Source organism: Janthinobacterium sp. SUN128, assembly GCF_030587275.1.
Lineage (GTDB): Bacteria > Pseudomonadota > Gammaproteobacteria > Burkholderiales > Burkholderiaceae_D > Janthinobacterium > Janthinobacterium lividum.
Map to the genome: position 1 here is coordinate 338,144 of NZ_JAPWHY010000002.1, position 230,686 is coordinate 568,829.

A 230,686-nucleotide genomic window follows, 5' to 3' on the forward strand; every position below is an offset into this window, starting at 1 on the left:
CGCCAAGCAAAAGGCGGCGCTGGAAGGCGTGCTGGCCGATTACGAAGCCAAGACGGGCAGCCAGATCGCCGTGCTGCTGGTCAAGAGCACGGAGCCGGAAGCGATCGAGCAATACAGCATCCGCGTGACGGATGCCTGGAAGCTGGGCCGCAAGGGCGTCGACGATGGCGTGCTGCTGATGGTGGCAAAGGACAACCCATCGTCGCTGCGCCGCCTGCGCATCGAGGCGGGCCGCGGCGTGCAGGGCGTGCTGACGGATGCGCAATCGAAACGCATCCTGCAAGACGTGATCGCGCCGCATTTCAAGCAGAATGATTATTACGGCGGCTTGGTGGCCGGCGTGGGGTCGATTGCCACCCTGCTGAACCAGGAGCAATTCCCCGCCCCTGCACAGCAGAAAGCGCCGGCGACCGTGGAAGCGGGCGGCATGACCTTCTGGCTGCCGCTGCTGTTCTTCGGCTTTCTTGTCGTGCTGACCCTGTTCCGCTCGCGCGGCGGGCCGACGCGGCTGCAGCGCGGCAGCAACTGGTCCAGCGGCGCCACCGGCGTCGTGCTGGGCAGCATTTTGAGCCAGGCCCTGAACAACCGCGGTGGCGGCGGAGGCTTCGGCGGCGGTGGTGGTTTTGGCGGTGGCGGTGGCGGTGGTGGTTTCGGTGGTGGCGGCGGCGGTTTTGACGGCGGCGGCGCCTCGGGAGATTGGTAATGACGAAACAACTGACATTCGGACAGCGCTGCGGACGGGCCTTGAAACATTTGCGGGGCACGCCGGCGACGGCACGCCAGGCCTTTCCGGAACGCACCCTGAAAGCCATCGAGACAGCGATTGCCGACGGTGAAGCGATGCACCAGGCAGAAGTGCGCCTGATCGTCGAAGCCGCCTTGACGCCGGGCATGGCGTACCAGGGCGTAAGCAACCGCGAGCGGGCGCGCGAACTGTTTGCCCAGTATGGCGTGTGGGATACGGAAGACAACGTCGGCGTACTGATCTATATCAACCTGGCCGAGCACCAGGTCGATATCGTCGCCGACCGCAACGTGGGCCGGCGCGTCACGCCGGAACAATGGCAAGCCGTGTGCCGCACCATGACCAAAGGCTTCAAGGACGGCAATTACCACGACAGCACGCTGGATGCCTTGCAGCAGTTGAATACCTTGTTGCAAAGCCACTTCCCTGCCGATGGCACGCGCGGCAACCAGTTGCCGAACAAACCCATCCTCCTCTGATTCCTGCCCAGGGATTAAAATCTGCCCATTGCCGCGCGGGCCGGTGGCCCGGGCAGCGGCCCCTATTACCGCCGAGGAGCATACATGAGACTGATCAATAAAACCGCCATCGTCACGGGCGCCACGCAAGGCATCGGCCTGGCTTGCGCCACCCGCCTGATCGCCGAAGGGGCGCAAGTGATGCTGGTCGACATCAAGGAAGAAGGCGCGCAGGCGGCGAGCGCCCTCGGCCCGCAGGCGCGCTTCTTTTGCGCCGACGTCAGCCAGAAGGCGGACGTCGATGCCATGCTGAAGGAAACCCTGGCCCAGTTCGGCCACATCGATATCCTCGTCAACAATGCGGGCGTCACGCACGCGGCCGATTTCCTCGATGTGTGCGAAGACGATTTCGACCGGGTCATGCGCATCAACCTGAAATCGATGTTCCTGTGCGGCCAGGCCGTGGCGCGCGAAATGGTCAAGCGCAACACTGGCTGCATCATCAACATGTCCAGCGTGAATGCGGAACTGGCGATCCCGAACCAGGTACCGTATGTGGTGTCGAAGGGCGCCATCAACCAGTTGACCAAGGTCATGGCCTTGAACCTGGCCTCGCATGGCGTGCGCGTGAACGGCATCGGGCCGGGCACCATCCTGACGGAACTGGCCAAGCAGGCAGTGCTGTCGAGCCCGGAGGCGCGCCACACGATCCTGTCGCGCACGCCGCTGGGCCGCTGCGGCGAACCGGAAGAAGTGGCTGGCATCGCCGCCTTCCTGGCCAGCGACGACGCCACCTACATGACGGGCCAGACCATCTATGTCGATGGCGGGCGCATGGCGCTCAACTACACCGTGGCCGTGAAGGAATGAAGGCAGCGACAGGCAGAACTACAGGCAGTTATATCAAAAAACGATAATGGTTATCTGAAAAGACCATTAGACACATATCGTGCGACGCAGCATAATGCACCTGTCTCCACTATTCTCCTCCAAGAAAATAGTTTTAAGCCCGCTTTCACCAGCGGGCTTTTTTTTTGCTATCACTGCTGAAACATGGCCATTCTTGCCATGACAGACGTTCTTCACTGTCCTTCTGCTCGCCGCAAAAAAATGTTGCGGCGTGTCATCAGCCCGTCATCTTCGCCCCCTATACTTGCTTCATCTGCTGTACAGGCAACCGATATGCCTGACTACAGACAGGTGTGCCGCGATGGCACACCACTCCCCTTTCATGACCGTGGCGGGCGCCGGCAAGGCGCGCGACATGGTGAGTACCGAGCAACTCTCAACTCTTGACCCATTTCATTTGGGTTTTTGGCCCGCCTCCCCGCGGGCCTTTTTTTGCCTGCACGACAAGCTCTTGCGCAAAAACACGGCGGCCCGCCTTGCCCATGATATTGTGACGACCTTTCCACCTGTCCTGACGCATCATGCCTGCACCACTGCTCGAACTCTGTTTTGCCGACCGCTACGAACGCCTGCGCTACCGCACTGCGCTGCTGCTGTATGTCCTGGTGATCCTGATCGGCGACATTCCTGGCGTGCGCGCAGATGTGGGCCAGTATGCGTCAGGCGGCGTGCTGCATTCCGTCGGCTATGGCGTGCTGGCCCTGATCCTGTTCAGCGGCACGGGCGGCGGCATGGCGCGCCGGGCGCTGCTGTCGGTGCTGATGGTGGCGGCCATGGGTGCGCTGGACGAATTCATCCAGAGTTTCCTGCCCTACCGCCGTGGCGCCGTCAGCGACTGGGTGGTCGATATCACGGCCGCCGTGGCGGTCTGCCTGCCGCTGTATTTCCTCTGGCCGAAAATGGTCGCCGCTGCCCTTGGCAAGGGCGTGCCGCGGCCCGAAGCCTGAACGGGGGGGACTCGCGCCCGTCAGGCGCGGTCCGCTTCGCTATCTTGCAATTCCAGCCGCAACTGTCCCTGGCTGCGCGTGCCCAGGCGGCGCATCAGGGAGCGCGCCTCGCGCCGGCTGCTGGCCCCCATGGCGCGTGCCGCATCGCGCTGCATGTCCAGCAACTGTTCCGAGCGCGCCAGCCGCACCAGGCCATGCAAGGCCTGGGCCAGGACATGGCGCGCGCGGGCATCGCGCGCGGTGCCGCCGACGGCCAGCACCAACTCATCGATCAGTTTTGCGGTAGGGCCAGATGACATTTTTTCTCCCGATTCAACAGTGAGGAAGCGTGCAGCCGCACGAAGTGGTAATTGCCAGCATCTTTTATACCAAGCACGGCGATTGGACTCTTGATCTAGCTCAATCGACAATGACGGGCGCCGAACATCCCTGCTCCGCCATGCTCTTACATGCAGCAATCGCTGCTATCCGCAATCACCGCGGGTGCCGATCCTGAGTGTGCGACCATGAGGAGACCAAGATGAGATCGAAAACAACCCTGCTGCTGACCGGCCTGACATGCGCCTTGCTGGCGGCCTGCCAGTCCACGGATAAAACCAGCCTGGCACGCGGCAATAGCGGCGAAACCTATGCCGCACCGGCCGGCACGGCACCGCCAAGCAGTACGGCCAGCGCCACCAGCAGCACGGCCACCGATACCGGCAACGCCATGAGCAGCGACATGCGCAATGACGCGAACCAGTCCACCCTGAACATCAGCTCGGCCACGGTGCAGTCGATAGAAACCGTGCCGCGCAGCATGGACCAAGGCAGTGCCGACATGCAGGCGGGCACGTCGGGCACGGCCGGCAGCACCTCGGGGGCGGCGGGCAATATGCTGTATCGCATCACCTTGCGCCTGGACGACGGCACGACGCGCACCTTTGTGCAAAATACCCAGCCCGCCTTCCAGATCGGCGAGCGGGTCAGCGTGCAAAAAGGCGTGATGCAGCGCTATTGATATGTACCGGCACTGGCCGATGCTGGTCGCAACTGACCGCATCAAGCCAGCGCCAGGGTCAACGGCCGGCTGCGCCCCTGCACCACGGCCGAAGGCCAGGCCGGGTCGTGCGTCAGATTGTGCAAATGGCTGCCGTCGAGCAAAAACGTGTCTTCCACCGTGCTGCCGGGCAGGCTGGGGTGAAAGGCCAGCGCCATGCCCCGCTTGAGGATGATTTCCGTGTGCGCGCCGGCCGCCACTTCGGGCGCCAGGTAGCCATGGATACCGCCCTGCCGGCTGGTGCGCACCGTGTCGGGCTGGCCGGCATAGGCGTAGGCGCTGTCGAGCGCGTGATACACCATGCTCAGCGCATGGCCCGTTTCGCAAGCGTCGAGCGCCACCGCTTCCAGCGCCAGCATGGCCGCATCGGCATCGTCCATGACCACCGCCGCGCCGTCGGCCCGATGCTGCGCCGGGCCGAAACGCCGTTGACGGCTGAGACTGGCGCACAGGCCAAAACGCCGCGCGCACAAGGCCAGCACGGCTTGCTTGCCCAGCACCGCCTGGGCTGGCGGCGCGCGCCGATAACGGTGTTGGCGCTCTCCACCGCTGGCCAGCACGTACACGGCTTGCAAGCCGCGCAGCCACAGCGCGCGCGCACACGCGGCAGCCAGTTCCAGCTCGCTCCAGTCGGGGCGGGCCTGGCGCAGCGCATCCGCGGCCGCGCCGGCCGCCAGCAGCCCCACCTGCCGGTAGCGTAACTGCTCCGATTCCAGCAGTACCAGCCGCTCTTCGCGCAGGGCCACAGGCAGGCTGCGTTCGTGCAAGCCGGGCCGGTCGGACAGGACAGGCGCGCCGCCGGCCGCATGCTGCACGAAATGCTCGCGCAATTCATACAGCTGCGGCTGCATCCAGGGCGACACCTGCCATGTCCATGGCCCGCGCACTTCTTCCTCGCGCATGCGCATGGCTTCGGCTTCGTCCGTCAGGATGTAGGCGGCATCGCGCGTCACCAGCACTTCCGCGCAGCCGCACTCGGTCGTATGACAATGGCTGTTCGATGCGCCCGCCGTGGCCCACGCAAACCAGTCCACGCCGCGCAGGCGCACGGCACCGGCACGCTGGTCTTCCAGCCAGCCCCGCATCTGCGCCAGCTTGTGCGCCACTTCCAGCTCCAGCGGCCAGTTCATGACCACCCCTCGTGCGGGATGCGGCGCGGCGCCACCCCGCCTGCCCTGCCTGGCACCAGCCGGGAATCCTGTTGTGCATGCATAGCTGCTCCCTTCCTACATGGAAACTTAAGACCGGCGCGCGCATAAAAAGTTCAGTGCCTGGCCTCGTCTCAGGCTTGCAGTCTATGACTTCCCGCTATTTTTGCAAGCGGCTATTTCGCCAGTTCAATCAACACGGCCGTGTACATCTGCAAGTTCAACAGCAACTGCTTTTCCGTGATGAACTCATGTTCGGAATGCCCCGTGTAGACCGTGTGCGGCATGGCCGGGCCAAAGCTCACGGCATTCGGGAACAGGCGCGAATTGGTGCCGCCGCCGATGGCCACCGGTTGCGGATTGGCGATGCCCGTGTAGTGTTCGAAGACGGACAACAAGGTGGGAATCTGCGGCGCCGCCGTCTGCAGCCACGGTTCACCGATCTGCACCTGCAGGGTAGCCGGCACGTGGCGCCGCGCCTTCCAGCCGTCGAACGCGGCCGTCACCTGCTGTTGCAGCACGGCCGCCGTCTTGCCTTGCGGACGGCGCAAATTGATAGTCAGTTCCAGCGCGCCACCGTTCTGCTTGAGCACGGTCGGCGCTACCGTCATCGGCCCCATGAAGCCGTCGCGGTAAGCGATCTGCCCAAAGCGTTCGCCGTAGATGCCAGTGCCCACCAGTTCATTCAGGAACGACAGCATGTCGGCCGCCTGCGTGCCCTGCCACGGCTGCACGGCCAGCGCGTCGGCCAGCATGCTGATGGCGTTGACGCCATCTTCCGGTTTCGACGAGTGGGCCGACACGCCCAGCGCCGTCACCGTCAAGGTGCCGCCATCGCGTGCATAGCTGTAGCGCACGCCCTGTTGCTGCTGCGCGCGGGCGCGGATGGCCGCTTCCAGCGCGGCTGGCGCGTGGTCGATCACGGCTTGTGCATCTTCCGGGATCTGACTGCCGAAAAAGCCGCCTGTCAGCTGCGTCAGCACAGGGACCTTCCCCGCCGGCATGGCCGTGCGCGGCGGCAAGGTCAGCTTGATGGAACCGTAGCCCTTCTCGGCCGTCACCACCGGGTATTCCGCATCGATGGTGATGTTCACTTGCGGCGGCGTGTGGGTTTTCAGGAACTGTTTCAACGGTTCCCAGTCCGATTCCTCGGCCATGTAGACGTACAGCTCGATGCGCTTGCTCAGCGGCACCTGCTGGTCCTGGATAGCCTTCATCGCGTACAGGGCCGTGGCGATCGGCCCCTTGTCGTCTTCCGTGCCCCGTCCCAGCAGCTTGCCAGGTTCGCTGGTACGGTCCAGCTCGAACGGCGAACGGGCCCATTTGGCGGGATTCACGGGCTGCACGTCGCCGTGCGTGATCACGCCCACGCGCTCGCTGCCACTGCCCATGCCGATGATCACCACATGGCCATGCTCCTGGAAGTCGAATCCCAGGCGCTGCGCCTCGGCCGCCAGGTAGCGCTTGAAACCCGTGTGCTGGGGATTCGCGGCAAACGGCACGGCCGGGTCTGCCACCGTGTTGAAACTGACCATCTTCGCCAGGCTGGCGATCAGCGGTTCGGGATAGGTGGCCAGCGCGTAGCGCGCCGTTTCCTGCGCCTGCAGGCTGATGGGCGCGGCGTGAACGGAGGGCTGCAGCAGCAGGCCAATCAGGGTCAGCAGGATGGGTTTCTTGAACATGGCGGGGCGCATAAAGTGGGGAGGCCCACTCTAGCATTGCCCGCACCGATTTCCAATCGATACGAGTTTTTTACCGATCAGTACGCAAATTCCCGATTCGCATTATCATGTGCACAGCCTGTCATCCCTGCCGCTTCCAAGGCCGACCCTATTGTCGTCAGGGGATAGACAAATCGTCCATTGTGATTTTCCACCACGTCCCGATATCGCTACCATGATTCCATTTTCCATACTCGACCTGGCCCCCATCGCCGAAGGCAGCGACGCCAGCCAGTCGTTCAAGAACACGCTCGACCTGGCGCAGCACGGCGAACGCTGGGGCTACAACCGCTACTGGCTGGCCGAACATCACGGCATGCCCGGCATCGCCAGCGCCGCCACGGCCGTCGTCATCGCCCATGTGGCGGCTGGCACGACAACCATCCGCGTGGGCGCCGGCGGCGTGATGCTGCCGAACCACTCGCCGCTGGTCATCGCGGAACAGTTCGGCACCCTGGAAGCGCTGCATCCGGGCCGCATCGACCTGGGCCTGGGCCGCGCGCCCGGCTCCGACCAGACGACGGCGCGCGCCCTGCGTCGCGACCTGCAATCCGACGCGGAACAGTTTCCGCAAGACGTGCTGGAATTGATCGACTATATGTCCGACGAGCCGCGCCAGCGCGTGCTGGCCGTGCCCGGCAAGGGCGCGAAAGTGCCCGTGTGGATACTCGGGTCCAGCCTGTTCGGCGCCCAGCTGGCCGCCCACCTGGGCTTACCGTATGCATTCGCCTCGCACTTCGCGCCGCAGATGATGATGCAAGCCGTGGCGTATTACCGCGAACACTTCAAGCCTTCAAAACAATTGGCGAAACCGTACGTGATGCTGGGCTTTAACGTGTTTGCCGCCGACACGGATGCCGAGGCGCACTTGCGCGCCACGTCGATGCAGCAAGCCTTCGTCAACCTGCGCACGGGCCGCCCGTCGCGCCTGCAGCCGCCCATGCCCGGTTACCTGGAGCAATTGGGTCCGCAGGAACGCGCCATGCTCGATTCCGTGCTGTCCTGCACGGCCATCGGCGCGCCGGACACCGTCAAGGCGAAGATGGCCGCCTTCATCGCCGAAACGGGCGCCGACGAACTGATGATCACCTCGCAGATCTTCGAGCACCAACACCGGCTGCGGTCGTATGAAATCACGGCGCAGGTGCATGCGGAGCTGGCGCGCGCACAGTAAGCTTTAACTCTCCCCTGGTATATCCCCCTATACCCTTTTCCCGGCCGTCGGCAATGATCGCCGGGATTTTTTTGCCTGCTGCGTTGTCTGCCGCCCCACCGCAAAATCGGCCGCGCCCGGCAAGAAATGCGCAGCCCCGCTATCATGCTCATCCAAAAGCATCACTCCAAGAAAGTTGTCTCGCATGAAATCTGCACCATCCACCGTCGATGCCAGCGCCCTGCTGACGTCGACCCGCATCCTGTTGTTCGCCCTGTCCGCCGGCGTGCTCGTCGCCAGCCTCTACTATGTGCAGCCGCTCACTTCCATGCTGGCCGCCTCGTTTGGCGTCAGCGTGCCGCAGGCGGGCTACCTGGTCACGGCCACGCAAATCGGCTATGTGCTGGGTATCGTGTTCCTGGTCCCCCTCAGCGACGTGCTGAACCGCCGCCAGTTGCTGACGTGGATGCTGATCGCCAAGATCGGCGCCCTGCTGCTGGCCGCCACCAGCCAGAACATTATTATCTTTGCCATCGCCAGCGTCTTGATGGGGATCACGTCCAGCGCCTTGATGGTGGTCACGGCCATGGTGGCGTCGTATGCGCCCGACCACAGCCGGGGCCGCATGGTGGGCACCGTCATGACGGGCTTGTTGCTGGGGATTCTGCTGGCGCGTACCGTGTCCGGCACCGTGTCGCAGATCAGCGGCGGCTGGCGCACCGTGTACGTGCTGGCCGCCATCGTCGTGGCCGCCCTGCTCGTCATGCTGCGCCGCATCCTGCCGAACGAGGCGCCACGCGGCAAGCTGCAATACGGAAAATTGATGGCCTCGCTGGCCGACATCATCCGCCAGGAACCGTTGCTGCGCCAGCGCGCCCTGTTCTCGGGCCTGGGCCTGGGCACCTTCAGCGTGTTCTGGACGGGCCTGACCTTTTTGCTCAGCGGCGCGCCGTACCACTACTCGGAAATGCAGATCGGCCTGTTCGGCCTGGCCGGTGCCACGGGCGCCTTTGCCGCCAACACGGCGGGCCGCATGGCCGACCGCGGCTATGCGCGCCAGGCCACCTGGCTGCTGGCCGTGGCTTCCATTGCGGGCTGGGCATTGATCGGCTTTGGCGCCCATTCGCTGGTGCTGCTGCTGATCGGTATCGTCCTGCTGGACATGGGCGTGATGGGCTTGCAAGTTACGCACCAGTCCATCATCTATAAACTGGCGCCGCATGCGCGGGCGCGGGTCACCACCGTGTTCATCGCGGGCGGCTTCATCGGCGCGTCGGCAGGCTCGGCCCTGGCCAGCGCCAGCTTTGCGGCCGGCGGCTGGCCCGCCCTGTGCATGGTGGGCGGCGCCATGCCGCTGCTGATGCTGATTGTGTGGAGCAAGTACCGCCACACGCAGCGCCGGCTGGAACGGGCCGCCCAGGCATCTATCACGTAGGTCGAATTAACGGCGGCACGCCGCGTAATCCGACACTGATGCGCCAACTGTCGGATGACGCTCTTCGAGCTAATCCGACCTACGATCCTGAAAAAAACCGCTCGGCCGAGCGGTTTTTTTACGTTCTTACTTCGCTGGCTCACGCGCCTTGCCAAACGCATCGCCCGCCTTCCACGCCGGCATCCTGGCCGCATTCGCCACGGCTTGCCCCAGGTTCAGGGTAAATTGCGCCTGCTGCGTCATGCCGGACAAATCCCAGCTGGCATCGTACTCATCGGTGACCTGATGGTAGCGGGGGCCATACGCTGCCGCCTTGGCTTTCGACGCTGCCACGTCCTTGATGTACTCGCGTCCGCCATTGATGGAAAACGCGGGCACGCCCGCCTTGGCAAAGCTGAAATGGTCGCTGCGGAAATAGCCGCCGGCCAGGTCGGGACGGGCTGGCGCGATATGCATGCCCATGGCTTTGGCCACCGTGGCCGCCATGGCGCCCAGCTCCGTGCGCTCGCTGCCCTGCGCGCCGATGTCATGCGTGGCACCGACAAAGTTCAGGCTGTCCAAGTTCAGCGCGGCGGCCGTCTTGTTCAAGGGCCACAACGGGTCGGCCGCGTAGGCAGCACTGCCCAGCAAGCCCTGCTCTTCGGCCGCCACCCACAGGAAGATCTGCGTGCGCTTCGCAGGCTTTTTCACGGCTTCCTGCGCCATGGCCAGCAAGCCGGCCGTGCCGGAAGCGTTGTCGACGGCGCCGTTGTAGATGGTGTCGCCACTGTCACCCTGCTTGCCCAGGTGGTCCCAGTGGCCGCTGTAGATGACGGCTTCATCCTTCAATGCCGGGTCGGTACCCGGCACCATGCCGGCGATATTGAATTGTTCCACCTTGCGCACGGCGGACTTCATTTCGCCGCTCAGCTTGGCATTCAAGGCGACGGCCTTGAAATCCTTGCTTTCCGCTTGCGCGCGCAAGGCGTCCAGATCCTGTCCGCCAGCCGCGAACAGGCGGCGCGCCGCGTCTTCCGCGATCCAGCCCTGCAGCGGCGTGCCGGCCGTGCGGTCGGCCAACTGGAAACGCTCGCTGCCGCTCCAGCTGTTCTGCACCACGCTCCAGTCGTACGATGCGGACGGTTTTGTGTGGATCAGCAATACGCCAGCCGCACCCTGGCGCTTGGCTTCCTCGAATTTGTAGGTCCAGCGGCCGTAATAGGTCAGCGCCTTGCCGGCAAAGCGGTTCGGCTCGGCACTAGTCGGTTGCGGGTCATTGACCATCATGACGACGATCTTGCCTTTGACATCGGCGCCCTTGAAATCGTTCCAGCCTTCTTCCGGCGCCGTGATGCCATAGCCGACGAAGACGAGCGGCGCATCGAAGGTGTGGGCGGCAACGGAGTCCCCCGTGGCCCACACCCAGTCCGGGCCGAAAGCCAGCGGCACGGGCTTGCCGCCCGCCACGGCTTGCAGGCTGCTTTCCTGTGGCAAGGATTTCACGCCGGCGATCTGCACGCTTTGGCGGTAGCTGTTGCCGCGCACGGGTTGCAGTCCGGCCATCTGCGCCTGGGTTTCCAGGTAGGCCACCGTCAGGTCGGCGCCGCGCTGGCCCGTGCCCCGGCCTTCCAGCAAATCGTTGGACAGGAAGGCCAGGTGGGCGCGCAGCGGGGCTTCCTGCACCACGGGCAAGCCGGTCGCGGCGTGCGCGGAAAACGCCAGCGCCAGGCTGGAAGCGAGCGCCGTAACGGCCAGGGAAGAAAACAGCTTCTGCATAAGATCCTTTGGGTAAGAGGAGACATTCAGTCCGGCGGATGGCCGAGCCGGCGATTGTATGCCATAGGGAAAGATGCATCAAAATGCGGACGAAAAAAATCCCCGCGGCAAGGGCGGGGATTTTGCAGGAGAAACGCTCAGACCAGCAAAGCGGCCGCCAGGGATTCGATCTCTTCCGCCGATTCCTCGAGGATGGTGTGCAAGGTGCTGCCGCCGATGCCGAAGTCGATCTTCGCTGCAGCCTGGCGCCGCGCGGCGCTTTCCGGCGGGTGCAGGGGCGAACCGACGGGCGACAGATCGTTGGCCAGTACCAGGGTCGCGCCCAGGGTGCGGGGCGGGAACGTGCTGCCGCCGTGCCACATGCCTTCCACGGCCTGCAAGACCATGTCCGGCACTTGCAACTGGCGCAGCACGCCGCGGCCGATCAGTTTTTCGCCGTATTCGATCCAATCTTCCGTATTGTCGTCCAGCAAACCTGGATATTCCTCGGCGCGCGACAGCAGATAAAAGCCGCCCACTTCGTGCACGATGGCCGCGAACATGGCCGTTTCCACGTCCACATGCGTGACTTTCTTGGCGATTACCTGGCTCAGCGCGGCCACGTGGGCCGTGTGTTCCCACAGCTTGGCCGCCTTGGCACGCAATTGCGGGTCGGTAATCTGGCTGCCCAGCTGGCGCACGATGACGGATGCCACCATCGATTTCAGGGTGGCAAAGCCCAGGCGCGAGACGGCTGCGCGCACATTGGCGATTTCATTGCCGGAACGGTTGTAGGCAGCCGAGTTGGCCAATGCCACGACCCGCGCCGACAGCAGCGGCTCGGCCATGACCATGCGGGCGGCCGCTTCGATATGGCAATCGGGGTCGTCCAGCGCTTCCTGCAGCTTCAAGGTGGCCTTGACGTTGGCGGGGAACGTCAGCTCGCCCTTGCTCGCTTGCAGCGCGATAATCTTGAATACTTCCAGTCTGTCCATGGGTCAATCTCCGGTACGGGCCTGTTCAGGCTCTGCTGTGTGGGTGGGCCGGGAATGCGCTCCCGGCCCGGCTCCCGTTTCCGGCAATATTACAGCAAGTTCAAACTCAAACCTATTACTTTCCGGAAACTTTTCCTGCCACGCCTTCGACAAAATAATCCATCTTCGTCAGCGCCGCATCGTCCAGCACGCCTTTGTCCAGGCGCACCTTGCCATCGTTATCCTTGATCGGCGCGCTGAAAGGATTGAGCTTGCCAGCTACCAAGTCTTTCTCGCGTGCCAATACAAACTGTTTCACGTCGGCCGGCACTGTGGCGTTGATGCCTTCCAGTTTGACCATGCCATCCTTGATGCCGCCCCAGGTGCTGCTGGACTTCCACGTGCCGTCCAGCACGGCTTGCGCCTGCTTCGTATAGTAGTCGCCCCAATGGTGGGTGACGGCAGCCAGCTGCGCCTTCGGCCCGTACTTTTTCATGTCCGAATGGTAGGCGATCGCGTACTTGCCCTTCTCTTCCGCCGCCTGCACCACGGCGGTCGAATCCGTGTGGTGGGTAACCACGTCGGCGCCCTGGCCGATCAGGGTGATGGCGGCGTCGCGTTCCTTGCCCGGATCGAACCAGCTATTCACCCACACCACTTTCACTTCCGCCTTCGGGTCGACGCTGCGCATGCCGCGCGTAAAAGCGTTAACGCCCTGCAACACCTCCGGGATCGGGAATGCCGCCACGTAGCCGGCCACATGGGTCTTGCTCATCTTGCCTGCCAACACGCCGGCCAGGTAGCGGCCCTCGTAGAAACGGGCGTTGGTATTGGCCACGTTGACGGCCGTCTTGTAGCCCGTCAAATGAATGAACTTCACATTAGGAAATTGCTTCGCCACTTTCAAGGTGGGATTCATGTAGCCGAACGAGGTTGTGATGACGAGCTTGCTGCCCGTTTGCGCCAGGTCGCGGATCACCCGTTCCGCATCGGCGCTTTCCGGCACGTTTTCCACGTACTTGGTGGTGATCTTGCCGCCCAGCGCCTTTTCCATTTCCTTGCGGGCCAGATCATGCTGGGTGGTCCAGCCCGCGTCGCCGATGGGGCTGATATATACGAAGCCGACGTTCAATGGGGTAGCAGCAGGCGCGGCGGCCATGACGGGCATCAAAACGGCACTGCAAACGGCGGCGCACAATAGTTTCTTGGACATGGTTTTCCTTGTGGTGAGTGATTATTGTGGTGAGTGATTAATTTCCCGGATTGAAATTCTTGCCCAGCGAAGCGGGCATATTGAGCTTGATGTAATTGGCGTTGCTGGAGATCAAAACCAGCACGACGATGGCTGCCACATACGGCAGCATCGACAGCAGTTGCGACGCGATGGGCACGCCCAGCGCCTGCGCGTGAAAGGTCAGAATCGTGATGCCGCCGAACAGGTAGGCGCCGCCCACCACGCGTGCGGGACGCCAGGTGGCAAAGGTGGTCAGCGCCAGCGCGATCCAGCCCCGTCCCGCCACCATGCCCTCGACCCACAGCGGCGTGTAGACGAGCGACAAAAAGGCGCCGGCCAGGCCGCAGCAGGCGCCGCCGAACAGCACGGCTGCCAGGCGGATGCGGCGCACGGGGTAGCCGAGCGCATGCGCGGACGCGGGCGACTCGCCCACGGCGCGCAGCACGAGGCCCGCCCGCGTGCGGTACAAAAACCAGGCGATGGCCAGGCACAGCAGCAACGACAGATACACCATCGGATGCTGGCGGAACAGGGCCGGCCCCAGTACGGGAATGTCTTCCAGGAAGGGGATGCCAAAGCGGCCATTCTGCAAGCTGTTGCCCACGTACTTCAAGCCGATGTACGTGGACGCGCCCGCGCCGAACAGCGACAAGGCCAGGCCCGTCGCGTACTGGTTCGTGCCCAGCCACACGGTCAGCCAGGCAAAGAAGCCGGACAGCAGCATGCTGGCGCCCGCGCCCGCCAGAAAGCCCAGGGTGGGGCTACCCGTGTTGACAGCCACGGCGAAACCCGTGATGGCCGAGACCAGCATCATGCCTTCCGCCCCCAGGTTGACCACGCCCGCCTTTTCATTGACGAGCAGCCCCAGCGCAGCCAGCATCAGCGGCGTGCCCGCATTGATGCTGGCCGCGACCAGGGGCGCGATGGTCAGCAGCAAGTTATCCATGTTTCCTCCAACGCAATTTGTATTGGATCAGCACATCGCAAGCGAGCAAGGCGAACAGCAAGATGCCCTGGAACACACCCGTGATCGCACTGGGCAAGCCCAGGCGCGACTGCGCCAGTTCGCCGCCGATATAGAACAGGGCCATGACGAAGCTGGAGAAAATCACGCCTACCGGATGCAGGCGCCCGACGAAGGCGACGATGATGGCGGCAAAGCCGTAGCCGGGCGAGACCGTGGGCGTCAACTGCCCCATCGGCCCCAGCACTTCGCACGCACCCGCCAGGCCCGACAGGGCGCCGCAGATCAGCAGGGACGACCACAAGGTCTTGCGCGAGGAAAAGCCCGCATAGCGGGCGGCGGCAGGCGCCATGCCGCCCACGCGCAAACGGAAGCCGGCAATGCTTCTGGATAAGTACAGCCAGCCGCCCAGCGAGGCCAGCAAGGCAAACACGATGCCCACGTGCAAGCGCGTGTCGCTGATCACCATCGGCAACAGCAAGCCGTCCGATAGCAGTTTCGACTGGGGAAAATTGAATCCTTCCGGGTCGCGCAGCACGCCATACACGAGATAGCTGAGCAGCAATTGGGCGATATAGACCAGCATCAGCGAGACGAGGATTTCGCTGGCGTTGTAGCGGTCGCGCAGCCAGGCCACCAGCCCCGCCCACGCCATGCCGCCCGCCATGCCGGCCAGCAAGGACACGCCGATGATGGCGGTACTCCCCACGCCATCGTCCAGGTACAGGGCCGCCGCGCCGCCGCAGATGGCGCCCAGGGTCAGCTGCCCTTCCGCGCCGATGTTATAGATGTTGGCGCGAAAGCAGATGGCCAGGCCCACGGCGATCAGGAGCAAAGGCGCCACCTTGATGCCCAGCTCGGACCAGCCGTGCGCGTCGCGCAGGGGTTCGACAAAGAAGACGGCCAGTCCCGCCAGCGGATCGTGTCCCAGCGCAAGAAACAGCAGCGCGCCGCACAGCACGGTAAGCAGCACGGCCAGCACGGGCGACAGCCACGACATCAGCCGCGACGGAGAAGGACGGGCTTCCAGGCGCAAGGCAAACTTAGCCATGGATTGCCTCCTGCGGCCACAGCCCGCTCATCCATTGCCCCACCAGCGCCACGCTGGCCTCGCCCACGGCCAGGGACGGCGAAATCTTTCCTTTCGCCATCACCAGCAAGCGGTCGCTGATGTCGAACAATTCATCGAGCTCCTCCGACACGACCAGCAGCGCGCAGCCCGCGTCGCGCAAGGCCAGCAATTCGGCGCGGATTTGCGCGGCCGCGCCCACGTCCACGCCCCAGGTCGGCTGCGCCACCACCAGCACGCTGGGTTCGCGCATGACTTCGCGTCCGACTATGTATTTCTGCAAGTTGCCGCCCGACAGGCTGCGCGCCAGCGCCTGCGGCCCGCCCGCCTTCACCTGAAAGCGCGCGATGATGGCGGCCGCCCGCTGCGCAATGACCTTGTGGCGCACGAAGCCGTGGCGGATGGTGGCCGGTGTCTGCAAACTCAGCAGCACGTTGTCGGCCAGCCCCATGTCGGGCACGGCGCCCCGCCCCAGCCTTTCCTCCGGCACGAAGCCGAAGCCCAGGGCGCGCCGGCGTCCCGGCGGCAAGCGTCCCGCCGGCGTGCCGTTCAGGACGATGCTGCTGGCGGCTGCGCGCATGTCCTCGCCCGACAGGGCGGCGAGCAATTCCTGCTGGCCATTGCCGGACACGCCCGCGATGCCGACGATCTCTCCCGCGCGCACGTCGAAATTGATATCGATCAATTGCGTGGCGAACGGATGGCTCTTCGGCAACTGCAAATTCTTGACGCTCAGCATGACGGTACCGGGCGTGCGCGCCACGCGGGTGACGGCGGGCGGCTCGGCACCGATCATCATGCGCGACAGGCTGGCCGCCGACTCTTGCGAGGGGTCGCACACGCCCGCGTTCTTGCCGGCGCGCACCACCGTGCACGTGTGGCACAGGGCGCGGATCTCGTCGAGCTTGTGGCTGATGTACAGGATGCTGCAACCTTCGGCGGCCAACTGGCGCAAGGTGGTAAACAGCTTTTCCACGGCGCCCGGCGTCAGCACGGAAGTCGGTTCGTCGAGGATCAGCAGTTGCGGCTTGGCCAGCAGTGCGCGCACGATTTCCACGCGCTGGCATTCGCCAACGGAAAGCGTGTGCACGTGGCGCTGCGGCTCCAGATCCAGGCCGTACTGGCGCGCCGTCGCTTTGATGCGCTGCGCCAGCTCCGCCATGTTGGTACCCGCGGGCAAGCCGAGGGCGATGTTTTCCGTCACGGTCAAGGTGTCGAACAGGGAAAAGTGCTGGAACACCATGGCGATGCCCAGCGCCCGCGCGGCCGACGGGTTGTCGATGTCCACTTCGCGGCCATTCCACAGGATGCGGCCGCCGTCGGGCTGCACGGCGCCATAGATGATTTTCATCAAGGTCGATTTGCCGGCCCCGTTTTCGCCAAGCACGGCATGGATCTGTCCGGGCGCGACGGTGAGACAGATGCCGTCATTGGCCACCACGGCCGGATAGCGCTTGCTGATATCGAGGAGTTCCAGGCGTGCCGTCATTGTTTTTTTCGTGCCTCGCTGCGTGGTATGCGGGATGCCGATCGGTGGAAAAAATCAACACTCAGTCTCTATCGTATCGGCATCCGCGGCGCTTGGGGGGCGGGCGCGGCGGCGTGCATTTCTATTTCCACAAAAAAACAACACCTGTATACAATTTTGAAAAAAATTATCAGCTTTGCAGCGTCCGCCTTGCCCCGCAAGGACGAGAAGGTGCGATGATTATATGCAGGAACTGATAGTAAGTATGCGCACAAGACATATCGCCCGGCGCGGCGATGCTCGCATCATGGATTGAACGGCGCGCGTTATCCCATTGCAGCGCTACATGCAGACTACGCGTCCAGCCATCCCCAGTTCCCGTTTTCCCACACCGCCATCAGGAGCCGAAAGTGCCAAAAACCATACCGTGTCTGTTGCTCTGCCTCACTACCACCCTCGGCGTGGGCGCGACCGCCCAGGCTGCCGAATGGAGCGATACCGCGCTGAGCTGGCGCGCCGGCAATGATTACCGCGAGCCGTTCAATCCGGACGACATCAAGAAAAACATCTTTGCCATCACGCACGCCAGCGGCTACAAATACGGCAGCAATTTCGTCAACCTCGATTTCCTCATGTCCGACAGCAAGGACCCTGGCGCACTCGGCAAAACGTCCGGCGCACAGGAGGCGTATCTGGTCTACCGCAACACCATCGACATCGGCAAGGTGCGCGGCAGCGACATCAAATTCGGCCCCGTGCGCGGCGTCGGCGTCACCCTGGGCTTCGACGTCAACACGAAAAATGACGTCGGCTACAACTCGCGCAAGCGCATGCTGGTGGCCGGCCCCACCCTGATGTGGGACGTGCCCGGCTTCTTCAATACCAGCCTGCTGTTGCTGCGCGAAAGCAACGCCCCCAGCGGCGCCTTCCCGCCCATCTCGCAGGTGACGGGCCGCTACACGTATAAAACGCACGCCATGCTGACGGGCGCCTGGGCCATCCCCCTGTCGCCGCTGTTCTCGTTCGAAGGTTTCTTCAACCTCATCGACTCGAAAGGCAAGGATGAAGTGGGGCGCGACACGGCGGTGGAAACGAATATCGACATGCAAGTAATGTACGACGTGGGCGCGGCCTTGGGCAGCGCCCAGAACACCTTCCGCGTGGGCCTCGAATACCAGTACTGGAAGAACAAGTTTGGCAATTCGCCCGCCACCACGGGCAATGTGGGCCAGACGGCAAAGACGCCGATGATACGCGCGGAGTACCATTTCTAAAATTCATTGTTACGCATCAACACCCACGATCGCGCCTGATGCCAGCATGAAGCTTTCCCACTGGCGGAGAGCGCGACCGTGGAACAACTACTGCCATATTACGAGCGCGAGCTGGGCCTGTTCCGCCAGTACACGCGCGAGTTTTCCAGCCGCTACCCGAAGGCGGCCGGGCGCCTGCTGATCGCCGGAGAAACCTGCGAAGACCCGCATGTCGAACGCCTGATCCAGTCCGTCGCCCTGCTCACGGCCAGGGTTGCCAAGCGCCTCGACGACGCCTATCCGCAATTTACCCACTCCCTGCTCGACACCTTGTACCCGCACTACCTGCGGCCGTTTCCCTCGTGCTCCATCGTGCGCATCGCCGCCGACGAAGCACCAGGCGGCGGCCAGCTGGACCAGGTGACGCATGTGGCGCGCGGCACGGTGCTGCGCACGCAGCCGGTGCAGGGCGTGGCTTGCAAATTTACGAGCACCTATGACGTGACCCTGGCGCCGCTGGCCATTTCTCGCCTGCATTTCTCACCTGTCATCGACGCGCCGCCCGGCCTGCGCCTGCCCGCCGGCGCCAGCGCCTTGCTCAGCATTCAGTTCACCAGCAGCAGCGACAACTATCATCTGGATCAGCCGGATTTTGCCAGGCTGCGCCTGTTTGCCGATGGCGAACCATCCGTGCGCGCGGCCTTGCTCGACGCCCTGTTCCTGCGCGGCGCGGGCGCGTACGTGGCGCTGGACGAACACTGCCCGTGGCAAGCCGTCGATGGCACGCCGCTAGCGCCAGCCGGCTATGCGGAAGACGATGCGCTGATCCCCATTTCCGCCCGTTCCCACCCGGCCCTGCGCCTGTTGACCGAGTACTTTGCGTTTCCGGAAAAATTTCACTTCATCGATATCGGATGGTCCCTGCTGGCTGCCCTGCTGCCGAAACAGTGCCGCCAGTTCACCTTGCACCTGCCGCTCAAGGGTGTGCGCAGCGACAGCCACGAAGCGCGGCTCTTGTCCGGCGTCAGCCGCGACAACCTCTTGCTGGGCTGCACGCCCGTCGTCAACCTGTTTGCCAAATCCGGCGTGCCGATCCGCCTCACGCATACCGAGCCCGACTATGCGCTGGCGGCCGATGCCACGCATGCGTTTGCCTATGACATCCACAGCATCGAGGCCGTCACCGTAGTGCGCAAGGACGAGACCGGCGAGCGCCTGAGCAGCTTCTTGCCGTTGTATGCCTCGCTGCAAGGCGCCCAGGCCGACTATGGCCAGGAGCGTGGTCAGGAGCATGGACAGTACTGGCTGGCGCGCCGCGACGAAACCGTGGCCGCCATCAGTCCCGGTCACGAAATGCGCCTGAGCCTGATCGACCCGCAGTTTTCACCAAGCAGCGCGGCCTGCGCCACCGTCTCGACGCAACTGCTGTGCAGCAACCGCGACTTGCCCGTGCAGTTGCACTACGGTTTGCCCGGCGGCGACCTGCTGGCCGAAGACGTGCCCGACGGCATCCCCGCGCGCTTCCTGCGCAAACCGTCACCCAGCATGCGTTTCCTGGCGGACACGCACTGGCGCCTGATCGCGCACCTGTCGCTCAATTACTCGAGCCTGACGCAGGCGGGCCTGGGCGAATTCCAGAAAATGCTGAGCCTGTACGACCTGCCCCGCTCGCCCGCCACACAACGCCTGATCCAGGGCATCGTCACGCTCGAGCACTGCAGCACGCGCGCGTGGATGCCAACGGTCCCGTTTCCCACCCTGATGCCCGGCATCGCCATCCGCCTGGGCATCGACGAGCAAGCCTTCGTCGGCAGCAGCATCTATATTTTTGCCCAGGTGCTGCAACGCTATTTCGCCCTGAACAGCCAGCTCAACTGCTTTAGCCAACTGACGCTGCTGTCTCATCGCAGCGGCGAGGAACTCCTACGATGCCCAGAACGCAGCGCCGACGCCACGCCAGCGTGATCCAGCAATTGCTCGATGCGCCGCAGCGCTTCGAGTGCTTCCAGGCGCTGCGCCTGCTGCTGGCGTGGCTGGCCGAGCACGGCATCGATGAGCACACGGCGCTGGCAAAGCACATACGCTTCGACAACAGCGTCTCGCTGCGCTTTCCCGCCAGCCAGATCGAAACGCTCACGGCAAACAGCATCGGCGATGCGGATGCCCTGCTGCAAGCGCTGCTGTCCGGTCACGGCCAGCACATCCACCTCACGCCCACATTCATGGGCCTCCTGGGCTGCCAAGGCAGCTTGCCCAGCCACTATTCGGAGCGCATTGCCGCGCACCAGCATAGCGAACGCGAGAATAGCCCGCGCGCTTTCCTCGACCTGTTTTCCAGCCGCACCGTCGCCCTGTTTTACCAGGCCTGGCAAAAATACCGCATCGAGCAGGCCGGCCACAGCGGGGACTTCCTGTCGCGCCTGCTGGCCCTGGCCGCATGCCAACCGGGCCAGGATGAGGCAGCGGCCGGCTTGTACAGCGGCTTGCTACAGCAGCGCAACATCTCGTCCATCATCATGGCGCGCATCCTCGGCGACCACTTCGGCGTGCCTTGCCATATCGACGAAGCGACGGGCGCCATGGACGTGCTGGCGCCGCGCGAACAAACGGCGCTGGGCATGGAAAATGCCATGCTGGGCCAGCGCGCCCTCGTCGGCGAACGCTGCCGCCGTCCCGACCTGGTCGTACGCCTGCGCCTCGGTCCGCTCACGGCGCAGCAGCACGCCAGCTTCCTGCCGCGCGCCCCTGGTAGCCACGCATTGCGCCACATGCTGATGCTGTTCGGCCAGCCGCTCGTGCGCTACGACATCGTGCTGGTGCTGCGCGCCAGCGATGTGCGGGGGACGGCATTGACAACCGCGCCACAAGGCGGCCTGGGCTGCAACAGTTTCCTTGGCAGTGCGGCAACGCCGCGCCACCGCGATGACAAACATTACGAGATGCAATTGATGCCCTCATTCAACGATTGATCCTTGCGGCCGCACAAAACGCTTGTGTTTGCTATTGCTACAGTCGGCCAACGATCCCTAACGTGAAGCGATGCGCGATGAGCCTGTTCCCCGATACGACGGCGGCATGGACGGCATTAACGGGCGACATGCAGGGCCAGCGCCTGCTGCGCCTGCAGTTTCCGCATGGCGACGGGCCTGCCGGCATCCAGTTACTTGCCAACAGCCTCGACGCGAGCGAAAGCCTGTCGCGCGACTTTTCCTATGTGGTGGAAGTACTCTCCGACGACGCCCTCATCGCCCTCGACAAGGTGATGGGCAAGATGGTGAGCATCGAACTGGTGCGCGAAGACGGCACCTTGCGCTACTTCAATGGCTATGTGTTCGAATTCCGCTTCCTGCGCACGGACGGCGGCTTCGCCTTTTATGAAATGGTGCTGGAGCCGTGGCTGTCGCACCTGCACTTGCGGCAAAACAATGTCGCCTTCCACGGCTTGACGGTGGCGGCGCTGACGGACAAGGTCTTCGATGACTACCTGATGCGCGACTACAAGCTGGCCGCCAGCGGCCTCGACCCTGCCATCACTTACACGTGCCAGCACAACGAGAGCGACCACAACCTCCTGCACCGCCATTGGGAGCAACTGGGCTGGCACTACCGCTACGAACACCGCCTTGACGGTCACACCTTGTGGCTGTCCGACGACAGCACCACAGGCAAGCCCATCGATGGCGATCTGAGCGAAATCCCCTTCCAGCACCAGGCCGGATCCCTGGAAGACGATGGAGTACATCAATGGAGCACGGTGCGGCGCATGGCGCCAAGCCAGATGACGGTAGCCAGCTTCAATTTCAAGAACCCGCGCAGCGCCCGCGCCAGCCGCGACTCGCTGAACAGGCAGGGTGCCGTGCCATCGCTGGAAGTGTATGAAAACACGGGCAGCTACGGTTTTAAAAACATCGACGATGGCGAGGCGCTGGCGCGGCGCCGCATGGAAGAGGTTGACGCGCAGGGACAGCTGTTCGAAGCGCAAGGCAATGACCGCACGGCGCAACCGGGACGCTGGTTCACGCTGGGCGGGCATTTCGACAGTGCAGCCAGCGAATATCTGATCCTCTCCGTGCACCACCATGCCAGCAACAACTACCAGCAAGGGCACGGCGCCACCTCGCAATACAGCAACACATTTACCTGCATCCCCCGCGCCATCCCCTGGCGCCCGGGACGCAACTTCCACAGCCGCGAACCGAAGATCTATGGCGTGCAGACGGCCACCGTCGTCGGGCCGCCCGGCGAGGAAATCCATACGGATGGTTACGGACGGGTGAAGCTGCAATTTCACTGGGACCGCCTGGGCACCTTCGATGACAAAAGTTCGCCGTGGATACGGGTGATATCGAACTGGGCCGGCCCGAATTTTGGCCACATCAGCCTGCCCCGGGTCGGCATGGAAGTAGCCGTGCAATTTCTTGACGGTAATGTCGCCATGCCCCTCATCATCGGCTGCGTCTACAACGCGCGCAACATGCCGCCGTGGGATTTGCCAGCGAACAAGACGCAAAGCGGCATGCTGAGCCGTTCCTCAAAAAAGGGTTCCGCCGCGCACGCCAACGTCCTGCGTTTCGAAGACCGCAAGGATGCGGAAGAACTGTGGCTGCATGCGGAAAAAGACCAGCGCATCGAGGTCGAACATGACGAATCGCACTGGGTGGGAAATGACCGCAGGAAAACCGTGGATCGCGATGAAACCGTGCACGTCAAGCGCGACCGCACGGAAACCGTGGACCACGATGAAGACATCACCGTGCATAACAACCGCAGGGAGCGCGTCGACCATGACGAACACATCGACATCGGCGACAACTGCCGCGAACACGTGGGCGGCAACGAGCAGGTGCAGATCGACGGCCACCGTTCGGAACGGGTGACCCTGGCCAAGGAAGAGAGCATCGGCCTGGCCAAGGTGCTGACCATCGGCGCCGCTTACCAGACCACCGTCATCGGCGCCATGAACACCACCGTGGTGCTGGCGCAGGCGGAGCAGATCGGCCTGGCGAAAAGCGTCAGCGTCGGCGCCGACAGTACGCTCACGGCCACCGATTCGCACACGATGACGGTGGGCACATCCAGCATCACCATGATGCCCGGCCGCATCGAACTCGTTGCCGATGAAATCATCATCCGCGGCAGATCGAAGGTGCAGATCCATGGCGACGACATCGACAACAATCCGGGCTGACGATGAACGACGCCGGCACAGCCCATTTCAACATTCCCAACCTGCTTTTCGACAACCGCACGCCGCATGCGGCCAGCCAGTTCGACATGGTCGACCAGTTTGGCGCAGCCTTCCACGTGGTGGTGGCGCGCATGGGCTACACGCTTGGTCCCTGCGGCGCGGACGGCCTGGCCAGCCTGCTGCCCATGGCACAGCCATCGCCGCTGGCCACGGAAGACCTGCACCTGGATGGCGACACGCAGGCGGGCACCGTGCAGGAGAGCGACTTCGCGCCGTACAAGCCGCGCTGCGACGTGATCGTCAATGGCGTGGCGCACGCACCGCGCGGGCAAGCGATGCCGCAATTTCTCGTCAACCTGAAAGTGCAGTCGGAAAAGAAAACCCTGATCGACAAGACTCTGCAAGTGAGTGGCGAACGCGCTTTCCGCAAGAAAGCCGTCCTCACGCGCCTGGCGCAGGGCTGCATCCGCATCGGCGCCCTGGGCTGGCTGCGGCCCAACCCCTGGCACCTGTCGACGCCAAAACCATTCCAGCAATTGCCGCTGCACTATGCCTACGCATATGGCGGTCAATGCCGCATCGAGGCCGATGACTGCAACGCGGCGGCGCATGACTCTTGCCAGGCCAATCCCCTGGGACGCGGTTTCACGCGGCACTGGTACCTGGATGGGAAACATATCGATGAGCTGCCCGCCCCCCGTATCACGCAGCCGTCGCTGCCGTGCACGGCAGCCCAGTTCTGGCAAGGCGCGGGTGGCAAGGAGCTGCCGCCACCGGCGGGGCTGGCAGTTATCGGCCGTGGCTGGCTGCCGCGCCGCGCGCTGGCGGGTCACATCGCAATCAAGGACAAATGGGATGCCGATGAAGTCCCCACGTTGCCGGAAGACTTCGATTTTGCCTACTGGAACAGCACGCCGCCCGACCAGCAGTGCTCGCATCTGGCGGGACTGGAACAATTCACCTTGACCAATCTGTGCCGTCATGACCATCGCTCGGCCCGCATCGACCCGCGCGGCAACACCGTGCTGCGCTTCGCCCTGCCGAGACAAGTGCTGTACCTGCTGCTGGCGGACAGGAACGACCAGTTGCTCGTCTGGCGCCTGGCCATCGATACGGTGCTGGTCGACCCTGAGGCGGCCAGCGTGGAGCTGGTCTGGCGCGCCATCGTGCCGGCCGACGCGGGCCAGGTCGCGTCGCGCCTGCTGCACGTGATGGAGCCGGCGCAGATCGCCCGCATCGAACTGCTGGAGCAGGCGCAGGAAGCGCTAAGCGAAGCCGCCGGGCAAGGCAAGAAGCCATGACGAATGAAACCGTCACCAAGTCGGCGCGTTTCTATTGCGTCAGCCTCAGCCCCGACATTTGCAAGACGCCCGTGGGCTCCAGCACGCCCCCCATTCCCTACAGCATCACCGGCGAGTTTGCGGATACGCAGAACGCCTCGCCCAACGTCAAGTCGTACAGCGAGCCCGTCATCCTGCACCAGCGCAGCATCATTCCCACCGTCAAGGGCGATGCGGCCGGCAAGGCGGGCGGCGTCAAGAGCGGCACCGTCGGCAAGCAGGTCGACACCAAGGTCGCCAGCAGCATCCACCGCGCCAACGGCGCCTACCTGGTGCAGATGGGGCGCGAAGTATGGATGAATTCGCGCAATACCGTGGGCAAGATTTATGAGCGGGGTGGGGAAGCGGCCAAACCCGTGCTCCAGGAACTGAAGGCGGCGATACGGGAAGCGGCACAGGATTACAAGGATCACGGCTCCAGGAAAATGCATGGCGCCGCGGAAGATCTGGTGGACGTGGGCGGCACCGTCCTGACAGGCAGCGCCGTGCTGGGCGTTGCCGGAGTGGGCGTGGCGGCAACGGGAGTCGGCGCCCCCGCTGCCGCCGCGATGGAAGCGGGCGCGGCAGCGGGCGCTGTGGCCGGCACGGCGACCGTTGCGACAGGCACGGCCATGGACGCATCGGCCACGGTGCTCGACCAGGCAGCCGACTACATATTGACAGGCAAGACCCCTGATTTACTCAATACGGCCTCGGACATCGTCACGAATGCGGCAGGCACAGTATTGCAAACGGCGGTGTTCAGCAAGGTTCCGGGCGGGAAAATACTGAGCAAGTTCCTCGGCAAAAAGGCGGCGCCGACCATCGACAAGGTCAAGGAAAAGCTGGTCGGGAAAAAGCCGGACAAGCCACCGCCAAAACTCGACAAACCACCCCCGAAAAACGGCGGCGACGACGGCAAGAGCCGTGGCAGGAAGGAACCGAAATCGGAGCCGCCGTCCGACTGCTGCCCCAAGGATAGCGGCCCCGCGAAAAAACCCGTCAAGGGCCGCAAGCCCGTGCATTTCGGCACCGGCCAGGAAATCCTGTACCAGACGGATTTCGCGCTCGAACGCAGCATCCCCATCGCCTGGACGCGCTGTTACCGCTCCGGTGCCGAATGCGAAGACGGGGGCTTGCTGGGCGCGCGCTGGTCCACGCCCTACACCACCAGCCTGTCGCTATGCGATGCCGGCATCGTCTACCACGACGACAGCGGCCGCGCCCTGCGCCTGCCTGGCCTGGAACCGGGTCGGCAACACGACAGCCGCAAGGAAGGTTTTACGCTCACGCGCGACAGTGCCGACAGCTTCAGCCTGCTGTGGCGCGATGGCAGCGTCGACCGCTTTGCGCGCGCGGAAGGCGGCTGGCTGCCGCACGGCTACGACGGCGTCAACGCCATGCTGGTCCCGTCCGCTCCCGTCGCCACGCAACGCTTTGCACTCGTGCGTAGCGAAGGACGCGATGGGCGCGGCATCAGCATCGACCGCTTGATCGATGCCAAGCCGGGCGACGTGCTGCTGCGCCTGCGCAGCGACGATGGCGGCGTGCTCGAAGCCATGCGCGGGGAAGCGGAGCAGGCCATCCACATCGGCAGCATCGACGAGATATTGCCCGACGGCAGCCGCCTCTGCCACGTACGCTACGAATACGCAGCAGAAACAAACGAGACGCAGCCGCCATTCGCGCCCCGCCACAACCTGGTCAGCCAGTCGAATGCGCTGGGCGACACGCGCAGCTATGCCTACCGTCACCATTTGCTCACGTCGTGCAGCAGCTACACGGGTTTTATGTACGAGCTGGAATGGATCAGCCTGGACGCGCTGCGCGCCCGCTGGAGCGGATCGCCGCTGAGCGAGCAGGAGCTGGCGCAGCACCATCCCGTGACCCTGGCCAACAGCTACCAGGCGCGCGCCATCGCCACGCGGGCGTGCGATGGCAGCGAGCACACGCGCATCGACTACGTGGACAACGACACCAGCCGCGTCACGGAAAACGGCGGTGTCCTCGAGTACACCTTCGACGCTAACTGGCTGGTCACCGAAGTGCGCCGCGTGCTCGACGGCAAGGCTGCTTCGCTGGGCCGGCGTGAGTGGGATCGCGATGGCATGCTGCTGGCCGATATCGACGCCAACGGCGCCGCCACGCGCTACGCCTACGATGCGGCCGGCAACCTGACCCGCAGCACCGATGCCAAAGGACACAGCAGCAGCATCGACTACGACAGCCAGAACCAGCCCGTCGCCTTCACGGATCCGCTGGGCAACACCACACGCCGCGACTACGATGATGCAGGCCGCCCCGTCAGCATCACGGACGCCTTGGGCCACGTCACGCGCTACCGCTACGACCCGCGCGGCCAGCTGGTGGAACTGATCGACGCCAGGGGCGGCAGCAAACATTTCCAGTACAACCGTCAGGGCTGGCTCACCAGCTACACGGATTGCTCCGGCCACACCAGCGAATTCGCCTACGATGCGCTGGGGCGGCTGGAAGCGGCCCGCGATGCGCTCGGCCATGCCACCCGCTACGAATATGATGCGCTGGGCCGCCTGATCCGCCTCACGGCGCCCGATCAGACCCGGGAGCAATATGCCTACGATGGGGACGGCAATCTGGTCTTGCACGTGGATGCGGCCGGTCAGCAGACGCGCTACCGCTACAACGGCCAGGGCTTGCCCGTGGGGCGCACGGACGCCATCGGCCAGACCTTGCAGTATCGCTACGACGCTGCGCTGCAACTGACAGAATTGATCAACGCCAAGGGCGAAAGCTACCAACTCGCATATCATGCGGAAGGCTGGCTGTCGTCGGAAACGGGCTTCGACGGCAAGCGCACGCACTACAGCTATGACCCGGCCGGCAACCTCACTGTCACCGAGTGCGGCAGCCAGCGCACGCAGTTGCTGCGCGACGCGCTCGGTTTGTTGCAAGTCAAGACCACGGCGGACGGTGCGGTGCGCTACGCCTACGATGCGCTGGGCCGCCTGACGGCCGTCTCCGCGCCACAAGCCGAACAGCGTTTCTTCCATGATGCGCTGGGCCAACTGATCGAAGAACGCAGCGCCTGCTTTTTGCAAACGCTGCCTGAAGCGGCCAGGCTGCCGAACACCCCGCGCGCGCCGGACGCCAGCTTTGTCATGACGCATTCTTATGACGAACTGGGCAACCGTATCCAAACCGTCCTGCCGAATGGACGCCGCGTCGACACCTTGCGCTACGGCTCCGGTCACTGGCATGGCGTGCTGTGGCATGGCAAGACCGTGGTCGATGTCGAACGCGACCAACTGCACCGCGAAAAGCAGCGACAGCTGGGCACCAGCGGCTTGCTGGCCACGCGCCAGTACGACCCGCAATCGCGCCTCACCCGGCTGACCCTGGCACGCGGCGCCGACGCGCCCGTCCCCGTGCGCGAGCGATGCTTCGACTACGATGCGCAGGGCAACTTGCGCACCATCTCGCAGACAGGCACTACGGCCGCCGGCCCGCTCGGCAAACTGCGCTACGCCTATGACCCCATCGGCCAATTGCTGTCCGCCGTGCAAGCGGGCCTGGCCGAACACTTCGCCTTCGACCCGGCAGGCAATCTGGTCGACACGGCTCCCGCCTCCGGCAACGTACTGAAACGCTACGGCAATACCGAATACGACTACGACGAACAAGGCAATGCCACCGCCAAGCGCTTCCATCCGCCGGGCAGGGAGTCGAGCTGGAGCGACCTGGAGCTTGAATACGACGCCGAAAACCGCCTCAGCCACGCCACCCGAACGGAACGCCAGTCACGCCACAGCGCCCACTACTTTTATGACGCCTTCAGCCGCCGCATCGCCAAACGCGTCGAGGAGGCCCGCTGGAGCAAGCAGCAAGACATCACCAAAGACCAGCCCACCTGCAAGAGCGCCACCACCACCTTCTTCGTCTGGGATGGCGACACGCTGGCGCAGGAACTTGGGCGCGACGAGACGGTCACATACCTGTACGAGCCGGACAGCTTCGTGCCGCTGGCCAGGATCGGTTCGCCAGCCTGTCGCCAGGCAAGCTCAGTCCACCTGCCACGCGTCGCGCAATGGGATTTACCTGCCACCCGACACGACACCGAACTCCAGGCAGCCATTACGCAAGAGCAGGCGGACACCGAAGCGCAGCATGTATCGGCATGGCAGCGTACCCAGGCGGCAGCCGACGGCGCGGCAGCACACGACCGCATCACCCACTACCACTGCGACCACCTGGGTACGCCGCGCGAGTTGACGGATGCGCAGGGGAGCGTGGTCTGGAGCGGGGGCTACAAGGCCTGGGGGCGTTTGCTGCACGTCGAGGGAGAAATCGAACAGCCGCTGCGGTTTCAGGGGCAGTATGAGGATCAAGAGACTGGACTGTTTTACAACCGGTATCGCTACTATGATCCGGATGTGGCTAGGTATGTGACGCAAGATCCGATAGGACTATTAGGTGGACTTAATAGTTACCAATATGCACCAAACCCTATACTCTGGATTGATCCACAAGGATTAAGTAAAAAATGTCAAAAAAATTCCTCATGCGATCCTTGCGCAGGAAAAAATCCATCAGCCACAGCGAGGAAGTGGCAAGGCACCCATCCATACATAGGTGTTGATAGCTATAAAAATATGGCCATACAGAAAGGAACAACAATATATGCGCTTTACCATCCGGCACAAGGAAATAATATCCCCAGCTACTTCGTTGACGGAAAAACACTGGCTGCCGCAGGATGGAACCATAAAAAGCTTCATGATTTAGTTCAAGTTCAGAGTACACTGACTGATCCGAATGGACGCCCACCCAGAACATTAGTTCGACAATACACTGTTATTAATACTATCTGCGTGGCAAGTGGAAGAGCTCTTCGGAATGGACAATTCGGATCTGGCGGTGGTCGCCAAATGTTTATAGCTGAGATAGACAAAATAAATCTCATGCAAGGTTCAAATATTGGGCTCAAATAATGATAAATATCAGGACAAACTTTCTCAATGGATCCATAACAATAGAAGGGCGCCCCATCCCAAATAGAGAATCATTGTTTTTAAAAATAGAAGGAGAAAAATTTCTTAAATCATCGAGGAACGAAATAAAAAAAAGCACAATATACAGAATTGAAACAATGGAACACTACAGAAAATGCTTCATTGAATCCATTTCAATCAACTACAACTGCAGCAAGATCAAAAAAATAACTATAAATTTCATAGAGAAAAACAAAAAACAACCATGCTCCGCAAAATCGACAAAGACCGCAATAACTCTAGAGAAAATAACAAAAATAAAACCACTAGAACTAGGAATATCAGAAATTAAATTCACATTTCAATGGGGAACCATTAATTTATCATATGATATAAAGACATCTTCTTCAACGGCAGTCGTCAACTATAAGAACCCATGATTTTTTGAAAAATCAAAAACTGATTTGACTTGAATATCACACTGAACCATACTTAACGTCTCAACGTAGTGCCAGCACATACATCTCGGTAAAAATATTCATCTGCATGTCCTCTCCTATCGCCCCCTACATCGGCCGCTTCGCCCCCTCCCCCTCGGGCCCCTTGCACATGGGCTCGCTCGTTGCCGCCATGGCCAGCTATCTCGATGCGAAAGTGCATCGCGGCACGTGGCTGCTGCGCATCGAGGACCTGGACTACGACCGCAATGTCGAGGGTGCCGATCTCGGCATCCTGGCCAGCCTGCAGCGCTGCGGCATGTACTGGGATGGCGAGGCGACGTGGCAGAGCAAGCGCTTGCCGCTGTACGAGGCGGCGCTGAAGCAGTTGCAGGATGATGGCCTCGTGTATGCGTGCGGCTGTTCGCGCAAGGAGATCCAGGATTCGGTGCTGCAGGCGGGCGGACCCAAGGGTGGGGCCGCCGTGTATCCGGGCACCTGCCGGCACGGCTTGGCGCCGGGCAAGGCGGCGCGGGCCTTGCGGCTGCGGGTACCGCAGGGGACCGATGCGGTGTACGCGTTTGCCGACCGCTGGGCGGGTCCGCAGCGGCAGGATCTGGCCAGTGAAGTGGGCGACTTCATCGTGCTGCGCGGCGATGGCTACTGGGCGTACCAGCTGGCCGTGGTGGTCGACGATGGCGCGCAGGGCATCACGCAGGTGGTGCGCGGCGCGGACTTGCTCGATTCCACGCCGCGCCAACTGTATCTGCAGGACGTGCTGGGCTTGCCGCATCCCGGCTTCCTGCACGTGCCCGTCGTCACGAACGACAGCGGCGAAAAACTGTCCAAGCAGACGGGCGCCCTCGCCTTCGATACGGCAAGCAATGCTGCTGACCTTCTGGCGTCGGCGCTGCAGCCGGCCGCCCGCTTCCTGGGACTCGACGTGCGCGCCGACAAGGTGGAAGATTTCTGGCAGCAAGCCATTCCCGCCTGGGCACAGCGGCTGGCACAACTTCCCGAGCGGGCATAAAAAAACCCGCCGCGGCGAACCGGGCGGGTAGCAATGCAGGCGCCAGCACATGGCCGGCGCCTGAAGTCTGGCAATTAGAAGTTGCCTTTAAATTGCACCCCAAACTGACGTGGCTCATTGATGAAGCCCGTGCGGTTGTTGAAGTCGATGGCGCCCGTGATACGCTGGGTGTCGGTGATGTTGCGGCCAAAAGCGGCCACTTCATACTTGCCGGCATCCCAAGTGTAGCCTACGCGCAAGCCGCCTTCGACCATCGGCTTGCCGGTGAACTCGGTTGCTTCATACAGGAAGAAGTTGATCTTGCTGCGGTATGCCCAGTCCGTGAAGACAAAGAATTCGCCGTTTTCCATCGGGATCGAATAACGGCCCGTGGCGGTGATCGTCCACTTCGGCGCTTGCGGCAATGGATTGCCATCGATGATGGCACGGTTGCCGGTGGTCAGCGGATCGGTCACGGTGCAACGCGTTTGGGCGCAGGTGGCGATCGACAGGCTCGGGTCCTTGATTTCCGTGAAGTTGTAGCTGCCGCCCAGGGACATCTTCAGGCTAGGCGTGACAAAACCTTCCAGTTCCAGTTCCGCGCCACGGCCATTCGTCTTGGCTGCGTTGATCAGGCGCGTCACGTTCGAGGTGCCGCCAACGACCGTCAATTGCTGGTTCTTCACCTGGTAGTTGTACAGGCTGAAGGCGACGCGGGCGCGGCGCTCGAACAGGTCAGCCTTGATGCCCGCTTCGAACGAGGTGATGGTTTCGGCATCGGCCACGGTGACGGGCACGCTGGTGCTGGCCGGGGCGATGCTCGGCGCGCGGAAACCGGTGGCGACACGGCCGTAGAAGTTCACGTCCTTGTTGTATTTATAGGTACCGCTCAAGTCCCAGTTGACCTTGGCCTTGCTGACATCGGCGCTGGTCGGGTTGACCTGCACGATGTTGGTCGCTTCCACCGTGTTGAAATCCTTCTTGTCCTTGGTATAGCGCAAACCGGCGCGCAGCATGAAGTCATCGCTGACGGCGTAGTTGACGGAACCAAACGTTGCCCAGGCCGAGTTCTTCTGGCGGCTGGCCAGGTGCGTGGTCAGCACATGCGTGTCGGTATTGAAGTTGTCGGTGAAACCGTTGGCATCTTCATTGAAGTAGTACACGCCGGCCTGCCAGTTGAGGGGACCGGCATTCTTCGATTCGGCGCGGAATTCTTGCGAGTATTGTTTCACGCTGGTGATGCCGCCAGCCGTTTCAACCTGGAAAGGAATGACGCCGGGGCCCGTCGGCGTGCCGCCGTCGATGTCGCCATGCGACACGTAATTGCCGACCTGTTCAAAGCCCGTGATCGAGTACAGTTTAATGCCGTCCAGATCCCAGCTCAGGCGGGCGCTGGCGCCGTTGGTGCGCAGGCGCTGGAAGTTCGGTGCATTCGTGAACGACTTGTTCGGGTCGAAACCGTCGACGATATCGTTCGTGCCCTGCTTGATCATGTTGGCGTAGAAGACGCGCGCGCTGCCCGTGGTGTTGCGCTGGTGCACATTGAACAGGGCATTGAAGGTGGTGTTCGGTGCGTACAGCAGTTGCACGCGCTCGGCGTGTTCGTTGTAGCCGTCCAGCGCGTTTTTCTGGCCCGTAAAGGTGTTGTCGACGTAATCGTCGCGGTGCTGGCGCAGGGTCGAGAAGCGCAGCGCCCATTCTTTGCTCAGCGGCACGTTGACGGCGCCGTCAAAGTTGGTCGTGTTGTGCGTGGCGGCGGAAACGTTGTAATAGCCTTCAACCTTGTCCAGGTTCGGCTTGACGGATTCGAACTTGACCACGCCGGCAGGCGTATTGCGGCCGAACAAGGTGCCTTGCGGGCCGCGCAACACTTCCACGCCAGCCACGTCGAAAATCGGATAGCCCTTGAGGATCGGATTTTCTTGCACGACATCGTCGTAAATCAGGGAAACAGGTTGCGATGCAAAAATGTTGAAGTCGGTATTGCCGTAGCCACGGATGTAGAAGCGGGGGAAGGTGCGGCCATTCGACGATTCCACGTTCAGGCTCGGCACTTTGCCGGCCAGCACGCGAATGTCTTGTCCGCTGGACACCAGCACGTCGAGCTTCTCGTCGCGCAGCAGCGACACGGAGACTGGCACGTCGCGGATATTTTCCTTGCGGCGCTGCGCCGTCACGGTCACGGTTTCCAGCTGGCTGGCGGCAGGGGTCGTATCAGCAGCGACTTCATCAGCATAAGCCGAGCCGATAGGCAAGGCAGCGGACAGTGCCAGCATAGCAGCGCTTTTGGCGCACAAACGCTTGTGCATCTTGGACATCTTGATCATGTTGTTTCCCAGAAGTTTAAAAAAGAATTGCGAAACCTGTCTCCGGGTTATGTACGGCGCTGGATGATCGTCTGCACCATCACGGTGCAGCAGCGCGAGCGGATGTTTCTCCGCCCATGGCGTCACTGGCTCTGCCCTGGCTGTCGTCCACGCCGACAGCGGTCTGGCCGCATCTCTGGGATGTCTGATGAACACCAACTTTTGAGTAAGGCGCCAATTTAATTCAAGCGCCTTATACGCTGCAAGAATATTGTTATGTAAAATATTCATTCATCAACATAATGCGCTGACTAGTGGTTATTCAGCCACAATAGCGCCCTTGTCTCGCTATTTCCTTGCTATTTCCCCCGATCACTTGCCGCCTGGCGCGATTTTTTCACCAACCCTGAGAAAGTGGAAACGGCGTCCTGCAAGACAGCCCAGAGCGTATAAATAGTTGTAATATCGCCAGAATTGAGTTGCCAGGCCGCCCCATTCCGGTGCGGCGGGGCCCCCTGCACCATCGTCCATAACCTCCATGCCAGAACCCAGCCAGCCCAGCAACGCCGTCCCGTCCTCCACCGTCGCCGCCCAAGCGGCGCATTTACTGCTGAGCGCCCATTGCGACATCGTCTGGAGCACGAAAACCTTCGGCCAGTTCGATGCCGACCAGCCATCCTGGCGCGCCTTCACGGGCCAGACCGAGGCTGAACTGCTGGGCCGCGGCTGGGTCAATGCCCTGCATCCGGACGACCGCAACTTGCCTTACGTCATGCCATCGCACCTGACCAGCGTGTTCGAAGCGGAATACCGGCTGCGCCACGTCAGCGGCACTTACCGCAACATGCTCGTGCGCATGCTGCCTGTGCTGGCGCCTGACGGCAGCATCGTTGAATGGCTGGGCTCGCATTGCGACGTGACGCAGCAACGGCAGACGGAACAGCGGCTGCGCCTGGCCATGCAGGGCGGCCGCATGGGCACGTGGGAGATCGACCTGGGCAGCGGCAGCATGACCGGCTCCGATGCCTTCAAGGCCAATCTGGGCTTGCCGCCGGACAGCCACATCGATTACGCGCAACTGACGGGCGCCATGCTCGACGGCGACCTGCAGCACTGGCAGACGGTGGTGCACGCCGCCATCGCCAGCGCCAGTGATTTCGAAATCGACATCCGCGTGCGCTGGCCCGATGGCGCGCTGCACTGGGCGCACATGCGCGGCACCTGCGCCAGCGATGGCGCCGGCAACGTGATCGCCCTGTCCGGCATCTCGCTCGACCTGACGACCAGCAAGCAAAACGAGGAAACCCTGCGCCTGACCCTGGCGGCCGGCGAAGTGGCCACCTGGAACTGGGATATCGTTGCCGACCGGGTCACGGCCGACAGCAATATGGCGCGCTTGTTCCCCGTCAATGCCGATGCTGCCACGGCGGCGCCGCTGGCGCGCTACCTGGACCTCATCCATCCCGATGACCGCGAGCAAGTCAGCGCGCAGATTACCCAGGCATTGCACGCACACACGCCGTTCGAGGCCAGTTACCGCGTCGGCGACGGCGACGGCCAATACCGCTCGGTCATCGCGCGGGGCCGTGCCGAATACGCGCCCGATGGCACACCCCTGCAATTGCCAGGCGTCCTGCTCGACATCACGCGCCAGAAACAGGTGGAAGATGCGCTGCGCCGCAGCGAGGAACGCTACCGCACCTTGATTGAGCTGATGGACCAGGCCTTTTGCGTCATCGAAATGCTGTACGACGAGCAAGGCCGCCCCATCGATTTCCGCTACCTGGAGGGCAACGCCGCCTTCGTCAAGCAGTCGGGGCTGGTCAATGCCATCGGCAAGACCATCCGCAGCTTCGTGCCCGACCACGACCAGCACTGGTTCGACCTGTACGACCAGGTCGTCAAGACTGGCGAACCCGTGCGCTACGAAAACGAAGCCGTGGCCATGGAGCGCTGGTTCGAGGTCTTCGCCGCGCGCCTGGGCGGCCCCGGCAGCCGCCTGCTGACGGTATTGTTCAGCGACATCAGCGAGCGCAAGCGTTCTGAGCAGCAATTGCGCCAGCTGGCCGACAACCTGTCCGAAATGGACCGTCGCAAGACGGAATTCCTCGCCACCCTGGCGCACGAACTGCGCAACCCGCTGGCGCCCATCCGCAACGGCTTGCAAATCATGCGCCTGGCCGCCGACAAGCCCGCCACCGTGGCGCGCGTGCGCGACGTGATGGAGCGACAAGTCAATCAGATGGTGCATCTGGTCAATGATTTGCTGGATGTGGCACGCATCACGCGGGGCCAGATCGAACTCAAGCTGGAACGCGCGGACTTGAAAAGCATCATCGCGGGCGCCGTGGAAACGAGCATGCCGCTGATCGAAGCGGGCCGCCACCAGTTGCAGGTGCAACTTGCTGAAGAGGCGCTGCCGCTTGAGGCCGACCCCACGCGCCTGGCGCAAGTGCTGGGCAACCTGCTCAACAATGCCGCCAAGTACACGCCTGCCGGCGGCCACATCGCCTTGCGCGCGCGGCGCGATGGCAACGAGGCGCTGATCGAGGTGCAGGACAGCGGCGTGGGCATTCCCGCCGAATCGCTGGCTACCGTCTTCGACATGTTCACCCAGGTGGGACAGAACATGGGGCGCGCGCAGGGCGGGCTGGGCATCGGCCTGTCGCTGGTGCGGCGCCTGGCCGAGTTGCATGGCGGCAGCGCCACGGCGGCCAGTCCAGGCGCCGGCCTGGGCAGCACCTTCAGCGTGCGCCTGCCACTGCTGGAGGAGGAAGCGAAGGCGCCTGCCGTACTGGCTGCGCCTGCCAACACCACCAGCGGCCCGCACTTCCGCGTGCTGGTGGTCGACGACAATGTCGATGCGGCCGATACCCTCGCCGCCGTGCTCGACATGATGGGCCATGCCGCGCAAGTGGCCCACGATGGCGCGCAAGCCCTGGCCTTGGTGCCGCAATTCTTGCCAGACGTTATATTCCTCGATATCGGCCTGCCCGGCATGAGCGGCTATGAAGTGGCGCGCGCGCTGCGCCGGATACCGGCCGGCGCCAACGTCGTGCTCGTGGCATTGACGGGCTGGGGCGCCGAAAATGACCGCAGTCAATCGAGCGCGGCCGGCTTCGACTACCATTTGACCAAACCGGCCAACCTGCTCGCCATCGGCGAACTGCTGGCCGCCCTTCCCACTCCCAACACTCCTACAAACCATGACTGAATCCCTGAACCACGTCCGCCGCAACCTCCTGCTGGCCGGCGGCGCCGCCCTGCTGTGCCCGGCACCGCTGCTGTTTGCCGCGCCCGCCACCAGCATCGCCGAAGCACAGACACAACTGGCCGCGCTGGAAAAAGCCGCAGGCGGACGCCTCGGCGTTGCCGCCTGGCGCCAGGGCAGCGACCTGCGCGTTGCCTATCGCGCCGACGAACGCTTTCCCCTGGCCAGCACCTTCAAGGCGATGCTGGCGGCCGCCGTGCTGGCCCGCAGCGTCAGCCAGCCGGGCTTGCTGGACCAGCACGTGCGTTACGAGAAAAAAGACCTGGTCACCTATTCGCCCATCACGGAGAAGCATCTGGCCGACGGCATGACCGTGGCCGATCTGTGCGCCGCCACCTTGCAGTACAGCGACAATAGCGCGGCCAATTTCTTGATGACCTTATTAGGCGGGCCGCAAGCCGTGACGGCCTATGCGCGCAGCATCGGCAATACGGTGTTCCAACTGGAACGCTGGGAAACGGAATTGAATAGCGCCATCCCCGGCGAAGTGCGCGACACGGCCAGCCCCGCGTCGATGGCGCACAGCTTGCAGCAATTGTTATTGGGAAATAGCTTGCCAGCGCCGCAGCGCCAGCAACTGGACGCCTGGATGCGCGGCAACACGACGGGCGACAAACGCATCCGCGCCGGCGTACCGGCCGGCTGGCAGGTGGCCGACAAGACAGGCTCGGGCGCGTATGGCAGCGTCAACGATATCGGCGTGGCCTACCCGACCAGCGGCGCGCCGCTGGTGATCGCCGTGTACTACACGCGCGAACAGAAAAAAGCGGACACAAATCAGGACATCATCACGGCCGCCACGCGCATCGTGACGGCCGCGCTGGTCTGATTATTTCGGCAGTGCGGCCATGAAACCCGCGTAAGTCGACCAGGCGGGGTCGGCCGCGCTGCGGATTTCAATCGGGAACTTTGGACGCGGCGCCAGCGCCGTGTTCAGGCGATTGAAGAATTCTTCGCCCGACTGCGTGTAGTAAATCCATTCGCGCAGGTTTTCACCCGTCGATACGAGGGCCAGGGTGGCGAAGCCGCCCTCTTCCACCACGGGTGCCAGCGCCGCTTCCAGCTCTTCCATGTGCTCGCGCTCGTTCGGTGCGGGCATGCCCGTCTCGTCCTCGTAGCGCCAGGCGATGATGATGCGGTCCGGCTGCGACGACAGGTCCCAGTCGTCATGGAAGGCGTCGACATAGCGGTAGATGATGGCCATCTCGTCGCTATGCGTGACGATGGTGCCCCAACTGCGGGCGGAAGTGGAGTTTTCGTTCATGGTTGCAACAGTCAAAAAGTGAAATCGGGCAAAGGGCGAGCAGTCTACAGCACTGGCGGGCAAGTCACATTCCACGCGTCATACTGGGCACCGCTCTTGCGCAGCCAGACGTGGGCGTAGCTGTCGCGGTCGCTCTTGAATACCAGCGCATAACGCTCTTCGGCCCGCGGTGCGGCGGCGCCCACGTCGACGCCCGCCAGCGCAAACTTCAGCGCCCGCAACGGGGCACAGGCCGTGTTACCCGCCATCAATAATCGCGCCCGCTCCAGCAGCGGCTTCTGATACAGCAACACGCCTTCCAGCTCCACATCGGGAACGCGTTGCAGCATGCGCACGGGTTCGGCCACCGCGCGGCAGGTGCCACGGTCGAGCCAGGCGTAATACTCCATGCCCGCCTCTTGCCAGCGCGCCTGCTTGCCCTCGCCGTGCAGCACGAACTTGGTGCGCTGCGTACGGCACAGCGCGCCATGTCCACGATACGGCGACGTTTCCACGCTGCCCACCACTTCGCTGCCACGGCCACCGACCACGGGCACGCTCTCGAACACGGTGCGCGCAGCCGGCTCGCCCGGATATTGCTGCGCATAAAATTCCAGCAAGGAAGCGCGCTGCTGCGCATCCACCGCCACCGCCTCGGCGGCACTGGCAGGGAGGCACATGGCCGACACTACACACAGCGCCAAGGGGCGCACGAAATAACCTGGCATGGCATTCCTTCAATCTGAGTCTAGGGCGGGTATCGCCCAAGCGCAGATTATATAGTTACCGGGAAATGGCAGGCGGACGCGGCGTCAGGAGGTGCGCAAGGCGGCGCCGCCAGCGAGCAACTTGGCGCCACAGGTGGTGGTATCGCCTTCGAAGGCGATGGCAATGCCGTTGATGCTGTGCCGGGACGAGCCGCCGGCAATCTTGCAGCCCTGATGTCCCTTGATGGGGCAGCTGCACAAATCCCCGACGCAGGCGACAGGAATCCCGTTGACCGTAAAATGCGTGGCGGCACAACTGAGCACCTTGCCGCCATGCGACGTGGCGTCGCCCAAACGGATGACTTTGCGCATACAGCCTCCCGAATTATTGTCCCGCCTGGCTTTCCAGGATGGCTTCCACCGATGGCGCCGCGTAATTGGCCGGATCGACGGCAGCTGTGACGCGGCTGCGGAAGATATCGCCATTGGCATCCTGCTGCCGGCGTTTGGCGTCCGATGGCGGCGTGATGAAGATGATGCTCGCTTCATTATTGTCGCGCAGATTGATCGCCGCACTGGCGCCGCCATCGCGATAGCTGCCCATCACGCCAATGGCCATCTGCATGAACCAGGTCGCCGCACCGGTATTGCCCAGACGATGGTCGGTATTGATGAACTGCGCGCTCTTGCTGCTGTCGATTTCCGGTCCACCCTGTGACGCGTAGTCGTGCAACATGCTTTCCAACATCAGCAACTGCTCGGGCTGGTTTCCAGTCCCTGCCACGATGCGCGCCGCCCCCTTGCCGCGCTCCGCTTCCGGCAAGGTCTGCAGCGCCTGCTGCCAGCCTGCATTGAATATCTTCTGGCGCTGGTCACGCCGCGTGACGGGCTTGCCCTCTTCATCCGCAAATTTGACAAACACGGGCCGATGCACGAAACCGAACGAGGGCAAACGGTCAAAGGTTTCCATCTGTTCCCGGTTCCACGGAATAGGAAACCACGGCGTCGGTTTCCAGTCACGCGGGGGACGATTTTCCCAGGGGTTGAGTTTGTCGAAAGTATGCAAGCCCACGCCGCGGATATCGGGCCGCTGGGCGAAGGCGGCGGCAGCGGCGAGCCATTCGGCGACGGTGGGTTGACGTTCGCTAAAGGCTTCGGGTCGCTGCTGTTTCGCGCGTGAAGGCAGCGACTGCATGACGTCGTAATACATGCCACGCAGTTTATCCTGGACGAACTTATTCTCCGGGTCATCCCATACAAATGGGCGCAACGGTTCTATTCGTTCGCGGCGTGCCAGGATGAATACCGCCGTGGCATCAGGCATATCTGGGATGAAATATCCATTTACCAATTTCCTTGCAGTGCCTGGCTTACGATTACCATCCCGCGTGCCAACGCTGTCCTCGGAGTGTAAGGCGACGTAGGGTACGTCAGGATGCTTGTCGAAAAAATCAAATACGTCAATAAGCAATTGGTCAGGATGTTCATCCAGCTTCCATGAAGCCAAGGAAAATAGGTGCAAGGGCATTCCCCCCGTGGCAGCGCCAGCCACGAGTCCCGCCATCGGCTCAATCAAACTCGGTTGTGCATTCGGGTCAAGAATGGGGGTTCCTGCATAAAACGAAGGCAGGTTCCAATACATCGGAGTGAAATTGATGCCATTTTCCAGCGCATCGTAGGCTCTGCTACCACTGTCGCCATCCTTGTCATCAGCCGTCCAGGGATATTTCTTGGGATCTTGTTCGCGTATGCTCGTGTAAGGACTTCCTTTTTGCAAGGCTCCCCACAATTTACCCTGCCGGTATTTGTCCAGCGTCACACCCAATCCGATCACTTCCAGCACGTACTCCTGCCGTGGCTCCACCGGTTTCTTTGGCTGTTTTTCCTGAACCTGTAATGCAATTTCACGCGCCTGACTTTTCGATAAAGCACCTAACCATAACAAGCAAAAAAATAAAATTACAACAACTATTGATATTCCAAACCAACGAAGCGTCATCATGGTTATCACCTTTTTGCCTGCAGTTTCGGAAAAATAATCGGTCCAAGCGAGTTGCTACCGACGAGACTTCGACACTTCATTTATTTTGCTTTTTTCGCTCACTATTTTTATATTTTTTGTTTGTGACGCTACAATTTTCCACAATGGTCCTGATAGCAAGGGCAGTCCTGCCGGCAAAATCCCAGTGTTGTAATAGTCAATGCTGCCATTGATCACGGCACTTCTCCAGGCCGGTTCTACGGATAAATATGGGGCGAACTCCAATACGAATTTTTCTTTTATCCGTATTCCTTTACGCCCTTTATCGTGGCTCTTCAGGTCCTTCACTCGCCAATCCGCCACCGCACACAGATATGCATAAAACTGCGGATCTGACGACGCCTTGCCACTGCCTATGGCCACGTCATACGCCGTCACCTGGCTGTGATTCTTCGCGCTGCCGATGATGGAACTATGGAAAGATCTTGGACTCACTTCACGTTGCCAGCGCAAGCGTGACTCATTCGGGCTTTCCTGAATCTGTGCCACGACCTTGCTGTCTGGGTAGCGTTTCGCGGAAACAACTTCGCGTTGATCCTGCTTGTCTTTCACGTGCAGTCCTTTTTCCTTGTTGTAGCTTGCCGTCATCAATGCCAACTCTCGTTGACTGAGATATTCTTCCCTTTCGGGAAACTTTTGATAGCCTCCCGGGTCAGGACGATATTCGCTGCGTATCTGCATACCGCTTCCGCTGGTCGGTGCTACCGACGCATCGCAGGGATCGACTTCTTCCACAGGTCCCTGATCTTCAGGTTTACGGTTTCGCATCATGGACGTTGTGGGAATATTGGCGGGATCAATTTGCGAGGTGCCACGCAAGTCGGCCGGTACCGGTTGTTTCAACGCTTCGCCAGTGATGGTGCGTACGCCATTGCGCTGTTCCACCTTGCTCAATCTGGTATTGACAGGCCACGCCACCGCCTTGTGTAGCGCACGATGACTACGCAAGGAAACCTCCACATGGGACTGTTCGCTTTCTGTCGCGAGCCTTAGCGGAAAATCAAAAGGCGGCGGCTTGCCTACCAACGACACCGTGGTCTTTCCCGTAGCCGGATCCAGTCTGGTCTTGTTGCTGAATACCCGCTGATAAAACCTGCCGCCCAGTTCCGCCAGCGCGCCGCGTACCTGCTTGTGCTCCACCATCTTGGTATGTCCGGAAGAGATACTGTACCCATCAAGACTGGATGTCTCCTCTTCTTCTATGAGTTCACTTCCCGAGGCATAATCGGGCACGCCATCCCATCCTATGCCCTGGATATTATCCAGCGCCACCGTCATATCTTCAGGGCAAAAATACAGATAGACCTTGCGGCGATTGTCGCGGTCATCAGCGCCCTGCCAGCGGCCGCCGACCATGCCGCGATGTTCGTCCTTCTTCAGGTCGGCAAACGGCGGCATGCAAGGCTGACCGTTACCCTTCGCCACCCCGGCAACTATATTCACCAAGGTCTTCAGACGCGCACCCAGCGTCTGCGCACCACTGAGCAAATGGTAATAGGGCTTCATCGCCGCATCCTCACCGCCATCGAACCAGGCAGCGCCTCGCATCAACAGCGGCAGGCTGTCCACCAGGCTGTACGGCGGATGCGTGAGTATCAAATTATCGGCTGGCGCCAGCCCCTTCTCCATCAACATGGCTTGCGCCAGCAGCGACAGCAGGCAACCCTGGCTATGCGCAACGATGCTGACGGTATCATCCGCATCGTAATCGCGGATCATGGAAATGAGCGCGGCCAGCCGCTGGGCCGCCAGCACCATATACATGCGTCCGGGCGCCGTCCTCAGTGGCCGCAAGGCATCCCCCATGGGATCGGCTGGCGCATAGATTCCCGGACGCCACATATCGGGCAAATTACTGGTGGCATTGCCGAACGGCCCGCCTTCCTTGGACAGGTCCTTGTCGAGGCGGTTACCGTAACGGTCGACAAACTGGCCGTTGACGGAACTCGTCTTACCTTCAACTTCACGGTAGCCCCAGTAAAACGAAATCACTGGGCTATCGGTGTCCTTGTCTATCGTGCGCTTGAAGAATACGGCGTCAGGATCGTCTTCCAGCCTGTCCTTGTCCGCCGCCACGGGCATGCGGTAAGAAGCTGGCGTAAAGCCGCGCCCCAGCCTTTGCGTCAAGCCTTCGCACAAGCCATGTTCCACCGCCTTGTAGCTGACGCCCACATCGTTGACGCCATGGATGACGATGATATTGCCCGGCAGGTTGCGGCGTATCTTGACCTTTTTGCACACGCTGCGTTCGCAATGCAGGATCGCCACGTCCTCACCCACGACGTACGGTACTTTCGGATAGCTGCCCATCGCACTCTCCTGGCCTCATCAATCCTTGTTGTTGAATACTTCGATGGCGGCCAGGTGCATTGCCGCGCGCTCCAGCACGTCCGTCTTGCCGCTCCCATCGCTGCGCCCATCGGCCGCCGAACCATCGCCCAGCTTCACGGCAAAGTGCGCCTGCGGCGCCAGCTGCGGTGCTGGCGGTACGCCATCGACGGCACTGTCGTCGCCCGCGTACTGAAAAATGAATTGCTGATCGGCCTTGCCTTCGGCAAAGCTTGGCAATTGCACTGCCATGCTTTGCGGGTCGTTGAAGACAAAGTTGGGCGCATTGAACTGCAGCGGCGACTTGCTGCCAAAGCTGATGCCGTCGGCGATGCGGATGAAAGCGCCGTGCTTGGAAATCAAAACGATTTCATCGGCCATGCCAATCACCTTGCCTTCGCTGGCCGTCAGCTTCAGGTTTTTCGCCGCATTGATTTCCATGTCGTCATGCTGGCTTTGCAGCAGGAACTTGCCATGGTGGGCGATGGCGCGGATGCCGTCCGCGTGGGAAAACAGCGAGATACCCTTGCCCGCATTCACACTGTAGCGCTGGCCAGCCACCGCCTGCAGGTGCTGCTGCGCCACGGTATCGATGCTGCCGGCGGCGTAGCTGACGATAGCCGTCGAACTGGCAAAGCTGATGCCGGCGGGCGCCGTGACGGCTATCGCCGCCGCCCCACCCAGCTCGGCACGGGGCGCCGTATTGCTGCCGCCTTCCCAGCCTTTCAAGCTGTGCTGCAGCTCCTGCTGCGCGTGGTCTTCCTGTTCCAGTGCCTGATGCGTCGCCGCATAGCTGCCAAGCGAGCGAAACAATTCCAGGCAGTTTTCCATCAAGCCCAGATATTCGCTGCGCGCCATGTGGCCGCCATCGCCGTTCAGGCGCTTCCAGGCGGAAATCAGCATGCCCTTGCCCGCCCGCATCGCCAACTGCTCGTCGGTACGCAATTCAGCGCCCTCGCCCCGCGCATCGCCCTGGCCATTGCGCCGGTCCTGCGTCAGCCAGCCCAGGTTGAGCTGGGTGGAACCATGATCGCTGGCAAGCTGGGTATTGATTTGTCCGTGGACATCATCAAAGCGCAGCTGGTTGCCACGCGTGCCCTTGATTTCGCGGCTCTTCATGCCGGACAAATAACGGTTGCCGGGCAAGTCGCCTGCCTTGCTCAAGGCAGCCGGCTGCGCGTTGTGGTTGTACAACTGGCCCACGATAATGGGCCGGTCCGGATCGCCACCGAGAAAGGCCAGCAAGACTTCGCTGCCCACGCGGGGCAAGCCCAGATAGCCGCATTGCAGCATGCTGCCGGGTCCGCTTCCCGCCCAGCTCGACGCGACGCGCACCCAGGCCGAATCGGCATCCGTGTCGGAGGCGCCCGTGCCGCCTGCATGCTCGTGATCCAGCGCGCGCGTGGCGGGAAAGCGCACCTTGACCCGGCCCATCGCGTCGCAATGGACTTCCTCATTCGCAGGCCCCACCACCACGGCGCTTTGCATGGGAACTAGCGGCAGGTCGATGCGCGCATCGTAGGCTGGAACAATGGGCACGCCGCGCCGCACGGCAGCCAGTTCAATATGCATGCGCAAGGGGCCATCGTCCACCGCCGCCGCCAGTTCGCGCTGCGGCAGCGATCCGTCATCGGCCAGCCAACGGTTGCGCGCAAACAAACGTGCCACCCTGGCGGCAAGCTCCCTGGGTAAATTATTTTGCGCCGCCACCTGCAGCGACGTGACGACAAAATCACGCTCGGCCGCTGGCAAGGCGTCGATATCGGGATGCTCGGCCAGGCTGAAGTACTCGCCTGGGCACAGGTCGCGCACGCTGCCTTCGGCGTGAAAGCAGTGGCTCTCGTAATCGTGCTGCTGCATGGCCAGCATGCCCAGCTGGCACAAAGCCTCATGATCCGCGCCCGCGCGCGGCGGCAGCACGCGGTAATCATCGAGGGTGGCCGCAATGGCATTGCCATGCATGCCTTGCTGCCCCAAGGCATCGGCAGTCATGAACGGCCGCGCACGCGGGTGTTCCTCATTCCAGCTATGGCGCGTCACCTTGCCCGCCTGCAGCTTGCGCACTTCGCTCCACGACGTCAGGGTATCGCGCTGCTCCGTCGCGCGGTCCGCGTGATAGCGCACGGTGTCCGCCATGTTTTTCCGCAAGCCGTCGGCATGGTTGAACAGCACCAGGGTATGCGCCGGCTCGGCATGTGCATCCGTATTGTCCGCGGCACGAAAAAACCAGGCGACCCCACTGCGCTTGAGCAGGCGCCGCACAAAGGCCGCATCGGACTCATTGTGCTGCATGACAAATTCGCGCTGCGGGTATGCCTGCGCTTCGAAGAAATCGGCAAACGCATACTGGAAGGCGTGCGCCAGCACGGTATTGCTGCGTATCCATTCGTCGAGCAGGGTCTTGACGATCTCGATATCCGTCAGGCGCCGGAATACGCGCGTATTGCAGCGCTTTTCCATGATGGCGAAGGCGTCCGTCAGCACCAGCTGGTAGCTGGCCAGCGCGCCATCGCTGTCACCGGCGCTCGCTTGCGCGACGATGCCGCAAATACTGCGCAGCTGCCCCTGGTCGGTGACGATGTCGAGTGCGGCGGGCAAGGCAATCAAACTACTCAGCGGCAAGTCCGCATGCGTCGAGACACACAGCACGCGGTACTCGATGCCGCCACAGATGGCTTCCCTGCCGGCGATACGCTGCGGTATGAGCACATCGGCGGGCACCTTGGGCGATACCCCCAGGCGCAGGCGCAAGGGACGCTGGGCACCCGATATCGACTCGTCACCGTCCATGGCGTTCTCCTCATTCGCACTTGCATTTAGAGCCTATCCCAGTAGATGAATACATCTCCCTACTGGGATAGGCTCTTAATCAAGCTGGAGAACCGACAATGCCATGGGATGGCAAGGAAATACTTGATATTTAGTAAGAACCCGACAAGGTTTGCAATACTTCCCTCAAACTTTGCCGCTTGGCCAGCAAAGCGGGATCAAACGCCGTCCATTGCTGCAGGCGCATGGCATACGCCGGCGTCATCATCCAGCCGAACACTTCCGCCTTGTCTTCCTCGGGGCCGTAGGCCGCGTACAGGCTGACGAGGCCTGGCTGCGGGTGGCCCAAGTTCTGGAAGCCCTTGCCGTAGGCCGTGGCGCCGCCCTGGCCATAAGCCGTGCCGGGCGGGTTCAAGGCCAGCCAGGCGGGGTCACGGTAATAGAAATCGTTGAACAGGCGGTATTCGATGAAGTGGTAATACTCGTGGTGCACGCGCAGCTCCATGCCGGATGGACACAGGGCGGCCAGCAGGTTGTCGGCATAGACGACGCTGTCGATTTCCGGCGCCGGCATGGCCAGGCGGCGCTGGCCATCCACGCTCAAATCCTTGACCAGCACGACGTGGCGCAAGCCCGTGCGCGCGTAGACGCCGGCCGGGTAGCGTTCCATGGCCGGCAAGACGATACTGAGCAACAATTGCAGCCCGGCGCGGTCTTCTTCCGACGCCGTAAAGGCATGCGCCTCGCTGCCGGGCATCGACAAGGTCCAGGCGGGTGCCAGCTGCAGGGCCGCCAGGCGCGCCGTGGCGATGGCCTGCAATTGCGCCACGCTGGCGTCCTTTGCCGCGACGGGCGCATAGCGCACGTTCCAGTCGCATTCGCTGCGCATGCTGTCTTGCTGGGCGGCACGCTCGAACGCTTGCGCATAGGCGGCCGATGGCGCGGGCGGGCCGACGCTGGCGCAAGCGGACAGCAACGCAAGGGCAAGACAGGACAGCAGGCGGCAAGCAGGCATGGGATCTTTCACAGGCATAAAAAATGGGGCGCAATCGCTGCGCCCCATTGTACAAGCTGCAAGTTTCTCAACCCATCACCGCTGGTAATTCTTGAAGAAATTCCAGCTGATCACGGTGGCGTCCGGACCCAGCTCATCGCTGAACGGCCAGCCGGGAGGACCGCCGCTCCATGCGTGGTTCATGCCTTCCACCGTATACTTTTGCGCGATGACGGCGCCGTTGTGCAGATACGTGTCGATGGAATAGCTGCGGCCGTACGGCACCGTCTGGCGCACGATGCTGTCGGCACGGTAGCGCACGCTGTCATTGTCGAGGCCATCGTCGCCATAATCGCTGGTCTGCAGGAATTGCTCGATGGTTTGCTCGCCGTTGACGGGATTGACGACGATGTCCGAGGTGCCATGGAACACCATTGTCGGCATCAGGCGGCGCGGCGAACCGGAGCAGCGCCAGGCATCCTTGCCCCGTACTTTAGGGTCGAACGAACTGCCGTTGAACAGCGAATCGGCGGCCGTGAGCATGCCGATGGCGCCCTTGTACATGCCGCCCGAATGCACCATCACGGCGGCGAACACGTCGGAATAGCAGGCGGCCATGATGGAGGCCATGGCGCCACCGGCCGAGATACCTGTCACATACACGCGGCTATCCTGCACCGCATACTTGTTCTTGACCTTGTTCAAGATGCCCATCAGCACGGCCGGTTCACCCGTACCCCGCTCCTGGTTCAGCGGCAACATGAAATTCCAGCAGCGCATGGGGTTGGCCGTGGCGTTCTGGCGCGGATAGACAACGATGAAGTTCTCGCTGTCGGCCAGCTGGTTGTAGCGGCTGACGGCGGCCATGCTGTTGGGCTCGGAACCGCAACCGTGCAGCATCAGCACGACGGGCAGCGGCGTGTTCGGATTGTAATTGCTCGGTAGCCAGACCTGGTATTCACGTGTACCCCACAGGCTCGCGTACAGGCCGAAATCCCACTGCCCGGCGGCAGCCGGCAGCGCGGCCAGCAAGCCGCAGGCGGCGATCAGTGCAGATAATAAATGACGCAGTTGTTGATTCAGATGTGCCATGCCAGTCTCCTGATTATTATTCACGACGAAAACAGCGACAACCAACCGGCTTGACGCCCGTCAAGCCGGCACTTCTACAACTTCTTAAAATTTGTAGCCAGCCTTGGCGATGATCTGGCGTGGCGGACCATAGAAACCGTCGAGGATGAACACGGCGGGAATGTTGTAGCCATCCGTGCGGTAGCGTTTATTGCCCAGGTTGCTGCCATGCAAGCTGAAGGTCCAGTTCTTCGGCGCTTCCCACACGACGCCAGCCGTCCAGATGCTGTAGCCGCCCTGCGCCAGGGTTTCGCTCAAGTCCGTGGTCGGGTAGACCTTGCTGCGGTAGCCGTAGCCGACCATGCTGCGCAGCGCGCCGCCGAACACGTCGCGGTCCGTGCGCGTCAGGTTCAAGCCCACTTGCCGGGCTGGCGTATTGCTGAACTTTTGCGTATCCGCGATGTTCTTGCCGCCGCTCATGAACTCGTCATAGCCGGCGCTCAGCAAGGCGAGGAAGCCGTTGACTTCCCACTGGCGGTTGGGACGCCACGAGAATTCGAACTCGGCGCCTTTGACGGTGGCCTTGCCCGCATTCGTGAAGTCGCCATAGAAGCCCGGCACGCCGCCCGGCTGCACATAGCTGGTGAACACGGACAACTGGATATCCTTGTAGCGGTTGTAGAACAGGGCCACGTTGGCGTCAAACGTGTCGTCCGGCGCCGCGTACTTCATGCCCACTTCCAGCGCATCGAGTTTTTCATCCTTGTACGGCCGCGCCGAGTCTGGCACCACCAGGTTGTTGGCGCGCACGTTGTAGCCGCCCGACTTGAAACCGCGCGACAGGTTGCTGTAGAAATTCGTCGTCTTTGACGCTTCGTAGCGCACGGACAGTTTCGGCGAGGTATTACTGACCGATAAGGACTTGTCGAAGTCGGCCGCCGTCTGGATAGGCCGCGTAAAGCCCACGTCGGCGAAAGCACGGTTGAGCACGATGGCGCGCTTTTCCTCGCGCGTGTGGCGCAAGCCCGCATTGATGCTCCACACCTTGCCCAGCGGCCAGGTCCAGTCCGTGTACAACGCCGTGCTGTCCGTCTCCACCGTGCTGACGGCGGCCGTGAACTGGCGCCCCAGGAAATTGTTGTAGATGCCGCCGCCGGCCGTGCCTTCGAAGCGGTACAGGCCGATCACGCCGGCTCCGTAATCGCCGCTGTACGAGGCCTGCAATTCCAGGCTCTTCTGTTCGTCACGCGAGTCGCCGAACACGTCGGCGATGGGCAGCGGCAAGCCGTCGAAGTCGATGGTTTGCTCGGACGTGCTGCGCCGCTTGGCGCCGATCACTTTGACGGACCAGTCATTCGACAAGGTGTAGTTGGCCACCAGCGAGCCGCCCCGGTTGTGCGTGAAGTTGTTGCCCGGCATGCCGCTCTGGATGTCATAGGCATCCGTGCTGGCGGGCCGCTTGAGCGGATCGAAGGCGCTCACGCCCATGCGCTGGAAACCGCGCACGCCCGACTTGTCGTCCGTGGCGTCCAGGCTCAGCACGACGGTGAGCGGGATGTCCTGTGGAAAATAGCCGACGGACAGGCGCGCGGCCGTGCTGTCCTGGTCGCTGACCTGTTCGCCATTGAAGGTGTTGCGGCCGAAACCGTCACGGTCCAGCTTGGCGGCCGCCAGGCGCGCGCGCCAGGTGCCGTTCTCGTTGGCCACATTGAAGGCGGCCTTGAAGTTGCGCTGGTTATAGTTACCGATGCCCACTTCCGCCGAGGCGCCATTTTCCTTCGCCAGCGGACGCGAGATGTACTTGATGGCGCCGCCGATGGTGTTCTTGCCGTACAAAGTGCCTTGCGGACCGCGCAGCACTTCGATGCGCTGCACGTCGAACACGTCGAGCAGGGCGCCTTGCGGACGGGCCATGTAGACGTCGTCGAAATAAATGCCCACGCCCGGGTCCACACCCCAGACGGGGTCGGCCTGGCCCACGCCGCGAATGAAGGCCGTCAGGGTGGTATTCGTGCCGCGCGACGCGTACACGGTCAGGTTCGGCACGCGCTCCTGCAAGTCGGCCAGGTTCTGGATATTCGCCCGCTCCAGGGCCTTGGCGGAAAACGCCGTGACGGCCAGCGGCACGTCCTGCAGCCGCTCTTCGCGGCGGCGGGCGGAAACGGTGACGGTTTCCATGCGTTCTTTCGCATCACTGGCCTCGCTGGCGCTTTGGGCGCTGGTGGCGCCAGACGTGGCGGCCTCCTGTGCCAGGGCCTGGGTGGAAAAGCTGAAGGCACCGGCAACGGCAAGGGCGGCGGGCATCAATTTCAAAGCAAGTTTCATAGCGTCTCCAATGTCAGGCTTGCTTACCGCCAGGGAAGACGGCCGGACTCCAGAATCGCAAGACGTAACGGTACCCGCGCGCGCAATGCGAGCACCTGCCCTGCGATGACTGTGTTCCGGCCCTCGGCCCGTGCGGCGAGTGGCCTGTTTATTTTGAATGTAGAGTAAGGAAGGACTGCAACAAGGTATTCACACGCTGCGCCTGGTCCAGAGGCGTGGCGTGGCGCGAGTTCGCGATGATCTCGATCTCGCACTGCTGAAACTGTGCGGCAAAGGCCCGCTTGCTGGCGACGGGCGTGTAATCCTGGTCCGCCGCCATGATGAAGACGGGCATGGCCAGGGCCTGGAAATGAATGTCGATATCCCAGTGGAAAATGGCGTCCAGCGCGGCCAGGTAGGCGCGCTTGTCCATGCCCGCCATCTGCGTGGCGAAGCGCTCGACGAGGGCTTGCTGGGCCGGATCGGGAAACAGTTTCTTGCCGATGATCTTGCCCATGGCTTTCAGGCCGAAGGTGGCGATCACCGTGCGGCGCAGCCAGTAGGCAAACAGCAGCGCCGCCGGCTTGCTGCCCTGGAACGGCTGGGAATTGATCAGGCACAAGCTGGCCACGCGGCCGGCGGCGCGGTTGGCCATTTCCAGGCCCACCATGCCGCCCAGGGAAAAGCCGACGATGTGCGCGCGCGGCACGTCTAGCTGGTCCATCAGATTGAAGAGGTCGTTGGCGAAGTCGCCGATCTGCCAGTCGCCGTTTGGCGCGGGACTGGCGCCATGGCCACGCAGGTCTGGCACGATCAGGCGGTAGCTTCTGCCGAGGGCGTCGATTTGCGGGCGCCAGTCTTCGGCGCAGGAACCGAGGCCGTGCAACAAAAACACGGGATCGCCCTTCCCTGTCTCGGTGCCGGAATCGAGGTCGAGGTAATGCAATGGAACATCGGATGTCGTGTGACGCCGCATTCTGTCTCCTTGCTGTTGAACATGCTTTGTGTTCAGGTGCAGGAATATATTTTCCTGCTGTTGGAAAACATAATACGGAATCCGAATTCCGATTTCAAGTTAAATCGCTAAATATCTCAAGTCAGGTAATTTAAAGCAACACGCACCAGCTCATCCTCCAGCGCCGCGGCCGATAAAAAGGAGAGCGAGCCCGACAACACGTGTTGGTTCAGGATGCCCAGCAGCACGGGCGGCACCACCATCATCGCCTGCGTGGGGTTCGGATGGCGGATGCTGGCCGACTTGCTGGCCAGCACGGCCACCGTGCGCTGCGAGATCAGATGGTTGATCTGGTGCACCTTGTCGCGGAATTGCGCATCCTGCGAGCAACGGGTGATCAAGGCGCGCAACACGCCGCGCCGGCCCATGTTGACGGCCACGAACATGGCCACCATGGCGCGGATGAACTCTTCCAGGCTGCGCCCTTCCCACTGGCGCAGCTCCGTCAGGGTTTCGACCTTTTCCACCATGTCGGAAAAAAAGCGCTGCAGCAGCAAGCGGCTCAGGGTGTCCTTGTCGCCCAATAAACGGTAAAACGTGCCCACCGAGGTTTCCGCCAGCTTGGCCAGGTCGGCCACGCCGATTTCATCGAAACGGTTTTCCGCCAGCAACTGTTCACCCACCAGCAGCAGGCGTTCGAAGGCCAGCTTGCTGCGCGCCTGGGTGGGCTCGGGTGGAACGATCAACTGCGGGAAGGGCATCGGGAAGGAAGGCATGCGGCGTCGGCGTCTCGAAATAGTGGAACCTGGGTTCCGTTATGGGTGCGCGTATTGTAACGCGGGAGACGGCCGATGGGGAGCGCCGCGTGGCGCCCTCGCGTGTGCTACCTGCCCTGCCACTCCATGTAGACGTCGGCGCGCTGGTAATGGGCGTCGCCGGCGGGCCGCGCCACGTGGGTAAAACCGCTGCTTTCATACAGGCGGATGGCGGGCGCCAGCTTGCTGTTCGATTCCAGGAACAGCAATTGCGCGCCGCTGGCTTCGAAGGCATCGAAAGCCCGTTCGATCAGCTGGCGCGCGATGCCCAGGCCCTGGCATTCGGGCGTGACGGCCATCTTCGACAGCTCGATACTGCCATCGCCGGCGTGGATGAGGGCGCAAGTGCCGACGATCTTGCCGTCCAAACGCGCGAGAAAAATCTGTCCGCCGTCGTCGAGGATCGAGCGTTGCGGATCGGACAGCACCTTGTCGTCCAGCGCCTCGACATAGAAATAGCGTTCCAGCCATTCGATATTCAGGCGCTTGAAATCTGCTCCGTACTGCGCCGCATAATCGATGATCTCCACGGCAGCCCGCTCGCGCTGGCGCCGGCAGGCGGCGATCGTCTCGCCGAATCCCTGCGATTGCAAGCGCGCCTCGGCCCGGTCCAGGCTGGCCATCAGCTGCGGCGCGCCCTGCTCGAACACCACATCGACGGCCGCACGCACATCGTCCCACAGGGGCGCCATGTTGCGCAGCAAGACTTGCCCGGCATCGGACAGCGCCAGCAGGCGCCGCCGTTCATCCTTGGCGTCCGGCATCTCCATCACCACGCCTGCATCGAGCAGCTTGCGCCCCAGCTGCACCACCACAGGGTGCGTCTGCCCGATCTGCGCGGCCAGGGCCGTGATCGCCGTCGGGCCATTGTCGCGCAGCAGCAATAACAAAGGGAAACAGCGCGACGTCAGCTCGACGCCGGCCGCCAGATAGCTGGTATCGACGCCGGCATACAGTTGATCGGAAAGACGGCGCAGGCGGCTGGCCAGCATCAGGGAGCCGTAGGTTTGCAGGGTGGAGGACATGTTGAGCGGGATATATGTAAGTAGTTACGTATACCCTAACGTAAACCAGTTTCCTTGGTCAAGAAGAAGTATTCGCCGCACAACAGGCACGTCGAAGTCAAAACACGCCAGCCTTGCCCGCCTCAAAGGCGTCCTTCCACAAATGGTAGCCCTCCAGTTCGCTTTCATGAACAGCTTCATGGCCTATCAATGACTGCCCCTCCGCCGCGCCCGGACTGCGATTCGGAGCGTGGCCTATCCTGACCGTCCAGCTGCCTTCCAGCGCAGCGGCCTGCGCCTCCTCGGCCGAGTCGAACTCGTATTCGCCGTATGCACAGCCGATGATCAGCAGGTAGTCGTCCTCCGTTGCCACGATGTCCTTGCCGCCCATGTAAATCGCCTCGCCGCGGCCGACCTCGACTGTATCTATCTTCAACACCTTGGAAACAGAAAACTTGCCGCCCTCGTCTTGGGAAAGCAGCAGGTCTCCTTGCTCGAAAGGAAAAGTTTTATAGTCGGGAGGGAAGAAATTTCCTGCAATCATGGTGACACCTTTCAGTTTATATTTACATCAATCTTCATCGGCCAGCGCCGCTTGCAGCCTGGCTCGGAACACCGCCCCGGCCACCTCGCCCAAGGTCGGCCACACCTGCGTCAGCCAGCGCTTGCCCTCCTCGCTCACCGCCACATATGGCGCGTCGCGCGTGGCGCAGGCCTGGCCAATCGCGATGACTTGCCCCGCATCTTCCAGGCCGCCCGCGATCATGGCGTCGATGGGCAAGGCGATCAGCTCGGCGGTCAGATGCGGGCGTAGCAGGCAGGCAGGCGCGATGATGGCGAACGACGCTTCCACATAATTCCAGCAATTGGTGGGCCAGTGGGCGTTTTTCACATTTTCCAGGAAGACAGCATCACTGAGCGTTTCCGGATGGGCTTGCGCCTGCGCATAAAAGGCGGCCAGGGCGACGAGTTGGGGCGGGGAAGTCCAGGTGGGCATGGGAACACAGACAAGAAGGGCTGGCGAATACGGGACCGAAGCCCGGCATTCGCCATATTACATCACTTAATTTGACGTGAAGTCTGCGTTATAAACGAAAGACTGGCCCGTTTCCGCCACAAAGAACTTGTACGTCAGTTTGGCAGTTGCGCTATTCGTCTTGGGCGACACCAGCGAGAAGGTGGCGCTGCTGCCGGCAGGAATGACCTGGCCCGACACCAGACCGACGATGGCTGGAACGACCTTGCCGGTACTGTCGACGGCCGTCACATGGGTAATCATGAAGCTCGTCCCGGCGGCGGCCACCTTGAAGGTATCGACCGTAAAGTTGGCCGCACACGATCCCGAGCACGACTTATGTACCGTCGCATTGGCGAGGTAAGGCAAACCGGCCTTCGTGTCGACCGGACCGGCCCCATTGTCCTGCACCTGGTACAAATTGAGCAGATTCGGCGTCGCCGTCACCGCCATATTATCTTCGCGACTATTCTCCGAGCCATCGTTGACGATTAATGTCGCGACATAACTGCCGGCCATATCTGCGAAAAATGTCGGCTGCGCGGCAGTCAGTGATGATAGCACGGCTGCGCTGCCAGCAGGCTTGCTCCTCAATTGCCAGCGGTATGTCAAGACATCGTGTTCCACATCCGTACTGCCAAGTCCCGTCAAACGCACGGTCGTTCCTGGCGCGACAAACTGATCTATGCCCGCATTGGCCCTCGGCTCCACATTGGTCGAGCTTGCAGTGGCAATAATGGTGGCGGTCGATGGGGCACTGTCGACCGTACCGTCATTGACGACAAGGCTGACGACATAGGTTCCCGGCACATTCGCCCAAAATCTGCTGACTGTCTGGCTGCGGTCCCATTCGCCGGGAAATGGCTGCAGCATACTATTTGCAGGCACGGAGATGAACGTCCATTTATAACTGAGATTGTCGCCGTCCGCATCCGAACTGCCCCTGCCATCGAGGGTCACACCATACGCACTTGCCTGCACACGCTGATCCACCCCGGCATTCGCCACCGGGGCGGCATTCGTGGACGTCGCCGTAATCGTGACGCTCATTGAATCGCTCATTCTCGCTGCGTCCCACACACGCAACGTGGCGACATACGTGCCAGCCTTGTCGGCGATAAAAGAGGGGTTCACCAGCGTTGCGGACGACAACGTGGCAGTACTCCCCACAGGACGGTAAGTCAGGGTCCAGTAATACGTCAGGGCATCGCCATTCGCATCGGAACTTGCGCTGCCGTCGAGAATGACGGTGCTACCTTTGAGCACGTTTTGCGCCACGCCCGCATTGGCCAATGGTCGGACATTGCCGACAACCGCCGTCGTCGTCACGAAAGCCGGCGCACTATCCACCTTGCCATCATTGACAACTAGGCTCAGTTCATAGGCACCCGGCAAATCCACGTCGACATACGGACGCACGGAGTTTGCATCCACGATCCGTGCAGTACTGCCGGCCGGCTTCGATACCAGGCTCCATTTATAGGTGAGGATATCGCCATTCGCATCGCTGCTTGCGCTACCGTCCAACATGATGCCCATACCCGCAACGATGGTCATTGCATGCCCCGCGTTGGCGACCGGCGGTGCATTGGCTACTGATGCGGTGATCGTGACCGAAGACAGCTCGCTGCTGATCTTGCCATCGTTGACCTGCAAGGTGGCCATGTAAGTGCCAGCCACATCGGCGGTAAAGGTCGGTTTCACCGCGAATAAGGAATCGAGGGCGGCGGCACTGGTGACGGGTTTGGAACTCATCACCCATTTATAGGTCAAGGCATCGCCATTGGCGTCGGAGCTGGTACTCGCATCCAGGGTCACGACGCTACCAACCACCACGCTTTGGGTGGGCCCGGCTTGCGCGACTGGCTGCGTATTGACCACGGTGACGGGAGGCGTTACGGGTGGCGCCACGACGCCGCCATTGTCCGCCGCGTCATTGCTCCCGCCCCCACAGGCCGACAAGGCAGCAAAAACCAGCGCACAAAATAAAATTCTACTATTCACGTAATATTCCGATCAGGTTAATGATATTTCACTCGACCCGAATTATTCACGATAAATAAAAAATATGATAGGCAAGCGCTGAATTGAACGGCATAAAAATATCTTAATTCCAGCGCCGTCTTCGTATTATCCATTTCAAATAAAGAAAAATAATCGTATCGAAACCATCGACCAACCTTTATTTGTAAAAATGAGTCACCATGGACAATCTAATTGATAAACACGAAAACAAGGATGATTCATTTTCATCGAAAGGAAATCTGCCACCATCAATAAAATTACAGACAAAGGCAGCACAAGTCATAATGGCAAGTCCGTCGCGATCATTTCATTCACTCCATGCCATCATCATTCGAACGTTGGAAAGCCGAACTTTTAATTGTGGGTAACATCGTCCAGGATGACGATACCTCCACGCCGTCCAATGAAGCGCAGCGGCGCTTCCAGCGCTACTGCGCCATGCTCGATGCGCTGACGGGCACGGAAGGCGCGCAATACGCACTGGCCATTTTTCAATCCGTGCAGGCCGAGCACGACTACGGCGCCTATCAGACGGCCAACCGCGCCGCCTGGCGCTTCGGTGAAACAGTGTATTGCACGGCACTACTACAGGAACTGCCGCGCCTGATCGTCAGCCTGCCCGACTGGGCTGGAGAATTTCTCGTCGGTATCGCCAACGGCGCCGGCACGCCCAGCGCCTCGACCATCACCTGCTTCAACACCGTGCTGGCCACCGCGCCACCGGCGCATCAGGCGCTGATCGCCGCCTTTATTGCACAGGAAGAAGACGACGGCTGGTTCGACCATTGCCCTGGCGTACTGGGGCATCCGTCAAGGCCGGGCGCCTTTCCGCCCCCTGTCAACATCACTACTTGAGGAATATGCATGTCGGTCTACGCCATTACCATCCCCTGCTTTGCACAGATGCTGCGCTCCCTGACGACGCTGTTAAATAAAGGCGAGGAACGCGCCCAGACGCTGGGTTTCGATCCCCAAAATCTGCTCGACGCGCGGCTGGCGCCCGACATGCACACCCTGGCGCGCCAGGTGGAATTCACGTGTACCCAGGCGCAGGAAGCCGTGTGCCGGCTGACACAGCAAGCGCTGCCCCGGCTCGCCACGCCCGCCAACATGCCGCAAGCCAAGGCGCTGATCGAGGACACCCTGGCGATGCTCGCTTCGGCGGACCGCGCAGCCATCGACACTGGCGCGCAGCAGCCAGTGTCGATCACCTTGGCCGGTGGCCTGACCTTCGACATGACGGGCCAGGAATACGCGCTCAACTGGGCCACGCCGCAGTTCTATTTTCACCTGGTGACGGCGTATAACATCCTGCGCCATAGCGGCGTGCCGCTTGGCAAGGCCGAGTATGTACAACATATGTTTGCGTATGCGCGCCAGCCATAACCACCAAGGCGCCATTGACGGCGAGCGCTACGCGGGCATCATGCCTGGCCACGCTGGCGGCGCCGGCTACCGGCTGTTCCTGCTGCCCGGCGAAGCCGATGCCCTGCCCTGGCAAGCCGCGCTCGACTGGGCCGCGGCACGCGATGCCTGCCTGCCGACGCGCAGCGAATTGGCCATGCTGCACGCCAACTTGCGCCACGTCTTCCCGGATGCCTGGTACTGGTCGTCGGAAGCGGATGCCATCCTGCCCCGCATGGCCTGGAGCCACGATTTCGATAACGGCACACAGTACAACTTTCGCAAGACCTACTCGGGCCGCGCCTGCGCCGTGCGCCGGGTGGCGCTGCCGCCATCGGCCGCCGCGCCCGTCCCTTTGCGGCAGGGCGAACGCTATGCCGGGCTGATCCTCGGCACGGATGGCGCGCCCGATTACCATCTGCTGTTGCAGCCGGAAAAGTGCGAGCTGGAGTACCAGCCATGGCAAGCCGCATCAGACTGGGCCGCCAGCCTGGGCCATAGCTTGCCGGATCGGCGCGAGCAGACCTTGCTGTATGCGACGCTGAAAGATGCATTCCGGCCAAACTGGCACTGGTCGAGCGAATGGGGCGACATCGAAGACGAAGCGTGGTGCAAGGACTTTGACACGGGCGTCGCCTATCAGAACGCGCGCGAGTTTGACGGCTATGCGCGCTGCGTGCGCCGGGTGCTTGTATAGTGCGCGTTTGCTCAGCCGAGCTGTCCCATCAAGGAAAACCATGCTGTTATCACTCGACGATCCCCTCTGGCCCACCCTGGAAGGCGGCTACCGCGTACCTTACGACGTGGCCGAGGCGCTCAAGGCCATGCAGGCGGGCGAAGACGTCTGGCATGAGCTATGGGAAGAGTTGCACCACCAGGGCGACGTGGGCGTCGCCTCGTATGCTGCCGTGCCCCAGCTCGTCGCCATGCTGGGCGGCGCGCAAGCGCGCGAGGAAGATTTCTATGCGCTCATCGCCCTGATTGAAATCGAGCGCCACCGCCAGCACAATCCGCCTCTGCCGGACTGGCTGGCCGACAGCTACCGCGATGCCTGGGCGCAACTGCCCGCCATCGCCGCGCGCGACCTGCAGGACCAGCTCGATCCCGTCATGCTGGAATCCGTGTTCGCCGTGCTGGCCCTGGCCAAGGGCAAGCTGCGGCTGGGCGCCGCCCTGATGCACATGGATAGCTCGGAAGTGGACGAGTGGCTGGAAGAGCATCTCGGCTGGTCCGAGGTCTACGGCAAGGACGCTTAAGAGTCAAAAACGCTCGTCGCGCAGCGCCGGCATCACCAGTTCGCGCACGAACGAGGCATTCGACAAGCTCAGCAAGGTGCGCACGACGGCGACGACATCATGCACGGGTATCAGCTCGCCTTCGCCCCGCGCGGCAGCGTCCGCCAGCGGCACGGACAAGCCGTCGTAGGTATTCAAGTAGCCCAGCTGCAGCGCCGTCACGGCCAGCCCCTGTTCGCGGAAACCTTCACGCAAGGCATCGGCGATGCCGTTCAAGGCGAATTTCGACGCACTGAACGTCACTTCCGGGCGGCCGCTCTGGCGCAGGCCGGACGTCGAACCTGTGAGTATCAGCTGCGGCTTGCTGCTGGCCAGCAAGCGGGGCACGAGGCGCTTGAGCAGCAATATCGTCGCCGTAATGTTCGTATTGACCATGTCGACGATGGCGTCGTCCGCATCGCCGAGGAAAGCATACTCGTCGCTGAAGGCCTTTTCTTCCCACACGCCCAGGTTATAGATCAGCGCGTCCAGCGCGGCGGGCGCTGCACGCGCGATGCGTTCGACGGCCTCGGCGGGTGCGGCCAGGTCCGCCGCGATCCATTGCAGTTGCGTCCCCTGGCCTGCGGGCAAGTCGGCAGGTTGCTGGCGCGATACGCCGATGACGGCATGTCCGTCAGCCAGCAAACCGTCTACCAGCGCGCGTCCCAGGCCCCGGCTGGCGCCCACGATCATGATATGCATACTGTGTCCTTTCCAATGAAGTCAACGCCGATGATAGCGGCGTTGTATTAAGCACAGCTGAGGCTGATCCCCATACGCACCGCATTTACTCACGCGGTGGAAATGCGTATGCTAGATCTGGCAATCTCCGATAACACACAAGAACGAGACACATGCCTACTTCCGACACCGCAGCAAGCAACGCCGCAACGCGTCCCCTCACCCAGCAAGACTATAAAACCCTGTCGCTGGCCGCCCTCGGTGGCGCGCTGGAATTCTACGATTTCATCATCTTCGTTTTCTTTGCCAACGCCATCGGCCAGTTGTTCTTCCCGCCGGAAATGCCGGAATGGCTGCGCTTGCTGCAAACCTTCGGCATCTTCGCCGCCGGCTACGTCGTGCGTCCGCTGGGCGGCATCGTCATGGCCCACTTCGGCGACTTGCTGGGCCGCAAACGCATGTTCACCCTGTCCATCCTGATGATGGCCGTGCCGACACTGCTGATCGGCCTGCTGCCCACCTACGCTACCATCGGCCTGGCCGCCCCGCTGCTGCTGCTCCTGATGCGCATCTTCCAGGGTGCGGCCGTGGGCGGCGAAGTGCCGGGCGCCTGGGTGTTTGTCTCCGAACACGTGCCCAGCCGTTTCACGGGTTTTGCCTGCGGCGTGCTGACGGCAGGCCTGACCGTCGGCATCCTGCTCGGTTCGCTGGTGGCGACGGGCTTGAACACCGTCTACACGCCGCAAGAAATCACCGATGGCGCCTGGCGCTATCCATTCCTGCTGGGTGGTATCTTCGGCTTCGGCGCCATGTATTTGCGCCGCTGGCTGCATGAAACGCCGGTGTTTGCCGAAATGCAGCAGCGCAAGGCCCTGGCGACGGAAATGCCCTTGAAATCCGTGCTGCGCAGCCACCGCGGCGCCGTCGTCGTGTCGATGCTGCTGACCTGGATGCTGTCGGCCGGCATCGTCGTCGTCATTCTGATGACGCCTGCCCTGCTGCAAAAGATCCACCACATCGCGCCGCGCACCACCCTGGTCGCCAATACCGTGGCCACCCTGTGCCTGGCTTTCGGCTGCATCATCGCCGGCATGCTGGCCGACCGCCTGGGCGGCAAGCGCGTGATCTTCGTGGGTTCCGTGCTGCTGGCCATCAGTACCTACATTTTCTACACCACCGTCGGCAGCCGCCCCGACCTGCTGCTGCCCCTGTACGCGATGACGGGCCTGTTCGTCGGCGTCGTCGGCGCCGTGCCCTACGTGCTGGTGCAAGCGTTTCCGGCCCAGGTGCGCTTCTCGGGACTGTCGTTTTCCTACAACTTGTCGTACGCCATCTTTGGCGGCCTGACACCCGTGGTCGTCACCCTCATGCTGAAGAACAACGTGCTGGGCCCCGCCTATTACGTGATCGGCGTGTGCGTGGTGGGCATGCTGACGGCACTGTTCATCAAGGACCAGCGACAGACGGTGGGACGTTAAATCAGCCGCCAGCGAGCCAAGCCACCTTCGGGTGGCTTTTTTTTGCCCCGATTTGTCGCGCTGCACCAAAATCTGAAAAGGCGTTTCACATCGCGGGATTTCAAACGGCAAACTCATCCATTAATGCTCTCACTTTTTGAAAATTCATTTCATATCCTGAAAAATTATAATTAAGTCGTTGAAAAAGAACGATTAAATTTAAGTTATATGTCTTATATAAGACTTGAAGATCGGCGCGAATCGGCCTACTATTTAGTCATGCAGTTTGCTTCGACAAGACGTTGTGGCGCACTCGGCGATTTTCTCAAACATAGCTTTTCTTTTTAGGAGATTCACATGTCCCAATATCAAGACGACATCAAGGCTGTTGCTGGTTTGAAAGACCAACAAGGTAGCGCCTGGAACGCCATCAATCCCGAGTCCGCCGCCCGCATGCGCGCGCAGAACAAGTTCAAGACCGGCCTGGATATCGCCAAGTACACGGCAAAGATCATGCGCAACGACATGGCCGCCTACGATGCGGACCCATCCAAGTACACCCAGTCGCTCGGTTGCTGGCATGGTTTCATCGGTCAACAGAAGATGATCTCGATCAAGAAACACTTCAACAGTACCGACCGCCGCTACCTCTACCTGTCCGGCTGGATGGTTGCCGCCCTGCGCTCCGAGTTCGGCCCGCTGCCGGACCAGTCGATGCACGAGAAAACCGCCGTCTCGGCCCTGATCAAGGAGCTGTACACCTTCCTGCGCCAGGCCGATGCGCGCGAACTGGGCGGCCTGTTCCGCCAGCTGGACGCGGCCCAGGGTGATGCCAAGCAAGCCATCCAGGCCAAGATCGACGGCCACGTCACCCACGTCGTGCCCATCATCGCCGACATCGACGCCGGTTTCGGCAACGCTGAAGCCACCTATTTGCTGGCGAAACAGTTCATCGAAGCGGGCGCCTGCTGCATCCAGATCGAAAACCAGGTATCCGACGAGAAACAATGCGGCCACCAGGACGGTAAAGTCACGGTGCCGCACGAAGATTTCCTGGCCAAGATCCGCGCCATCCGCTACGCCTTCCTGGAACTGGGCGTGGACGACGGCATCATCGTCGCCCGCACCGATTCGCTGGGCGCCGGCCTGACCAAGCAGATCGCCGTCACCAACGAACCAGGCGACCTGGGCGACCAATACAACTCCTTCCTCGACTGCGAAGAGGTGTCGGCTGACGCGCTGGGCAATGGCGACGTCATCATCAAGCGCGAAGGCAAGCTGCTGCGTCCGAAACGCCTGCCGAGCAACCTGTTCCAGTTCCGCGCCGGTTCCGGCGAAGAGCGTTGCGTGCTCGACTGCATCACCTCCTTGCAAAACGGCGCCGACCTGCTGTGGATCGAAACGGAAAAACCGCATATCGCGCAAATCGGCGGCATGGTCAGCGAAATCCGCAAGGTCATCCCGAACGCCAAGCTGGTGTACAACAACAGCCCGTCGTTCAACTGGACCCTGAACTTCCGCCAGCAAATCTTCGACGGCATGAAAGCGGCAGGCAAGGACGTGTCCGCCTACGACCGCGCCCAGCTGATGAGCGTGGAATACGACCAGACGGAACTGGCGATCGCCGCCGACGAGAAGATCCGCACCTTCCAGGCCGACTCGGCCCGCGAAGCCGGCATCTTCCACCACCTGATCACCCTGCCGACCTACCACACGGCAGCCTTGTCGACCGACAACCTGGCTAAGGAATACTTCGGCGACCAGGGCATGCTGGGCTACGTGGCCGGCGTACAGCGCAAGGAAATCCGCCAGGGCATCGCCTGCGTGAAACATCAAAACATGTCCGGCTCGGACATCGGCGACGATCACAAGGATTACTTCAGCGGCGAAGCGGCGCTGAAGGCGGCTGGTAAAGACAATACGATGAACCAGTTCTGAGCTTTTGGTTTGGTTGTAGAGTGACAAAAGCCCGCTTTGGCGGGCTTTTTTGCGTCTGAAGGTTGCGTAGCGCCAGACTTGGAATACACACTTATACACATTCTGTGTATGATTATAGATAGCAGTACTTGGGAGCGACGCATGAACTCAAGTCAATTGATACGAATGCTGAAAGAGGATGGCTGGGAAGAGGTACGCATCAAAGGCAGCCACCATCACTTTAAACATGCAGAGAAACCTGGCTTGGTCACGGTACCGCATCCGAAAAAAGACCTGCCTGTGGGCACATGGAACAGCATATTAAGGTCTGCTGGCTTGAAATGAGAAAGCTACTGCGTGTTGCAGAGTTCTACAAATAGTAGTGAGGAACTAGCAATGGATATCCCCGTTGTCATTTTTAAGGATGCAGGTAGCGTTTACGGCGTAAACGTCCCCGACATCAAAGGCGTCCACTCGTGGGGCGATAGCGTAGAAGACGCGCTCAACAACGTCCGGACAGCCATCACCAGCCACATCGAGACACTGCTGGAACTGGGCGAACCCGTGGATATCACGCAAAGCAAGATCGAAGCCCTGCAAGCCAATCCTGAGCATGCGGGTGGCATCTGGGCATTGGTCCACCTCGACCTTGAAAAACTCGACAGCAAGCCCGAACGCATCAACATCAGCCTGCCACGCTTTGTGCTGAGCAAGATCGACCGCTATGCGGCAGCGCGGCACGAGACGCGCAGCGGCCTGCTGTCGCGTGCGGCGCTCAGCTTGATCGAGGCCGAAGCCAAGGGCGGCGGTGCGCGGTGATGTAAAACGCCTGACTCGACAACGCGCCTAGCAGGCCCGGCAATATCAGCGATGCCAACATAAATTAACGGCAATCGATATCGATGTCGTTCTGTCCGGCCTTGCGGCCTTTCCTGTAGATGAATTCGCAAAGGCTGACTCAGTGACGCAGGGTCAGGTCCGCCATTTGGACACGGATTGATGCCTTAGGTGCAGTAGAAGCCTGAAGGTCTTTGTCGGCATGGGTTCGTAACCTATCGGGGGCTTCGAAGAGTCTGACCTATAGACCCTCTTGGAATCTGCCAATTGCTGCCCGCTACGCAGGCGCAGGCAGCTTCGCGCGCTGAGGGCCAGAGTTTGTGTTCTGACTGAGCCGGCTTCTGCAGCGCTCAATACATCAGCCCGTGTCGGAATGGTAGACCTGACCCCGCCCCCGAATTTGCCCCAGCCTCCGGGTGCAACAGGCACGACGAAAAAAGCCGTGATTGGAGCGATCATATACAAACTAGCACATCTGATCTATAGTGTGATCCATACTGACAAGCCCTTTGATGCACATTATGTGGTAAAAGGATTTGCCATTCAAGACGGTATCTGCCCCCGGCCCCGAGTGCTTGAATCACCTTAAACTCATTAACTAACCTACGAATATGCCAATGGCCATCTTTGTTTCACGCGCTTGAACTGTCGTGAGGCTTCACTAAAGACTCCTGAATCGGAATGAAGGTATCTGAGTTTACAAAACTGTAGTCCAAAAGGAGCTGGCGTCCATAGTCCACACGAACAGTGTTGTCTTTCCGGAAGGGCTGTTTGAATAAGTTCTCGGCATCATCTGGCCTCTTCGCTGCCTTTTTAAGAGTCGTCGCATAGAACAACGAGCCAGGAGTGGCCTTAGCCGTATCGTTTGAAAGAATTTCAACCATTCGTGCAAGCAATTCCACGCTCCAATGTGCCCTAGCAAGTATCGCTTCACGCAAATGGTTTTGAATGCATAACAACACAGCACCGGAATTCTGCTGCTGTTCGAAAATTCTCTCGGCGCTTTCATAAAATTGCTTGCCCTTCTCTAGATTCCCTGTTCGATAGAAGAGAAGTCCGATTGTTGCTTCTGCGTGAGCCACAGTTTGACGGTCTTCCGACTTTTGGGCATTAAATAGGTCGCGTAAGATTATTGCCGGCGTCACTTTAAAACGCTCCAGCATACCTGGATCGCCCGAGGCCAAAATACAGAATGCACGGTTAATCTTCAACGTCGGGTTATCGGAATTTGCCCGAAGACCAATTGATAGAATCTGCTCAATTGAAGCATAATCGTCGAGAAGACTAGCCAGATAACTTGCAACAACAGCTGCACGCGATGAGTAAGGTTCGTCTCGCACCCAGTCTTTCGCAAATCGTACTGCTGACTCCATCTCGCCGGACGCATAGGCGGCCCAGCATTTCGCTTCGCTTGCATCATCAATGGTATTCACCGCCGAAAGATCAAGGTTCAAGACATGGCGCGCTCTCTTGGCCCATTGCGCTTGCGCTAAGACGTTTCCTGTAGGTTCGATCAGCGATTGCTGAAGCAACTTTCTCGCTTGCTTAGCTTGCCCAGAATCTAATTCAAGCGTTGCGATTGCACTTGAAAGTTCCCCAAGATGAATCGGACGTAAATCAGCCGTCAGCAATTTCTTCGCCTCTTTCCAAAAGGCTGGCGCTACTCCAGCAACTTGCGAAACCGCAACATTCGCGGCTAGCAGCCATGGGTCAGCTCGTGTAAATGGATTCCTCGAAATTACATCTAATGCTCGATCCGGCATCCCCAAATGCACAAATAACCGACTTGCAGAGCGAGTGATCCATCTATTCCCTCCTGCAAGCTCAACAGCTGCGAGCATCGCTCGTTCAGACTTATGGTTTTCGCCCGCACTGGCGTACAGACGTGCTAGATCCGCCCACGCTAAAGGGTTTATCATTGATCCTCGGAGCCGCTTTCGTAGTAGCCGAATTGACACCTGCTCAGTCAAACTAGCTGGACTAACATCCGATTTTCCTATCACCTGCTGCGCAAGGCGACGAACAGCCGGAGGCATATTCACATCCTGCAAAATCAACTTGGCAGCAGCACTTACATCTAAATTATTGCCTTCTCTACTAGCAATATTCAGTAGGTCAAGTGCATTTTCGGAAGAAGGTGTCTGGGTAAACTCACGAAGCCTCTGCGGCGTCCCAAGTTCAACACTTTCATCTGGAACCGCACGTAGACGCTGCATTTCAGGTGACTGAAGCGCTTGCGTTGAATCTATCCAGATCGGTATTACACGTCGATCAGTCGTTTCGTCGAATGCACTCATGGGTTTCCGCTTAGTGCCTTTTCAGCTTTAGTGGCATTGTCGCTCATGCGAACTTGTACCTCAGCACGTTTGACCAAGATGCTTAGTCGCGTGATGAGCCGATCCAATCCAGTTGTGTTCGGGTTGCGCTTCAAAACTCCTGCGTCCCCTCGTTGAGCATAATTTGGGTGCGCAGTCTCTCTTATCAAGGCCACGAGCTCCTCACTAGCCCACGCTGGGAATGCATCGTGTCCGAGCTCGCCAAGTGTTTGCTCGAAAGCGTCAATCAAATATGGAAGTGCCATCGTATAACTGGGACCCGCGCCCCCCCATCTTCCCGGCCTCGCGGCAACATCTAACTTATCTATGAACCAAGTATTTAGCTCAACTCCAGAAAAGAGGTATACGCAAAGTGCCCCCCATTGGAAAAGATCAATGCGCTCCCTCCCATTTACCCAGTCTGATTGTGGCGCACGATACAAGATTTCTGGTGGGGCATACGAATAATCACCTGGGTACGGATTACCTGCGAAAGGACAATTTCCAGTCCCATCAATAACTCGACCGAGATCGCCGATCTTTGCCCCGAGCCGTTGAAAAATCATCACATTCGACGGTTTTAGATCCGAATGTGCAACGGTAGCTTTGTGCAATTGTTGCAATCCGGTAAGCGTGTGGTGAAGATAAGAGAGCTTAAGCACAGTTTCTGCTTCAGATATCTTGTTGACCCAGCTCCGTGCATCACCTTGATCGGCAATCTCCAACACCAAGAAGGGGACTTGATTAATCTTGTCCCCTAGCAAGGCCGTAGGCATCAGATCGCCAGCCTCGATCACCCGAACAACCCTACTCATATGGCGATCCTTGCAAAACTCATGCATTCTGCGTTCAAACTCGAATTCATTCAGTTTTTCACGAAGGTCCCCCAACAAATTCGTGGAACGTTGAAGTGCGCGATCGACGTCCAAAGCCTTTAAGAACGCTATTTCCCTCACACCCGACCTTGGGTTTACGCGATTGACTTCATAACCCACAGAAAAATTTCCGCCAGTCAATCCAGGCGTATTTAACTTTATGGAGCGTAGCAACTGAGTTACGGTCCAGCCGCCTTGCGTTGTATGGCCTATCAACCGCTCGGCCGGGGTTGGCGCTGTCCCGGATAATATTGCGTTCATATGTACCTATATAACTTAATTTTGGTCCAATCGAAACTACTGTAGTAGTTGGGCAATGAACTGATTGTACTAGGCCTTTCGATGAATGGATAAAAAATCATCTTTTCTCAAGCTTAGTACAAGAGGTAGAATTTTCCGGTCGAGCAGTGAATATACGTCTATATGGGCCTGCGGAGTTGCCCCATGTCTCCGCCTCGATGGAACCGCGTATCGGCTCGTATCGGCGTATCGGGGTCACGTATCAGGGTCAGGTCCGCCATTCGGACACAGACTGATGCATTAAGCGCCGTAGAAGCTGGCTCAGTCGAAACCTAATTAGAACCACAAACGCGCGCCGCAGGCGCGCGGGGCTGCCGCGCAGCGGCAGCAGTCAGTAGATTCGGAGAGGGCCGGGCCGGTAGGCCCGCCCCCTTCGAATCCCCCGCGCAGGGCGCGCAGGCGCCCTGCTTCTCTCCGCGTACAGACGAAAAAAAAAGCTACCCGAGGGTAGCTTTTTCTTTTTCGTCTGTGGCGGAGAGAGGGGGATTCCTATCTTGACCGATTTCATGTATAGATTCTCGATTTACGAAGAAAAATAAATATGCCTTACCCCCAAACCTACTCCTTACATAGCAGATTTTCATACTCATAACTAATAGCACCTAAACCGATGGGTTCGCAGTTTTCGTATTCTGCACGAACTTCAATGATCCGTTTTCAACATCTGCTGGTAGGTTTCCACCACTACGCAAGCAATGGTGAAAACCTAAAGGTCAAGTCAGCCGCCCAGTGTCTCTCGCTGGCCATCTAAGGCCTGATTCCACCGAGACCCATTGAGCGAGCCCGCAACGCCTCATACAACTGCGCAGGCCCCAGCAACGTGTCCTTCAATCCATCTCTAACGCGCTGCGAATCCAGCGCTTGAGTACTCATGCTGGTATGGGCATCAAACGCATCCATAATGGCATTGAGTAGCGCATTCGACAGGTCCGGCGAGTTCGCAAACTGCTCCTTGCTGTTGTTGGCTGCCTGCTGAATCAATGTCTCGTTTTCCAGCAGCTTCCCCTTAATCACTCCGTTCACGTAGACGAGCTGGTCGTCGTCGGACAACTCGCCCTCGAATAGACCATTTACCTTTTCGATTATTTCGTCCAGATAGCCCCTTTCCTTATCTTGGGCAGACCCACTGCCAGCACCATCCATCGGCGGCAGTTTTGGCTTCTCGCCTTGGCCCAAGGTAAGCGCCTGCTTGCCGATGTTCTTCAGGGTGTGGTGCGTCAAGGTCACTTTGGACAAATCTACCGTATCACGCTCGCGGCCAAACGCCAGCAATGGCAACAGCAGTTTGTAGAATAGGAAGCGCTTTTCGATGTCAGTGTTACCGTAGTCGAAAATCTGAGACAGGAAGGAATACAAACGGACGAACGCACCCATGTCATTCTTGAACAAGAGGAGCGCCGCCATAACATCCTTCGCCACCTGCTCACCCTTCTCGTCGTTCTGCGCCCCGGCTGCCGCTTTGTCCGCTAACGCAGCGGTGAATCGCTTCAGCAATCGGTCAGCCACCGGCGAAATCGCCGCAAGCAGCTGGCTCTGAGTACCCTTGGGGTCCATCGCGACCTTGGCAACGCGGTCCACCTCGAAATCGTCATAGTGACCGGCGCTATCTAGCTTCGCGCGCAGGTCGTACACCATGTGCGGGTCGGTGGTAGCCTCGAGCTCGGCAGTTTCGTAGTAGGTCTTAAATGCAGCCAGCACTTCTGCCGCATCATTCACGAAATCGAGAATGTAGGTCGTATCCTTGCCTGGTGCGGCGCGATTCAAGCGCGACAGGGTCTGTACCGCCTGAATACCGCCCAGCTTCTTATCTACATACATGCCGCACAGCAGCGGCTGGTCAAAGCCAGTCTGGAACTTGTTGGCTACTAACAGCAAATGGTAATTCTGCTCGTTGAACGCTTCGCGGATATCGCGGCCTTTCAACCCTGGATTGAGGTCCTTGCTGACTTCACTCACTGGTTCAGGGAAGCTAACCGGGTCATCGACCTCACCTGAGAACGCCACCAGCACGCCGAGCGGATAGTTCTGCTTCTGGATGTATCCAGCAATCTCTTTCTGCCAACGGACAGCCTCCTTACGGCTACTGACCACAATCATCGCCTTGGCTCGACCTTGCAGAAGTGGTTGAACATTTTCACGGAAGTGCTCGACTACGACTTTAACCTTCTGAGCGATGTTGTAGGGATGCAGTCTGACCCACTGCATAATGCCCTTCATCGCCTCGCTTTTTTCGACTTCCTTTTCGTCGTACTCCTTGCCATCGTTGGCCAGCTTGAACGCGAGCTTGTAGGTCGTGTAATTTTTCAGCACGTCCAGGATAAAGCCCTCTTCGATAGCCTGGCGCATCGAGTAGACATGGAACGGTTGCGGCAAACCATCTGGCCCTGGGCGTCCAAACAGTTCCATCGTTTTCGATTTTGGGGTGGCGGTAAAGGCGACATAGGTCAAGCCGTCAGCACCGGTGCGCGCGGCCATTTGTGCAGCGAGCAAATCCTCGGTTCCAATTTCTCCGCCGTCCTGCAACTCAGCCAGCTCTTCGGCGGACAGCAGCTGCTTTAGCTTTGATGCAGCCTCGCCAGTCTGGGAACTATGAGCCTCGTCAGCGATGACGGCAAACGTTTTCCCCTCCGTGCTGGAGAGCTCCTGCACGGCCTTCAATGCGAACGGGAAGGTTTGTATCGTACAAACGATAATCTTCTTGCCGTTCTTCAGCGCATGCGACAGTTGAGCACTTTTACTACCGTTTTCGTTGGTGATGCTCTCGACCACGCCCGTAGTGCGCTCGAAGTCAAAGATGGCCTTCTGCAATTGCGAGTCGAGCACAGTGCGGTCCGAGACCACCAGCACGCTGTCAAACAATTTCTTGTTGTCCTGGCTGTGCAAATCCGCGAGGAAGTGAGCAGTCCAAGCAATCGAATTCGTCTTCCCCGAGCCAGCTGAGTGCTGAATCAGGTATCGCTCACCCGCGCCGTTGGCCAGCACATCAGCCACCAATTTTCGCGTTGCATCGAGCTGGTGGTAGCGTGGAAAAATTACGCTGGTCAGCTGCGTTTTGTCGTTGCGTTTGCCGATAAGGTAGCGGCCCAAAATTTCCAGCCAACTGTCTCGAGAAAAGACATCTTCCCAGAGGTAGGACGTTGCATAGCCATCAGGATTTGGCGGGTTGCCTGCTGCTCCGTGGTTGCCCTTATTGAAAGGCAGGAACCGCGTCGCCGTGCCTGCAAGTCGCGTCGTCATCTGCACCTCCGCCTGGCTGACCGCGAAGTGCACCAGCGCACCGCCGGGGAACGCCAGTAGCGGCTCAATCATTCCCCCCTTAGGTGCAGGGTCACGGTCATAACGATACTGGTCAACTGCGTCATCAACACTTTGAGTGAAGTCGGATTTCAACTCCAAGGTCGCCACCGCAATGCCGTTCACGAACAACACCAGGTCGATAGACTCCTGCCCTTTGTTGAGCGAGTGATGCACTTGACGCACAACGCGCAATCTGTTCGCGGCATAGTGCTGCTGGATGACCGGGTTAATGGCAAGAGCTGGCTTGAACTGCACCAAGGACAGCGGCATGGCCAGGCCCAGCATTTCGACGCCACGACGCAGCACGTCAATCGTGCCACGTTCGTTCAGATTCTTGCGGACGCGCTCTGCCAGGTTCTTGGCGGTCGCGGCCCCATGCGTTTTGTTCAGACGTTGCAAGCTGTCCGGTTGTGTAGTTTCGAGCCATGCCAACAAGTCTGGCAAGTAGAGCGCGTTCTGCTTGTCATAATTAGCAGCATCGCCTTCTGCATACAGCCAACCGTTGGCCAGCAGATGTTCACAGATAGCTGCCTCGAAGTGGAGTTCCTTGTGCAGAGTGGACATTAGGCTGCTTCCTGTAACAACGCTTGCTCTTGTTGAACAGCTTGGCGGACGTCGATGTTCCCGGTTACAGCGGCGGAGATGAGCGCGCTCCGGCGTTCATTAAGGAGAGCAATCGATTTTTCAGCTTCTCTGCTTAGACTTTGCATTTTTTCCAACTTGTGGTCGATGTGTCCTGCAATCTCAATCTGCTCATTCAAAGGGGGCAACGGAATTCGAAGTGCTGACAAAATTTGACAGTTCATTGCAGCTTGATTCCCCCCTCGTCCGGCCTCCCTGAGCCATTCATAAACTACGTTAAAAATGTACAAGAGGTATGTGCCATGAATTTTTGGTCCTGGACATATCGCGGCCAGATTTTGATTGATTGTTGCAGCAATGTGAAGGATGGCTGCCATACCACGGGTCTTGCCTTGACCAATCATCCCGATAACTACTGTGCCAACAGGCAGCATCCTTAAAGAACAGTCAGACAGAGCCTGAGCAGTAATAAACTCAGCTGCTTCGTAAATATGTGTCTGATTCACTTCACCAGAAGCAAGCCACGGAATATCTCCCCCATCCCAATATTCGCTTAGGTCTCGGCGAGGGGTTGTGCCATTCTCAACAGTCGCGAAGTGTCCCAATCGCGCCACAAGCCAATGCTCCGGCACATCTCCTAGCCATTCCAAACCAGAGTTCTTCATCGGCGCATCTGGATTCAATCCCTTGGTCAAAGCACGAGAGATGGTAGCTTGACGCTTTTCGACTAGCAGAGCGATAAGCTTTCCTTGTTCCGAAATTAGGACGTCAATTTTTGCGGTTTCGCGGTCGAGAAAGGAGGCAACTGCCAATTGCTCAAAAACGTCAGGAACAGGTAGCTCGAGCGCACCAAACTGTCCATAGCTGATATTCTTACCATCTCGAATCCCATCAGTCATCGTTTGCAAAGCACCGATATATGATGCAGACTTAAACAAAAACTCCCAGAAACGAGGAACTATCGGACAAAGTGCTCTCAAGACTGTATAGGCAGGACTAACACAACCGGCATAAGTACTGCGTTCAATCCCACCCTCAAAGCTACGAAGACTTATTACGAAATCATTCGCTTCGACATGCTTGAATCCTTCTAAACCTGCGAGAGCCAGCATCACTCTCTTATCCTCGAGCTCCATGAATAGCTTTTGAGGAACGACACCATATTTTTGAGTCGCGGACAGCTGCTCATCGTCAGACAATGAAGCATCTCGGCGCTGTTCGAATACCCTTCGGGCTTGCCTAACGGACCAATGTGATGGAACTTGCCCGAGCCACTTCACGCCGCTCTCTTTGTAATGAGAATGTTGTCTAAAGCTCATTCCGCCAACTCCTCAAGCATCTTCATGATGGTCGCCGTGACTCCCTTGAGCTCCTCGTCTATCGTATGCAGGTCACGCGGCGGCTCGAACACATAGAAGTGCCGGTTGAACGGAATCTCGTAGCCAACCTTCGACTTGTCGTGGTCAATCCATGCATCCGGCGCGTTCGGCAACACTTCTCGCTCAAAGTACGTCTGAACTACATCTGTCAGCGGCACGTTTTCAGTATCGCGTAATGAGCTGTCAGCCTGGGGCTGGCCCTTCTGCTTGCCCTTCAGTCCTACTACAACTTTGCCCGCCTCGTCGTACATTGGACGCTCGACCGTAATCGTGGTGTAGCCAAACTCGTGGTTCTTGAATACGCGAGATATCGGTACGATTTTTACTTTGCCGCCTTCTGGAGCATCTGGCGCTTTGTCGCCCGGAGCTAATAATTTCCGCTCAATCTCGCTGCCCTCAGCATCAATCACCGTAACCAAATCACCTTCACTAAAGTCGCCAAACATTCGAGTGATATCAGCGATGTGCTCGTCGGACAACTCCTTGCGCTTGCTGCCCAAACTCTTGCGCATCTTCTGCCAGAAGCTACTTCCGTCAATGAGTTGCACCCACCCTTGACGGTCATCGGGCTTCTTGTTCGACAGAATCCAAATGTATGTCGAGATGCCGGTGTTGTAGAACATGTCTGTAGGCAGCCCGATAATAGCCTCGACCAGGTCGTTTTCGAGGACATAGCGACGAATCTCACTTTCACCCGAGCCAGCACCACCGGTGAATAGCGGCGAACCATTCAGCACGATGCCGATGCGGCTGCCACCATCAACGACAGGACGCATCTTGGCGATCAGGTGCAGCAAGAACAACATCGACCCGTCGGATACGCGCGGTAGACCTGGACCAAAACGTCCATCGAAGCCCTTCTCCGCTGCCTCCTTACGCACTTCCTTCTCAACCTTCTTCCACTCGACACCGAATGGTGGATTTGATAACATATAGTCGAACTTCTTGCCACCGTGACCATCCTCGGAGAGCGTATTGCCGACGACGATGTTACCCACGTCTTGGCCCTTGATGAGCATGTCTGCTTTGCAGATGGCGTAGGACTCGTCGTTCAGTTCTTGTCCAAACATAGTCAAGCGGGCGTCGGGGTTGTGCTCAGACAGATACTCACCCGCTACTGACAACATGCCGCCAGTACCGGCTGTCGGGTCGTAGATGGTTCGCACGACAGCATTGCCAGGCGTGAGTACATCATCGTCTTCAATGAACAGCAAGTTCACCATCAAACGAATGACTTCACGCGGGGTGAAGTGCTCCCCGGCAGTCTCATTGGATATCTCAGCGAACTTGCGAATCAATTCCTCAAAAACCAAGCCCATGTCGGCGTTGTCGACGACATTCGGATGCAGGTCGATATTCGCAAACTTCTCGACAACTAGGTACAGCAAACCGGCCTTGGCCAAGCGCTCAATTTGAGTGTAGAAGTCGAACCGCTCAAAAATGTCGCGCGCTGCTGGCGAGAATGCCTGAATGTAGGCATAGAGGTTCTGCCGGATATGGTCCTGGTCACCCAACAGCGTTGTCAGGTCCAGCGATGAAGTGTTGTAGAAGGATTGCCTTGCCTTACGCACCAAGAACGGCTCTGGGTTCAGCCCAGCTTTGGTCTTGGCATCAAACTCGGCCAGCACAGCCGGTTTCGTTGCTTCCAGCACGCAGTCGAGGCGACGCAATATGGTGAACGGCAAGATGACCTTGCCATAGTCGGATTGCTTGTAGTCGCCGCGCAGAAGGTCGGCGACTGACCAAATGAAGGACGAGAGGGCTTGATGATTCATTATTTACCAGCTTTCGAATGATGCAGAATAGACAAATTCTATAGAGCATCATTCTACTCGTTCAGGGGCCTACGTAGGGACCTTCAGCCCCTGTTAGAGGGCCAGGAAGGTCAAGTACTCGTCAGGCACTTGGCCCCGCCCAGAGATGTCAGACACCCGTTTCAGGTATCATTTGCGCCCATATCTGTTGATTGTCGGAAAGTGAGTACACTTTTGCGAAAAAAACACTGACATAATCGGCATACTGAATTAATCTATTAGCAAGATGAATCATGCACTCGTCAATCCTACGTTGATGTCTTGGTCCCGCCGACGAGCGGGCCTGACTGAGGCCGAACTAGCCGAAAGCATCACAGTCAAGGAAGACAAGGTCTTGGCTTGGGAAACCGGGGAAAGCAAGCCAACTTTCCGACAAGCGCAACAATGGGCCAGCGTGGCGCACATTCCGTTCGGCTACCTTTTCTTGAGCGAACCACCAAAAGAGCAGCTCCCCCTCCCCGACTTACGCACAGTTGGTGGTGCGGCCCCCAAAGAACCAAGCATCGACCTACTAGATACGGTACGGGAAGTTGTAAGAAAACATGAATGGTACTTGGATTACCTAAAAGAGCAAGAGCACCAGCCGCTATCGTTCGTTGGAAAATTCTCGAGCTCTTCCAAAGTTGTGGACGTTGTAGCAGATATCCGTTCTACCTTGCACGTCCACGCGGCGCCACACCGTCAGAGCGGCGATGAGTATTTGCGCCAACTCATTGCCGGTGCCGATGCCGCAGGAATTTTGGTCATGCGTAGTGGAATGGTCGGCGCGAACACACATAGGAAACTGGATGTGGGTGAGTTTCGTGGCTTTGCCATCAGCGACAAATACGCTCCGGTTGTCTTCCTAAACATTGCCGACGCGCCAACAGCCCGACTCTTTACATTAATTCACGAGCTTGCCCATATTTGGATTGGTAGCAGCGGTATTTCCAGCGTTACACCATCCAGCAATCGAAAAGAAGAAGCTTTCTGCAATTCGGTCGCTGGGGAGTTTCTGGTTCCTGAAGCGAAACTCATGCAACTATGGCGTGAGACCAGTAGCTGGATAGAGCTTCTTCCCGAGCTTGCCGGAACTTTCTACGTGAGCAAACTTGTAATCGCGCGTAGAGCATGCGACCTTGGACTCATTTCCAACGAAGCTTACAGCAGATACTACGTATTGGAACTGAATACCTACCGAGACCAAAAAAGTAGCGGTGGTAGCTTTTACCGCACTGCTGCGGCAAAGAACAGCAAGCGATTTAGCCGAGCGGTGCTCTCTGAAACGTTCAGCGGGCGGCTACTTTTGCGAGATGCGGGAAAGCTACTAGGTATCCAACCCGCGAAGATACGTACATACGCTGAAAAGGTGGATGAGTGAAATACCTTCTAGATTCCAATACCTTCGTCGAGGCAAAGAACCGTTATTACAACATGACGGTCTGCCCTGGTTACTGGATTTGGATTCTACAAAAATTTACGGATCAAGATGTTGCAAGCATCTCGATTGTCGGGGATGAATTGAAGAAGGGTGACGACGAGTTAGCTAGCTGGGCAAAAGACAATCCAACTTTATTTGTCAGCGTACACGACGATGCGACACAAGCGTGCTTTGCCAAGGTGGCCGATTTTGTCGCTTCAGCAACTACGAAAATGAAGGTCGGCGCAGTTGAGGAATTCCTATCGGGTGCAGACCCATGGCTGATCGCCAAAGCAATGGCGACCGGCGGAACTGTTGTTACGCATGAAGCCTACAATCCCGAAATCAAAAAGAAATTCCTGATACCCAATGTTTGCGAAGAATTCGGAGTCAGTTGGATGAACACGTTTGACATGCTCTATAAGCTGGAAGCGCGATTCGTACTGGCGGCCTAATTTCAACGAACCGACTCTTTGCAGGGCACCTCAGAGCCCCTCTTCCTGGCGCCCTATACCAAGTGTAGGGAAGATACGTATCGAAATAACCAAAATCGTTTATACCGTTTCCTTACAACACATCGCTCATCCCACTTGGTTGAGATAGCATTTAATAGTGAACATTCTAAGGAGTACGGTGAGCACAATCAGAACTGGGGAACCCCGCTCGTCATGAATCCCCAGCTTACTGACAACTAAGTAGAGATTGCCAGAAGAAACATTTAACCGACTCCACGACTGGAATCAATACAGCGCTGCTGCCATTGAGCGATCTCTTCCGCGTCCCAAGCGACAGACTTGGGGCCAATAGGAATAGGCGCGGGCAACACGCCTGCCTTCACCTTGCGCCAGATTGTGGCGCGGGACCAACCGGTAGCCTCGATTACCGCAGGCAAGCGGAGGAATTTTTTAGTCGTGGTCATAAGATTCTCCTTCGATTGATGAACAGCAAACAATGGAGAGTCATGCCGACTCTCCGCGATCATTCCGGCAGCGCCAGGGCTGCCCCTTCTGCATCTCGTCTATTCCATGCGCTGCGCCCCCCTGATACAAGTGGGCGGTCATCTGCCCAGATAGATGGAAGTGACCTGTTCACGGCCATGCCCCATCTCCACCGAAATCTTCATCCGCGCAGCTTGATCTGCGAGTTTTTGTGAAGCATCCAGCTGTCTGGACGTCGCACCGCCACTGGCTGGACTAGCTCGGCCAGTCAGCTCGGCATAGCGCCGCTGCGCGTACTCATGGCGCAGCCCATGCACGCCATGGATGCCAGCCTTGTCGCACTGCGCACGAAAGCGATTCAACTGGTCCCGATACCGCAACTGCGCCGGAATCAAACTACCCTTTCCGGCCAGCGCCTTGGCCGCTTCCAGCACGGCGCGCTGCTGCATGGTGGCAATCGGCACTTCCCGGTACTTGCCGCCCTTGGTCCAGCTATCTTTCAGCCGCAGGATGTTCCCGTCATCGGCCCATCCCGGCCTGATCTTGATGCTTTCCTCGCGCCGCAAACCAAACGCTGCCTGCAGTTGCAAGGACATTCGCGTATATGGGTCGTTCACGCGGGCCAGCGTGTCGGCGTCGAGCACCTTCGCCTTCGAGACGTTGGTGACAAACACCCGCTCCGCGATGCCATATTCGCCGTTGGTACGCGCAATGATGTTTTCCTTGCCGATCTTCTCGGCCCACCAGCGTAAAGCGCTCATGCGATTCTTGATGGTTCCGGTACTGACGCCATCCTGCTTCCACTTGTCGAGCAGCGCCGCCACATGCTTCGGCTTCAGGCTGTCCACGCTCATATGCTGGAAGCCCCGTTCCGCCAGGTCGTTGGCGCACAGGTTCAATAAGCGCTCGCGGTCGGCCTGCGTCGCAAAACTGCCATCGCGGTTGCGGTGACACAGTTGCTTGAGCTGGTAGTTCAAGTCGCGCATGGCAAAGTCATCCCTTCGATCCTTGGTTTTTACATCGATGCTGCGTGGTGTAATCCTGTCTGGTAAGTGTTTCTGGCCACCCTCACTGCCTCGGCAGAAAAGGTTGAATCAAGGGCCTCGGGACACCACTCCCGTGTATGCGGTTGCTGTTACTGCCTGCCCGCGCCGCATGCGCGTGTGGCACCGCTGCGCGCTCCCGGAGGGAGCCGCCGCAGCAGGGACCAATCACCCAGGGTCCATGGAGTGCACCTCGTGCACGGTTCAACTTCTACTAATCAGCCCGTAGCGGGCGAAGGAAATCGCAAGGCTAGCCTGCGATGAAGAGGCATCTGGCCTCGTCACTGAGCACCGTCACGCGGACGCTCCGTGCTTGCCGCCTTGGCCTATGCCGTCGGCGGCGCGTCGTCACTGGCAGCACGCCGCCAGTAACGACGCGCGCACGTAGCCATGGCATGTGACGGCATACATGCCAGCATCGCACTCGCGGTGACGATACTGGCGGCTCTGAAGCACATGCGCTGGCGGCGGCCGCGATGGCATCGCATCGCTGGCATTTCTGCTGACGGTGCGGCTTGCGGCAAAGCCATGCTGTGCTTCATACGGTGCGCTACCTCGCGGGGTATGCGAACCAATCAGGGCAGGAGTCTTGCTCCTGTTTGAAGGAGCGCCCATCGGGCGCAATCATCCAGGCAATCCGTCTTGCGGATTGTGGGATATGAAGACGCTGAAGGCAGCGCTTTATCGTGCCGAGATGTGCATGCTTCTGCATGGCCCGGCGATATATATCTCTAGCAGAAACTGCTAGGTATCATGGTGGCGGGTGACGACCGCAACGCCTATGCCGCTAAGCATAGGGACATGCTCGATGCATGTCCTCGTGGGAGCGATTCCCACATAAGAGAGCTTCATTCTATGCCTGATATCGACGTTTGCAAGTGGTTCGTTTCGTCAAGGGTGCTTTTCGTAGTACGCAGAATTGCAGTACGGACAAAGGCTCAAGTAGCTACTGCATGTTGTCTCCCTGGCGACGTACCCGCCTCCTTGACTCTTTCATCGCACTAACCAATTGGTCCATGCTCATACCGTTACGTAAATAGCTGGCAGCGAGCGCCGTCGCAACACCCTCCAGGTGTCGGGAAACGACCTGTAAACCGTCCTGTTCAATTTGCCGAATGGCTGCTTGCTGGATACTGTGCTGTGCTTCACTGACGGAAATGCGCTCCAATGCAGGAAATAAGGCGGTTTCGAGGTGACGGATAGCGAATAGGGTCGCCCGCAGAACACTGGTCTGCACATGGCCCCACTCCGGCTCATCGAAAATTTCGTCGAGTGGAATAGGCTTTGGCAGTGGATGCAATTTTTCTCGATTGAATTCTGTGCTCGGGTCCTGCTTCCTCTCCAGCATCTGATGCGCTGCAAGCCTGTGTTCGCGGGCTTTGGCGATGGACACTTCGGGATACCGGCCAAAAGTCAGAACGCTTTCTCCACCGCCTTGCTGGAGATACCTCATGCGCCAGATCTTGCTGCCGCTGGGCTGCACTTCGATGTACAGACCAGCCCCATCGGGAAGTTTATATATTTTGTCCTTCGGAGCAGCCTGCTTGATAAGCGCATCCGTGAGGCGCAATACATACTTAGACATGGTGCCCTCCTGTTCCGCCATCCCGGCTGAATTCGCCACTGACCAGCGTTAATCTTGGCGTCTGCGGTGGCGCTCCCTTGCCGCTGACGGCATCGATGTAGTCGGCCCAATCCTGCATCATCCGGCGCCTTTCCGCCAGGAACTGCGCCCGGTCATAGGCGCTGGCCACCTTGTCCTTCGGTGCATGTGCCAGTTGCCGGTCCACGACTTCATGCCGGTAGCCCAGGCGCTCCTTGATAGTGCTCATGGCCAGCGCCCGGAAGCCGTGGCCGGTCATCTTGCCCTTGTATCCCATGCGTCCAAGCGCCACCAGTATCGTGTTATTGCTGATCGGCTTTTCGTGGTCGCGCTGGTTCGGGAACAGGTACTTGCTGCGGCCCGTGATCGCGTGCAGTTCGCGCAACAGCTCCAGCGCCTGTCGTGACAGGCAGACGTGATGGTTGGTCATATCCGGATTGACGGTCAGCTTGCCGCGCTTCATGCGTTGCCATGGAATGATCCACTCGCCACGCTCCAGGTCAATTTCACTCCAGGGCGTCTCGATCAACTCGCTTGTGCGCACAAAGCACAGCAGCATTAGCCGCAGCGCAATGCGCGTCGGCGCGAACATGCGTGCTTCGTTGCGATCCAGAATGGCCAGGAACTGCGGTAGTTCGTCGGCGTTGATGGCGGCGAAGTGTCCGGCGCGGACGGTCTTCAGCACATCCTTCATATCGGTGACCAGATTGCGCTCGGTGAATCCGCATTGAATCGCGTAGCTGAAAATTGACGCACATACCGCTCTGAGGCGATGGGCGACTTCACTTGCGCCACGCTCCTCGATCTTGCGCAGCGCGGCAATCAGATCGCGGTGCTTTATCTCATCGATCGGCATGCGGCCAATGGCTGGAAAGATGTCCGCTTGCAGGCGCTGGATGGTGTTCTTGGCGGTGCGTTCGCTCCACGTGGGCACTTTGTTGCCATGCCACTCGCGCGCAATTTTTTCGAAGGTGTTGGACGCCTTATCCTTTGCCAGGCGTTTGGCATCGTCGCGATGTTTGGCGGGGTCGATTCCTTGCAGCAGCAGGCGGCGTGTCGCCAGGCGCTTTTCTCGTGCGTCCTGCAAGGTGATTTCCGGGTAAGGACCGAACGTCAGCGTATTCTCTTTGCCGTTGGCCTGCCGGAACTTGAACCGCCAGATACGGGAGCCGGTTGGCGCGACGACGAGGTACATGCCGTCACCATCGAACATTTTGTACGGCCGCTCACGTGGCTTGGCGTTGCGGATGAGTATATCTGTCAACGGAGCAATGATCTTTGGCATGGCAAACCTCCTGCGCGGCATGCTGTAAAGATCAATATAGTCGTTTTTTTGAATTTTTGGGGCAAGCGGCAATGGCTGAGTACGAGAAGCCCCCAAACTTGCGCCTACTTGAGGTTGATGTCCTGGGACGCTGTGCAACGTCCAGAAACGAAAAAACCGCTTAGAATCAAGGCTCTAAGCGGTTTTTGAGGGACTTCCTGAGACGTCCTGATCTTACTAAATTACTATCCGTGGCGGAGAGAGGGGGATTCGAACCCCCGATAGAGTATTACCCTATACACGCTTTCCAGGCGTGCGCCTTCAGCCGCTCAGCCATCTCTCCTGAAGGCAATGCGCGCGTCTTGCTTGCTCACATTGTGTACTGCATATCGCTTGTCGCGAAGCCGCAGATTATAGCAAAGATTCTACGGACTGCCAAAGTTATTTACCCAGGGGTAAAAGTTTGGCCAGGCCTGCCGGAAGGATGCGCCCCGGTGGCGCGCACAGCCCTTCCGGCGGGACTGGCCTGTCTGTTAAGACGCTTCCTTCAACTGCTCCAGGATGGCCGGGTTTTCCAGGGTCGAGACGTCTTGCGTGATCGTCTCGCCCTTGGCCAGCACGCGCAGCAGGCGGCGCATGATTTTGCCGGAGCGGGTTTTCGGCAGGTTGTCGCCGAAGCGGATTTCCTTCGGTTTCGCGATCGGGCCGATTTCCTTGCCGACCCAGTTGCGCAGCTCCAGGGCCAGCTTCTTGGCTTCCTCGCCGGTCGGACGCGCCTGTTTCAGCACCACGAAGGCGCAGATCGATTCGCCTGTCGTGTCGTCCGGACGGCCCACCACGGCGGCCTCGGCCACCAGCGGGTTGGCCACCAGGGCCGATTCGATTTCCATCGTGCCCATGCGGTGGCCCGACACGTTCAAGACGTCATCGATGCGGCCCGTGATGGTGAAGTAGCCCGTGTCCTTGTTGCGAATGGCGCCGTCGCCTGCCAGGTACATCTTGCCGCCCAGTTCTTCCGGGAAGTAGCTGGACTTGAAACGCTCGGGGTTATTCCAGATCGTGCGGATCATCGATGGCCATGGGCGCTTCACGACCAGAATGCCGCCCTGGCCGTTCGGTACGTCCTGGCCCGCTTCGTCGACGATGGCGGCCATGATGCCCGGCAATGGCAGGGTGCACGAGCCGGGCACCATCGGCGTGGCGCCCGGCAGCGGGGTGATCATGTGGCCACCCGTTTCCGTTTGCCAGAAGGTATCGACGATCGGGCATTTCTCGCCGCCGATATGCTTGTAGTACCACATCCACGCTTCCGGATTGATCGGCTCGCCGACCGTGCCCAGCAGGCGCAAGCTGGTCAGGTCGTAGTTGCCTGGATGGACTTTCGGGTCCACGTCGGCTGCCTTGATCAGCGAACGGATGGCCGTTGGCGCCGTGTAGAAAATGCTGACGTTGTGCTTCTTGATGGTTTCCCAGAAACGGCCCGCATTCGGGTAGGTCGGGATGCCTTCAAACACCACTTGCGTGGCGCCCACGGCCATCGGGCCATACGCGATGTAGCTGTGGCCCGTCACCCAGCCAATGTCGGCCGTGCACCAGAACACGTCGTCGGGCTTGATGTCGAAACTCCACTTCATCGTCAGCGCGGCCCACAGCAGGTAGCCGCCGCTCGAGTGCTGCACGCCCTTCGGCGTGCCCGTCGAACCGGAGGTGTACAAGATAAACAGTGGATGCTCGGCATCGACCCATTCCGGCTCGCATTGCGCCGACTGGCCTTCGACCAGGTCGTGCAGCCACGTGTCGCGGCCGGCCACCATCGGCAAGTCGCTGCCCGTACGTTTATACACGATGACGTTTTTCACAGAGTCGCAGCCGCCCAGCGCCAGCGCTTCGTCGACGATGGATTTCAATGGCAGCTTCTTGCCACCGCGCAATTGCTCGTCGCCCGTGATGACGGCCACGGCGCCCGCATCGATGATGCGCTCCTGCAGGGATTTTGCCGAGAAGCCGCCGAAGACCACCGAGTGGGTGGCGCCGATGCGCGCGCAGGCTTGCATTGCGGCAACGCCTTCGACGGACATCGACATATAGATGATCACGCGGTCGCCCTTGGCGATGCCCTTGGCTTTCAGGCCGTTAGCGAACTTGCAGACTTTTTCGTGCAGCTCTTTATATGTTGCCCTGGTGACGGTGCCATCGTCCGCTTCGAAGATGATGGCCGTCTTGTCGCCCAGGCCATTTTCGATATTGCGGTCCAGGCAGTTGTACGATACGTTCAACTGGCCGTCTTCGAACCATTTGTAGAACGGTGCATTGTCTTCGTTCAGGGTGCGGGTGAACGGTTTCTTCCAGCTCAGGTTCTCGCGCGCCAGCTTGGCCCAGAAGCCTTCATAGTCGGTTTCCGCCTCTTTCACCATGGCGCGGTAGGCGTCCATGCCGGAAATGGTGGCCTGTGCGGCAAATGCCGCCGACGGGTCAAATACGCGCGACTCTTCCGGTCCCTGCTGTTCCGTGCCCTGCCCTTGGTTTTCTGTAGCGCTCATGCTTGTCTCCAGTGTAGTAATTGTTTGCTAACACGATAGACCCCGTGTCTTACGGACGCCTTACATGTCGCGTTTATGCAGCGTTTTACCCCTATCAAGGCTAACCATAAGCGCCTTCGGCAATGGGAGTCAAGGGGACGCCGTACAGTATTTTCACTGGGAAAATGCATGCTGTGCCGAAGGTTCAATACCACTTCGTATTTCATCAAACCTAATAATCAGGAGCAAGGCCATGCGCAGTAATCAGCAGCAAGTGTAAAATGTCGGGCATACCAAAAATTGGTATTTACTCCCCCAGGAAACCCCACATGATCGACCACCTACCACCGTCATCCAAACATACCAAGCTGCACCCGCTGTCCTCCTTCATCTTCATGTCGCGCTGGCTGCAGTTGCCGCTGTACCTGGGCCTGATCCTCGCACAATGCGTGTATGTCTTCCATTTCTGGGTGGAATTGTCCGACCTGATCGGCGCCGTGTTCGGCAATGATGCGGCCCTGCAGCACGTGCTGACGGCCGTTGCCGTACCGGGCAGCGCCCTGCCGACCAAGCTCAATGAAGCGACCATCATGCTGGTGGTATTAGGCCTGATCGACGTGGTCATGATTTCGAACCTGTTGATCATGGTCATTATTGGCGGCTACGAAACCTTCGTTTCGCGCATGCACCTCGATGACCACCCAGACCAGCCGGAATGGTTGTCACATGTCAATGCTTCCGTGCTGAAGACGAAATTGGCGATGGCCATCATCGGCATCTCGTCCATCCACCTGCTGAAGACATTTATCAATGCCAATTCCTACAAGATGGAAGTAATCATTGCGCAAACGGTGATCCACATGGTCTTCATCATTTCGGCCATGGCCATTGCGTACACCGACCGCATCATGACGGTAACCCAGAACCAGGCACGACCGCATTAAGGAGCGCTCCTGCACTACCGTACCAATTAGCAAGCAGCACCAAGCATCAAGTAACTAGCATCAAAGTCTTACCCTTCTTATCCACCGCGAGAACACCATGACTGTCATAAAGCAAGAAGACCTGATCGAATCCGTCGCCGCAGCGTTGCAGTACATTAGCTACTACCACCCTGCTGATTACATCGAGCACCTGGCGCGCGCCTACGCGGCCGAGCAAAGCCCGGCGGCAAAAGATGCGATCGCGCAAATCCTGACCAACTCGCGCATGTGCGCGGAAGGCAAGCGTCCTATCTGCCAGGACACGGGTATCGTCAACGTCTTCCTGAAAATCGGCATGGGCGTGCGCTTCGAAGGTTTCAGCGGCACGGTTACCGACGCCGTCAACGAAGGCGTGCGCCGCGCGTACAACTTTGACGACAACAAGCTGCGCGCGTCCATCGTGGCCGACCCGCACTTCGACCGCAAGAACACCAAGGACAACACGCCAGCCGTCGTGCACATGGAACTGGTCGAAGGCAATACCGTCGACGTGAAAGTGGCTGCCAAGGGCGGCGGCTCGGAAAACAAATCCAAGATGATCATGATGAACCCGTCCGACTCGCTGGTGGACTGGGTCATGAAGACCGTGCCGACCATGGGCGCCGGCTGGTGCCCGCCTGGCATGCTGGGCATCGGCATCGGCGGCACGGCCGAAAAAGCCATGCTGATGGCAAAAGAGGTGTTGATGGAAGACATCGACATGTTTGAGCTGAAACAACGCGGCCCGCAGAACAAGCTGGAAGAATTGCGTATCGAGCTGTGCGACAAGATCAACTCACTGGGTATCGGCGCGCAAGGCCTGGGCGGCCTGACGACCGTGCTCGACGTGAAAATCATGATGCACCCGACGCACGCCGCGTCGAAGCCGGTCGCCATGATCCCGAACTGCGCCGCCACGCGCCACGGCCACTTCGTGCTGGACGGCTCGGGCCCGGCCTACATGGAACCGCCATCGCTGTCGTCGTGGCCGGAAGTGCACTGGACGCCGGACACGGAAAAATCCAAGCGCGTCGACCTGAACACCCTGACGAAAGAAGAAGTCGCTTCGTGGACGCCGGGCCAGACCTTGCTGTTGAACGGCAAGATGCTGACGGGCCGCGACGCCGCACACAAGCGCATCCAGGACATGCTGGCCAAGGGCGAAGAATTGCCGGTCGATTTCAAGAACCGCGTGATCTACTACGTCGGCCCAGTCGACCCGGTACGCGACGAAGCCGTCGGCCCGGCCGGTCCGACGACCGCCACGCGCATGGACAAGTTCACCGACATGATGCTGGAAAAAACGGGCTTGATCGCCATGATCGGCAAGGCCGAACGGGGACCAGTGGCCATCGAATCGATCCAGAAACACCAGTCGGCCTATCTGATGGCCGTGGGCGGCGCCGCCTACCTGGTGTCGAAAGCCATCAAGCACGCCAAGGTGCTGGGCTTTGCCGACATGGGCATGGAAGCGATCTACGAATTCGACGTGGTCGACATGCCAGTGACCGTGGCCGTGGATGCGAAAGGCACTTCGGTGCACAACACTGGCCCGAAAGAGTGGCAGGCAAAGATCGAGCAACTCAATAGCGTCAGCAAGATTCCCGTGACGGTCGCTTAAACAAGCACTACCATAGACGCCGCGCGGCAACATCAGCGCGGCGTTTTTTATCTTCCCCGGTTCCCTATGACTTCTATTGCAAGCACTGCCCGCCCAGACGCGCCCATCGGCATTTTTGACTCCGGCGTGGGCGGCCTGTCGGTGCTGCGCCATATCCGCGCGCAGCTGCCGCAGGAAGACCTGATTTACTTTGCCGATTCCGGCTATGCCCCGTATGGCGACAAGACGGAACAGCAAGTGGTCGACCGTTCGCTGGCGATCACCGCCTTTTTATTACAGCAAGGCGCGAAGGCGCTGGTCGTGGCATGCAACACGGCCACCATCGCCGCCATCAAGGCGCTGCGCGCGCGCTATCCCGACCTGCCCATCGTCGGTGTCGAACCGGGATTGAAACCGGCGGCCGCCATCAGCCGCAATGGCAAGATCGCCGTGCTGGCCACGGAACGCGCCTTGCGCGGCGACAAGCTGCTGGCCTTGCGCGAGCAGGTGAGCGCCGCCACGGGCGCCACATTCATCTTGCAGCCCTGCATCGGCCTGGCCGACCGCATCGAACAGTGCGAGCTGGGCACCGATCCGCAGGACGCCACCAGCGCCATGCTGGAACGCTACATCGCCCCCATGCTGGAACAAGGCGCCGACACGCTGGTGCTCGGCTGCACGCACTACCTGTTCGTGCAGGACGCCATCGAACGCACGGTGCGCGCCCACACGCAGGAACAGATCACCCTGGTGGACACGGGCGACGCCGTGGCGCGCCAGCTGGCCCGTCTGCTCGATGCGGCAAGCTTGCGCCGCATTAACAATGACGCACCACGGCTGCAGGGCTACACGACGGCCAAGGTCGAATCCCTGGCGAAAGCCTTCGCCGGTTTGCTGGACTTGCACCCGCCCGTCGAACACCTATCCGTTTGAGCGGCGTGAGCAAAAGCGACCGTTTTCATGCAATCTTTCGATTCTTTAAAAAAGACTGCATTTAGATTTGCCACTTTGCCGAGTTCTTTGTATAATTCGGCACCTGTTCAGCAAAACAGCTAAACAGGTAAGTAAGACAGTGGTGGCTGTAGCTCAGTTGGTAGAGTCCAGGATTGTGATTCCTGTTGTCGTGGGTTCGAGCCCCATCAGCCACCCCACAGAATAAAGAAGAGCCCGGTTTTAGAACTGGGCTTTTTCTATTCCGGCGCCGCTTTTCTACCTTCACCGATACCGGCCCCGGTATCGCTTCCTGCAAAAAATTCATTAGTGCAAATTTGACCATCGCCCTACTCTGGGGTGCGGCCTGGACCGCCCCATAAAAACAGTACGGAGACAACGATGAAGCAAATCCTGGCAGCACTCTGCCTGATGTTCTGCGCCCATGCGCACGCGATCACCCTGACGGGCGTGCCGAACGCGCACGACCCCGGCACCTTCACGCGCGACGGCGACACGTATTTCAATTTCACGACGGGCGACGGCATCTGGTATTCCACCTCGACGGACCTACTGAAATGGTCGGCCGGCCCCGCGCCCGTGTTCAGCACGCCGCCGGCCTGGATCGCCAATAAAATCCCCAACTTCAGCGGCTCGTACTGGGCACCGGACGTGATCCACATGAACGGCTACTATTACCTGTATTACTCGGTCTCCACCTTCGGCACCTCCGTGTCGGCCATCGGCGTGGCCCGCTCCGCGTCGCTGAAAAATCCCAGCTGGACGGACCTGGGCATCGTCGTGCAATCGTATGGGGGCGGTGCGGAAATCAATGCCATCGATCCGGCCCTGTTCCGCGATCATGACGGCAAGGTCTACATGTCGTACGGCTCGTTCTTTGGCGGCATCGGCGTGACGGAAATCAACCAGGCCACGGGCAAGACGAGCGGCAACGTCACCACCATCCTCGGTGGTGGCGGCAAGGATATCGAAGCGCCCTACATCACGCACGACGGCGAGTATTACTATCTGTTCGTCAACCGCGGCAAATGCTGCCAGGGCGCCGCCAGCACATACTATGTGGAAGTGCAGCGCGCCAGCAGCGTGACGGGGCCGTACAGCGGCACGCGCACGCTGCTGCCTAACCTTGATGGCAAGTACAAGGGGCCGGGCCATATCGGCGTGCTCAAGCAGGATGGTTGCAACTACACCTCGGTCCACTATTACGACGTCAACGACAATGGCACGGCCAAGCTCGACATTTTGAAGATGACGTATGACAGCGGCTGGCCCAGCCTGACGCGCAATTTCTCTGTCGCCAGCTGCGGCGGCATCTCGGACGGCCCCACGGTGCTACGCTCGCGCTTGAGCGGAAAGGCGCTCGCCGTGGCGGGCGCCGGCACGGCGAATGGCGCACTGGTGCAGCAGCAAACTTATACGGGAGCAAAACACCAGCAATGGTATGTGGTGGGACACGGCGACGGGTATTACAGCCTGATCAATGCGAACAGCCTGCTGGGCCTGGACGACTACAACAATTCGACCACGGCCGGCACGAATATCGCCCAATGGAGCTACTGGGGCGGACTGGGCCAGCAATGGCGCTTCGCCAGTCCCGCTGCCGGCTACCAGACGATCAGCAACCGCTACAGCAACCTGACCCTGGACGTACTCAACCTGAGCACGGCGGAAAACGCGCAGATCATCCAGTGGAATCTGACCAACGCGAACAACCAGCAGTGGTCTCTGAGCCGGCCGTAGGATCGGGAACTAGCCCGCCAGCACCGACTGCACCGTCGTCGCCAGGTCGTCCAGGCGCACGGGTTTGACGAGGAAGTGGCGGAAGCCCACGGCCAGCGCATCGTCCATGTACATGGGCAGGCTGTGGCCCGTGACGGCGATCAGCACGGCGTTGGCCGTCTCGGGATTGTGGTGCAGGCGGCGGCCGATTTCGATGCCGCTGATGCCGGGCATTTCGATGTCGAGGTAGACGGCATCGGGCACGCACAGCTTGACTTGCTCGACGGCCATCTGCCAGTTGCGCACCACCACAGCGTGGTGGCCCAGCGCTTCGAGCAGCATGGCCAGCGATTCGCCCACTTCCTGGTTGTCGTCGACCACCAGCAGATTCAATTTGCGCGCAGCACTTGCCGGCTGGTCGCCCTGACGGCGTTCCACGGGGGGATTGCCTGGTGTCGTTTCAGTTGTCTGGCTCATTGTACGTTTACGTCTGACGGCTGCAAAAGCGGGAGTATACAAGAAGCGCACGCAATGCCGCCGCACCCCAGCAATGGTGCCAGGCGGCAAGCCAAGCCGCCCGCTGTACCGGGCCAGCAACACTTCTCCGCCCGCAGGCAGCCATATGGCCACTACGCAATATTCGCAATTGACGTATAAAATGAGAATCATTATCATTACCATCCCCTTGCGCCGGATGTCCACGCCACGATGTTGTCGCGCCGCCCGATTGCCCGCGCAAACATTGTCATTACGGAGATCCATGCATGGCTGCCACACCTTTCACACTGCCCTTTTCGCTGCGCCCGTGCGCGCTGGCCATCGCCCTCGCCTGCCTGGGCGTTTCTTTTTCCGCGCAGGCACAGGAAACCAATACAGCCAATACCGCCGATAACGCCGGTCCCATCCTGGAATCCATCCAGGTCAGCAGCAATCTGCTGGGCACCAGCATGGCCGCCAGCACGAAGAATTTCGCGGGCGCCCGCACCGTGGTGCAAAAGGATGACATCGAGAACTCGGGCGCGACCAGCCTCAGCGATGTGATGCGCCGCATTCCCGGCGTGCAGATCAGCGACAACTCGGGCAGCGCCGGCAGCGCCATTTCACTGAACATCGGCGTGCGCGGCCTGGCCGGACGCTATTCGCCGCGCAGTACGGTCTTGCTGGACGGCATCCCAATGTCGGTGGCGCCGTATGGCCAGCCGCAACTGTCATTCGCGCCCGTCAGCCTGGCCAATGTGGAAACGGTCGACGTGGTACGCGGCGGCGGCGCCGTGCGCTTCGGCCCGCAAAATGTGGGCGGCATCATCAACTTCAAGACGCGCCGCGTGCCCACCACGCCAGGCATCACGGGCGACGCCACCGTGCGCTACAACGCGTACAGCGAAGTGGGCCACAATACCCAGGCCAGCGTCTTCGCCGGCACCCAGCTCGACAGCGGCCTGGGCCTGGCCGTGCTGTATTCCGGCATCCGCGGCAGCGACTGGCGCGTGGGCAGCGATGAAAAAGTCAACGATTTCGCCCTCAAATTCCGCTACGACCTGAGCCCGACGGCCGAGGTGTACGGCAAGCTGTCCTACTACGACGTGACGTCGCGCACGCCGGGCGGCCTGACCGCCGCCCAGTACAAGGCCGACCCGTTCCAGAACACGCGCCCGACCGATTACTGGAGCGGCGAGCGCAAGGCCTTCGACATCGGCTACCTGAACGCCATTTCCAGCACGCAGGAATTCGAAGTGCGCGCCTATTACAACAAGAGCTCGCGCGAAAGCACCCTGATCAACGCTGGCCGCACTGGCCTGGGCCGCCAGCCGCGCAACTATGAAACGACGGCCATCGAGCCGCGCTACACGCAGCGCTTCACGACCGGCAAGGTATCGCAGGACATCACCGTCGGCTATCGCTACCTGGCCGAACGGGCCGACGAGACCATCTACAACATCGTCATCGCCAGCGGCGTAAAGCAAAAGCCGACGCGCTTCGCCGACAATTCCACCGATGCGCAAGCCGTGTATATCGACGACAAGATCGCCATCGATGCCTGGCGCATCACGCCCGGCGTGCGCTATGAACACATCAAGACGGAACGCTTCAACCACTTGCCGACCGACCAGAAGATCGAGTTGCTCAACAATAAGGCCCTGCCTTCGCTGAACGTGGCGTACTTGCTCAACAACAACGTGACCCTGTTCAGCAACTACAACAGCTCGTTTGGCGCCGTGCAAAACACGCAGCTGAACTCGCAATCGGACAAGAATCCACTGCAGCCGGAACTGGCCAAGACGGCCGAACTGGGCGCGCGCTGGAAGAGCGGCCAGCTGTCGGCCGAAGCGACCTTGTTCAACATCAAGTTCGACAACCAGATCCAGTCCGTCGGCAGCGGCGAAAGCGCCGTCTTCTACAACGTGGGCGCCACGCATCACCGGGGCCTGGAAACGGCCATCGACTACCACTTCGACAAGTCCGGCCCGCTGGCCGGCTTGAATGCCTACGCCACCTACACCTATACGAAGGCGACCTTGCAGGATGGCGTGAACGCGGGCAATGACGTGCCCTTCTATTCACGCAACACGGATACCGTCGGCGCCCACTACCAGCTGGGCGCCTGGGGCTTCGACCTGTCGAGCAACCACCAGAGCCGCCAGTTCGCGGACGAAGCCAACACCGTGGCGGAAAACGCGGCCGGCAACCTGGGCGTCATTCCCGGCTTCCGCACCTGGAACACGCAAGTGAAATGGAAAGTACCGGGTCAGGCGGGCCTGGAGCTGGTCGCCGGCGTCAACAACCTCGCCGACAAGCGCTACTTCACGCGCACATCGGACGGCAACCTGGGCAAGATGGTGGGCGCGCCGCGCATGGTCTACCTGCAGGGCCGCCTGGCGTTCTGAGCACGGCAGGCGGCAGTACCTATCGAATCGAGATGCCGCCGCACCCGCGCACGTCCTCAGCAAAACCTGCATCGTTGTTGTTTCGATGCAGGTTTTTTTACGCCCTGATGTCACAAAAATACTGCGGTGCAAGACGGTTCGAAGCCGCGTTCGCCTTACAGCGTTGCAGCAATTGTTCCGTCAAGAAATTAATTGCAATAAAGAAATAAATGATTTCACAATTGCAAATATTTTTAGCGAGCGCTTGTTTTTTTCGTGAGTTTTGGTGATATTCTTTAAATGTCATTTAAGAAATTAAATTATCCTTTAACCAACCAAAAGAGAACCTCATGAAAACGCCAGCCACCTTCCTGAAGATTGCCGCATTGGCCACCCTGGTCACCGCCGGCACCGCCAACGCCGCGACCGAACTGGTGGTCAATGGCAGTTTCGAAAACAATGTCATTGCCTCGGCCTGGGCTCCGCTCAGCAGCGTGACAGGCTGGACCTCGTCAGCCAGCGGCAACTCGGCCTTCGAAATCCAGAAAGGCGCCACGCAAGGCGGCCAGGGCGGATTCAATCCCGTCGCCGCCGACGGCACGCAATATCTGGAACTCAATACCGACCGCTTGACCTCCGTATCGCAAGCCCTCGCTACCACGGCCGGCGGCACGTATGCGCTGTCGTTTGCCTATTCAGGCCGTCCAGATACGGCTGGCGGCGCCAACAGCCTGATGAATGTCTACTGGGGTTCCACCCTGCTGACGCCCACGGCACTGGTCGGCAACACGAGCGGTGTCTGGCAAAGCTACAGCCAGAACCTGACGGCATTGGGTAGCTCGACGGTACTGCGCTTCGAATCGATCGGCCCTGTCTCCGCGCCCACCTACGGCTCCTACCTGGACAACGTCTCGGTGATGGCTGCCGTGCCGGAACCGGAAACCTACGCCATGATGCTGCTGGGCCTGGGCTTGCTGGGTTTCATGGCACGCCGCAAGACCGCCGCCTGAGTCCGGGCAGTCGTCGCGCAACAGCCGCCCCGCCGCTTGGCCGGGCGGCTTTTTCACGTCTGAAAAATCATATTGAGCCTCATTGGATGTTGCCCAAAAGAATTAAATTGGCGCTACAATAGGGGGTATCAAGCAATGCCAAGCATCGCTCCGCCAGGGCCCCTACCCCGCCCTGATCATCAGCACGCATTTTTTGAACAGGATGACTGGCGCTGCCGGGCCCGATCGCGCTCCCGGCACGGCCACCACACACGCACCATGTCCGCAGAAAAAACCATTACCGAAACGAGTTCCTACGGCAAGGAAACGCCCGTAGGGCGTCCTGACATCGATGGCCGCGCCGGCATTTTCGTGCCCACGGCGGAATTTGACATCAACAACACCACCACCATCCGCAAGGGCGCGGGCATTGTCGGCTTCGGCAACCTCGATGGCACCCTGACCGTATATTTCGAAGCGAACCGCTTCGACGAAAGCAATCTGCACAAGTGGGAACACAAGGCGCGCAAGGCGTATGACCGCATGGTCATGGGCGCGCCCACGGTGTCGAAAGCGAAAATCGATGCGCGCATGCTGGAACAGGTCGGCATCATCGATGGCATGGGCATCAATCTCAAGCACCCGGAACGCCTGACGCACTGGCTGGCGATCTCGAACGTGCCGGACACGGCGCCGGAAGAGCCGGTGGTGCGCTGGAAAAACCGCTGAGTAATCCTCAGGAAATTATTGTGAAGTTATGACGAACAGAACCGGATGCTATGCAAGGCGCCCGCTGCGACGCAGTGCGAGCACTGCTAGCAGTGGGCAACGCCGCAGAGCGCCGGTTATGGAAGTCAGAAATCGCAATAATTTATTGGGGGTTACTCTGGCAGCCGGAGAGCGAGGCGGGCCGCCAGGCACGAGGTGTTGTCCTACATGGCGGCGGACATTCATCCGATGCCCAAAGGCATCAACTCATCCTATGATGAAAGCCTGACCACACCTCACACCACTCAGGAGTACGACATGTCCCGCCTCATCCCGATCAGCTTTGGCGCCTTGCAAATAGGTCTGGCAGCGGCGGCGATGTACATCCTGTGTTCGGCGGACGTATTGCACCAGGGTTCGGTTTATTTCCACTAATAAAATGACAAAGCCGGGCAAGCAACGCTTGTCCGGCTTTGTCCTGCATGCAAGTGCAATAGTCTAGCGGCGGCCGTGGTAGCGTCCATGCCCACCCCAGCCGCCGCGGTGTCCACCGTAGCGCCCAAAGCCAAACATGAAGTCCAGCCCGATCGTCACGGGCGGATTGTAATAATACGGTTGCGGCGCGTACACGGGCGCCGGCACATATACGGGTTGCTGCACGTACACCGGCTGCTGCTGCACGTACACGGGCTCATTCGTGTATTCCACGCGCGGTGCGCTCATCACGCGGCCCGACTGCACCGGTTCGGACGAGACTGTATGCCATTCATAGGGATTGTAGGCCCCCTGTGGCGCGCGCGAACCGTAATATGCGGGACCGGGGGGTGCCACGGCGCAGCCACCCAGGGCGGCCAGCGAAATTACTGCCAACAGGGTTTTCATTGCAATTCTCCTCGAATACCAATTCCATGTACTACCTTAATTAAGTACTATAAGAAATTACGTCGAGCTTTGCTGCGCTTTTACCGATTGTTACACGCCGACGCACGCCGCAACATGAAATGTGGCAAAGCCGCCACAAGCCACTCGTGCGGCATGTTTCCTCAAATAAACGGAATCGCGCACGTATCGATGGCCTTGCCGGCCGCGTCGTAGCGCTGCACGCACACCTGGTAGCGCACGCCGTAATCGAGCTCGACCTGCTCGACCTTGCCATACTTCAATTTCCAGCTGGGCTGCACCTGTTGCCGGCCAGCCAGCGCGGCCACATCCTGCGGAATCGCCATCGCCGTTTGCGTCTCGCCCTGGCGCGCATCCTGGCGCCGCGCCACGTCGGTCGATACGCTCACGGCCAGGTCCACGCCGCCGTCCACATAGCTCAGCGTGGGCGCGCTGCGCTGCGCCCGCATCACGCCCCAGGCGCAAGGCTTGCCGCCGGCCTCGCATTGCTTCAGCTGCGCCAGTGGAAAATATTCAGGGGCAATCCTGCCATCCTTGATGGGCCAGCTGGTGCGTACGCCGTCGCGCTTGCCCGTCAGGGGATTATCCCAGCTCAGGCTATTGACGACGGCCACGGTCTGCCCCGCCTGCAAGCCCACGGGCGTGCCCAGCGATGCGCAGGCGGAAAGCAGCAAGCCGCTGGCGGCCAGGGAAAAAAGTGTCAGGATGCGCTGCATGGTAGGCCTCTTGTGATGGGAGATCCCGAAGGTATGTTTCGAGGGTAACAGAATCGGCGGCGACAGTGCCGTTGGCTGGCGCACATAACAGTACGGGCGGCACCCTTGCAGGCGCCGCCCGTAGCGGATATGGCCATGCCGGGAGCCTCGCTCCCGGCAATACGTGGATCAGTCCAGCTTCCAGGCGTAGTCAACCTTGGTCCAGGTTTGCGCTGCGGCGCCATCCTTGGTGCCCGGCTTGAACTTGCACGCGGACAGGGCCTTGATGGCAGCCTTGTCCAGGTTCTTGAAGCCGCTGCTCTTGTCGACTTTCGAATCGGCAACAGTACCATCGGCATTGACCAGGAAAGACATCGACACGGTGCCCTGCTCTTCGTTCATCAGCGAGGCTTTCGGATAGTCGGCCTTGCAGTTCTTGGCATCGAACGACGCCGGAACCTCGGCAGCAAAGGCCGCGGAAGAAACGGACACCAGCAAGGCTGCTGCAACACTCATAAAACGCTTATTCTCAAACATGTGCTTCCCCATGATTATCAGATACGGTAATTACAATTTCCGGTGCGCTGTTGACCGCGCTTAAAACTCTTCCCACTCGTCATTGCTGCCGGCGCCTGCCGCCTTGCGTGGCGCCGCGGCGGCCACGGGAGCGGCCGCTTCCGCCTTGCGGGTCAGCGACTTCACCGGGCGCAATGCCGCTGCCGGCTTGCGCACGGCCACTGGTGCGGCGGCCACGGGAGCCGGCACATACGCTGCCGGCTTCTCTTCGCCTTCGACCAGTTTGAAGATGCTGACCACGTGGGCCAGTTCGGCCGCCTGGTCTTGCAAACTTTGCGCCGCGGCGGCTGCCTGCTCCACCAGGGCGGCATTTTGCTGCGTCATGCCATCCATCTCGATGATCGACAGGTTGACCTGTTCGATGCCGGCGCTTTGTTCCTGGCTGGCACTGGCGATCTCGCTCATGATGTCGGTCACGCGGCGCACGCTGTCGACCACTTCACCCATCGTCACGCCAGCCTGGCCGACCAGGCGCGTGCCCCGTTCCGTTTTCTCGGCCGAATCGTCGATGAGGATCTTGATTTCTTTCGCCGCGCCAGCGGAGCGCTGGGCCAGGTTGCGCACTTCCGACGCCACCACGGCAAAGCCGCGGCCTTGCTCGCCGGCACGTGCCGCTTCCACGGCCGCGTTCAGCGCCAGGATGTTGGTCTGGAAGGCGATGCCATCGATCACGCCGATGATGTCGACAATCTTCTTCGCCGACTCATTGATCGAGCTCATGGTGTCAACCACTTGCGACACCACGGAGCCGCCCTTGATGGCAACATCCGAAGCGGTGGCGGCCAGCTTGTTGGCTTCCCGCGCATTGTCCGCATTCTGTTTCACGGTCGAGGTCAACTCTTCCATCGCCGACGCCGTTTTTTCCAGCGCGCTGGCCTGCATTTCCGTACGCGACGACAGGTCGATATTGCCGTCGGCAATTTCACGCGAGGCCGTGCCGATGGTTTCCGTACCGACGCGCACCTGGCCGACGATGCCCACCAGGCTGTTGCGCATTTCCTTCATTTCCGCCAGCAGGCTGGAGGTATCGGAAGGCTGCGTATGGATGCCGATCGACAGGTCGCCATTGGCGATGCTGCCGGCGATCGATGCCGTGTAGTCCGGTTCGCCGCCCAGCTGTTTCAGCAGGCCGCGGGTAATCACCAGTGCCGCTGCCACGCCCATCGCCACGGCAAGTACGCCGAGGATGATCATGAACAGGCGCGCGCTGTCGAAGGCCTTGCGGGCGTCCGATTGCATCTGCTCATTGAGCTTGTCTTCCAGCACGGCCAGCTGCTCCAGCGCTTCCATCCATTTTTTCTGTACCGGGCGGATTTCCTTGATCATCACGCGCGTGGCGCCTTCCGCATCGTTGGCCATCCACAGCGCGGATGCCTTGGCGATGGCCGGCATGGCGGCGGCTTCATATTCCTTGATCGAGGCCAGCAGGGCTTTTTCTTCAGGAGTCGACTCGACGGCAAATTTCTCTTCGAGCTTCTTCTGCGTTTCCTGATAGGTGCTGGTCTGCGTCTTGATACGCGCCATTTCAGGTTCCATATCGCCCGCGTCGGTCATCAGGGTCAGGATGCGCAGCGAAGTGATGCGGTCGCTGACGTTGCCACGCATGTCGATCACGAGGCGGGTGACGACGTTGTTGACATTGATCACGTGATCGAGACGTTCCTGGATTTGCGCCATGCGCGCGATGCCGAGGACGGTCACCGCCACCAGCAGAACCAGTACCAGGGCGAAACCCAGGCCCAGGCGGGTACCAACCTTCATTTTTGCTAAATTCATTTCGGCTCTTCGTAAATGAAACTATTGATAAGAATTTTGCCCGGCACGACAAGACGAAGGCTGCGTAACACCGGTATCCGCCCTTACCCATTGGTATGCTGGCGGTCTCCGGCCGCACGCAGCCTGGGGTACTTCCTGGTCTACAACAGCCCTGAAAACGCCAGTGACTGCGAATGCAAATTTGTTCCACACACTGAATTTTTGACACCGTTGATGTGAGATCAACATCAAACATTCATATGAGAAATATTTGTCTATAATCAATTATAGGTGTAAATTTTGCCTCAAAGCAAGCAATAAGTACCTGAATAAATAGCTGATTAACTTTCTTCGGGGAAATGGCAACAATGCCGTTTCTTGCCCCTTAGAAATGCCCCACGACAGTGCGGGCGTGCGCCGAAACAGCGCATTTACAACACATGGCATAGCCGGTGACATCGTTTTGGGAAAGGTACTCAGAGGAAGGGGTGGTGCGGACAATACCACTGCGCCGGGGCAGCGGTATAGACAACTTGGATCAGCGGTCCCAGCTGCAATACATCATATAGGCGTGGCCGTCCGTGCCGAAGACAAAGATGCTCCAGATGGCACCCAATCGACCAGCCACGATGCCCTGGCCCGATGATACCAATTGATACCAGTACGGCTCGCTGCCCAGCAGTTCGGCCAGTTCGCCCTCGAAACCGTCATATAAACGGGCGTCGAGCGACTCGCGGTCGGCCTCGCTCATCGGGAGCAAGCGCTCGAGCAGCCACTGGCGCGGCGTGCACAAGGCACCGCTGCATATCATGCTTTCGATCGGCTGCAGGCGCATGCCGTCCGGCGGCAGCTTCAGCGTGCGGCACAGCGCGTCAAGCGATGCCTGCGGCGCGATGGGCCCCAGATACTCGCAAAGAAACAGACTGCCATCATCCTTCAGCGCGGTGACGGCTTGCAGGTAGCCATGCAACTGCTGTGCATGGGCGTGGCAGTCGCCGCGCATCAGGCAGGCAAGGACAAGCGCGCCGCCGCTTCCAGCAGCAAACGCGGGTCGCCCGAGGCAAGCTTTTTCGAATCCGACAAGGTCTGGCGGAAGCCGCGCGCGCCGGGCAGGTTCTGCATCAGGCCCAGCATGTGGCGCGTGACGCTGTTCAGCTTCAAGCGCCCCGCCTCTTTTTCCAGCTGCGCGCTGATATACGGAATCATCGCTTCGAGCACCTGCTCGCGCGTTTTGACAGGAGCGTCGTCGCCGTAGTAGCGCTGGTCGAACTGCGCCATCACATACGGGTTGTGGTACGCCTCGCGGCCCAGCATGACGCCGTCCAGGTGCTGCAGGTGCAGGTCGATCTCGTCCAGGGTCTTGATGCCGCCATTGATGATGAACTCGAACTGGGGAAAATCACGCTTCAAGCGGTAGGCATAGTCATACTTGAGTGGCGGCACTTCGCGGTTCTCCTTCGGGCTCAAGCCTTTCAGGATGGCGTTGCGCGCATGCACGATAAACGTCTTGCAGCCGGCGTCGGCCACGGTGCCGACGAAGTCGCGCACGAAGTCGTACGATTCGCTGTCATCGATGCCGATGCGGTGTTTCACCGTGACGTCGATATCGACCACGTCGCGCATGGCTTTCACACAGTCGGCCACCAGTTGCGGCTCTGCCATCAGGCAAGCGCCAAACGCGCCCTTTTGCACGCGCTCGGACGGGCAGCCGCAGTTCAGATTGACTTCGTCGTAGCCCCACTGCTGGCCCAGCTTGGCGCTGGTGGCCAAGTCCTTCGGATCGCTGCCGCCCAGCTGCAGCGCGACCGGATGCTCTTCCTCGTTGAAGCGCAAATGGCGCTCCACGTCGCCGTATACCAGCGCGCCCGTCGTCACCATCTCGGTGTACAGCCAGGTGTGGCGCGTGATTTCGCGGTGGAACTTGCGGCAATGGCGGTCGGTCCAGTCCATCATCGGGGCGACGGACAGGCGGCGGGAAGGCAAAGAAGAGGAAGTCATGGTGTCTACAAAAAACAGGAGCTGCAAATGACAAACCCGCTGCGCGCCTCACCAGTGATGGTGACGCGGCGCAGCGGGCCGGGAGCGGCATGGCCCGCAGGCCATGCTCTACAACAGATTACGAATCACGCGACGCTTTTTTACGCTCGTGCTCTTTCAGGAAGCGCTTGCGCAGACGGATCGATTTAGGCGTGATTTCCACCAGTTCGTCGTCCTCGATGAATTCGACTGCGTATTCCAGCGACATCTGAATTGGCGGTACCAGGCGCACCGCTTCGTCGGTACCCGACGAACGCACGTTGGTCAGCTGCTTGCCCTTGATCGGGTTGACGACCAGGTCGTTGTCGCGCGAGTGGATACCGATGACCATGCCTTCGTAGACTGGGTCATTGTGCGACACGAACATGCGGCCGCGGTCTTGCAGTTTCCAGATAGCGTAGGCAACAGCAGCGCCGTCATCTTGCGAGATCAGCACGCCGTTACGACGGCCAGCCATTTCGCCACGGGTGTTGTCGACTGGCGCGTATTCATGGAATACGTGGCTCATCAGGCCGGTGCCGCGGGTCAGGGTCATGAATTCGCCCTGGAAGCCGATCAGGCCACGCGCCGGGATCAGGTACTCGAGACGCACGCGGCCCTTGCCATCCGATTCCATGTTTTGCAGGTCGCCACGACGACGGCCCAGTTCTTCCATGACGCCGCCCTGGTTGACTTCTTCCACGTCAACCGACAGGTTTTCAAACGGCTCGTGACGCACGCCATCGACCATCTTGAAGACCACGCGTGGACGCGAAACGGCCAGCTCGAAGCCTTCGCGACGCATGTTTTCGATCAGAATCGTCAGGTGCAGCTCGCCGCGGCCCGATACTTCAAAGATCGTGTCGTCGTCGGTTGGTGCCACGCGCAGAGCAACGTTGGCTTTCAATTCTTTTTCCAGACGGTCACGCAGTTGACGCGAGGTAACAAACTTGCCTTCGCGGCCAGCCAGTGGCGAGTTGTTGACCATGAAGTTCATGGTCAGGGTCGGCTCGTCGACGGTCAGCATAGGCAGCGCTTCTGGAGTGTCCACTGCGCACAGGGTCGAACCGATGCCGATTTCGTCGATACCGTTGATCAGGCAGATGTCGCCGGCGACGGCTTCGTCCACCAGCACGCGCTCCAGGCCCTTGAAGTTCAGCACCTGGTTGATGCGGCCTTTGATTGGCGTGGCGCCTGGGCCATTGATGACCAGTACGTCCTGGCCGACCTTGACGGTACCGCGGTTGACGCGGCCAATGCCGATCTTGCCGACGTACGACGAGTAGTCCAGCGAGGTGATCTGCATTTGCAGCGGGCCTTCAGGATTGTCGTCGCGTACTGGAACGTGTTCCAGGATGGCGTCAAACATCGGCTTCATGTCGCCGCCGCGCACGTCTTCGGTCAGGCCGGCATAGCCGTTCAGGCCCGAAGCGTAAATGATAGGGAAGTCCAGTTGTTCGTCGGTAGCGCCCAGCTTGTCGAACAGTTCGAACGTCTGGTTGATGGCCCAGTCCGGACGTGCGCCTGGACGGTCGATCTTGTTGACGATCACGATAGGCTTCAGACCCAGTGCCAGCGCCTTGCGCGTGACGAAACGGGTTTGCGGCATCGGGCCTTCTTGTGCATCGATCAGCAGCAGAACCGAGTCCACCATCGACAGAACACGTTCCACTTCGCCGCCGAAGTCGGCGTGGCCTGGGGTGTCGACGATGTTGATGTGGGTGCCTTCGTACTCAACGGCGCAGTTCTTCGACAGAATCGTAATGCCGCGCTCCTTTTCCAGGTCGTTCGAGTCCATGACTCGGGTGTCGACCGCTTGGTTTTCACGGAAGGTGCCGGATTGGCGCAGCAGCTGATCCACCAGCGTGGTTTTGCCGTGGTCAACGTGGGCGATAATGGCGATATTACGAATTGCGCGTTTTGTATTTGACATGGTCGTAGTAGTTACTGAAAAACTGCGGAGTGCGTACAAGGTGTACGAGATACCCGAATGCTAATCTATTTCCGGAACCGCGTAGTATAGCATGTTGCGTTGCAACGCTATCTAAAAATGCTGGCGGCTCCCGCAGTCGGGGACGATTTGTTTAAAAAAGCGACACTGTTTAACGAGTGTCGCTGGGTAATATGACGTTGCTGTGACTTATTGATGTGCTGTCGCGATCAGACGCTCCGGGGCCAGGATGCTGTACTCCTGCAACTGGCCCGTGCCCAGCAACTTGCTGTCGTGATACACGCGCACACGGCCCGGTTCGGCCGGCACGGCGACGTCTTCCTTGCCCAGCGCGATGCGCTGGCCATGCAGGAAACGCTTGGCCAATTCTTCCGTCAGCTGGACGGCGGGAAAGCTCGACAGCAAGGCATCGACGGGAGCCAGCAGGCTCAACGGTTCGGCATGCGCCGTCAATTCGTCGAGCGTGACGACGCCCTCCAACGTCAGGCTGCCCACCTGCGTGCGGCGCAAGGCGTTCAGATGGCCGCCGCAACCGAGGGCATGGCCGATGTCTTCGCCCAGCACGCGGATATACGTGCCTTTGCTGCACATCACGGACAATTTCAGGAACGGGTCGTCATAGCCGAGGAACTCGAGCTTGTGGATGGTCACCGGGCGCGCTTCGCGCTCCAGGGTGATGCCTGCCCTTGCATACTCATATAGGGGCTTGCCGTCCCTTTTCAAGGCCGAGTACATGGGCGGCGTCTGCAGGATAGGCCCGCGGAACTGCGCCAGCACGGCTTCGATCTGCTCGTCGGTGACGTTGACGTCGCGCGTTTCCAGCACTTCGCCTTCCGTGTCGCCCGTATCCGTCGTCTGCCCCAGGTGCACCAGGGTTTCGTAGGTTTTATCGGCTTCCAGCAAGTCCTGCGAGAACTTGGTCGCTTCGCCAAAGCACAGCGGCAGCAAACCCGTGGCGAACGGATCCAGCGTGCCCGTATGGCCCGCTTTTTTCGCGTTCAAGACGCGCTTGGCCTTGATCAAGGCGTCGTTGCTGGACCAGCCGACAGGCTTATCCAGGAGCAAGACACCATCGACCAGGTCGCGCACCCGCTTGATACCGGGCGGTTTCTTCGGACCCGCCACGCTTATTGCTCGTCCGCTTTGTCTGCAGGCTTTTCGTCCGGCTCGGCGTCGGCCGCGCGCGTGGCGTTGGCCTTGTCGATCAGCAAGGACATTTCCATGCCGCGCGAAGTCGAGCTGTCATGCACGAAATGCAGCATCGGCAGGGTGTGGATGTGCAGGCGCTTGCCCAGCAAGCCACGGATGAAGCCAGACGCGGCCATCAAGCCTTCGGTGGTGTTCTTGATGGCTTCCTTGCTGTCTTTCAACATCGTGAAAAACACCTTGGCGTGCGCGTAATCGGGGGTGATCTGCACTTCGGTGATGGTGATCATCGTGCCGACGCGTGGGTCCTTCAATTCGTAGGCGACGATTTCAGCCAGATCGCGCTGGATCTGGTCGGCCACGCGCAAGCCGCGCGCTGGCATGGTTTTGCTATGTTTAGCCATGATTATTATGCTGTCCTAAGTGCCGCAGGGCGCATGGGTCAAACGGTTGCCCGTTGACCAATGCGCCCCACGTGTTTGCGCGGACAACGATATGTCCGCGCCATTACTTCTGTGATTACAGGGTACGAGCGATTTCCTGGACTTCGAACACTTCCAGCGTGTCGCCAACCTGAATGTCGTTGTAGTTCTTCAGCGACAGGCCGCACTCCAGACCGGCGCGAACTTCTTTCGCATCGTCCTTGAAGCGTTTCAGGGAGTCGATCTCGCCGCTCCACACCACGATGTTGTTGCGCAACAGGCGGACGGAAGAAGCACGCTTGACCACGCCATCGGTGACCAGACAACCGGCAATCGCGCCCACTTTCGAGACCAGGATAACCTGGCGGATCTCGACCTGGCCGATGACGGTTTCGCGTTTCTCTGGTGCCAACATGCCCGACAACGCCGATTTGATCTCGTCGATCGCATCGTAAATGATGTTGTAGTAGCGAATGTCCACGCCATTCGACTCGGCCAGCTTGCGTGCCTGGGCATCAGCACGGGCGTTGAAGCCGATGATGACCGCTTTCGAGGCGACTGCCAGGTTGACGTCCGATTCCGTGATGCCGCCGACGGCTGCGTGAACGACTTGTACGCGCACTTCGGAGGTCGACAGTTTCTGCAGCGAACCAACCAACGCTTCTTGCGAACCTTGCACGTCGGTTTTGATGATCAACGGCAAGTTTTTCACTTCGCCTTCGGCCATCTGGTCGAACATGTTTTCCAGTTTCGCAGCTTGCTGCTTGGCCAGTTTCACGTCGCGGAACTTACCTTGACGGAACAGACCGATTTCACGCGCCTTGCGCTCGTCAGCCATGACGACGACTTCTTCACCGGCAACCGGCACTTCCGTCAAACCCTGGATTTCGACCGGAATCGAAGGACCCGCTTCAGCGATGGACTTGCCGTTCTCGTCCAGCATGGCGCGAACACGGCCATACGAAGAGCCCGCCAGAATCACGTCGCCGCGCTTCAGGGTACCGGACTGCACCAGGATCGTCGCGACAGGACCACGGCCCTTGTCCAGACGTGCCTCGACTACCAGGCCGCGTGCAGGCGCATCGACCGGTGCCGTCAGTTCCAGCACTTCGGCTTGCAACAGCACTTGTTCCAGCAGGTCGTCGATACCTTGACCCGTTTTGGCCGAGACCGGCACGAATGGCGACTCGCCACCGTATTCTTCCGGCACGACTTGTTCTGCGACCAGTTCCTGCGTCACGCGGTCCACGTTGCCACCCGGTTTGTCGACCTTGTTGATCGCCACGACCAGCGGTACGCCGGCTGCTTTCGCATGGGCAATCGCTTCTTTCGTTTGCGGCATCACGCCATCGTCGGCGGCAACCACCAGAATCACGATGTCGGTTGCCTTGGCGCCACGGGCACGCATGGCGGTAAACGCTTCGTGGCCCGGGGTGTCGAGGAAGGTGATCATGCCGCGTGGCGTATCGACGTGGTAAGCGCCGATATGCTGCGTAATCCCGCCCGCTTCGCCGGAGGCAACCTTGGCGCGACGAATATAGTCCAGCAGCGAGGTCTTACCATGGTCGACGTGACCCATGACGGTGACCACCGGTGCGCGTGGCTTGGTTTCGAAGTGCGCGTGTTCGCCCACATCGGCCAGCAGCGCTTCCGGATCGTCCAGTTCGGCGGCGAACGCCTTGTGGCCCATTTCTTCCACCAGAATCATGGCGGTTTCCTGGTCCAGCACCTGGTTGATCGTGCACATCTGGCCCAATTTCATCAAATGCTTGATGACTTCGGATGCCTTGACGGACATTTTGTGCGCCAATTCGGCCACGGTGATCGTTTCCGGTACGTGCACGTCCTTGACGACGGCTTCCGTAGGAGCCTGGAAGTTCGATTCACGGTCGTCATGGTGCGTCGGGCGACGGCCCTTCGCGCCACCGCGCCAGCTGTCACGGCCGCCTGGGCCGCTATTGCCGCGTGGCTTAGGACCACCGGTGGTGCCGCGTTTTTTCGCGTCATCGGACCAGGTGGACGACACATTGGCCGACTTGATGGATTTCTTGTCTGCAACTGCAGGCTTCTTGTCGCCCGGCTTGTCGCCAGGTTTCTTGTCAGCAGGCTTGTGCAGGGTGCCTTCCGGCGCCTTCGGCTTGACCGGAACCGGTACGGGTTCAGGTGCCTTGATGGCGCGGCGTGGCGCGTTCATCATGGCCTTGATCTGGGCAACTTCGTCGGCAACGGCCTTGCGTGCACGCTCGGTGGCTTCCGCTTTGTCAGCGGCTTCCTTGGCGGCAACAGCAGCGGCAGCCGCTTTCTTCTTCGCTTCTTCAGCGGCAGCAGCTTTTTTCGCTTCGGCGGCAGCGTCGTCAACGACAGGCGCAGCAGCGCTGGCGGCAGGCGCGGCAGCAGCCTTGGCAGCGGCTTTCTTCGCTTCCGCTTCCGCTTCTTTCTTCGCAGCCAGTTCAGCCTGTTGCGTGGCTTTCGCCTGGGCTTCTTTTTCCGCGTCGAGCTTGGCCAGACGTTCTTGCTTTTCGCGCAGATCGGCTTCCTGGCGGGCGATCAGTTCAGCCTGTTTACGGGCTTCTTCTTCACGGCGCGCCACGTCGGCTGGATCGATCACCGGTGCGGCAGGCGCGACCGGTTCTGCTGCGACCGGCGCAGCTTCGTCACGCTGGACGAAAGTGCGTTTCTTGCGCACTTCCACCTGGATGGTGCGCGATTTGCCGGTTGCGTCAGCTTGCTTGATTTCAGTCGTTTCCTTGCGGGTCACGGTGATTTTTTTCTTTTCTGTGTCAGCCGCTGCGCCGTGTGTGCGGCGCAGATGATCCAAAAGCTTGTCCTTATCATCTTTCGACAATGGATCTGACGTCGAACTTTTCTCGACGCCGGCAGAACGCAGCTGCGTCAGCAGCAAATCTGCAGGCATCTTCAGTTCGGTGGCAAATTGGGCTACGTTGTTACTCGCCATTCAGTCCTCTTTTCTATGTGTCGCGGAGATGATAAAGATACTCAAATTAAGCCTTTGCGGATTCGGCCAGACTCCATGCCTTGGCTTGCAACGCCTTGGCACGATCGTCGTATTTCGAGTCAACCAACTTCATCTCATCGTCGGTCACATCTTTAAATTCACTTGTAATCAGTTCACGCGCACGGTCCGCAGACAAGGCCAGGATTGCGCCAAATTCGTCGTATGCCAGTGCTGCAAATGCTTCAACGGTCTTGATACCAGCCAGACCCAGCTTGCCGGCGGTAATGCGGTCCATGCCTTCCAGACCCACCAACGCCTCGTCCATGCCTTCCAGACCCTCTTCCGAAGCAATCGCTTCGGTAACCAGCGCATCACGCGCACGGGTACGGAGTTCATTGACGGTATCTTCGTCAAACGATTCGATTTCCAGCATTTCGGAAATTGGCACGTAAGCGATTTCTTCCAGACTGGCGAAACCTTCTTCCACCAGAATATCGGCCACTTCCTGGTCGACATCGAGCTTTTCCATGAACAGGATGCGCACGGCAGCCGTTTCCTGGGCAGCTTTGTCAGCCGATTCTTCGGCCGTCATGATGTTGATCTTCCAGCCGGTCAGGTCCGAGGCCAGGCGCACGTTCTGGCCGGAGCGGCCGATCGCGATTGCCAGGTTTTCTTCGTCCACGACGACGTCCATCGCGTGTTTTTCTTCATCGACCATGATCGACGACACGTTCGCCGGCGCCAGGGCGCCGATGACGAACTGCGCCGGATCTTCCGACCACAGCACGATGTCGACGCGTTCGCCACCGAGTTCGCCAGTCACGGCCTGCACGCGCGAACCGCGCATGCCGACGCAAGTACCGATCGGATCGATGCGCTTGTCGGCCGTGTAGACGGCGATCTTGGCGCGCACGCCGGCATCGCGGGCTGCGGATTTGATCTCCAGCATGCCTTGCTCGATTTCCGGCACTTCCAGTTCGAACAGCTTCATGATGAATTCCGGCGCGGTGCGCGACAGAATCACTTGCGGGCCGCGCATGTTGCGGTCGATGCGCAAGATGAAGGCACGCACACGGTCGCCGATACGCAGATTCTCTTTCGGGATCATCTGGTCGCGTGGCAGACGCGCTTCGATCTTGCCCGATTCGACGATGGCGTCACCGCGTTCCATGCGCTTGATGGTGCCGGTGACGAGCGAATCGCCGCGTTCCAGGAAATCGACCAGGATCTGTTCGCGTTCGGCGTCACGTACGCGCTGCAGGACGACCTGTTTGGTATCCTGGGCGAAACGGCGGCCGAATTCAACGGATTCGATCGGTTCTTCGATATGGTCATCGACTTCGATATCGGAAATCTGTTCTTTTGCCTCGAAATGCAGGATCTCCTGATCCGGCAATTGCAGGCCCGCTTCATCGGGCACGACGTGCCAGCGGCGGAACGATTCGAATTCGCCCGTTTCGCGGTCGATCGAAACGCGGATGTCTACCTCACCCTCATACCGTTTCTTCGTGGCTTGCGCCAACGCGAATTCGAGGGCGCCGAAGACGACATCTTTATCGACGTTTTTTTCGCGCGCCAGCGCGTCAACCAATAATAAAACTTCGCGGCTCATGCTTTGCGTCCCTTAAAAACCACCTGCGGCACCAAGCGTGCCTTATCCACATCCGCGAGCGTAAACTCCAACATCGCCGGACCATCCTTACCTTCAAATTCCAACGACAATTTATCGCCCACGGGTTCTTGCAAGATCCCCTGGAACGATTTCCGGTTGTTCGTACCCGGCATCGCCACCATCAGCTTGACGATGATTTCCTGGCCTGCGAAACGGACAAAGTCTTCCAGCTTGCGCACCGGACGATCCAGACCCGGGGAAGAAATTTCGAGACGCTCGTAAGGAACGTTCTCTACCGTCAACACATGCGATAACTGGTGACTCACCGTGGCACAGTCTTCGACCGTGATCGGACCTTTTTCAGCGGCATCGGCGGCGCTGAAATCAATAAAGACGCGCAGCAGTCCGCGCTCGGCACGTTCGACATCAACGAGCTCATAGCCCAGACCAATAACTGTCTTTTCAATTAATCCCAACTGCTGCAAGAAATTCTCCAGAAATAAGGCCCGTTTTCAGCATGAGAGCGCCGCATTGAGCGCCGACAACATGCAAAAACACGCATTCAAGTCATATATGGCCCCTTGCGGAGCCATTACAAACGGTTCAACAAAAAAAAAATGGGCATCTGCCCATCTTCTTGTATTTTCCCAACCAGATGAAAGCACTCCCCACCAAACAACCCTGCGGAGAACTTTTATTAGGCTGCAGATTATAACCTCTTATTAACTTCGCCGCAATGCCGCACGCAAGGAGCGGCCCGGCTTACAACAGTTACAAGAGCGCGCACCCGCGGCAGATCAGCGGGCGCGCAAGAAGAAACTCTTCCCGATTAACCTTTGCTGCGGCGGCGCGGCATGCCATCCATGCCGCCACGGTCCATGCCGCCACGCGGCTGACCACCGGAACGTGCTTGCCCACCGGCACCACCGCCCGTATTGCGGCGCGGACCCGTGTTGGCGAAGCCGAATGCCGTCTGCAGCGGATCGGGCTGGCGCGGACCGCGCTGCGGCGCGCGGCCTTCGCCACCACCGGCCGGACGACCCTGGCCTGCCGCACGCGGCGGACGACCCTGGCCTTGCGGCGAACCTTCGAACGATGCCGACGAGCGGGGTTGGCCGCCCTGGAACGGACCTTGCGGCTGGCCGCGGCCAGGACCACGCGCTTCGCCTGGACGGCCTGCGCCGCCCGGACGACCCTGGCCTTGCGGACGGGCAAACTGGCCTTGCGGCTGGCCACGGCGCGGCGCGACCGGGAAAGGGTCGGCGTTGCGGTTGCTCACATCGATGCGGTTGCCATTCGGCTCGTCATCACGGCTGGCCTTACGCGCTTCGCGGCCCTTGGCGGCGCCAGCGGCACGAGGGTCGCCCGATGCCGGCATTTTCTTTTCGATGCCGTAGGCGGTCAGCAGGTCGCGCACGGTGTTTTCATCCATCTCTTCCCAACGGCCGCGTTTCAGGCCGCTCGGCAGGGTCATGGCGCCGTAGCGGGTACGGATCAGGCGCGAAACGGTCAGACCGATCGCTTCGAACATGCGGCGCACTTCGCGGTTACGGCCTTCGCCGATCACCACGCGGTACCACTTGTTGATGCCTTCGCCGCCGCCATCGGCGATCTTCGAGAACTGCGCCAGGCCGTCTTCCAGCTCGACGCCGGCCAGCAGTTTCTGGCGCATGCCCTCTTCCAGCTCGCCCAGGGTACGCACGGCGTACTCGCGGTCGATGCCGTAGCGCGGGTGCATCAGGCGGTTGGCCAGATCACCGGACGTGGTAAACAGCAGCAAGCCTTCCGTGTTGAAGTCGAGGCGGCCAACGGCCAGCCACTTGCCCGCTTTCATGGTCGGCAGGCGGTCGAACACGGATGGACGGCCGTCCGGGTCGTTGTGGCTGACGATTTCGCCGGCCGGCTTGTGGTAGACCAATACGCGTGGCGGCTTCTTGCTGACGCGGCGCTGGATCAACTTGCCGTTGATGCGCACGTGGTCGCTCGGCAGGATGCGCTGGCCGATGTGGGCCGGCTCGCCATTCACGGACACGCGGCCCGAAATGATCAGGTCTTCCATGTCGCGGCGCGAACCGAGACCGGCTTCGGCCAGCACCTTGTGCAGCTTCGGCGCGTCGTCGTCGGACGTCAGGTCGCGGCGCACGGCCGCTTTCTGCACGCGGCCCGTGCCGCCCTCTTCGCTGTCGAAAGCGTCGGAAGTGACAAACGAGAACACGGCGTCAGCGTCGCTGAGCTTGCCTGGCGCAGCCTGGCGGCCCTTGCCCTTCTTGCGGCTCTTGCCGGCATTCTTGCCGGCGCCCGGCACGTCGTTGCGCGGACCGCGCGGCAGGCGCGGGCCGGACACGAGATTGCCTTCGGCATCGAACACGTCGGCGACAGGCGCGGCAGCTTGCTCCGCGGCAGGCGCTGCGGCAACGGCATCGGCTGCCTGCGGCGCTTCCGCGCGCGGCGGCTGGCGCAGCGCGCGTTCCGCCTGCACGCCACGCATCTGGCGCGGACCGCGGGTCGGGCGTGCTTCGGCCGGCTTGTCGGCGACGGCTTCCGGCGCCGTTTCAGCGACGGCGGCAGCGGCCTTGGCGGCGGCACGGGCGCGCGGCGGACGCGGCGCAGGTGCGGCGACGGCTTCGGCAGCCGCTTCGGCGGCGTCGGCGACGGCCTTCAGGGCCGGCTTGGCGCGGGTTTTCTTGACGGCAGGTGCAGCTTCTTCTACCGCAACAGCGACAACGGGCGCGTCGGCAGCCACGTCGGCTTTCGTGCGGCGCTTCGGCTTGGCAGCGGCGGTATCGCCGGCAACTGCAGCAGCAGCCGTATCGGCTTCGATCTGGGCCTTGGTGCGGCGCTTGGGCTTGGCAACGATGGCTTCGTCGCTGGCGGTTACTGTCTCGGGTGTGTTCGGATTATTCATTCTTCGTTTCTTGGCTGTGCTGACCTGGCGCAGCGTCAACCGTTAGTTCTGGCGCAGGGTCGTGAGTGTAGGCTTCGTCCGTGGGCGAAGCATCGGGGCCGGCATCAAGGCTTGCTGTCACATCTACATCTGTCACAGCCGTATTGCTACCTGCACCAAGCTGGGGGACAAGCTCATTGCTTGCCTTGTCAAAATTTTCTTGCAGGGCCGCTTCCAGGGCTTCGAGCCCATTGCCCTGCATTTCACTGATTTGCTGCAAAGGCGGCAGCTGGGACAGCGAATGCAAACCCAGGTCATCCAAAAACTGCTTGGTGGTGGCCAGCAAGGCCGGCCGTCCCACCACGTCGCGGTAGCCGATGGCATCGACCCAGCCACGGTCTTCCAGCATCTTGATCGTCTGCGAATTGACGGCAACGCCGCGAATCTCCTCGATATCGCCGCGCGTCACCGGCTGGCGGTAGGCGATGATGGCCAGGGTTTCCAGGGTCGCCCGCGAATACTTGGGCGGCCGCTCGGGCGTCATGCGATCGAGATACATCTTCATTTCCGGACGGCTTTGGAAGCGCCAGCCCGACGCCAGACTGACGATCTCGATGCCGCGCCCTTCCCACTCCTGCCGCAACTCTTCCAGCAATTGCTTGATCGTGTCGGCACCAACGCCGACACCACGCACGCGACCATTCTCGTCCGCATCGACGAACAGCTTCTTCAAGCTGTGGATCGTCAGCGATTCACGAGCGCACAGCAACGCGGTTTCGAGGACTTTTTTAGCCTCAATTGTATTCATAGCAATTCTGTGCGGATGTGTGTTGCAATTCGTATGCAGAGAAAGAAATCAAAAACGTTCATTTCAACGTAACAGATGGCAGACATCATGATGACGCCGTGCTGGGTTACTAGTTGAGGCTGTTTTTCCGACGCCTTGGCCGATGCGCGCAAAGCGGGACTAAAGCGGATGCAGTGAAAGTCCTGCCATCCATGGTGCTGGCCTTAAATAACCAGCAATGAAACGAACTCCGGAGCAGCTGCTTTTCCCGTGGCGGCGAACCAGCCAGACGGGAGAGCGACAGTCGTCGTTTCATCCAACGATGCCAATTGTACCTGATAAAAAGCGGAAAAGCGCAAAACCGGGTAAAACACGCGTTTTACCCGGCCCTGGCGCGACACATCGCCCGCACCCTGCATATCACAGGGAGGCGAGTTTCTCCGAGAGAATGGCCGATGCACCCAGGAAAGCTGGGTATTGCGCCGTGATGACGAAGGTCGGCACTTGCGAGACATAATTGGCGAAACGGCCCTTGCGCTCGAAGCGGGCGCGGAAGCCGGAGCGGTCGAAACGCGCGCCCAGGCGCGGCACGATGCCGCCGCCGATATAGATGCCGCCCAGCGCGCCCAGGGTGACGGCGACGTTGCCCGCCACCGTGCCCAGCATGCAACAGAACGCTTCGATGACGTCGTCGCACAGCTGGGATTCGCCAGCCAGCGCGCGGCGCGTGATTTCCGCCGCCGGCAAGTCTTCCGCCGGCACGCCGGCGCGGTCGGCCAGGGCGCGGTAGATCAGTTCTAGGCCATCGCCGGAAATCAGGCGCTCGGCCGAGACGTGCTCGTATTCGCGCCAGGCAAATTGCAGGATGCTCACTTCCACTTCATTGAACGGCGCGAAGCTGACGTGGCCGCCCTCGCTTTGCAGGGCGATCCAGCCGCCGTGCGACGGGATCAGGCCCGACACGCCCAGGCCCGTGCCAGCGCCGATCAGGCCGATGGCCGTGTTCGGACGGGCCGTGCCGGCGCCCACCTGGTGCTTTTGCTCGTTCGACAGCTGCGGCAAGGCGCGCGCCAGGGCCGTGAAATCGTTGACCACGTCCAGGGTCGTGAAACCGCACTCGTCGCGCATGGCGCGGATCGAGAACGACCAGTGGTGGTTCGTCATGCTGAGGAAATCGCCGTCGACCGGATTGGCGATGGCGATCACGGCATGGCGCACGGCTTGCCCGCCGGCGGCAGCGATGTGCGGCAGGGCCAGGTAGGCTTGCAGGGCGGCGGACAGGCTCGGGTAATCGGCACAGGGCAACACTTCCACCAGGGTGATGTGGCCGGCGGCCACTTCCAGGGCGAAACGGGCATTGGTGCCGCCCACGTCGGCCAGCAGGCGCGGTCCATCGGCGAAGGCGGAAGTCGGCAGTACGGGAGAAGACGAAGCGCTCATGATTTTAAATGATGAAGTGGGACGCATGGGACGCCAAGCTTAAAGGATGAATGCGCCCGGAGGCAAGCAAAGTTTGTAGTTTAAGTACATCAAAACAAGCCTTTATTGGTAGTTCCACTCCAAATGCAACAGGCAGCACCAAAATTGCTTAGAAACAATGATTTATAGTAAGTACTTGCACTCGCCAGGCACGCGAAAATCATGCTGCACAGCAGCAGGAATCACCTTGAAAGCAGAGTATGCCGGAGTTTGCGCAAAGGCGCTTTGTACGCGGCGGCGGCGGTGCGGCGCTCCCGTCCTGGCGGCGCCGCAAAGGTGTTTTCGTATTATTACTACCGTTTTTTATTGCGGGTCTTGCTGCCAGCCTGGCGTGCCGGCGGCAGCCCGGATCAGGACGGCAAGCCTTCGCCCAGCAGGCTGGCGGGCGCCGGCTGGTCCGAGCGGTAGGCGGCATTCCACGCATCGAGGCCGCCATGCAGGGGCTTGGCGCGGTGAAAGCCGTGCTGGTGCAGCAGCTTGGCCACTTGCGCGGCCGTCACGTCGTTGGGACAGCTGCAATACACGATGATGTGGCGATCCTTGTCCATGGCGATCATGGCTGGCACGGGTTCCTTGCCATTGAAGAACAAGGCGCCCGGCACGGCCGGTTCCAGCGCCTGCGCCGTGGCGCTACGCGCGTCGACCATCAGCGGCTCCGCGCCCTGCTCTATGAGTTCGAGCAATTCATCGATGCCGATGCGTTCGATCTGCAAGGCCTGGCGGAAACGCCGGCGTTCGAGGAATTTGTACAGCAGGAACAAGCCCAGCAAGGTGGCCAGCATCAGCAAGGCCGTGCTGCCCATGGTGCTGAGCAAGTCGAGCACCTGCTGCACGCTGGCATGGAAAATCACGCCGACGACGATGCCCGTGCCACTCCACAGCAGGGCGCCCAGGCCCGCGTACAGGAAGAACAGGCCCGGCGGCGTGCCCAGCGCGCCCGACATCGGTGCGGCCACGGTATTGAAACCCGGCACGAATTTGGAGACGATCAGGGCTTTCGGGCCCCAGCGCTTGAATTTGTCTTCTGTCTGGCTGACGCAGTAATCGGGCGACAGCGAGATGCGGCACAGCAGCCGCAGGATGCGCTTGCCGAAATGGCGGCCCGCGCGGAACCACGTGAAGTCGCTGATCAGGCAAGCGCTGAGCGCGGCGGCCAGCACCAGGGCCCCATTCATGTCGCCATCGACGGCCAGCGCGCCCGCCACCACAAGGATGGGAAAGGCGGGAATCGGCAGGCCGAGCTGCTCCACCAGCACGATGCCAAAGACAATCAGGACACCGTAATGTTCGAGCAGGTAAATGAGGTTGGGCATGGCCGCTATCTTACCGTAAAAAGCCCCTTACAACTGCACGCCCTTCGGTATGGCGCTGAGCAAAGTGCGCGTGTACGGATGCACGGGATTGCGGTACAGCTCATCCGAATCGGCCAGTTCCACCACTTGCCCCTTGTGCATCACCATCACCTGGTCGGCGATATATTTCACCACGGACAAATCATGCGAAATGAAGATGTAGGACAGGCCGAATTCATCCTGCAAGTCCTGCAGCAGATTGAGCACCTGCGCCTGCACCGACACGTCCAGCGCCGACACGGATTCGTCGCAGACGAGGATTTCCGGCTGCATGGTCAGGCAGCGGGCAATGGCGATGCGCTGGCGTTGTCCACCGGAAAACTCGTGCGGATAGCGGTGGAAGGCCTGTTCCGGCAAGCCAACCTTGTCGAGCAGCCAGTAGGCCTTGGCGATGCGTTCCTGGTCGTTCGCGCCGATCTTGTGGATGCGCATGGGTTCCAGGAGGATCTGTCCCACCGTAAAGCGCGGGTTCAGCGACGCGTACGGATTCTGGAAGATGATCTGGATGCGGCGCTTGTACGGCAAATATTCCCTGTTCGGCATGGCAATCAGATCCTTGCCGTGGAACATGGCCGTGCCGCCCGTTGCCTGGTGCAGGCGCAGCAGGGTCAAGCCCACCGTCGTCTTGCCGGAGCCGGACTCGCCCACCACGCCCAGCGTCTTGCCGCGCGGCAAAGTGAACGACACATCCTTGACGGCCTGGAATTCGCGCTTGCCGAACAGTCCCTCGCGCGTGTAAAAACTTTTACTCAAGTTATTCACCACCAGCACGGGTTCGTCACCGGGCGTGTAGCCGCGCGTGCGCTGTTTCACCTCGATGCCGGGGCCCGCCTTGCCGTCCATATAATCGGCGATGACGGGCAGGCGCCATGGGCGCTCGTCCAGCGATGGGCGGCAATGCAGCAGCGCCTTGGTATAACTGTCTTGCGGCGCTTCAAACACTTGCCGCACCTCCCCCGTCTCGCGCACTTCGCCGTGGCGCATGACGATCACCTGGTCGGCGATTTCCCCCACCAGGCCAAGGTCGTGGGTAATGAACAGCACGGACATCTGATGCTTCTTTTGCAGCGCCGCGATCAAGTCCATGATCTGCTTCTGGATCGTCACGTCGAGCGCCGTTGTCGGCTCGTCCGCGATCAAGAGCTTCGGTTCGCAGGCGATCGCCATGGCGATCATCACGCGCTGCTGCTGGCCGCCCGACATCTGGCTCGGGTAGGCGTCGATCTTGGTGGCCGGATCGGGTATGCCCACTTCCTCGAGCAGCGCCAGCGTGCGCGCACGCGCCTGCTTGCGGTTCATGCCCATATGCTGGCGCAACACTTCGGCGATCTGGAACCCGACCGTAAACACGGGGTTCAGCGACGACATCGGCTCCTGGAAGATCATCGAGATATCCTTGCCGCACATGGTGCGCCGCTCGGCGATCGACAATTTGAGCAAATCGCGCCCGCCAAAATGGATGCTCGAGGCGGTATCGATGATGGTGTTATCCGGGGGCAACAAGCCCATCACGGCCAGCGAACTGACGGACTTGCCGCTGCCCGATTCTCCCACCAGCGCGACGGTGCTGTTGCGCGGCACGTTGAACGAGATGCCCTTGACGGCTTCGAACGTGGTCTTCTTGTCCAGGCGGAAGGTGACGCGCAGGTCGCGCACTTCCAACAGGTTATTCTGGTCCATGAGCAACTCCTATTTCACTTTGGGGTCGAGCGCATCGCGCAAGGCATCGGTAAACAGCGAGAACGCCGTCACCAGCACGGCCATCGCCGTGGCGGCCGCTGTCAGCTGCCACCATTTGCCCAGGATCAGTTCATTTTGTGCCTCGTTGAGCATGCTGCCCCACGAGACGGTACCCACCGGCACGCCAAAGCCGAGGAAGCTTAAGATCACTTCCGCCTTGATGAAGCCCACGACCAGAATCGACATTTGCACCAAGGCAACGTGACTGACGTTCGGGAAGATGTGGGAAAACATCTTGCGCCAGTGCGAAGCGCCAATCGCGTCGGCCGCCATCACGTATTCGCGCGCCTTGTGCTTGATGTATTCGGCGCGGATCAAGCGATACGGCCCCGTCCAGCCCGTCAACCCCAGGATCAGCACGATGGTCAGCACGCCCTTCTGCTGCAGCACGGCCGCCACCGTCAAGATCATCAGGATGGACGGAATCGACGTGAAAATGCTGTAGAACCAGTTGAAGAAGTCATCGACGACGCCGCCAAAGTAGCCGGACACGGCGCCAAAAATCGTGCCCAGCACGACGGCCAGCAAGGCGGCCACCAGGCCCACGACGATCGACGTTTCGCCGCCCTTGATAGTTTTCTGCAGGATATCGTGGCCCCACTTGTCGGCGCCGAACGGCAGGGTGGCCGCCTTGTGCGTGACGAGTTTCTTGGCCTTGCCCATGCCGGCGCGCAAGGCCGTCAAGTCGTCGGCCAGCGGGTCCGTGACGCCGTACATCTCGACGCCAGCCGATGGGTTACTGCCCATCTGGGCGCGCAGTTCGGCGATATCGTCGGCCAGCGGATCGAGCACGTTGACGGGGGTGGGTGCGCTGCGCTCGTCCGTTACGGGCATCGCGCCATCAACGGCGACATCCCTGTCGGCCCCCACAAACGTGGGCGGCGCATAGCTGACGGCCACTTCGTCTTCCCAGTTCGAGGCGACCAGGCCGCTGGCGGACGCCAGCACCAGCAGGAAAAAGGCGCCGACCACGGCCAGCGATACCATTGCAATCTTGTCGCCGCGCAAACGGCGCCACGCCAGGGCCCACAGGCCGGGCGATGTATGAGGTTTCGACATCGTCTCTTTCTACTTCAGTTGTACGCGAGGATCGACCGCCTGGTACAGCAGGTCGGTGAGCAGGTTGAAGAGCATGGTGGCGGCGGCGACATACACGGTGATCGCCTTGATCACCGGAAAGTCGCTGCGCTCGACGGCCAGGATCACTTCACGCCCGATGCCGGGGATGCCGAAAAAGCGTTCCAACAGGAACGCGCCGATCAGCAGGGCCGGCAAGTTCGACATCACATAGGTAATGATGGGAATGCCGGCGTTGCGCAGCACGTGCACCCACATGATGCGGCCTTCCTTGAGGCCCTTGGCCCGCGCCGTGCGCACGTAATCCTGGTTGGCCTCGTCCAGCACGAAGGTGCGGAACAGGCGCAGGGTCGGCGCAATCGACACGGCCAGGCCGATCAGGATAGGCAGGGTGGAATAGCGCAGCAGGTTTTCCCAGAAACTGTCGCCCCAGCCCTGCACGGGAAACAGGCCCAGTTTATAGGCGAAGCCGTACTGGAAGACGATGATGTAGACGAGGATGGAAATCGACATGCCCACCGTGCAGGCGATCATGACGGCGCGGTCCGTCAGCGAGCCGCGCACGAAAGCGATGGCCAGCGCCAGCGCCACGCCAAAAAACGTTTCCAGCACGGTCAGCGGGATCAAGACCATCATCGACGGCCCCAGGCGCGACGTGATGATGTGCGACACGGATTCCCCCGTGGCCCAGCTCTGGCCGAAGTCAAACGTGACGATCTGCTTGATGAAGATCCACAGCTGCACATAATAGGGCTGGTCGACACCGAGCTGGCGGCGGATGTTGGCGATGCTTTCCGCACTAGACATCTTGCCGGCCAGGATGTAGGCGGGATCGCCGCCCACCCAGTTGAACAGGATAAAGACCAGCAGGACGACGCCCAGCATGGTGGGCAGCATCTGCCACAAGCGGCGCAGGATATAAGCAAACATAATGATTCCTTGTCGTTATAAGCCGCGCTTATTTGCTGGCGGGAGCCGGAGTAACAACCGGCGTACCCGTGCTGTCGATATCCATGTACGCCCATTCCTGGAACAGGATCGGGTGCTTCTTGTAGCCCTGCACCGACTTTTGCGCCAGCATGTTGCGGTAGCGCGCATAGCCGATCAGGGCGCCCGCGTTCACTTCCAGGCGGCGCGCCATCTTGTGGAACAGCTCGTCGCGCTCGGGGCTGGCAGGCATGGCCTGGCTGGCCGCGTACCATTTATCGTACTCGGGATCCTGGTAGCAGCCATTGTTGTTCTGGTGCGTGTTCGGACCGTAGAACAGCTGCATGAAGTTGTCGCCGTCCGGATAATCGGCCAGCCACGGCGCCGTGCGCGTCTGCATCTTGCACTGCTTTTCCGTCTTTAAAATGTCGGAAAAGATCATGCGGTCGTTTTCCATGCGGATGCCCAGCGAGTTGTAGGTCTTGCGCCACATTTCCGCCTGCAGCACGCCATTGGCTTCATTGCGCGAAGCGTAGCGGATCAGCAGCGGTTTGCCGTCAGGCAAAGTACGCCAGCCATCGGCGCCCTTCTTGTAGCCGAATTTATCCAGCAGTTTGTTCGCCAGCACGGGATCGTATTGCAGCAGGGATTTGTAGTGCGGATCGTAGCCGACGACGCCAGGCGGGATCGGATAGTCGAGGCGCTTGGCCTGGCCATTCCAGATGATGCGGATTTCTTCATCGATATTGTGCGCCATGGCAATGGCGCGGCGCAGGGCGATCTTTTCCTTGCTGAAGCCGCCGAGGGTCGGGTCTTCCATATTCCAGTAGTAATAGCTGATCTCGGGATCCAGCAAGCGCGACAGTTGCACGCCCTTTTCCGCCAGCTCGGGACGCAGCTTGCCGTTCAGCAATGCTTTCGGCGCCAGCGGACCGTCGAGCCAGAACACGTCCGTGCCGCCGCTCTGGAAGGACAGCCAGCGCGACTGGTCTTCGATCATCACGGAAATTTCGATGCGGTCGATGGCAGGAATGCGCTTGCCCTGCATCTGGCGCACGATGCGCTGGTCGTCCGGGTCGTCGCCGGCCATGAAATTCCACGTTTCCGGCAAGTGCTGCGGGTTGCGGTTCAGGACGATGCGGTTGCCGCGCGTCCATTCACCGAGCGTGTAGTAGCCGGTGCCGACGGGATTCGAGCCCACTTCGCCCTTCACGTCGCCGTATTTGTCCACCACTTCGCGCGCCACGGCGGCCGTCGGCACGTAGGCGAGGATCATGGGGAAGTTGAAATCGGTCTTGGTCAGCGTGATGCGCAAGGTGTACGGATCGAGAATTTCCAGGCCGGCCACCTTCTTGCTGAAGTCCAGCTTGTTCGCCTTGGCCGCTTCCTTGGCCAGGTCGTCCAGCCCCACCACCTTGCCTTCGAACAGCCAGCTGTGCGGCGAGGCCAGGCGCGGGTCGAACAGGCGCTTCCACGAATACACGTAGTCGGCCATCGTCAGTTCGCGGCGCTTGCCGCCAAACGCGGCGTCGGGCGTGAACAGGATGCCTTTTTTCAGGCGGATGGTGTAGGTCTTGCCGTCGGCCGACACTTCCGGCATGGCCGCGGCCGCGCCGGGCACCACCTTGACGGGGCGCGCCAGATAATCATAGGTGTACAGGGTGTCGAAGACGGCCTGCGTGATGTGGTTCGAATACAGGTCGCGCGCGGTGGCCGGATCGAAGCCCGTCTCGGCGGCCGGCAGGATATAGCGCAAGGTTTTGACCGGCGCGGCCGCGGCGCTTGGGGCATCGGCGGCAACGGCCGCCAGCGGCAGGGTGGCCAGGCAGGCGAGCAGCGCCACGCGCCGCATCCATGGTGACTTCATGTAATACCCTTCATCTCGATTATCTGTCGCACCGTATTGGTGCGCTTGTACTGGCTTCCCCCTGGGATACAGGATTCCACCGCCAAAACCAGTCCATCCTCGCAAGATCTATGCCTTGTTCATCGTCCGCCCCGTCCGCATGCGGGCGAGCTGGAAAAAGGCGTAACGATAACGCATATTTTGTTCGCCGGGCGAAAAGCCGCAGCAAGGGCGTGGCACGCAGCCACGCCCGCCTGCCTCGTGGAGGAAATCTTCCGCAGTGCAACAAAGGCGGCTCACCACCATGAAAAACCGACTTGGTAGAAACCCTTACGGCCCAGAATGACAACGGTTTTTATGGCAGTACGGAAAATATGCGGCGCAGTGCAACATTAAAATAATTGCACATATTGAAACACATCAACATTATAAAAAACACTGTTGTTTCCATGCTGAAAGAGCATGTGTGCGCGTTGACAAGGTTTCTCGGCAAGTGGTCTTATCGATGACGGCACTTATAAAAATGCCGCCTTATCCACAGCGATTGCCGACGCAGCAATCTTTATCACCCTGGCAAAGCTGTGCCGCACGAAGGCCAGCCGAGCTTACTTTCGGAGTTCAGAGAATGATGATGGAAACAGTGATATCCCGCTCCGTACGCCTGATTTTTTCGGGTAGCGTAGCAGCGCTCAGCCTTGGCATGATGGCTGCGCCGGCAATGGCGCAAGACGCCAATGTGCAACGTGTGGAAATTACCGGCTCGAGCATCAAACGAGCCACGGCCGAGACCGCATCGCCGGTACAGCTGATCACCCGCGACGACTTGATGAAATCGGGCAAGGCCACCGTCGCCGAATACCTGCAAACCCTCACCGCCGATGGCGCGGGTTCCTTGCCGACGGGCTTCGGCAACGGTTTTGCCGCCGGCTCCACGGCCATCTCGCTGCGCGGCCTGGGCGCCACCTCGACCCTGGTCTTGCTCAATGGCCGCCGCATGGCCCCGTTCGCGCGCGCCGACGATGGCCAGAAGAGCTTTACCGACCTGTCCACCGTGCCGATGCAGATCGTCGAACGCATCGAAATCCTCAAGGATGGCGCTTCGTCCACCTACGGCGCGGACGCCATCGCCGGCGTCGTCAACATCATCCTGCGCAAGGACTTCGAAGGCCTGACCCTTAAGGGCGACACGGGCATCTCCGGCGACAGCGACGCCAAACAGCACCGCGCCTCGCTGACCTTCGGCAAAGGCAACCTGGACACGGATAAATTCAACTTCGTCGTCAATGCCGAATACAGCAAATCGGACATGCTGATGAACAGCGACCGCGCCGGTCGCAAATGGATAGGCAAGGGCGACCTGCGCCCGTATGGCTATGCGATCAACACCCAGTTCGCCGGCGGCTATATAAATAGCAACAACGATGCGAATGCCGCGCCGACAGGCCTGATCCGCGACCCCGTCACCAACAACTATGTCTCCCTGCCCGGTTGCTCCACCTTGTCCGTGTCTTCGCCGCAAGATCCGAAAGGCGGCTGCGTGTGGCACCACGACCAGTTCCGTTCGATGCAGCCGAAGATCGAATCGGTTAACCTGTACACGCGCGGTACCTGGCAAGTCAATGCCGACACCCAGGTATATGCGGAAGCGGGCTACTCGAAACGCGATACGGCGTTCACCATGATCCCGCCATCGGTCACGCCCACCGTCGCCTTCCCGCCGAATGCCGGCAACAAGGCGGGCGTCATCAACTACGCTAGCGGCAGCGGCACCAGCATCGTGCTGGCGGCCAACCACCCGCAAAATCCGTATGGCGTGCCGGTGCGCGTGCGCTACCAGGCTTTCGACGTCGGCCCCAGCACGCGCAAGGCCAACAACGAGTTCAACCGCATCGTGCTCGGCGTCAAGGGCAATGCCATGGGCTGGGACTACGATGCCGGCTATACGCATTCGGAATCGAAGCTGCACCTCGATTACAGCAACATGCTGAACATGGCCGTCGTCAAGGCGGCCTTGGGCGATTCCAGTCCAAAAAACCCGTATTTCCCATACTACATCGGGGCGCAGGCAAACAAGAATCCCGCCTCGCTGTACGCGGCCATGGTAACGAACGCCACCTCCGATTCCACGACCAAGCTCGACATCATCGACGTCAAGGCCACGCGAGAACTGATGCAGTTGCCGGGCGGCGCCCTGGGTCTGGCCGTGGGCGCGGAACACCGCCGCGACAAGCTCGACAATCCCTCCCTGACGGGCACGGAAGACGGCTCCATCAACGCCAGTTACGTGGCGGCCAAGGGCGACAGCAAGGTCTCGGCCGTGTTCCTCGAAGTGCTGGCACCCGTGATCAAGACGGTGGAACTGTCGGGGGCCTTGCGTTACGACAAATACGACCGTTTCTCGTCGACCACGCCGAAACTGGGCGCCAAGTGGACGCCGCTGAAAACCTTCGCCGTGCGCGGCACGTATTCGGAAGGCTTCCGCGCCCCAGGCCCCGCCGAAAGCAATGCCGATTCGCAATCCACGGGTACCTCGACCGTGACCGATCCCGTGCGCTGCCCTGGCGGCAACCGCCTGCCGGGTGCCAATGCCAGCGACTGCGAACTGCAAGTGGCGGCCGTCAAGGTCGGCGACCCCAGCCTGAAGCCGGAAAAATCCAAGGGCTACACCCTGGGCCTGGTGTGGGATCCGTTCAACGATACCAGCCTGTCGCTCGATGCCTGGAAAATCAAGCGTGAAAACGAGATCAATCCGCTGCCGTACAACGAGGCGGCCGCCCTGCCGACCGCCATCCGTTCCGACAACAACCTGACCATCAATGGCGTCGTCACGCCGAACACGGGCACTTTGCTGATCACCAAGGCACCGTACCGCAACTCCAGCTTTACGGAGATCAAGGGTATCGACCTGGACGTCAAGCAGCGCGTGCGCCTGGGCGACTACGGCCGCGCCACGTTCGGCCTGACCTGGACCCACATCGCCTCATGGGTGCGGGCCGAGTCGTCCACTGTGCGCTACCAGTTCGCCGGCACGCACGGCAATTGCGATACCTCCAACTGCGCCGGCACGCCGAAGGACAAGATCAATCTCACCGGCTCGTGGGACCTGGGCAACTGGAACGTCAGCGGCGTGCTGAACTACCGTTCGGACATGAAAAATATCAAGTTTGAAGGCGACCCTTGCGCTTCCAAACTGGCGAACGGCACACCGGCGCCGAACGGTTGCAAGCTCGCCTCGTTCACCACGCTCGACCTGTCCTCCCGTTGGAACGTCAACAAACAGTTGCAACTGTTTGCCTCGATCAACAACGTGACCGACAAGATCGCTCCGCTCGACCCGCTGACCTACGGCGGCATGAGCTACAACCCGATGGATGCCAGCGGCGCCATCGGCCGCTACTTCAAACTGGGCGCCAGCTACAAGTTCTTCTAAGCTGGCACAGGCATCCTGACGCGAGGCGGTGAGCAATCACCGCCTTTTTTTCGTCGGCGACTGTGGCGCCAGTTCACTCATCCACACGCCTATTGCGCCAGCGCAAACCTTATCTCCTGCGCGCCTGTAAAACTCCCTTGCAAGCCACTTGGCCCATGACCATGCCACAGGAGTGTCAGATGACGCAAACCCGCAGTCCCTCCCCTACCTTGCGCCTGCTGTGCGCAGCCTTGCTCGGCGCATTCGGCCATGCGGCCATGGCGCAGGAAACCGACGCAGCCGGCACGCCCGCCATGCAAAGAGTCGAAGTCACCGGTTCCTCCATCAAGCGCCTCGTCTCGGAAACGGCGACGCCCCTGTCCATCTTCAAGGCCGAGGATTTCGCCAAGCAGGGCTTGACGACGGCCCAGGAAGTGCTGGGCAGGATCCCCTCGAATGCGTCGAGCATGGGCAGCGGCAATGCCGTCGGCGGCAATACCAGCGGCTTGCCCACGGGCGGCCAGGCCAGCGCCGACTTGCGCGGTCTGGGCGGCGACAAGACGCTGGTGCTGCTCAATGGCCGGCGCATCGCCAACCATCCGTATGACGGCGCCAGCGTCGACCTGAACATCATTCCCATCGCCGCCCTGGAACGGGTCGAAGTGCTGCGCGACGGCGCCTCGGCCATCTACGGCACGGACGCCATCGGCGGCGTCATCAACTTCATCACGAAGCGCTCCGTCAACGTCACGAATATCACCGCCGAGGTCGTTGCCCCACAGCACAAGGGCGGCGGCGAGCACCGCATCAACCTGTCGACGGGCTATGGCGAGCTCGACACCGATGGCTACAATATTTTTGGCGTGCTCGACTATCACAAGCAAAAAGTGCTGACCTCGCAGGACCGCGCCTTCTCGGCCACCGGCATCGTTCCCTCGCGCGGCCTGTCCATTACCAGTGGCACGACTTTCCCCGGCAACTACTTCGATGCGGCGGCCAACGGCGGCGACGGCCTGGCTGGCAACCCCTACGCGGCCAGCGGCTGCCTGCCGCCGCTGTCGGTGCCGGCCGTGCCGGCGAATGGCACTTGCCGCCAGGATTACACGCGCCAGATTGACGACTTGCCTGCCCAGCAACAACTGGCGCTCTTCGGCAAGGGCGCCTTCAAGCTCGGTGGTGGCCACCTGGCCACGCTGGAATATCTGCATTCGGAAAACAAGGTCAAGGCGCGCACGGCGCCGCCGCCGCAAACGGGCTTGATCCTGCCCAGCACCAGCCCCTACTATCCGGGCAATGCGGGTGGCGTGCCAGCCCAGCCCGGCTTGTCGGGCCAGCCCCTGAGCGTCAACTGGCGTCCCGTCGAGGCAGGCCAGCGGCAAATCGATTCCACCGGCAAGGCCGACCGCCTGGTGCTGGCGCTGGAAGGCGAACTGGCGGGCTGGGATTACAAGACGGCGCTCAGCCATGCGATCAGCAAGTCGTCGGAAAAGTTCACGAACGGCTATGTGCAGGATGCGGGCTTTGCCGCTGGCGTGCTGAACGGCATCCTGAACCCGTTTGGCGTGCAGGATGCGGCCGGCAAGGCTTACCTGGCCAGCACGGCCCTGCGCGGCGAAGTGCAGAACGCCAAGGTCACCACCACGGGTGTCGACCTCAAGGGCAGCCGCGACCTGATGCAGCTGGCCGGCGGCCCGCTGGCCATCGCGCTCGGCGGCGAAGTGCGGCGCGAAAAGGCCGACTTCAACGTGAACCGCGATATCGCCGGCCAAGCCGCCAGTTCCGGCTTGTCCGGCTCGCTGTCGAAGAGCGGCGCGCGCACGATCCAGGCCGTCTTCGGCGAAATCAACTTGCCGCTGATCAAGGACCTGGAAGTGCAGCTGGCCGCCCGTTTCGACCATTACAGCGACGTGGGCAGCACCACCAATCCCAAGCTGGCCCTGCGCTACCAGGCCAGCAGCGCGCTGGTGCTGCGCGGCTCGGCCAGCACGGGTTTCCGCGCCCCCACCCTGTTTGAAAAGAATGCGCCGCCGTCGAAGAACGATACCAACGATAGCTATGACGACCCGATCTTGTGCCCCGGTGGCGTGCCGCAGCCCGGTGCCAATCCCTTGCGCGATTGCGACTTGCAGCAGTTCAAGCTACAAGGCGGCAATGAAAACCTGAAACCGGAAAAATCCACCACCTTCGCCTTCGGCCTGGTGCTCGAACCAGTGAAGGAAGTGACGGTGGCCATCGATTACTGGAACATCCATCTGAAGGACAAGATTGCATCCTTGCCCGAGCAATCGATCTTCGGCAACTACGAGAAATACAAGGCCTTGTTCCTGCGCAATCCCGACGGTTCGCCCTACGCCATTCTCGACCTGAACGACAACCTCGGTGAAGTGAAAACGGACGGCATCGATGTCAGCCTGAATGCGCGGCTGGGACGCGGCGCGTATGGCGATGTCAGCGTATCCGTCGATGGCACGTGGACCCGCAAGTACGACTACCAGAACGAGCGCGGCGGCGCCTTCATCGCCAACGTGGGCCGCTATGCGGACAACAATCCCGTGTTTCGCTGGAAGCATACGGCGGCGCTGAACTGGCGCAAGGGTAACTGGGGCGCCACCTTGTCGCAATCGTTCAAGTCCGGCTACACGGACCAGAATCTGGTCGCGCCGCCATACCGGCACGATGTGCCCTCGTACAGCCTGCTTGGACTGTCGGGCAGCTATGCGTGGAAAGGCTTGCTGCTGACGGCCGGCGTGAAGAACCTGCTGGACAAGGAGCCGCCGTTTTCGAACCAGGGCACCTTGTTCCAGAAAGGCTATGACCCGCGCTATACGGACCCGATCGGGCGCGCCTGGTACCTGCGCGGCAGCTATACGTTTTAAGGGGAGAAATTCAGATCGGCAAATAAAACAGGCAGCGCTGGCAACAGCGTACCAGCAACAGAAAAGCGGCGCCATCAGCGATGATGTGCGCCGTTTTATTTTACGCATCTGAGCAAGTCTGACAAGGGTTCGCGATACTTTATTACTGAAGGATTATAAAAAAAACAGGGAAATGTTGCATTTCGTCCAAAAAGTCCGCGCGAAATTGACAATCTGAATCGTGAATGTTTTGATGAGGGACCTGAAAATTTACAGAATTTTCATTGGTGGATTTTCAAAAAGGCAAATAAATTGTTGGTTAGCAACAAGTTATTTCAAAATAATTGCCGCCTTTATCACAATAACAAGGAATTTCAGATGATGATAGAAAATGTAATATCGCGGTCGCTGCGCCTGATGTTTGCAGGCGGCATGGCCCTGAGCATGCACGCCGCGTATGCACAAGAAACAACAGATGGCACCATGCAGCGCGTGGAAGTCACCGGTTCGAGCATCAAGCGCATCGCTTCCGAAGCGTCGCTGCCGGTGCAATCGTTCAACCAGAAAGACATCAAGAAAACTGGCGTCAGCACGGTCACCGATTTCATCCAGCAAATCCCCGCGATGCAGGGCTTCTCCGTGGCCGCCGATTCGGTGGGCGGCGGCGGTGGCGGCGTCACCACGGCATCGATCCACGATATCGGTGCAGCCTACACGCTGGTGCTGCTGAACGGCCGCCGCATTGCGCCGTCCAATTCGGGCACCACCATCGACCTGAACTCGATTCCGCTGTCGGCCATCGAACGCGTGGAAGTGCTGACCGACGGCGCCTCGGCCCTGTATGGCGCCGACGCCATCGCCGGCGTGGTCAACTTCATCCTGAAAAAAGGCGCATCGCCGCTGGAAATCAACGCCAAGTACTCGCGTCCTGAAGAATCGGGCGGCGCCAGCAACTCGTTCTCGATCAGCAAGGGCTTCGGCGACATCGACGACGACGGTTACAGCATCTTCGTGTCGGCCAGCCATGACGAGCAAAAATCGCTGAAAGCATCACAGCGCAGCTTCGCCAAGAGCGGCATCATCAATTTCACGGACCCGAAAAACGGCCAGAAATTGCAGTTCATCAATGGGTCCTCGCGCTCCGCGCCAGCCAACGCCACCGTCGATTACAACGCCATCGACCCGGCCACGGGCAAGACCGTCAGCAAGTCCGTCAACCTGAATCCCTATGCGCTGGCCAACGGCGGCAAATGCGCCGCCAGCAATATGGACTTCTATGGCGACGGCAACTGCTATTTCGATTCGCCATCGACCATCGAAATCAATCCGGAATCGAAGCGCGACTCGCTGTTCAGCTCCGGTAGCGTCAAGCTGGGCAATACAGGCTTCCAGGGCTTCTATGACCTGGCCTACACGGAAGCGCGCATCATCGCCAGCATCGCGCCGTATCCGGCCGACTTCTCGGTCCCCGTCGGCTCGCCGCTGTTCAATAAATACCTGGCACCGGGGCTGACGCCGGAGCAACTGGCCAACGCCACGGGCGCCATCGCCAAATACCGCCTGTCGGAAATGGGCAACCGCGTATATGACTATGGCACCAAGGCCACCCACATCGTCGCCGGCATCGATGGCAACGCGTTCGGCTGGGATATCAACTCGGCGGTGACGTACTCGAAAAACAAGCAGACGCAAGACTACGTCAGCGGCTTCCCGCTGTCGGACAAGTTTGACGCGCAAGTGGCTGCCGGCAATATCGACCCATTCGCCTACCCCGTCGGCAGCATGCCCGATTCCATGCGCCAGGCCCTGCTGGGCACCGGCTTCAGCGGCACCTACAACACGCAGACCGTGGAAATGAAGGGCATCGACGGCCGCGCTTCGCGTCCTGTCTTCTCGCTGCCAGGCGGCACCGCGATGCTGGGTATCGGCGCCGACTACCGCAATACCTCGTACAAGGTGCAACAGGCGGACGTCGCCAAGCAGGCGCAGATCCTGTTTGACAATCAGCAAGTCGACAGCGAATACGCACGCGACAACGCCGGCGCGTATGCCGAACTGATGCTGCCGATCTCGAAGAAGCTGGAAATGACGGGCTCGCTGCGTTATGACCAGATCGGCTCCATCGATGACAAGCTGACGGGCAAGACGGTTGGCAAGAAAGAAAACGCCACCACCTGGAAAGTCAGCGGCAAATACTCGGCCGCCAAGAATCTGATGTTCCGCGCTGCTGCCGGCACCGGCTTCCGCGCCGCCAGCATGCAGGAAATCGCTGGTCCATTGGAAGACTGGGGTGTTACCGGTGGCAACTATCAATGCCCGCTGACTGCAGCCAACGGCATGGGCGGCCATCCGCTGGCCAGCTACTGCAGTGGCGTGGGACGCCAGCAGTTTGAAGCCTTCCAGGGTGGCAATCCTGACCTGAAGCCGGAAACGTCGAAACAGTGGAGCATCGGCACCGTCTTCGAACCGATCGATAGCCTGTCGATGTCGTTCGACCTGTGGAACGTGGAAATCCGCGATCAGGTGACGGCCGTGTCGGAAGGCCTGATCTTCAACGATCCAGCCAAGTACGCCAACCTGTTCACCACCAAGCACATCAGCTCGACGGGCAAGGATGTGCTGGCCATCAAACTGCTGCCTATCAACATCGGCAAAGTGGAAAACCGCGGTATCGACTACGACTTCACCCACAAGATGAAGCTGCTGGACGGTCGCCTGACGAGCCGCCTGATGGGTACCTACCTGCTGCGTTCGCGCTACACGACGCCAGGCACCGATGATCAATGGGAAACCAGCCTGAACCGCTACGGTTCGAACGACAAGGTCAGCTTCCGCAACATCATCCGCGCCAGCACCACGTATGAGACGGCCAAGTTCACGCATACGCTAAGCGCCAGCTACCGCAACGGCTACACGGACAAGGAACAGACGGCGGACGACTGCGCCGTCATCGTGGCCGGCAGCCCTGGCGAATGCTATGGCATCCAGCTGGAAGTGCCAAGCTACACCACGTTCGACTTCCAGACGGCTTACCGTCCTTTGAAGAACGTGGAAATCACGGGCGGCATCCTGAACCTGTTCGACCGCAACCCGCCGTTCACACTGCGCAACACGGGTTCGCATCAAGTGGGCTACAACCCATCGTACTCGAGCGCCCTGGGCCGCCAGTTCTACCTGAGCGGTTCCTACAAGTTCTAAGCTGATTGCATCTGCTCTCGGCTGAAAACTGAAAAAGCCCGGAAAGCTTAGCTTTCCGGGCTTTTTTTCATGCTGCGCGCCACGTTATTCCGCGTCGCCCTGCAAGCGGCGCTGCTTGACGGCCGCCGCCAGGTTTTCCAGCACGGCCACGCTGGCGCTCCAGTCGATGCAGCCATCCGTGACAGACTGGCCATAGATCAATTCCTTGCCCGGGATCAAATCCTGGCGTCCCGCCACCAGGTGCGATTCCACCATCACGCCAACGATGCGGCCATCGCCCGCCGCCACCTGGCTGGCGATGTCGGCGCACACGGGGATCTGGTTTTCCGGTTTTTTCGAGCTGTTCGCATGCGAGGCGTCGATCATCAGGCGCGCCGCCAGGCCTTGTGCCGCGATGGCCTTGCACGCCTCGTCCACGCTGGCCGCGTCATAGTTCGGGGTTTTCCCGCCGCGCAAGATGATGTGGCAATCCTCGTTGCCGTTGGTCGAGACGATGGCCGAGTGGCCGCCCTTCGTGACGGAAAGAAAATGGTGCGGCTGCGAGGCGGCCTTGATGGCTTCCACGGCGATCTTCACATTGCCGTCCGTGCCATTCTTGAAGCCGACCGGACAGGACAGCCCCGACGCCAGCTCGCGGTGCACCTGCGATTCCGTCGTGCGCGCGCCGATGGCGCCCCAGCTGATCAGGTCGGCGATGTATTGCGGGCTGATCACGTCGAGGAACTCGGTGCCAGCCGGCAAACCCAGCTCATTGATATCGCGCAACAGTTCGCGCGCCATGCGCAAGCCGTCGTTGATGCGGAAGCTGTTGTCCATGTACGGATCGTTGATCAGGCCCTTCCATCCCACCGTGGTGCGCGGCTTCTCGAAGTACACGCGCATGACGATTTCCAGTTCGCCCGCGAAACGCGCGCGCTCCTTGACCAGCAGACGCGCATATTCCATGGCCGCCTTGGTATCGTGGATGGAGCAAGGCCCGATCACCACCATCAGGCGGTCGTCCTGGCCATGCAGGATACGGTGCAGGGCAATGCGGGCGCTGGCAGCGGTCTGTTCGGCTTGCTCCGAGCAGGCAAATTCGCGGATCAGGTGGGACGGCGGGGTCAATTCCTTCATTTCGCGAATACGCAAATCATCGGTGCGGGGCATCATTTTCTCCAAAATTTAAGGATGGGTAAAACATCTGGGTAAAAAAAAACCGCCATGAGTGGCGGTTTTTTAGAATTTGCTGGGATCTCGTTTTGCTGCTACGTGAACCGACCGCTACTCCACCGCCTTTGGGTTGGAATTGCTAAAGTAAAAATAAGCGGTAAAAAAGTGGCGAGCGAACATGCGAGTCATCCGTAAGTGATGAACGACTATAAACCTAAATTGCAAGGGTTGGCAAGCATATTTGTCGGCAAAGCCGCATACCACCGTCCTTTTACACTGCACAACACGCAAAAAAGCATAAAAAGTTGCGCGCTATGACTCTCGCTGTGCATCTGCGCTGTGACTCTGCATACCGGACGCCACCGCTGTGTCCGTCGTGGCAACCACGCCACGCCAGCCATTCTATCGACTAGAAGCGGGGCACTACTTGATCTAGATCAATTCCAGCGTCGCGGGACGGAGAAAACTCAAGGACGTATCGATGACCTTTGACTGCCTGACCTTTCCGGAGAACCGCATGATCCCGACACCATCCTTACAGTCCACCACCTTTTCACCACCCAGACTGGGCCTGGCACTGGCCAGTGCGCTGCTGAGTCTACCCGTCCTGGCGCAGGATGCCGCGCCGATTGCCCGCGTGGAAATCACCGGCTCGAACATCCGCCGCGCGCAGGCGGAAACGGCTTCGGCCGTACAAACCCTGAACGCGGCCGACATTGAAAAGTCGGGCAAGTCCAGCGTGGCCGAACTGCTGCAGACCCTGGCCGTCGACAACCAGGGTTCCGTGCCCACGTCCTTCGGCAACGGCTTTGCCGCCGGCGCTTCCGGCGTGTCGCTGCGGGGCCTGGGCACGGCCTCGACCCTGGTCTTGCTGAATGGCCGCAGGGTGGCGCCGTATGGCCTGGCCGACGATGGCCAGAAAGTGTTTGCCGACCTGAACATCATTCCCCTGGAAGCGGTGGAACGGGTGGAAATCCTCAAGGATGGCGCCTCGGCCATCTACGGTTCGGACGCCATCGCCGGCGTGGTCAACGTGATCCTGCGGCGCGACTACCAGGGCACGGCCATCAAGGGCAATTACGGCAAGACCAAGGAATGGGACGGGCGCGACGCGCGCGCCGCCATCACGCACGGCTTCGGCGACATCGACAGCGACCGCTACAACGTGCTGCTGAATCTCGAATACAGCGAAAAGGCCGCCATCTGGAACCGCGACCGGGCCGGGCGGGGGGCCGTCGGCCGCAGCGACTTGCGCGACCTGGGCTTCAGCGCGCAGGAGTCGCTCAGCGGCGCGGGTGCCATCACCACCAACAATGCGGCCGGCAGCGCCGTCAACGGCAATGTGCGCAATCCCGACACGCTCGACTACTACAACCGCGGCAATCTCGCCGGCGCGGGTTTTACGCGCGCCTTCCCCGGCGCCGCCTGCGGCAACTTCACCACGCATCCGCAAGGCGACCCGGGCGGCGGCTGCCTGACCGATGCTGCGCAACAATACGGCCAGATCCAGCCGAAACAGAAGAACATCAATTTCTTTGGCCGCGCCGCCTGGCAACTGACGCCAGCGTTGCAGACGTATACCGAATTGAACGTATATCACAGCGAATCGCACTCGGCCACCACGCCGTCCACGGTCAGCGGCTCGGTCGGCTACCCGGGCGGCCCTGTCAGCAATGCGGGCGTGTCGCTCGGTGCCGCCCACCCGGACAATCCGTATTTCGGCACGGCGGCGCGGCTGCGCTACCTGGCCGCCGACGTGGGGCCGCGCCTGTCGGAAGTCAATTCCACCTTCACGCGCTTTGTCGCCGGCATCAAGGGCGCGGTGGCGGGCTGGGATATCGACAGCGCCTTGCTGTACTCGCAGAACAAGGTGTCGAACGACTTGAACGGCTACCTGCAGCGCGACGTCGCCTTCGCCCTGCTCAACCCGACTGCCGCGAATGTGGCGGCGGCCAGCCTGAACCCCGCGTATGCAGCCCTGCCGGCCGGCAGCCTGTGGCGCATCGCGGAAAACGCGAGCCTCAACTCAGCCGAGCTGTACGCGGCCCTGTCGCCGCGCATTTCCAACGATGCCAAGACGCATATCGCGCAGATCGACTTCAAGGCCAGCCGCGAGGTGGCCAAGCTGGACGGCGGCGGCCTGGGCGTGGCCGTGGGCGCCGAATTCCGCCACGAATCGACGGAACTGAAACCTACCACGGGCACGGAGCGGGGCAATATCATTGGCCTCGGCTATTCCGCCTACAAGGGCAGCCGCAATGCCTCGGCCATCTATGCCGAGGTGCTGGCGCCCGTGCTGAAAACCGTGGAACTGTCGGGCGCCCTGCGCGCCGACCATTTCACTGACGTGGGCAATTCCTATACACCGAAAGCGGGCGTGAAATGGACGCCCGTGCGCGAACTGGCCCTGCGCGGCACCTTCGCCAAGGGCTTCCGCGCCCCCAGTGCGGCGGAAAACGGCGTCGGCGGCCTGGCCGCGTTTTCCACCGCCAGCGATCCGCTGCGCTGCGGGCTCGGCGTGGAGGTGGCTTGCGATCCCGCCTCCATCGCCGTCATCACGTCGCCCAATCCCAAGTTGTCGCCCGAGCGTTCGCGCAGCTATTCCGTGGGCGCCGTGTGGGACCCGCTGCCGCGCACCAGTATTTCCGTGGATCTGTGGCAAATCCGCCGCAAGAATGAAATCAACCAGGAGCAAACGGACACCGCCATCGCCGAAGGCCATGTGGCACGCGACCCTTCGACGGCCACGGGCATCGCCGGCGATCCGGGTGCCATCACGGCCGTGCTGGCCAATTATGTGAATTCGGCGCAAACGACGGTGCGCGGCATCGATATCGACGCGCGCCAGCGCTTCAGCCTGGGCAACGACTATGGCAGCCTGGTGTTTGACCTGAAATGGACGCACTTGTACAAATGGCTGCGCACGGAGCAGGATGGCACGCAGCGCGATTTTGCCGGCACGCATGGCAATTGCGATGTGTCCAACTGCATGGGCACGCCGGACGACCGCATCAACCTGGGTGCCACCTGGGAGCGCCAGAACTGGCGGGTCACGGCCAACGTCAACTACCGCGCGCCGCTCGACAACGTGCTGTTCAAGAATGACCCGGACGGCTGCGCCACGCATTTCGCCGACGGCACGGATGCCCCTCGCGGCTGCCGCATCGCCTCGTTCACCACGGTGGACCTGACGGCCCGCTGGCTGGCCACGCCCAAGCTGGAAGTGTTTGCAACGGTGCAAAACCTGTTCGACAAGATCGCCCCGCTCGATCCGCTCACGTATGGCGCCACGGGCTACAACCCGCTCGACTACGCGGGCGCGGCGGGACGCTTCATCAGCGCGGGGGTGAAGTACAAATTCTGAATTTCGTCATATTTTCAACGTATCAGGCGTTTCAGGAACCGTAGAGAGCAAGCCCAATATTGGGTTGAGTAGCGCAGCTGTACTTCAGGTACAGCGAGCAACGCAAACTCAAGAGTGGGCTGCGCAGTAGGTTCCTGAAATGGCGATCTAAGCCGTCCCGCCGACCGTGATGCCATCCAGGCGCAAGGTCGGCTGTCCCACGCCCACGGGCACGCTTTGCCCCTCCTTGCCGCACACGCCCACACCCGAATCGAGGCGCATGTCGTTGCCGATCATGGAAACGCGGTTGAGCACGTCCGGGCCGTTGCCGATCAGGGTCGCCCCTTTCACCGGGTAGCTGAGCTTGCCGTTTTCAATCATGTACGCTTCGCTGGCCGAGAAGACGAACTTGCCGTTCGTGATGTCGACCTGGCCGCCGCCGAAGTTGACGGCGTACAAACCGTTCTTGACGGACGCGAGGATTTCGCCCGGGTCCTTGTCGCCGCCCTGCATATATGTATTCGTCATGCGCGGCATGGGCAGGTGGGCGAACGATTCGCGGCGCGCATTGCCCGTCACGGGCATCTTCATCAGGCGCGCATTCATGGTGTCCTGGATGTAACCCTTCAGGATGCCGTCCTCGATCAGGGTGGTGCACTGCGTCGGGTTACCCTCGTCATCGATATTCAGCGAGCCGCGCCGGCCCGCCAGGGTGCCGTCATCGACCACGGTGACGCCCTTGGCGGCCACGCGTTCGCCGATGCGGCCCGAAAACGCGGACGAACCCTTGCGGTTGAAATCGCCTTCCAGGCCGTGGCCGATCGCTTCGTGCAGCAGGATGCCGGGCCAGCCCGGTCCCAGCACGATGGTCATGGGGCCGGCGGGCGCCGGGCGCGCTTCCAGGTTCACCAGGGCCGAATTGACGGCGTCCGTTGCGTATTGTTCCAGCACGGCATCGCTGAAATAGTCATAGCTGAAACGCCCGCCGCCGCCGGCCGAGCCCGTTTCGCGGCGGCCATTCTGTTCCGCGATCACCGTCAGCGAGACGCGCACCAGCGGGCGGATGTCGGCCGCCAGCACGCCATCGCTGCGCAGCACCAGCACCACGTCGTATTCGCCGGCCAGGCCCGCCATCACTTGCACCACTCTGGGATCTTTCGCCCGCGCCATCTTTTCCACGCGTTCCAGCAATTGCACCTTGGCCGTGGCATCCAGCGAGGCGAGCGGATCGTTGGGCAGGTACAAGGAACGGCCACCCTGCGCAAGCATCTGGCCCGCGATCTTGATTTTGCCGCTACCTGCCCGCGCGATGGTACGCGTGGCCGCAGCCGCTTCCAGCAGGGCCCGCTCGGAAATATCGTCGGAGTACGCAAAGGCCGTCTTGTCGCCAGACACGGCACGCACGCCCACACCCTGGTCGATGGAAAAACTGCCCGTCTTGACGATGCCCTCTTCCAGGCTCCAGCCTTCGCTCTTGGTCGACTGGAAGTACAGGTCGGCATAGTCGACCTTGTGCGTAAACATCGTGCCCAGGGCTTTCAACAGCTTGTCTTCATCCAGGCCGAACGGCGTGAGCAGGATATCGCGCGCAACCGCCAGGCTAGACAGATTGGGTTCAAATGGGATCATGGTTCTTTCTCACAATTCAATTCACATGGTGCGGTGCGCCAGGGCGGGCAGCGACTCGCGCACGCCGGCCAGGAACACCAGGTCGATCTCGCCGCTGACCACACCCTCGCCTTCGGGCAGCACGGCTTTCACTTCGCCCCACGGGTCGATCAGCATGCTGTGGCCCCAGGTACGGCGGCCGTTCGGATGCAAGCCGCCCTGCGCCGAGGCCAGCACATAGCACTGGTTTTCGATGGCGCGCGCGCGCAGCAGCACTTCCCAGTGGGCGCTGCCCGTCGTATGGGTAAACGCGGCCGGCACGACAATCAGCGCGCAATCGCCCATGGCGCGGTACAGCTCGGGAAAGCGCAGGTCATAGCAGATGGACAGGCCGACCCGACCGAACGGCGTCTCGATCGAGCGCACCTGCGCGCCCGGCACGATGGTGCGCGATTCATTGTACGACTCGGTGCCGCGCGTAAAGCCGAACAGGTGGATCTTGTCGTAGCGCCCGGCCGGCGCGCCTTGCGGGTCGTACACCAGCGTCGTATTGAGTACCTTGCCCTCCTCACCGGAAATCAGGGGCAAGGTGCCGCCGATCAGCCAGATGCCGTGCTGGCGGGCCATCTGCGCCATGCCATCCTGGATCGGTCCGCTGCCGGGCTGTTCCGCATGGGCCAGCTTGTCCGTTTCCTGCTTGCCCATGATGGCCCAGTATTCGGGCAGCACCACCAGCTGCGCGCCACCGGCGGCGGCCTGCGCCACGAGCCGGCGCGCCGTGGCCAGGTTGTCTTCCACGGAGGGCGAGGAAATCATTTGTACTGCTGCGACTGTATGCATCATTGCCACCTCTTATCCATTCGAACGCCTCGCCTATTTCGCCACGGCCTCCACGGCTGCAGCGGCAGGCACGGCGACAGGTTCCAATTTACCACCATCGAGCTTGGTCACGACGGGCGATTTCCACGGGCCGGCGATCTGCATGTGGTAAGTGAGCGCCTTCATCACGGGAGCGCGCAGGAACAATTGCGCCAGGAAGCTGCCCAGGCCGATGACGGGATTGACGGCCAGCGCGTACACGAGCGGCCCCGTGCCCAGGTTAAATTCGGGGATCACCACCACGTGCAAATTCGTCGTTTCATTGGCGATATCGGCCGTGCCATCCATCAGCACGGTGGCCGCCACGCCATGCATCTTGAGGTTGTCCGTGGTCACGACGCCGCGCTTGATGCTGGCGTTGGCCGTGATGCCGTCGAAGGCCAGGCCTTCGGAAAACACGTCGTGGAAATCGAGTTTCAGCAAACGGGGCAAGGCTTGCAGGCTGAGCACGCCCAACAGCTTGGCCGCGCCCGGATCCTGCTTGAGGAACTGGCCCGATTCCACGTTCATCTCGATCTGCCCTGACAAGGTGGGAATGTCGAGCGAATACGGCAAGCCATTCCAGGCGATGTCACCGCTCAGGCGGCCCTTGCCGCGACGCACCGTATCGGCAAAGCCGAAGCGGTCGAGCAACTTGCCTGCATCGACGATATCGAGGCCAAAACGCAGGCTGGTCGTGCTTTGCCCATCCTTGATGATCCATTTGCCATTGCCGCTCAGCGCGCCATCGGGGTTCGACAGCTGCAGCTTGCCCACGCGCCATTCTCTCCCGCCCGCCGCCATGGTGTTATAGGCCTGCAATTCCAGCCGGCCGATCTTCTTGTTGAACAGTTCAAATTGCTCGGCGACGATATCGAGCGAAGGGATCGACTGGGCGCCACTTTTTGCTTCCAACAGATTCTTCACGTCGTTGGCGGCCGACTCGGGAATGATCAGCGACGACAGGCGCGCCGTCATCTTGCCCAGGCCGGACGGCGTTTCCAGCCACGTCACATAGCCGGACACCTGCTTCGCGTCAATATTGGCTTGCCACACATCCTTTTGATGGGTGGCGCCCACGACCACGTTTTCCAGCTTGCGCTCGCCCAGCATCAGTTCGCTGGCACGGGCCGCCATCATGTCCGGCACCACGTATTGCGCAATATCGGGCGCATCGTCGGCGGCACCGCTGTCGGCGGGGGCCGTGCCGCTGCCGGCGATTTCACTGCCGGCGGCAATCCAGCTGTCCACGTCCAGGGTTTTCATGTTGACGTTGAACATCATGCCGCTGTCCGGTTCCGGCGCCGGCACATTCACGCCGATGCCGCCGCGCACCAGGCGCCAGGCATCCTTGCCCTGCTTCTGGCGCTGGTAGCGGGCAGCGATGCCGGAACCCAGCGCGATGCGGATATCGTCCGTGCGCAAGCCCGCGCCGTTGGCCGCATTGCCCGTCAGGGTGAATTTCACGGGCAGGCTGTCGCCGGCCGGCTTTTTCAGGGGGGCGGGGAAATCCAGACCCAGGCCCGTCAGCGGCGACTCGACATTGACGACCACCTGGTGGTCGCGCGCCGTGATCAGGCCGCTGTAACGGGCGCCGCCATTCAAATGTTTCGCCAGGCGCTGCAGCACGGGCGCCGGATAGGTCTTGCGCAAGCCGTCGATCGTCATGTTGCCGGCCAATTTCACCTGGATGGAACTGTCCGGCTGCGTACCGCCCGAAATGGCCAGCGGCCCGCCCAGCAGGCTGCCATTCAAGCCATTCAGGTTGACGCCTTTTTCGTTGAATTCGATCTTGCCCTGCGTGCCGAGCACGGGCGGCATGTCGTGGAACAGCACCACGTCGTTGCCCGCCAGCTGCAAGCTGCCCTGCACGGTCGACTCGAGCATGCGCTCTGTCGGCAAGTGCAATTTGAGGGCCAGCTTGGCATTGCCCGTTGCCGTCGTTTCATCCGTGAAATGCTCGATCCAGCCGAGCACGGGGCTGGCCGTCACGTACTTGAGGAATTCCTGCATCGGGCCGGCCGCATTGCCCTCGATATCGAGCAAGGTGTCGAAGACGGTCAGGTCGGGGATCACGGCTTTGACATTCGTCAAGGCCACGCCGCCCGTGGTGGCCGTGTCGCCGCGGATTTCCATGCGCGCCCGCTCGAACACGAAACTGCCCTTGATCTTTTCCGCCTGCGGCCACAGCGGTGCCTTGCCGGCCAGGGGGCCGCTTTCCGCAAATTCGCCGGGCGCGTAATTCAGCGTGCCATTCTCGATCTTGCCCGCCACGCGGAAGTCGCCGCGGTTGCGCTGGGCCGGGGTGTCGGCCTTGAAGGGGAAATGTTCGAGTTCGCCGCGCAGGCGCAGGCTGACATCGCGCGCCACGCCGCCCTCCAATGCGCCCGTCAGCCAGTGGCGCAGGTGCTCGGGCGTTTGCAGCGGCAGATAGCGGCCGATGGTGTTGATCTGGAAGTTGTCGATCGTACCCGTCACATCCACCTGACCCAATTTGCTGCCGTCGAGCGGCAAACGCTGCGAACCATGCAAGGCGACCCGCATGCCTTGTTGATTAAAATCAAGCCTGTCCAGGTCAACTTGCAGCATATTGTCTGCTTGGAAAGCCCAGCGCGCCTCCATTTCGAATTGTTCGAACGGCAAGGCCGGCTCACTCAAGTAGGAGGCCAGTTGCAATACCAATCCCTGTGCATCGATATCGATCTTGCCGCCCTTGTCGCTGGCGTCGATACTGCCCGTCAAATGATCGAAACCGGGGATAGCCGGTGCGGCCGCCTGCGCAGGGCTGGTCGCGGTCTTCGCCACGGCCAGGCGCGCCGGCTGCGCATTCAGGCCCAGATCGATGAGCTTGCCACGCAAACGGTAGCTGGCCGGCGTCGCCATCTCGCCTTCCCATTGGGCAGAAAAATCCTGCAAACGCCCGCGCGGCGCCAGGGCGTCGAGGCGCTGGCGCTGCTGTTCACCCAGCGGCAGCTTGTCGGCCAATGCGGCCAGGGTCTGCAAATCGAGCGACTTGGCCGTGATTTCCGTACGCGCCGGCTTGCGCTTCGTGGCGGCAACAAAGCGTTCGGACAGGGTCGTGGGCGGCAGGCTGAGGCCATCGCGGGTTTCCACCGCAAAATTCGTCAACTCGACCTGGTGCCCATTCGCGCCAAAGGTGGGCTTGCCGTCCGGCACCTGCGCCGACAGCTCTTCTTTTGCCGAAATGCGCCCGCTGACCGACAGCAAGTCGAGCGGCGCGATATGTTCGCCCAGCTGCGCCTGCACATCCGTCAAGCCCACGTCGGCAGTGAAGCCGGCCAGGCGCGCGTGATCCAGGCTCAACCAGGCGCGCAAGGCGCCCTTGCCCTGGCTCAGTTCAAACGGATAGTCGAGATAGCGGCGCCAGGCGGCCAGGTCGGCATTTTTCAGGTCGGCGTACAGTTCCCCCTTCCACATCGACACATCCGAGATGCGCGTGCTGAAAGGCGGATGCGTGAAGTGGGCGCGCACATCGATGGGCGCGGCCAGGCTAGGGGGCGGCGTGGCCTGCAAGCCCAGCCGGTGGCTGCGCCAGCGGTTGCGCAACAGCACATTGACCTGCGATAAAGCCAGCTCGGGTGTGCCGCGCGCTTCGTCCGTCCAGCGCACCTTGCCGTCGCGAATGATGATGTCATGCTGCGACAGCAGCCAGTCGGCGCCCTTGCCATCGCTGCCTTGCGTGCTGTCGATCAATACCCCAGCTACGTACAGCTTGCCATCCTTGCTGCGCCGCACGTCCAGGTCGGGCCGCGTGATTTCCAGGGTAGTAAAGCGCACGGAGCCAAGCACGCTCCACCACGACACGGTAGCCGATATGCTCGGCAGGCTCAACGCCTGGCGGCCCGCCTGGTCGCGCAGGGTCACGTCGCCAAGGAAGAGATTCGGGCGTACGCCATGCCAGGAGGCATAAATGCGCGCAATGCTGACAGGGTTGCCCAGCGCGCGGCTGGCCGCCCGCTCGATATCGCCTTTGTAGTAATCGATATTCGGCAAGATCGCGTAGCGCAGGAATAAAAACAGCACGGCGAAGGCGAAGTACGCCAGCAATACCAGTTTAATGGTAAAACCCAACACATGGTGGGTGGCCAGGTTGGCCATGCGATAGGCGGCACGCAGCCGCTGCCAGCGCAGGGCCAATGGCACATGTTCTGTCACGCTTGCTTCTGGCGGTTTTTGCATCAATAAGCTAATAAACTGGCCCGGCGTCAAATAATGGCAAAAATCGTCTGCATTCGTGGTGCGCGCCTGCATCCTTGCGCTTGCGTCTGAGCAAAGCCTCCCTTACCATCGTCCGGAAGAGCACGCACTGCCGGCGGTATTGGGCCGGCGGCACAATTTTACCGCATCCCCCGCCGTTCGCAGCCAAGTTAAGCAAGAACATGCACGCAGCATCCACGAGACACTTACCGATACCATGAGCACACAGCCTTTGATCTCCGCCTCCCGTTTCTACCAGCGCTGGCTGGACGCCGCCCCCGAGCGCGCCGCGCAGGTGGCGCAACTGGTGCGCGCGCCGCTGGACGGGCTCGACTTTGCCGCCGAGTTGGCCGCCCAGGCGAACGCCGCCACGCCACCGCTGCCGCCCGAGCGGGCCATGCGCCGCCTGCGCAACCTGCTCGTCTGCGGCCTGATCGCGCGCGATCTTGGCGACCAGGCCGACTTGAACGAAGTCGTCACGGCCATGACGGGCTTTGCCGATTTCGCCATCCACACGCATGTGGACGCCATCATGGCCGAAATGGTGGCCCTGCACGGCATGCCTGTCGGCGAGGAGTCGGGCGAGGAGCAGGCCTTGATGGTATTGGCGATGGGCAAGCAAGGCGGCGGCGAACTGAATGTCTCGTCGGATATCGACCTGATCTTTGTCTACCCGGAAGATGGCGACACGCAAGTCACCGTGGCGGGCCAGCGCAGCCTGTCCAACCACGAGTTTTTCATTCGCATGGGCAAGAAACTGATCGCCGCCCTGGCCGAGATCACGCAAGACGGATTTACTTTCCGCGTGGACATGGCCTTGCGTCCGAACGGCAACTCGGGGCCGCTTGCCGCCAGCCTCAGCATGGTGGAACAGTACCTGATCGTTCAAGGGCGCGAATGGGAGCGCTACGCCTGGGTCAAGGCGCGCGCCGTAACGGGCAAGGCCGAGGATATCGCCTCGCTCGACGCCATCGTGCGCCCGTTTGTCTTCCGCCGCTACCTCGATTTCGGCGTCATCGATGCCATCCGCACCATGCACGGCCAGATCCGCGCCGAGGTCAACCGCCAGGAACGGCTGCACCCGGACCGCAGCAACAACGTCAAGCTGGGCCGCGGCGGCATCCGCGAAATCGAATTCCTCGCGCAAGTGTTTCAGTTGATACGGGGCGGGCGCGACGCCGAACTGCGCGAACGTTCCACGCGAGCCACCCTGCGCACGGTGGCAGACAAGGGCTTGCTGGAGCCGGCTATCGTGGAACAGTTGCTGGGTTCCTACACCTTCCTGCGCAACCTCGAACACCGGCTGCAATACCTGGACGATGCGCAAACCCACACCCTGCCCGCGAATGACGCCGACCGCCTGACCGTGGCGCAGATGATGGGCTTGCCCGACACGCCCACCCTGCTGGCCCAGCTGGAAGCACACCGCGTATTTGTCGCCGGCCAGTTTGACGAGATGTTCAGCGACAAGAGCAGCGGCGCGCCGCCGGCCGACACGGGCATCGACCCGCAAACGTCGAACGACTGCGCCGCGTCAGACCAACAGGAAGCCATCGAAGCGCGCTTTGCCGCCCTGGGCTTCCATGAGCCCGCCGCCTGCGCGCGCCGCCTGCTGGCCACGTGGCAGGCGCCGCGCTTGCAATCGTTGCCCGAGGCGAGCCGCACGCGTTTAGTGGCCCTCGTTAATTCCGCCCTGCCCCTGATCACCGATTGCTCCGTGTCCAACGGCAATGCCAGCCAGCTGGCCACCCTGGGCCGGCTGCTCGATTTCCTGGAAGCGATTGCGCGCCGCTCGGCCTATCTGTCGCTGCTGACGGAGTACCCGCATACGCTCGAGCGCGTCGTGCGCATGGTGTGCGCCAGCGGCTGGGCCGCCACCTTCCTCACGCAGCACCCGATCCTGCTCGACGAACTGCTCGATGAACGCATCCGCAACACGGTGCCGGACCCGGCCGCCCTGGCGCTCGACCTGCAGCGCCAGCTCGACGACGCGCCCGGCGACACGGAGCGGCAGATGGATATCCTGCGCGAAATGCACCATGCGCAGCTGTTCCAGTGCCTGGCGCAAGACCTGGCGGGCGACCTGAGCGTGGAAAAACTGGCCGACTACCTGTCGCAGCTGGCCGACATCATCGTCGCCGCGACCGTGCAAGCCGTCTGGCAAACCTTGCCGACGCGCCACCGCGACGTGCCGAAATTCGCCGTCATCGCGTACGGCAAGCTGGGCGGCAAGGAACTGGGCTATGTGTCCGACCTGGACGTCATTTTCCTCTTCGACGACGACGACCAGGAAGCGCCCGGCCTGTACGCCAAGCTGGCGCAACGTTTCATTACCTGGATGACCTCGCACACGTCGGCCGGCATCCTGTTCGATATCGACATCGCCCTGCGTCCCGACGGCGCCTCGGGCATGCTGGTTTCCAGCGTGCAGGCATTCGAGCGCTACCAGGGCAGCGCGGCCTGGGTGTGGGAACACCAGGCGCTCACGCGCGCGCGCTTTTGCGCCGGAGATACCACCATCGGCAAGCATTTTGAGCGCATCCGCGACACGATCTTGCGCAAGGAGCGCCCGGAAAACGGTCCGCTCAAGGGCGAAGTGGTGGCCATGCGCAAGAAGATGCTCGATGCGCATCCCCCCCGCCCGGGCAGCTTTGACTTGAAGCAGGATCCGGGCGGCATGATCGACATCGAGTTCATGGTGCAATACCTGGTGCTTCAGCATGCGGCGCAGTATCCGCAACTGACGGCCAACTCGGGCAATATCGCCCTGTTGCGCCTGTGCGGCGAACTGGGACTGATCGACGCCCAGCTGGCCGCCCTGGTCGCCGACGCCTACCGCACGCTGCGCAAGCTGCAGCACCAGTTGCGCCTGCAGGGGCAGGACCTGGCCCGCGTGGAACCGGAGCGCGTGCGCATGCATGCGGATAACGTCGTGCGCCTGTGGCAAGCCATCTTCGGCGCCGCAGCCTGAGGCCGGCCCGGGCATGCCGCTCCATTACCTGTCGCGCCTGAGCGGATCGGCGCGCGATACGCAAGCCAACCTGCAGCTGGGCTGCGTGCTGGCGCTGGTGGCGGGCGCCGTGAATGCGGGCGGCTTTCTCGCCATCGGCGGCTATACCTCGCACATGACGGGCATCGTCTCGGGCATGGCCGATGACCTGGCGCTGGGCAATATCACCGTGGCCCTGGCAGCGCTGGGAGCATGGCTGGCCTTTGTCAGCGGTGCGGCCGTCACGGCCATCATGGTGAACTGGGGCAAGCGGCGCCGGCTGCACAGCCAGTTTGCCGCCAGCCTGCTGCTGGAAGCAGCCTTGCTGTTGCTGTTCGGCTTGACGGGCAATTATCTGGCCGCCATGCCCGACGTGCTGGGCCCCGTCACCATCTTGCTGCTGTGCTTTGTGATGGGATTGCAAAACGCCATCATCACCAAGATTTCGGGCGCCGTCATCCGCACCACACATGTGACGGGCCTGTCCACCGATATCGGCATCGAACTGGGCAAGATGGCGTATTACAACCGGCGCCACCTGCCGGACCGGATGGTGAAGGTCAACCGCGGCAAGCTGAGAACGCACAGCCTGCTGATCGCCTGCTTCTTCATCGGCGGCGTCAGCGGCGCCCTGGCCTTCAAGCACATCGGTTTTCCCGCCGCCACCATCCTGCTCGCCGGCGTGCTGACCCTGCTGTCCGGCGTGCCCGTGCTGCGCGACTTGCGCCTGCTATGGCGCTTTTACCGGCGCCGCCTGCACGCCTGGCGTTAGCAGGAATATTTTTCTTTATAGCAATAAATTACTGATTTTAATGCTAATATTTTTCTGCGTCTGGCCGGTTCACCATGCCTGCCATGGCGGCCTTTTGATTTGACACCCTACCGTTGTCCAATTGTGAAAGCGAGAAAAATGATTTCCATTAAAAAAGCCCTGTTTGTCTTTGCCACTGCCGTCGGCATCGCCGCCTCGTTTGCTAGTAACGCGACCGAACATGCACGCAGACCGCCTGATACGTGCAACTATCTCTTGAACAGCTGCTATCAGGGCAATAACAATGACTGCGAACTCTGGTACGCGCAGTGCGCCAACGTCGACCCTGAGTAAGCGGACTAAAGCAACAGACGAAAAAAAACGCCCCGAAGGGCGTTTTTGCTTATGCGGTCAAAAGATTACTTGGCCGACATCAGTGCAACGGTGGTGTCGAGCATGCGGTTCGAGAAACCCCACTCGTTGTCGTACCACGACGATACTTTCACCAGGCGGCCCGACACTTTGGTCAGGGTCGAATCGAAGTTCGACGAAGCCGGGTTGTGGTTGAAGTCGATCGAGACCAGCGGTTCGGTCTGGTACGTCAGGATGCCTTCCAGCGCGCCTTCCGAAGCGGCTTTCATCAACGCGTTGACTTCTTCCACGGTGGTGTCGCGCTTGGCGATGAAGGACAGGTCGACCAGCGACACGTTGATGGTCGGCACGCGGATGGCGAAGCCGTCCAGCTTGCCATTCAGCTCAGGCAATACCAGGCCCACGGCGGCAGCGGCGCCCGTCTTGGTCGGGATCATGCTCATGGTGGCCGAACGGGCGCGGCGCAGGTCTTCATGCATCACGTCGGACAGCACCTGGTCGTTGGTGTAGGCGTGCACGGTGGTCATCAGGCCCGTTTCGATGCCGATGGCGTCGTTGAGCGGCTTGACCAGCGGTGCCAGGCAGTTGGTGGTGCACGAAGCGTTCGAGATGACGGTGTCGGTCGATTTCAGTACCGAGTGGTTGACGCCGAACACGACGGTTGCGTCGACATCCTTGCCGCCTGGTGCCGAAATGATGACTTTTTTCGCGCCGCCCTTCAAGTGAGCCGAAGCTTTCTCTTTGGTGGTGAAGAAGCCCGTGCATTCCAGCACGACGTCCACGCCCAGCTCGCCCCATGGGATTTCAGCCGGATTGCGCTGTGCGAATACGCGGATCGGATCGCCATTGACGATCATGTTGTCGCCTTCGACGGTGACCGTGCCCGGGAACTTGCCGTGCGCGGTGTCATAGCGGGTCAGGTGGGCGTTCGATTTGGCATCGCCCAGGTCGTTGATGGCAACGATCTGGATATCCTGTTTCTTGCCGCCTTCGTAGAAAGCGCGCAACACATTACGGCCGATGCGGCCGTAGCCATTGATTGCAACTTTGATCGTCATACTCTGCTCCTGATTAAAAAAGAAGGTACATGCACGCCCCTGGCAAGTACATCGCCAGGGCCGTTAGAAATCAATATTAGCCAGCGATAACGGCTTTGACCTTGGCCACGACGTTCTCGACCGTGAAGCCGAAGTGCTTGAACAGCACGCCGGCCGGAGCCGATTCGCCAAACGTGTCGATACCGACCACGGCGCCTTCCAGGCCCACGTATTTGTACCAGAAGCTGGTCACACCCGCTTCGATGGCCACGCGCGGCACGCCTTTCGTCAGCACGCTGGCCTTGTAGGCGGCGTCCTGACGATCATACACGTCGGTCGACGGCATCGACACCACGCGCACGTTGATGCCTTCGGCTGCCAGCGCGCTGGCGGCGGCGACAGCCAGTTCCACTTCGGAACCGGTGGCGATCAGGATCGCCTTGGCATCGACCACGTCGTTCAGCACATAGCCGCCGCGGTAGATGTTCTCGATCTGTTCGGCGCTACGCTCCTGGTACGGCAGGTTCTGGCGCGAGAAGATCAGGGTCGACGGGCCATCCTTGCGGCGCACGGCGGCGCCCCAGGCAGCGGCCGACTCGACGGTGTCGCATGGACGCCAGTTGTCCAGGTTCGGGATCAAACGCATCGACGAAACGTGCTCGACCGATTGGTGCGTCGGGCCGTCTTCGCCCAGGCCGATCGAATCGTGGGTGAACACGAAGATCGAACGCAGCTTCATCAGCGCGGCCATGCGCAGCGCATTGCGGCTGTAGTCGGAGAACGTCAGGAACGTGGCGCCGAACGGAATGTAGCCGCCGTGCAAGGTGATGCCGTTCATGATGGCGCTCATGCCGAATTCGCGCACGCCGTAGTTGATATGGTTGCCCGGCTGGCCCGAACGCACTGCCACGCACTCTTTCCAGTTGGTCAGGTTCGAACCGGTCAGGTCGGCCGAACCGCCGAGGAATTCCGGCAGGGACGAAGCCAGGGCCTGGATGGCGTTCTGGCTGGCCTTGCGGGTGGCGATGTTTTCTTTCTTTTCGACGCAGGAAGCGATGGCGGCCGACAGCGCCGTTTCAAACGCGGCTGGCAACTCGCCCTGCATGCGGCGCGACAATTCTGCAGCTTGCTGCGGGAATTCACGGCTGTAGGCGGCAAAGCGCTCGTTCCAGTCCGCTTCCAGCAAGGCACCTTGTTTCTTGGCATCCCAGGCCGCGTACACGTCGGCCGGCATCTCGAACGGGGCGGCATCCCAGCCGATGTATTCGCGTACGGCAGCGATTTCCTTGTCGCCCAGCGCGGCGCCGTGGACCTTGTCGCCGCCTTGCAGGTTCGGCGAACCCTTGCCGATGATGGTCTTGCAGCAGATCAGGGTTGGCTTCGATGCGGTCTTGGCGGCGGCGATGGCGGCAGCCACGGCGGCAACATCGTGGCCATCGACGGCGCGGATGACGTTCCAGCCGTACGCTTCGAAGCGGGCCGGGGTGTCGTCTGTGAACCAGCCTTCGACTTTGCCGTCGATGGAAATGCCGTTGTCATCGTACAGAGCGATCAGTTTGTTCAAGCCCAGGGTGCCGGCCAGCGCGCACACTTCGTGCGAAATACCTTCCATCAGGCAACCGTCGCCAACGAAAGCATAAGTGTAGTGGTTGACGATGTCGTAGCCAGGCTTGTTGAATTCAGCAGCCAGCAATTGCTCCGACAGGGCCATGCCGACGGCGTTGGCGATGCCCTGGCCCAGCGGGCCGGTAGTCGTCTCAATGCCTGGCGTGATATCGACTTCCGGGTGGCCCGGGGTTTTCGAATGCATCTGGCGGAAAGCCTTGATGTCATCCATCGACAGGTCGTAACCGGTCAGGTGCAGCAGCGCGTAATGCAGCATCGAGCCGTGGCCGTTCGACAACAGGAAACGGTCGCGGTTCTGCCATTTTGGATTCGCGGGATTGTGACGATAGTGACCACTCCACAGAGCAACTGCGATCTCGGCCATGCCCATCGGCATGCCTGGATGGCCGGAGTTGGCCTTTTGTACAGCGTCCATTGCCAGTGCGCGGATCGCATTGGCCATTTTGGTAGTCGGGAGCGTAGTTGTCATGATGGTGTGGGTCAGTCGCGAGTTTGGGATTCGTTTGCAACAGCACGGACAGGGAAGCCGGCTGCTTTCTGTGGTCAAGTATTTTACCAGACTGGGGGGGCGCAAATTAGAATTGCGGCGTACTGGCCAGCCAAATGGCTATACTTTGACGTCTTTCCACCCCACATATACCCCCGTTGAGGATTTGCATGCCGCGTTTTTTCTGCCCCCAGCCGCTCGTTGCCGGCACCACCATCGCCCTGCCGGAGGCTGTCGCCCACCATATCCAGGTCGTGCGCCTGGCGCCGGGCGATGTCATCACCCTATTCAATGGCGAAGGCGGCGAAGTGCAAGCGAGCCTGGTGACGGTTGCCAAGCGCAGCGTGACGGCTGAAATCCAGGCGCACATAGCGCGTGAAGCGGAGCTGCCGTATGCCGTGACCCTGGCGCAGGCGCTGCCGGAAGCATCCAAAATGGACTGGATCATCGAAAAAGCCATCGAACTGGGCGCGGCGGGCATCGTGCCGCTGTCGGCGCAGCGCTGCGTCGTGCGCTTGTCAAGCGAACGGGCCGAAAAAAAACTCGCGCATTGGCAAGGCATTATCGTTTCCGCTTCGGAACAATGCGGACGCAACCGCCTGGCGCAGCTGGCACCGCTGCAGGATTTCAATAGCTGGAGCAGCCAGCAAGACTTACATAAACGCATCATTTTGACGCCGCGCGCGGAGCAGTCGCTGGCCGACTGGGCCCGCCACCAGCCGCCGCAAGCCATCACCGTGATGGTAGGACCGGAAGGCGGATTTTCGGAAGCGGAAGAAAAGGCGGCCCTGGCCGCCGGCGCCATCGGCTTGGCGATGGGCCCGCGCATCCTGCGCACGGAAACGGCGGGCCTGACGGCACTGGCCACGCTGAGTGCCTTGTGGGGCGGGATGTAGGACGCCAGCGACGCCATCACAAAAAAGCCACCCGAAAAACCCGGGTGGCTTTTTATGCCAGACATGCAGGTCTGCCAGCGTGCTGACACGCCGGCAGGTACTGATTACATGAAGTGGTAGTTGGCACTGACGCGGAAATAACGGCCTTGACCATTATGCAGCTGGGTGTTGAAGCCTTCCACTGCGTAACGCGGATCGTATGGCGCTTTGATATCAAAGACGTTCTTGATATTGAACGACAGCGTCAAATCCTTGAAGCCCGTATACGAATAGGCCAGATTGGTCGTAGTCCAGCTCTTCACGCTGCAGTTGGTGATGTAGTTGCTGAACTTCGGCAAGCCACCCAGTTGATACGCGGTCGATGGCTGTCCCGAGCCATACTGGCAGTATGGCTTCTCGTAGAATACATCGTTGTCGCTGCGACGCAGCAACGATACGGCACCCACGAAATCAACCGAAGTGGTCAGCGAGTGATCACCACGCGTCCAATTGACCGATGCGCTAGCACGGTTCTTCGGATTGTCGCCAACCGACGTTGACCAGTCGGAAATGCCGCCAGCAGAACCCGAGGTGTCGGTCGCCACATCGCCTGGACGCTCGGCCCGCTTGAAGCTCATCAGATAGCTCCAGTTCACATTGGCAGTCAGACGGCCCATGTCACCCAGCGATTTGCGGAAGGCGACTTCAACGTCCACACCCTTCACCTCGGTGCTGCCCTGGTTCACATACGAACGGTTGACCTGATAGATCGGGCCGCTATTTGCGATAGGCTTGCCGCTGCCATCAACCAATTGGTTGGCCGCGCTATTGTCGCGCACCACGTTGGCGGGGTAGCGATCAGCATGGTCGATCATGTACTGTGCGCTGAACAAAGCGGTCTCATCAACCTTTTTGATACGATAGTAGTCGATCAGCACGTCGATATCTTTGGTCGGCGCGAGGATCAGGCCAAGCGAGTAGCTCTTCGACTTTTCAGGACGCAGGTCAGGCGTTGCCGACGACAGGCTGGAAATGCCCTTGGCGCAATCGCTCTTGTCCGCGCCAGGGACTGGATTGACACCGTCCGGGCAGCGCAGCGAATCGGTTACCGTCTGGAACGACTGCACACCGCCTGGCGACACTTGCGTCAGAGCAGGAGCACGGAAACCTTCCGCGTACGTGCTGCGAATGGCAACTTGATCGTTGACCGTCAGCTTGCCGCCCACTTTCGGGACAAAATTGCCTTTCAGGTTAGGGTATTTGTCGTAACGACCAGCAAAGTCCATCTCGAAATTCTTGGTCCACGGCGTACGCACTTCAAAGAAGGCGGAGCTAACGTTGCGGCGGCCGTCGGCAACCGAGTTGGCTAGGCCAATGATATCGCCGCGCTGTACTGCCAAGTCTGGTGTCAGACCGATTTTCTCTTGACGGAATTCAGCACCAAACGCCACGCCTACCTGGCCTCCGCCCAGCTGACCGAAGGCCGAGCTGGCCTTGGCGTCGATCTGACTTACTTGCGCGAAACCGCGGTTGGTCAGGTCGCGCGTGACGCTAGGATCGGCGTTGGCCTGGGCCAGGGTCCAGCCCTGGGTCATGACTTTTTCCAGGGTCGGACGATACAGCATGCCAAGCGTCTCTTCCTTGCGCTCGGCGCGGTTCCACAGGAAGCCGGTTTCCCAGTCCCACTCGCCGACGGTGCCGCGCAAGCCAGCCAGCAAACGGTAGGTTTCATTGGTATTGACTGCGCCACCATCCGCGCTGACACGGTAGCCGACCGCCGCGCGCTGCGTCGGGAACGGATTGTCAGGATGTCCGACCGGCAAAATCATCTGAAATTGCTGGGGAGCGCCATCCAGCAGGAAGACGGTCGTGGACGATGTGCCGCGGAATGCCGTAGGCGCACGCAGGTAGGTACGTTCCGAACGGCTATAGCCGGCCTCCGCAAACGCGGTCATGCTCGGCGTGATTTCATACGTGGCGCGCGACAGCACGTTGGCGTCCTTGCCTGCGCTTTGCACTTCCGAATAATCGTTGGCGTTAAAATTACAGAACGTACGACCCACCAGGGTATCGGTTGCTGTCAGATTGTGCAGTGCACGGTCGCCCGTGATCTGCTGCGAGGCAGGGCAATCCAGCCGATTCTTGACCAGATCGCGCAAGGCGTAGGTATTGGCGAAGTTCTTGCCGCCAGGCGTACGCTCGGCATAGAAAAATGGCGAGGTGCTCAGGCTGCTCGAAAACGGATTCAGGCGGGCGTTAATGTCCGCGTACATGCCTTTTTCGACGTCGTTGACGTTCTTGATCAGGGTGCTGTCACGCTTGGCGATATCAAAGCTGACAAAAGCGTTGAAACGGTCCTTGCCGAAGCCGAAGATACCACTGAGGTTTTGGCGGGCAAACTCGCCATCATCGTTGGCACTGACGCTGGCAGTCAGCTCAGCACCCGTGTAATTGGTCTTGGTAATAAAATTGACCACGCCGGCGATCGCGTCGGAACCATATACGGCCGAGGCACCATCCTTGAATACTTCAACGCGTTCGATGGCCGAAACAGGAATACTGTTCAAGTCATATACAGCCGATTTACCCTGGTTCGGATCGGCATACGCGGAGGCCGTGATGCGGCGGCCGTTCAGCAATACCAGCGTGGAAGAAGAGCCCAGGCCACGCAAGGAAGCCGTTGCCGCACCGCGCGAAAAACCACCATCAGTCACGTCAACCGAAGAGCCCGATCCAAAAGCGGGGATCGAGTGCAGCAGCTCGGCCACCGTATTGGCGCCCGTCGCAGCGATCTGCTTGGCATTCAGGGTCTGGATCGGCGACGAACCTTCTTTTTCGGAACGCTTGATGTTCGACCCTGTCACCAGGACTTTTTGCACAGCAGGTTCGGCGGATACTTCTTGCGCCATGACTACCATGTGGGACGATGCCAAGGTGAGCGCTACTGCGATGACACTGCGCTTCAATACAATTTTATTATCCAATTATTTTCTCCGTACAAGCCACTCTCACAGCCTGCTCTTATGCAACTGACTGTTGACCAAGGAAATTTTGGGTTCAATTTCCTTGGCAACCCGGTCTAGGTTCGCCGTTCACCTCCCGGCTTGTTTGCACAAAATGCGATAAACATTTTGCCTAGAAGACATATAAAAACATTTATCAGCATAAAGTGTCAAATATATGTAGAACAGTTACACTTAATTACAACAGTAAGGAAATTTTTCACATTTCAGAACGCAAAAACAGCGTGCCGACATGTGCGAGGAAGTGGTGCGGAGGGTAGGCGGCAGGAGACACAATGCAGATGACACAGACGCCAGGAGACGACTATCCAAACGAAAGTCATTGCAAGATCACAGTTGAGCACGGCAATGCAACATTGTCAATCCAGAACATATATCTGACATGACTATGCACATAAAACAACATTCTCATGGCATTTGTAGCAGGCGATTCCCTTCATCAGGCGTTTTCCGTTCGCCAGAAAAGTTATTGAACGCAACGTTGGGAGCATGACCGACCTGACGGTGACACGATCAAGAAAACGCCCCGCAAGCTTCGCAGCTTGCGGGGCGACAGAAACGCCTACGCTTGCCTGTGTATCCCAGCCTCCACCGGCTGACAACTGTCAACCAGAAAGGATGGAACTACATCAGAACTTGTGACTGTATTGAGCCGACAAACGCACGGTGCGCGGGTTCGAATACGCGTTGACCATGCCAGCCGTAGGGCTGACGGCAGTGCCGGCGGCGCTGGTGTTGTAGGCCTCGTCAATGGATTGCGCCACTTGACGGTTGGTTGCGTTCAGCACGTCGACTTTTAACACGATGCCTTTGATTTGCTCTGGCTTGTAGATGAAGTTCAAGTCCAGGCGCATTTCCGTTGGCAGTGTGCCGTATGCGCCACGGCCGTTCGGACCCGTTGGGCACAGGAAGAAGATCGAGCCGTATTGCGACAAGCCCAAGCCTTGTTGATCCATGGACGCCGGGATATTGCAAGTACGCGACATTGGACGGCCCGTTGCCACCAGCAAGTTGCCACCGACGCCGAACTGGCTCGTGAACTCATAGTAGCCGTAGGTTTTCAACTGGTGCGTACGGTTGTTCGGCAACAAGCCGCTGCCGTTGACCATCGTTTCCGGGAAGTCCCATCCCGAGCTGAAGCCCACGTCGGCCTGGCCGTTATCCGATTTGGTCTGGCCTTCCTGATTGCCTTCGCTGCGCGACCACGTGTAGTTCATCTTGCCATACCAGCCATTGCGCATCGGATGTTCCAGCATGAATTCCAGCGCCGTGTAGGTACGCTTGGCTTTTTCCGGGAAGCCTGCATCGGCAGCCGTAATCGTCACCGCGCGTTGCGCACCGTTTGGTCCCACAGGGATCATGAAGGTGTTGTCCTTGCCTGGATTGAACAGGGCGCCGTTCCAGCCATGGTCGTCGAAGTACTCTTTTTCAGCGCCCGTCAGCTTGGCGGAAATGGCGCGCGGATCCGAGTAGTCATCGATCGTGTTTTTCAGCTTACGATAGGTAAACTTGATGCCGCCGTTGAAATCAGGCGTCAGCGCCTTCTCGAAGCCCAGGTTGATCTCGTCCTGGAAGTGGGCCTTCAAGTTGGTTGCAGCCAATTCATTGGCGCGTTTTTCCTGGCCAAATTCATTGTTAGCCGACACGACATTGCTGATCGGGTTCAAGCCCAGCGGTGCACCGGTAGTTGGATTGACGCCGGTATAGGTGTAGAAGCGGTCGGTGTTCAGCGAAGCGCCAGCAAAACGTACGGCCATGTTGGCCGGCAATTGCATGAAGTAGCGGCCAGCCGTACCGAAGACTTTCAGGGAACCGTCGCCATACACATTCCAGGCCGCATTCAAGCGCGGCGCCAGCATGTTTTTCTGTTCCACGAAGGTTTCACCGATACCGTTCATATTCTTGAACGACTCATTGCGCAAGCCCAGGGTCACGACCAGGTTTTCGGTGGCTTGATAGCGGTCCTCGATGTATTGCGCCGACTGCTCGACGGTCGGGGTGGAGCCGCCGCGCTGCAGGTTTTCACGCACATAGTAACCTTGAGCGCCATAACCGCCACCAGCTGCCGGCGACATATTGTGGCCAGACAATACCGTGTTCGGATTGGTTTTCAGGTAAGTCCAGGTACCGCCGCCGGCCGCTTCCGTACCGTTCAGGGCATTGATCTTGTTGTGGTCAAGACCGCCGCGTATCGTATGCTGCTTGGCCAGTTTGTATTCCAGGTCCAGGCGATAACCGCGGTTGGTGTCTTGCGCACCGTCGCGCAACAGGGCCGAGCTGAAACCCTGCACCTGGCTAGGCTGGTAATTCACGCCTGGCACCTGGTTGTCCGGGGAGGCAACGACAGGACGCAAGCCTGGAATGTAGCCGAACGGATTTTGCTCGCGTTGCGTCTTGGCCTGGCCGATCAGGGCCTGCACGGTAAAATCGTCGGTCACATAGCTGGTCAGCTTGAGGATGTCGATATTGGAACCCTGGGCTGCCGCCAGCGCGGCGCCGGTGGCGTTGAGGAACAGCACACCTGCCGAATAGTTCTTGAATCTGGCGCCGCCGTTCTGCACATAGCCGCGCTGCTTGGTGTCGTAGTTGAAGCCGTAGTATTGATCGTTGACATTCGACTCGTCCGAAATATGCGTGTATTCGAGACGGTTGTTGTCGGTGATATTCCAGTCGATCTTGGCGATATAGCGCGGTACGTCGGATTTCTGTACCAGCCAGCCAGTCTGGTTATTCACCGTGCTGGTCGATGCCAGACGCGCCGTTTCGCGGTCCATCTTGGTAAATTCACCACCCAGATAGATGAACAGCTTGTCCTTGATCAGCGGGCCGCTGACATAGGCGTTGTAGACCTTCTCGGTCAGCTTGTCGCCTTCGCGGTAGTTGTAGATCTTGCCATCCGTCTTGGGATTGGCGCCCGTATTCGGGAACATGATGTTCTTGGCCTTGCCGCGCAGCGAATCCGGCGCGTAGGTAAAGCCGGCACCGAATTCCCAGTTATTCGTGCCGCTCTTGGTGGTGATATTGACCACGCCACCTGTCGAACGACCGAATTCGGCGCCGTAGCCGCCGGTAATGATTTGTGCTTCAGCAATCGAGCCGAAAGGCAGGGAAGAGTAGCCAACCTGATACAGGCTGTTGGTGACAGGGAAACCGTTGATGTACGCCGCATTTTCCGACGCGCTCGAGCCGCCAAAGCTGGCGGCGTTGTTGCCGTAGCGCGAGTCGGCGCGCGTGGTGCCGCCTGCCAGTTGCACGATGTTGGCAACCGTAGGCGCCAGTGGCAGGGTAGCCAGTTCGCGCGAATTGAAGGAGGAGCCGGAATTGGAACTGGTGACATCGATCGCGCGGCGGCGGCTCGTCACGTTCACGGTTTGCACTTGCTGCAGCGCCACTTCGCTTTCCTGGCCGATGCGCACTTCCACATCCTGAGTGCTGACGACGGAAGAGCCTTTCAGCAAGGTCACCTTGTAGTTGCCAACTGGCAGGGAGGTGATGCGGAAAGTACCACTTGCATCGGGCGAAATGGTCCGTTTGAAACCATTGTCAGAACCGACGATCTGCACCGACGCGCTGGCATCCGGCGCGATCTTGCCGATGATATTGCCCGTGGCATTCGACTGTGCCATTACCGCTGGAACAATCGCAACGCTCAATACCGATGCGCTGAAAGCGATCGTTAATGCACGTGCTATTACAGTTTTTCTCAACATGTCATTCCCTATTATTTATATGAGCGCAGTAATACTGCTTTGGTAAAGGAGTTTTTCACTCACGCTTATGCGTTTTTAAACGCTTTCTACTCTCATCGCCTTGCCATCCCGCCACACAAGACATCCTCTCGGTCTCCACTTTGCATACGCAAAATAAAACAGAATGGCACATCGGAACATATTGAATCGAACTGGTCAATAAAATTAGAGAAACTGTTATATTGACGCAACACTTCAATTTACCCAATAAATAGACACGGAAAAAGCGCCCTGGCTGAATGAAAACATTCGCGGACGATAATCAAACTTACTTGGAATGACTGCAAACAGTGGCTTTGCGCCAATGGAATTAGAAAACCGCTGGAAGAGCTCGCTATAAAAAAGATGAATACAAAGAGCCCGCAAAATAGATTAGGCGCAAGACGAAATCATTTTACGAGATGAGGCAGAATATATTGCATATCCACCTCGCAATAAACAAACATATTTTCTCAGGAATGGATCTATATAGAATAAATTCCTTATCATAGTCTCAAAATAGAATCCCGCCCCAATTGAGGAAACCGCAGCGGCAAAAGACAACGCTGCTCACTTCCTGGAATGAGGGCGAAACAAAGATACAGAATTGCGCCGACAAGAAACAAAACACTATCAAATCACACGCAATGGCAAGGCGTCAACAAAATCAGCTTGCCACAACAAAAAAGCAACACAAATTTACCTGAAAAATAAGGCTCGGATTTGCGCGCCCCAACAAGGAGCAGCGGACGCACCAGCAACGCACCGATTTGCACCAGTTTGTAGCAGCCAGAAAACAGCTCCAGGTCCCGCCATGGCATTGTGGCGACAATGCGCACAGACGGCACACGTGCCTTTGCACCCCAAAAAAAGCTCCTGTAAACGAAGCAGTGAGCGCTGTGGAGGTAAAATAGCGCCCGGATGCCCTCACGCGGCACCACACACTCTCCGCTAGATACGGAGCCCTGCATTTTTCGGATATTCACCATGCTGCGACTCAACGAAGTAAAACTCCCCCTTGAACACGACGAAGCGGCCCTGCCCGCCGCCATCCTGGCGCGCCTGGGCATAGCCGCCGCCGATTTGCTCAGCTTTACCGTCTTCAAACGCAGCTATGACGCGCGCAAGCGCAGCGCCGTGGTGTTGATTTACTCGCTGCACGTCGAAGTCAGGAACGAGGCCGCCGTGCTGGCGCGCCTGCAGCACGACGTGCACCTGATGCCCGCGCCCGACACCGACTACAAATTCGTCGCCGGCGGCGAACAGCTGGCCGGCCACACCAATGAACCGCGCCCCATCGTCATCGGCACGGGCCCCTGCGGCCTGTTTGTGGCGCTGATCCTGGCGCAGATGGGCTTGCGCCCCCTCATCCTGGAGCGGGGCAAGCAGGTGCGCGAACGCACGGTCGACACCTTCGGTTTCTGGCGCAAGCGCGAACTGAACCCGGAATCGAACGTGCAGTTCGGCGAAGGCGGCGCCGGCACCTTTTCCGACGGCAAGCTGTACAGCCAGATCAAGGACCCCAAGCACTACGGCCGCAAGGTCTTGACGGAATTCGTGAAGGCGGGCGCGCCTGAAGAAATCATGTACGTGAGCAAACCGCACATCGGCACCTTCCGCCTGGTCAAGATGGTGGAAGAAATGCGCGCCAATATCGAACGGCTGGGCGGCGAATACCGCTTCAGCAGCAAAGTGGTCGATCTCGACATCGTGCCGGGTGCCGATGGCGGCCAGGTGCGTGGCGTGATGCTGGACAATGGCGAAACCATCGCCAGCAACCACGTCGTGCTGGCCATCGGCCACAGCGCGCGCGACACCTTCGAGATGCTGCACCGCCGCGGCGTGTACATCGAAGCGAAACCGTTTTCGATCGGCTTCCGCGTGGAACACCCGCAATCCCTGATCGACAGCTGCCGCTTCGGCCCCAGCGCGGGCCACCCGATCCTGGGTGCGGCCGACTACAAGCTCGTGCACCACGCCAGCAATGGCCGTTCCGTCTACAGCTTCTGCATGTGCCCGGGCGGCACCGTGGTGGCGGCCGCTTCCGAACCGGGTCGCCTGGTGACGAACGGCATGAGCCAGTATTCGCGCAACGAGCGCAACGCCAACAGCGCCATCGTGGTCGGCATCACGCCGGCCGACTATCCGGGCGACCCGCTGGCCGGCATCGCCCTGCAACGCGAACTGGAAGAGCGCGCGTTTGCCCTGGGAGGCGGCAACTACGATGCGCCAGGGCAATTGGTCGGCGACTTCGTCGCAGGCCGCGCCTCGACCGAATTTGGCAGCGTGGTGCCATCGTACAAGCCGGCCGTACACTTGACGGACCTGGCCCCTTCGCTGCCCGAATACGCGATCACGGCCCTGCGCGAAGCGTTTCCGGCGTTCAACAAACAGATCAAGGGCTATTACAAGGCCGACGCCGTGCTGACGGGCGTGGAAACGCGCACCTCTTCGCCGATCCGCATCAAGCGCCGCGACGACGACCTGCAAAGCCTGAATACACGGGGACTGTTCCCTGCGGGCGAAGGCGCCGGCTATGCGGGCGGCATCCTGTCGGCGGCCGTCGATGGCATCAAGGTGGCTGAAGCGGTGGCCCTGTCGATGGCGGCGCGCGGCTAAGCACGCTGTCCCCGCCCTGCAGCGTGACGAAAAAAAACCGGCACCATGTGCCGGTTTTTTTTACGCCTGCGCGCTGTTTAAAACTTGTACGAGGCATTCAGGTAGCCAGTGCGGCCGCGCGGATCGTAGTAGCGGTCGTCATAGCCGAATTGCTGGCCGCGGTTCGCGCCGGACGTCGATGGCACGAATGGCGGGCTCTTGTCGGTCAGGTTCAGCACGCCTGCGGTGAGGACCCAGCTCTTGCTGGGCGTCCATACCGTTTGCCAGTCAAGCGTCGAATAGAAGCCCACTTTCATGCGGATCTTTTCCTGGCCCGTCACTGCGCCCGAAGCGTCAAGCACGTCGACCGACGTTTCCTGGTCCTTGTAGCCGGACAGGAAGTTGACCGTCAGCGAATTGGCCCAGTTGCCCGTTTTCAGGGTATTCGTCCACTGGCCGCGCGTGCGGAAAGTCACCGTGCCCAGATCGGCGAAGTTGCCCAGTGCCGAATAATATTGGCCATCGCGTTCCAGCTGCACATCCTCGCGCAGCATCTGCGTCGCGTTCAGCTGCGACGTGAACAGGCCGATGCCGGAGCGGTAACGGGCGCTGACGTCGATATCGACACCGGTGGCAAACGATTTACCGAGGTTCTGGTTATCCGCCAGGAAGGCCAGGTAGGTCGTCCCCGTGCCCACGTCCTTGTTGACGCCCCAGGATTTCGGGAAGTTGGCCGGATTGGCGAATACCAGCTGTTCCGTCAGCTGGCCGAAGGAATCGCGGATCTGCACATGCCACAGGTCGGCGCCCAGGGTGATGGCGCTGATCGGCTCGTAACGGAAACCGATGGTCGCCTGTTTCGATTTCTCGGGCTGCAAGTCGCGGTTGCCGCCGGCCAGCTGATCGTACTGGCGATTGCCTGGCTGGCATTGTGCATTCAGACGCGTGGCGATGGCTTGCAAGGCTGGCGAGCACGTGTACTTGTCGCTGGTGACACCATAGCCGCGCTGCAAGGCATTCACTTGCGGCACGGTCGGCGCATGGAAGCCATTACCGACCGAACCGCGGATCAGCAAGGTGGGCGCCGGTGTCCACTTGAAGCTGGCCTTGGCCGTGGTGGCGCCGCCGAAGTCCGAGAAGTCATCGAAACGCAAGGCCGCGCCCAGTTCCAGTTCTTTCAGCACAGGTGCGATAACTTCGCCAAAGATGCCCTTCGAGGTGCGGCTTGCGCTGTATGGCTGGCTGCTGGCCGCGTCGCCGAAACGCTGGTCGCATTCCAGGCCCGTCGTACCGCCGCACAAGGTGCCTTTTACGGGATCGGCCAGGATGCCTTGCGCAAACGGGCTCGGCTTGGCCGAGAATTCCTCGCGGTTGATGTTGGCGCCCACGCCCAACATCATGGCGCCGCCAGCCAAACGCCGCACTTCCGTCGACCCATTCAAATTGATGGTTTGCAAACGCGAGGTGCCGCCATCCCAGTAACCGGAGAAAGTGGCGCTTTTGATGGCTTCCTGCGCCGCAGTGGACTGCTTGCCCGGGCCGACGAAGGGATCGAGCAAGCCGCTTGACGTGAGATTATTGACGGCGATGGCACCAGGATAGCCGGAAATACTGCCTTTTACGCGGCTTTCCGAGAAGTTGTACGAGGCGTTGTAATCCCAGCCGGCAGCGACGCCGCGCGTACCGACCACCACGCTGGCGAAGTCAGCCGTATCCTTCGAGGTACGCTGGCCCATGTCGAACAGCCGGTAAAAAGCCGTGCTGTCGCCAGTAATACCGATTGGCAATAAATACTTGTCATGCAGGGGCGTACCTGCATCCACGGCAATGGCGCCAGGGACGGGCGCGATACGCGAGGTTTGCTTGGTGCGCGACAGCAGCACGTCCGCAAACACTTCGTGGCCGGCAATCTTGAACGTGCCCGAGGCCATGAAGTTGTCACGCTTGCGTTCCGGATAGATTTCCAGATCCTTGGTGAAATCGTAGCCACAGTAGTCATCGACCAGGCCGCTGCCATCGTTATACGGTTCGATCACGCGGAACGTCTTCTCGGGACAGGATCCGTTGCTCTTCTGGAAAGGACTGATCAACTGGCCATTGTCATCGGTGGCATTGGCCGGAATCGGGCTGGCGGAGAATTGCTGCTTCTGATAACGCTTGCCGTTGGCCGAGAATTGCACCTTGCCCGTGCTGGCGAACTTGCGGTCGACGGAAGCGAGCTTGTCGCGCTCGTCGTGGCCAAAGGTCAGCACCACATTGTAGCCATCGTCTTCCAGGTTGCCAAAGCCCTTGGTGGCGCTGATGCGTTTCTCGCGCGCACCGTTTTTTGGTGCGGAGTAGCCGATGGACACATCGCCTTCAGTCGTGTCGTGCTTGGTAATGAAGTTGACCACGCCGGCAATGGCGTCGGCGCCGTACAGCGCGGAGGCGCCGTCGGTCAGCAGTTCGACGCGCTGAATGGCTGAAATGGGAATCGAATTCAAATCGAAACCGGCGGCAAAACCGGTCAGCGTCTGGCCGCCGAACTGGGCCAGGCGTTTACCGTTCAGCAAGACGAGCGTACGCGTCTCACCCACGTTATGCACGGAAATGCCGGAGAAACCAAAGGTGCTGCCGCCCACCGAGGAACTTTCGCTGGTGGCGCCCTGGGCGGAAGAGAGTTTCTTGACCAGATCGGTGACCGAAGTGGCGCCCGAAGTGCGGATGGCTTCAGCGGTAAGGACGGTGACTGGCAAGGCGCCTTCGGCGGCGATGCGCTTGATCGACGAGCCCGTGACTTCCACGCGCTGGATCTGCGTATCGGCAGCCTGTGCATCTTGTGCAATCGCGGACTGCGAAACAACGGACATGGCGGCAGCTACACCACCGGCGCAGACGATGCGAACGGCACGAGAGATGACGGTTTCTTTAAGCATGGTGAACCCTTTTTCATTTGTACGGTTATATATGACTCCGGATTTTCGACCCGGATTGCACTCGTTCATCTAAAGGAAACGCCTCGCACGGCACTGCGATCGAGTGCCGCGAATTTCGCTGGGACAGTTGTACAGAGCGACTCCAGACGACTAAAAGTCAACTAGACAACTACATAGAATCACAGCAACAATATGAGTGTCAACAGAACTCAGCATGCGTATGGCGTACATACAACATGTGAAAAGCAGGGATGAAAAGGGATAGGCGGTCTTTCCCGGGAGCCCGGGAAGCCGCGCGGCGTCAGCCGGCCAGCGGCAGCCTGATCTGTATATGACAGCCGGGAGTGCTGTCGATGGCGCACACCTGGCCGCCCAGCTGCTGCACGATCGTATAGACGATGTGCATGCCCAGGCCGGAGCCGCCCTGGCCACGCTTGGTGGTGAAAAACGGTTCGAACATATGCTCGCGCACGGCCGGCGCCAGGCCGATGCCGTCGTCGGAAAAATCCAGCAGCAGCCAGCGCGCAGCCGCGTCAGTGTCATCCGCCTCGATGCGCGCGCGTATCGTGATGCGCCCCGGCCCGCCCTGCGGATAGCCATGGCGGGCGCTATTCATCAGCAGGTTCGAAAGGATTTGCGACAGCTTGCCGGCCGCCAGGCGCACCTGGCAATCGGGGGCGATATCGAGTTCCACGCCGAGCGCAGCCTTGCGCAGTTCCGGACTGTGCGCCGATACCAGGCCGTGCACATAGTCGTGCAGGGCCAGGTCGGCCACGTATTCGCTGACCTGGTCCACTGCCAGCTGCTTGAAATTGCCGATCAGGTCGGCAGCGCGCGCCAGGTTGCGCTCGACCAGGGCGGCCGCGCCTTTCAAGGATTCGGCAATGTCGATCAGTTCGGCGCGGCTGACCTTGGCGCCGCCCAGCAGCTGCACCAGCTGGTCGGCATAGCTGCCCATGCTCGATGCCGCCGTCAGCGCCACGCCGATGGGCGTGTTGACTTCATGCGAGACACCGGCCACCAGCGAACCGAGCGCCGCCATCTGTTCCTGCTCGATCAGGTTCGCTTGCGCCGCCAGCAGCGACTCGGTGCGCACGCGCACGATTTCTTCCAGCTGCTGGGTGCGCTCCTGGTGCTGCAGCTCGGCCGCGCCGCGCGCCGAGAAGATCGACAGCAGCAGCAGCGCCAGCAAGCGCTTGTTTTCATCGATGGGCCGCGTGTCGATGGCCGACAGGATGCCCAGGGTCTTGCCATCGGTATCGATCAGCGGCATGCCGACATAGCTTTCCGCCCGCATGTCGACGAGGAGGCTATCGAATGGAAAGCGACGCTGGATGTCGCTGCCATGAAAACACATGCTCTGGCAAGTCACGTCCTGGCAAGGCGTGTGCTGCAGGCTGTATTCGATATTCGGCTGGTAGCCGTCGCCACCCCACAGGGCGAGGGTGCGGATGCCTTCGCTGCCGTCGTCCAGGCGCACCAGCCGCCCGGCGATCACATAGCGCACGTCGAGCGCTTCGGCCAGGTCCTTGACGAGGATGCGCAGGAAGTCGTCGCCACGGGCATGCGCCGTCGAGGCGGTAATCGAGCGCAGCGCCGCTTCCGCCAGGGTGCGCCGCTGCTCGGCATCGAACAGGGGTTCTTGCGAATTCACATCAAACAACGGAATACTCATGAATGCTCCTGCGCAGCACCGGAAGCGCAGGCACACTTGCCGGCGCGGCGACTCTCAGCCATGGCCCGCCCCAGCGGACCTGCCGCGATTGTACCCCTGGCTATTGTTTAATAATACAGATACACAGGAATTTTTTATAGCCAGCCGGAACGCTTGAACAAGTAATACATATAACCGCAGACACAGCTCATCACTGCCACGGCGGCCGGGTAGCCATAATGCCAATCCAGCTCCGGCATGAACTTGAAGTTCATGCCCCAGATGCCGGCAAACGCCGTGAACACGGCGAAAATAGCGGCCCAGGCCGCCAATTGCTTGTTCACTTCGCTCTCGTCGATGGCCACCATCGACAGATTCACCTGAATCGCCGTGCTGATCGTGTCGCGGATGGTGTCGAGCGTGCCGTTGATGCGCGCCAGATGGTCATGCACGTCACGGAAATACTCCTGGGTATCGTGGCACAGCGGCGGCACGCGGCCACCGTGCAGCTTGCCCACCGCTTCCATCAGGGGCGCCACCACGTGGCGCAAGACCATGACCTTGCGCTTCAATTGATACAGGCGTTCGATATTGTCGCGCTCGGTGCCACGGTCGAAGATGCGGTCCTCGATCAATTCCAGTTCCGATTCCAGCGCGTCGAGCACGGGAAAGTAACGGTCGACGACGGCGTCCATCAGCGCATACAGCACAAAGGCCGAGCCCTGACGCAGCAAGTGCGGTTCACGCTCGGCGCGCGCACGGACGCCAAGGAACCCTTGCGAGCTGTTGCTGCGCGACGAAAGCACGTAATTGGCGCCCACGAAAATGTCGACTTCGCCCAACACCAGTTCGTTCTCGACCATTTCCACGGTTTTCACGACGGCAAACAGGGAATCGCCATATTCCTCGATCTTCGGGCGCTGGTGACCCCTTTGCGCGTCTTCCACCGCCAGTTCATGCAGGCAAAACTCGTGCTGCATCTGTTTCAGCTCGTCCGGCGTAGCGTCGAGCAGGGCTACCCAGACGAAGCAATCGGGGCGCTCGACGTAGTCGCTGATATCGTCGATCGGCAAGTCGGCCAGTTTTTTGCCATCCTGGTAGGCCACGCAGTTTATGAGCATGCTATTCCACAGTTCAAGTTAACACCGGACGAAACAGTCCGGCAGGCGCCAGCTTACCTTATCGCCTGCTGTGGGTGTTGTGGCGTGCAAGGAACACCGCAAGAAAAAGCGGACGGGGGAGCCCCCGTCCGGCAAGACATCAATCGTCCTTGGCGCCGTCGATGCCCAGTTCGGATATCTTGCGGGTGATGGTGTTGCGGCCGATGCCCAGGCGCACGGCGGCATCGTTCTTGCGCCCGTGCGTATGCTTGAGCGCCGTCTTGATCAGGGCCGACTCGAACTGGCGTCCCAGCACGGCCATGACTTCCTGTTGCCCTGCCCCCAGCATGCCGGCCGCCTGCAATTCCAGTAAACCAATCCAGCCCGGCGGCGCGCCGTTGGCGGGTGCGGCCGCCTCGAAGACCTGGCCGCCATGCGGATGAGCCACGGCCGCCGGCGCAGCTTCGCCCGCCGCCGCGGTGGCCGCGCCATCGCCCTGCCCCTGCGTCAATTCCAGCGGCAAGTCCTTGATTTCCACCGTCTGGCCCGGCGCCATGACGGTGATCCAGTTGCACAGGTTTTCCAGCTGGCGCACATTGCCTGGCAAATCGAGGCTGCTGAGGAACTGCATCGTCGGCTCGCTCATGCGCTTGGCTTCCACGCCCAGCTGGCGCGCGCTTTGCACCAGGAAGTGGCGCACCAGGATGGGGATATCCTCGCGCCGCTCCCTCAAACTGGGCAGGCGCAGGCGGATCACGTTCAGGCGGTGATACAAGTCTTCGCGGAACAGGCCGTCGCGCACGCGCTGCTCGAGATTCTGGTGCGTGGCGGTAATGACGCGCACGTTCGCCTTCATGGGCTGATGCCCGCCGACGCGGTAGAAATGGCCGTCGGACAGCACGCGCAGCAAGCGCGTCTGCAGGTCGAACGGCATGTCGCCGATTTCATCGAGGAACAAAGTGCCGTTCTCGGCTTGCTCGAAGCGGCCCCGGCGCGTCGTTTGCGCGCCCGTAAATGCGCCCCGTTCGTGGCCGAACAGTTCGGACTCCAGCAAATCCTTCGGGATCGCCGCCGTGTTGAGGGCAATGAAAGGCTGCGCCGCGCGCGGGCTGTGCTTGTGCAGCGCGCGCGCCACGAGTTCCTTGCCGGAACCGGATTCGCCCGTGATCAGCACGGTCACATTCGATTGCGACAGGCGGCCGATGGCGCGGAAGACTTCCTGCATGGCTGGCGCCTGGCCGAGGATTTCCGGCGTTTCGGACGGGCCCGACTCGACGCTGGTCTCGCGCAGGCTTTCTTCCAGCGCGCGGCGGATCAGCTCGACAGCCTTGTCGATGTCGAAGGGCTTGGCCAGGTATTCGAAGGCGCCGCCCTGGAAGGCTGCGACGGCCGAATCGAGGTCGGAAAAGGCCGTGATGATGATGACCGGCAAGCCGGGAAAACGCGACTTGACCGTCTGCAGCAATTCCAGGCCGGATGCGCCCGGCATGCGGATATCGGACACGAGCACTTGCGGCGTGTCAAATTCCAGTGCGGCGATGGCGTCGCGCGCATTGGCAAAACTCTTGGTGGCGAGATTTTCCCGCGCCAGGGCTTTTTCCAGCACCCAGCGGATTGATTCGTCGTCGTCAACTATCCAGATTGGCTTCATTAGTGTGTACGTCCCGCAATGGATTTCATGGGTGGGATACCTCCTCGCTTATGGCAAGGGTAGAACGATCCTGAAATCGGTGTATCCAGGCCGGCTTTCGCACTCGATCACGCCCAGGTGCTGTTGCACGAAGGTTTGCGCCAAGGTCAGTCCCAACCCGCTGCCGCCTTCCCTGCCCGACACCAGCGGGTAGAAAATCCGGTCGCGGATCTGGGGTGCGATGCCCGGTCCATTGTCAATGATATGCAAGTCTAATGCCAGGCCGTAACGGACCTTGGCCAAGGTCACCTGGCGCGCCACGCGCGTCTTGAAAATCAGCTCCGCATCGCCCGCCTCGATGCGCTCGGCCAGGGCTTGCGCCGCGTTGTGCGCGATGTTGAGCACGGTTTGTATCAATTGTTCCTTGTCGCCGCGAAACTCGGGGATCGAGGCATCGTAATCGCGCGAAATAGTCAAGCCACTGGGAAATTCGGCCAGGATCAGGCTGCGCACGCGCTCGCACACTTCGTGGATATTCACGTCGCCCACGATATGCGGGCGGCGGTGCGGCGCCAGCAGGCGGTCGACCAGGGTTTGCAGGCGGTCCGCTTCCTTGATGATGACTTGCGTGTATTCGCGCAGCTCGCTCAGGTGCAGGGCCGGCAATTCCAGCTCCAGCAGCTGGGCCGCGCCGCGGATGCCTCCCAGCGGGTTCTTGATTTCATGCGCCAGGTTACGGATCAGCTCCTTGTTGACCTGGCTCTGGTCGAGGATGCGCTCCTCGCGGTCGAGCTTTAGCTGCTGCACGTTTTCGCGCAACTCGATCAGCACGCCGTCGCGCGGCGCGTCGAGCGCGCTGATGATGCTGTGCACGCGCAGCGGTTCGCGCCCCAGGCGTTCCAGGCTCAGGTCCTGCCGCAAGTCGGAAAATTTATGTTCGAGCGCCTGCGCGCAAATACCGGACAGCTCGTCGGGATTGAGGAACAGCGCCGTCAGCTTTTGCCGCGACAGGGCTTTCAATGAGCTTTCCAGCAGGTTTTCCGCCGCCGCGTTGGCATAGCTGATGCGGCCGTCGCCATCGATCAGGATCACGGCTGAAGCGAGCAAATCAAGGCCGGCCAGGTGGGCGGGACGGCTGGAATGGTTGTCTGGTGTCATGTGCTTTACCGAATATTCGCGATCTCGCGTTTCAGGGCCTCGACGTTCTGCTGTGTTCGGCTAATGTTGTCCTTCAATTGCGCCACCCGTTCCTGGTATTTCGCATAGTTGCGCTCATTGCCCTGGCGCTCGGGCTGGCCGGCGTTGAACTCCAGGCGCTGTGCCGCCAGTTTCTGCTCTTCGCTGCGCAATTCGTCCTGCAGGATCTGGCGCCGGTCCAGGTCGCGCGCGCGCTGCTCGGCGCCATCGACCTTGGGAAACGCGCCGGCGGCAGGCGCCGCGGTGGCCGCCGCCTGCATGGCGGGCCGGGCAGGCGCGCCGGCCAGCGGCGCCGTCTTGCGTGGCGGCTCCGTCATGGCGCCCGGTAAATCGAGCAGCTGGCAATGCGCGCCAGCCCGCTTGTCCGTGTACGTCTTGTGTCCTTGCGCATCGGCGCACACATACAGCTGCCCGTGCGCCTGTGCCGCCGCGCCCAGCAATCCTGCCATCAGCGCCATTCTGTAATGCTTGGTCAATCTTCACTCCTGTCGGCACATGCCGCATCGTTCCTGGGCCGACTATACAACACCGCACGATCACCGCCTTGGCGTACTGCATAAAAAAAACGCGGGCAAGACCATCGCCTCACCCGCGTTTTTTATTCACTACCGGCACATTGCCGGCGTGGCGCCATTACAGCGAGTAGTACATGTCGAACTCGGCAGGATGCGTGGTCATGCGCATGCGCTGTACGTCCTGCATTTTCAGTTCCAGGTAAGCGTCGATCATCGAATCGCTGAACACGCCGCCACGGGTCAGGAACTCGCGGTCCTTGTCCAGTGCGTCCAGAGCTTCTTCCAGCGAAGCGCACACGGTCGGGATCAGTGCGTCTTCTTCCGGCGGCAGATGGTACAGATCTTTCGAGGCGGCTTCGCCTGGATGGATCTTGTTGGCAACGCCGTCCAGGCCAGCCATCAGCAGTGCGGCGAAGCACAGGTACGGGTTCGCCAGTGGGTCCGGGAAGCGCGCTTCGACGCGGCGGCCTTTTGGATTGGCCACGTGCGGGATGCGGATCGAGGCGGAACGGTTTTTCGCCGAGTACGCCAGTTTCACTGGGGCTTCGTAGCCTGGTACCAGACGCTTGTACGAGTTGGTGCCCGGATTCGTGATCGCGTTCAGTGCCTTGGCATGCTTGATGATGCCGCCGATGTAGTACAGGGCGAAATCGGACAGGCCGGCATAGCCGTCGCCAGCGAACAGGTTTTTGCCATCTTTCCATACGGATTGATGCACGTGCATGCCCGAACCGTTGTCGCCAACGATAGGTTTCGGCATGAAGGTGGCGGTCTTGCCATAGCTGTGCGCCACGTTCCACACCACGTATTTCAGGTTTTGCGTCCAGTCGGCGCGCTCGACCAGGGTCGAGAACTTGGTGCCGATTTCATTCTGGCCGGCGCCGGCCACTTCGTGATGATGTACCTCAACCGGGATGCCCAAGGACTCAAGGATCAGGCACATTTCCGAACGCATGTCCTGGAAGCTGTCCACTGGTGGCACCGGGAAGTAACCGCCCTTGACGGTAGGACGGTGGCCGCTGTTGCCGCCTTCGATGTCCTTGCCGGTCGACCACGAACCTTCGTCCGAACCGATCTTGACGAAGCAGCCCGACATGTCGATCTTCCAGCGCACGCTGTCGAAGATGAAGAATTCCGGCTCAGGGCCGAAGTAGGCGGTGTCGCCCATGCCCGACGATTTCAGGTAGGCTTCGGCGCGTTTCGCGATCGAGCGCGGGTCGCGGTCATAGCCCTTGCCGTCCGACGGTTCGATCACGTCGCACTGCATGAACAAGGTCGTTTCTTCCATGAACGGGTCGATATTGGCCGTGTTTGGATCCGGCAGCAAGATCATGTCGGACGCTTCAATGCCTTTCCAGCCAGCGATCGAAGAACCGTCAAAGGCGTGGCCCGACTCGAATTTGTCCATGTCGAAGTGCGACACGGGAACCGTCACGTGCTGCTCTTTACCACGGGTATCAGCAAAGCGGAAATCAACGAATTTGACTTCGTTTTCTTCTACCATCTTCAAGACTTCTGCGGCTGTCATTGCCATGCGTATCTCCTAAATGAATGTGGGGTGAGCCGACCTTAGTGCGTCTGGGCTGATGAAGCGAAGCAAACATTGCGTGCCACCAAAACTCATAAGGATCATAGCAGATTCCATGCCAGCTCCAGGAGCCCCCTGGGGCCGGCCACAAAATTACTGCCATCCCAGTGAAAGTTTCATGCCCGCGATTTTCCTGCTGCGTTTGCGTCAAATCAAGAATGCACTATGCAAGTGCAAAAAACGAATAACGCACCATTATCGTGCATTTTGTATGAATTTCTGGAAAATGCCTCGTTGTGGTGCAAAGACTGTGCGCCATGGTTTCCCGTTTGCGGGGCGCGGACGGCGCACTATAATCGTACACACCTGCCCACTTTCATCGAGGACGCCATGACTACCGCCGCCGACATCCTGACCACCGCCCGCAGCCGGGCCAATGAAGGCACGCCCTATGCCGGCGCCGTCACGCCGCAGGAAGCGTACGACCTGCTGCAAGGCGACGCTGCCGCCAAGCTCATCGATGTGCGCACGAATGCCGAGCGCGACTGGGTCGGCCGGGTCGACATCGCCGATACCCAGCATGGTGCGGTGCAGTGGGCCACCTACCCGGGTGGCGTACCGAATCCCGATTTCCTCGCGCAACTGGCCGCCCAGGCCGGCAAGGATGAGGTGCTGCTGTTCCTGTGCCGCTCCGGCGTGCGTTCGCGCCATGCCGCCAAGCTGGCGACGGAGCACGGCTACATGAACTGCTTCGACATCCTCGAAGGTTTTGAGGGCGACAAGGACGCCGATGGCCACCGCAAGCAGATCGGCGGCTGGTGCAAGGCGGGGTTGCCGTGGCTGGGCGCCTGACACTGGCCGCTTGATGCTGACCGCTTGATTATCTGAACAGTGTTTGATCTGGCGGGCCACCATGCGGTCCGCCATCGGCTACAACCATCCATGCGCGCCGATTTTTCAAGAGCGGCGCCGATTCTCCTTGCGAACATGTACCTTATATAGTACAACGTAGAGGTGCGTCATGGATGCTTCCGGCTTGCGGCAGATTACCCTGCTGTTCTATGCGAACGGCAATGGCGGCGAACCCGTGCGCGACTGGCTCAAATCCTTACCCATCGAAGAGCGTCATGTGATCGGGCAAGACTTGATGCATGCGCAATGGCGCTGGCCCGTGGGCATGCCCCTGTGCCGCCACTTGGGGCACGGTGTGTCGGAAGTGCGCAGCAGCTTGCCCGGCAACCCCGGCAACCGTTTCGCGCGCGTGCTGATCTGCCATCACGGCGATTGCCTGGTGGCGCTGCACGGCTTTATCAAGAAAACCCGCGCCACGCCGGACGACGATCTGGCGCTGGCTCGCAAACGCCACAAGGAACTGACATGAACGCCACCGCTCCCCACCTCGGCAGCAGTCTCGACGACTTCCTCAAGGAAGAAGGCATCTTTGAGCAAACGCAAACCCGTGCCATCAAGGAAGTGATCGCCTGGCAACTGACGCAGGCCATGCAGGAACAATCGCTGTCGAAGACGCGCATGGCGGCCCTGCTGCAGACGAGCCGTTCGCAACTCGACCGCCTGCTCGACCCCAGCAGCGACGTGACGCTCTCCACCCTGGAGCGGGCCGCCGCGCTGGTCGGGCGCAAGCTGTCGATCACCCTCGTTTAAGCGGGTTCAACGTTCAGGCCGGCTCTCCCGCCTCCGCGACTGGATGCTCGCCCATCAGCGTCAGGATGCGCTTGCGCACGAAATTGATGTGGCTGCGCAAGCCATACAGGCCATCTGCAAACGACAGGGGAATCGAGATCTGATTGACCATTTCCTCGATCTGGTCCAGCCGTTGCAATTGCGCCGCATAGACTTGCGCACGCTGCGCTTCCGGCACGTCTTCCAGCGCCTGCTCCACCGTGCGCAGCTGGCCGTACCAGCGGTACACGCGCGAGCGTATGCGCCACACGTACAGGGGCGGCACCACGCGCGACAGGGGCAGGATCAAGGCGCCCAGCGCCACCACCAGCACCCACATGCGGTCAAAGAAATTGGCCAGCCAGAAACTCATGTAGCGCTGCAGCACAGGCGCGCCATCCTTGTAGAATTTCAGCGCTTCCGGTGCCACGGGAATCTCCGTGTAGCGCGCGGATGGGAACTGTCCCTGCTGCTGAAACCAGCCCGTGCCGCCATGGATGCCGGCCGCCGCCTGCACGAACAGGTCGACCAGGGCAGGATGCAAGTCTTCGCGCGCGACCAGGGTGGCCGTTGGCGCGATCAAATGATAATCCTGCGCGGGAATGTTCTGCCCCAGGTCGACGATGCCTCGCGGCAAGACGACGTGCGTAAGGAAAGGCAGGCGCCGCGTGTACGCTTCCGCCTGTGAAAAGTCAAACAGCTTGATGCCCGGCGTTTGCAGCAGCATCTGGATCAGCGGCGCTTCCGGCGCCGAGCTGAACACGAGACCGTCGATGCGCCCTTCCAGCAGCTCCACCGTGGCAGGCGTGTTCTGCAAGTCGCTCACCGTCAAGTCCTTGGCTTCGACGCCATTTACGGACAGCAATTGCCGGAACAGGCCGGGCACGCCCGTGCCTTCCGGCCCCAGGTTGATCTTCATGCCCTTCAGTTGCGTCAGCTCCGTCACGGCCTTGTCTTCGCGCAAGAACAGCCAGACGGGTTCCGTAAACAGGCTGCCCAGGGAAATGAGGCCGTGGCGCTCGGCATCGTCATGTTCCGTCGAGCCACTTTGCACGAAGGCGATATCGGTCTTGCCCGCGTTCAAACGCTGCAGGTTTTCCTGCGAACCCAGCGACGGTTGCAAGGTCACCTTGATGCCGTGCTTGGCCAGGGTGGCCGCATATTTCTTGCCGAACTCTTCATACGCGCTATTGTCCTGCCCCGTCGACAGGCTCACTTGGCGTGGCGGCGCGGGGTCGACCAGCCAGTAAGCGAGCGCGCAAAACGCGCCGACCAGCAGCAAGGTGGGACCGGCGGTGGCGAGGAAGTCGCGCACGGAAAAGCGGCTGAACGCGAGGATTTTGGACATGTGGTGGCGCATAGGTTTCATGGGTGGCTACGATGCCAAGAAAAGCCCAACTATGCAAGGCACTTTCACATGCGCGGCGCGGCCAATTCCGCTACAGTTCTGGATCGCCCACCTGCCTATGGAGTCCCGCATGCTGAAAATTCTTGGAAAAGCCGCTTCGATCAATGTCCGTAAAGTCCTGTGGACGTGCGAGGAACTCGACCTGCCGTATGAACGCGAAGACTGGGGCAGCGGCTTTCGCAGCACGGACGACCCGGCCTTTCTCGCCTTGAACCCGAACGCCATGGTACCCGTGCTACTCGATGGCGACCTGGTGCTGTGGGAATCAAACACGATTTGCCGCTACCTGTGCGCCCAGGCGGGCCGCGACGACTTGCTGCCGAGTAATCCGCGTGCCCGCGCGGAAGTGGAAAAATGGATGGACTGGCAAATGGGTGATTTGAACAACAGCTGGCGCTACGCCTTCATGTCGCTGGTGCGCCACAGCCCGGCCCACCAGGATGCGGCGCAACTGGCGGCCGGTATTGCCGGATGGAACAAGATGATGGGCGTGCTGGAACAGCAGCTGCAGCGCACGGGCGCCTTCGTCTGCGGCGAAGCGTTTACCCTGGCCGATATCGTGCTGGGCCTGTCCGTCAAGCGCTGGCTGATGGCGCCCATGCAGCACCCCGACTATCCGGCCATCGCCGCGTATCACGCGCGCCTGGAAGGTAAAACGGCCGTATTTGCCGGCTAATCGAGTTCGATTGCCTCGACCGTGCCGCCGATGACATAGCAATCGCCATCGCGGCGCACTTCCTCAAGGGTCGCCGGGTCGTCGTGCGCATACGTGCCGTCGATATCGACGCACCAGACATCGCCGAAACGCAGCAACTTCACGCCGCAGCAGATGCGGTTGATGAAGTTGCCCGGCGTCCTGACCAGTACTTCCTGCACTTCTCCCACCGTGATGGCGACTTTGCGCCAGACATTGCCTTCCAACCCATGATTTCTTGCGTACAAGACGATGCGCACGGCCTGCACGCCTTGGGGCTGGTACATCTGTTCCATCGACACCAGTGATCCATCGTCAAAGCGGTGGTATTGCTGAAAAATCTGCTGCGTCTTGTCCAATTCCACTCCCCAAAAAAAACGCCGGCCTTGCAGGCCGGCGTTCACACAAGCCAGATACTTTTAATTCGTGCACTGCTTGGCCACGCCTTCGGCCGGCGCGGGCGCCTCGATCAGCGGCATCAAACTCGGCGCCAGGGACACCAGCAGTTGCACGGGCAAGGCGCTGGTGAAGTCATAGTTCTTCGATTCCGGTCCGCGCACATACGCCGTCATGCTGCCATAGAAGCGCTCACCGATATTGAACACAAATGTCGCCGAGCGGTTCACATAGCGCGACTCGATCAGACGGCCACCGGCGCCGTACACGTCGAAGCGCTGGTCGCCCGTACCCGTCTTGCCGCCCATGGGGATCGGCACGCCATCGGCGCCGACAAACGCCGTCTTCGCCCGTTTCGCCGTACCGTCCGACACCACTTCGCGGATGGCCTTGGCCACTGCCTTGGCCACGTCCGGCGACAGCACTTGCTCAGCTTCCACCTTGCTGCCACGCTTGACCATGGTGTCGTATGGCGTATTGGCGGCGAAGTGCATGGAATCGATGCGCACGCTCGGTTTACGCACGCCATCGTTGATGATGATGCCCATCAACTCGGCCAGTGCGGCGGGACGGTCGGCCGATGCGCCCAGGGTCGTCGCGTACGACGGCACGAGCGAGTCGAATGGATAGCCCATCTTCTTCCACTGGCGGTGGATTTCCAGGAACCCTTCCACTTCCAGCAAGTTGGCGATGCGGCGATCCTGCGCATGCTTGCGGTGCGTATTGAACAGCCATTTATAGACTTCCTGGCGTTCCTTCTCGCTGGCCGCCACCATCTGCGACAGGGTGGAACCTTCGTGCTGGCGCAGATACGCCACCATCCACAGTTCCAGCGGATGCACATTGGCCAGGTAGCCACGGTCGGCCAGCGACCAGTTTTCCATCGCGTACTGCTGGTACATCTTGGCGACGCGTTCGGGCGGTACTTCGTTTTGCGACGTCAAGTTGGCATTGAGGAAATCGCCGAATTCCGCCACGGTCCCCTTCGGATTCACGGTGCGGAAGATATTGGCCAGGCGCACGGGGGTCGGGCGGATACTGGCCAACAAAATCTTTTCCTGCTCGTCGACGCTCTTGCCGCGGTACTTCTGGTAGAAGCGGTGCAGGAATTCGCGCCCTTCCTTGTCGGCAAAACGGCTCAGGTACTGGGCCCGGCGTGGATCGTCCGCGTCCGCCAGCAGGGATGCGGACGAATCGGGACGCGAAAACATGTAATAGCGGGCCACGTCGCGCATCAGGCGCACGAACACCAGGTTGGTCGACTGGCGCAGCGCCTGCTGCACCGTCATGATGCGACTGTCATCGAGCTTGGAGAAGTTGCCGAAATGGTGCAAGCCGCCGCCCGTGAAGAAGCCTTCGCCCGGGTTGCCCGAATATTTGCGTTCCATGGCGGCCGCCAGCATGGCCGGCAGGTTGCGCACCTCGCCAAGTGCCAACGGTTTCAGATAGGCAATCGCCCACTGCGACAGCATGTCCTTGGGATCGACAGCGATCTTATTCAGCTCGGCGGCGCCCATGCCGCTGTAGCGCTGGTGCAACTGGTCGATGATGTCCATATACGTCACGAGGGTGCGCAGCTTGGCCGTGGAACCGAGGTCCAGCTTGGCGCCTTCGTTGATGTCGAGCGGCTGGTCGTAGTTATCCGTCTGCACGCGCAGCAAGTTGGCTTGATCGCCCTTTTGCAGCAGGGTAAAGCTGTAGACCACGTTGGCCGGGTCGCCATTGCCCAGCATGCCCTTGCCCGTCAGGCCGGCCGCTTTCGCCACCTCCGGATCGCGCAACTCGCGCAAGACCTTGGTGACGGCGTTTTGCGCCTGCGCGTCGAGCGTGCTGACCACTTTCAGGTCGAGGCGGTCGAGGTTGTACAAGCGCGGGTCGCCCAGCATGCTGGCCAGGTGATTGCGCACGGCATTCGAGGCCTTGCGCGTGACAAACGAGGTCGATGCTTCCGATTGCACGCCGGACGCCGTCGACGGACGCAGCTTCTCGGCGATGGCCGCATTGCGCAGCTGCGGCGAAATCACGCCCGCTTGCGCCAGCAGGCGCAGATGGCTGTTGGTCAATTCTTCCAGGTCGGCGCCGCCGGCCACCAGGTAATGCGATGGACGGCGCTGCGCGATCAAGAGGCTCAGCGCCTGCTTGTAAGCCAGCGCGCTGCCCGGCTGGTCCATATTACCCTTGAGCAAAGTCTTCACTTCGGCAAATGGCCTGCCATACCAGACCCACATGCCGTCGCCAATGCCGTTGACTTCGCCAAAACCGCTCTTTGCCGACAGCGGCACGGTATTGAGGTAATTGACGACGATCTTGCGCCGCGCTTCCATGGTGTTTTCGCCATCCTGGTACGAGCGCAGGCTGGCCGAAATCATCTGCAGCAACTTGTCCTGCATGGAACTGGTGCGGCCGTCTTCCGAATGCCGGTATTTTTCAATTTGGGTAGCCAGAGTGCTGCCGCCGCCACTGCGGTGGCCGCCGAACAGGTTCAGCGCCTTGTCGAGGACAGCCTTGCTCAGGCGGTCCCATTCCACGGCGGGATTGCGCTCGGGCGTGCCCGGGTCGAGCAATTCGCGGTTTTCGATGAACAGCAGGCTTTGCACGAGCGCGGGCGGCGCTTCGGCAAAGCCGTCGAACATGCGCTCGGGATAGCTGGCCGCGAACAGGGGCGCGGCGCGGCAATCGAGGATAGTCAGTCCGGCGCGGTTTTTCTCGTGATACGTGGCAAAGATGCCCCGGTCGACCAGTTGCACCATTTTCGGCGACATGCGCGCCTGCGCCGTCACTTCATAGTCGCGCGCATTGAGCTTGCTAATAAAATCCGGCAGGCTGGCATAGCCGAGCCGCTCGTCATAGGGGCCGTGCTGGGGATAGCGGATGGCGCCCGCCGGTGCCGGGCCAGGCTCGACCTTGAACGCCAGCTGGCGGTCCAGGCGCGTGAAAAACTCCGCCTGCAGGGCCGAGGTGCGCACTTCGCGCATGACGAACCACGCCGCGCCGGCGATCAGCGCCAGCACGATGATGGCAAAGATGGGCCAGATGCGCGAACGGCGCTTCTTCGGCGGGCGCGCCGGCGGCGGTGCCTCGGCGCCCGTGTCGGAGAGTGGATCAGAGGGGGGCCGCTCTTGCGCGGCCAGATTGACGCCTGTGTCTTTCATGGGATGCTGGGGTAAGGTTGGGTTTGGACGGCGCGGGAAATGCGGTAGCGATACCGCTCCGCGCGGGATAAGACCAGGGCCGGCCAGGGCCGGTCACGACAAAGCTTGCTTAACATGATGTCCATACCGGTGAATCAAAAAAACACGCTACTGCACAGGCAGGCAACCCCGCGTTTGACACGCCAGGCTCCTGTTCACCATTCCACCACATCGGCATGGGAACGACTGACGAGCGCACACAAAAATCTTGCTTCATTGAAGATTTTCGCAAAAAAACAACGTCTTGGAATGTACGCTTGCGTACATAGATGCAAGGCGGGCTGAACGCCGGCGAAAAAGCCGCCGGCGCCGGGCTGGCTGCATATCAGATGGTGGTGTATTCCGCTTGCAAGGTATCGAGCGCGGCGCACATCTGCGCGAAGGCGGCCTCTGCCTGCGCGGGCTCGCCCTTGACGCCCAGTTCGATATGCCGGCGCGTCTGCGCATCGCCCACGCTGGGCAGGCTGAACACCTTAATCAGCGGAAACTCTGTTTCCAGGCGCACCATCAGCGGCGTCAGCAGGGATTCGGCCGTTTCATACACGAGCAAGGCGTGTTCCGCATGCGGCACCTGGTTGAACAGGTGCGCATAATGCGTGTCGAGCACCCATTCGATCATGGGCCAGGACATGACGGGAAAGCCTGGCACGAAATAATGTTCGCGTACGGCAAAGCCGGCAATCTTGTTGTACGGATTCGGAATCAGCTCGGCGCCTTCGACAAATTCCGCCATTTTCAGGCGGTGCAGGTTTTCCGGCGAGTTCAAATCGGCCGGCACGCCCGCCTCTAGGCCCATTTCCGTGATGCGCTGCTGGATATTGACCTTGCCCTGCGGATGCAGCACCAGCGGCAAGCCCAGCGCATCGGCGGCCGCCTGGCGCGTATGGTCATCCGGCGTGGCGCCGATGCCGCCAAAGCTGAAGACGATGTCGCCGCTGGCAAAGCTGCGCTTGAGCAAGGCGACCAGGCGGGCCGGCTCGTCGCCCACGTATTCCGCCCAGCTCAGCTGCAAGCCCCGTGCCTTGAGCATGCTCACTACTTTCGGGAAATGCTGGTCCGTGCGCTTGCCCGACAGGATTTCGTCGCCGATGATGATCAATCCGATAGCCATGAAGCTCCCTCGTAGAATTCGATAAAAATACTCAGGCGTCCGCCGGCGCCACGTCGGTCATGCCGCGTACGCCCCGCAAACGCGACAGTGCTTCCAGGCAGTAATACTGGAACCACAGGCCCGTGAAGATAAAGATCAGCACATACAGCCAGATGGCGAACGCCGCCAGGAAGGGGAAGAACACCACCGACATCACGCCGCCCATCCACAGCATGCCCGGCACGGCGCCGGCCGCGCCGGACACCATGCCGATGGCCAGCAGGGGCCAGCGCTGCGTGCGCATGATGGCGTGGCGTTCGTCCGCGCTGGCGTAGTCGGCCATGGCGTCATACGCCATCACGCGGTAGGTCAGCCAGCCCCACAGCACGGCTTGTCCCGCCAGCGCGGCCGGCGGAAACGCGTACAGGGGCAGCATGATCACCCAGGCGATGATGAACAGCAAAAAGGTGGCCAGGGACGTCCCCACGCTGCCCAGCAGGCTGCCGCCATGTTTCTTTTCCAGCTCAGGAAAGTGCCGACCGCCGATATGGCGGCCAATGGCCGGCATGGCGAACAGGCCCATGAAGATCAGCGCCGTCAGGATCATCAGCGGCAGCAGCATGAACATGGCGATCAGCGGCACGATCACGGCCTTCAGCACGCCCAGGCCAAAGGTGGACAGCACCTGCCCGCTGGTGCGGAAGAAATCGTACTGCGTAAACAGCGCATGCAGGCTGTCGATCAGCGGCTGCAAGCCCACATACAGCAGTCCGCCCCACAGCACCAGCGACAGGATGAACGGCGCCACGCTCAGCAGCAATATCCTGCCGTGCAATTGCGACAGGAAAGCACGGCCATACGAATTCAACACATTACGCATCAACGGCGTCCTTTTCGTTTAATTCTTGCAAATTCCACCATGCGGCGCAGGCCCAGCCATTGCTGCTGCCAGAAGCCGTGGCCATAGCTGCGCCCCGGCCGGCCCATGCCCTTGCTATCGATACGGGCCAGCTGGTCGCGCACGCCCGTGCGCGCATAGCCGGCCGAGAAATTCGCGGTGCCCAGCAGCATATCCCAAATCGGCAAGACCACGCCGAAGTTGCAACCGCCCATGCTGCCCTTGCCTTTCGACTCGTGCCCCACGCCGATGGCATGGTGCGTGCGGTGAAAACGGGGCGAGATCAGCAGCCGCTCGCCGATGCGGCCGAAGTGTATCCTCACATTTGCATGCTGCAAGCTTTGCAGAATGCGCGAAATCGACACCAGCAGCACATACTGGCCCGGCGGCACGCCGATACCGAGCGCCACCAGGGCCATCACCACGTCGCGCAGGAAATCATCGAGCAGGTGATTGCGGTCATCGCTCCACAAGTTCATGTTTTGCTGGCTGTGATGCAGGCTGTGCAAGCCCCACCACCAGCCGAAATGGTGCGAGGCCCGGTGGTAGCAATAGTCGACGAAGTCCAGTATCACAAAATAAATGATAAAACTGAGCAAGGGACTGATGCCGGGCAACAGCGATTCCAGGTTCAGGGGATGAATATTGTCGAAACGCAAGGCGCCCGCCAATGCATCCATCAGCGGATCGAGCGTGAAGAAGACCACGACAGAAAACAGGCCGATGCGGTGCAGCACGGTGTAGATAAAATCGTTCCAGCGGGCGCGCGGGTCGGTGATCTTTTGCGCGGGAATCAAGGCTTCAAGCGGGCGCAGCACGAGAAACAGCAGCACCAGTTCGCACAGGCCGATCAGCAGCCACTCCGTGCCCTCGAACGCTTCTTCCGTGAATTCGCCAAAGCCCAGTTGATACACGAGGGGGTTCACGATGGTCTGGAACAGCCAGCCTTGCGCCACGCCAAAGGCGTCGACGACGGCGTCGATGACGGGAGTGACGTGGCCGAGGATGTCGGCGGCGATCATGGCTGGCCCTTCTTCTGCGCGTAGGCAGGATGCTCGCGCAGGGTGGCAAAGCAGAACCCTTTGTCTTGCAAGCCGGAAATCAAGGCGTCCAGGTTGGCGGGCGCCCACGCATCCTTGCGCGACCAGATGCCCATATGCGAAATGAAAATATCGCCGCTGCGCAAGTTCGCCAGCGCTTTTTTCAGCAACATGGCGTTCGGATACTTGTCGCTGGGCAGCTCATCGCCGGAATACCCCGCCGGCGCCCAGCCCGCATGCTGGTAGCCGCAGGCGCTGCCGGCCGCCAGGGTGCGCGGCGACGTGTAGCCGCCCGGCGCACGCCAGAATGGGTCGAGCTTGTGCCCGGTCAGTTCCTGGAAGCGCGTATCGACGCGGCGCAATTCCTCGCAGAACTGTTTATCCGTGAACGACGCCAGCTTGCCGCCATCCTTGCCAAACTGAGGCTTGACCTGGATCAAGCCGTTGGCCAGATCCTTCTTCCAGTACACATGGTCAAACGTATGCGTGCCGAACGCATGGCCTTCAGCGACTCGAGCTTTCCAGTACGGCGCCCACGAGGCATCGAGCGAATAATCGCCGCGCGTGGTCTTTTCATTGGCGAGGAAGAAAGTTGCCTTCACATGGCGTTGATTCAGCACGTCGGCGATCAGTTGCGCTTGCGACTGGCTGCCCGTGTCGAAGGTCATGTAGATGGTGCCCTTGCAGGCGGCAGGGGCAACAGGTGCGGCGGCCTGCGCGGGCGACAGCATGGCGCTGGCGCACAACAGCATGACGGGCACGTGGCACGCGGGAATCAGACGTTTCATCAGCACACCCGCCATCACATGCGCGGCGAGTGGGTGGCGAAATACACGCCATGGGGCGAGCGGCCCACCGGTATGGTCTTGATGACCTTGCGCGTCGTCAGGTCGATCACGGCCACTTTCTTGATCCAGCGCAGGGTCACCCACATGGTCTTGCCATCGGGCGTGATTTCCATGCAGTCCGGGCCGCCCGGCACATTGATGGTGCCCACGTTTTCCAGGGTTTTCTGGTCGATGATGTTGATCGTGTTCGACACGCGGTTCGAGACGAACGTCATGCGGTTGTCCCCCAGCGCGCGGAAATTATGCGTGCCGGCGCCCGCCTTGATGCGCTTGACGGTCTTTTGCGTGCGCCAGTCGATCACTTCCACATAATCGCTGCCCATGATGCCGACCAGCAAATGCTTGCCATCGGGCGTCATGGTGATGCCGGCTGGCGCCGGACCGACGGGCATGGTCCATTTCACGGTTTGCGTGGCCAGGTCGATGGCGCTGACCTGGTTGCTGCCCTGCTGCGTGATGAAAGCCATGGTGCTGTCGGCCGTAAACGCCATGTGGCTGGGCAACTTCGGCAGCGGGATGCGCTTGGCCAGGGTCAGGTTCTTGCCGTCGTAGCGATACAGGTCGATGCGGTCCAGGCGCAGCGAATTCGAAATGAACCACTTCTGGTCCGGCGAAAAGCCGATCTGGTAAGGATCGAGGATATTGCTGATGCGGCGCTGGATCTGGCCCGAGACAGGGTCGAGGAAAATCAGCTCGTTGCCGACGGAACTGGCGACGATCAGCGACTTGCCGTCCGGCGTTTCCATCAGATGGTGCGGTTCCTTGCCGACAGCAAAGGTAGACAGGGGAGCATAGGTTTTCTGGTCCAGCAGTTGCACCGTAGCATCACGGGAATTGAGCACCACCACCACTTCGGCTTGCGCCGTCGATATTGCGGAAACCAGGCACAGCGAGGAAAAAACAAGGCGGCATAGACTGCGGAACATGGAAGAAATCACTGTTAAATACAAAACATGCATTTTACGTGGAACACTGTATTTATTGTGTTAAATCCCCCCTTAAATGCGACCGGCAGCCACACATCGTCGTAATTTCTGGTTTTTCCCTGCGCCGGGCCTGGAATGGCGCTTTGCAACTCATTGCTCTACAATCTGAAGCTTTCATCGCCTACACAAGGATTATCATGACCACCACCACTACCGCTTCCGGCCTGCAATACATCGATACCACCGTTGGCGAAGGCGCTGAAGCGCAAGCCGGCAACAATGTTGTCGTGCATTACACGGGCTGGCTGCAAAACGACGACGGCAGCGCCGGCGCGAAATTTGACTCGAGCAAGGACCGCAACGATCCATTCGAATTCCCGCTGGGCGCCGGCCGCGTCATTCAAGGCTGGGACGAAGGCGTGCAAGGCATGAAAGTGGGCGGCAAGCGCCAGCTGATCATCCCTGCAGCACTGGGCTATGGCGCACGCGGCGCCGGCGGCGTGATTCCACCGAACGCCACCCTGATTTTCGACGTTGAACTGCTGGGCGTATAAGAACAGACTGCGCAGCGCGCAAGCGACTGTACCAGACGCCGCCCCTGTTCACGCAGCGGCGGCGTTTTTGTTTTGAGTGTGTCCTCTAATGCACGGCGCGCTTTTTTCACTATGATGTCACGCACTGCAGCACGCACGGTGGCCACTCCGCCGGGCCTGCCGCACTTTTCCAGCGATTCCATCAGCACACAGGAGCCATCATGAGTTTACAAGAGCAATTCGAACAAGCGCAGCTCGATTCCAAGACCCTGTCCGAGCGTCCGGACAATATGACCTTGTTGAAAATCTATGCCTTGTTCAAGCAAGCCTCGAGCGGCGACGCCACGGGCGAGCGTCCTGGCATGACCGACTTCGTCAACCGCGCCAAGTTCGACGCCTGGGCGGCCCTGGCCGGCACCTCGAAGGAAGAGGCGCAACAGCAATACATCGACCTGATCGAAGACTTGAAGGACTGATCCCCCCTGCCCCGGCACTTGCCGGGGCAGTATAATTTCTGCATGACACCATCACCGATTTCCCGGGTTTCGCTGGCCCATGCCGCCGACCTGCCCCGTTTGTTCGACGTCTGGCACCTGTCCGTACGCGCCACCCACGATTTTCTCGCCGATAGCGATATCGCCTTCCTGACGCCCTTCGTCCGCGATGAGCTGGCCAGGGTGACGGCAGCAAGCCTGCTGCACGTGCTGCGCGCCGATGACGGCGTCGCTCATGCCTTCCTGTGCGTCGAGCACGCCAAGATCGAGATGCTGTTCGTCCATCCGGATCACCGGGGCAGCGGCGCCGGCCGCCCCCTGGTCCGTCACGCCATCGCGGCCCTGGGCGCCACGGCCGTCGACGTCAACGAACACAATACGCAGGCATACGGTTTTTACCACCACTTGGGCTTTATCGTGGAAAACCGCTCGGAATGCGACCCATTCGGCAAGCCTTTTCCCATTTTGCACCTGAAACTGGCCGAAAGGGCCTAAAAACTCACCAAAAACCACCAAAACAGGCCGTTAACGTCAAAGTGGCTACCGAATCGGTAGCCACTTCTTTCAATGCCGGGTAGCGCTGAAACTTACTTCTTTGCCGCCGCCAGCGCTTGCGCGATCCAGCCATCAAATTTTTGCTGGTGGAACTTGATCCAGCCAGCCGTATGGCGGGCGATATCGGCCTGCGTGTTTTCGCCGCGGCGCATGCGCTCGTTCTGCGCATTGATGTCCGCCACGGGCAATTGCATCACTTCGAACAGCTTGGCCGCGGCGGGATTTTTCTCCGCCCAGGCCTTGTTCGACACGATGCGCGCCGTGTTGACGGCAAAACCGTAGTCGCTGCCATCGTCGAGGCGGGTATTCACCTTGTCCGGATTGGCCGAGAATGGCACTTTCAGCCAGACCACGTCCTTGCCCGGCACCAGCACGCCACTGACCCAGTACGGCGTCCACGTGTAATACAGGATGGACTCGCCACGCTTGTAGCGGCCCAGGGTATCGGCGATCAGGGCCGCATAGCTGCCCTGCACGTGCGTCACCGTCTCGCGCAATTTATACGCATCCATGTGATTCTCGATCAGCGCTTCGCAGCCCCAGCCGGGGTTGCAGCCCGTCAAGTCGGCCTTGCCATCGCCATCGTGGTCGAACAGCTTGGCCAGGGTGGGGTCGCGCAACTGGTCGATATTCGTGATGTTGTACTTCTCGGCCGTCGCCTTGTCGATCAGATAACCTTGTGCGGCAGGACCGGCGTATTGGCCCGTGCGCAACAGCTTGGCGTCGCCGCCCGCATTGTTATAGAAATCCTTGTGCATCGGATCCCAGTGCACGGCCATGAAGGTGGCGTCGCCGTTGGCGATGGCGATATGCGCGGTCGGATACTCCACTTCCTTGATCGGCTGCACTTCGTAGCCCAGCTTTTCCAGGGCCTTGTCGACCAGCATGGTCTGGAAGGTTTCTTCCGCGATCGAGCTTTGCAGCGGCTGCACCTTGACGCCCTTGCCGGGCAGCGCATCGGCGGCCACGGCCGGCGTCTGCGCCATGGCCAGGCTGGTGGTCAGGGCCAGGGCGGCGATCGCAAGGGCGGAAAACAGCTGGAACTTGCGTTGCGATTTTTGCGTCTCTTTAAAATGTGCGATTTGATGCATGTAAATCCTTTCTTATTGTGCGTTGGCCAGCGTTGCTTGCTGTTCAACATTATTTTTGTCCGTGTTGCCGCGCACCAGGCGCAGCACGAAACCGGCAGGACCCGTCTGGTACCAATGGCGCACGCCACGGCGTGGCTGGCCCATCGCTTGCGTCAATCGGTCCAGGGTGATGGCCAGCAGCACGATGCCCAGGCCACCCACGGTTGCCAGGCCCATGTCCAGGCGACCAATGCCGCGCAATACCATCTGGCCCAGGCCACCCACGGCGATCATCGAGGCGATCACGACCATCGACAGCGACAGCATCAGCGACTGGTTGATACCGGCCATGATGGACGGCATGGCCAGCGGAAATTGCACGCGAGTCAGCAGCTGCCACGGCGAGGCGCCATAGGCGCGGGCCGCTTCGATCAGGTCGGGACGCACCTGGCGGATACCGAGGTTGGTCAAACGCACCAGCGGCGGCAGGGCAAAGATGATCGTCACGATCACGCCTGGCGCATTACCGATACCAAACAGCATCACCACGGGCACCAGGTAGACGAAGGCAGGCGTCGTCTGCATGGCGTCCAGCAGGGGACGCAGGATATTCTGCGCGCGGTCGCTGCTGGCAAGGAAAATACCCAGCGGCAAGCCGATGGCCAGACAGAAAGCCAGCGACGTCAATACCAGCGACAGGGTGGTCATGGCTTCCGGCCAGATGCCCAGCATCGACACCACCAGCAGCGCCAGCACGGTACCGATGGCCAGGGTACGGCTGGTAAATTGCCACGCCAGCAAGCCGATGATGGCGATCACCGTCAGCGACGGGGCCGCCAGCAGCACGCCTTCCACGCCGGACAGCACGCTGTCGATCGGCGCACGCACGGCCTGGAAGAAAGGACGGAAATGCGCGACAACCCAGCCCAGACCCTGGTTGATCCAGCTTTCCAGCGGCAGCGAGCCGTCGAAGATCTGTGTCAGGTGAAAGCCGCTCGCATGTTCCGGCTGCACGGCAGGCGCGGCGGCGTCCAGCCACGCGGTGCTGGCATCGGTGGGCGGCGTCAGCGCCCAGGGATTGATTTGGGCGGCCTGTTCAACAACAGGTTCTACTGTGGAAACGGTGCTTGGGTTCATGCTTGTCCTTTCTGTTGTTGTTCGGCTATGGCTGGCGTGTCGCGGTCGAGGAACTTCAGCAAGGTCGTCTTGCTGATGGCACCGCGGAAGCTGCCGTCATTGGCCACCACAGGGACGGCGTAAGGCAGCTGCGCCACCTGGCCGAACAGGCCGGCGACTGGTTCATCTGCATTGATGGTCTGCACGTCGGGCAGATAGGCATGCGCCAGGCCCAGCGGTCCCACATGGCCGTCGAGCGCACTGCGCAGCGAATCGGCCGAGACGACGCCGAGGAACTTGCGCTGCGGATTGACGACATACGCAAAGGCGCGATCCTGCTCTTCCAGCATCGACAGCGCGGCGCGCGAACCGCGGCTCGGCGACTCGGACACGACGATCTGGCTCTTGCGGGCAATATCGCTGGCCTTGAACACGGCCGCCGCATCCACGCCGCGCACGAAATTGCGCACGTAATCGTTGGCAGGCTTGCGCAAAATCTCTTCCGGCGTGCCCACTTGCACCACGTGGCCGTCTTTCATGATGGCGACGCGGTCGCCGATGCGCATGGCTTCGTCGAGATCATGCGAAATGAAGACGATGGTCCGGCGCTTGATTTGCTGCAAGCGCAGCAGTTCCGATTGCATTTCCGTACGAATAATCGGATCGAGCGCGGAAAATGCTTCATCCATCAGCAAAATCGATGGATCGCAAGCCAGCGCACGGGCCAGGCCCACGCGCTGCTGCATGCCGCCCGACAATTCGTCGGGATAGCTGGCGCCGTAGCCATCCAGGCCCACTTGCTCCAGCGCTTGCTGGGCCAGCGCATGGCGCTCGGCCTTGGGCATGCCGGCCAGCTCCATGCCGAAGGCAGTGTTGTCGAGCACGGTAATTTGCGGCAGCAGCGCGAACGACTGGAACACCATGCTGATATCCTTGCGGCGCAGGGCACGCAGCTGGGCGTCCGGCAAGGTATTGATGTCGTTGCCGTCGATCAGGATGCGGCCGGCGGTCGGCTCGATCAGGCGGTTCAGCATGCGCACCAAGGTCGACTTGCCCGAACCGGACAGGCCCATGATGACGAAGATCTCGCCCGCTTCAATGGTAAAGGTGGCGTCGAAAACGCCGATGGTGCAGTCCGTCTTGGCCAGGATATCCTGCTTGCTGGCGCCTTGATGGACGAGTTCAAGTGCTTCTTCTGGCTTGTCGCCGAACACTTTGAACACATGGTCGATAATGATTTGTTTTGCCACGATGTGGTTCTCCCTCGATTTGACGAATGGAATGAAACCCAGCAAGCTGCTAGCTTGCGGCGGGAATCAGCAAACCCTGTTGCGTCGGCTACGCCACGGCGCACAAAGCGCACGGGAGCGACAGGAAACAGGGGGTGACACGCGTGTGACCAGCGGATGGCCAAAGCCGGTGCCGGGGTGCCGTGTGCGTGCTAAAAGAGGCTGTGGTTCAGGACTTTTAACAACGCTAGCGCCATGCAAATACATGGCACCAAATGTATTTGACCGAAAAAAAAATCGACCAAGCTACTTTTAACTGGATGCGGGTGTAAAACCCGAAGAATTATTCACCACTCAGCGAGTGGGGAGTACTGCGAAGCAGAAGGTGAAACGCGGTGTAGCTGTTGTAAATATGACTCAAGTATAACGCAAAAAGCCACCAAAGTCCAATGGCTTTCCAAATAGAAATGTGTTAGCAATGTTCGCCAGCGTACAGTCAGACGTAAAAAAGGCGAAAAGAGACTTGTTTTCATCGTCTTTTCGCCCATCGCTGCGACACGCTCCCTAGCACCAAACCTGGCGCCGGACAAGCGGTGCGAAACCGTCAAGCCGGCTCGGTAAATACCTTGCGCATCTTCTCGGCAATCTTGCCTTCAATCGTGGAGGCGAAGGCGCTCAGCATGAAACCCAGCTTGATTTGCAGTTGCGCCTGCTCTTTTTCCAGGGTCAGCGATCCGTCGACGCCGCTGCGCTCGAAACGCAGCACGTCGCCATCCCAGGCGCACGCCAGGTCATATTCCTGGGCCAGCTTGTCGGCCACTTGCTGCGCCGCTTGGCGCGCCTTTTCTGCTGTCAGCTTATGTTGCTGAACTATATTTATATCCGCCATCAAACGATCCTTTTATTATAAAAACGGGGGCAATACGGCCAGCATCATACCAGCCGCCATGCGGCAGCCGCGGCCATCGGTGGCGCCGGCACGCAGAAAAAACCGCGTTTTCCTGCGCCGCACTTGCGCCGCATCAAACTGAAACCACCGAAGCGGGCCGACTATCTCCATTCCAGTTGCGAGTGTCTTGGAGAGCTACCATGGACCAGAAAGTCATCGTGCCGGTCGAAGCCGTGCTGACCAAATGCGTGTCCCTGCCCGTCGGCTACGTCCCTACCCCCTCGGCGCCCTACCGCCTGCACCGCAAGAATGCGCAACTGACCCTGCAGCCGGGTCCGCCCCGCCTGACGGACGCCACGGTCCGCAACCTGGCCGCCGTGCCTGTCGGTTCGCGCGTGCTGATCTGGAAGCAAGACCCGTCCGTGAGCGAGCTGGGCACGCGCAAGACCTTCCTCGCCGGCCTGACCCTGCAAGGCCCGCGCGATGCACGCATCACCTTTGGCGAGCCGGGCATCGCCCAGGTCAGCCCGAACGCCTTTGGCGACTTCATCGTCTCGCCCAATACCGACCAGTTCGACGCCGTGCACACGTTTGCCATCGTGCGCATGACGCTCACCATGTACCAGCGCGCGCTGGCCAGCAACGGCACGGCCTCGCCCCTGCCCTGGCAATGGAATAGCGCCAGCAATACGGCCCCGCTGCGCGTGTTTCCGCACGGCTTGCCCAATGTCATGAATGCGTACTACAGCCGCAGCGACAAGGCCCTCAAGTTCGGCGATTTCATTCCCAGCGGCGCCACCGAGCGCGTCTATACCTGCCGTTCGCTCGACATCGTCTCGCATGAAACTGGGCATGCCATCCTCGATGGCCTCAAACCGAATTGGCTGCTCAACAATAACCCGCCGCAGACGGGCGGCTTGCACGAATCGTTCGGCGACCTGACGGCCATCTTCCTGGCCCTGTCGCAGCTGGACCAGGTCGAAGCCGTGATCGCGCAAACCAAGTCCGATCTGCACGACAAAACCTTCCTGGCCGACCTGGCGGAACAGTTCGGTCTGGCGCTAGGCCGGCCTAACGGTTTGCGCAATGCCGACAATGACATCAAATTGTCGGAGGCAGGCACGGAAGTGCACGCCATCTCGCAAGTGTTTACAGGCGCCATCTACGACATCCTGGCCGACATCTTTGCCCATGAACGCCAACCCCAGCTGGAAGACGACGCTGCCGTGCTGCACCGCTGCGGCGACTACCTGCGCAGCCTAGTCTTGCGCGCCCTGGTGGCGTCTCCCGACCATGCGGCCACGTATGCCGACGTGGCCGGCCAGATGCTGACCCTGGCGCAGGCCGACGGCTATACCGCCTACCTGGACTTCATCCGCAACAGCTTTACCGTGCGCGAAGTGCTCAAGAACAATGCCATGACGGAGGATGGGCAAATGACCTTTGCCGCAGGCATCGTCGATGACGAGGGTGCCGTGCAAGACAGGCGCGCCTGCTGCGGTACCATGAACCATGCGGAATACAGCGAATCGGACCACTTGCTGGAAGCGGAGCGCGAAGCGCTGGCGGCCTGGTGCCGCAGCTACGCGCCCCGATAAATGCCATACGCCGCAAGCCAGTCAACAGTCGACAGCAGGCGATGACATGCCGCACCACGTCCCCACCACCGTCCACCAGAAGGAGCAGCATGAAAATTTCAGCCCGCAGCAACGGCGGCTTTGCCGGCCTGAGCGAACAGTACGACATCGATACGCAAGCCCATCCGGCCGGCCCCGGACTGGAAGCGGCATTGGCCAGCAGCGGCTTTTTCACGCACTCGCAGGCGACGGGCCAGCAGGTGGGGGCCGATATCCCCCAATGGCAGATCACCGTCGACGCGCCCACCGCGCACCGCACCATCACATTTGCCGAGGATGGCAGTGCTGAAAATGCACGTTGGCAACAGTTACTGACGCAGATACGCGCCAGCGCCTGAATGTTCCGGCACTTGGCCTGATTGTTCCGGCGCTTATTTTGTGCCGGTCTTGATTTGAGTAAAACAAAAACACCACACGGCAAGCCAGCACACCACCCACCCTGCCCCCCTGCCGCATCGGGTGACTGTCGCTTTCTTGCCGCGTTCTTTATGGCAACGTCCCGGATAGTCGCTGAATTACCCGCTCTGCGCGGCAACGGCACCGTCAAAAAATGAATTTGCTTATATGTATTGTATATAAGCGGGATTTGTGAGAAATAGCGAATTGCCTTAAAATACAATGCTTTGCTTTAGTATGCGCCGCCGAGTTTCCTGCAGGCGCTACAGCACCTCCCCCAAATTGATAGGACTGTTATGACCCACGTTGTCACCGAATCCTGCATCGCCTGTCGCTATACCGACTGCGTCGATGTCTGCCCGGTAGATTGTTTCCGGGAAGGCCCGAACTTCCTGGCAATCGATCCGGACGAATGTATTGACTGCGCAGTCTGCGTGGCAGAGTGCCCGGTGAACGCGATTTTCGCGGAAGAAGACGTGCCGGGCGACCAGCAAGCCTTCATCAAGATCAACGTCGATCTGGCCCGTAACTGGCCTTCGATCACCAAGACGAAGGCTGCCTTGCCGGAAGCCGAGCAATTCAAGGACGTGAAGGACAAGCTCGACATGCTGGTGCGCTAAGCGCACGGCACTTGCCGCGGCCGCTCTGGCGGAGAGACTCTTCTCCGCAGGGGCGGGGCGGCGAAAAAACAGAAGAAAAGCAGCGGAAACGCTGCTTTTTTTGCTTTTAAAGCATCGTTGCAGCTCTATCCACGCAAGTGTGGCGCGCTGTCACACCAAAGCGCAAACTGTGGACCTGTGCGTGGTAAAGCACATTTTGTCCTCAACAAATATCGTAGAATTGGATTATGATATTTGAGCCGATATTGGCGCTTGGAATTAAACAAGGACTCTATATGCTTTACCAACTGCACGAACTGCAACGCTCTTTCCTCACTCCGGTGATGCAATGGGCAGACATGTCCTCCAAGTTATTTACCAACCCGGTTTCTCCACTGGCCCACACCCCGTTTTCGCAACGCATCGCAGCCGGCTACGAGCTGATGTACCGCCTTGGCAAAGACTACGAAAAACCACAATTCGACATCCAATCCGTTCTCGTCCAAGGCGAGAGCGTCGACATCCGCGAACACGTTGTCGTGACAAAACCGTTTTGCCGCCTGATTCACTTCAAAAAAGAAGCCACTGGCTTGCAACAGCCCAAAGTTTTGCTGGTTGCCCCCCTGTCCGGTCACCACTCGACCCTGCTGCGCGATACCGTGCGCGGCTTGCTGGCCGAGCACGATGTCTACATCACCGACTGGACGGACGCGCGCATGGTACCGCTGACGGAAGGCCCGTTCCACCTGGATGACTACATTTATTATGTGCAGGAATTCATCCGCCTGCTGGCGCCTGACTTGCACGTTATTTCCGTCTGTCAACCGACCGTGCCCGTGCTGGCCGCCATCTCGCTGATGGCGACAGCCAAAGATCCGCACATGCCGAAAACCATGACGATGATGGGCGGCCCGATCGACCCGCGCCGCTCGCCCACGCAAGTGAACAACCTGGCGACGGAAAAGAAATTCTCATGGTTTGAAAACACCGTGATCTACGCGGTGCCGCCGAACTACCCGGGCTTTGGCCGCAAGGTGTATCCGGGCTTCCTGCAGCATGCCGGCTTCATCGCCATGAACCCGGGCCGTCACGCGCAAAGCCACCGCGAGTTCTACATGCACCTGGTGACGGGCGACGACGAGCCGGCGGAAGGCCACCGCCAGTTCTACAACGAGTACAACGCCGTACTGGACATGCCGGCCGAGTACTACTTGGAAACCATTAAAACGGTTTTCCAGGAATTCAGCCTGCCGATGGGCACGTGGAAAGTGGGCGGCCAGCTGGTGCGTCCGCAAGACATCACGAATGTGGCGCTGTTCACCGTGGAAGGCGAACTGGACGACATTTCCGGTGCCGGCCAGACGCAGGCGGCGCATGACTTGTGTTCCGGCATCCCTGCCGAGATGCAACAAGACTTCGTGGCGCCGAAATGCGGCCATTACGGCATCTTCTCGGGCCGCCGCTGGCGCGAGATCATTTGCCCGAAAATCGGCGAATTCATCCAGAAACACGGCTAATACACGGCATATCCATCAAAAAGCCACCCCAGTTCACACTGGTGTGGCTTTTTTTCATGCGCGCTCGATTTTCACCGTCGGACGCGTATTGACAAAGATCTGCTCGACTCTCGGCTCGCCCGGTCCCGGCTTCTTCATCGCATAGCCATTCACAGGCTGCGAGCGGTTTACCCACAGCGCGTAATACAGGTGGTCAGCGCGCGGATCTTCCGTATTCGGGTGGATCAGTATCGTCAGGCCCAGGCTGTTCAGCTGCAGCCACGGCACGATCACGGGCAGCAGATCATTGGTAAAACCAAAATAAAACGACGGCGTCACGTGCGGGCCGCGCGGCTCCAGATTCCAGTCGCCCAGCTCGATCTGGAAGCGCTCGGCCGCCCACTTGCGTATCAGCGCCGCTTTCTGGTAACTGTCTTCGTCAAAATAGATATGCGCGTGATAGCTCTCGATATCCGTGTAGGCGCGCGGTGTCGACGGCAAGGTTTCCTCGCCGGGCCGCACGCTGACGGGGCGCGGTGTGGGCGCCTTGTCCGTATGATCGCCCCACGGGCTCTTGCCGGGCGCTGGCTTCACACGCGACGGTTTGGCCTCCTGCGCCAGGGCTGTGCCGGTCAGGCCGGAAGCGGCCAATGCCGCCACCAGGCCGCCGCCGCGCAAGACCGTGCGGCGCTGCGGAGAAAGAAGATTGGCCCATTCCAGGTCGATGGCCGCGTGTTGAGTGTTGTCAGACATGTCAATTCCTGTTCTTGATGATAAGTACGGAGAGAGAGAAGGCAGATCAAAAGTGAACAGTGGCGCGGGCGTAGTAGTAACCGCCCAATACGCCCAATGGTCCCGAATTGTCGTAGGCGCCCGTGTACTGCGCCAGATTCGCGGCGCTGCGCGCTGCGCGCGGCACCTGGCTGGGCTTCTGGTCGAAGACATTGTTGGCGCCCACCGTCACGTTGATGCGCTTGCCGATGTCGTAGCCGACGCTGACGTCCGTCACGAAGGCGGCCTTCAGCTGGTAGTCGCCGCCCGTGACGGCGTTCAGGCGCTTGAGCTTGCCGTAGCGCGTCTCGCGCAGGCTGAATGTCCAGCCGGCTTTTTCATACGCCAGGGTGACGATCTCCTTGTCGCGCGGCGCCCGGTACAGCAAGTCGTACTCGGCCGACTTGCTCAGAGTGCCGATGTTCGGCAAGCCTTGCAGCACGGCCGGCAGTTCCGCCTTGCCAACCAGACTCGTGTGATTGATATTCGCGGCCGCCGTCCAGCGCAGCTTGCCATCGGCCACGCGCAAGACATCCTCGGCCGTCAAATCGATGCCGCGCGTGCGCGTGTCGCCCACGTTGGCAAAGTAATGCGCCACCAGGCCATTGCCTACCGTCAGCCCCGCCGAGCGCAGCAGGTTTTCAATGACGCTCGCTTGCGCCCCCGTCAGCGGCCGGCCGCTGCCGTCGAGCGCCACGCCCGAGCTGCGGTCAATGCCGATGTTCGACGACACGCCCAGGCGGTCGCTGACCTTGATTTGATACGCGTCAACGGCCAGGCGCAGGGTGGGCGTAGGATTGAAGGTCAGCCCTGCTGACAGATTCGTCGATTTTTCCGGTTTTAATGCTTGCGCACCCAGGGCCCGTGCGGCAGCGGAATTGGGCTGCGCCAGGGTGTACGGCACGCCCGCATGGTCGGACGTGTTCGAATACGATTGCGTCACCAGGCTAGGCGCATGGAAACCGTTGCTGACAGTACCGCGCACGGCGACCGTGGACGTCACGTCATAACGGGTGGACAAGCGGCCCGTCGTCTTGCTGCCGAAATCGGAATATTTCTCGGCGCGCAGAGCCGTGTCGAGCAACAATTGCGGCGTCAGTTTCGCGCCCAGGCCGATATACGCCGCATGGCTGTGGCGCGCCGTGTCGGATGCGTCGACGGGCAGGTAGCCGGCCAGCGCCGATGAGCCGCTGCCCTGGTAAGAGGCAGGTTCTCCCGGGCTGCGCTGCTGCGTTTCATGCGAATACTCGAGGCCCAAGCTCAGGTCGGCCGGCTCGCTCAAGCCCAGCTGGACGGGGCGGCGCACATCAGCATTCGTGGTCGAGCGGCTGTAGCGCTGATTGCCGATAGTAAAATCGGTCTTGCCACCGGGATAGGTCAGCGAGTAATTGGCCGAGTGTTCGACGCCCACGTCGATATCGTCGCGGCCATACGTCGTGCTCAGGTCCCAGGACCAGCCCGCCGTCTCGCCCTTGACACCGCCCGTCAGCGAAAAGTCGTTTTCGCTCGTCGTTTCATATGGCGTGAAACCGTCGGGATACACGGCCAGCAAGCCTTTGTTGTTATTAAAAATGGTATTGGGCAGGCGGAAATTCTGCGCCGAGCGGGCATTGCGGTGCGCATAGGTGCCGAAACCATACAGTTGCACCTCGTTCGACACGTCATAGCCGAGGTTGGCGCTGAGCGAGGCGGTCGTGCTTTGCGGCACGCCCGTATTGCGCCATGGATTGCTGTTGCGGTTTGCTTCGGCCGGGTTCGGCGAAGCGCCGGCCGGCAAGCTGTTGTTCGGTCCCAATTTCACCAGTTGGCCATCGCTGTTGCGCACGGCCGGATACGACAGATAAGCGGGATTCAGTCCAAAATTGCGCACGGCGATGCCCTGGCGCTGGACTTCGGCGCCGAAGTGGGCAAAGCCGTGTTCGCCCAGGCGCGTGCCGCCATCGATGCGCGCCGACCCGTTCGTGCCGTCGCCCTCGTAGGTGGAACCGAGTTGCGTGCTGAAACTGCCCTTGTCATCCGACTTCAGGATGATGTTGATGACACCGGCGATGGCGTCCGAGCCGTAGATGGCGGAAGCACCGTCGCGCAGGATTTCCACGCGGGCAATCGCCCCCGTGGGGATCAGGGCCAGGTCGGTGGCGACGGAACCCGGAAAACCATCCTCATTGACGATGGCCGTCGTATGGCGGCGCTTGCCATTGACCAGCACCAGGGTATGCGAGGGATCGAGGTTGCGCAGCTGCCCGGCGCGCACGATGCTGCCCAGGTCAGGCTGCACGCGGGCCGGCAAGTTGAATGACGGCAAGGCCGTATCCAGCGCATCGAGCAAGTTCAATTTGCCCGTGGCCTGCAATTGCTGCGCGCTGATCACGTCGATCGGTGCGGCGCTGTTGGCCACCGTGCGGCCCGTGCCGCGCGCCCCCGTCACGATGACGGTATCAAACGGCGCGGCGGCCAGCGCGCCGGCGCCGTCCGGCGCGGCCTGCGCGTGAACCACGCCGGGCGCCCCCAGCACGAGCACGGCCACCGAGACGGCGTACGCCAGTTGCCGCAGGCGCGGGATGGGGTCTTGCTTGTGAATCAATTCCAGCATACGGAAACATCCTTTTCAAGTCGTCAACACAGTGGTTGCAGACTAAAGGATGGACAAACAAACAAGAACGAATGGTTTCGTATTTAGATATTTCGTTTTGGCAACTAACAACAGCGGCGCGCCGTATCAGGGACTGGCCGGGGCGGTCGCCAGGCTCTGGTCGAGCCGCTTCCAGTAATCGCGTTCCAGCCGGGCCGTATCGATGTCGCGCGCCGCCTCGTTGAAGCGCTTTTGCCGCGCCGCTCCTTCCGCGTCGCGCTGGAAGCAGACGTGCACGGGACGCTCCTTGAAGACGGTATCGATGATGGCGATGCGCTCCCGCTCGGCCTTGCTGAAGTTACGTCCCATCAGCAAGTGCTGCAGGACATGGCGTTCGATGACGATCACGCGGTAACGCTTGATGAGCAGTTTCTTCAGATTCGTCGCATCGTTCAAGCCCTCTTCCGTCTTCAACTCGCCGCGCGCCACCATGCCGTCGAACTGCTCGCCATTCGAATACCCGGCCACGGTGCCGATACGCAGCTTGCCGAGGTCGGCCAGGGCGGTGCCGGGCACGCCATCCTCCTTCAGGTAGGCCAGCACGCCTTGCGTATTGCCAACCGGAACAGAAAAGTGGCAGAGTTTTTCCCGTTCGGGCGTACGCCAGACAGCCAGAAACCCGGCATAGCGGGAACTGGCCAGGCCAAACTGCATGGCACGCTTCCACGGGAAATACTCATATTTGACGACATAGCCCATGCGTTCGAAGATGGCGCCGACCATCGCCCCGGACATGCCATCGGCAGGCAGGCTGCGGGAAATAAAGGGCGGCCAGTCTTCCGCGGCGAAGCGGACGATGCGCGAGCTGGCAGCGCCCGGCGCCGCCATGGGGGAGCCAGCCTGCCCGTGTGCAAGAGCAAGTGTAGCGTGCATGAATAAACAGAAGGGCAAACCAACTGTCCGGAGGAAACGCATGTTTGGCTCCTATGGCCTGGCGCACCTTGCAATGCAGGCGCGGCAACAGGACTGGCGGTCGGCTTTTTTTGATTACAGGCTTGATAAAAATCATGCTCCCATAAAAAAAAGAAATTGCAAAGTTGTTTATTTGCACTTTGACATTCCCAGGGGAAATAAAATACGATTGCGGCGTGCCTGCAACAGGCCTGCCATGCGCCAGCTATTCCCTCTCACGAGCCAGGTTTTTACTTGTGCGCGCGCCAGATGGCCGATAATGACGTTTTACCGTATTGAAGATGACCGTGCCGCATCCCGCCTCTCCCCCACTTGCAGACCAGATCGAAGACTTGCTGCCGCAAACGCAATGCACCAAATGCGGCTACAACGGCTGCCGCCCGTATGCGGAAGCGATTGCCGCAGGCAGCGCCGACATCAACCAGTGCCCGCCGGGCGGCGCGCAGGGCATCGTGCGCCTGGCCGGCTTGCTGGGTAAAAAAGTCATTCCGCTCAATCCCGTCAACGGCCTCGAACGTCCGCGATCTGTCGCCTATATCGACGAATCGCTGTGTATCGGCTGTACCCTGTGCATCCAGGCCTGTCCCGTCGACGCCATCGTCGGCGCCGCCAAGCAGATGCATACGGTGGTCACCGATCTGTGCACCGGCTGCGACCTGTGCGTGGCGCCCTGCCCCGTCGACTGCATCGTCATGTACCCGGTCAGCGGCGACGCCACGGGCTGGGATGCCTGGAGCCAGGCCGAGGCGGACGACGCGCGCGCGCGCCACGATTTCCGCACGCAGCGTTTGCGCCGCGAAACAGAGGAAAATGAAGCACGCCTGGCCGCCAAGGCCGTCGCCAAGATGCGCGAAGTGACGCAGGAAGTACCCGTCACACCAAACGAACAGGCGGAAAAGGAACGCAAGCGCGCCATCATCGCCGCCGCCATGGAGCGCGCGCGCGCCAAGGCCGCTGCCGCCAGCACGGACACCGCCCAGCCAGCCCCCATCACCCCGAAAAAAGACGCATGAACGCCGCCAAACGCCTGGAAATCTTTACGCGCTTTCGCGCCGCCAACCCTTCCCCGAAAACGGAACTCGACTACACGACGCCGTTCGAGCTGCTGATCGCCGTGCTGCTGTCGGCACAGGCGACGGACGTCTCCGTCAACAAAGCGACCCGCTTGCTGTATCCGGTCGCCAATACGCCGGCCACGATACTGGCCCTGGGCGTGGACGAGCTGGCCAGCTACATCCGCACCATCGGCCTGTTCCGCACCAAGGCGAAGAACGTCATCGCCACCTGCCAGATCCTGCTGGATCAGCACGGCGGCGAAGTGCCGCGCGACCGCGCCTCGCTGGAAGCCTTGCCCGGCGTGGGCCGCAAGACGGCGAATGTGGTCATGAACACGGCGTTTGGCGAACCGACCATGGCCGTGGACACGCATATCTTCCGCGTCTCGAACCGCACCGGCATCGCGCCAGGCAAGAATGTCGATATCGTCGAGCAAAAACTGCTGAAATTCATCCCCAAGGAATTCCTGCACGACGCCCACCACTGGCTGATCCTGCACGGCCGCTACACGTGCACGGCGCGCAAGCCCCAATGCTGGAACTGCATGATTGCCGACCTGTGCGATTACAAGGACAAGTCGCCGATGCCGGCCGTGGTATAAAGCAAAAAAAAACGGCCCGCAAGGGCCGTTTTTTTTGATTCGCAGCAAGCGGGAGCTTACAGCAAGACCATATTATCGCGATGAATCAGCTCATGGCCTTCCATGTAGCCGAGGATGGACTCGATCTCGGTGGAAGGCTTGCGCATGATGCGGCGCGCTTCGCCGCTCGTGTAGTTGGACAGGCCGCGCGCCACGGGTGCACCATCGGCATCGACGCAGGTGATCACGGCGCCGCGGCCGAATTCCCCATTCACGCCCGTCACGCCTATCGGCAGCAAGGACTTGCCTTCCTGGCGCAGCTTTTGCACGGCGCCCGCATCGAGCACGACGGCGCCGGCCGTATGCAGATGATCGGCCATCCACTGCTTGCGCGCCGTCAATTGCCCCGTTTGCGCCCGCAACTCCGTGCCGATCGCTTCGCCCTGGGCCAGGCGACTGAGCACGTCGCTGTCGCGCCCCCAGGCGATGATGGTATGGGCGCCGGACTTGGCGGCGCGCTTGGCGGCAAGGATTTTCGTCAGCATGCCGCCACGCCCCAGGCTGCTGCCGGCACCGCCGGCCATCGCTTCCAGGGCCGGATCGCCGGCGATGCCTTGCGTGATCAGGTAAGCGTCCGGGTCCTTGCGCGGGTCGGCCGAGAACAGGCCGTGCTGGTCCGTCAGGATGACCAGCGCATCGGCTTCGATCAGGTTGGCCACCAGGGCACCCAGGGTGTCGTTGTCGCCGAACTTGATTTCATCGGTGACGACGGTGTCGTTTTCATTGATGATCGGCACCACGCCCAGACGCAGCAGAGTCGTCAGGGTGGAACGGGCATTCAGGTAGCGTTCGCGGTCGGCCAGGTCGGCGTGCGTGAGCAGCACTTGCGCCGTGCCGAGGCTGTGGGCGCGGAAGCTGCTTTCATAGATTTGCGCCAGGCCCATCTGGCCGACGGCGGCGCAAGCCTGCAATTCGTGGATATCGGTGGGGCGCTGCTCGAAACCGAGGCGCAGCATGCCTTCGGCAATGGCGCCGGAGCTCACCAGCACGACTTCCTTGCCCAGGGCGCGCAAGCCGGAAATCTGCGCGGCCCAGCGCGCGATGGCGGCATGATCGAGTCCGCGGCCATCGTTGGTGACCAGCGAAGAACCAACTTTGATGATGATGCGGGTAGCTTTTTGAATCACGGAATCCATGGGGCGGCGCTCTTCACTTAATAGACGTCAGCGCGCAGGACGCAGCAGCAGCAAGGCCAGCCCCGCCGTCAGCTCCATTGCGCACATGAACAACACAAAACCCTGGGGCAAGCCGAAGCTGATGGCCGCGAATAAACGGCCGGCGGGCTGCGCCAGGACCAACATTGCAGTGATATCGCCGAGGACAGGCGGTTCGCCCTGCCGTGCCGCGAACAGCGCCAGGAGCGCGGTAGCGCCCCAGACACCGACATGAGTAGCGTAGAACTGGCTGTAGCCGTTGACGCCATTGAGGAAGATGCCCATGCCGGCCGCCATTTCATCGGCGAACAACAGGCAGGCGACCGCGCTCAGCCCGTAAGCATACGCGATCAGATGCAATACACGGCGCTGCCACGCTTGCTTGCGCGCTGGCGCGACAGCGGCCGTCTGTACCGACATCAGGGTAAAGCCTTAGTCGAGGATCTTGAAACGCGGATCATCCGGATCGATCGACGAGATACCGCGTGCTTCTTCGGTCATCTGCGTTTCTTCGGCACGGCTTTCGCTGTGTTTCTTCTCTTCCAGATGCTGGTAAATCGCATTCACCAGTTCCGGGCAACCCTGATGGTTCAGCGCGGAGATCTCGAAGACGGGACCTTTCCAGGCGAAACGCTTGAGGAAGTCCTTGACGATCTTCTTGCGCTCCTCTTCCGGCACCATGTCGAGCTTGTTCAACACCAGCCAGCGCGGTTTGTCGACCAGCGACTCGTCGTACTTTTTCAATTCCTTGACCAGCGCCTTGGCTTCCTTGACAGGATCGACGTTGGTTTCAAACGGCGCCAGGTCGACAATGTGCAACAGCAAGCCCGTGCGCTGCAAGTGGCGCAGGAATTGATGGCCCAGGCCCGCGCCTTCGGAAGCGCCTTCGATCAAGCCGGGAATGTCGGCGATCACAAAGCTCTTCTCGTGCGACACGCGCACCACGCCCAGGTTCGGGTGCAGGGTGGTAAATGGATAATCGGCAATTTTCGGACGCGCGTTCGAGACGGCCGAAATGAAGGTCGACTTGCCGGCGTTCGGCATGCCCAGCAGGCCCACGTCAGCCAGCACTTTCAGTTCCAGGCGCAGTTCGCGGCGTTCGCCTTCCTTGCCCTCGCCTTTTTGACGCGGTGCGCGGTTGGTCGAGGACTTGAAGTGGATATTGCCCCAGCCGCCTTCGCCGCCCTTGGCCAGCATTTCGGTCTGGCCGTGCTCGGTCAGATCGGCCAGGATTTCGCCGCTCGCGTTGTCGATGATCAAGGTGCCGACCGGCATGCGCAGGTGGATGTCATCGGCGCCCTTGCCATAGCAATCTGCGCCACGGCCAGGCTCGCCATTGCGAGCCTTGTGCATTTTGGAGAAGCGGAAATCGACGAGCGTGTTGATATTGCGGTCGGCGACTGCCCAAATGGTGCCGCCCTTGCCGCCATCGCCGCCATCGGGACCGCCAAAAGGCCGGAATTTTTCACGGCAGAAAGAGGCGCAGCCGTTGCCGCCATCGCCCGCGATGACTTCGATTTTTGCTTCGTCGATAAACTTCATAATTTTGCCGCCATAAAACTAAAAAGGCTCTACCTTGGGCAGAGCCTTTCGATTGAAGGCTTGCGCCTTACATCATGCGATCATTGCGGAGCGAACTGGCGCTCCGCGATGAATTACGCTGGTACTGCTGCGTTAGGTACAACGGTCACGAATTGCTTCGAGCCAGCACCTTTGACAACGAACTTCACTTTGCCCGCGATCAGCGCGAACAACGTGTGGTCCTTGCCCATGCCTACGCCTTCGCCGGCGCGCACTGGGGTGCCGCGTTGACGAATGATGATGCCGCCAGCATTGATAGCTTGGCCGCCGTAGACTTTAACGCCCAGACGTTTTGATTCTGAATCACGGCCGTTTCGCGTTGTGCCGCCGCCTTTTTTATGTGCCATTTAAGACTCCTTGATAGCTGATTAATTCAAACAGCGGCGATTAGCCGTTGATCGAAACGATTTGGATTTCGGTAAAATTCTGGCGATGGCCTTGATGCTTTTGGTAATGCTTACGACGACGCATCTTGAAAATTTTGACCTTATCATGGCGACCATGCGCCACAACCGTAACCAGTACCGTTGCACCTTCGACCAATGGAGCACCAAACTTGATGCTGTCGCCCGCGCCTACTGCGAGAACTTGATCGATGGTGATTTCGGAACCAATGTCTGCCGGTATCTGTTCTACTTTAAGTTTTTCGCCAGCGACAACTTTGTATTGTTTGCCACCGGTTTTTATGACCGCGTACATGATTTGAAACCTCATCAAATGTTGAAAGAATTTGTCCCACTGCCATGAAAAGCAAGCCGTGCACAACAGGGGGAACCAGCGATTATACACGGACTGAGAAATTGCGTCAAAAAGTATTCACAAAGCTTGACGATCGTGGTATGTCGACAACCTGACCATCATGTCAGGCTTGCGCCGGGCGGACAGCAAAACGCGCGCCAGTGCCAACAAGGTCAATCAATTGCTCTACAGTCATAGGCAAACGTCACGCACGCGCAAGCCTTGTCGTATAATCGCGGCACCCACAATCTAATGCAGGTTCGCCTTGTCTGACGCTAACAAACACGTTAACCAAAACACCATCGTGCAAACGATTGCCGCCGATATGGACGCAGTCAATACGGTGATCCGCCAAAAGTTGCACTCCGATGTGATTCTGATCAACCAGATCGCTGAATACATCATCAGCGCAGGCGGCAAACGCATCCGTCCCGTGCTGATCTTGCTGGTGGCCAATGCCCACGCCTATCGCGGCACGGCGCACCATGAACTGGCCGCCGTGGTCGAATTCATCCACACCGCCACCCTGCTGCACGACGACGTCGTCGATGAATCGTCGATGCGCCGCGGACGCCAGACGGCCAATGCCCTGTTCGGCAATGCCGCTTCGGTGCTGGTGGGCGACTTCCTGCACTCGCGCTCGTTCCAGCTGATGGTATCGCTGAATAATATGCGCGTCATGCAAATCCTGTCCGACGCCACCAACGTGATCGCCGAAGGCGAAGTGCTGCAGTTGTTGAACATGCACGATCCGGACGTGACACAGGAAAGCTATCTGAACGTCATCCGCTCGAAGACCGCCAAGCTGTTCGAAGCGTCGGCGCAACTGGGCGCCCTGATCGCCGGCGCCAGCGAAGACGATATCGAAGCGGCCGCCGAATACGGCCGCTCGCTGGGCACGGCTTTCCAGCTGATCGATGACGTACTAGACTATGCAGGCGACGCTGCCGAAATCGGCAAGAACGTGGGCGACGACTTGCGCGAAGGCAAACCGACCATGCCGCTGATCTGGCTGATGGAAAATGGTACGCCAGAGCAACGCGAACTGGTGCGCAGCTGCATCGAGCAAGGCGACGAACAGCATTTCGACGCTGTCCTCACGGCCATCACCAGCAGCGGCGCCCTCGACTACACGCGCAAGCAGGCGGAAATCGCCGGCCAGCGCGCCGCCGATGCCATCGCCGGCTGGCCGGACAGCGTCTACAAGCAATCCATGCTGCAGCTGTGCTCGTTTGCCGTGGACCGCAATCACTGATCGCGTTTCATCCTATGCAATACAAAACGGCGCCACTGGCGCCGTTTTCTTTATGTGCCGCTTATTTGCTGCGCTCATGCTCCATCGCCGCGCCCGCCAATGCCTGGACGATGGCCGGTGCCGCTTCCAGCCGCTCGCTGTAGCGGCTGCCCAAATAATCGCGGCGGTCGCGCACCAGCAGGGTGAATTTATACAACTCCTCCATCACGTCGACCAGGCGCTCGTAATACGGCGACGGTTTCATGCGGCCGTCATCGTCGAATTCCTGATACGCCTTGGCGACCGAAGACTGGTTCGGTATCGTCACCATGCGCATCCAGCGTCCCAGCACGCGCAAGCCATTGACGGCATTGAACGATTGCGAACCGCCCGACACTTGCATCACAGCCAGGGTTCGGCCCTGCGTGGGCCGCACGCTGCCCGTTTCCAGCGGCAGCCAGTCGATCTGCGACTTGAACACGCCCGTGACGGCGCCATGGCGTTCCGGGCTGCACCACACTTGCCCTTCCGACCATAGCGACAGCGCGCGCAATTCCTGCACCTTCGGATGCTCGGGCGACACGCTGTCGACCATGGGCAAGCCATGCGGATCGAACACGCGCGTGTCGGCGCCAAAGTGGCGCAGGATGCGCTCCGCTTCCAGGGTCAGCAGCTTGCTGTACGAACGCTCGCGCAAGGAACCGTACAGCAGCAGGATGCGCGGCGCATGGGTGGACACGCTGGCCGGCGCCAGCTTGTCCAGGTCCGGCACGTCCAGGTGCGCGGCACTGATATTCGGCAAATCGTTCATTCAGGCCACCGGCTTGCCGTCGGCGCCGACCACGGCCTGGCCGTCTTCCTTGACGAAGGCCCCTTGCTGCGGCAGCGGCAGGATGTCCAGCACTTTTTCCGACGGCCGGCACAGGCGCACGCCCAGTTCCGTGACGACGATGGGGCGGTTGATCAAGATAGGATGGGCTTGCATGGCGTCCAGCAGGGCCGCGTCCGGCAAGTCCGGATTGGCCAGGCCCAGCTCGTCGTACAGGGCGCCCTTGTCGCGCATGACGGCGCGCACGGTCAGGCCCGCGCGGGCGATCAGGTCGAGCAATTCCTCGCGCGACGGCGGATGCTTGACGTAATCGATGATGACGGGCTCGACACCCGTGTTGCGGATCAGGGCCAGGGTATTGCGCGAGGTGCCGCACGCCGTGTTGTGATAGATCGTGATCGTCATGTCGTGATGTCCTTGAGTAAATGAGATTCAGTGACGCAACAAGGGGCGCCAGCACAGCAGTTCTCTGTCAAGAAGGCCAGCAAGCCATTCATGCCCGCATAGTTGGCGGCGTAGATGATGGAGCGGCCCGCCTTGCTCGCCGTCACCAGATTGGCGTGCGCCAACTCCTTCAAGTGAAACGACAGCGACGATGGTGCGATCGCCAGCGCTTCGGCGATTTTCGTCGCCGCCATGCCTTGCGGCCCCGCTTGCACCAGCAGGCGGAACACGGCCAGCCGCGATTCCTGTGCCAGCGCAGCCAGGGCAGCGATGGCGGCCGTGCTTGTCAGCGGCGCAGCCTGCGTTGCGATAGTATTGTTGTTTTCCATAATTCAATAATACTCGAATTATGGAATCAATGCCAGTAATCACGATGCGTACGTAACCCAGCGCACCGACTGTCATGATCAATCGGTCTATCTTGATGAAAAAATCACTGCGATTGGCATCCCCATGACACGCTCGACACCCCTGAAAATCCTCGGCTGGAGCCTGGCAGCCCTGCTGGCCCTGATCGCCATCGTGGTCATCTTCGTGCTGACATTCGACTGGAACCGCGCCCGCCCCTACATCAACGAAAAGGTGTCGGAAAGCACGGGCCGCACTTTCGTCATCGGTGGCGATTTGCAGGTGCAATGGAAGCAAGGGTTGAAAACGGAGCCGGGCTGGCGCCGCTACGTGCCGCGTCCCATCATCAGCGCGCAGGACGTGCGCATGAGCAACCCGGACTGGGCGACGGCCGGCCCGCAACTAGCCAGCGCGAAACGCATCGACGTGGCCATCCATCCGCTGCCCCTGCTGCAACACAGGCTGGTGCTGACGGACCTGGCGCTCGACTCTCCCAATATTGCCCTGCAGCGGCGCGCCGATGGCAGCAACAGCTGGACCTTGAAAGATAACGGCCCTTCGGCATGGGACGTGGAAATCCAGCGCATGGCCTTCGGCGACGGCGCCATCCGCTACCTCGACGAGGGCATCGCGCTGGACCTGCGCGCCAAGGTCAGCTCGACAGCGCCCGACGCCACGCCGGGCGACGCGCCAGGCAGCGCGCCCGTGCAGAAATACGGCATCGAATTCACCCTGGGCGGCACCTACCGCAAGGCGCCCGTGACGGGTGGCGGCAAGGCCGGTGCCGTGCTGTCCTTGACCGATAACAACACCGTGTATCCCGTGCAGGCGCATGCCGTGCTGGGTAAGAACAAGGCCAGCATCGATGGCACCTTGACGGACCCGCGCTCGCTGTCGGGTATCGATTTACAGCTGAGCCTGGCCGGCGCCAGCATGGCCGACCTGTATCCGCTGACGGGTGTACTGCTGCCGGAAACCCCGGACTACGCCACCAAGGGACGCCTGCTGGGCAAGAAGGACGGCGCCATCTGGAACTGGACCTATCAAGACTTCAAGGGCACGGTGGGCCAGAGCGACCTGGCCGGTACCCTGCAGTACTTGCCGCGCCAGCCGCGTCCCTTGCTGCGCGGCGAAGTGACGTCGCAACAATTGCGCCTGGAAGACCTGGGTCCCACCATCGGCGCCGACAGCAATGCGCAGAAACAGGCGCGCGGCAAGGCGCCTGTGCAGCCCGACAACAAAGCCTTGCCCGTGGAACAGTTCAATACAGCCAAATGGAATGCGCTCGACGCCGACGTGAAATTCACGGGCAAGAAACTGGTGCGCACGCACGATATCCCGCTCAACAATGTCGTCGCCAACATCCACATGAAAGACAAGGTGCTGAGTCTGACGCCGCTCAACTTCGGCATGGCCGGTGGCGACATCACCTCGAACATCACGCTCGACGGCCGTCAAAAGACCATCGCCGCGCAAGCCAAGGTGGCGGCACGCCACCTCAAAATTCGCGAACTGTTTCCCAAGCTGCAATCGATGCAAGCGAGCTTCGGCGAAGTGTATGGCGATGCGGCGCTGACGGGCCACGGCAATTCCGTCTCGGCCATGCTGGCCAGCGCGAATGGCGAGCTGGCGGCCACCGTCAGCGAAGGCTCCGTCAGCCAGTTCATGCTGGAACTGGCTGGCCTGAACCTGGCCAACGCCGTTTTCGTGAAAATCTTTGGCGACAAGCAAGTCCACCTGAACTGCCTGGCCAGCGACTTCGCCGTCACGAATGGCCAGGCCAACGTGCGCCGCTTCGTGCTCGACACGGACAGCGCCGTCGTGAATGTCACGGGCAACGTCAACCTGGCAAGCGAAACCCTGGACCTCGACGTGCGCCCCCGAACCAAGGGCGCCCGCATCATCACCCTGCGCACGCCGCTGTATGCGAAAGGCACGTTCAAGAATCCGGACGTGGGCCCGCAGAAAGGCCCGCTGGCGTTGAAAGCCGGCGCCGCCGTGGCCCTTGCCACCGTCGTCACGCCGCTGGCCGCCCTGCTGCCGCTGGTCAGCGTCGACAAGGCCCCGGACACGGATTGCGCCGCCGTCATGGCGCAAGCCAACGCCACCCGCAAAACCCCGACTTCGCCTGCGACGAATGCGCCAGCGAAAAAAGTGAGCGAAGCGGACATCAGGAAGGCGCAGCAGGAAAAGAAATAGACCTTGATGCAGCCGCTTGAAAGCCGTGCCACCATCTGCTGTAATGAAGGAGCGGGGTGTGGCTCAGCCTGGTAGAGCGCTGCGTTCGGGACGCAGAGGCCGGAGGTTCGAATCCTCTCACCCCGACCAGCTTTTTCCTCACTAGGCTGACGTGAACTGCTGTCACCTTGACCTGCGCGTTGGCAGGTTGCCGGGAAGTATGATATTAACTGCATTATTAATATCTTGATCACTTCTCGCGCAAGGGCCTGACCGATGTCTTTCCTGATAGTTCTGGCCGCACTGGCCTTCCTGATGCTGGCCGCCTACCGTGGCTACAGCGTGATCCTGTTTGCGCCGGTCGCCGCGCTGGGTGCCGTGCTGCTCACCGATCCGTCCGCCGTGCCGGCTGTCTTCAGCGGTATCTTCATGGAAAAGATGGTGGGCTTTATCAAGCTGTATTTCCCCGTCTTTTTGCTCGGCGCCGTGTTCGGCAAGCTGATCGAGCTGTCCGGCTTTTCACAGTCGATCGTCGTGGCCGCCATCCGCTATATCGGCAGTTCGCGCGCGAATGCCGTCATCGTTGCCGTGTGCGCCGCCCTGACGTACGGCGGCGTGTCGCTGTTCGTGGTGGTATTTGCCGTGTACCCGTTCGCGGCCGAGCTGTACCGCCAGAGCAATATTCCCAAGCGGCTGATGCCGGGCGCCATCGCCCTGGGCGCATTTTCCTTCACCATGGATACCTTGCCCGGCACGCCGCAAATCCAGAACATCATCCCCACCACCTTTTTCAATACGACCGGCTGGGCCGCGCCATGGCTGGGCACCATCGGCGCTGTGCTGACGGTGATCATGGGACTGGCCTTCCTGGAATGGCGCCGCCGGTCCGTCATGGCGACGGGCGAAGGTTATGGCGTGGAAGCGGAACAGGCCAAGACCGGCGATGGCGACTTGCCCCATCCGCTGCTGTCGGTGGCGCCTTTGGTGCTGGTGGGCGTGGCCAACTTTGCGCTGACCAAGCTGATTCCCCACTGGTATGGCGACAGTTACGTACTCACCGCCGAGGCCCTGCCCGGCTTGCATGCGCCCGTGTCGACGTCGATAGCGTCCGTGACCGGTATCTGGGCCGTGGAAGGTGCCTTATTGCTGGGCATCTTGCTCGTGTGCGTGACGGCCTTCGGGCGTATCCGTGCCGCCTTTGCCGAAGGCACCAAGGCGGCCGTGGGCGGCGCCCTGCTGGCGGCCATGAATACGGCATCCGAATATGGCTTTGGCGGCGTCATCGCCGCCCTGCCCGGTTTTCTTGCCGTCAGCAACACCTTGCGCAGCGTGCCCGATCCGCTCGTCAACGCAGCGGTCTCCGTGACGACCCTGGCCGGCATTACGGGATCGGCTTCGGGCGGCATGAGCATCGCGCTGGCGGCCATGTCGGACAGTTTTATCCAGGCCGCGCAGCAGGCGCACATTCCGCTCGAAGTCATGCACCGCGTGGTGGCCATGGCCAGCGGCGGCATGGATACCTTGCCGCACAATGGCGCCGTGATCACCCTGCTGGCCGTCACGGGCCTCACGCACCGCCAGTCCTACCGCGACATTTTCGGCATCACCGTCATCAAGACGGTGGCCGTGTTCCTCGTCATTGCCATCTATTACATGACGGGACTGGTGTGAGGCTTGGGTAAGCTACAGCCGCGACGACGATGCCGGCTTCGCCAACGCTTGCGCCGGCTTGAACAGATGGCTGATGCCCATGGTCAGCAGCGGGCCGGCCAGCGCCAGGTAGGAACTGTCGACACCGTACGGATTGCCCGCTAGGAACCAGCCGATGGTGGCGATCACGGAGACGATCACGCCGACAAAGGCGCCGCGCGGCGTGCCGAATTTCGGCGCATAGAAGGCCATCAGCACCAGCACGGCCAGGGTGGCGCGCAGGGCCTTGCCCAAGAAGGCGATCATCAGCAGTTTTTCCGCATACAGCGCCAGCACCAGCGGCAGCAAGCCGGCCACGACGATGGCGATGCGCAGGAACATCAGCGATTTCGCGTCGTTCTTCGCCTTGTTGTACCAGGGATCATAAAAATCCTTCATGGCCAGGGTGGCCGATGCCAGGGTGGTGGCGGAAATGCCGCCGAACAGGGCGCCGGCCAGGCCGACGATCATGATGCTGGCGGAAAACGCCGGCATGTGGGCGATCAGGTTCGGGAAGGCGTCGATCGACTTCATGCCCGGATACAGCACGGCACTGCACATGCCGATCAGGGCCGCCATCAGCCCGAACGGGATCATCAGCGACGATACGTAGTAACAGGCGCGCTTGGCCACGGCCGGATTGTCCGTGCTGACCAGGGCCTGGATCACGTATTGCGTGGCGAAGATGGAACCGATGCCGCCGATCATCCAGGCGATGATCTGGCCCCAGCCGATCTCGACCCAGTTGAACATCTTGGCCGGCAGTTGCGCCTGCAGCGCGCCGATGCCGCCTGTTGCTTCCAGCGCATACGCCAGCGCCAGGATCACGCCCAGGTACTTGACGATGGAGTGGGCAAAATTGGTGTACACCACCGAGCGCATGCCGCCCAGGCTGACATAGATCACGGTAATGGCGCCCACCAGCAAGATGGCCACGGTCTTGTTGATATGCAGCACGGCTGCCAGCACGGCGCCGCCACTCGCGTACAGGGCCACGGCAACGATGCTCAGGGCAACGATGGTGAGGATGGACGCCGCATAGCGCACGGGTTCGCCGTAGGTTTGCGCCAGGATGCCGGAAATCGTCGACTGCCCGCTTTCCTTGTATTTTTTCACCAGCACGATGGCCAGCAGCAAGAAGCCCAGCGACAGCGCCACCAGATTCCAGGCGGCGGAAATACCCAGTTCATAACCCTTCTGGGCCGTGCCGATGCTGACGGAGCTGCCAATAAATTCCGACAATAGCAGCGCGCCGATCAGGTAGGCGGGATAGTTGCGCCCGCCCGCCGTCATGCCCTCGGCGCTGTTGGCATGCTTGCGCACGCTATACGTAATGTACGACATGAGGGCGAAATAGCCCACCGTGACTGCCGCGATAATGATCAATCTGTTTTCCATCCGTCTACTCCAAGTCTGCTTTTCTTATTATTATTTTTCAAGAAAGCTTCCCCTGCCGCATGCCGGACCAGCCGGCGGCGGTGCTCAGAGGAAAACCACATTCCTGCCGTACCGATACGGTACAGCAAGCCTCACACTAAAAAAGTGCGCAACTGCGCCGTAAACAAGTCCGCCGCCTCGATGTTCGAGATATGCGAGGCGGGCAGGCTTGCCAGGCGGGCGCCCGCGATCTGCTGCTGCAGCCAGCGCCCGTCGTCGACGGTGGTCACGGGATCGTGCTCACCCGCGATGATCAGCGTCGGCACGGCGATCGTGCCGACGCAGGCGTGCAAGTCCGCCTGGGCCAGCATGTCGCAGCAGGCCGCGTAGCCGCCGGCATCCTGATCGCGCAAGGTGCCGACTAGGCGCACCACCGTGTCCGCTTCGCGCGCGATAAACGGCGGCGTGAACCAGCGCGCGGCGGCGCTCCCGGCCACCGCGGCCATGCCGTCACGGCGCACTTGCTCCGCCCGCAGCTGCCACGGCGCGGCGCCGCCGATGCGCGCCGCCGTATTTGCCAGCACGAGCTGCGTCAGGCGCTGCGGCTGATGAATGCCCAGCCACTGGCCCGTCAAGCCGCCCATGGAAATGCCGCAGAAGGCGGCACGGGCAATATCGAGGTGGTCGAGCAGTGCCACCACGTCCAGTCCCAGCCGCCCGATGCCGAACGGCGCGCTGCCGCTGGCCGACCGGCCATGGCCGCGCGTGTCGTAGCGCACGACAAAAAAATCGCCGGCCAGCGCGGCCGCTTGCGCATCCCACATGGACAAGTCCGTGCCGAGGGAATTCGACAGGACGAGGCAGGGCTTGCTGCGCTCGCCATCCGTGCGGTAATGCAGGCAGATACCGTCCACCTCGCACATTTTCCCGGCAGTGTCGTTGCCTGTCTCCGTCATCGCATGTCTCCTCAGGAATCGTCGTCGCGCACCGACGAGGGATGGCGGCACAGCGGCATCACGTCGATCTGCATGTAGGAAAACAGCGGCAAGGAGGTGAGCAAGTTGTGCAGCTCCTCCACGCTGTCCACGTCGAAGACGCTGATGTTGGCGTACTGGCCGGCGATGCGCCACAGGTGACGCCACTTGCCTTCGTGCTGCAGGCGCTGCGCCAGTGCCTTTTCCGTCTGCTTGAGCTGCGCCGCCTGCTCGGCGGGCATGCTCAATGGCAGGTTCACGTTCATGCGTACATGGAATAACATGGTTTCTCCTTAAGATTTTTATAGGCACTTACAATGCCTAACAAAACCGTAGCGAGCGGAAGAGAGTTGCGGTCGAGAAGCGCAACTGTACGAAGGTACAGTGAGCATCGCAGACCGTAAATCACGACGCGCAGTAGGTTTTGTTAGGCGTCCTCAGGCGCGCTGCATGGAACGCAGCTTGTCCATATCGATCTCGACACCCAGGCCCGGCCCCGTCGGCACCTGCAGCATGAAATCGCGGTAGACCAGCGGCTCGCGCAGGACTTCCTGCGTCAGCAGCAGTGGCCCGAACAGCTCCGTGCCCCAGGCCAGTTCCGCGAACGTGGAGCACACGTGGGCCGTGGCGGCGGTGCCGACGCCGCCTTCGAGCATGGTGCCGCCGTACAGTCCCACGCCAGCCAGGCGCGCCACGGTGGCCACTTCCAGCGCGGGCAGCAAGCCGCCCGACTGGGTGATTTTCACCGCATACACGTCGGCCGCATCGGCCTGGGCCAGCGCCAGCGCATCGGCGGGACCGTGCAAGGCTTCGTCGGCCATGATGGCCACGTCGAAGCGCCGCGTCAGGCGCGCCAGCGCGGCGCGGTTGCCGGCTTTCACCGGCTGCTCGATCAGGTCGATGCCGCCCGCTTCCAGTGCGGCGATGCCGCGCACGGCGTCCGTCTCGCTCCAGGCCTGGTTGACATCGACGCGCACGCTGGCCCGTTCGCCCAGCGCCCGCTTGATCTCCAGCACGTGGGCCACGTCATCCATCACGTCGCGCATGCCGATCTTCAGCTTGAAGATGCGGTGCCGGCGCAAGTCCAGCATTTTTTCCCCTTCGGCGATATCGCGCGCGGTGTCGCCGCTGGCCAGCACCCAGGCCACAGGCAGTGCATCGCGCACGCGGCCGCCCAGCAATTCCGACAGCGGCACGTTCAGGCGGCGCGCCTGCGCATCGAGCAGCGCCGTCTCGATCGCGCACTTGGCGAAGCGGTTGCCCTGTATGACCTTGCGCACCCTGGCCATGGCCTTGGCCACTTCGCTAGCTTCCATGCCGACCAGCAGCGGCGCGATATAGGTATCGATATTCGTCTTGATACTTTCCGGGCTTTCGCCGCCGTAGCTCAAGCCGCCGATGGTGGTCGCTTCGCCCCAGCCCGTGATGCCGTCAGCGCAGCGCAGCCGCACCAGCACCAGGGTTTGCGTATTCATGGTGGCGACGGACATCCGGTGCGGACGAATGGTTGGCACATCGACCAGGTAGGTCTCGATATTTTGAATCATATTTATTCCGTATAATTCTGTGGAGTGGTGACACGATATTCCCCGAATCTCCCCACGTCCAACACCGAGTTGGTATCAAACCTATACCTGAAAGGTATGAAGATGGAATTACGGCACTTGCGCTACTTCGTTGCAGTAGCAGAGGAAAGGAACTTCACGCGGGCCGCCGCGCGCTTGCACATCGCGCAGCCGCCGCTGAGCCGGCAGATGCAGCAGCTGGAAGAAATCCTGGGCGTGGCGCTGATCGAAAAGGGTTCGCGTCCCTTGCGCCTGACGGAAGCGGGCGAGTTTTTCCTCGCCCATGCGCGGCCCCTGCTCGACCAGGTGCGCGACCTGCAGGCGATGACGCAGCGCGTCGGCAAACTGGAACGCACCCTGTCGATCGGCTTTGTCGCCTCTACCCTGTATGGGGAATTGCCAGACATCGTGCACCGCTTTTGCGAGCGCCATCCCGAGGTCGACGTGACCCTGCATGAAATGACGACGGTGCAGCAGCTCAAGGCCCTGAAGGAAGGCCGCATCGACGTGGGTTTCGGGCGCCTGAAAAGCGAAGACCCCAGCATCCGCCGCATCCTGCTGCGCGAGGAGCGGCTGGTGGTGGCCCTGCCGCCCGGCCACCGGCTGGCCAGGGGGGAAGGCGGATTACGCCTCACGGACCTGATCCACGAAACCCTGCTCGTGTATCCGAAAGCGCCCCGCCCCAGCTTTGCAGACCAGGTTCTGGCCATGTTCAGCGAAGGCAATGTCACCCCCGGCCCCGTCACGGAAGTGCGCGAGCTGCAGATTTCCATGGGACTGGTGGCGGCCGGCCAGGGCATTTCCATCGTGCCGGAAAGCGTGCAAGCCATGCATCACCGGAACGTCGTGTACCGCAAGCTGGAAGACAAGCATGCGTTCTCGCCGATTTTATTCAGCATGCGGCATATGGACCGCTCGCCTGAACTGGAAAACATCCTCGCCGCCGTGTACTCGATCTACGATGAACACGGCATCGCGCACGTCAAGGAAAGCCTGTAGCAGTGACTACGCCGCGTCGGCCAGCAATTCCGGCCGCAGCGCGCGGATGCGCAGTTCCGTGAAGTAGCCGCCCGCCTCGTTGTAGCGCAGGTAGTAACGGCCGCAGTTCAGGCAGCGGGCCACCTGGCTCAGGTTCGCGGGATAGTAGCGCGGGGCGATGGGCGCATCGATACTGTCGTAGCGCGTGCCGTGCGGGTGGTACTCGGCAAACGTCGGTTCCTCGTACGGATCTTCGCGCAGGGTGCCGATTTCTTCAAAGCGGTCCAGCTCCAGCGAGGTAGGCAGGCGCTGCCAGGCGTCCAGCGGGACGGCGCAGCAGCTGCATTTTTTGGTAATCGTGGCCGAAGCGGTGGCCAGCGCGGACAAGGCGGGAAAGTCGAGGAATATCATGTTCAGCCATTGCAAAGGTGCGGCCTGTGACAACGAGCCTGGCCGCGCTCTTTCATTCTAGCGGAATGCATCTTTCAATGCCCCATGAAGTCATTCCACTTCGGCAGCAGCACGATGCTGTTCGGATTGAGCCCCTTGTTTTTCAGTGTATCGACACTACCCGCCACCACCTCCTTTTTCATATCGATGACGGTGATGCTGCCATCGCTCATGCCCGGCAGGTTGAGCAGCGCGTTCTGCACGAAGGCATAGCGGCCATCCCTGGTGAACGCCACGTGGTGCGCGCCTTCGGCGGCAGGGATCGATTTCAATAGCCGGGGCTTGCCGATGCCGCCCGTCAGGTCGAAGATATGCAGGTGGCCCGGCTTGGCCGTCGTCAGGTACAGCCGCGTCGCGCCCTTGTTGAAATACAGCTCCAGCGGCACGCCCGCCTTTTGTTCGGCAAAGTCATGCACCTGGGCCGTGTCGAAATCCCTGGTTGCCGGATTCCACGTGGCGGTCCACACGGTGCCGCCGTACATATTGGCGACGTAGGCGACAGGCGGTTTGCTGCCCGGGACGAACAGCACTTCCACCGGCGCTTCGCCAGACGGCGACGGCTTTTTCGACAGCTTGTGCGTGCCCAGCACCTTGCCCGTGCTCGTTTCCAGCACGCTGATCACTTCACCCGCGTCGCCCAGGTCCGTGGGGCGGATGGTGCTCGTCAGCAGGGTGCGGTCGATGCCATCGTGGACGGCCAGGCCATGCGGATATGGCGCCGGCAGCCTGACGGTGCGTCCCGGCTTGTCGTGCACGGCGTCGCCTTCCAGCATGGCCTGCGATCCCATGCAGCTCAGATACCAGCGCTTGTGGTCATCCGAAAAGACGATATCCTCGCCCACCTGGCAAGTCGGCACCTCGATCACCTTGATGGGAAAGTCCTTGTGGCGCATGTCCATCACGCGCAGCTGCGTCTTGCCCAGCGCCGTGATGTAAGCCTTGCTCATGTCGTGGTTGTAGAAGATATGGTGCGCCACCAGGTCCGGCGGCAGGGCGATGTCGCGCACGATCTTGCCGAAGTTTTTCGACTCGGGATCGACATCGATGATGGCGATGCCCTCCTTGCGCGACGGCGGCGCGACAGGGCTTTTCAGCGATTTCAATGACTCGGGCGCCTTGCTCTCGTAATTGACCATGGCCAGGATTTCGGCCGACGCAGGCAACACCACCATGCATGTCACGGCCAATGCAAACATCGCTTTTTTCATCATCTCCCCCGCCTTTTCCAAGTGTCGTCGGATCCGCGCCGATCATTCTACGGCCGCACTTTTTCAAACTGGCGTTTTTTTTCAGATGGCCAATGCTAGAAATATTTCCTAAAATTTAAGCATGAAAAAATACTCATTCCGCCCTCCGCTTGCCAGCCTGAGCCTGGCCATCTTCCTGCTATGCATATCGGCGCAAAGCCAGTCGCAGAGCGGCTCTGCGGCAAAACCACAGCAACAGGAACAGCATGTGGCGCTGGCCATCGCGCAGCGCAAAATCGCCGCGAAGCCACCGACGATACGGGTCCGGCAGGACACCCGGATCACCGTGGATTGGAGTACCGACGAAATAGTCAGTATCCACTTGCATGGCTACGATCAGCTGCTGGAGGTCAAGCCGGGCGAGACAAAAGCCATGCGCATCGACGCCACGGTGCCGGGACGCTTCCCTGTTTCCGCGCACGGCTATGGCGCGCAAACGGAGGGCAAGGGCAAGCAGCACAAGCATCACCGCGAGGCGCCCCTGATGTACCTGGAAGTGCTGCCGCGATGATGCGGCACGCCATCGCTTTCGTCCTGCTGGCCGCGCCAGGCATCGCCCATGCGCACGGCTTTGGCCAGCGCTACGACCTGCCCTTGCCGCTCTGGCTATATTTGCTGGGCGCGGGACTGACGGTGGCGTTGTCGTTTGCCTTCCTGGCACTGTGGCGCCGGGATGGCACAGCGGCCTGCCAGGGCGACTATGCGCGCCTCGTCCTGCGGCAGGTTCCTGGCGCGCGCGCCATCGCTTTCGCACTGCGCCTGCTGGTGCTGGCGTTGTATATCCTGGTGATTGTGGCGGGACTGGTGGGCGTGCAAAACCCCGTGAAAAATATCGCGCCCGCCATGGTGTGGGCCATCTGGTGGGTCGGCATGGCCTACGTGTCGGCGCTGCTGGGCGACTTGTGGGCGCTGGTCAATCCGCTCGACAGCGTGGCGCGCGCGGCCCAGCAACTGTTCCCCCGCTGGCGCGCACCGCTGGCGTGGCCGCGCTGGCTCGACAGCTGGCCGGCGGCGGCCCTGTTCTTCGGCTTTATCTGGATGGAGCTGAACTGGGAAGGCAGCGAGCAGCCGGCCAGCCTGGCCTGGACCATGCTGCTGTATTCTGCCTGCACGTGGGCAGGCATGGCGCTGTTCGGCCGCGCCGCCTGGCTGCGCCATGCGGAAGTTTTCAACGTCGTCTTCGGTCTGCTGGCCCGCTTCGCGCCCGTGACATTCCGCGACGGCGCCTGCTACGTGCGCCCGTATGCGGCGGGCTTGCTGGCGGTGGAACCCGTGCGCCCGGCCTGCCTCGTGCTGGTGATCCTCATGCTGGCCTCCGTCAGCTTCGACGGCATGATGGAAACGCAAACGTGGTACGACATCGTCGACGCCGTCCTCGCCGTGGCGCCGGGTGCATTGGCATGGATCACCACGGCCGCCCTGCTGCTGATGCCGGCCCTGTTCCTGCTGGTGTTCCTGCTGTTTTGCGCGCTGATCGCCCGCTGCGGCGCCAGCGATGGCCAGCCGGCCATACCCTTGCTGCGCGTGGCCGGCCACTTCGTGCTGACCCTGGTGCCGATCGCCATCGCCTACCATTTCGCCCACTACCTGTCTTTCCTGGCGATGGCGGGCCAGTACCTGATTCCGCTGGCGTCGAACCCGCTGGGCCTGGACTGGGACCTGTTCGGCACGAAGCTGTACTTCATCCGCCTTGGCATCGTCGACGCCAAGGTGGTGTGGTACGTATCGCTGTTCGCCATCGTCGCAGGCCACGTGGCGGCCGTCTGGCTGGCCCATGTCTGCGCGCTGCGCCTGTACGCCAGTCGCCGCGCGGCCCTGCGCAGCCAGTATCCGATGCTGGCCCTGATGATCGCCTACACTTTGCTCAGTCTCTGGATCATCGCGCAGCCCATCGTCGGCGGCTAGCCCGTGCCAGGAACAGCTCCAGCAGCAACAGCATGCCACCGGAAACGAGCAGCAGCGGCATCAGCGCGCACATGGCGGCTGCCGCCAGCCAGGCCAGCGCGGAAGGCGACGTCCAGGCGCCTGGCAGCAGCCTGGGTAAACCCAGCGAGCCAGGCAAGCGCCGTTTGAAAAACATCACCCAGCCCGACACCAGCGAGAACAGCACGCTGGCGCCGAACAGCAGCAGCAAGGCCTGGTTCCACCAGCCGAATTCGCCGCGGTGGAACGGAATGCCGATGGCGGTGGCCTTGCCGAACGCCGTCTGCGCCTCCCACCCCGCGTAATACAGGGGCTTGCCGCTGTAGGCATCGAATTGCAGGTCGAAGCGCAAGGTGGGCTGGCTGCGGTCAGCCATGGTGGCGCGCCACACATCGTCCTGGCTGGCCGGCGCCGTCAGCTGCACGGCGATGGCGGGCGCGTGGCTGCGCGCTACCTGCCACGCATCCTGCCAGTCGAGCGGAGCGCCCTCCTCGCGCGAGTGCAAATCACGTGGCACGGGCGGCGGCGCCTGGCCGCTGACGTCGCGCAACGCGCGGATGCGCCCGCCCGCCTGCTGGCTCCACGTCAGGCCCGTCGTCAGGATCACGACACTGACGATGCCGAGCGCCACGCCCAGGAAAGCATGCCACTGGCGCCAGCCATTGCGGCCCCGCGCGCCCCGCTTCGGCAAGCCCGATTGCGCGCCGCGCGGCCACCACAGCACCACGCCCGTCACCAGCATCACCATCAGCCAGCTGGCCGCCAGCTCGATCATCCAGCGCCAGCCATCGTTCTGCAGCAGGCGCGAATGCAGCTTTTTCGCCCAGTTGCCGAAGCGCTCGCTGCTGGCCAGGCTGCCCAGCACGCGCGCGTCATAGGGATTCACATACACGACGATGGCTTGCGCGGGCAGGCCGAACTTCGGCCTGGCGGGCGTGAGCGGCGCGGCATGTCCGCCATGGCCCGCATGTTCATCCTGCGCGCCGCCGGACGGTGCAAACGCCACCTGCACCGCATCATCCTGTTGAAACGGCGGCACCACGTGCTGCACCGCCCAGCCTCGAGGTGCAGCCCGCTCCGCAGCCGCCACGGCGGCGTCCAGCGGCAGCATGGACGCTTGCGGCGCCACATGGTCCAGGTGCTGGTACAGCCTTGCCTCGATCTGCGGCGTGAACACGTACAAAATGCCCGTCAGGGTAGCTAGCAGGGCAAACGGCGAGGCGATCAGCGCGGCCCAGAAGTGGATGCGCCAGTACAGGCTTTTGCGCCGCGCGATGAGAAAGGTGAAATCGTCCATGGCCATCCTCACAGTGCGTTATAGGTATAGGACAGGCCCAGCATCACGCTGCGCGGCGCACCAGGCGTGTACTGGTTCTGGCTGTTCGGCGCATAGCTGCCCACTCCCGCATAGCTGCTGCTGGCCGAATCGGCATAGCGCTTATCGGCCAGGTTGCGCACCTGCGCCCACGCTTCCAGCCCGCGTGCGACCTGATAGCTGGCGCGCAGGTTCAGCAAGGCGTGGCCCTTGTACTCCACCGTGTTGGCATTGTTCATCCAGTAGCGCCCCTGGTGCACGGCTTCAAGTGCGATACGCGCGCCGGCCACGGGCTTGTAGCCGATCTCGAACGAGGTGATGTCGCGCGGTGCCTGCGGCATGGCGCGGCCGCTGTAATCGAGAGTACTGGAGAGCTGATAGCGCAGGTAGCGGTGGCGCGCGATGGCCGTGGCGAAGCGCGCGTCGAACGGGCCGCTGTCGTAATTCAGGCCCAGCTCCAGCCCTTCGCTGCGCGTGCGCCCCGCATTGCGGTTTTCACTGTTGCCCGGCGAGAGCGTGTAGCTGACGATGGTGTCGCGCCCATCGAGCCGGTACAGGGCCGTATCGAGTTTCAAACGGCCCTGCAAAAAGGCCCAGCGCAGGCCCAGTTCATAGTTGTTGTAGACGGACGGCTGCAAGTTGGCGATGCCCGTCTTGCCATACAACTGGCTCACTTCCGGCGGCGTGAAGCCCTGGCTGACGTTCGCATACGCGCTGCCCGCATGGCCGATGGCGTAGGTGGCGCCCAGCTTCGGACTCACATGCGAAAAACTGCGCGACTCGTCGGGCGCGCCGTAATTGACGCTGCCGCCGGGCGCCAGCTTGTTATGGTAGTCGTAGCGGATGGCGTCAGAACGGCCACCCAGCACCACGCGCGTGCCGGCCAGCGGAGAAAATTCCCATTGCGCGAAGACGGCCGTGTTGAGGATATCCGTCTGGTAGTCGCGCACGCCCTGCGGATTGCTGGCATTGGCCACGGAGTAGCGCAGGTAGCGGCCCGTGGCGGCATCGCGCACGATGGACAGATTGTCGCTGACAAAGGGATTGTCGCTCTTGTCCACGTACACACCAGCGATCAGGCGCGAACGCAGCCACGCGAATTCCTGCTGGTGCTTCACGTCCAGTCCCAGCGAATCGACGTGGTTGTTGTTGATGACGCCCTTGCACAGCATGCCCGCGCAACTGCCTATGGAATACGCTGGAATCTGCCCATGGTCGTTCTTGCGCGTAAACACGGTGATGGTGCTCGTGCCATTGACTGTCGTCGCGCCTTCCCACGCCAGGTTCATGCGCGTGGTCTTGTCCTTGCGGTAGGTAAACGTATTCAAACTCTTGCCGGGATTGCTGCGGTAATCGTTTTCGAACAGGCTGCCCGTCATGGCCGCATCGAGATCCGTGTGGACGATGGTGGCACGCAGCTGCGAGGTGGAACTGAGCGCATAGTCGGCGCGCAGCGAGAACGAATCCTTGTCGCCATAGCTGTACTCCTGCCAGTTATCGCGCGAACGGCGCGAGCTGTAATGGGAAAAGCGCAGTCCCAGCGGACCCCAGGTATCGCTGGCGGAAGTGTCGTAGCGGGTGTAGCCGCCCACGTTATCGCGCCGCACGCCCACGCTTGCCGTGGGTGTCGCGCTGGCGCCGGCCGTGAGGAAATTGACGGCGCCGCCGACGGCATTGCTGCCGTACAGCGACGAGGCGGCGCCCTTCACCACTTCCACGCCGCTGGCGCCCGCCATGTTCATCTCGTTGAGCGAGTTATGGTTGAAGACGCCCAGCGGGCGGATGGGAATGCCGTCTTCGAGGTACTGGTAGACGGCATTCGTGCCGATGGGCTGGCGGATGCTCATGCTGTGCTGCTCGTTGCCCAGGTCATTCCAGTACACGCCGGCGATGCGGTTGAGGATATCGCCCATGGTCTTGGGCTTGTCGCGTTCCAGCATTTTGGCATTGACGGCACCGATGGCCTGCGGCGTCTCGGACAGCCACGATTGCGCGCGCGAACCGGAAACGACGACGGTGTCGATGGCGTGGTCGGTTTGGTCAAGTTGCTGCGCCTGCGCGCAGGGGTAAGCGAGGGTGATGGCGACGGCCAGCACCAATAATTTCTTGTTCATGTGATTCTCGTATAAGTGTGCGGATGCGGCGCGTCACACCGCGAGGTGGGCGGCGCCAGCATTGAAAATGCAAAAACCTAGACGAGAGCGGGCGGCGCGCGCGACTGCGCGGTGGACCAGATGAACAGCGGTGACGGGGACTGGTAGTACAGGGCCGGGAAAATGGCCGTGCCGCTGGCCACAAGCAGCGGCAGCACGGGACTGGCGGGCGGCAGGCCGACGGAACCCGCGTGCGTGGAACAGAAGGCGCAATGCTCCATCTGCATGGCCTTGCCGCCGGATTTTTCATCGGCGGCGCCGTCATTGTCGACCTGGACGAAACGGATGCCGGCCACCGAACAGATTTCCGCCCAGCCGGAGCCGGACTCCTGCTTGGCGTTGGCGACGGCCTGGGAAATCGACGGCGCGAGCGCCGCCAGCAGGATCGCGAAACAGGCGATCCAGGCGGCAAAGCGGCGCGTGAACAAGGTCATTCCCATGGCCGCATTTTACCAGCGGCCGCCGGGACTGGGTAGCGGAAAGCGGCTCAGGCGGCCGGGCAAGCGGCGTTGCCGTTGTCAAAAGCGCGCACCACGCTCGCCGTATCGGCGGCGATACGGTTCACGGCGCGGCGGTGACCGAGCACCAGTTCATCGTAGCCGGCGCCCACCTTTTCATTGGCTATCGTGCGGCAAGTGACCACCTTGCTGCTGGCCAGCTGACGCACGCTCCACACGGCATCGATCAGCGCATACTGGCCCATCACCGACTCGAAACGCTGCACATTGGTGCTGATACGGTACACGGGCAGGTTGTCCGGATGCGGCGTGCGGAACACATCGATGGCGCCCAGGTCGTTCGTCACGGCCGTCGACAGGGCCTGGCCGATCTCGCCGGCCAGCGGCCCGGCCCAGCGCTGCTGCTCCAGCAGTTCGATGCGCCCCGATGGTCCCGTCACGACAAACTGGTTGCGGCTCACCTGCTGCGGCACGCTGACGGCCAGCACCTCGACATAGTATTTGACGGGTTTGGCCGGCTGCGCGTCGGCGCCGCCGCTAAGCGTATAGAAATGCTCGGGCTGGGGCGTGGAACAGGCGCCCAGCAGGCTGGCCGCCAGCAGCGCGGAAAAAATCGGTTTCATCATTTTTTTTCATCTCCTTTTTTACCGCGGATCAGGGACTCGGGATGACGTTCCAGGTAATCCGACAGCGCGTTCAGCGATTGCAGGGTTTGCGTCAGCTGCTGCAGGGCCTGGCGCACGTCCGACTGCAGTGGCGAATCCTTTTGCAGCACCTGTTCGGCCGTGCCGAAGGTCTGTTTCGCCGCCGTCAGGGTATCGCGCATTTCCGGCACCACCTGGCCATCGAGCTGCCTGAACAGGGTATTGGCCTGCTTGATGGTGGCGTTCAGGTTATTGCCGATCTCCGCATAAGGCACCTGATCGAGCTTGCGGGCAATGCTGGCGATCTGCGTCTGCAGTTCATCGAGGGTATTGGGCACGGTCGGCACTTCCAGCGGATACTTGTTCGGATCGAGCGCCACCTTCGGCGCTTTCGGGAAGAAGTCCAGCGCGATGTACAGCTGGCTGGTGAGCAGGTTGCCCGTGCGTAGCTGGGCGCGCAAGCCACGGCTGACCATGCGTTCGAGCAGCTGATGGCCAGCCGAGCCTTCCTCATCGTCGACGGCGGCCTTGAAGCGCATGCCCAGGCGGGCCGGGTACAGATTGACGGTGACCGGCATGCGGAAGTTCTTCTTCACGGGATCGAACTCGATGCCGACCGAACGCACCTCGCCCAGTACGATGCCGCGGAAATCCACCGTGGCGCCAGGCTGCAAGCCGCGCAGCGACTGGTCGAAATAGAACACGGTGGTAATGGCCTGGCCATCGGGCTCGCGCATGGCGCTGGCCTCGTCGGCCGCCAAGCGGAAATTGGTATTGGCCGGCGCCGGTTCCTCGGGCTTGCGGCCATTTTCCGCCTCGAAGGCGATGCCGCCCACCAGCATGGCGGCCAGCGACTGCGTGTTCAACTTGAAGCCGTTGGAATCCAAGCGCACATCGACGCCGCTGGCATGCCACCAGCGCGCATTCTTGCCGACGAACTGGTCGTATGGCGCGTTCACGAAGACCGACATGGTAATGCCGTTGCCATCCTTGTCCAGCGCAAAGCTGACCACCTTGCCCACGCGCAGGCGGTGGAAGAACAGGGGCGAACCCACGTCGACGGAACCGAGACTTTCCGCATGCAGGGTGTACAGCTTGCCCTTCTGGTCACCGGCCACGGCGGGCGGACTCTCCATGCCGATGAAATTCTCCTTTTTGGCTTCCGACTTGCCCGTGTCGACGCCGATGTAGGCGCCCGACAGCAAGGTACCCAGGCCCGTCACGCCGCTGGCGCCGATCTGCGGACGCACCACCCAGAAGCGCGAATCAGCGGTGGCGAAACGGCGCGCCTCCTTGCTCATGTCGATCGTCACGAGGACATTGCTCAAGTCGTCGCCCAGGGTGATGGCGCGCACCTGGCCGATATCGACATCCTTGTATTTGACCTTGGTCTTGCCCGGCTCCAGGCCTTCGGCGCTCTTGAAGCTGACCGTCACCGTGGGCCCCTGGTCAAGGATGGACTTGGCGGCCAGGCCGGCGCCTATCAGCGCGGCCAGCAGCGGAATGAGCCATACCAGCGACGGCAGCCAGCGGCTGCCCTGTTCCACATCGGGTTCCGGCAATGGACGGCCACCCGTTTCGGCAAGGCCGCCCGCTTCTTTGTCAGACATGCTGTTCTCCAATCACTGTATTGTTTCCGGTATTTGCCACCACCACGGGTTCTTCCTCGCCAGGCACCTGCCCGTCGACGGGGTCCCAGATCAGGCGCGGGTCGAACTGCATCGCCGCCAGCATGGTCAGCACCACCACGGCGCCAAAGGCCAGCGCGCCGGGTCCGGCCGTGATCACGGCCAGCGACTTGAAGCGCACCAGCGCCACCGTCAGGGTGACGACAAAGATGTCGAGCATGGACCAGCGGCCGATGAATTCGACCATGCGATACAAAATGGTGCGCTGACGCGGGCGCCAGCGCGAACGCCGCTGCGCGGTGAACGCCAGCAGCGCCAGCACGCCCAGCTTGAGCATGGGCACGACCACGCTGGCGATGAAAATGATGATGGCCAGGCCTTTCGAGCCGCTGGTCCAGAACAGCACCACGCCGCTCATGATGGTATCGTTTTGTGCGCCAAACAGGGAATACGTCACCATCACGGGCAGCAGGTTGGCGGGAATGTAGAGGATCATGGCGGCGATCAGCAAGGCCCAGGTGCGGTTGATGCTGTCCGGTTTGCGCACGTGCAGGGTCGTGCCACAGCGCACGCACGCCAGGTGCTTGCCATTGCCCAAGGGCGGCGCCACCAGGCCGCAGGCATGGCAGGGCACGACCTTCTCGCCGGGCGCGAAAGCCTTGTAGCGGATGCCAGGCAGCGCTTGCCGGGTCAGGTCGTCGCCCAGGTTCCATAAGGCCTTGGGGTCGAACGAGACGACGATGGCCAGCATCAGGGTCAGCGCGCCAAACGCGAACAGCCCCGGTTGCGGCAGCACCGTGGCCAGGCTGGTCATCTTGACGACGGTGATCAGGATGCCGATCATCAGCACCTCTGTCATGCCCCATTCGCGAGCCGTCTGCACGGCGCGCAGCACGCGGTTAAAACCGGGCACCTTGACGCCGCCGCGCAAGCCCAGCGCCACATACAGCAGCGAACCGAGTTCGATGGCGGGAAAGAGTATGGTAAACAGGAAGACCATCGTCGCCACGATATGCATCTGCTCGGACCACAGCACGCGGATGGAACCGAGCAAGGTGGCGCTGGACGTCAGGCCATTGACGTCGAGTTCGACGATGGGAAAAAACTGGGCGATCAGGAAGACAAAGGCGGCGCCCAGAGTCAGCGCCACCACCTTGCTCAATTCCGCCGATGCCCCCCGCGCGTGAGCGCCCCGGTATAACACCGAGCGGCAACGGATGCAGCGCGCCTTTTCGCGGGGACGCAGCGGACGTTTGCGGTACAGCACGCCGCAGTCATGACAGCTAATCAGGTCGTATCGGTGCACAGTGTGAAGTTTGCCAGCGCCCGAAGCGCGACTATTCCATGTCAATGCCAGCCATCATGACAGAGTTGGCATTTTCCTGCACCTCAGCACTATTTATTGTTGCGTATCCAACAACATCTCGACCGCACGGCCAATTTGCAGCACTCTTTCATCCGCGCCGGCCAGGCCGCAAATGCCCAGCCCCACGGGCAGCTCGCCCTCGGCATGGCACGGCAGCGACAGCGCGCAGCCATCGAGGAAGTTGATCACGCTGGCGTTGCGCAGCACCAGGCCATTCGTGGCAAAGAAGGTGGCGTCATCCGCTTCCAGGGGCGCAAGCTGCGGCGCCAGAATCGCCACGCTGGGCATCAGCCAGGCATCGAACGGCGCCAGGCGCCGCCGGGCGATGGCGATCAGGCGCGCGCGCGCATCGAGCAAATCGATGTAATCGGCCGCGCCCTGCTGCTGGCCGCGTCGGATGCGCGCCGCCACGCGCTGGTCGTATTGCGCGCCTTTTTCCGCGAGCAGCGCGCAGTGCCAATGCCAGGCTTCCGCCGCCACCAGGCCGCCGCCGCCATTGATCTCCGGCAGTTCCAGCAACTCGGGGAAATCGAACTGTTCCACCAGGGCGCCGGCTTGCCGCAGCTTGTCCAGCGCGGCGTCAAAAGCCCGCTGCACCTGCGGCTCCACGTGCGTACCGACATAATCAAGGGTAAAGCCGAAGCGCAAGCCTCTCAGCGCTGGCGCCTGCACGCCGATGTCATGGCCCGACAGCGCCGCGTACAGAATGGCGCAGCAATCGACGCTGTGAGCAATGGGCCCTGCGGAGTCGAGAGAGCGCGACAAAGGTACCGTGCCCGCCAGCGACACGGAAGCGGCCGTCGGCTTGAAACCCGTCAAACCGCAAAAGGCGGACGGGATGCGGATCGAGCCGCCCGTGTCCGTGCCCAGCGCGCCGGCCGCCATCGCCAAAGCCACCGTGACGGCGCCGCCCGAAGTGGAGCCGCCCGCCACACGTTCATGGTCCAGCGGATTGCGCGGCGTGCCGTAATGGGGATTCAAGCCCAGGCCGGAAAACGCGAACTCGCTCATGTTGGTGCGGCCCAGCAGGACGGCGCCGGCCGCGCGCAGGCGTGCCACGGCGCCCGCATCGGCCACGGCGGGCGGGGCGTCGGCCAGCGCCAGCGAAGCGGCGCTGCTGGTTTGCCCCTCGACGTCGAACAGGTCCTTGATCGAGATGGGCACGCCGGCCAGGGGCGAGGCAACGATACCGGCCGCGCGCGCCGCGTCGCTGGCCCGCGCCTCGGCCAGGGCCTGTTCGCCATCGAGGCTGACATACGCATGGCCGCCCTGCACCCGGTGCGCCTCGGCGCGCGCCAGCATGCGCTGCGTCAGTTCCACGCTGGTGATGCGTCCGGCGGCCAGGTCGGCCGCCAGTTCGCGGATAGTCTTGGTCAACTGGGTCATTCTCTTATCCTTCCACGGGCAGGGTTTGCACGGCATAGCGGTGCTGCAGGCGGCGCTGCAAGGCTGGATCATACAGCTCCAGTTCGAAGGCGTCGCCGTGGCCCATTTCACCGATGATGGGCTGCGTGCCGCAGAACATGGCGCTGCCCACTGGCAGGGTCGTTTGCCCCGTGTAGCGCAAAATCAAATCTTCCGGCGACAGCATGCGCGTCACGGGACCATCCTGGTACAGGGCCGGCACGCCGGCGCGCTCGCGCCAGGAGCGCATCTGCAGCTTGTCCCAGTGGCCGGCCACGTCGGCATAGCGCCACAAGGTATCGCCCACGGGCTTGCCGCACATCTGCTTCGACACCGTCACGCCATAGCTTTCCACCTTGCGGTCCGTATGGTCGGAACCGATCCCCACCAGCAGGCCGTATTCCGTGGAGAACAGCACGAATTCCGCCTCGCCGGACGAATCGCTGCCAGGCACTTCGATGGCGGCGTCGCTCGAGAGCAGTGCTGCCGAAACCCGGTAAAACGTCGGCACGCTTTTCGGGCGCGCCACGCCGATGGCTTCCAGTTCGGCGATATGGTGTTCCACCATCGCCATGTCGCGGCCCGTCCAGCCGGCGATGATCAACTGATCGATATCGAAGGTGACGGGGCCGTGGCCGGCCAGTTGAAAACTCAATGTCGTCATGATTTTATTCCTCAAGAGGGCCGCGGCCCGTTTCGCGTGCAGCAAAAACGGCGGCGCCGGTGATCAGCAAGGCCGCCGCCACATACAGCGAGACGGCCATGCTGCTGTTGTACGAGCGGTACAGGCTGGCGATGACGAGCGGGGCGAAGCCGCCGCCGATGACGCCGGCCAGGGTGTAGGCCAGCGAGGACCCCGCATAGCGCACCTTGGTCGGGAATTGCTCGATGACGAAGGCGGCCTGCGGGCCGTACATGATGGCGTGGATGACCAGGCCCACGACGACAGCCGTGACGATGGCAGCCGGGCTGGCAGTATCGAGCAAGGTGAAGAAGGCAAACGCCCACACGAGACCCAGGATGGCGCCCAGCGCATACACGGGACGGCGGCCGATCTTGTCCGACAGCGCGCCAAACACGGGCACCGCCAGCGCATTGCAAGCCGTGCCGATCATGATGGCGGTCAGTGCCAGCGTCGACGACAGGTGCAGCACGGTCGTCACATACGTGAGCGTGAACACCACCACCAGCGCATACAGCACGTCCGAACCGATGCGCACGCCGCCGGCGATCAGCAGACGGCGCCAGTAGATGCGCAGCACGTCGCCGATCGGCGCTTCCGCCTTCGCATCCTGCTGGTCGAGTTCCTTGAACAGCGGGGTTTCCTCGATGCCGCTGCGTATCCACATGCCAAACGCCACCAGCAGCAGGCTGGCGATGAACGGCATGCGCCAGCCCCAGTCCATGAACGCTTCATGCGGCAGCAGGTAGGTGATCAGGCCGATGCAACCGGTCGCCAGCAAGGTGCCGAACGACGGTCCCACCTGCGTCCACGACGCGTTGCGGCCCCGCTTGTCCGCTGCCCCGTGTTCGACGGAGATCAGCACGGCGCCGGCCCATTCGCCGCCCAAAGCGATGCCCTGCACGAAGCGCAGCGCCACCAGCAGAATGGGGCTCCAGATGCCAGCCGTCGCGTAAGTCGGCAAGAGGCCCATCAGGCCCGTCGTCACGCCCATCAGCATCAGGGTCACCACCAGCACCCAGCGGCGTCCCAGCTTGTCGCCCAGGTGGCCAAAGATCACGCCGCCGATCGGGCGCGAGATATAGCCGACGGCATACGTGGAAAAGGCCAGGATGGTGCCCGTCAGCGGATCGAACGAGGGAAAGAACAGGTGGTTGAAGATCAGTGCGGCCATGGTGTTGTAGACGGTGAAGTCATACCATTCCAGGGTCGTGCCGACCATGCTGGCCGTGGCCAGGCGGCCCGTTTTCGGCTTGTCGCCCGGTGCCTGGGCCGCCGGATGCGCAGCGTTTGCCGTTGTATATGTGCTCATTGCCTACCTCTCTCGTCAGTTTTATTGCAGGCCCGGCGCAGGATGCGTTGCCCTGCGCCGTGGCCCGTGTCTCGTGTTATCAGTGCCGGCAAGATGCGCGCGGCCGTGTCAGGCAGGGTGCAGGTCGGCCTCGCGCAGTTGCCAGGACAGTTGCAGGATGGCTGCCTGCTCAGCGTCCAGGCCCAGTGCCGTGCTGGCGGCATCGGCCGCCGCCAAGGCGGCGCTTTCGGAGGACGCGTCGATCAGGAAGATCGGATCGAGCACGCGGCCCTCCTTCTGCTCCGCCGGCAGGGGGCCGGACAGATTCGCGTCAGGCGTGAGCAAGCGCGTGGCAATGACGCCATCGATCTGCAAAAGCTGCGCGCCCAGCGCCGCCATGCTGGCCACAGCTGCGGCATCCTGGCCGATGGCGGACGCGCCCAGGCGCAGCACGGCCAGCCAGGCGCCCGTGCCCATGCCCGTTTCCGCCTCGATGGCGCAGACGCGGCGCATCGGATCGACCATGCGCTGCAGATTCGTCACCGACCATGGGGTCTGCTGGCCAAATGCCTTGAAATAGTCGGGGGTCTGGAAGGCGCCCAGCGAATCGGTGCGGTACAGGCCCAGGTATTTGCGCGAACCGCGCACGCTCTGGTAGCGCGTGCCGCTGACGAAGCCGGGAATGCGCACGCGCTCTTCCACGTGCTCGCGGTCGTACCAGCGGTTGAAATCGAGCTCGTGTTCCGGGTCGGCGCTGGTCCAGACAAACAGGATGCCTGGCAAGGTGGGGGACGTCGTCATGATGGTTCCGTTCTGCGTGATGGATGGTGTGCCAACCCAGAATAGGTGGCGCGCCGTCACTTGGCAAACGGGTTATTCTGAACGCGACTGATAAGTTTTTCTTGTGGGTGGAGCCAACAATGCTGTCGGATTACGCGCCTGGGCGCTCATCCGACCTACGCGACTCACCTCGACCACGGCATCGTAGGTCGGCTTAGCGCCAGCGTAAGCCGACATCACCCTGCCCCATATTCCTCACCCAGCGCCAAAGTGAACCTGGCCGCCTCCTCGCACGCCAGCATGGCCACCAACTGGATCGCTTCCGTCGTGATGTCTTCGCTGTAGCTGATGACGATGCGCTGCGGCGCCAGGCTGCTGGTGCAGGGAATCAAAGCGATGTGGCCCTGTTCGATTTCCTCGCGCAGGGGCGCCAGCGGCAGCACGGCGATGCCGAAGCCCGCTTTGACCAGACGCACGATGGCGGAAATCGAGCTGACGCAGTGGACCCTTCCCAGCTGCACGCCCTCGTCCTGGCACAGCGCCTTCAAGGCGGAATGCGGCTGCGAACCGCGGTTCATGGTAATGATGGGGTGCTGCGCCAATTGCGCCACCGTGAATGGCGCGCCCGTATCGGGCCAGTCGGCGGCCCTGCCGGCCCAGCCCATGGCGATGGCGCCGCTGCCCGTGCTGCGGATATGGTCGCCCGTCAGCATGTCCGTCTGCAGCGCGATATCGAGTTCGCCCTGCTGCAGCTGTTCGTGCAGGCGGCGCGTCGATTCCGAGGTCAATTGAATCTCGATGCCCGGATAGCGCTCCTGCACGCGCTGCAGGAACGGGATCAGCCACGTATGCACGATGGTTTCGATGACGCCGATGCGCACTTCGCCCGTGATCTGCGCGGGCGAGGAATTGGCCGCATACATATCGCGGCACAGTTCCAGCATGCGCTCGGCGTACACGAGCAGGTTACGCCCGGCGAAGGTCAGGCGGATTTCACGCGCGTCGCGGTCGAACAGCCGCGTGCCGAAATCCTGCTCCAGCGAGGCAATACGGTTGGAGATGGCTGCCTGCGTGATGTGCAGCTTGTCGGCCGCCGTGCGAAAACTGCCCAGCCGCGCTGCCCAGACAAACGCTTCGAGAAAACGGGTATTCAATTTGGCTCTTCAATCAATGGGGGCACTTCTTCACAGAATGTGTGGTCGCCCCATTGTAAGCCAAAGCGCGCTGCCTTATTTCTGGCCCAGGAAGTCCAGCAGGGTCAGGGCGACGATCTTGCTGGCCTTGCGCAAATCATCGAGCGCCAGGCGCTCGTCAGCCTTCTTCGCGTTCGATTCGGGCACCGTGCGCGGCCCGGCGCCATACAGCACGGCGGGGATGCCCCGCTCGCCATACAGGCGCGCGTCCGCATACAGGGGCGTGCCGACGGCGGGAATCGTCTCGCCGAGGATGGCTTGCGCATTCTTTTGCAGGCTGCCGACCAGTTGTTCGGAACCGGGCAAGGGCCGCAGCGCGTGCGACAGCAGCAGGCGGCGGATCTCGATGCGGATGCCAGGCTCGCCCCGCACGGCGTCTTCGATCAGCGCGCGTACCTGCGCTTCCACCGCCACAGGATCCTCTTCGGGAATCATGCGGCGGTCCATCTTCATGACGACCTTGCCCGGCACCACATTGGTATTCGTGCCGCCGTCGATGCGCCCCACCAGCATGGTGGGCGAGTCGATGCCGGCCACTTTGGATTTGATCTTTTTCAGCTCCGGCAACTGGCCGTAGATGGCGTTGAGTATCTTGTTGGCCGCCTGCAGCGCGTCATGGCCCGTCTCCGGCATGGAACCATGGCCAGCCTTGCCGTGCACGGTGATTTCCAACTGCAGGCAAGCGTTGTGCGCCGTGACGATGCCGTAGCTGAAACCGGCGGCGATGACGAAATCGGGCTTCGTCAGTTGCTGTTCCAGCAGCCAGCCGGGCCCCAGCAAGCCGCCGAACTCCTCGTCGTACGTGAAGTGCAGTTCCAGCTGGCCCTTCAAGGGAATGCCCAGCGCCTCGAGCGCACGGGCGGCAAATACATAGGTGGCGAAATCGCCTTTCGAGACGGCCGTCGCGCGGCCATACATATAGCCGCCGTCGATCTGGCCGCCATACGGCGGATACGTCCAGTTGTCGCCGGGCGGCACCACGTCGCCATGCGCATTCAGGGCCACGGTCGGCCCGCCCGCCGCATACGGCCGGCGCACGATCAGGTTGGTGATGCTTTGCATGCCGTACGCTTCTACCTCATCGTTTGGGACGGCGTGCTTTTCCGCCTGCCAGCCATACGCCTGCAGCAGTTGCGCCACCAGATCCGCATGGGGCGCGTTGTTGCCGGGCGGCGTATCCGTCGGCTGCTGCACCACCTTCTGTAAAAATGCGACTTCCTCGTCGAAGTGATCATCGATCCAGGCCGTGATTTTTTCTGCGTGCGTTGTCATTTTGCTCCTTGCATGGTCTGTTGCAGCCAGGCGCCAAGTTCGCTGCGCTCGGCCTCCGTCATGTTGGTCAGGTTCCCGATCGGCATGGCCTTCAATTCGATGGCCTGCTTGTAGATTTGCGCCGCGTGCTGGCGGATTTCAGTTTCATTATCCAGCATCATGCCGGCCGGCGCCGTGGCGAAACCCGGTTGCGTGGGCTGGGCCGAATGACAGGTGGCGCAGCGCTGGGCGATGATGGCATGCACGCTCTTGAATTGCGCCGCCGGATCCACCGCCGGCGCGGCCGCCACGGCCACGGGCGCTTTCGGCGCGATGGCGATAGCTACGGCCAGCAGCAGGGCCACGCCGATGGCCGGATAGCGCCATTCCACTCTTCCCTTGTGGCGCAGGTTGAAAAAGTGGCGGATGAAGACGCCGGCCGCCATGATCAGCGCCAGCACCAGCCACGCATGGTCGTTGCGGTAGGTCATCGCATAATGGTTGCTGATCATGATGAACAGCACCGGCAAGGTAAAATAATTGTTATGCACGCTGCGCTGCTTGGCTTTCAGGCCGTGCTTGGGATCGGGCAGCTTGCCGGCGGCCATGGCCTCGACCATCTTGCGCTGGCCGGGAATGATCAGCATCAGCACATTGGCCACCATGATGGTGCCGATCATGGCGCCCACATGGATATAGGCGGCGCGTCCGCTGAGCAAATGCGTGAGCACGTAGGCGGCGCCGACGATCAGCGCGAACACGGTCACGCCGAACCACAGTTCATATTGCGCTAATGTTGACCTGCACAGCAAATCGTACACGGTCCAGCCGATGACGAGGGTGGCGATGCCGATACCGACTGCCTGCCCGCTGGAGATGTCCGCCACGGATTTGTCGATCATCATGGCCTGGGCATTGAAATAATACGCGATGGTCAGCAGCGCGAAACCGGACAGCCAGGTCGAATACGCTTCCCATTTGAACCAGTGCAGTTCCTTCGGCAGTTCGGCGGGCGCCACCAGGTATTTTTGCGGGTTGTAGAAGCCGCCGCCATGCACGGCCCACAGTTCTCCCGACACGCCCTTCTTCGCCAGCTCTGAGCCGGGCGCGGGCGGGCGGATCGAGTTGTCGAGCCAGACGAAATAGAAGGAAGCACCGATCCAGGCGATGCCCGTGATGACGTGCAGCCAGCGGACGATCAGGTTCAGCCACTCAAGGCCGTACGGGATCAGGTAGGCAAATACTTCCATAAATTTCCTCTAGTCAGACCGAACCAATATTCGTGCCAATCTACACAAGATAAACGGATTTACCGCCCACCACATGAAAAATATCGTATATTTGACATATTCAAATCGATATACAACAGAGGCGCCGCCACATGTCCAGCCTGCCGCAACACCTCGACCTGCACCTGATCCGCATCCTCTACCTGCTGCTGGTGGAAAAGAACGTCTCGCGCGTGGCGCTGAAACTCAATCAGCCGCAGCCATCGATTTCCGCCTCGCTGCGCAAGCTGCGCGAATTGACGGGCGACCCGCTGCTCGTGCGCGGCGCGCGCGGCATGGTGCCGACCCAGCATGGCGAAAGTCTGCTCAATCCGGCCAAGCGCATCCTCGACCAGACGGAGAGCCTGTTCGTCAAGAAGACGCCGTTCGTGGCGCAGGAAGAGGCGCGCACCTTCCATATCGCCGCGCCCGATTACCTGGACAGCCAGTTCCTGCCCAACGTGGTGGCCCTGCTGCGCCGCGGCTCGCCAAAAAGCCGCGTCGTGCTGCATAGCCTGGGGCCGGGCATCGACCATATCCGCCAACTCTCCGATGGTGGCCTGGACCTGGTCATCGCCAATTGGGACGAGCCGCCCGCGCATCTGCACATTTCGAAGCTGTTCGAAGACCCCATCATCTGCGCCATGCATGCGGAAAATGCCTATGCGCGCCGCACGGCCAGCGACGCCATGACCCTCGACGACTATTTGAGCCTGCCCCATGTGGCGCCGTCGCAGATGATGCCCGGCTATCACGGCGTGATCGATTCCTTCCTCGAGCGGCAAAACCTGCAGCGCAACGTGGTGGTGGAATCGGCGTATTTCGGCCTGATCCCCTACATGCTGACG

At 60.9% G+C, this 230,686-nt stretch carries 178 protein-coding genes and 3 tRNA genes (2 of these 181 cut by a window edge); 65 read left to right on the forward strand and 116 right to left on the reverse strand.

The features are described 5' to 3' along the window. The 4 genes from O3297_RS21585 to O3297_RS21600 all read left to right on the forward strand — a co-directional run. Positions 1–703 carry the 3' portion of a YgcG family protein gene (locus O3297_RS21585; RefSeq protein WP_070282465.1) on the forward strand. The gene continues 134 nt to the left of window position 1, outside the view, so 703 of the gene's 837 nt are visible here — the last part of the coding sequence; its start codon lies off the left edge, out of view; its stop codon occupies positions 701–703. Continuing rightward, entirely contained in the window at positions 703–1,224 is a 522-nt protein-coding gene (locus O3297_RS21590) for a TPM domain-containing protein (protein WP_305050036.1), read from the forward strand. Before O3297_RS21585 ends, O3297_RS21590 begins: the two co-directional genes overlap by 1 nt. Before the next feature lie 84 nt (positions 1,225–1,308). Beyond that, complete coding sequence (locus tag O3297_RS21595; protein WP_305050038.1) at positions 1,309–2,073, forward strand: SDR family NAD(P)-dependent oxidoreductase; 765 nt, start codon at positions 1,309–1,311, stop codon at positions 2,071–2,073. A 560-nt stretch (positions 2,074–2,633) separates the two neighbouring features. Next, entirely contained in the window at positions 2,634–3,059 is a 426-nt protein-coding gene (locus tag O3297_RS21600; protein ID WP_070257290.1) for a VanZ family protein, read from the forward strand. Between the two features lie 20 nt (positions 3,060–3,079). On the opposite strand, the gene O3297_RS21605 is transcribed toward O3297_RS21600, so the two are convergent. Further along, positions 3,080–3,358, reverse strand: a complete 279-nt coding sequence (locus O3297_RS21605; RefSeq protein ID WP_305050040.1) for a hypothetical protein — start codon at positions 3,356–3,358, stop codon at positions 3,080–3,082. 221 nt (positions 3,359–3,579) lie between these two features. On the opposite strand from O3297_RS21605, the gene O3297_RS21610 reads away from it, so the two are divergent. After that, on the forward strand, positions 3,580–4,059 hold the full coding sequence (locus O3297_RS21610; protein WP_305050042.1) for a hypothetical protein: 480 nt from the start codon (positions 3,580–3,582) through the stop codon (positions 4,057–4,059). A 41-nt stretch (positions 4,060–4,100) separates the two neighbouring features. Here O3297_RS21610 and O3297_RS21615 read toward each other — a convergent pair whose 3' ends face one another. Both O3297_RS21615 and O3297_RS21620 read right to left on the reverse strand, forming a co-directional pair. Continuing rightward, positions 4,101–5,228 carry a M24 family metallopeptidase gene (locus O3297_RS21615; RefSeq protein ID WP_099389493.1) on the reverse strand — a complete coding sequence of 376 codons (1,128 nt, stop codon included), beginning with the start codon at positions 5,226–5,228 and terminating at the stop codon, positions 4,101–4,103. A gap of 194 nt (positions 5,229–5,422) precedes the next feature. Then, positions 5,423–6,928 (reverse strand): dipeptidase, encoded by a 1,506-nt coding sequence (locus O3297_RS21620; RefSeq protein ID WP_305050044.1) that lies wholly within the window; start codon positions 6,926–6,928, stop codon positions 5,423–5,425. 214 nt (positions 6,929–7,142) lie between these two features. Between O3297_RS21620 and O3297_RS21625 the strand changes: the two genes are divergently transcribed. Further along, on the forward strand, positions 7,143–8,141 hold the full coding sequence (locus tag O3297_RS21625; RefSeq protein WP_305050045.1) for an LLM class flavin-dependent oxidoreductase: 999 nt from the start codon (positions 7,143–7,145) through the stop codon (positions 8,139–8,141). Positions 8,142–8,325: 184 nt separating this feature from the next. Continuing rightward, the gene (locus O3297_RS21630) at positions 8,326–9,555 is read left to right on the forward strand and encodes an MFS transporter (RefSeq protein ID WP_305050046.1); all 1,230 of its coding nucleotides are present in this window, start codon (positions 8,326–8,328) and stop codon (positions 9,553–9,555) included. Between the two features lie 126 nt (positions 9,556–9,681). Here the strand turns inward: O3297_RS21630 and O3297_RS21635 are convergent, their stop codons facing one another. From O3297_RS21635 to O3297_RS21660, 6 genes are all read right to left on the reverse strand, one after another. After that, positions 9,682–11,310 carry a M28 family peptidase gene (locus tag O3297_RS21635; RefSeq protein WP_305050047.1) on the reverse strand — a complete coding sequence of 543 codons (1,629 nt, stop codon included), beginning with the start codon at positions 11,308–11,310 and terminating at the stop codon, positions 9,682–9,684. 137 nt (positions 11,311–11,447) lie between these two features. Beyond that, positions 11,448–12,284, reverse strand: coding sequence for an HDOD domain-containing protein (locus O3297_RS21640; RefSeq protein WP_034784492.1), 837 nt, complete (start codon positions 12,282–12,284; stop codon positions 11,448–11,450). 115 nt (positions 12,285–12,399) lie between these two features. After that, positions 12,400–13,476 (reverse strand): BMP family ABC transporter substrate-binding protein, encoded by a 1,077-nt coding sequence (locus O3297_RS21645; protein WP_305050050.1) that lies wholly within the window; start codon positions 13,474–13,476, stop codon positions 12,400–12,402. Between the two features lie 37 nt (positions 13,477–13,513). Next, complete coding sequence (locus tag O3297_RS21650; RefSeq protein WP_034784494.1) at positions 13,514–14,443, reverse strand: ABC transporter permease; 930 nt, start codon at positions 14,441–14,443, stop codon at positions 13,514–13,516. Next, positions 14,436–15,512: an ABC transporter permease gene (locus tag O3297_RS21655; protein ID WP_070282438.1), complete on the reverse strand. Its 1,077-nt coding sequence runs from the start codon at positions 15,510–15,512 to the stop codon at positions 14,436–14,438. The genes O3297_RS21650 and O3297_RS21655 overlap by 8 nt, the downstream gene beginning before the upstream one ends. Beyond that, positions 15,505–17,019, reverse strand: coding sequence for an ABC transporter ATP-binding protein (locus tag O3297_RS21660; protein ID WP_305050052.1), 1,515 nt, complete (start codon positions 17,017–17,019; stop codon positions 15,505–15,507). Before O3297_RS21660 ends, O3297_RS21655 begins: the two co-directional genes overlap by 8 nt. Before the next feature lie 440 nt (positions 17,020–17,459). On the opposite strand from O3297_RS21660, the gene O3297_RS21665 reads away from it, so the two are divergent. From O3297_RS21665 to gluQRS, 7 genes are all read left to right on the forward strand, one after another. Then, positions 17,460–18,272 carry an outer envelope protein gene (locus O3297_RS21665; RefSeq protein WP_305050239.1) on the forward strand — a complete coding sequence of 271 codons (813 nt, stop codon included), beginning with the start codon at positions 17,460–17,462 and terminating at the stop codon, positions 18,270–18,272. Positions 18,273–18,350: 78 nt separating this feature from the next. Beyond that, a complete protein-coding gene (tssF, locus tag O3297_RS21670) occupies positions 18,351–20,216 on the forward strand; it encodes a type VI secretion system baseplate subunit TssF (protein ID WP_305050053.1) in 1,866 nt (621 codons plus the stop codon). Continuing rightward, positions 20,180–21,220 carry a type VI secretion system baseplate subunit TssG gene (tssG, locus tag O3297_RS21675; RefSeq protein ID WP_305050055.1) on the forward strand — a complete coding sequence of 347 codons (1,041 nt, stop codon included), beginning with the start codon at positions 20,180–20,182 and terminating at the stop codon, positions 21,218–21,220. The genes tssF and tssG overlap by 37 nt, the downstream gene beginning before the upstream one ends. Positions 21,221–21,297: 77 nt before the next feature. Next, entirely contained in the window at positions 21,298–23,439 is a 2,142-nt protein-coding gene (locus O3297_RS21680; RefSeq protein ID WP_305050057.1) for a type VI secretion system Vgr family protein, read from the forward strand. A gap of 2 nt (positions 23,440–23,441) precedes the next feature. Further along, positions 23,442–24,740: a DUF2169 domain-containing protein gene (locus O3297_RS21685; RefSeq protein WP_305050058.1), complete on the forward strand. Its 1,299-nt coding sequence runs from the start codon at positions 23,442–23,444 to the stop codon at positions 24,738–24,740. Then, the gene (locus O3297_RS21690; protein ID WP_305050059.1) at positions 24,737–29,728 is read left to right on the forward strand and encodes an RHS repeat-associated core domain-containing protein; all 4,992 of its coding nucleotides are present in this window, start codon (positions 24,737–24,739) and stop codon (positions 29,726–29,728) included. The genes O3297_RS21685 and O3297_RS21690 overlap by 4 nt, the downstream gene beginning before the upstream one ends. Positions 29,729–30,274: 546 nt before the next feature. Continuing rightward, on the forward strand, positions 30,275–31,195 hold the full coding sequence (gene gluQRS, locus O3297_RS21695) for a tRNA glutamyl-Q(34) synthetase GluQRS (RefSeq protein ID WP_305050060.1): 921 nt from the start codon (positions 30,275–30,277) through the stop codon (positions 31,193–31,195). Positions 31,196–31,269: 74 nt separating this feature from the next. Here gluQRS and O3297_RS21700 read toward each other — a convergent pair whose 3' ends face one another. Beyond that, positions 31,270–33,501 carry a TonB-dependent receptor gene (locus O3297_RS21700; protein WP_305050061.1) on the reverse strand — a complete coding sequence of 744 codons (2,232 nt, stop codon included), beginning with the start codon at positions 33,499–33,501 and terminating at the stop codon, positions 31,270–31,272. Between the two features lie 517 nt (positions 33,502–34,018). Here O3297_RS21700 and O3297_RS21705 point away from each other — a divergent pair. Beyond that, entirely contained in the window at positions 34,019–36,694 is a 2,676-nt protein-coding gene (locus O3297_RS21705; RefSeq protein ID WP_305050062.1) for a PAS domain-containing protein, read from the forward strand. Next, on the forward strand, positions 36,687–37,580 hold the full coding sequence (bla, locus tag O3297_RS21710; protein ID WP_305050064.1) for a class A beta-lactamase: 894 nt from the start codon (positions 36,687–36,689) through the stop codon (positions 37,578–37,580). The genes O3297_RS21705 and bla overlap by 8 nt, the downstream gene beginning before the upstream one ends. Here the strand turns inward: bla and O3297_RS21715 are convergent, their stop codons facing one another. The 15 genes from O3297_RS21715 to O3297_RS21785 form a co-directional block, all read right to left on the reverse strand. Next, positions 37,581–38,015: a DUF695 domain-containing protein gene (locus O3297_RS21715; protein WP_151093002.1), complete on the reverse strand. Its 435-nt coding sequence runs from the start codon at positions 38,013–38,015 to the stop codon at positions 37,581–37,583. Positions 38,016–38,059: 44 nt separating this feature from the next. After that, a complete protein-coding gene (locus tag O3297_RS21720) occupies positions 38,060–38,722 on the reverse strand; it encodes a hypothetical protein (RefSeq protein WP_305050066.1) in 663 nt (220 codons plus the stop codon). Between the two features lie 84 nt (positions 38,723–38,806). Next, entirely contained in the window at positions 38,807–39,073 is a 267-nt protein-coding gene (locus O3297_RS21725) for a PAAR domain-containing protein (RefSeq protein WP_305050067.1), read from the reverse strand. Positions 39,074–39,086: 13 nt separating this feature from the next. Next, positions 39,087–40,703 (reverse strand): DUF2875 family protein, encoded by a 1,617-nt coding sequence (locus O3297_RS21730; RefSeq protein ID WP_305050069.1) that lies wholly within the window; start codon positions 40,701–40,703, stop codon positions 39,087–39,089. 54 nt (positions 40,704–40,757) lie between these two features. Further along, entirely contained in the window at positions 40,758–43,052 is a 2,295-nt protein-coding gene (locus tag O3297_RS21735) for a DUF3274 domain-containing protein (RefSeq protein WP_305050070.1), read from the reverse strand. 18 nt (positions 43,053–43,070) lie between these two features. Next, positions 43,071–45,860, reverse strand: a complete 2,790-nt coding sequence (locus O3297_RS21740) for a type VI secretion system Vgr family protein (protein ID WP_305050071.1) — start codon at positions 45,858–45,860, stop codon at positions 43,071–43,073. 130 nt (positions 45,861–45,990) lie between these two features. After that, positions 45,991–46,854, reverse strand: coding sequence for a hypothetical protein (locus tag O3297_RS21745; protein WP_305050072.1), 864 nt, complete (start codon positions 46,852–46,854; stop codon positions 45,991–45,993). Between the two features lie 75 nt (positions 46,855–46,929). Further along, on the reverse strand, positions 46,930–47,925 hold the full coding sequence (locus tag O3297_RS21750; RefSeq protein ID WP_070281050.1) for a PHB depolymerase family esterase: 996 nt from the start codon (positions 47,923–47,925) through the stop codon (positions 46,930–46,932). 84 nt (positions 47,926–48,009) lie between these two features. Then, on the reverse strand, positions 48,010–50,229 hold the full coding sequence (locus O3297_RS21755) for a TonB-dependent receptor (RefSeq protein ID WP_305050073.1): 2,220 nt from the start codon (positions 50,227–50,229) through the stop codon (positions 48,010–48,012). A 148-nt stretch (positions 50,230–50,377) separates the two neighbouring features. Then, positions 50,378–51,184, reverse strand: coding sequence for an alpha/beta fold hydrolase (locus tag O3297_RS21760; RefSeq protein ID WP_305050074.1), 807 nt, complete (start codon positions 51,182–51,184; stop codon positions 50,378–50,380). A gap of 116 nt (positions 51,185–51,300) precedes the next feature. After that, positions 51,301–51,939 carry a TetR/AcrR family transcriptional regulator gene (locus tag O3297_RS21765; protein WP_034784500.1) on the reverse strand — a complete coding sequence of 213 codons (639 nt, stop codon included), beginning with the start codon at positions 51,937–51,939 and terminating at the stop codon, positions 51,301–51,303. A gap of 107 nt (positions 51,940–52,046) precedes the next feature. Further along, complete coding sequence (locus O3297_RS21770) at positions 52,047–53,003, reverse strand: bifunctional helix-turn-helix transcriptional regulator/GNAT family N-acetyltransferase (protein ID WP_305050075.1); 957 nt, start codon at positions 53,001–53,003, stop codon at positions 52,047–52,049. Positions 53,004–53,100: 97 nt separating this feature from the next. After that, a complete protein-coding gene (locus O3297_RS21775; RefSeq protein WP_176382049.1) occupies positions 53,101–53,526 on the reverse strand; it encodes a hypothetical protein in 426 nt (141 codons plus the stop codon). A gap of 27 nt (positions 53,527–53,553) precedes the next feature. After that, a complete protein-coding gene (locus O3297_RS21780; protein ID WP_099395294.1) occupies positions 53,554–53,979 on the reverse strand; it encodes a hypothetical protein in 426 nt (141 codons plus the stop codon). 66 nt (positions 53,980–54,045) lie between these two features. Beyond that, positions 54,046–56,001 (reverse strand): PKD domain-containing protein, encoded by a 1,956-nt coding sequence (locus O3297_RS21785; RefSeq protein WP_305050079.1) that lies wholly within the window; start codon positions 55,999–56,001, stop codon positions 54,046–54,048. A gap of 381 nt (positions 56,002–56,382) precedes the next feature. Between O3297_RS21785 and O3297_RS21790 the strand changes: the two genes are divergently transcribed. From O3297_RS21790 to O3297_RS21805, 4 genes are read left to right on the forward strand one after another with little or no spacing between them, the layout of a single operon-like run. Next, positions 56,383–56,877 (forward strand): hypothetical protein, encoded by a 495-nt coding sequence (locus O3297_RS21790; RefSeq protein ID WP_305050080.1) that lies wholly within the window; start codon positions 56,383–56,385, stop codon positions 56,875–56,877. Positions 56,878–56,886: 9 nt separating this feature from the next. Continuing rightward, the gene (locus tag O3297_RS21795) at positions 56,887–57,408 is read left to right on the forward strand and encodes a DUF1993 family protein (RefSeq protein WP_305050081.1); all 522 of its coding nucleotides are present in this window, start codon (positions 56,887–56,889) and stop codon (positions 57,406–57,408) included. Continuing rightward, positions 57,392–58,123, forward strand: a complete 732-nt coding sequence (locus O3297_RS21800) for a hypothetical protein (RefSeq protein ID WP_305050083.1) — start codon at positions 57,392–57,394, stop codon at positions 58,121–58,123. Before O3297_RS21795 ends, O3297_RS21800 begins: the two co-directional genes overlap by 17 nt. Positions 58,124–58,163: 40 nt before the next feature. After that, on the forward strand, positions 58,164–58,682 hold the full coding sequence (locus tag O3297_RS21805; RefSeq protein WP_305050084.1) for a hypothetical protein: 519 nt from the start codon (positions 58,164–58,166) through the stop codon (positions 58,680–58,682). Between the two features lie 3 nt (positions 58,683–58,685). On the opposite strand, the gene O3297_RS21810 is transcribed toward O3297_RS21805, so the two are convergent. Beyond that, on the reverse strand, positions 58,686–59,402 hold the full coding sequence (locus O3297_RS21810) for an SDR family oxidoreductase (RefSeq protein WP_305050086.1): 717 nt from the start codon (positions 59,400–59,402) through the stop codon (positions 58,686–58,688). Positions 59,403–59,554: 152 nt separating this feature from the next. On the opposite strand from O3297_RS21810, the gene O3297_RS21815 reads away from it, so the two are divergent. The 4 genes from O3297_RS21815 (at position 59,555) to O3297_RS21830 (ending at position 63,574) form a co-directional block, all read left to right on the forward strand. Next, positions 59,555–60,859, forward strand: coding sequence for an MFS transporter (locus tag O3297_RS21815; protein ID WP_305050088.1), 1,305 nt, complete (start codon positions 59,555–59,557; stop codon positions 60,857–60,859). 336 nt (positions 60,860–61,195) lie between these two features. Then, complete coding sequence (locus tag O3297_RS21820; protein ID WP_034784508.1) at positions 61,196–62,776, forward strand: isocitrate lyase; 1,581 nt, start codon at positions 61,196–61,198, stop codon at positions 62,774–62,776. A gap of 141 nt (positions 62,777–62,917) precedes the next feature. After that, positions 62,918–63,100 carry a type II toxin-antitoxin system HicA family toxin gene (locus O3297_RS21825; protein ID WP_099395400.1) on the forward strand — a complete coding sequence of 61 codons (183 nt, stop codon included), beginning with the start codon at positions 62,918–62,920 and terminating at the stop codon, positions 63,098–63,100. A 51-nt stretch (positions 63,101–63,151) separates the two neighbouring features. Beyond that, positions 63,152–63,574 carry a type II toxin-antitoxin system HicB family antitoxin gene (locus O3297_RS21830; RefSeq protein WP_099395301.1) on the forward strand — a complete coding sequence of 141 codons (423 nt, stop codon included), beginning with the start codon at positions 63,152–63,154 and terminating at the stop codon, positions 63,572–63,574. A 650-nt stretch (positions 63,575–64,224) separates the two neighbouring features. On the opposite strand, the gene O3297_RS21835 is transcribed toward O3297_RS21830, so the two are convergent. From O3297_RS21835 to O3297_RS21855, 5 genes are all read right to left on the reverse strand, one after another. Further along, positions 64,225–65,889 carry a lipopolysaccharide assembly protein LapB gene (locus O3297_RS21835; protein WP_143450413.1) on the reverse strand — a complete coding sequence of 555 codons (1,665 nt, stop codon included), beginning with the start codon at positions 65,887–65,889 and terminating at the stop codon, positions 64,225–64,227. After that, positions 65,886–67,043 carry a protein kinase family protein gene (locus O3297_RS21840; RefSeq protein ID WP_099395304.1) on the reverse strand — a complete coding sequence of 386 codons (1,158 nt, stop codon included), beginning with the start codon at positions 67,041–67,043 and terminating at the stop codon, positions 65,886–65,888. The genes O3297_RS21835 and O3297_RS21840 overlap by 4 nt, the downstream gene beginning before the upstream one ends. 786 nt (positions 67,044–67,829) lie before the next feature. Beyond that, entirely contained in the window at positions 67,830–70,943 is a 3,114-nt protein-coding gene (locus tag O3297_RS21845; RefSeq protein ID WP_305050090.1) for a type I restriction endonuclease subunit R, read from the reverse strand. Next, positions 70,943–72,280, reverse strand: a complete 1,338-nt coding sequence (locus O3297_RS21850) for a restriction endonuclease subunit S (RefSeq protein WP_305050091.1) — start codon at positions 72,278–72,280, stop codon at positions 70,943–70,945. Before O3297_RS21850 ends, O3297_RS21845 begins: the two co-directional genes overlap by 1 nt. Beyond that, positions 72,277–74,115: a class I SAM-dependent DNA methyltransferase gene (locus O3297_RS21855; RefSeq protein WP_305050092.1), complete on the reverse strand. Its 1,839-nt coding sequence runs from the start codon at positions 74,113–74,115 to the stop codon at positions 72,277–72,279. The genes O3297_RS21850 and O3297_RS21855 overlap by 4 nt, the downstream gene beginning before the upstream one ends. A gap of 265 nt (positions 74,116–74,380) precedes the next feature. Here O3297_RS21855 and O3297_RS21860 point away from each other — a divergent pair, with 265 nt between their 5' ends. Together O3297_RS21860 and O3297_RS21865 are read left to right on the forward strand one after the other, a co-directional pair. Continuing rightward, positions 74,381–75,514 (forward strand): XRE family transcriptional regulator, encoded by a 1,134-nt coding sequence (locus tag O3297_RS21860; protein ID WP_305050093.1) that lies wholly within the window; start codon positions 74,381–74,383, stop codon positions 75,512–75,514. Continuing rightward, positions 75,511–76,008 (forward strand): DUF4411 family protein, encoded by a 498-nt coding sequence (locus tag O3297_RS21865; RefSeq protein ID WP_305050094.1) that lies wholly within the window; start codon positions 75,511–75,513, stop codon positions 76,006–76,008. Before O3297_RS21860 ends, O3297_RS21865 begins: the two co-directional genes overlap by 4 nt. Positions 76,009–76,271: 263 nt before the next feature. Here the strand turns inward: O3297_RS21865 and O3297_RS21870 are convergent, their stop codons facing one another. The 6 genes from O3297_RS21870 to acs all read right to left on the reverse strand — a co-directional run bounded on the left by O3297_RS21870 (position 76,272) and on the right by acs (position 82,941). Beyond that, complete coding sequence (locus O3297_RS21870; protein WP_305050095.1) at positions 76,272–76,472, reverse strand: AlpA family transcriptional regulator; 201 nt, start codon at positions 76,470–76,472, stop codon at positions 76,272–76,274. 138 nt (positions 76,473–76,610) lie between these two features. Then, positions 76,611–77,477, reverse strand: coding sequence for a phage integrase N-terminal domain-containing protein (locus O3297_RS21875; protein ID WP_305050096.1), 867 nt, complete (start codon positions 77,475–77,477; stop codon positions 76,611–76,613). A 1,003-nt stretch (positions 77,478–78,480) separates the two neighbouring features. Next, entirely contained in the window at positions 78,481–79,119 is a 639-nt protein-coding gene (locus O3297_RS21880; RefSeq protein WP_305050097.1) for a DUF4102 domain-containing protein, read from the reverse strand. After that, positions 79,112–80,422: an integrase arm-type DNA-binding domain-containing protein gene (locus O3297_RS21885; protein ID WP_305050098.1), complete on the reverse strand. Its 1,311-nt coding sequence runs from the start codon at positions 80,420–80,422 to the stop codon at positions 79,112–79,114. The genes O3297_RS21880 and O3297_RS21885 overlap by 8 nt, the downstream gene beginning before the upstream one ends. 231 nt (positions 80,423–80,653) lie before the next feature. Then, a tRNA-Ser gene (locus tag O3297_RS21890) sits at positions 80,654–80,744 on the reverse strand. Between the two features lie 190 nt (positions 80,745–80,934). Then, positions 80,935–82,941 carry an acetate--CoA ligase gene (acs, locus tag O3297_RS21895; RefSeq protein ID WP_099395312.1) on the reverse strand — a complete coding sequence of 669 codons (2,007 nt, stop codon included), beginning with the start codon at positions 82,939–82,941 and terminating at the stop codon, positions 80,935–80,937. A 308-nt stretch (positions 82,942–83,249) separates the two neighbouring features. Between acs and O3297_RS21900 the strand changes: the two genes are divergently transcribed. The 5 genes from O3297_RS21900 (at position 83,250) to O3297_RS21920 (ending at position 88,173) form a co-directional block, all read left to right on the forward strand. Continuing rightward, on the forward strand, positions 83,250–83,864 hold the full coding sequence (locus tag O3297_RS21900; RefSeq protein WP_034784515.1) for a YqhA family protein: 615 nt from the start codon (positions 83,250–83,252) through the stop codon (positions 83,862–83,864). Between the two features lie 97 nt (positions 83,865–83,961). Beyond that, positions 83,962–85,503, forward strand: coding sequence for a fumarate hydratase (locus tag O3297_RS21905; protein ID WP_034784516.1), 1,542 nt, complete (start codon positions 83,962–83,964; stop codon positions 85,501–85,503). A 66-nt stretch (positions 85,504–85,569) separates the two neighbouring features. Beyond that, a complete protein-coding gene (gene murI, locus O3297_RS21910) occupies positions 85,570–86,415 on the forward strand; it encodes a glutamate racemase (RefSeq protein ID WP_305050100.1) in 846 nt (281 codons plus the stop codon). A gap of 142 nt (positions 86,416–86,557) precedes the next feature. Further along, positions 86,558–86,633: transfer RNA gene (locus O3297_RS21915), tRNA-His, on the forward strand. 181 nt (positions 86,634–86,814) lie between these two features. Then, entirely contained in the window at positions 86,815–88,173 is a 1,359-nt protein-coding gene (locus O3297_RS21920; protein WP_305050102.1) for a family 43 glycosylhydrolase, read from the forward strand. A 9-nt stretch (positions 88,174–88,182) separates the two neighbouring features. Here O3297_RS21920 and O3297_RS21925 read toward each other — a convergent pair whose 3' ends face one another. Next, the gene (locus O3297_RS21925) at positions 88,183–88,629 is read right to left on the reverse strand and encodes a response regulator (protein WP_161789566.1); all 447 of its coding nucleotides are present in this window, start codon (positions 88,627–88,629) and stop codon (positions 88,183–88,185) included. Between the two features lie 287 nt (positions 88,630–88,916). Between O3297_RS21925 and O3297_RS21930 the strand changes: the two genes are divergently transcribed. From O3297_RS21930 to O3297_RS21945, 4 genes are all read left to right on the forward strand, one after another. Continuing rightward, complete coding sequence (locus O3297_RS21930; protein WP_305050104.1) at positions 88,917–91,037, forward strand: TonB-dependent siderophore receptor; 2,121 nt, start codon at positions 88,917–88,919, stop codon at positions 91,035–91,037. Positions 91,038–91,366: 329 nt separating this feature from the next. Then, positions 91,367–92,026, forward strand: coding sequence for an FxDxF family PEP-CTERM protein (locus O3297_RS21935; RefSeq protein WP_305050105.1), 660 nt, complete (start codon positions 91,367–91,369; stop codon positions 92,024–92,026). 258 nt (positions 92,027–92,284) lie between these two features. Then, positions 92,285–92,734 (forward strand): hypothetical protein, encoded by a 450-nt coding sequence (locus O3297_RS21940; RefSeq protein WP_034782544.1) that lies wholly within the window; start codon positions 92,285–92,287, stop codon positions 92,732–92,734. Positions 92,735–92,941: 207 nt separating this feature from the next. Next, on the forward strand, positions 92,942–93,148 hold the full coding sequence (locus tag O3297_RS21945; protein ID WP_070257130.1) for a hypothetical protein: 207 nt from the start codon (positions 92,942–92,944) through the stop codon (positions 93,146–93,148). A 63-nt stretch (positions 93,149–93,211) separates the two neighbouring features. On the opposite strand, the gene O3297_RS21950 is transcribed toward O3297_RS21945, so the two are convergent. The 20 genes from O3297_RS21950 to O3297_RS22045 all read right to left on the reverse strand — a co-directional run bounded on the left by O3297_RS21950 (position 93,212) and on the right by O3297_RS22045 (position 118,855). Then, positions 93,212–93,595 carry a hypothetical protein gene (locus O3297_RS21950; RefSeq protein ID WP_034782540.1) on the reverse strand — a complete coding sequence of 128 codons (384 nt, stop codon included), beginning with the start codon at positions 93,593–93,595 and terminating at the stop codon, positions 93,212–93,214. A 161-nt stretch (positions 93,596–93,756) separates the two neighbouring features. Further along, positions 93,757–94,329, reverse strand: coding sequence for a hypothetical protein (locus tag O3297_RS21955; RefSeq protein WP_305050108.1), 573 nt, complete (start codon positions 94,327–94,329; stop codon positions 93,757–93,759). 168 nt (positions 94,330–94,497) lie between these two features. Further along, positions 94,498–94,824, reverse strand: a complete 327-nt coding sequence (locus tag O3297_RS21960; RefSeq protein WP_092611776.1) for an energy transducer TonB — start codon at positions 94,822–94,824, stop codon at positions 94,498–94,500. 81 nt (positions 94,825–94,905) lie between these two features. Beyond that, positions 94,906–96,645: a methyl-accepting chemotaxis protein gene (locus O3297_RS21965; RefSeq protein WP_034782537.1), complete on the reverse strand. Its 1,740-nt coding sequence runs from the start codon at positions 96,643–96,645 to the stop codon at positions 94,906–94,908. A gap of 532 nt (positions 96,646–97,177) precedes the next feature. Continuing rightward, entirely contained in the window at positions 97,178–97,642 is a 465-nt protein-coding gene (locus O3297_RS21970) for a hypothetical protein (protein ID WP_305050109.1), read from the reverse strand. After that, on the reverse strand, positions 97,642–98,637 hold the full coding sequence (gene dusA, locus O3297_RS21975; RefSeq protein ID WP_034782593.1) for a tRNA dihydrouridine(20/20a) synthase DusA: 996 nt from the start codon (positions 98,635–98,637) through the stop codon (positions 97,642–97,644). The genes O3297_RS21970 and dusA overlap by 1 nt, the downstream gene beginning before the upstream one ends. 118 nt (positions 98,638–98,755) lie before the next feature. Further along, positions 98,756–100,588: a translational GTPase TypA gene (gene typA / locus O3297_RS21980; RefSeq protein ID WP_034782534.1), complete on the reverse strand. Its 1,833-nt coding sequence runs from the start codon at positions 100,586–100,588 to the stop codon at positions 98,756–98,758. A 207-nt stretch (positions 100,589–100,795) separates the two neighbouring features. Next, the gene (truB, locus tag O3297_RS21985) at positions 100,796–101,731 is read right to left on the reverse strand and encodes a tRNA pseudouridine(55) synthase TruB (RefSeq protein ID WP_305050112.1); all 936 of its coding nucleotides are present in this window, start codon (positions 101,729–101,731) and stop codon (positions 100,796–100,798) included. 2 nt (positions 101,732–101,733) lie between these two features. Then, positions 101,734–102,156, reverse strand: coding sequence for a 30S ribosome-binding factor RbfA (gene rbfA, locus O3297_RS21990; RefSeq protein WP_034782531.1), 423 nt, complete (start codon positions 102,154–102,156; stop codon positions 101,734–101,736). 115 nt (positions 102,157–102,271) lie between these two features. Continuing rightward, a complete protein-coding gene (infB, locus tag O3297_RS21995) occupies positions 102,272–105,130 on the reverse strand; it encodes a translation initiation factor IF-2 (protein WP_034760145.1) in 2,859 nt (952 codons plus the stop codon). A gap of 46 nt (positions 105,131–105,176) precedes the next feature. Next, on the reverse strand, positions 105,177–106,742 hold the full coding sequence (gene nusA, locus O3297_RS22000) for a transcription termination factor NusA (protein WP_034782529.1): 1,566 nt from the start codon (positions 106,740–106,742) through the stop codon (positions 105,177–105,179). Then, the gene (gene rimP, locus O3297_RS22005; RefSeq protein WP_034782527.1) at positions 106,739–107,227 is read right to left on the reverse strand and encodes a ribosome maturation factor RimP; all 489 of its coding nucleotides are present in this window, start codon (positions 107,225–107,227) and stop codon (positions 106,739–106,741) included. The genes nusA and rimP overlap by 4 nt, the downstream gene beginning before the upstream one ends. A gap of 344 nt (positions 107,228–107,571) precedes the next feature. Continuing rightward, the gene (gene rluB, locus O3297_RS22010; protein WP_305050118.1) at positions 107,572–109,647 is read right to left on the reverse strand and encodes a 23S rRNA pseudouridine(2605) synthase RluB; all 2,076 of its coding nucleotides are present in this window, start codon (positions 109,645–109,647) and stop codon (positions 107,572–107,574) included. Continuing rightward, positions 109,640–110,434, reverse strand: coding sequence for an SMC-Scp complex subunit ScpB (gene scpB, locus O3297_RS22015; protein WP_034782524.1), 795 nt, complete (start codon positions 110,432–110,434; stop codon positions 109,640–109,642). The genes rluB and scpB overlap by 8 nt, the downstream gene beginning before the upstream one ends. Positions 110,435–110,833: 399 nt before the next feature. Further along, positions 110,834–111,853, reverse strand: a complete 1,020-nt coding sequence (locus O3297_RS22020) for a glucokinase (protein WP_034782520.1) — start codon at positions 111,851–111,853, stop codon at positions 110,834–110,836. Positions 111,854–112,242: 389 nt separating this feature from the next. After that, positions 112,243–113,205: a VTT domain-containing protein gene (locus O3297_RS22025; RefSeq protein WP_305050120.1), complete on the reverse strand. Its 963-nt coding sequence runs from the start codon at positions 113,203–113,205 to the stop codon at positions 112,243–112,245. Between the two features lie 27 nt (positions 113,206–113,232). Next, the gene (locus O3297_RS22030) at positions 113,233–114,924 is read right to left on the reverse strand and encodes an ABC transporter ATP-binding protein (RefSeq protein WP_070260499.1); all 1,692 of its coding nucleotides are present in this window, start codon (positions 114,922–114,924) and stop codon (positions 113,233–113,235) included. Positions 114,925–114,933: 9 nt separating this feature from the next. Next, positions 114,934–116,043: an ABC transporter permease gene (locus tag O3297_RS22035; RefSeq protein WP_070280986.1), complete on the reverse strand. Its 1,110-nt coding sequence runs from the start codon at positions 116,041–116,043 to the stop codon at positions 114,934–114,936. 9 nt (positions 116,044–116,052) lie between these two features. Beyond that, positions 116,053–116,991: an ABC transporter permease gene (locus tag O3297_RS22040; protein WP_034782513.1), complete on the reverse strand. Its 939-nt coding sequence runs from the start codon at positions 116,989–116,991 to the stop codon at positions 116,053–116,055. A 28-nt stretch (positions 116,992–117,019) separates the two neighbouring features. Continuing rightward, positions 117,020–118,855, reverse strand: a complete 1,836-nt coding sequence (locus tag O3297_RS22045; protein WP_225317200.1) for an ABC transporter substrate-binding protein — start codon at positions 118,853–118,855, stop codon at positions 117,020–117,022. A 697-nt stretch (positions 118,856–119,552) separates the two neighbouring features. Here O3297_RS22045 and O3297_RS22050 point away from each other — a divergent pair. The 3 genes from O3297_RS22050 to O3297_RS22060 all read left to right on the forward strand — a co-directional run bounded on the left by O3297_RS22050 (position 119,553) and on the right by O3297_RS22060 (position 128,296). After that, the gene (locus O3297_RS22050; RefSeq protein ID WP_305050125.1) at positions 119,553–122,264 is read left to right on the forward strand and encodes a TonB-dependent receptor; all 2,712 of its coding nucleotides are present in this window, start codon (positions 119,553–119,555) and stop codon (positions 122,262–122,264) included. Between the two features lie 179 nt (positions 122,265–122,443). Next, positions 122,444–125,119, forward strand: coding sequence for a TonB-dependent receptor (locus tag O3297_RS22055; RefSeq protein WP_305050126.1), 2,676 nt, complete (start codon positions 122,444–122,446; stop codon positions 125,117–125,119). Positions 125,120–125,476: 357 nt separating this feature from the next. Beyond that, positions 125,477–128,296 carry a TonB-dependent receptor gene (locus tag O3297_RS22060; protein WP_305050128.1) on the forward strand — a complete coding sequence of 940 codons (2,820 nt, stop codon included), beginning with the start codon at positions 125,477–125,479 and terminating at the stop codon, positions 128,294–128,296. An 84-nt stretch (positions 128,297–128,380) separates the two neighbouring features. Here O3297_RS22060 and aroG read toward each other — a convergent pair whose 3' ends face one another. Further along, positions 128,381–129,445: a 3-deoxy-7-phosphoheptulonate synthase AroG gene (aroG, locus tag O3297_RS22065; protein WP_092612071.1), complete on the reverse strand. Its 1,065-nt coding sequence runs from the start codon at positions 129,443–129,445 to the stop codon at positions 128,381–128,383. A 484-nt stretch (positions 129,446–129,929) separates the two neighbouring features. Here aroG and O3297_RS22070 point away from each other — a divergent pair, with 484 nt between their 5' ends. After that, positions 129,930–132,812: a TonB-dependent receptor gene (locus O3297_RS22070; RefSeq protein WP_305050129.1), complete on the forward strand. Its 2,883-nt coding sequence runs from the start codon at positions 129,930–129,932 to the stop codon at positions 132,810–132,812. A 147-nt stretch (positions 132,813–132,959) separates the two neighbouring features. Here the strand turns inward: O3297_RS22070 and tldD are convergent, their stop codons facing one another. Genes tldD through O3297_RS22085 form a run of 3 tightly spaced genes read right to left on the reverse strand, consistent with a single transcriptional unit; the run spans position 132,960 to position 139,457 of the window. Beyond that, positions 132,960–134,420 carry a metalloprotease TldD gene (gene tldD / locus O3297_RS22075; RefSeq protein ID WP_305050131.1) on the reverse strand — a complete coding sequence of 487 codons (1,461 nt, stop codon included), beginning with the start codon at positions 134,418–134,420 and terminating at the stop codon, positions 132,960–132,962. Between the two features lie 21 nt (positions 134,421–134,441). Continuing rightward, positions 134,442–135,242 carry a carbon-nitrogen hydrolase family protein gene (locus O3297_RS22080; RefSeq protein ID WP_034782501.1) on the reverse strand — a complete coding sequence of 267 codons (801 nt, stop codon included), beginning with the start codon at positions 135,240–135,242 and terminating at the stop codon, positions 134,442–134,444. A gap of 30 nt (positions 135,243–135,272) precedes the next feature. Continuing rightward, on the reverse strand, positions 135,273–139,457 hold the full coding sequence (locus O3297_RS22085) for a YhdP family protein (protein WP_305050133.1): 4,185 nt from the start codon (positions 139,455–139,457) through the stop codon (positions 135,273–135,275). Positions 139,458–139,692: 235 nt separating this feature from the next. On the opposite strand from O3297_RS22085, the gene glnE reads away from it, so the two are divergent. The 3 genes from glnE (at position 139,693) to O3297_RS22100 (ending at position 143,569) form a co-directional block, all read left to right on the forward strand. Then, positions 139,693–142,446 (forward strand): bifunctional [glutamate--ammonia ligase]-adenylyl-L-tyrosine phosphorylase/[glutamate--ammonia-ligase] adenylyltransferase, encoded by a 2,754-nt coding sequence (gene glnE / locus O3297_RS22090; RefSeq protein ID WP_370385437.1) that lies wholly within the window; start codon positions 139,693–139,695, stop codon positions 142,444–142,446. A gap of 13 nt (positions 142,447–142,459) precedes the next feature. Then, positions 142,460–143,236 (forward strand): YoaK family protein, encoded by a 777-nt coding sequence (locus O3297_RS22095; protein WP_070280971.1) that lies wholly within the window; start codon positions 142,460–142,462, stop codon positions 143,234–143,236. A 138-nt stretch (positions 143,237–143,374) separates the two neighbouring features. Further along, complete coding sequence (locus O3297_RS22100) at positions 143,375–143,569, forward strand: hypothetical protein (protein ID WP_034782496.1); 195 nt, start codon at positions 143,375–143,377, stop codon at positions 143,567–143,569. A 65-nt stretch (positions 143,570–143,634) separates the two neighbouring features. Here O3297_RS22100 and gap read toward each other — a convergent pair whose 3' ends face one another. Further along, entirely contained in the window at positions 143,635–144,645 is a 1,011-nt protein-coding gene (gene gap / locus O3297_RS22105; protein ID WP_010395244.1) for a type I glyceraldehyde-3-phosphate dehydrogenase, read from the reverse strand. 76 nt (positions 144,646–144,721) lie between these two features. Further along, positions 144,722–146,719: a transketolase gene (tkt, locus tag O3297_RS22110; protein ID WP_305050135.1), complete on the reverse strand. Its 1,998-nt coding sequence runs from the start codon at positions 146,717–146,719 to the stop codon at positions 144,722–144,724. A gap of 188 nt (positions 146,720–146,907) precedes the next feature. On the opposite strand from tkt, the gene O3297_RS22115 reads away from it, so the two are divergent. Continuing rightward, complete coding sequence (locus tag O3297_RS22115) at positions 146,908–147,633, forward strand: 16S rRNA (uracil(1498)-N(3))-methyltransferase (RefSeq protein WP_305050136.1); 726 nt, start codon at positions 146,908–146,910, stop codon at positions 147,631–147,633. Positions 147,634–147,737: 104 nt separating this feature from the next. On the opposite strand, the gene O3297_RS22120 is transcribed toward O3297_RS22115, so the two are convergent. From O3297_RS22120 to O3297_RS22130, 3 genes are all read right to left on the reverse strand, one after another. Next, positions 147,738–150,596 carry a TonB-dependent receptor domain-containing protein gene (locus O3297_RS22120; RefSeq protein ID WP_152615202.1) on the reverse strand — a complete coding sequence of 953 codons (2,859 nt, stop codon included), beginning with the start codon at positions 150,594–150,596 and terminating at the stop codon, positions 147,738–147,740. A gap of 668 nt (positions 150,597–151,264) precedes the next feature. After that, complete coding sequence (locus O3297_RS22125; RefSeq protein ID WP_305050138.1) at positions 151,265–154,261, reverse strand: carboxypeptidase regulatory-like domain-containing protein; 2,997 nt, start codon at positions 154,259–154,261, stop codon at positions 151,265–151,267. A gap of 740 nt (positions 154,262–155,001) precedes the next feature. Then, the gene (locus O3297_RS22130) at positions 155,002–155,352 is read right to left on the reverse strand and encodes a hypothetical protein (RefSeq protein WP_151092914.1); all 351 of its coding nucleotides are present in this window, start codon (positions 155,350–155,352) and stop codon (positions 155,002–155,004) included. On the opposite strand from O3297_RS22130, the gene O3297_RS22135 reads away from it, so the two are divergent. Further along, positions 155,351–156,982 (forward strand): NAD(P)/FAD-dependent oxidoreductase, encoded by a 1,632-nt coding sequence (locus tag O3297_RS22135; protein ID WP_305050141.1) that lies wholly within the window; start codon positions 155,351–155,353, stop codon positions 156,980–156,982. The two genes, O3297_RS22130 and O3297_RS22135, sit on opposite strands and share 2 nt — an antisense overlap. Positions 156,983–157,059: 77 nt before the next feature. Here the strand turns inward: O3297_RS22135 and O3297_RS22140 are convergent, their stop codons facing one another. The 7 genes from O3297_RS22140 to glnA form a co-directional block, all read right to left on the reverse strand. Beyond that, positions 157,060–159,876 carry a TonB-dependent siderophore receptor gene (locus tag O3297_RS22140; protein WP_254672132.1) on the reverse strand — a complete coding sequence of 939 codons (2,817 nt, stop codon included), beginning with the start codon at positions 159,874–159,876 and terminating at the stop codon, positions 157,060–157,062. A 301-nt stretch (positions 159,877–160,177) separates the two neighbouring features. Beyond that, positions 160,178–161,551 (reverse strand): GAF domain-containing sensor histidine kinase, encoded by a 1,374-nt coding sequence (locus O3297_RS22145; RefSeq protein ID WP_305050143.1) that lies wholly within the window; start codon positions 161,549–161,551, stop codon positions 160,178–160,180. Positions 161,552–161,685: 134 nt separating this feature from the next. After that, positions 161,686–162,651, reverse strand: a complete 966-nt coding sequence (corA, locus tag O3297_RS22150; RefSeq protein WP_034760218.1) for a magnesium/cobalt transporter CorA — start codon at positions 162,649–162,651, stop codon at positions 161,686–161,688. A gap of 139 nt (positions 162,652–162,790) precedes the next feature. Further along, positions 162,791–164,281, reverse strand: coding sequence for a nitrogen regulation protein NR(I) (gene ntrC, locus O3297_RS22155; RefSeq protein WP_034782485.1), 1,491 nt, complete (start codon positions 164,279–164,281; stop codon positions 162,791–162,793). A gap of 48 nt (positions 164,282–164,329) precedes the next feature. Continuing rightward, on the reverse strand, positions 164,330–165,418 hold the full coding sequence (gene glnL, locus O3297_RS22160; RefSeq protein ID WP_305050146.1) for a nitrogen regulation protein NR(II): 1,089 nt from the start codon (positions 165,416–165,418) through the stop codon (positions 164,330–164,332). 5 nt (positions 165,419–165,423) lie between these two features. After that, the gene (locus O3297_RS22165; protein WP_052140138.1) at positions 165,424–165,906 is read right to left on the reverse strand and encodes a DUF4124 domain-containing protein; all 483 of its coding nucleotides are present in this window, start codon (positions 165,904–165,906) and stop codon (positions 165,424–165,426) included. A 184-nt stretch (positions 165,907–166,090) separates the two neighbouring features. Continuing rightward, positions 166,091–167,506, reverse strand: coding sequence for a type I glutamate--ammonia ligase (gene glnA / locus O3297_RS22170; protein ID WP_029496182.1), 1,416 nt, complete (start codon positions 167,504–167,506; stop codon positions 166,091–166,093). 384 nt (positions 167,507–167,890) lie between these two features. Here glnA and O3297_RS22175 point away from each other — a divergent pair, with 384 nt between their 5' ends. From O3297_RS22175 to O3297_RS22185, 3 genes are all read left to right on the forward strand, one after another. Then, positions 167,891–168,352 carry a rhodanese-like domain-containing protein gene (locus O3297_RS22175; RefSeq protein WP_092611821.1) on the forward strand — a complete coding sequence of 154 codons (462 nt, stop codon included), beginning with the start codon at positions 167,891–167,893 and terminating at the stop codon, positions 168,350–168,352. 169 nt (positions 168,353–168,521) lie between these two features. After that, complete coding sequence (locus O3297_RS22180; protein ID WP_305050147.1) at positions 168,522–168,881, forward strand: type II toxin-antitoxin system RelE/ParE family toxin; 360 nt, start codon at positions 168,522–168,524, stop codon at positions 168,879–168,881. After that, positions 168,878–169,162 carry an XRE family transcriptional regulator gene (locus O3297_RS22185; RefSeq protein ID WP_077400232.1) on the forward strand — a complete coding sequence of 95 codons (285 nt, stop codon included), beginning with the start codon at positions 168,878–168,880 and terminating at the stop codon, positions 169,160–169,162. Before O3297_RS22180 ends, O3297_RS22185 begins: the two co-directional genes overlap by 4 nt. Before the next feature lie 13 nt (positions 169,163–169,175). Here O3297_RS22185 and O3297_RS22190 read toward each other — a convergent pair whose 3' ends face one another. After that, entirely contained in the window at positions 169,176–170,528 is a 1,353-nt protein-coding gene (locus tag O3297_RS22190) for a TAXI family TRAP transporter solute-binding subunit (RefSeq protein WP_305050150.1), read from the reverse strand. Between the two features lie 130 nt (positions 170,529–170,658). Between O3297_RS22190 and O3297_RS22195 the strand changes: the two genes are divergently transcribed. Then, on the forward strand, positions 170,659–171,264 hold the full coding sequence (locus O3297_RS22195; RefSeq protein ID WP_092611824.1) for a glutathione S-transferase family protein: 606 nt from the start codon (positions 170,659–170,661) through the stop codon (positions 171,262–171,264). Here the strand turns inward: O3297_RS22195 and O3297_RS22200 are convergent. From O3297_RS22200 to O3297_RS22230, 7 genes are all read right to left on the reverse strand, one after another. Next, complete coding sequence (locus tag O3297_RS22200) at positions 171,261–171,641, reverse strand: hypothetical protein (RefSeq protein WP_305050151.1); 381 nt, start codon at positions 171,639–171,641, stop codon at positions 171,261–171,263. The two genes, O3297_RS22195 and O3297_RS22200, sit on opposite strands and share 4 nt — an antisense overlap. A 60-nt stretch (positions 171,642–171,701) precedes the next feature. Further along, positions 171,702–174,830: a transglycosylase domain-containing protein gene (locus tag O3297_RS22205; protein WP_305050152.1), complete on the reverse strand. Its 3,129-nt coding sequence runs from the start codon at positions 174,828–174,830 to the stop codon at positions 171,702–171,704. A 364-nt stretch (positions 174,831–175,194) separates the two neighbouring features. Then, complete coding sequence (locus O3297_RS22210; RefSeq protein ID WP_176374799.1) at positions 175,195–175,980, reverse strand: molybdopterin-binding protein; 786 nt, start codon at positions 175,978–175,980, stop codon at positions 175,195–175,197. 31 nt (positions 175,981–176,011) lie between these two features. Next, on the reverse strand, positions 176,012–176,839 hold the full coding sequence (locus tag O3297_RS22215; RefSeq protein WP_305050154.1) for an EI24 domain-containing protein: 828 nt from the start codon (positions 176,837–176,839) through the stop codon (positions 176,012–176,014). Continuing rightward, positions 176,839–177,879, reverse strand: a complete 1,041-nt coding sequence (locus tag O3297_RS22220; protein ID WP_305050155.1) for a sterol desaturase family protein — start codon at positions 177,877–177,879, stop codon at positions 176,839–176,841. The genes O3297_RS22215 and O3297_RS22220 overlap by 1 nt, the downstream gene beginning before the upstream one ends. After that, positions 177,876–178,685 (reverse strand): polysaccharide deacetylase family protein, encoded by an 810-nt coding sequence (locus tag O3297_RS22225; protein WP_305050156.1) that lies wholly within the window; start codon positions 178,683–178,685, stop codon positions 177,876–177,878. The genes O3297_RS22220 and O3297_RS22225 overlap by 4 nt, the downstream gene beginning before the upstream one ends. 14 nt (positions 178,686–178,699) lie before the next feature. Continuing rightward, complete coding sequence (locus O3297_RS22230; protein ID WP_070260058.1) at positions 178,700–179,671, reverse strand: cytochrome D1 domain-containing protein; 972 nt, start codon at positions 179,669–179,671, stop codon at positions 178,700–178,702. Between the two features lie 197 nt (positions 179,672–179,868). On the opposite strand from O3297_RS22230, the gene O3297_RS22235 reads away from it, so the two are divergent. The 3 genes from O3297_RS22235 (at position 179,869) to O3297_RS22245 (ending at position 181,193) form a co-directional block, all read left to right on the forward strand. Further along, the gene (locus O3297_RS22235) at positions 179,869–180,225 is read left to right on the forward strand and encodes an FKBP-type peptidyl-prolyl cis-trans isomerase (protein ID WP_034782471.1); all 357 of its coding nucleotides are present in this window, start codon (positions 179,869–179,871) and stop codon (positions 180,223–180,225) included. Between the two features lie 200 nt (positions 180,226–180,425). Beyond that, positions 180,426–180,680, forward strand: a complete 255-nt coding sequence (locus O3297_RS22240) for an acyl-CoA-binding protein (RefSeq protein WP_034782468.1) — start codon at positions 180,426–180,428, stop codon at positions 180,678–180,680. A gap of 42 nt (positions 180,681–180,722) precedes the next feature. Continuing rightward, positions 180,723–181,193, forward strand: a complete 471-nt coding sequence (locus O3297_RS22245; RefSeq protein ID WP_305050158.1) for a GNAT family N-acetyltransferase — start codon at positions 180,723–180,725, stop codon at positions 181,191–181,193. 92 nt (positions 181,194–181,285) lie between these two features. On the opposite strand, the gene proX is transcribed toward O3297_RS22245, so the two are convergent. From proX to O3297_RS22265, 4 genes are all read right to left on the reverse strand, one after another. Beyond that, positions 181,286–182,344 (reverse strand): glycine betaine/L-proline ABC transporter substrate-binding protein ProX, encoded by a 1,059-nt coding sequence (gene proX, locus O3297_RS22250; protein WP_211551546.1) that lies wholly within the window; start codon positions 182,342–182,344, stop codon positions 181,286–181,288. 12 nt (positions 182,345–182,356) lie between these two features. Beyond that, positions 182,357–183,460, reverse strand: coding sequence for a glycine betaine/L-proline ABC transporter permease ProW (proW, locus tag O3297_RS22255; protein ID WP_034782464.1), 1,104 nt, complete (start codon positions 183,458–183,460; stop codon positions 182,357–182,359). Next, positions 183,457–184,689, reverse strand: coding sequence for a glycine betaine/L-proline ABC transporter ATP-binding protein ProV (proV, locus tag O3297_RS22260; RefSeq protein ID WP_099379417.1), 1,233 nt, complete (start codon positions 184,687–184,689; stop codon positions 183,457–183,459). Before proV ends, proW begins: the two co-directional genes overlap by 4 nt. 583 nt (positions 184,690–185,272) lie before the next feature. Beyond that, positions 185,273–185,557, reverse strand: a complete 285-nt coding sequence (locus tag O3297_RS22265) for a polyhydroxyalkanoic acid system family protein (RefSeq protein WP_070260060.1) — start codon at positions 185,555–185,557, stop codon at positions 185,273–185,275. A 200-nt stretch (positions 185,558–185,757) separates the two neighbouring features. Between O3297_RS22265 and O3297_RS22270 the strand changes: the two genes are divergently transcribed. The 4 genes from O3297_RS22270 (at position 185,758) to O3297_RS22285 (ending at position 189,706) form a co-directional block, all read left to right on the forward strand. Then, positions 185,758–187,155, forward strand: a complete 1,398-nt coding sequence (locus O3297_RS22270; protein ID WP_305050160.1) for a hypothetical protein — start codon at positions 185,758–185,760, stop codon at positions 187,153–187,155. An 89-nt stretch (positions 187,156–187,244) separates the two neighbouring features. Then, positions 187,245–187,532, forward strand: coding sequence for a protealysin inhibitor emfourin (locus O3297_RS22275; protein WP_305050161.1), 288 nt, complete (start codon positions 187,245–187,247; stop codon positions 187,530–187,532). Between the two features lie 354 nt (positions 187,533–187,886). Continuing rightward, the gene (fdxA, locus tag O3297_RS22280; RefSeq protein WP_034782458.1) at positions 187,887–188,210 is read left to right on the forward strand and encodes a ferredoxin FdxA; all 324 of its coding nucleotides are present in this window, start codon (positions 187,887–187,889) and stop codon (positions 188,208–188,210) included. Positions 188,211–188,485: 275 nt separating this feature from the next. Further along, positions 188,486–189,706 (forward strand): polyhydroxyalkanoate depolymerase, encoded by a 1,221-nt coding sequence (locus O3297_RS22285; protein WP_070260064.1) that lies wholly within the window; start codon positions 188,486–188,488, stop codon positions 189,704–189,706. Positions 189,707–189,760: 54 nt separating this feature from the next. On the opposite strand, the gene O3297_RS22290 is transcribed toward O3297_RS22285, so the two are convergent. From O3297_RS22290 to O3297_RS22300, 3 genes are all read right to left on the reverse strand, one after another. Further along, on the reverse strand, positions 189,761–190,438 hold the full coding sequence (locus O3297_RS22290) for a DOPA 4,5-dioxygenase family protein (RefSeq protein WP_099395335.1): 678 nt from the start codon (positions 190,436–190,438) through the stop codon (positions 189,761–189,763). A gap of 46 nt (positions 190,439–190,484) precedes the next feature. Further along, the gene (locus O3297_RS22295) at positions 190,485–193,049 is read right to left on the reverse strand and encodes a TonB-dependent siderophore receptor (RefSeq protein WP_305050162.1); all 2,565 of its coding nucleotides are present in this window, start codon (positions 193,047–193,049) and stop codon (positions 190,485–190,487) included. Between the two features lie 126 nt (positions 193,050–193,175). Beyond that, positions 193,176–193,916 carry an ABC transporter substrate-binding protein gene (locus O3297_RS22300; protein WP_305050163.1) on the reverse strand — a complete coding sequence of 247 codons (741 nt, stop codon included), beginning with the start codon at positions 193,914–193,916 and terminating at the stop codon, positions 193,176–193,178. A gap of 365 nt (positions 193,917–194,281) precedes the next feature. On the opposite strand from O3297_RS22300, the gene rsxB reads away from it, so the two are divergent. After that, the gene (rsxB, locus tag O3297_RS22305) at positions 194,282–195,013 is read left to right on the forward strand and encodes an electron transport complex subunit RsxB (protein WP_305050164.1); all 732 of its coding nucleotides are present in this window, start codon (positions 194,282–194,284) and stop codon (positions 195,011–195,013) included. Next, positions 195,010–195,657 carry an endonuclease III gene (nth, locus tag O3297_RS22310; RefSeq protein ID WP_305050166.1) on the forward strand — a complete coding sequence of 216 codons (648 nt, stop codon included), beginning with the start codon at positions 195,010–195,012 and terminating at the stop codon, positions 195,655–195,657. Before rsxB ends, nth begins: the two co-directional genes overlap by 4 nt. Positions 195,658–195,713: 56 nt before the next feature. Here the strand turns inward: nth and proB are convergent, their stop codons facing one another. The 5 genes from proB to rplU all read right to left on the reverse strand — a co-directional run bounded on the left by proB (position 195,714) and on the right by rplU (position 199,130). Continuing rightward, on the reverse strand, positions 195,714–196,832 hold the full coding sequence (gene proB / locus O3297_RS22315; RefSeq protein WP_034782447.1) for a glutamate 5-kinase: 1,119 nt from the start codon (positions 196,830–196,832) through the stop codon (positions 195,714–195,716). 27 nt (positions 196,833–196,859) lie between these two features. Continuing rightward, complete coding sequence (locus O3297_RS22320; protein WP_034782445.1) at positions 196,860–197,270, reverse strand: hypothetical protein; 411 nt, start codon at positions 197,268–197,270, stop codon at positions 196,860–196,862. A gap of 12 nt (positions 197,271–197,282) precedes the next feature. Further along, positions 197,283–198,392, reverse strand: a complete 1,110-nt coding sequence (gene obgE / locus O3297_RS22325) for a GTPase ObgE (protein ID WP_034754647.1) — start codon at positions 198,390–198,392, stop codon at positions 197,283–197,285. Between the two features lie 113 nt (positions 198,393–198,505). After that, on the reverse strand, positions 198,506–198,778 hold the full coding sequence (rpmA, locus tag O3297_RS22330; protein WP_010395157.1) for a 50S ribosomal protein L27: 273 nt from the start codon (positions 198,776–198,778) through the stop codon (positions 198,506–198,508). Positions 198,779–198,818: 40 nt separating this feature from the next. Next, positions 198,819–199,130 carry a 50S ribosomal protein L21 gene (rplU, locus tag O3297_RS22335; RefSeq protein ID WP_034754730.1) on the reverse strand — a complete coding sequence of 104 codons (312 nt, stop codon included), beginning with the start codon at positions 199,128–199,130 and terminating at the stop codon, positions 198,819–198,821. 304 nt (positions 199,131–199,434) lie between these two features. Here rplU and ispB point away from each other — a divergent pair, with 304 nt between their 5' ends. Next, on the forward strand, positions 199,435–200,424 hold the full coding sequence (gene ispB, locus O3297_RS22340; RefSeq protein ID WP_077400159.1) for an octaprenyl diphosphate synthase: 990 nt from the start codon (positions 199,435–199,437) through the stop codon (positions 200,422–200,424). A 61-nt stretch (positions 200,425–200,485) separates the two neighbouring features. Here the strand turns inward: ispB and arsH are convergent, their stop codons facing one another. The 3 genes from arsH to O3297_RS22355 are packed head-to-tail and all read right to left on the reverse strand — an operon-like array spanning position 200,486 to position 202,005. Then, complete coding sequence (gene arsH / locus O3297_RS22345; RefSeq protein WP_070280931.1) at positions 200,486–201,214, reverse strand: arsenical resistance protein ArsH; 729 nt, start codon at positions 201,212–201,214, stop codon at positions 200,486–200,488. Next, positions 201,215–201,637, reverse strand: coding sequence for an arsenate reductase (glutaredoxin) (gene arsC / locus O3297_RS22350; protein ID WP_070280929.1), 423 nt, complete (start codon positions 201,635–201,637; stop codon positions 201,215–201,217). It lies immediately after the preceding gene. Then, on the reverse strand, positions 201,634–202,005 hold the full coding sequence (locus O3297_RS22355) for a helix-turn-helix transcriptional regulator (RefSeq protein ID WP_175445080.1): 372 nt from the start codon (positions 202,003–202,005) through the stop codon (positions 201,634–201,636). The genes arsC and O3297_RS22355 overlap by 4 nt, the downstream gene beginning before the upstream one ends. Positions 202,006–202,129: 124 nt before the next feature. Here O3297_RS22355 and O3297_RS22360 point away from each other — a divergent pair, with 124 nt between their 5' ends. The 3 genes from O3297_RS22360 (at position 202,130) to O3297_RS22370 (ending at position 205,873) form a co-directional block, all read left to right on the forward strand. Then, entirely contained in the window at positions 202,130–204,223 is a 2,094-nt protein-coding gene (locus tag O3297_RS22360; RefSeq protein WP_305050170.1) for an AsmA family protein, read from the forward strand. 52 nt (positions 204,224–204,275) lie between these two features. Continuing rightward, positions 204,276–204,352 (forward strand) — tRNA-Pro (locus O3297_RS22365). Between the two features lie 126 nt (positions 204,353–204,478). Next, complete coding sequence (locus O3297_RS22370) at positions 204,479–205,873, forward strand: GntP family permease (RefSeq protein ID WP_305050171.1); 1,395 nt, start codon at positions 204,479–204,481, stop codon at positions 205,871–205,873. 12 nt (positions 205,874–205,885) lie between these two features. On the opposite strand, the gene O3297_RS22375 is transcribed toward O3297_RS22370, so the two are convergent. The 4 genes from O3297_RS22375 to O3297_RS22390 form a co-directional block, all read right to left on the reverse strand. Then, a complete protein-coding gene (locus tag O3297_RS22375) occupies positions 205,886–207,289 on the reverse strand; it encodes a sodium:solute symporter family protein (protein WP_305050173.1) in 1,404 nt (467 codons plus the stop codon). Positions 207,290–207,420: 131 nt separating this feature from the next. Next, positions 207,421–208,224, reverse strand: coding sequence for a 3-oxoadipate enol-lactonase (gene pcaD, locus O3297_RS22380; RefSeq protein ID WP_305050175.1), 804 nt, complete (start codon positions 208,222–208,224; stop codon positions 207,421–207,423). Positions 208,225–208,235: 11 nt separating this feature from the next. Then, positions 208,236–208,526 (reverse strand): muconolactone Delta-isomerase, encoded by a 291-nt coding sequence (gene catC / locus O3297_RS22385; RefSeq protein ID WP_305050177.1) that lies wholly within the window; start codon positions 208,524–208,526, stop codon positions 208,236–208,238. Positions 208,527–208,679: 153 nt separating this feature from the next. Then, the gene (locus O3297_RS22390) at positions 208,680–209,789 is read right to left on the reverse strand and encodes a muconate/chloromuconate family cycloisomerase (RefSeq protein WP_070260092.1); all 1,110 of its coding nucleotides are present in this window, start codon (positions 209,787–209,789) and stop codon (positions 208,680–208,682) included. A gap of 102 nt (positions 209,790–209,891) precedes the next feature. Here O3297_RS22390 and O3297_RS22395 point away from each other — a divergent pair, with 102 nt between their 5' ends. After that, positions 209,892–210,806 carry a LysR family transcriptional regulator gene (locus O3297_RS22395; RefSeq protein WP_099395408.1) on the forward strand — a complete coding sequence of 305 codons (915 nt, stop codon included), beginning with the start codon at positions 209,892–209,894 and terminating at the stop codon, positions 210,804–210,806. A 6-nt stretch (positions 210,807–210,812) separates the two neighbouring features. Here O3297_RS22395 and O3297_RS22400 read toward each other — a convergent pair whose 3' ends face one another. Together O3297_RS22400 and O3297_RS22405 are read right to left on the reverse strand one after the other, a co-directional pair. Further along, the gene (locus O3297_RS22400) at positions 210,813–211,196 is read right to left on the reverse strand and encodes a hypothetical protein (RefSeq protein WP_070281055.1); all 384 of its coding nucleotides are present in this window, start codon (positions 211,194–211,196) and stop codon (positions 210,813–210,815) included. A gap of 74 nt (positions 211,197–211,270) precedes the next feature. Then, positions 211,271–212,446: a YncE family protein gene (locus tag O3297_RS22405; RefSeq protein WP_305050179.1), complete on the reverse strand. Its 1,176-nt coding sequence runs from the start codon at positions 212,444–212,446 to the stop codon at positions 211,271–211,273. A gap of 118 nt (positions 212,447–212,564) precedes the next feature. Between O3297_RS22405 and O3297_RS22410 the strand changes: the two genes are divergently transcribed. Next, entirely contained in the window at positions 212,565–212,993 is a 429-nt protein-coding gene (locus O3297_RS22410; protein ID WP_176381964.1) for a hypothetical protein, read from the forward strand. Further along, complete coding sequence (locus O3297_RS22415) at positions 212,990–214,387, forward strand: hypothetical protein (protein ID WP_305050182.1); 1,398 nt, start codon at positions 212,990–212,992, stop codon at positions 214,385–214,387. The genes O3297_RS22410 and O3297_RS22415 overlap by 4 nt, the downstream gene beginning before the upstream one ends. Here the strand turns inward: O3297_RS22415 and O3297_RS22420 are convergent. The 13 genes from O3297_RS22420 to O3297_RS22480 all read right to left on the reverse strand — a co-directional run bounded on the left by O3297_RS22420 (position 214,359) and on the right by O3297_RS22480 (position 229,820). Next, on the reverse strand, positions 214,359–215,702 hold the full coding sequence (locus tag O3297_RS22420) for a PepSY domain-containing protein (RefSeq protein ID WP_305050183.1): 1,344 nt from the start codon (positions 215,700–215,702) through the stop codon (positions 214,359–214,361). The genes O3297_RS22415 and O3297_RS22420 overlap by 29 nt on opposite strands. An 8-nt stretch (positions 215,703–215,710) precedes the next feature. Continuing rightward, complete coding sequence (locus O3297_RS22425) at positions 215,711–217,834, reverse strand: TonB-dependent receptor domain-containing protein (protein WP_305050184.1); 2,124 nt, start codon at positions 217,832–217,834, stop codon at positions 215,711–215,713. 77 nt (positions 217,835–217,911) lie between these two features. Further along, positions 217,912–218,313, reverse strand: coding sequence for a DUF2946 domain-containing protein (locus O3297_RS22430; RefSeq protein ID WP_230522276.1), 402 nt, complete (start codon positions 218,311–218,313; stop codon positions 217,912–217,914). Positions 218,314–218,360: 47 nt separating this feature from the next. Next, positions 218,361–218,957: a membrane integrity-associated transporter subunit PqiC gene (locus O3297_RS22435; protein ID WP_052140127.1), complete on the reverse strand. Its 597-nt coding sequence runs from the start codon at positions 218,955–218,957 to the stop codon at positions 218,361–218,363. Then, positions 218,954–220,585, reverse strand: a complete 1,632-nt coding sequence (locus tag O3297_RS22440) for an intermembrane transport protein PqiB (RefSeq protein ID WP_034782421.1) — start codon at positions 220,583–220,585, stop codon at positions 218,954–218,956. Before O3297_RS22440 ends, O3297_RS22435 begins: the two co-directional genes overlap by 4 nt. Further along, the gene (locus O3297_RS22445; protein ID WP_370385438.1) at positions 220,578–221,870 is read right to left on the reverse strand and encodes a paraquat-inducible protein A; all 1,293 of its coding nucleotides are present in this window, start codon (positions 221,868–221,870) and stop codon (positions 220,578–220,580) included. The genes O3297_RS22440 and O3297_RS22445 overlap by 8 nt, the downstream gene beginning before the upstream one ends. A 132-nt stretch (positions 221,871–222,002) precedes the next feature. Further along, positions 222,003–223,355 (reverse strand): amidase, encoded by a 1,353-nt coding sequence (locus O3297_RS22450; protein ID WP_305050188.1) that lies wholly within the window; start codon positions 223,353–223,355, stop codon positions 222,003–222,005. A gap of 4 nt (positions 223,356–223,359) precedes the next feature. Beyond that, positions 223,360–224,037, reverse strand: a complete 678-nt coding sequence (locus tag O3297_RS22455; RefSeq protein WP_305050189.1) for a DUF2848 domain-containing protein — start codon at positions 224,035–224,037, stop codon at positions 223,360–223,362. A gap of 4 nt (positions 224,038–224,041) precedes the next feature. Next, positions 224,042–225,367 carry an MFS transporter gene (locus tag O3297_RS22460; protein ID WP_305050190.1) on the reverse strand — a complete coding sequence of 442 codons (1,326 nt, stop codon included), beginning with the start codon at positions 225,365–225,367 and terminating at the stop codon, positions 224,042–224,044. A gap of 108 nt (positions 225,368–225,475) precedes the next feature. Then, positions 225,476–226,147 carry a DUF4286 family protein gene (locus O3297_RS22465; protein WP_305050191.1) on the reverse strand — a complete coding sequence of 224 codons (672 nt, stop codon included), beginning with the start codon at positions 226,145–226,147 and terminating at the stop codon, positions 225,476–225,478. 215 nt (positions 226,148–226,362) lie between these two features. Continuing rightward, the gene (locus tag O3297_RS22470) at positions 226,363–227,280 is read right to left on the reverse strand and encodes a LysR family transcriptional regulator (RefSeq protein WP_034782414.1); all 918 of its coding nucleotides are present in this window, start codon (positions 227,278–227,280) and stop codon (positions 226,363–226,365) included. A 75-nt stretch (positions 227,281–227,355) separates the two neighbouring features. Further along, a complete protein-coding gene (locus O3297_RS22475; RefSeq protein WP_305050193.1) occupies positions 227,356–228,591 on the reverse strand; it encodes a M20/M25/M40 family metallo-hydrolase in 1,236 nt (411 codons plus the stop codon). Then, positions 228,588–229,820: a urate hydroxylase PuuD gene (locus O3297_RS22480; RefSeq protein ID WP_070260122.1), complete on the reverse strand. Its 1,233-nt coding sequence runs from the start codon at positions 229,818–229,820 to the stop codon at positions 228,588–228,590. The genes O3297_RS22475 and O3297_RS22480 overlap by 4 nt, the downstream gene beginning before the upstream one ends. Positions 229,821–229,951: 131 nt before the next feature. Between O3297_RS22480 and O3297_RS22485 the strand changes: the two genes are divergently transcribed. Continuing rightward, a protein-coding gene (locus O3297_RS22485; RefSeq protein ID WP_034754583.1) for a LysR family transcriptional regulator crosses the window boundary here: on the forward strand, positions 229,952–230,686 show its 5' portion. Its footprint extends 204 nt past the window's final position; only the first 735 of its 939 coding nucleotides appear in the window; it begins with the start codon at positions 229,952–229,954; its stop codon lies off the right edge, out of view.

What these genes read in the sequence shown, in the direction of transcription:
- O3297_RS21590 (WP_305050036.1), top strand. Translation starts at nt 703, where the DNA reads ATGACGAAACAACTGACATTCGGACAGCGCTGCGGACGGGCCTTGAAA.
- O3297_RS21595 (WP_305050038.1), top strand. Translation starts at nt 1,309, where the DNA reads ATGAGACTGATCAATAAAACCGCCATCGTCACGGGCGCCACGCAAGGC.
- O3297_RS21600 (WP_070257290.1), top strand. Translation starts at nt 2,634, where the DNA reads ATGCCTGCACCACTGCTCGAACTCTGTTTTGCCGACCGCTACGAACGC.
- O3297_RS21605 (WP_305050040.1), bottom strand. Translation starts at nt 3,358, where the DNA reads ATGTCATCTGGCCCTACCGCAAAACTGATCGATGAGTTGGTGCTGGCC.
- O3297_RS21610 (WP_305050042.1), top strand. Translation starts at nt 3,580, where the DNA reads ATGAGATCGAAAACAACCCTGCTGCTGACCGGCCTGACATGCGCCTTG.
- O3297_RS21615 (WP_099389493.1), bottom strand. Translation starts at nt 5,228, where the DNA reads ATGAACTGGCCGCTGGAGCTGGAAGTGGCGCACAAGCTGGCGCAGATG.
- O3297_RS21620 (WP_305050044.1), bottom strand. Translation starts at nt 6,928, where the DNA reads ATGTTCAAGAAACCCATCCTGCTGACCCTGATTGGCCTGCTGCTGCAG.
- O3297_RS21625 (WP_305050045.1), top strand. Translation starts at nt 7,143, where the DNA reads ATGATTCCATTTTCCATACTCGACCTGGCCCCCATCGCCGAAGGCAGC.
- O3297_RS21630 (WP_305050046.1), top strand. Translation starts at nt 8,326, where the DNA reads ATGAAATCTGCACCATCCACCGTCGATGCCAGCGCCCTGCTGACGTCG.
- O3297_RS21635 (WP_305050047.1), bottom strand. Translation starts at nt 11,310, where the DNA reads ATGCAGAAGCTGTTTTCTTCCCTGGCCGTTACGGCGCTCGCTTCCAGC.
- O3297_RS21640 (WP_034784492.1), bottom strand. Translation starts at nt 12,284, where the DNA reads ATGGACAGACTGGAAGTATTCAAGATTATCGCGCTGCAAGCGAGCAAG.
- O3297_RS21645 (WP_305050050.1), bottom strand. Translation starts at nt 13,476, where the DNA reads ATGTCCAAGAAACTATTGTGCGCCGCCGTTTGCAGTGCCGTTTTGATG.
- O3297_RS21650 (WP_034784494.1), bottom strand. Translation starts at nt 14,443, where the DNA reads ATGGATAACTTGCTGCTGACCATCGCGCCCCTGGTCGCGGCCAGCATC.
- O3297_RS21655 (WP_070282438.1), bottom strand. Translation starts at nt 15,512, where the DNA reads ATGGCTAAGTTTGCCTTGCGCCTGGAAGCCCGTCCTTCTCCGTCGCGG.
- O3297_RS21660 (WP_305050052.1), bottom strand. Translation starts at nt 17,019, where the DNA reads ATGACGGCACGCCTGGAACTCCTCGATATCAGCAAGCGCTATCCGGCC.
- tssG (WP_305050055.1), top strand. Translation starts at nt 20,180, where the DNA reads ATGCCCAGAACGCAGCGCCGACGCCACGCCAGCGTGATCCAGCAATTG.
- O3297_RS21680 (WP_305050057.1), top strand. Translation starts at nt 21,298, where the DNA reads ATGAGCCTGTTCCCCGATACGACGGCGGCATGGACGGCATTAACGGGC.
- O3297_RS21685 (WP_305050058.1), top strand. Translation starts at nt 23,442, where the DNA reads ATGAACGACGCCGGCACAGCCCATTTCAACATTCCCAACCTGCTTTTC.
- O3297_RS21690 (WP_305050059.1), top strand. Translation starts at nt 24,737, where the DNA reads ATGACGAATGAAACCGTCACCAAGTCGGCGCGTTTCTATTGCGTCAGC.
- gluQRS (WP_305050060.1), top strand. Translation starts at nt 30,275, where the DNA reads ATGTCCTCTCCTATCGCCCCCTACATCGGCCGCTTCGCCCCCTCCCCC.
- O3297_RS21700 (WP_305050061.1), bottom strand. Translation starts at nt 33,501, where the DNA reads ATGATCAAGATGTCCAAGATGCACAAGCGTTTGTGCGCCAAAAGCGCT.
- O3297_RS21705 (WP_305050062.1), top strand. Translation starts at nt 34,019, where the DNA reads ATGCCAGAACCCAGCCAGCCCAGCAACGCCGTCCCGTCCTCCACCGTC.
- bla (WP_305050064.1), top strand. Translation starts at nt 36,687, where the DNA reads ATGACTGAATCCCTGAACCACGTCCGCCGCAACCTCCTGCTGGCCGGC.
- O3297_RS21715 (WP_151093002.1), bottom strand. Translation starts at nt 38,015, where the DNA reads ATGAACGAAAACTCCACTTCCGCCCGCAGTTGGGGCACCATCGTCACG.
- O3297_RS21720 (WP_305050066.1), bottom strand. Translation starts at nt 38,722, where the DNA reads ATGCCAGGTTATTTCGTGCGCCCCTTGGCGCTGTGTGTAGTGTCGGCC.
- O3297_RS21725 (WP_305050067.1), bottom strand. Translation starts at nt 39,073, where the DNA reads ATGCGCAAAGTCATCCGTTTGGGCGACGCCACGTCGCATGGCGGCAAG.
- O3297_RS21730 (WP_305050069.1), bottom strand. Translation starts at nt 40,703, where the DNA reads ATGATGACGCTTCGTTGGTTTGGAATATCAATAGTTGTTGTAATTTTA.
- O3297_RS21735 (WP_305050070.1), bottom strand. Translation starts at nt 43,052, where the DNA reads ATGGGCAGCTATCCGAAAGTACCGTACGTCGTGGGTGAGGACGTGGCG.
- O3297_RS21740 (WP_305050071.1), bottom strand. Translation starts at nt 45,860, where the DNA reads ATGGACGGTGACGAGTCGATATCGGGTGCCCAGCGTCCCTTGCGCCTG.
- O3297_RS21745 (WP_305050072.1), bottom strand. Translation starts at nt 46,854, where the DNA reads ATGCCTGCTTGCCGCCTGCTGTCCTGTCTTGCCCTTGCGTTGCTGTCC.
- O3297_RS21750 (WP_070281050.1), bottom strand. Translation starts at nt 47,925, where the DNA reads ATGGCACATCTGAATCAACAACTGCGTCATTTATTATCTGCACTGATC.
- O3297_RS21755 (WP_305050073.1), bottom strand. Translation starts at nt 50,229, where the DNA reads ATGAAACTTGCTTTGAAATTGATGCCCGCCGCCCTTGCCGTTGCCGGT.
- O3297_RS21760 (WP_305050074.1), bottom strand. Translation starts at nt 51,184, where the DNA reads ATGCGGCGTCACACGACATCCGATGTTCCATTGCATTACCTCGACCTC.
- O3297_RS21765 (WP_034784500.1), bottom strand. Translation starts at nt 51,939, where the DNA reads ATGCCTTCCTTCCCGATGCCCTTCCCGCAGTTGATCGTTCCACCCGAG.
- O3297_RS21770 (WP_305050075.1), bottom strand. Translation starts at nt 53,003, where the DNA reads ATGTCCTCCACCCTGCAAACCTACGGCTCCCTGATGCTGGCCAGCCGC.
- O3297_RS21775 (WP_176382049.1), bottom strand. Translation starts at nt 53,526, where the DNA reads ATGATTGCAGGAAATTTCTTCCCTCCCGACTATAAAACTTTTCCTTTC.
- O3297_RS21780 (WP_099395294.1), bottom strand. Translation starts at nt 53,979, where the DNA reads ATGCCCACCTGGACTTCCCCGCCCCAACTCGTCGCCCTGGCCGCCTTT.
- O3297_RS21795 (WP_305050081.1), top strand. Translation starts at nt 56,887, where the DNA reads ATGTCGGTCTACGCCATTACCATCCCCTGCTTTGCACAGATGCTGCGC.
- O3297_RS21800 (WP_305050083.1), top strand. Translation starts at nt 57,392, where the DNA reads ATGCGCGCCAGCCATAACCACCAAGGCGCCATTGACGGCGAGCGCTAC.
- O3297_RS21805 (WP_305050084.1), top strand. Translation starts at nt 58,164, where the DNA reads ATGCTGTTATCACTCGACGATCCCCTCTGGCCCACCCTGGAAGGCGGC.
- O3297_RS21810 (WP_305050086.1), bottom strand. Translation starts at nt 59,402, where the DNA reads ATGCATATCATGATCGTGGGCGCCAGCCGGGGCCTGGGACGCGCGCTG.
- O3297_RS21815 (WP_305050088.1), top strand. Translation starts at nt 59,555, where the DNA reads ATGCCTACTTCCGACACCGCAGCAAGCAACGCCGCAACGCGTCCCCTC.
- O3297_RS21820 (WP_034784508.1), top strand. Translation starts at nt 61,196, where the DNA reads ATGTCCCAATATCAAGACGACATCAAGGCTGTTGCTGGTTTGAAAGAC.
- O3297_RS21825 (WP_099395400.1), top strand. Translation starts at nt 62,918, where the DNA reads ATGAACTCAAGTCAATTGATACGAATGCTGAAAGAGGATGGCTGGGAA.
- O3297_RS21830 (WP_099395301.1), top strand. Translation starts at nt 63,152, where the DNA reads ATGGATATCCCCGTTGTCATTTTTAAGGATGCAGGTAGCGTTTACGGC.
- O3297_RS21835 (WP_143450413.1), bottom strand. Translation starts at nt 65,889, where the DNA reads ATGAGTGCATTCGACGAAACGACTGATCGACGTGTAATACCGATCTGG.
- O3297_RS21840 (WP_099395304.1), bottom strand. Translation starts at nt 67,043, where the DNA reads ATGAACGCAATATTATCCGGGACAGCGCCAACCCCGGCCGAGCGGTTG.
- O3297_RS21845 (WP_305050090.1), bottom strand. Translation starts at nt 70,943, where the DNA reads ATGTCCACTCTGCACAAGGAACTCCACTTCGAGGCAGCTATCTGTGAA.
- O3297_RS21850 (WP_305050091.1), bottom strand. Translation starts at nt 72,280, where the DNA reads ATGAGCTTTAGACAACATTCTCATTACAAAGAGAGCGGCGTGAAGTGG.
- O3297_RS21855 (WP_305050092.1), bottom strand. Translation starts at nt 74,115, where the DNA reads ATGAATCATCAAGCCCTCTCGTCCTTCATTTGGTCAGTCGCCGACCTT.
- O3297_RS21860 (WP_305050093.1), top strand. Translation starts at nt 74,381, where the DNA reads ATGAATCATGCACTCGTCAATCCTACGTTGATGTCTTGGTCCCGCCGA.
- O3297_RS21870 (WP_305050095.1), bottom strand. Translation starts at nt 76,472, where the DNA reads ATGACCACGACTAAAAAATTCCTCCGCTTGCCTGCGGTAATCGAGGCT.
- O3297_RS21875 (WP_305050096.1), bottom strand. Translation starts at nt 77,477, where the DNA reads ATGCGCGACTTGAACTACCAGCTCAAGCAACTGTGTCACCGCAACCGC.
- O3297_RS21880 (WP_305050097.1), bottom strand. Translation starts at nt 79,119, where the DNA reads ATGTCTAAGTATGTATTGCGCCTCACGGATGCGCTTATCAAGCAGGCT.
- O3297_RS21885 (WP_305050098.1), bottom strand. Translation starts at nt 80,422, where the DNA reads ATGCCAAAGATCATTGCTCCGTTGACAGATATACTCATCCGCAACGCC.
- acs (WP_099395312.1), bottom strand. Translation starts at nt 82,941, where the DNA reads ATGAGCGCTACAGAAAACCAAGGGCAGGGCACGGAACAGCAGGGACCG.
- O3297_RS21900 (WP_034784515.1), top strand. Translation starts at nt 83,250, where the DNA reads ATGATCGACCACCTACCACCGTCATCCAAACATACCAAGCTGCACCCG.
- O3297_RS21905 (WP_034784516.1), top strand. Translation starts at nt 83,962, where the DNA reads ATGACTGTCATAAAGCAAGAAGACCTGATCGAATCCGTCGCCGCAGCG.
- murI (WP_305050100.1), top strand. Translation starts at nt 85,570, where the DNA reads ATGACTTCTATTGCAAGCACTGCCCGCCCAGACGCGCCCATCGGCATT.
- O3297_RS21920 (WP_305050102.1), top strand. Translation starts at nt 86,815, where the DNA reads ATGAAGCAAATCCTGGCAGCACTCTGCCTGATGTTCTGCGCCCATGCG.
- O3297_RS21925 (WP_161789566.1), bottom strand. Translation starts at nt 88,629, where the DNA reads ATGAGCCAGACAACTGAAACGACACCAGGCAATCCCCCCGTGGAACGC.
- O3297_RS21930 (WP_305050104.1), top strand. Translation starts at nt 88,917, where the DNA reads ATGGCTGCCACACCTTTCACACTGCCCTTTTCGCTGCGCCCGTGCGCG.
- O3297_RS21935 (WP_305050105.1), top strand. Translation starts at nt 91,367, where the DNA reads ATGAAAACGCCAGCCACCTTCCTGAAGATTGCCGCATTGGCCACCCTG.
- O3297_RS21940 (WP_034782544.1), top strand. Translation starts at nt 92,285, where the DNA reads ATGTCCGCAGAAAAAACCATTACCGAAACGAGTTCCTACGGCAAGGAA.
- O3297_RS21945 (WP_070257130.1), top strand. Translation starts at nt 92,942, where the DNA reads ATGGCGGCGGACATTCATCCGATGCCCAAAGGCATCAACTCATCCTAT.
- O3297_RS21950 (WP_034782540.1), bottom strand. Translation starts at nt 93,595, where the DNA reads ATGAAAACCCTGTTGGCAGTAATTTCGCTGGCCGCCCTGGGTGGCTGC.
- O3297_RS21955 (WP_305050108.1), bottom strand. Translation starts at nt 94,329, where the DNA reads ATGCAGCGCATCCTGACACTTTTTTCCCTGGCCGCCAGCGGCTTGCTG.
- O3297_RS21960 (WP_092611776.1), bottom strand. Translation starts at nt 94,824, where the DNA reads ATGAGTGTTGCAGCAGCCTTGCTGGTGTCCGTTTCTTCCGCGGCCTTT.
- O3297_RS21965 (WP_034782537.1), bottom strand. Translation starts at nt 96,645, where the DNA reads ATGAAGGTTGGTACCCGCCTGGGCCTGGGTTTCGCCCTGGTACTGGTT.
- O3297_RS21970 (WP_305050109.1), bottom strand. Translation starts at nt 97,642, where the DNA reads ATGCGCGGCGACTGCCACGCCCATGCACAGCAGTTGCATGGCTACCTG.
- dusA (WP_034782593.1), bottom strand. Translation starts at nt 98,637, where the DNA reads ATGACTTCCTCTTCTTTGCCTTCCCGCCGCCTGTCCGTCGCCCCGATG.
- typA (WP_034782534.1), bottom strand. Translation starts at nt 100,588, where the DNA reads ATGTCAAATACAAAACGCGCAATTCGTAATATCGCCATTATCGCCCAC.
- rbfA (WP_034782531.1), bottom strand. Translation starts at nt 102,156, where the DNA reads ATGGCTAAACATAGCAAAACCATGCCAGCGCGCGGCTTGCGCGTGGCC.
- infB (WP_034760145.1), bottom strand. Translation starts at nt 105,130, where the DNA reads ATGGCGAGTAACAACGTAGCCCAATTTGCCACCGAACTGAAGATGCCT.
- nusA (WP_034782529.1), bottom strand. Translation starts at nt 106,742, where the DNA reads ATGAGCCGCGAAGTTTTATTATTGGTTGACGCGCTGGCGCGCGAAAAA.
- rluB (WP_305050118.1), bottom strand. Translation starts at nt 109,647, where the DNA reads ATGAATAATCCGAACACACCCGAGACAGTAACCGCCAGCGACGAAGCC.
- scpB (WP_034782524.1), bottom strand. Translation starts at nt 110,434, where the DNA reads ATGAATACAATTGAGGCTAAAAAAGTCCTCGAAACCGCGTTGCTGTGC.
- O3297_RS22020 (WP_034782520.1), bottom strand. Translation starts at nt 111,853, where the DNA reads ATGAGCGCTTCGTCTTCTCCCGTACTGCCGACTTCCGCCTTCGCCGAT.
- O3297_RS22025 (WP_305050120.1), bottom strand. Translation starts at nt 113,205, where the DNA reads ATGCCCAACCTCATTTACCTGCTCGAACATTACGGTGTCCTGATTGTC.
- O3297_RS22030 (WP_070260499.1), bottom strand. Translation starts at nt 114,924, where the DNA reads ATGGACCAGAATAACCTGTTGGAAGTGCGCGACCTGCGCGTCACCTTC.
- O3297_RS22035 (WP_070280986.1), bottom strand. Translation starts at nt 116,043, where the DNA reads ATGTCGAAACCTCATACATCGCCCGGCCTGTGGGCCCTGGCGTGGCGC.
- O3297_RS22040 (WP_034782513.1), bottom strand. Translation starts at nt 116,991, where the DNA reads ATGTTTGCTTATATCCTGCGCCGCTTGTGGCAGATGCTGCCCACCATG.
- O3297_RS22045 (WP_225317200.1), bottom strand. Translation starts at nt 118,855, where the DNA reads ATGAAGTCACCATGGATGCGGCGCGTGGCGCTGCTCGCCTGCCTGGCC.
- O3297_RS22050 (WP_305050125.1), top strand. Translation starts at nt 119,553, where the DNA reads ATGGCGCAAGACGCCAATGTGCAACGTGTGGAAATTACCGGCTCGAGC.
- O3297_RS22055 (WP_305050126.1), top strand. Translation starts at nt 122,444, where the DNA reads ATGACGCAAACCCGCAGTCCCTCCCCTACCTTGCGCCTGCTGTGCGCA.
- O3297_RS22060 (WP_305050128.1), top strand. Translation starts at nt 125,477, where the DNA reads ATGATGATAGAAAATGTAATATCGCGGTCGCTGCGCCTGATGTTTGCA.
- aroG (WP_092612071.1), bottom strand. Translation starts at nt 129,445, where the DNA reads ATGCCCCGCACCGATGATTTGCGTATTCGCGAAATGAAGGAATTGACC.
- O3297_RS22070 (WP_305050129.1), top strand. Translation starts at nt 129,930, where the DNA reads ATGACCTTTGACTGCCTGACCTTTCCGGAGAACCGCATGATCCCGACA.
- tldD (WP_305050131.1), bottom strand. Translation starts at nt 134,420, where the DNA reads ATGATCCCATTTGAACCCAATCTGTCTAGCCTGGCGGTTGCGCGCGAT.
- O3297_RS22080 (WP_034782501.1), bottom strand. Translation starts at nt 135,242, where the DNA reads ATGATGCATACAGTCGCAGCAGTACAAATGATTTCCTCGCCCTCCGTG.
- O3297_RS22085 (WP_305050133.1), bottom strand. Translation starts at nt 139,457, where the DNA reads ATGCAAAAACCGCCAGAAGCAAGCGTGACAGAACATGTGCCATTGGCC.
- glnE (WP_370385437.1), top strand. Translation starts at nt 139,693, where the DNA reads ATGAGCACACAGCCTTTGATCTCCGCCTCCCGTTTCTACCAGCGCTGG.
- O3297_RS22095 (WP_070280971.1), top strand. Translation starts at nt 142,460, where the DNA reads ATGCCGCTCCATTACCTGTCGCGCCTGAGCGGATCGGCGCGCGATACG.
- O3297_RS22100 (WP_034782496.1), top strand. Translation starts at nt 143,375, where the DNA reads ATGATTTCCATTAAAAAAGCCCTGTTTGTCTTTGCCACTGCCGTCGGC.
- gap (WP_010395244.1), bottom strand. Translation starts at nt 144,645, where the DNA reads ATGACGATCAAAGTTGCAATCAATGGCTACGGCCGCATCGGCCGTAAT.
- tkt (WP_305050135.1), bottom strand. Translation starts at nt 146,719, where the DNA reads ATGACAACTACGCTCCCGACTACCAAAATGGCCAATGCGATCCGCGCA.
- O3297_RS22115 (WP_305050136.1), top strand. Translation starts at nt 146,908, where the DNA reads ATGCCGCGTTTTTTCTGCCCCCAGCCGCTCGTTGCCGGCACCACCATC.
- O3297_RS22125 (WP_305050138.1), bottom strand. Translation starts at nt 154,261, where the DNA reads ATGGCACAGTCGAATGCCACGGGCAATATCATCGGCAAGATCGCGCCG.
- O3297_RS22135 (WP_305050141.1), top strand. Translation starts at nt 155,351, where the DNA reads ATGCTGCGACTCAACGAAGTAAAACTCCCCCTTGAACACGACGAAGCG.
- O3297_RS22130 (WP_151092914.1), bottom strand. Translation starts at nt 155,352, where the DNA reads ATGGTGAATATCCGAAAAATGCAGGGCTCCGTATCTAGCGGAGAGTGT.
- O3297_RS22140 (WP_254672132.1), bottom strand. Translation starts at nt 159,876, where the DNA reads ATGCTTAAAGAAACCGTCATCTCTCGTGCCGTTCGCATCGTCTGCGCC.
- O3297_RS22145 (WP_305050143.1), bottom strand. Translation starts at nt 161,551, where the DNA reads ATGAGTATTCCGTTGTTTGATGTGAATTCGCAAGAACCCCTGTTCGAT.
- corA (WP_034760218.1), bottom strand. Translation starts at nt 162,651, where the DNA reads ATGCTCATAAACTGCGTGGCCTACCAGGATGGCAAAAAACTGGCCGAC.
- ntrC (WP_034782485.1), bottom strand. Translation starts at nt 164,281, where the DNA reads ATGAAGCCAATCTGGATAGTTGACGACGACGAATCAATCCGCTGGGTG.
- glnL (WP_305050146.1), bottom strand. Translation starts at nt 165,418, where the DNA reads ATGACACCAGACAACCATTCCAGCCGTCCCGCCCACCTGGCCGGCCTT.
- O3297_RS22165 (WP_052140138.1), bottom strand. Translation starts at nt 165,906, where the DNA reads ATGGCAGGATTGCTGGGCGCGGCGGCACAGGCGCACGGGCAGCTGTAT.
- glnA (WP_029496182.1), bottom strand. Translation starts at nt 167,506, where the DNA reads ATGGCAATGACAGCCGCAGAAGTCTTGAAGATGGTAGAAGAAAACGAA.
- O3297_RS22175 (WP_092611821.1), top strand. Translation starts at nt 167,891, where the DNA reads ATGACTACCGCCGCCGACATCCTGACCACCGCCCGCAGCCGGGCCAAT.
- O3297_RS22180 (WP_305050147.1), top strand. Translation starts at nt 168,522, where the DNA reads ATGGATGCTTCCGGCTTGCGGCAGATTACCCTGCTGTTCTATGCGAAC.
- O3297_RS22185 (WP_077400232.1), top strand. Translation starts at nt 168,878, where the DNA reads ATGAACGCCACCGCTCCCCACCTCGGCAGCAGTCTCGACGACTTCCTC.
- O3297_RS22190 (WP_305050150.1), bottom strand. Translation starts at nt 170,528, where the DNA reads ATGTCCAAAATCCTCGCGTTCAGCCGCTTTTCCGTGCGCGACTTCCTC.
- O3297_RS22195 (WP_092611824.1), top strand. Translation starts at nt 170,659, where the DNA reads ATGCTGAAAATTCTTGGAAAAGCCGCTTCGATCAATGTCCGTAAAGTC.
- O3297_RS22205 (WP_305050152.1), bottom strand. Translation starts at nt 174,830, where the DNA reads ATGAAAGACACAGGCGTCAATCTGGCCGCGCAAGAGCGGCCCCCCTCT.
- O3297_RS22210 (WP_176374799.1), bottom strand. Translation starts at nt 175,980, where the DNA reads ATGGCTATCGGATTGATCATCATCGGCGACGAAATCCTGTCGGGCAAG.
- O3297_RS22215 (WP_305050154.1), bottom strand. Translation starts at nt 176,839, where the DNA reads ATGCGTAATGTGTTGAATTCGTATGGCCGTGCTTTCCTGTCGCAATTG.
- O3297_RS22220 (WP_305050155.1), bottom strand. Translation starts at nt 177,879, where the DNA reads ATGATCGCCGCCGACATCCTCGGCCACGTCACTCCCGTCATCGACGCC.
- O3297_RS22225 (WP_305050156.1), bottom strand. Translation starts at nt 178,685, where the DNA reads ATGAAACGTCTGATTCCCGCGTGCCACGTGCCCGTCATGCTGTTGTGC.
- O3297_RS22230 (WP_070260058.1), bottom strand. Translation starts at nt 179,671, where the DNA reads ATGTTCCGCAGTCTATGCCGCCTTGTTTTTTCCTCGCTGTGCCTGGTT.
- O3297_RS22235 (WP_034782471.1), top strand. Translation starts at nt 179,869, where the DNA reads ATGACCACCACCACTACCGCTTCCGGCCTGCAATACATCGATACCACC.
- O3297_RS22240 (WP_034782468.1), top strand. Translation starts at nt 180,426, where the DNA reads ATGAGTTTACAAGAGCAATTCGAACAAGCGCAGCTCGATTCCAAGACC.
- O3297_RS22245 (WP_305050158.1), top strand. Translation starts at nt 180,723, where the DNA reads ATGACACCATCACCGATTTCCCGGGTTTCGCTGGCCCATGCCGCCGAC.
- proX (WP_211551546.1), bottom strand. Translation starts at nt 182,344, where the DNA reads ATGCATCAAATCGCACATTTTAAAGAGACGCAAAAATCGCAACGCAAG.
- proW (WP_034782464.1), bottom strand. Translation starts at nt 183,460, where the DNA reads ATGAACCCAAGCACCGTTTCCACAGTAGAACCTGTTGTTGAACAGGCC.
- O3297_RS22265 (WP_070260060.1), bottom strand. Translation starts at nt 185,557, where the DNA reads ATGGCGGATATAAATATAGTTCAGCAACATAAGCTGACAGCAGAAAAG.
- O3297_RS22270 (WP_305050160.1), top strand. Translation starts at nt 185,758, where the DNA reads ATGGACCAGAAAGTCATCGTGCCGGTCGAAGCCGTGCTGACCAAATGC.
- O3297_RS22275 (WP_305050161.1), top strand. Translation starts at nt 187,245, where the DNA reads ATGAAAATTTCAGCCCGCAGCAACGGCGGCTTTGCCGGCCTGAGCGAA.
- fdxA (WP_034782458.1), top strand. Translation starts at nt 187,887, where the DNA reads ATGACCCACGTTGTCACCGAATCCTGCATCGCCTGTCGCTATACCGAC.
- O3297_RS22285 (WP_070260064.1), top strand. Translation starts at nt 188,486, where the DNA reads ATGCTTTACCAACTGCACGAACTGCAACGCTCTTTCCTCACTCCGGTG.
- O3297_RS22290 (WP_099395335.1), bottom strand. Translation starts at nt 190,438, where the DNA reads ATGTCTGACAACACTCAACACGCGGCCATCGACCTGGAATGGGCCAAT.
- O3297_RS22295 (WP_305050162.1), bottom strand. Translation starts at nt 193,049, where the DNA reads ATGCTGGAATTGATTCACAAGCAAGACCCCATCCCGCGCCTGCGGCAA.
- O3297_RS22300 (WP_305050163.1), bottom strand. Translation starts at nt 193,916, where the DNA reads ATGGCGGCGCCGGGCGCTGCCAGCTCGCGCATCGTCCGCTTCGCCGCG.
- rsxB (WP_305050164.1), top strand. Translation starts at nt 194,282, where the DNA reads ATGACCGTGCCGCATCCCGCCTCTCCCCCACTTGCAGACCAGATCGAA.
- nth (WP_305050166.1), top strand. Translation starts at nt 195,010, where the DNA reads ATGAACGCCGCCAAACGCCTGGAAATCTTTACGCGCTTTCGCGCCGCC.
- proB (WP_034782447.1), bottom strand. Translation starts at nt 196,832, where the DNA reads ATGGATTCCGTGATTCAAAAAGCTACCCGCATCATCATCAAAGTTGGT.
- O3297_RS22320 (WP_034782445.1), bottom strand. Translation starts at nt 197,270, where the DNA reads ATGTCGGTACAGACGGCCGCTGTCGCGCCAGCGCGCAAGCAAGCGTGG.
- obgE (WP_034754647.1), bottom strand. Translation starts at nt 198,392, where the DNA reads ATGAAGTTTATCGACGAAGCAAAAATCGAAGTCATCGCGGGCGATGGC.
- rpmA (WP_010395157.1), bottom strand. Translation starts at nt 198,778, where the DNA reads ATGGCACATAAAAAAGGCGGCGGCACAACGCGAAACGGCCGTGATTCA.
- rplU (WP_034754730.1), bottom strand. Translation starts at nt 199,130, where the DNA reads ATGTACGCGGTCATAAAAACCGGTGGCAAACAATACAAAGTTGTCGCT.
- arsH (WP_070280931.1), bottom strand. Translation starts at nt 201,214, where the DNA reads ATGAACGATTTGCCGAATATCAGTGCCGCGCACCTGGACGTGCCGGAC.
- arsC (WP_070280929.1), bottom strand. Translation starts at nt 201,637, where the DNA reads ATGACGATCACGATCTATCACAACACGGCGTGCGGCACCTCGCGCAAT.
- O3297_RS22355 (WP_175445080.1), bottom strand. Translation starts at nt 202,005, where the DNA reads ATGGAAAACAACAATACTATCGCAACGCAGGCTGCGCCGCTGACAAGC.
- O3297_RS22360 (WP_305050170.1), top strand. Translation starts at nt 202,130, where the DNA reads ATGACACGCTCGACACCCCTGAAAATCCTCGGCTGGAGCCTGGCAGCC.
- O3297_RS22370 (WP_305050171.1), top strand. Translation starts at nt 204,479, where the DNA reads ATGTCTTTCCTGATAGTTCTGGCCGCACTGGCCTTCCTGATGCTGGCC.
- O3297_RS22375 (WP_305050173.1), bottom strand. Translation starts at nt 207,289, where the DNA reads ATGGAAAACAGATTGATCATTATCGCGGCAGTCACGGTGGGCTATTTC.
- pcaD (WP_305050175.1), bottom strand. Translation starts at nt 208,224, where the DNA reads ATGACGGAGACAGGCAACGACACTGCCGGGAAAATGTGCGAGGTGGAC.
- catC (WP_305050177.1), bottom strand. Translation starts at nt 208,526, where the DNA reads ATGTTATTCCATGTACGCATGAACGTGAACCTGCCATTGAGCATGCCC.
- O3297_RS22390 (WP_070260092.1), bottom strand. Translation starts at nt 209,789, where the DNA reads ATGATTCAAAATATCGAGACCTACCTGGTCGATGTGCCAACCATTCGT.
- O3297_RS22395 (WP_099395408.1), top strand. Translation starts at nt 209,892, where the DNA reads ATGGAATTACGGCACTTGCGCTACTTCGTTGCAGTAGCAGAGGAAAGG.
- O3297_RS22400 (WP_070281055.1), bottom strand. Translation starts at nt 211,196, where the DNA reads ATGATATTCCTCGACTTTCCCGCCTTGTCCGCGCTGGCCACCGCTTCG.
- O3297_RS22405 (WP_305050179.1), bottom strand. Translation starts at nt 212,446, where the DNA reads ATGATGAAAAAAGCGATGTTTGCATTGGCCGTGACATGCATGGTGGTG.
- O3297_RS22410 (WP_176381964.1), top strand. Translation starts at nt 212,565, where the DNA reads ATGAAAAAATACTCATTCCGCCCTCCGCTTGCCAGCCTGAGCCTGGCC.
- O3297_RS22415 (WP_305050182.1), top strand. Translation starts at nt 212,990, where the DNA reads ATGATGCGGCACGCCATCGCTTTCGTCCTGCTGGCCGCGCCAGGCATC.
- O3297_RS22420 (WP_305050183.1), bottom strand. Translation starts at nt 215,702, where the DNA reads ATGGACGATTTCACCTTTCTCATCGCGCGGCGCAAAAGCCTGTACTGG.
- O3297_RS22425 (WP_305050184.1), bottom strand. Translation starts at nt 217,834, where the DNA reads ATGAACAAGAAATTATTGGTGCTGGCCGTCGCCATCACCCTCGCTTAC.
- O3297_RS22430 (WP_230522276.1), bottom strand. Translation starts at nt 218,313, where the DNA reads ATGGGAATGACCTTGTTCACGCGCCGCTTTGCCGCCTGGATCGCCTGT.
- O3297_RS22435 (WP_052140127.1), bottom strand. Translation starts at nt 218,957, where the DNA reads ATGATGAAACCGATTTTTTCCGCGCTGCTGGCGGCCAGCCTGCTGGGC.
- O3297_RS22440 (WP_034782421.1), bottom strand. Translation starts at nt 220,585, where the DNA reads ATGTCTGACAAAGAAGCGGGCGGCCTTGCCGAAACGGGTGGCCGTCCA.
- O3297_RS22450 (WP_305050188.1), bottom strand. Translation starts at nt 223,355, where the DNA reads ATGACCCAGTTGACCAAGACTATCCGCGAACTGGCGGCCGACCTGGCC.
- O3297_RS22455 (WP_305050189.1), bottom strand. Translation starts at nt 224,037, where the DNA reads ATGACGACATTGAGTTTTCAACTGGCCGGCCACGGCCCCGTCACCTTC.
- O3297_RS22460 (WP_305050190.1), bottom strand. Translation starts at nt 225,367, where the DNA reads ATGAGCACATATACAACGGCAAACGCTGCGCATCCGGCGGCCCAGGCA.
- O3297_RS22465 (WP_305050191.1), bottom strand. Translation starts at nt 226,147, where the DNA reads ATGACGACGTCCCCCACCTTGCCAGGCATCCTGTTTGTCTGGACCAGC.
- O3297_RS22475 (WP_305050193.1), bottom strand. Translation starts at nt 228,591, where the DNA reads ATGACAACGCACGCAGAAAAAATCACGGCCTGGATCGATGATCACTTC.
- O3297_RS22480 (WP_070260122.1), bottom strand. Translation starts at nt 229,820, where the DNA reads ATGGAAGTATTTGCCTACCTGATCCCGTACGGCCTTGAGTGGCTGAAC.